General features: G+C 39.1%; 136 protein-coding genes and 4 pseudogenes. 80 read left to right on the top strand and 60 right to left on the bottom strand.

Translation table 11 applies throughout. The annotated features are described in order from the left end of the window. The 9 genes from LNTAR_RS14290 to LNTAR_RS14250 all read right to left on the bottom strand — a co-directional run. Positions 1–608, bottom strand: a 608-nt coding sequence (locus tag LNTAR_RS14290; protein ID WP_007279429.1) for a sulfatase-like hydrolase/transferase, incomplete at its 3' end; no start/stop codon positions are given. Between the two features lie 31 nt (positions 609–639). Beyond that, positions 640–2,532: a sulfatase-like hydrolase/transferase gene (locus LNTAR_RS14285; RefSeq protein ID WP_007279428.1), complete on the bottom strand. Its 1,893-nt coding sequence runs from the start codon at positions 2,530–2,532 to the stop codon at positions 640–642. A 27-nt stretch (positions 2,533–2,559) separates the two neighbouring features. Beyond that, positions 2,560–4,062: a sulfatase gene (locus LNTAR_RS14280; protein WP_007279427.1), complete on the bottom strand. Its 1,503-nt coding sequence runs from the start codon at positions 4,060–4,062 to the stop codon at positions 2,560–2,562. Beyond that, on the bottom strand, positions 4,059–6,176 hold the full coding sequence (locus LNTAR_RS14275) for a sulfatase family protein (protein WP_007279426.1): 2,118 nt from the start codon (positions 6,174–6,176) through the stop codon (positions 4,059–4,061). Before LNTAR_RS14275 ends, LNTAR_RS14280 begins: the two co-directional genes overlap by 4 nt. Beyond that, complete coding sequence (gene rhaM, locus LNTAR_RS14270; RefSeq protein ID WP_007279425.1) at positions 6,176–6,490, bottom strand: L-rhamnose mutarotase; 315 nt, start codon at positions 6,488–6,490, stop codon at positions 6,176–6,178. Before rhaM ends, LNTAR_RS14275 begins: the two co-directional genes overlap by 1 nt. A gap of 404 nt (positions 6,491–6,894) precedes the next feature. Further along, a complete protein-coding gene (locus LNTAR_RS14265; protein ID WP_007279424.1) occupies positions 6,895–8,007 on the bottom strand; it encodes a GntR family transcriptional regulator in 1,113 nt (370 codons plus the stop codon). A gap of 78 nt (positions 8,008–8,085) precedes the next feature. Further along, positions 8,086–9,597 (bottom strand): hypothetical protein, encoded by a 1,512-nt coding sequence (locus LNTAR_RS14260; protein ID WP_007279423.1) that lies wholly within the window; start codon positions 9,595–9,597, stop codon positions 8,086–8,088. Continuing rightward, positions 9,587–11,005, bottom strand: a complete 1,419-nt coding sequence (locus tag LNTAR_RS14255; RefSeq protein WP_007279422.1) for an MFS transporter — start codon at positions 11,003–11,005, stop codon at positions 9,587–9,589. Before LNTAR_RS14255 ends, LNTAR_RS14260 begins: the two co-directional genes overlap by 11 nt. Before the next feature lie 102 nt (positions 11,006–11,107). After that, positions 11,108–12,433, bottom strand: coding sequence for a glycoside hydrolase family 99-like domain-containing protein (locus LNTAR_RS14250; RefSeq protein ID WP_007279421.1), 1,326 nt, complete (start codon positions 12,431–12,433; stop codon positions 11,108–11,110). A 127-nt stretch (positions 12,434–12,560) separates the two neighbouring features. Between LNTAR_RS14250 and LNTAR_RS14245 the strand changes: the two genes are divergently transcribed. Next, complete coding sequence (locus tag LNTAR_RS14245; RefSeq protein ID WP_007279420.1) at positions 12,561–13,637, top strand: glycoside hydrolase family 71/99 protein; 1,077 nt, start codon at positions 12,561–12,563, stop codon at positions 13,635–13,637. A gap of 324 nt (positions 13,638–13,961) precedes the next feature. Here the strand turns inward: LNTAR_RS14245 and LNTAR_RS25835 are convergent. The 4 genes and pseudogenes from LNTAR_RS25835 to LNTAR_RS14225 form a co-directional block, all read right to left on the bottom strand. Beyond that, positions 13,962–15,176 (bottom strand): annotated as a pseudogene (locus LNTAR_RS25835) (sulfatase-like hydrolase/transferase). Between the two features lie 126 nt (positions 15,177–15,302). Next, entirely contained in the window at positions 15,303–17,813 is a 2,511-nt protein-coding gene (locus LNTAR_RS14235) for a glycoside hydrolase family 38 N-terminal domain-containing protein (protein ID WP_007279417.1), read from the bottom strand. 493 nt (positions 17,814–18,306) lie between these two features. Then, positions 18,307–19,650 (bottom strand): ATP-binding protein, encoded by a 1,344-nt coding sequence (locus LNTAR_RS14230; protein ID WP_040914968.1) that lies wholly within the window; start codon positions 19,648–19,650, stop codon positions 18,307–18,309. 433 nt (positions 19,651–20,083) lie between these two features. Beyond that, positions 20,084–21,499, bottom strand: coding sequence for a rhamnulokinase (locus tag LNTAR_RS14225; protein ID WP_162026403.1), 1,416 nt, complete (start codon positions 21,497–21,499; stop codon positions 20,084–20,086). 217 nt (positions 21,500–21,716) lie between these two features. On the opposite strand from LNTAR_RS14225, the gene LNTAR_RS14220 reads away from it, so the two are divergent. The 3 genes from LNTAR_RS14220 (at position 21,717) to LNTAR_RS14210 (ending at position 26,075) form a co-directional block, all read left to right on the top strand. Continuing rightward, complete coding sequence (locus LNTAR_RS14220; protein ID WP_007279414.1) at positions 21,717–23,015, top strand: sugar isomerase; 1,299 nt, start codon at positions 21,717–21,719, stop codon at positions 23,013–23,015. Positions 23,016–23,041: 26 nt separating this feature from the next. After that, positions 23,042–25,225, top strand: a complete 2,184-nt coding sequence (locus LNTAR_RS14215; protein WP_007279413.1) for a bifunctional rhamnulose-1-phosphate aldolase/short-chain dehydrogenase — start codon at positions 23,042–23,044, stop codon at positions 25,223–25,225. Positions 25,226–25,307: 82 nt separating this feature from the next. After that, the gene (locus LNTAR_RS14210; protein ID WP_007279412.1) at positions 25,308–26,075 is read left to right on the top strand and encodes a DeoR/GlpR family DNA-binding transcription regulator; all 768 of its coding nucleotides are present in this window, start codon (positions 25,308–25,310) and stop codon (positions 26,073–26,075) included. Positions 26,076–26,161: 86 nt separating this feature from the next. Here the strand turns inward: LNTAR_RS14210 and LNTAR_RS14205 are convergent, their stop codons facing one another. The 9 genes from LNTAR_RS14205 to LNTAR_RS14165 all read right to left on the bottom strand — a co-directional run bounded on the left by LNTAR_RS14205 (position 26,162) and on the right by LNTAR_RS14165 (position 39,081). Further along, the gene (locus LNTAR_RS14205) at positions 26,162–27,592 is read right to left on the bottom strand and encodes a sulfatase family protein (protein WP_007279411.1); all 1,431 of its coding nucleotides are present in this window, start codon (positions 27,590–27,592) and stop codon (positions 26,162–26,164) included. An 82-nt stretch (positions 27,593–27,674) separates the two neighbouring features. After that, complete coding sequence (locus LNTAR_RS14200) at positions 27,675–29,054, bottom strand: sulfatase family protein (RefSeq protein WP_007279410.1); 1,380 nt, start codon at positions 29,052–29,054, stop codon at positions 27,675–27,677. 37 nt (positions 29,055–29,091) lie between these two features. Next, positions 29,092–30,504 carry a sulfatase gene (locus tag LNTAR_RS14195; RefSeq protein WP_007279409.1) on the bottom strand — a complete coding sequence of 471 codons (1,413 nt, stop codon included), beginning with the start codon at positions 30,502–30,504 and terminating at the stop codon, positions 29,092–29,094. Positions 30,505–30,724: 220 nt separating this feature from the next. After that, on the bottom strand, positions 30,725–32,125 hold the full coding sequence (locus LNTAR_RS14190) for a sulfatase (protein WP_007279408.1): 1,401 nt from the start codon (positions 32,123–32,125) through the stop codon (positions 30,725–30,727). Positions 32,126–32,129: 4 nt separating this feature from the next. Beyond that, complete coding sequence (locus tag LNTAR_RS14185; protein ID WP_007279407.1) at positions 32,130–33,404, bottom strand: FG-GAP repeat domain-containing protein; 1,275 nt, start codon at positions 33,402–33,404, stop codon at positions 32,130–32,132. 311 nt (positions 33,405–33,715) lie between these two features. Then, entirely contained in the window at positions 33,716–35,518 is a 1,803-nt protein-coding gene (locus LNTAR_RS14180; protein WP_007279406.1) for a sulfatase, read from the bottom strand. Further along, on the bottom strand, positions 35,518–36,420 hold the full coding sequence (locus LNTAR_RS14175) for a DUF4405 domain-containing protein (protein ID WP_007279405.1): 903 nt from the start codon (positions 36,418–36,420) through the stop codon (positions 35,518–35,520). The genes LNTAR_RS14180 and LNTAR_RS14175 overlap by 1 nt, the downstream gene beginning before the upstream one ends. 22 nt (positions 36,421–36,442) lie before the next feature. After that, positions 36,443–38,305: an FAD-dependent oxidoreductase gene (locus LNTAR_RS14170; RefSeq protein WP_007279404.1), complete on the bottom strand. Its 1,863-nt coding sequence runs from the start codon at positions 38,303–38,305 to the stop codon at positions 36,443–36,445. Between the two features lie 182 nt (positions 38,306–38,487). Beyond that, positions 38,488–39,081 carry an RNA polymerase sigma factor gene (locus LNTAR_RS14165; RefSeq protein ID WP_007279403.1) on the bottom strand — a complete coding sequence of 198 codons (594 nt, stop codon included), beginning with the start codon at positions 39,079–39,081 and terminating at the stop codon, positions 38,488–38,490. A 204-nt stretch (positions 39,082–39,285) separates the two neighbouring features. Between LNTAR_RS14165 and LNTAR_RS14160 the strand changes: the two genes are divergently transcribed. From LNTAR_RS14160 to LNTAR_RS14145, 4 genes and pseudogenes are all read left to right on the top strand, one after another. Next, positions 39,286–41,271 (top strand): serine/threonine-protein kinase, encoded by a 1,986-nt coding sequence (locus tag LNTAR_RS14160; RefSeq protein ID WP_007279402.1) that lies wholly within the window; start codon positions 39,286–39,288, stop codon positions 41,269–41,271. Between the two features lie 187 nt (positions 41,272–41,458). Continuing rightward, on the top strand, positions 41,459–41,884 hold the full coding sequence (locus tag LNTAR_RS14155) for a zeta toxin family protein (RefSeq protein WP_007279401.1): 426 nt from the start codon (positions 41,459–41,461) through the stop codon (positions 41,882–41,884). After that, positions 41,874–42,071 carry a hypothetical protein gene (locus LNTAR_RS14150; protein WP_007279400.1) on the top strand — a complete coding sequence of 66 codons (198 nt, stop codon included), beginning with the start codon at positions 41,874–41,876 and terminating at the stop codon, positions 42,069–42,071. Before LNTAR_RS14155 ends, LNTAR_RS14150 begins: the two co-directional genes overlap by 11 nt. Positions 42,072–42,634: 563 nt before the next feature. Beyond that, a pseudogene (locus LNTAR_RS14145) lies at positions 42,635–43,264 on the top strand (IS30 family transposase); the annotation flags it as partial. A gap of 98 nt (positions 43,265–43,362) precedes the next feature. Here the strand turns inward: LNTAR_RS14145 and LNTAR_RS26690 are convergent. Beyond that, positions 43,363–44,736: pseudogene (locus LNTAR_RS26690) on the bottom strand (IS5 family transposase); the annotation flags it as partial. A 66-nt stretch (positions 44,737–44,802) separates the two neighbouring features. On the opposite strand from LNTAR_RS26690, the gene LNTAR_RS14135 reads away from it, so the two are divergent. Both LNTAR_RS14135 and LNTAR_RS14130 read left to right on the top strand, forming a co-directional pair. Continuing rightward, a complete protein-coding gene (locus tag LNTAR_RS14135) occupies positions 44,803–45,216 on the top strand; it encodes an IS30 family transposase (RefSeq protein ID WP_007279396.1) in 414 nt (137 codons plus the stop codon). Positions 45,217–45,251: 35 nt separating this feature from the next. After that, on the top strand, positions 45,252–46,865 hold the full coding sequence (locus tag LNTAR_RS14130) for an arylsulfatase (protein ID WP_007279395.1): 1,614 nt from the start codon (positions 45,252–45,254) through the stop codon (positions 46,863–46,865). A 98-nt stretch (positions 46,866–46,963) separates the two neighbouring features. On the opposite strand, the gene LNTAR_RS14125 is transcribed toward LNTAR_RS14130, so the two are convergent. Then, complete coding sequence (locus tag LNTAR_RS14125; protein WP_420798220.1) at positions 46,964–48,067, bottom strand: acetyltransferase domain-containing protein; 1,104 nt, start codon at positions 48,065–48,067, stop codon at positions 46,964–46,966. 481 nt (positions 48,068–48,548) lie between these two features. Then, positions 48,549–48,932 (bottom strand): hypothetical protein, encoded by a 384-nt coding sequence (locus LNTAR_RS14120; RefSeq protein WP_007279393.1) that lies wholly within the window; start codon positions 48,930–48,932, stop codon positions 48,549–48,551. A gap of 705 nt (positions 48,933–49,637) precedes the next feature. Between LNTAR_RS14120 and LNTAR_RS14115 the strand changes: the two genes are divergently transcribed. From LNTAR_RS14115 to LNTAR_RS25815, 6 genes are all read left to right on the top strand, one after another. Beyond that, complete coding sequence (locus LNTAR_RS14115; protein ID WP_007279392.1) at positions 49,638–50,627, top strand: PGAP-CTERM sorting domain-containing protein; 990 nt, start codon at positions 49,638–49,640, stop codon at positions 50,625–50,627. 459 nt (positions 50,628–51,086) lie between these two features. After that, positions 51,087–54,386, top strand: a complete 3,300-nt coding sequence (gene recC / locus LNTAR_RS14110) for an exodeoxyribonuclease V subunit gamma (RefSeq protein ID WP_007279391.1) — start codon at positions 51,087–51,089, stop codon at positions 54,384–54,386. Next, on the top strand, positions 54,383–57,979 hold the full coding sequence (gene recB, locus LNTAR_RS14105) for an exodeoxyribonuclease V subunit beta (protein WP_007279390.1): 3,597 nt from the start codon (positions 54,383–54,385) through the stop codon (positions 57,977–57,979). Before recC ends, recB begins: the two co-directional genes overlap by 4 nt. Further along, positions 57,972–59,777, top strand: coding sequence for an exodeoxyribonuclease V subunit alpha (gene recD, locus LNTAR_RS14100; protein ID WP_007279389.1), 1,806 nt, complete (start codon positions 57,972–57,974; stop codon positions 59,775–59,777). Before recB ends, recD begins: the two co-directional genes overlap by 8 nt. A gap of 162 nt (positions 59,778–59,939) precedes the next feature. Further along, positions 59,940–61,169: a GTP-binding protein gene (locus LNTAR_RS14095; RefSeq protein WP_007279388.1), complete on the top strand. Its 1,230-nt coding sequence runs from the start codon at positions 59,940–59,942 to the stop codon at positions 61,167–61,169. Between the two features lie 44 nt (positions 61,170–61,213). Further along, the gene (locus LNTAR_RS25815) at positions 61,214–61,792 is read left to right on the top strand and encodes a DUF1826 domain-containing protein (RefSeq protein ID WP_007279387.1); all 579 of its coding nucleotides are present in this window, start codon (positions 61,214–61,216) and stop codon (positions 61,790–61,792) included. Between the two features lie 101 nt (positions 61,793–61,893). On the opposite strand, the gene LNTAR_RS14085 is transcribed toward LNTAR_RS25815, so the two are convergent. From LNTAR_RS14085 to LNTAR_RS25810, 4 genes are all read right to left on the bottom strand, one after another. Further along, complete coding sequence (locus tag LNTAR_RS14085; protein ID WP_007279386.1) at positions 61,894–63,669, bottom strand: ATP-binding protein; 1,776 nt, start codon at positions 63,667–63,669, stop codon at positions 61,894–61,896. 26 nt (positions 63,670–63,695) lie between these two features. Further along, positions 63,696–64,253: a heme NO-binding domain-containing protein gene (locus LNTAR_RS14080; RefSeq protein WP_007279385.1), complete on the bottom strand. Its 558-nt coding sequence runs from the start codon at positions 64,251–64,253 to the stop codon at positions 63,696–63,698. A 480-nt stretch (positions 64,254–64,733) separates the two neighbouring features. Continuing rightward, positions 64,734–65,744 (bottom strand): hypothetical protein, encoded by a 1,011-nt coding sequence (locus tag LNTAR_RS14075; protein WP_007279384.1) that lies wholly within the window; start codon positions 65,742–65,744, stop codon positions 64,734–64,736. Between the two features lie 768 nt (positions 65,745–66,512). Then, complete coding sequence (locus LNTAR_RS25810; RefSeq protein ID WP_007279383.1) at positions 66,513–67,757, bottom strand: glycoside hydrolase family 88/105 protein; 1,245 nt, start codon at positions 67,755–67,757, stop codon at positions 66,513–66,515. Positions 67,758–68,193: 436 nt separating this feature from the next. Between LNTAR_RS25810 and LNTAR_RS14065 the strand changes: the two genes are divergently transcribed. From LNTAR_RS14065 to LNTAR_RS14055, 3 genes are all read left to right on the top strand, one after another. Then, the gene (locus LNTAR_RS14065; RefSeq protein ID WP_007279126.1) at positions 68,194–69,360 is read left to right on the top strand and encodes an IS256 family transposase; all 1,167 of its coding nucleotides are present in this window, start codon (positions 68,194–68,196) and stop codon (positions 69,358–69,360) included. Positions 69,361–69,459: 99 nt separating this feature from the next. Beyond that, positions 69,460–70,548, top strand: coding sequence for a phosphotransferase enzyme family protein (locus tag LNTAR_RS14060; RefSeq protein WP_007279382.1), 1,089 nt, complete (start codon positions 69,460–69,462; stop codon positions 70,546–70,548). Between the two features lie 264 nt (positions 70,549–70,812). Continuing rightward, positions 70,813–71,709 (top strand): metallophosphoesterase, encoded by an 897-nt coding sequence (locus LNTAR_RS14055; RefSeq protein WP_007279381.1) that lies wholly within the window; start codon positions 70,813–70,815, stop codon positions 71,707–71,709. Here LNTAR_RS14055 and LNTAR_RS14050 read toward each other — a convergent pair whose 3' ends face one another. Then, a complete protein-coding gene (locus LNTAR_RS14050) occupies positions 71,710–72,288 on the bottom strand; it encodes a sugar O-acetyltransferase (RefSeq protein ID WP_007279380.1) in 579 nt (192 codons plus the stop codon). It abuts the gene before it with no gap. A gap of 469 nt (positions 72,289–72,757) precedes the next feature. Next, on the bottom strand, positions 72,758–73,765 hold the full coding sequence (locus LNTAR_RS14045) for a zinc-binding alcohol dehydrogenase family protein (RefSeq protein ID WP_007279379.1): 1,008 nt from the start codon (positions 73,763–73,765) through the stop codon (positions 72,758–72,760). Between the two features lie 245 nt (positions 73,766–74,010). Here LNTAR_RS14045 and LNTAR_RS14040 point away from each other — a divergent pair, with 245 nt between their 5' ends. Next, entirely contained in the window at positions 74,011–74,460 is a 450-nt protein-coding gene (locus LNTAR_RS14040) for a hypothetical protein (RefSeq protein ID WP_007279378.1), read from the top strand. A gap of 7 nt (positions 74,461–74,467) precedes the next feature. Here the strand turns inward: LNTAR_RS14040 and LNTAR_RS14035 are convergent, their stop codons facing one another. From LNTAR_RS14035 to LNTAR_RS14020, 4 genes are all read right to left on the bottom strand, one after another. Further along, positions 74,468–75,544, bottom strand: a complete 1,077-nt coding sequence (locus tag LNTAR_RS14035; RefSeq protein ID WP_007279377.1) for a beta/alpha barrel domain-containing protein — start codon at positions 75,542–75,544, stop codon at positions 74,468–74,470. Continuing rightward, positions 75,541–76,812 carry a M18 family aminopeptidase gene (locus tag LNTAR_RS14030; RefSeq protein ID WP_007279376.1) on the bottom strand — a complete coding sequence of 424 codons (1,272 nt, stop codon included), beginning with the start codon at positions 76,810–76,812 and terminating at the stop codon, positions 75,541–75,543. The genes LNTAR_RS14035 and LNTAR_RS14030 overlap by 4 nt, the downstream gene beginning before the upstream one ends. 111 nt (positions 76,813–76,923) lie before the next feature. Further along, positions 76,924–78,324 (bottom strand): hypothetical protein, encoded by a 1,401-nt coding sequence (locus LNTAR_RS14025; RefSeq protein WP_007279375.1) that lies wholly within the window; start codon positions 78,322–78,324, stop codon positions 76,924–76,926. Positions 78,325–78,327: 3 nt separating this feature from the next. Then, positions 78,328–79,551: a metallophosphoesterase family protein gene (locus LNTAR_RS14020; RefSeq protein WP_007279374.1), complete on the bottom strand. Its 1,224-nt coding sequence runs from the start codon at positions 79,549–79,551 to the stop codon at positions 78,328–78,330. A 165-nt stretch (positions 79,552–79,716) separates the two neighbouring features. On the opposite strand from LNTAR_RS14020, the gene LNTAR_RS14015 reads away from it, so the two are divergent. The 6 genes from LNTAR_RS14015 (at position 79,717) to LNTAR_RS13990 (ending at position 84,965) form a co-directional block, all read left to right on the top strand. Next, complete coding sequence (locus tag LNTAR_RS14015; protein ID WP_007279373.1) at positions 79,717–80,244, top strand: RNA polymerase sigma factor; 528 nt, start codon at positions 79,717–79,719, stop codon at positions 80,242–80,244. Then, positions 80,241–81,851, top strand: coding sequence for a hypothetical protein (locus LNTAR_RS14010; protein WP_007279372.1), 1,611 nt, complete (start codon positions 80,241–80,243; stop codon positions 81,849–81,851). The genes LNTAR_RS14015 and LNTAR_RS14010 overlap by 4 nt, the downstream gene beginning before the upstream one ends. Before the next feature lie 373 nt (positions 81,852–82,224). Continuing rightward, the gene (locus LNTAR_RS14005) at positions 82,225–82,647 is read left to right on the top strand and encodes a hypothetical protein (RefSeq protein WP_007279371.1); all 423 of its coding nucleotides are present in this window, start codon (positions 82,225–82,227) and stop codon (positions 82,645–82,647) included. A gap of 94 nt (positions 82,648–82,741) precedes the next feature. Further along, complete coding sequence (locus LNTAR_RS14000) at positions 82,742–83,236, top strand: lactoylglutathione lyase family protein (RefSeq protein ID WP_007279370.1); 495 nt, start codon at positions 82,742–82,744, stop codon at positions 83,234–83,236. An 18-nt stretch (positions 83,237–83,254) separates the two neighbouring features. After that, on the top strand, positions 83,255–83,584 hold the full coding sequence (locus LNTAR_RS13995) for a DMT family transporter (protein WP_007279369.1): 330 nt from the start codon (positions 83,255–83,257) through the stop codon (positions 83,582–83,584). Between the two features lie 214 nt (positions 83,585–83,798). Then, the gene (locus LNTAR_RS13990; RefSeq protein ID WP_007279367.1) at positions 83,799–84,965 is read left to right on the top strand and encodes an IS256 family transposase; all 1,167 of its coding nucleotides are present in this window, start codon (positions 83,799–83,801) and stop codon (positions 84,963–84,965) included. A gap of 40 nt (positions 84,966–85,005) precedes the next feature. Here the strand turns inward: LNTAR_RS13990 and LNTAR_RS13985 are convergent, their stop codons facing one another. The 5 genes and pseudogenes from LNTAR_RS13985 to LNTAR_RS13970 form a co-directional block, all read right to left on the bottom strand. Beyond that, positions 85,006–85,938, bottom strand: coding sequence for a serine/threonine-protein kinase (locus tag LNTAR_RS13985; RefSeq protein WP_007279366.1), 933 nt, complete (start codon positions 85,936–85,938; stop codon positions 85,006–85,008). Between the two features lie 3 nt (positions 85,939–85,941). After that, positions 85,942–86,067 carry a hypothetical protein gene (locus LNTAR_RS28240; RefSeq protein ID WP_274377951.1) on the bottom strand — a complete coding sequence of 42 codons (126 nt, stop codon included), beginning with the start codon at positions 86,065–86,067 and terminating at the stop codon, positions 85,942–85,944. A 16-nt stretch (positions 86,068–86,083) separates the two neighbouring features. Then, the gene (locus LNTAR_RS13980) at positions 86,084–86,542 is read right to left on the bottom strand and encodes an RNA polymerase sigma factor (protein ID WP_007279364.1); all 459 of its coding nucleotides are present in this window, start codon (positions 86,540–86,542) and stop codon (positions 86,084–86,086) included. Positions 86,543–86,659: 117 nt separating this feature from the next. Continuing rightward, positions 86,660–86,935 (bottom strand): annotated as a pseudogene (locus tag LNTAR_RS13975) (hypothetical protein); the annotation flags it as partial. A gap of 13 nt (positions 86,936–86,948) precedes the next feature. Beyond that, complete coding sequence (locus tag LNTAR_RS13970) at positions 86,949–87,221, bottom strand: hypothetical protein (protein ID WP_007279362.1); 273 nt, start codon at positions 87,219–87,221, stop codon at positions 86,949–86,951. 187 nt (positions 87,222–87,408) lie between these two features. Between LNTAR_RS13970 and vapB the strand changes: the two genes are divergently transcribed. From vapB to LNTAR_RS13935, 7 genes are all read left to right on the top strand, one after another. Then, positions 87,409–87,636, top strand: a complete 228-nt coding sequence (vapB, locus tag LNTAR_RS13965) for a type II toxin-antitoxin system antitoxin VapB (RefSeq protein WP_007279361.1) — start codon at positions 87,409–87,411, stop codon at positions 87,634–87,636. After that, positions 87,636–88,037, top strand: coding sequence for a type II toxin-antitoxin system tRNA(fMet)-specific endonuclease VapC (gene vapC, locus LNTAR_RS13960; protein ID WP_007279360.1), 402 nt, complete (start codon positions 87,636–87,638; stop codon positions 88,035–88,037). Before vapB ends, vapC begins: the two co-directional genes overlap by 1 nt. A 521-nt stretch (positions 88,038–88,558) precedes the next feature. Continuing rightward, positions 88,559–89,173, top strand: coding sequence for an RNA polymerase sigma factor (locus LNTAR_RS13955; RefSeq protein ID WP_007279358.1), 615 nt, complete (start codon positions 88,559–88,561; stop codon positions 89,171–89,173). Next, positions 89,163–91,229 carry a serine/threonine-protein kinase gene (locus LNTAR_RS13950; RefSeq protein WP_007279357.1) on the top strand — a complete coding sequence of 689 codons (2,067 nt, stop codon included), beginning with the start codon at positions 89,163–89,165 and terminating at the stop codon, positions 91,227–91,229. The genes LNTAR_RS13955 and LNTAR_RS13950 overlap by 11 nt, the downstream gene beginning before the upstream one ends. 113 nt (positions 91,230–91,342) lie before the next feature. Continuing rightward, complete coding sequence (locus tag LNTAR_RS13945; RefSeq protein WP_007279356.1) at positions 91,343–92,020, top strand: type II secretion system protein; 678 nt, start codon at positions 91,343–91,345, stop codon at positions 92,018–92,020. A 2-nt stretch (positions 92,021–92,022) separates the two neighbouring features. Further along, on the top strand, positions 92,023–94,482 hold the full coding sequence (locus tag LNTAR_RS13940) for a DUF1588 domain-containing protein (protein ID WP_007279355.1): 2,460 nt from the start codon (positions 92,023–92,025) through the stop codon (positions 94,480–94,482). A 6-nt stretch (positions 94,483–94,488) separates the two neighbouring features. Beyond that, a complete protein-coding gene (locus tag LNTAR_RS13935) occupies positions 94,489–95,751 on the top strand; it encodes a DUF1552 domain-containing protein (protein ID WP_007279354.1) in 1,263 nt (420 codons plus the stop codon). Between the two features lie 187 nt (positions 95,752–95,938). Here LNTAR_RS13935 and LNTAR_RS13930 read toward each other — a convergent pair whose 3' ends face one another. The 4 genes from LNTAR_RS13930 to LNTAR_RS25805 all read right to left on the bottom strand — a co-directional run bounded on the left by LNTAR_RS13930 (position 95,939) and on the right by LNTAR_RS25805 (position 100,429). After that, on the bottom strand, positions 95,939–97,147 hold the full coding sequence (locus LNTAR_RS13930) for a prenyltransferase/squalene oxidase repeat-containing protein (RefSeq protein ID WP_007279353.1): 1,209 nt from the start codon (positions 97,145–97,147) through the stop codon (positions 95,939–95,941). 50 nt (positions 97,148–97,197) lie between these two features. After that, positions 97,198–97,497, bottom strand: a complete 300-nt coding sequence (locus tag LNTAR_RS13925; RefSeq protein WP_157473588.1) for a hypothetical protein — start codon at positions 97,495–97,497, stop codon at positions 97,198–97,200. Positions 97,498–98,189: 692 nt separating this feature from the next. Continuing rightward, on the bottom strand, positions 98,190–99,488 hold the full coding sequence (locus LNTAR_RS26685) for a glycoside hydrolase family 16 protein (RefSeq protein WP_007279351.1): 1,299 nt from the start codon (positions 99,486–99,488) through the stop codon (positions 98,190–98,192). 56 nt (positions 99,489–99,544) lie between these two features. Beyond that, entirely contained in the window at positions 99,545–100,429 is an 885-nt protein-coding gene (locus LNTAR_RS25805; protein WP_007279350.1) for a DUF1559 family PulG-like putative transporter, read from the bottom strand. Positions 100,430–100,663: 234 nt separating this feature from the next. On the opposite strand from LNTAR_RS25805, the gene LNTAR_RS13910 reads away from it, so the two are divergent. Next, positions 100,664–102,040, top strand: coding sequence for a sulfatase-like hydrolase/transferase (locus LNTAR_RS13910; protein WP_007279349.1), 1,377 nt, complete (start codon positions 100,664–100,666; stop codon positions 102,038–102,040). Between the two features lie 3 nt (positions 102,041–102,043). Here LNTAR_RS13910 and LNTAR_RS13905 read toward each other — a convergent pair whose 3' ends face one another. The 3 genes from LNTAR_RS13905 to LNTAR_RS13895 all read right to left on the bottom strand — a co-directional run bounded on the left by LNTAR_RS13905 (position 102,044) and on the right by LNTAR_RS13895 (position 105,260). After that, entirely contained in the window at positions 102,044–104,089 is a 2,046-nt protein-coding gene (locus LNTAR_RS13905) for a protein kinase domain-containing protein (RefSeq protein ID WP_007279348.1), read from the bottom strand. A gap of 2 nt (positions 104,090–104,091) precedes the next feature. Beyond that, positions 104,092–104,697, bottom strand: coding sequence for an RNA polymerase sigma factor (locus LNTAR_RS13900; RefSeq protein ID WP_007279347.1), 606 nt, complete (start codon positions 104,695–104,697; stop codon positions 104,092–104,094). A gap of 143 nt (positions 104,698–104,840) precedes the next feature. Continuing rightward, a complete protein-coding gene (locus LNTAR_RS13895) occupies positions 104,841–105,260 on the bottom strand; it encodes a hypothetical protein (RefSeq protein ID WP_007279346.1) in 420 nt (139 codons plus the stop codon). Between the two features lie 180 nt (positions 105,261–105,440). Between LNTAR_RS13895 and LNTAR_RS13890 the strand changes: the two genes are divergently transcribed. Together LNTAR_RS13890 and LNTAR_RS13885 are read left to right on the top strand one after the other, a co-directional pair. Next, entirely contained in the window at positions 105,441–106,169 is a 729-nt protein-coding gene (locus LNTAR_RS13890) for a type II secretion system protein (protein WP_007279345.1), read from the top strand. 300 nt (positions 106,170–106,469) lie between these two features. Next, positions 106,470–107,147, top strand: a complete 678-nt coding sequence (locus LNTAR_RS13885; RefSeq protein ID WP_007279344.1) for an SOS response-associated peptidase — start codon at positions 106,470–106,472, stop codon at positions 107,145–107,147. Positions 107,148–107,624: 477 nt separating this feature from the next. On the opposite strand, the gene LNTAR_RS13880 is transcribed toward LNTAR_RS13885, so the two are convergent. After that, positions 107,625–108,902 (bottom strand): integron integrase, encoded by a 1,278-nt coding sequence (locus LNTAR_RS13880; protein WP_337998506.1) that lies wholly within the window; start codon positions 108,900–108,902, stop codon positions 107,625–107,627. 479 nt (positions 108,903–109,381) lie between these two features. On the opposite strand from LNTAR_RS13880, the gene LNTAR_RS13875 reads away from it, so the two are divergent. From LNTAR_RS13875 to LNTAR_RS13770, 20 genes are all read left to right on the top strand, one after another. After that, positions 109,382–110,551 (top strand): IS91 family transposase, encoded by a 1,170-nt coding sequence (locus LNTAR_RS13875; RefSeq protein ID WP_052607318.1) that lies wholly within the window; start codon positions 109,382–109,384, stop codon positions 110,549–110,551. Then, positions 110,544–110,762, top strand: a complete 219-nt coding sequence (locus tag LNTAR_RS13870) for a hypothetical protein (RefSeq protein WP_007278963.1) — start codon at positions 110,544–110,546, stop codon at positions 110,760–110,762. Before LNTAR_RS13875 ends, LNTAR_RS13870 begins: the two co-directional genes overlap by 8 nt. A 1,166-nt stretch (positions 110,763–111,928) precedes the next feature. Next, positions 111,929–112,435 (top strand): DUF2262 domain-containing protein, encoded by a 507-nt coding sequence (locus LNTAR_RS13860; protein ID WP_007279342.1) that lies wholly within the window; start codon positions 111,929–111,931, stop codon positions 112,433–112,435. Between the two features lie 402 nt (positions 112,436–112,837). Further along, entirely contained in the window at positions 112,838–113,335 is a 498-nt protein-coding gene (locus LNTAR_RS13855; RefSeq protein WP_007279341.1) for a hypothetical protein, read from the top strand. Between the two features lie 319 nt (positions 113,336–113,654). Beyond that, entirely contained in the window at positions 113,655–114,302 is a 648-nt protein-coding gene (locus LNTAR_RS13850; protein WP_007278980.1) for a hypothetical protein, read from the top strand. 330 nt (positions 114,303–114,632) lie between these two features. Then, a complete protein-coding gene (locus LNTAR_RS13845; protein ID WP_007279340.1) occupies positions 114,633–114,998 on the top strand; it encodes a hypothetical protein in 366 nt (121 codons plus the stop codon). A 1,045-nt stretch (positions 114,999–116,043) separates the two neighbouring features. Then, positions 116,044–116,520, top strand: a complete 477-nt coding sequence (locus LNTAR_RS13840; protein ID WP_007279339.1) for a hypothetical protein — start codon at positions 116,044–116,046, stop codon at positions 116,518–116,520. A 321-nt stretch (positions 116,521–116,841) separates the two neighbouring features. Continuing rightward, positions 116,842–117,267: a hypothetical protein gene (locus tag LNTAR_RS13835; protein WP_007279338.1), complete on the top strand. Its 426-nt coding sequence runs from the start codon at positions 116,842–116,844 to the stop codon at positions 117,265–117,267. Between the two features lie 139 nt (positions 117,268–117,406). Next, positions 117,407–117,829, top strand: coding sequence for a hypothetical protein (locus tag LNTAR_RS13830; RefSeq protein WP_007279337.1), 423 nt, complete (start codon positions 117,407–117,409; stop codon positions 117,827–117,829). Between the two features lie 410 nt (positions 117,830–118,239). Beyond that, on the top strand, positions 118,240–118,641 hold the full coding sequence (locus tag LNTAR_RS13825) for a hypothetical protein (protein WP_007279336.1): 402 nt from the start codon (positions 118,240–118,242) through the stop codon (positions 118,639–118,641). Between the two features lie 158 nt (positions 118,642–118,799). Then, positions 118,800–119,123 (top strand): hypothetical protein, encoded by a 324-nt coding sequence (locus LNTAR_RS13820; RefSeq protein WP_007279335.1) that lies wholly within the window; start codon positions 118,800–118,802, stop codon positions 119,121–119,123. A gap of 706 nt (positions 119,124–119,829) precedes the next feature. Further along, entirely contained in the window at positions 119,830–120,186 is a 357-nt protein-coding gene (locus tag LNTAR_RS13810; RefSeq protein WP_007279333.1) for a hypothetical protein, read from the top strand. A gap of 619 nt (positions 120,187–120,805) precedes the next feature. Beyond that, positions 120,806–121,288, top strand: coding sequence for a hypothetical protein (locus tag LNTAR_RS13805; protein ID WP_007279332.1), 483 nt, complete (start codon positions 120,806–120,808; stop codon positions 121,286–121,288). A gap of 336 nt (positions 121,289–121,624) precedes the next feature. Further along, entirely contained in the window at positions 121,625–122,494 is an 870-nt protein-coding gene (locus LNTAR_RS13800) for a hypothetical protein (RefSeq protein WP_007279331.1), read from the top strand. A 70-nt stretch (positions 122,495–122,564) separates the two neighbouring features. Continuing rightward, entirely contained in the window at positions 122,565–122,960 is a 396-nt protein-coding gene (locus LNTAR_RS13795; RefSeq protein WP_007279330.1) for a hypothetical protein, read from the top strand. Between the two features lie 67 nt (positions 122,961–123,027). Then, positions 123,028–123,549, top strand: coding sequence for a hypothetical protein (locus LNTAR_RS13790; protein WP_040914961.1), 522 nt, complete (start codon positions 123,028–123,030; stop codon positions 123,547–123,549). An 87-nt stretch (positions 123,550–123,636) separates the two neighbouring features. After that, entirely contained in the window at positions 123,637–124,161 is a 525-nt protein-coding gene (locus tag LNTAR_RS13785) for a DUF2262 domain-containing protein (protein ID WP_007279328.1), read from the top strand. A gap of 99 nt (positions 124,162–124,260) precedes the next feature. Then, positions 124,261–124,791, top strand: coding sequence for a GNAT family N-acetyltransferase (locus tag LNTAR_RS13780; RefSeq protein ID WP_007279327.1), 531 nt, complete (start codon positions 124,261–124,263; stop codon positions 124,789–124,791). A gap of 93 nt (positions 124,792–124,884) precedes the next feature. Further along, positions 124,885–125,397, top strand: coding sequence for a hypothetical protein (locus tag LNTAR_RS13775; RefSeq protein ID WP_007279326.1), 513 nt, complete (start codon positions 124,885–124,887; stop codon positions 125,395–125,397). A 338-nt stretch (positions 125,398–125,735) separates the two neighbouring features. Beyond that, positions 125,736–126,071 (top strand): hypothetical protein, encoded by a 336-nt coding sequence (locus LNTAR_RS13770; protein ID WP_040914960.1) that lies wholly within the window; start codon positions 125,736–125,738, stop codon positions 126,069–126,071. Between the two features lie 330 nt (positions 126,072–126,401). Here the strand turns inward: LNTAR_RS13770 and LNTAR_RS13765 are convergent, their stop codons facing one another. Next, a complete protein-coding gene (locus tag LNTAR_RS13765) occupies positions 126,402–127,490 on the bottom strand; it encodes an IS91 family transposase (protein WP_007279325.1) in 1,089 nt (362 codons plus the stop codon). Further along, positions 127,487–128,374, bottom strand: a complete 888-nt coding sequence (locus tag LNTAR_RS13760) for a tyrosine-type recombinase/integrase (RefSeq protein WP_040914789.1) — start codon at positions 128,372–128,374, stop codon at positions 127,487–127,489. The genes LNTAR_RS13765 and LNTAR_RS13760 overlap by 4 nt, the downstream gene beginning before the upstream one ends. 242 nt (positions 128,375–128,616) lie before the next feature. Between LNTAR_RS13760 and LNTAR_RS13755 the strand changes: the two genes are divergently transcribed. The 6 genes from LNTAR_RS13755 to LNTAR_RS13715 all read left to right on the top strand — a co-directional run bounded on the left by LNTAR_RS13755 (position 128,617) and on the right by LNTAR_RS13715 (position 134,327). Continuing rightward, the gene (locus LNTAR_RS13755) at positions 128,617–129,102 is read left to right on the top strand and encodes a GNAT family N-acetyltransferase (protein ID WP_007279324.1); all 486 of its coding nucleotides are present in this window, start codon (positions 128,617–128,619) and stop codon (positions 129,100–129,102) included. 81 nt (positions 129,103–129,183) lie between these two features. Then, the gene (locus LNTAR_RS13750; protein ID WP_007279323.1) at positions 129,184–130,476 is read left to right on the top strand and encodes a hypothetical protein; all 1,293 of its coding nucleotides are present in this window, start codon (positions 129,184–129,186) and stop codon (positions 130,474–130,476) included. A 92-nt stretch (positions 130,477–130,568) separates the two neighbouring features. Then, a complete protein-coding gene (locus tag LNTAR_RS13745) occupies positions 130,569–131,036 on the top strand; it encodes a hypothetical protein (protein ID WP_007279322.1) in 468 nt (155 codons plus the stop codon). 416 nt (positions 131,037–131,452) lie between these two features. Further along, positions 131,453–131,980: a YcxB family protein gene (locus LNTAR_RS13740; protein WP_007279321.1), complete on the top strand. Its 528-nt coding sequence runs from the start codon at positions 131,453–131,455 to the stop codon at positions 131,978–131,980. 786 nt (positions 131,981–132,766) lie between these two features. After that, positions 132,767–133,219, top strand: a complete 453-nt coding sequence (locus tag LNTAR_RS13725; protein ID WP_007279319.1) for a hypothetical protein — start codon at positions 132,767–132,769, stop codon at positions 133,217–133,219. A gap of 733 nt (positions 133,220–133,952) precedes the next feature. Beyond that, on the top strand, positions 133,953–134,327 hold the full coding sequence (locus tag LNTAR_RS13715; RefSeq protein WP_007279317.1) for a hypothetical protein: 375 nt from the start codon (positions 133,953–133,955) through the stop codon (positions 134,325–134,327). Between the two features lie 474 nt (positions 134,328–134,801). Here the strand turns inward: LNTAR_RS13715 and LNTAR_RS13710 are convergent, their stop codons facing one another. Both LNTAR_RS13710 and LNTAR_RS13705 read right to left on the bottom strand, forming a co-directional pair. Continuing rightward, positions 134,802–135,710 (bottom strand): IS3 family transposase, encoded by a 909-nt coding sequence (locus tag LNTAR_RS13710; RefSeq protein ID WP_157473597.1) that lies wholly within the window; start codon positions 135,708–135,710, stop codon positions 134,802–134,804. Positions 135,711–135,757: 47 nt separating this feature from the next. Next, a complete protein-coding gene (locus LNTAR_RS13705; RefSeq protein ID WP_007279315.1) occupies positions 135,758–136,066 on the bottom strand; it encodes a transposase in 309 nt (102 codons plus the stop codon). A 195-nt stretch (positions 136,067–136,261) separates the two neighbouring features. Here LNTAR_RS13705 and LNTAR_RS27565 point away from each other — a divergent pair, with 195 nt between their 5' ends. The 14 genes from LNTAR_RS27565 to LNTAR_RS13635 all read left to right on the top strand — a co-directional run bounded on the left by LNTAR_RS27565 (position 136,262) and on the right by LNTAR_RS13635 (position 153,113). After that, positions 136,262–136,618 carry a hypothetical protein gene (locus LNTAR_RS27565; protein WP_007279314.1) on the top strand — a complete coding sequence of 119 codons (357 nt, stop codon included), beginning with the start codon at positions 136,262–136,264 and terminating at the stop codon, positions 136,616–136,618. Between the two features lie 329 nt (positions 136,619–136,947). After that, complete coding sequence (locus LNTAR_RS13695) at positions 136,948–137,370, top strand: hypothetical protein (protein ID WP_007279313.1); 423 nt, start codon at positions 136,948–136,950, stop codon at positions 137,368–137,370. A 414-nt stretch (positions 137,371–137,784) separates the two neighbouring features. Continuing rightward, a complete protein-coding gene (locus LNTAR_RS13690) occupies positions 137,785–138,192 on the top strand; it encodes a hypothetical protein (protein ID WP_007279312.1) in 408 nt (135 codons plus the stop codon). Positions 138,193–138,273: 81 nt separating this feature from the next. Continuing rightward, a complete protein-coding gene (locus tag LNTAR_RS13685) occupies positions 138,274–138,804 on the top strand; it encodes a hypothetical protein (RefSeq protein ID WP_007279311.1) in 531 nt (176 codons plus the stop codon). 96 nt (positions 138,805–138,900) lie between these two features. Beyond that, on the top strand, positions 138,901–139,821 hold the full coding sequence (locus LNTAR_RS13680) for an SMI1/KNR4 family protein (RefSeq protein WP_007279310.1): 921 nt from the start codon (positions 138,901–138,903) through the stop codon (positions 139,819–139,821). Positions 139,822–140,452: 631 nt separating this feature from the next. Continuing rightward, positions 140,453–141,019, top strand: coding sequence for an ATPase (locus LNTAR_RS13675; protein WP_007279308.1), 567 nt, complete (start codon positions 140,453–140,455; stop codon positions 141,017–141,019). A gap of 2 nt (positions 141,020–141,021) precedes the next feature. Continuing rightward, entirely contained in the window at positions 141,022–141,219 is a 198-nt protein-coding gene (locus tag LNTAR_RS13670; RefSeq protein WP_007279307.1) for a hypothetical protein, read from the top strand. Positions 141,220–141,538: 319 nt separating this feature from the next. Then, positions 141,539–142,378: a carbon-nitrogen hydrolase family protein gene (locus LNTAR_RS13665; RefSeq protein ID WP_157473586.1), complete on the top strand. Its 840-nt coding sequence runs from the start codon at positions 141,539–141,541 to the stop codon at positions 142,376–142,378. A gap of 211 nt (positions 142,379–142,589) precedes the next feature. Further along, on the top strand, positions 142,590–144,509 hold the full coding sequence (gene dnaK / locus LNTAR_RS13660; RefSeq protein ID WP_007279305.1) for a molecular chaperone DnaK: 1,920 nt from the start codon (positions 142,590–142,592) through the stop codon (positions 144,507–144,509). 81 nt (positions 144,510–144,590) lie between these two features. Further along, the gene (groES, locus tag LNTAR_RS13655; protein ID WP_007279304.1) at positions 144,591–144,878 is read left to right on the top strand and encodes a co-chaperone GroES; all 288 of its coding nucleotides are present in this window, start codon (positions 144,591–144,593) and stop codon (positions 144,876–144,878) included. Positions 144,879–144,896: 18 nt separating this feature from the next. Further along, positions 144,897–146,549, top strand: a complete 1,653-nt coding sequence (groL, locus tag LNTAR_RS13650; RefSeq protein WP_007279303.1) for a chaperonin GroEL — start codon at positions 144,897–144,899, stop codon at positions 146,547–146,549. Between the two features lie 199 nt (positions 146,550–146,748). Further along, positions 146,749–148,497: an alpha-L-fucosidase gene (locus tag LNTAR_RS13645; protein WP_007279302.1), complete on the top strand. Its 1,749-nt coding sequence runs from the start codon at positions 146,749–146,751 to the stop codon at positions 148,495–148,497. 10 nt (positions 148,498–148,507) lie between these two features. Beyond that, the gene (locus LNTAR_RS13640) at positions 148,508–150,943 is read left to right on the top strand and encodes a right-handed parallel beta-helix repeat-containing protein (RefSeq protein ID WP_007279301.1); all 2,436 of its coding nucleotides are present in this window, start codon (positions 148,508–148,510) and stop codon (positions 150,941–150,943) included. A gap of 13 nt (positions 150,944–150,956) precedes the next feature. Further along, the gene (locus tag LNTAR_RS13635; RefSeq protein WP_007279300.1) at positions 150,957–153,113 is read left to right on the top strand and encodes a right-handed parallel beta-helix repeat-containing protein; all 2,157 of its coding nucleotides are present in this window, start codon (positions 150,957–150,959) and stop codon (positions 153,111–153,113) included. A gap of 574 nt (positions 153,114–153,687) precedes the next feature. On the opposite strand, the gene LNTAR_RS13630 is transcribed toward LNTAR_RS13635, so the two are convergent. Next, the gene (locus LNTAR_RS13630; protein WP_007279299.1) at positions 153,688–154,470 is read right to left on the bottom strand and encodes an SGNH/GDSL hydrolase family protein; all 783 of its coding nucleotides are present in this window, start codon (positions 154,468–154,470) and stop codon (positions 153,688–153,690) included. Between the two features lie 26 nt (positions 154,471–154,496). Then, positions 154,497–155,330, bottom strand: a complete 834-nt coding sequence (locus LNTAR_RS25800) for a DUF1559 family PulG-like putative transporter (RefSeq protein WP_007279298.1) — start codon at positions 155,328–155,330, stop codon at positions 154,497–154,499. A 243-nt stretch (positions 155,331–155,573) separates the two neighbouring features. On the opposite strand from LNTAR_RS25800, the gene LNTAR_RS13620 reads away from it, so the two are divergent. Continuing rightward, on the top strand, positions 155,574–157,631 hold the full coding sequence (locus LNTAR_RS13620; RefSeq protein WP_007279297.1) for a serine/threonine-protein kinase: 2,058 nt from the start codon (positions 155,574–155,576) through the stop codon (positions 157,629–157,631). Here the strand turns inward: LNTAR_RS13620 and LNTAR_RS13615 are convergent. Then, the gene (locus LNTAR_RS13615) at positions 157,628–158,245 is read right to left on the bottom strand and encodes an RNA polymerase sigma factor (protein ID WP_420798219.1); all 618 of its coding nucleotides are present in this window, start codon (positions 158,243–158,245) and stop codon (positions 157,628–157,630) included. The two genes, LNTAR_RS13620 and LNTAR_RS13615, sit on opposite strands and share 4 nt — an antisense overlap. A gap of 356 nt (positions 158,246–158,601) precedes the next feature. Between LNTAR_RS13615 and LNTAR_RS13610 the strand changes: the two genes are divergently transcribed. Genes LNTAR_RS13610 through LNTAR_RS13600 form a run of 3 tightly spaced genes read left to right on the top strand, consistent with a single transcriptional unit; the run spans position 158,602 to position 160,683 of the window. Then, positions 158,602–159,072 (top strand): hypothetical protein, encoded by a 471-nt coding sequence (locus tag LNTAR_RS13610; protein WP_007279295.1) that lies wholly within the window; start codon positions 158,602–158,604, stop codon positions 159,070–159,072. Between the two features lie 57 nt (positions 159,073–159,129). Then, positions 159,130–159,690 (top strand): hypothetical protein, encoded by a 561-nt coding sequence (locus LNTAR_RS13605; protein ID WP_007279294.1) that lies wholly within the window; start codon positions 159,130–159,132, stop codon positions 159,688–159,690. Between the two features lie 9 nt (positions 159,691–159,699). After that, positions 159,700–160,683, top strand: a complete 984-nt coding sequence (locus LNTAR_RS13600; protein WP_007279293.1) for a 2-hydroxyacid dehydrogenase — start codon at positions 159,700–159,702, stop codon at positions 160,681–160,683. Positions 160,684–161,008: 325 nt separating this feature from the next. On the opposite strand, the gene mgrA is transcribed toward LNTAR_RS13600, so the two are convergent. The 5 genes from mgrA to LNTAR_RS28230 all read right to left on the bottom strand — a co-directional run bounded on the left by mgrA (position 161,009) and on the right by LNTAR_RS28230 (position 165,674). After that, positions 161,009–161,998, bottom strand: a complete 990-nt coding sequence (gene mgrA, locus LNTAR_RS13595; protein ID WP_007279292.1) for an L-glyceraldehyde 3-phosphate reductase — start codon at positions 161,996–161,998, stop codon at positions 161,009–161,011. Positions 161,999–162,134: 136 nt separating this feature from the next. Then, positions 162,135–162,479, bottom strand: coding sequence for a P-II family nitrogen regulator (locus LNTAR_RS13590; RefSeq protein ID WP_007279291.1), 345 nt, complete (start codon positions 162,477–162,479; stop codon positions 162,135–162,137). Positions 162,480–162,497: 18 nt separating this feature from the next. Then, entirely contained in the window at positions 162,498–163,994 is a 1,497-nt protein-coding gene (locus LNTAR_RS13585; RefSeq protein WP_007279290.1) for an ammonium transporter, read from the bottom strand. Positions 163,995–164,404: 410 nt separating this feature from the next. After that, the gene (locus LNTAR_RS28235; protein WP_274377948.1) at positions 164,405–165,094 is read right to left on the bottom strand and encodes a transposase; all 690 of its coding nucleotides are present in this window, start codon (positions 165,092–165,094) and stop codon (positions 164,405–164,407) included. Continuing rightward, positions 165,027–165,674 carry a transposase family protein gene (locus LNTAR_RS28230; RefSeq protein ID WP_274377947.1) on the bottom strand — a complete coding sequence of 216 codons (648 nt, stop codon included), beginning with the start codon at positions 165,672–165,674 and terminating at the stop codon, positions 165,027–165,029. The genes LNTAR_RS28235 and LNTAR_RS28230 overlap by 68 nt, the downstream gene beginning before the upstream one ends. Positions 165,675–165,945 lie beyond the last annotated feature (271 nt).

Here is a 165,945-nt window from a genome sequence, read left to right as displayed (position 1 = left end):
CTCTTGTCGACTTTTAAATCCTTAAATTCATCCAAATAATTTTGAGCGGAGATAACTGGAGAATGAGTGGTGAAGCCCCAAATATTCACATAAAAAGGCTTGTCTTTGTGCTGCTTGATAAAGTCGATAGCCGCATCAAAAATAGGTGTATCACGACCCTTGGGAGAATCTCGCACCGGAATTCCACCAGAGTCATTAACATCAATGCCATAAACGCCGTTGCTGCGATCCATGCCAATATGCCACTTACCGAAGTGGCCTGTGGCATAGCCGCTTTTTTTCAAAAGCTCGGTCACAGTGATTTTATCACCGAAGTCAAAATCATCAGTACGCTTTTCAAAACGTGCGTTGCTGATCCCAGTCATAATACCTGTGCGACTAGGATTACAGGTTGCACCTGCTGCATAAGCCTGAGTAAAGCGCCTTCCCTGACTCGCCAGTTTATCGATATTCGGTGATTTTACATAAGGGTGACCATAACTCGCTAGGTCGCCATAGCCAAAATCATCAGCAAAGATAAAAACAAAATTTGGTCTTTGTTCAGCTTTTGCGAAAAGAGCAAAAACAAATACAAAAAGGATGAACTGAAATGGATAATTATTCTTCATATATAAAGCTCATAAATTATTAAAACGGAAATTATTTAAGCTTTAGGTAATCAACTTCGACTTTCACCTGACCTGTTTTAACAACAGGTAAAAGCAGGCCAATGCGTCCTTGATCTGTGTAGGAATTCCAAGCACTTGATTGACTAAGATCTACCTCATAATCATGCCACTGACCATCAGCTTTAAAGTCAAAAGGCACATCCTTTCCCTTCCACTCACTATGACGAACAACGATCTTCGCAAGGCCCAAGTCGGTACCGGCTTGCGTAATCACCTTCATCCGCAATAGAGCTTTTGAGTACTTTTGGGTATCGATAGCACTATTCTTGTATAAGATGGGTGCTACACCTGTCATTCCTCCCATTAGAGTAAGGCTTAAGCCCGAAGCACCATATTTCACATCAAGGATCTTGTCTTTATTTTGTGCTTTGTGAAGACGTGAGTTGCCCTTGCCTTTTTTGAAATCAAAAATGACCATCTCCTTTGATTGACTAGGTGCACCAGAACCCAATTGATCGGCATGCTCTGGCCAAAAAGAAGGCTCTTGCTCTACGACCTGAGCTTTCCATTCATCAAAGGATTTCACCATCTCTGCATGTTTCTCTGGCATGGATTTTTTTAAATTATTTTTTTCGCCAAGATCATCACTAAGCTTATAGAGCTCCTCTTTGTATTCCGCCGACCATTTTTTGTTGCCGAGGTATTGATAAGAACGAATCAACTTCCAATCACCAGAACGGTAGGCTTCCTGACGAAGGTAATTACCCTGCCATCCCCAATCGCGGCGACGCCAGCCAAACTCACGATTTTCCTCCTTATTAGCAAAGAGGTTCACACCATCTAGTTCGCGATCTTTGGGAACATATTTCATGGCATCAGCGGCAGCTAGAACCGTAACGGATGCATCCATCATGATAGCCGCTCTTTGATCGACTGTTCCAGCTTTAATTTTACTGGGCCACTGCATGAGAAAAGGAACGCGTATTCCTCCCTCTTCCAAGTGCTGCTTAGTCTTTTTTAAAGGCCAGCAATTCGCAGAAACCATGCCGCCATTATCTGAGGTAAAGATGATCAAAGTATTGTCATATTTGCCCTGCTCTTTTAGACTTTTAAAAATTCTAGCGATATGTGAATCTAGGTATTCCACCATTTTGACATAAACTTCTCTTCCCTCTACCGTTTTGGGTTTAGCTCCAGCATCAAAAGCAAGCGATGGGTCAGACGCAGGATCCTGTAATGGCGTATGGGGAATTGACCATGGTAGGTAAATAAAGAAGGGTTGATCTTTCGTTTCTTGGATAAAATCAATTGCTTTATCAGTCCAAATATCGGTCAAATATTGCCCTTCAAGATTTGTTACCCGCTCTCCGCCAGTTTCAAAGAGCATGGGGCGACCTTCGCAATCTTTATTGGCATTTTTATGTTGAAAGTAGCCCGTATTATGATCGATAATTAACCAATCATCAAAGCCGTGAGCCCCTGGCCAAGAAACATCTTTGCTTTCGCCAATATTCCATTTGCCATAAGCAGCCGTTGCGTAACCAGCTTCCTTAAGCCACATAGCAATCGTTGGATCATTTTTTGCCACCACCCCATCTGGTGAACCACGATACGCTTCTGCCCATTCACCTAGGCGACTCGGGTAACGCGCAGTCAATAAAGCACGACGGGCAGGCGAACAAATAGGAGCTGCCGAGTGAAAATCTGTGTAACGAACACCATTCTTTGCCATGCTATCGAGAGTAGGAGTTCTAATGGGAGTATTATTAGGGGCCTCGCCTTCTGCATTGGGGTTATAAGAACTTAGATCTCCGTAGCCTAAATCATCCGCTAGCATAAAAATAATATTGGGGGGCTTAGCTTCAGCAAAGAGTGAAAATGCGCTGAGAAAAATCACTACAAGAGATATTTTTTTCGAAATCATAAGTCTGTACCTTAATTAAGTTAATAACTACTTTTGCGGCGCTTTTGCCTGCGGATCGTAATTGGGATTAAGTTTGGGAAGTACCGCCTCGGTTTCGACAAAATGCTGCTTTAGCATCGCACTTAGTTTTGCCACTCGTTCGGGATTTTGTGCTGCTATATTATGATTTTCACCTATGTCATTTTTAATATCAAAAAGTTCGTAGCGATGCTTGTTATTTTTACCATCAAAAAAGTAAGATACTAACTTGTAGTCGCCATGACGAATCCAAGCAGAGGGAATGGAGCCGTTCCTCTCGACCAAGTAATTGGGCCAGTAACCATAGAGCGTATCGCGCACTTCTTCACCTGTTATCAGGGCTGGGACTTGCGATACCCCATCAATTGCTACTCCACTGGGCATTTTCGCTCCTGCCATTTCTACAAATGTCGGAAAGACATCCACACCCGAAAAGTAGCTATCACTTTTTGTTCCTGCTTTAATTTTACCCGGCCAAACAACAATAAACGGAACTGCGGTACCACCATCGTGAATCGTTCCTTTACCACTTTTTAAGGGGTAATTACTGGTGGCGGGGATATCGACAATTTCTTCCACTGTACCATTGCCCCAATACGCTTCATGGGTATAGGCAGATTCAATAGTTCCACCATTATCACTGCTGAGAACAATGATGGTTCGATCGGCAATACCAGCTTCATCAATCGCTTTGAGTAAAAGCCCTACATTATCATCAAAGGTTTCGATCATACCTGCAAAAATCGGATTGCGTTGTTGGGCATCAGTTGGAAGTTTAGTTGCTTTTTTACGGTATTTATCTAACAAATCAAGCTTGGCGAACATGGGTGAATGAACTGAAAAAGCCCAATAATTTAAGAGGAAAGGACGATCTTTATTTTCTTTGATGAACTCGATCGCTTCTTGGCCCATGCGATCTTCTAAGTGTTCCCCCTTTTTAAGCGTGAAGCTATCGCTGTATTTTTTGGGACCAAAATAACTTCCTTTGGGACCATGAGATTTGGTATGGGGCACATCCACATCAAAGCCGTGTTCAAGGGGCGTATAAGGTTCGTGACCTAGATGCCATTTACCATAGTGTCCCGTTACATAACCCTGAGCTTTTAAAACTTTTGCATAGGTGGGGAAGACCGTATCTAAACGAGTTGTACTTTTGGGACTGATAACTTTTTGATGAGGCCAGCCCTTATCAGGTGTATGAGCTTTTAAAGATACTAAATTAATATGACAAGCAGGCTGAGTCATCCCTAAGCGCTCGGCATATAAGCCCGTCATTAAACTGGCTCGGGCGGGAGAACAAACGGGTGAAGTCGAGTGAAAGTTACTCAATTTCACTCCCCGCTTGGCCAAGCTATCTATGTGTGGAGTCTCGTGAAAAGTACTCCCGTAACAAGAGGGATCAGCCCACCCCAGGTCATCGGCTAAAATAAAAACGATATTTGGGGGCATTTCTTTAGCATTAAGGGTACTTAGGCTAAAAAGAAGAATGAATGATCTAAGTATTAATTTCATTTTTGAATACGTTCCTTACCATTTTGATAGTTAAGAGCCAGTTTTTGGGCCTTGGCCACAATTGAACTCAAGTCTTTTTGACGATAAATCTTAAAATATTGCATGTCGCCATGAAATTTAAGAGGAGAAATTTCTTTAGGATCAATTTTACCAGATGGATCAGCTCCTAAAGTCAAACCACCAATCCCCTTATGGACACCGTGAATCGGCCACATCATTTGTTCTTTGGCAATGCGTTTTCCATTGACCCAAAAGGAAATTTTGTTGTGGTATTGCTCCACATGAGCCACAAGGTGAACCCATTGATTCATAAATGACTTTTGGGCATCGATAAATTGCATGCGAAACTTGTATTCCTTCATCATCAAACCGGGACAACCATCCTCAATGAATAACATTAGACCACGATAATCATTGCCTTGTGCGCAAATCACCCCATCTGAACTGGGGCGCACTAGAGTCTCGATCACATAACTGCCCTTATCAGGCGTTACTTCTTTATGCCAGGAAAAACTGACTGATGTATCATCGCCAAAACGCAAAGCCTTAGCATTTAAGCCATCGACAATTTGGCCATTATTGATTTTGACTTTGTTAGCAATAACTGACTGATCTTTTGAATTTAAGCCCTGCTTAAACTCAAGGTCACAAATTAGGCCTTCCTGCACTCCCCATTGGGGTTCTGGCCGAGGCCTAGGAACGATTTTCTTGTACTTGGTCTCTTTCTTTAATTCTTCTATCTTTTGTTCCATAGCTTTAACAATCTCCGCATGTTCGGGAGATGTGGCTAAATTCCTCATTTCATGGGGATCATTTTCTAAATCATAGAGTTCGTTCACATCATCTATATCAGGGTAAGTCGTGTAGACATAACGATCCGTACGAACCGCAACAATGCGCGGCAATGTGGGAATAAGATCGCGCCAGTAAGTAAAGAGGTAAGCATCTCGCCAAGGCGTTTTTTTACTCTTATCAAAAAGGGGCATACAGGATTCACCCTGCATAATTTCAGGTGCTTTCACTCCGGCAATATCGAGAATTGTTGGCGCCACATCAATATTGAGAACCATTTGATCAAGGGTAGAATCTGCCGGTATTTTTGCGGGATAACGCATAATTAGCGGGATGCGCATGGACTCATTATAATGGACTCGTTTATCACCTCGTTGGTGCTCACCGAGAAGGTAACCATTATCACCAGCAAAAATAATGACTGTATTATCTAATATCTTCTTGTTCTCAAGAAGTGCATAAATTTTTCCAATCCCCTCATCAACTGCAGCAATAGCACGGAGATAATCTTTAGTGTGGGGGTGTGAGCCATTTTCTTTGGTGTAAGGACGTGGGGTCTTAACTGCAGGAGTTTCGTGAGTATTATTATACCTCAAACGATACAGCTTTTCCGGTGGTAGATTGACCCGCTGCCACTTGGGTTTATCCTTTAAATTATCAAAGAAACTCTCTTTCTTGGGGACTGTTTCACCTTTGTACAAAGACGAGTGACGTTTTGCCGGTGTAAAGGGTTGATGCACGGCCTTGTGAGATAAATAGACACAAAAGGGCTTATCAGAATTCTTGTCTATAAAGTCCAAAGCATAGTCTGTTAACTCATCAGTAATATAACCAGGGTTATGGACAAGTTTACCATCTATATTTAGATCATTGCCATTATATTTGCCCTGACCTGAAAACGAAACCCAACGATCAAAACCCAAGCGAGGTTTATTACTGTGATCCAAATGCCACTTACCAAAAAATCCTGTTTCATAGCCTGCTCGCTGAAGTAAAAGTGGGAAAGACGGAGTCTTATTTTGATTAAATTCGCGTCCTTCCACATTGGTGCACACACCATTGACTTGTGGATAAGTACCAGTCAAAAATCCCGCTCGTGCAGGTGCACACATGGAAAGAGTTACAAAGCTATTTTTAAAATGCACACCCTCATTGCGAATACGATCAATATTTGGCGTTTTCAAAAAGGGATAATGGCCCATAAAGCCCATAGCATCGTATTTTTGATCATCGGTTAAAATAAAAATAATGTTGGGACCTTTGTCTGCCGCCAGCATAGTGTTTGCGAAAAGCGCTAAAATTATAAATAAATACTTCATCATTAGTCCATGTAAAAAACTTCTTGAAGAGTGACTTCCACAGGGGAATGATCAGCCTTAGTTTCCATAATATCTTGCATATAAGCCCACCATTTTTTTACAATTTCTTGGTCGGGTATAGAGTCTGCACTATGATTCTCTTTCAGTTTTAAAGACGCAAACAAAATATGGGTCTCTTGATCTAAATAGATCACATAATCATACACCCCTAATTCTGTGAGTTTTTGTTTTAATTCAGGCCAAATTTCGTTATGGCGCTTTTTATACTCCGCTTCAACCCCCGGAGTTAACTTCATTTTTAAGCCGACTCTCGTCATAAATTTCACCTTACTCAAATTATACTTAATTAAATGATATAATGATATTTCATTTAATCAAGTCTTTTTGTATCTTTTAAAGTAATTAAGCAACTTAAAAAACTCGGCTAGCTCGCGAATTAGACGACCTTGTCTATAGCAAAAAAACGACTCAAAAATGAGTCGTTTTTCATCTAAAGCTAGATGGATATTACTAAATGATGTTTTTTGACAAGCATATAATTCAACCACTATAAGCAACTATGCTAAATATATTTTTAGCGTCAAGACATTATACATTACTGAAGAGTCAGTAGTCAGGGCTGTTGAATTAAGCATAAACATTCAAACTGAAGTTTGAACTACAAGCTATTCCTGTAGGTAGTTCACAACTTATCGTGTACAGTTTAATTTAAAGATATTGATTAGCTGGTCCAAAACTTGGGGCGAATTTTTATATGTCCCGGCTCATAATTGGCGGGGTGATCTTCCATGAGTAATTCACTGGCGACCTGGCCCATTTCTCTACCGGGAATTTGGATCCAGGCACTGGCCGCAAAGGGTGGTTCAGCAACCTCAAAAAGCGAAGCAATGGAGTCTTTGACTTCAAACTTGAGATCATCTATCTCGGACATGACTTTATGAACACGTACAGCTGAAGGGCCGTTATCCACTACAAAACCGGTAATTTCCGGGTGCTTTTTCATGAGCATTCGAACATCAGCTTCCACTCTGTCCTGCCAGTCCTTACTTTCAATAATATGAACATCCACAAAGCATTCATGATCGACCTTTAAACCGGCTTTTTCCATAGCTATTTTATAACCATCGTAGCGGGCCTCATTTGTCGGCAGGTGAGTTGCCCCTACAAAGGCAATCTTTTCATGCCCCTGCTGAATCAACTTATTAGTGAGCATTTCAGTAGCTTTTTCATTATCCAAAGAAATCAGGCGGCTTTCAAATCCGGGTGGGCAAATATCGGCAAAGAGCACAAAAGTGCCTTCTTCAATATAGCGATTGATCCAGTCACTCACCTTGCGGCAATGAGATTCAGAAATAATGACTAAGGGAGATGTGAAATAAACCAAGGACTCTAAACGCTGACGAGCTAAAGAACGAAGAAGAGTGAGTTCGCGATCAGGCTTACTATGGGTAAAATTAATACTCACTAATTTACCTTCATTCATCATGCTATTTTCTAATTCAATGAGCAAGTCAGTGTGGAAATCTGAAAAAATCTCAGGGGTAAATAAACCGATGAGGCCACTTTGAATCTTGGGACTGCTCATCGCTTTAGGGTTTTCTAAGAAGGTCCCCAAACGACGACGACAACTGACCACTCCTTGAGCTTCCAGCTGCTTCATAGAGCGCTGAACTGTAAGAATAGAAACTCCCAGTTCTTCGACGAGCTCACGATTAGTTGGGAGCTTATCGCCTTTTTTCAAAGTCCCATCTTTGATCTTTTGCGAGATGTGACGCAAAACCTGATGCGATAAATTGAGTTTACCGCTATTGGCGACATTATTCTCACTGGCCATAATAAGAACCCTCTTACTTTAAATAGATTTTTGATTTAATCATATATTATATCTTGCTAGAAAAAATTTCCACAAGTTTTAATCAATAGCGACTATATCAAACTGCATAACTTCGGTTTTCACTTTTAATGGACCATGATTTTCGAAAATTAAGAAGGCCCATTCCACTCCGTGCTCTTCGGGGGCAGCCGTTTCATTACCTTCAAAACCTAACCAGTTCTTCACCCAGTAGCCACGTTGGCCTGGGAAGTATTTCCCTTTAAGAGACTGACGATAAAATTTAGTAATATCAATCTCCCCTTCAAAAATGGTACGCTCTAAGGATGGTGCATCCATCTCAATATAATTATCCTTAGACTTCCAAGCTGAACCTTCACCAAATTGCACGTCCTCATCATTGAGTACATTTATAGGAGCACGCCACCAAGCGCTATTTCCCGAGCACGCCCCATCTCGAACTTGTTTATTAAATTTCATATTTGCAGTGGAATACACCCCTAGGTGTCCATGTTTACTCCCGTCATTCTTTGGATGGACCCAAACATTTTCCTGATTGTAAGAAGCCAACATGAACTCCGCTAAGCGGTAACGATCGCCACGTTCGCGCATATTAAACCCAACCACAAGTTGAAAATTAACGGGGTCTAAGCGGGTTCTCATATAGCGAGAAGCTAATTCTTCCTGTAAATATTCTAATTTGCGTCCGTTAGGAGCAGTCTCTCCATTAACAGCATACTTAAAAACATTCTCGCGCATTTGTTTAATCAAACCTGCCTGACCTTCTTGCAGGTAGTCATAGATCGTCCATTCCTTCAACTCATCACGACCATCTTCAACCGTTAAAGCTACTTTGTACTTAAGGACTAAGCGACGATTAGTCTTTTTTTCCTGTCGATTTTCCTGCATGATTGTTTTTGACAACTCCCATCCCTGCGGATCGGAATGTAAACGCATTGCCCAAGAGGCTTGCTCGCGGTGATGAACTTCATTAATCGGACAAATCCAGCGCAGAGGATTCACGCGATTATCACCGATAAAAGTGATTTTATCTTTTTCCGCAATGGTCACATAACCATTGGTTTTTTGCAAAAGCTCCTTGGTCACAGCACTTGGTGATTTGACTACAGGATCGACTAAATCACCTTTGTAGGGATTTGTTTTACGCGCATTCGGAACGAGAAAGTCATCCTTGCCACGTTTGTCTTTCATCCATTCAATAAACTTCGACTGATAAATCTCATAAGGTGTACTAAAGCAAGTCACGACTACATTATCATTTGCTGGCTTAGGATGTTTGGGGTGATGATAAAAAAGTGGAAAGCGGTAGTCTTTTACCCAATCGCTAAACTCACGACGCAGCTCTTTGCTATCTCCGCAAAAAGCATCCATCACAGCACTAAAAGGCTGTAATTTACCCATGCCTTGCTTTTCTTTAGATAAGTAATCGTTATCTTTGAACCATTGCACCTCGACTGAAACTTTTGGTTCTTCACTTTTAGCGGGCGACCATTTTAAAACCGATCTTTCAGAACTAGCCTGCAAACTTGTAATAGTTAAAACCAGGCCAATAAAATATTTTTTAAGCTTCATTTACAGTTCCTTCATTCACTTGGTCGTTCACTTCTTGACTGTCTTTTTTGCGCTGATCAAGAATTCTACGCGTTTCTTCTGCTTTTTGTCTCGTTATAGGGAACATAAACATAAGTCCAAGTGCCGTCAATAAACCTATAGCCTGAAGTGAAACAAAAATCACTTTCATTCTATAGCCCACTTCTGGAGAAGTTGTCTCGGCACTAGCATCGAAGCCAGATAACTGTAAAACATAACCCGAGAATACTGCCGTCAAGGCTAAGGCTAACTTACAGACAAAGCCCGATGCCGAACTGTAAATCCCCTCCTGCCTTAAGCCACTACGAAGCTCGTCGTCATCAATCACATCGCCAATCAAGGAACTAATCAGCAACCAACAACTCTGTACACCCATGCCCAGAATTACGCCCGAAACTAATTGTAGGTAAGGCATAGCTGGGGTTAGTGTAAACCAAGAAACCCCCGTTCCAAAGAGTGCCGTAACTAGGGCGATAATCATCGCCCTCTTCTTGCCTGTTTTTTCAGATACTTTCTTAATCACTAACATGCCTATAAATGCCGCGGCAATCATTGCTGTCCCTGCCACACCGGAAAGGGTTGCAGCTGTATCTTTATCGCCATTAAAAATATAATAAATATTGATATAGAGGGTGAGTGCACCGCAAGAAAAGAGTGTCGTCACAATAATAAGATATGAACTCATGAGAGTGAGAAAGGCCTTGTTCTTAATCAAATAGCCAAGAGATTTAATTAAGTTAGTCTTCTTTTGCTCTACGACCACATTTTCTTCACGAGAAAAAATTGCCGGAATAATCCCCACTAAGAGAACAATAGCGGCAATGACATAACTCACTACTTTGATCCCTTCTGCTTCTGTTTCACCACTCATAAGGACGAGTTTATAAAGCCATTGGGTGGTCACTCCTGCGGCAGTCGCAAAATAGAAGCGCCAGGCAAATATTCGAGTCCGCTCATCGTAATCCGAGCTTAATTCATAGCCCAAGGCTGTATAGGGAACATTAAAGATTGTATAAAATATTGAATGTAAACACATGGCAATGACAAAATAAGTAAGAATAGTATTTTCCGAGCCCGCTGGTGCCATCCAGATAAAGGGAAATAACAAGGCACAAAGTAGCGCTCCAGCAAAAATATACTGACGACGACGACCAAAACGACTACGAGTATTATCAGATATAGTCCCCATTAAGGGATCGGTTATCGCGTCAATAACTCTTGGCACTGCCAGAGCCCAACCTAACAAGACCGCATCAACTCCCAAGCCAATATTGTAAATCGGCATAACTAAAGTGGTCACCCCAAAACTCAAAAAGGTATCCGCCAAACCAGCAGAACCATAGAGTGCTAATTTACTGGTTTTTAAACGTTTGATTTCATGTGTCGACATTTTGTCTCCATCTTAAATTTATATTATATAAGTTATAATTGCCTTTCTTTTATGATATATCAATATGTCATTTAATTATTCTTATGCTTTATTCTAAACAATTTATTTTGCACTCGTTTCGGGAAAATTTTTCTCAATTTGCTTGAGGTACTCATAACCATACTTCACATCGGGTTCTAAATAAGCATCTTCGTAGAATTCATTCCATATTCCCACAGTAATAAATTTACGACCGTTATTTTTTTCTACACTCTCGCGTGCCAATTTTAAAGATTCACCATAAAGCTTTGGTGTACCACCGTGATAGTAAAGCATATGACCTTGGGGGCCCCAATGTCTAAAGTCTTCCCGGGTCGTCACCGTTGGTACAAAACCGTCTCCCCAGACTTTGTACATCTTGTTCCAATGGTCAATCATTGAGGGCATGAGCTGAGTTTTATAATCCGCTTCCCAAACTTCACCGCGCCTTGTTCTTATTTGTTCTTTACCCTTTACTTTAATTTTTTGTTTATAAACTATGGGGTAACGCTTCTCCAAATCTGGTCGAGCATGAGTTACATAATTAAAAGAACCATCAAAACCAATATCTCTAAAGCCCTTTGAGTACTGAGGTAAAATATCTCCTAAGCTCAAAAAGATTTCATGACCATAAGTAAGCGCAATGGCTCTTTGCTTTTTTATCCATTTCTTTAAGTTCTCCATCTTCACGTCTGAGTCGCCTTCTCCTCCATGTTCCTCTCTTAAGAGAGCTGGTGCATGAATGATAATCAAGGGCTTACCATCCACCTTATAATAATTGGGCTGATTGAGAAAGTTCTCACAGGCATACTCCATAGTACCTTCCGGAATCCATGCATGACCATGATTTGTCCACATACACACAAAGTCAATTTTTTTAGCATAGGGATTCGTTTTTACCGGCGCACCACCTGTTTGATCTTTACGTAGAAAGCCTACTTCAATTGAATCGTTAATGTGACGATGACGAGGTGAGTTATCAAATTTTACTTTAGATTCAGAGGGGTACCAATCAAACATGACTAAGTTAATTCCCGCATCGCGCATCCATTTAATTTGCCAATCCATAACTCGCGGATCAGACAAACGGTAATAACTTATGCCATTATAGCGAACTTCCGGATCTTGTGAATCATAGAGTAGAGGCAAACGCAAAGGTTTACCATTGGCTAACTCAGGCCAGTGCTTACCACCTGGGTTCCACGCTGGAAAATTCCATGCCGCTACAGTCCAATCTGACTTTGCCTTGTCTGCAATCTTACCTGCCTGCTTTTTTGATACATCGATTCTTCTAAGGGGTACATTGATTATTGATCCATCTTTATCGAGCCAGGGTTGATCCGAAGAAAACTCAATTTCCTTAGCCATGAGAGATAGATTTAAGATAAGAAACAATAAAAAATAACGCACCACTGACTCCTTTTTATTTTGATTGATTTTGTATTTTTAAAATAAAACATTTCATTTTTCGTTGACTTAATGATATATTGATATAATTATATGGCAATTGATATTTTAATTTATTTAAGGAAATAACATGAAAACTATTCTCGCTGGAGTTAATTATTTTGCCGGTTGGTGGGAGCCCCTCCCCAACAAATGGCACCGTCACGCCGATTCATTTGCCATCGAACAAGGAGAAGACTGGCGCCCTGAGTTTCCTGAACGAGTCCCCCTCTTAGGTGAATTCAATAATCAAGAGACTTTGAACAAAGAGCTTGTAGTTGCCGGTGATTACGGCGTCGATTTCTTTCCTATCCTGTGGTATTACAACGAAAAAGATGCCGAACGCGAACCCCATAGCAGTCTACTCAACAACATTTTTGATGATTACCTTAATTCACCAAATGCAGACCGAGTTAACTTTTTTATCGAATTCTGTAATCACCCCCCTTTTGATGTCACCGAGGATTGGCAATGGCAAGAATGCCTTGATGCTTGGGAAAAAATTATTACTCACCCCTCTTACTTAAAGGTAGGTGGTAAAGCCCTCTTTAAAGTTCACGGTGCCGATTACTTTATTCAACAAAACAACAATGATATAGCACGTTGCAAAAAGCAGCTAGACTCAATCAGAGAACTCTTTCGCAGTAAAGGCATGGAAGTCATTATTGGGGCTGGAGTAATGACTGAACAACATATTGATGCAGACAACCCTATAGCTCATGTTTTTGATTTTACTTGTACCTATATGGACTTTCCAAACCTTGAGCCCAAAGATACGGATTATCCCTATGATCTGCTCGGAGAACACTGTCGTTTGGCTCGCCAAATACACAGCAAAGATGCGATTCCCTACATGCCTTATATGCCCGCTGGTTGGTCCCCCCGCCCGTGGCCAGATACCCGTGCCTGTTTTGATTTTCCCACGCGAGAAGAATGGCGTAAAGAACTTGAACTCATGCGCAACGATCTTCTAACTCTTCCAAATCTCGGCTTGCCCCTTGCTGATGGCAGCATTCAAGCCGCTTTTAATTCCTATGCTTGGAATGAATTTGGTGAGGGTGGTATAATTGCCCCTACTCACATAACTGAATACATGAAGTTAGAAGAATGGAGCGCTATTTTTAAGGCTGAACAAGTTCATAACGAACATGATTTAATCTTCAATTAATTCTGCTTCGCGCAATTTATTTTCATAATTATCCATACAGTGCGGCAAAGTCTCAGTCGCCGGGTCAAGGGCCGGCAGGTCCTTACGGGGAGTTCGAGGGGCGGAACTCCCTCTTGTGCGCAGCACCATGCCCTCTACTCTGGTCAATCGTAAATATTATCGCCAAGCTTTCGCAAAGACAGGATGAATTGCTTTATGGCAGAGTCCTAATACTTCACTTAGCCTGGGATGTAAATCCCAGGAATTAATATCCATCCAAAAAAAACAAAAGGCCCTCCCGTCGTTGACGGGAGGGCCTTTTGTATGTTTATAACCAAGCTATGCTTATTTTAAACTTCCAGGCTTAATATTATCTTTATCCCATTGCTGCCACATTTTGAGCATTTCATCATAGCGTTCGGGCTGAGATTTAGATAAATCATTTTTTTGCGCTTTATCTTTTGATAAGTTATAGAGAGCCGGCTTAGCCTTTGCCCAACCATTGCGCACTAGCATCCAATCTCCCTTGCGAATCGCCCAACCATTTTGTTCTGGCTTTTTTGACCAGGCATTATAGCGCCAATAGAGGCTCTCGTGAGGGTCACTTGTCTTTTGCCCATTCAAATAAGGAATGAGGTCGACACCATCGAGTTGCCATTGGTCTTTAATTGTTGCACCAGCTGCCACAAGAGCCGTAGGCTTGATATCCAAACTGATAATCGGTTTACCATAAACTTTGCCACGGGGAATTGTCCCCTTCCACTGCATGATAAAAGGCACGTGAATTCCTCCCTCTAGCATCTGAGACTTAGACCCACTATAAGGCGTACAAAGTGAAGCATTACCGGGGTACCCACCATTATCACTAATAAAGAAAATCAAGGTGTCTTTTTCAAGCTTATTATCTTTCAAAACTTTGAGCATGCGTCCTACATTATCATCCATACAGGCAATCATCGCTAAACTCGTACGACGCAAAGGGTCTTTGATGTGCTCGAAGCGTTTGAGATCCGATTCTTTAGCTTCCATGGGCACGTGAGGTGTGATATAGGAAACAAAGAGGAAGAAAGGCTTTTTCTTGTTGCGCTCAATAAATTCAATAGCCTCGCGCCCAAAAGCGTCGGTCGAATATTCTTTCATCTCAATCTTTTCTGGCCCGCGGTGCATTTGAACATTGTACTTTGAAGCACGATCTGCCCAATAAATATTACCGTCCTGATTCCAATATGTTTCATCAAAGCCGCGATTATAAGGGTAGGAGTGTTTTTTACTTGTTAAGCCCTATTTACCAATGTAGCCAGTAACATAGCCCTGCTCCTTCATACGTGTCCCCATAAGTGGAACAGAACGTGGTATGCCGGGATTATAGGCCCATTCATTAGATTCGAAGCCAAAGCGGTTCTGATAACGACCACTCAAGATGCCTGCTCTTGAAGGGCCACATTGTGGTGCTCTTACATAGGCCTCGGTAAAGCGTACACCATTTTGTGGCAGAGTATCGATATGCGGAGTACGCACATCATCGACTGAACCTTGGCAACTCAAATCTGCATAGCCCATATCATCGGCTAAAATCACAATGACGTTGGGTTTACGCTCTTTTTTATCTGCTTGAGACCAAGCTAAAAACGGGGTCAAGGCGAGTGATGCCCATGTAAGTAATTTACGATTCATGCTTATTTCTCCTTAAAGTTCCACTTCCACAAGACTGACTTCCTTAAACTCATTTGTTTGTGGATTCAGACTCAAAGTTTTAATTTCGTAGGGACCAAATTTCAGCTCTTCACTAATATTGTACCCCGGCAGGTCAACAATACAATTTTCAGCATTGCCGGACGATTCAAAGAGACGAATAATTATATCGTCGCTCTCTTCTGCTTTTTTAATCGCCGTGACTAAAATTGTGCCTTCACTCAATTTAATAAAGCCTTCAGTATCTAAATCACCTTTTCCTGAAGGGAAGAAGGCCAATGCCATGGGCTTTTCGTTATGGGCTATAGACTCTCTTTCGATTTCTTTAAAGCGCCCTTCTGCTGAAGAGGCGTTGAGCCAGGTTCTATAAATATGGTGCCCCTGATCAATTCTTGGCGAATACCGATCCTGCTTCATGATTTTACGACCAAAGAGGTTCATGCCCGCATAAGCCGGGGAACGCAACATGGAAACACGTAGCTCACCATCTTTAAAATCGGAGCCATAAGTACTGTCTGTAATGACCGAAAGAGCTGAATCTTCTTGTTCAGACTTAACGATCATCCAACGCTGGGCTACCGACTCACGGCCATCTTCGAATAAGCGATCATAGCCATAGGCAACCTGACCATAGAATTCAGGTTTTTGATCAACTGTAGCTAATGACATCTTGAGGAAGCGCTGTTTTTCATTCCAATGAACACGAGTCTCCATTTCAAGCTCAGAACCTTGATGCGCTAAATGGTACCTTTGACAAATATAAGAATCACCGTAACCGAATAAAGCTTCGACGGTAACTCTAGCATTACCATTTTCAACAATCCTGACGGGTTGAAGTTCCTCTACATGAACACCTGCAAATTTAGCCGCACGTTTAGGCGATAGTAAAGTGAATTCACCAATTACATTTCTAAATTCATAAATATCGGTTCCCCAGGCATCTTCATCATCGTGAAGAACAAGAAATTTTGCACCTCCTTTCTTGAGCATTTCTTTTCCTGCTACAATGTAGCTATCAATCAAACCACTTGTAGGATTTATCTCAACTCGCATTTCACCATTGTCAAAAACATAATTCTCTGTTGCCGAAATTTTTGGCGGTTTGGGCTGTTTAGGAATCACTTTTTCACGACAATCAACACGAGTCATTTGAGTCGGTGCTAACTCAACGATAAAAGAAACCTTTTTGCGCCAGTCCAGCGGTAAATTGGCTTGTTCATCCTCTACCTGACAAGGCAGAAGCTGATCATTCTGATAAACAAAAATATCGGTAAAGGAATCTTCACGATTTTGATTTTCTAACTGAAATTCACATTCCACGACTGTCTTGATTGGAAAGGGATGGGGATTGTAAATCAATATGGGGGTTTCACCCTCTTTAGCTCTTGGCTGCCCCTTTGCAAGTGCAAAGAATGCCCTAGCTTTAACCCGAGACAAAATCTCTAAACCGTGGTCCATGACCCGCAAACCAGCTTCCTCTACTGCCTCAATGGATGAACCAGGCAAAATGTCGTGAAATTCCGCTTTAGCTAAATCATACATGGCCTCACGCAATTCATCTTCAGGATATTTCATCAAGCCTTTTGACCAAGCAAAGACCGACATCTTCTCAGTCATGAATAAATAATTTTCTAATTGACGGTGCTTTTGCTTAATGCGGATTTGAGTTGTATAACAACCCACTAAGGTTGAATTTAAATCATTTTGACGAACGGGTAAAGAATCCTTGCGTTTTGCGAGCTGTTCAAAATAATTCTCAGGTGTGGAATGTACGACCTCATGGGTAGCGCTCAGCTTTTCCTTCAAATCTTTGAGCATAGCTAAATCCTTACGAGAAGCTCCACCACCGTGATTACCCACGCCCCAAAGAACCATCATATCGTCTTGATCGGCACAAAGTTCTTTAACTTCTTCTACTTTTTTACTCGCTTTTCCTAAGAAAGATAAATACAGATCATGGCTTCTGTGCGCCATTACTTGTGAGCCATCGTACCCTTCCCAGATAAAGTCCATCGCTTCCAGTTTCATTTCACGCTCTTCGGGACGACAGAAAATATAGGAATCGTAACCACTTTTAGCTAAGATCTGTACCAAGCCCCGCGTATGGCCAAAGGGATCAAAATTGATTGCGGTCGTGGGCACTTTGCCAAATTTATTTTTAAAGTACTGACGTCCCAGCATGATCTGACGAACAAAAGATTCACCACTAGTCATATTGCAGTCGGGCTGTAAATACCAGCCTCCCATAATGTGCCACTTACCCTCTTTGACGAGACGCTGAATCTTTACAAAAAGTTCCGGCTCATATTCCTCGACCCAACGGTAAAGAATCACTTCGTTGTGATTAAAAATAAAAGCCTCGCCTTCATACTCGTCACAAAATTCTGCCGCTTGACGAAAGGTGCCCAGCATCGCAGCCGCTCCCTCTTCCCATTCCCACAACCATTCAGGATCTAAATGGGCATTACAGACCAAATGTATTCTTTTCTTTTCTTGCTCAGACATAATTAAAAACCTTATTCATAATTGATAAATGCGTTATAAGATAAATCATTATATCAATTATACCAATAAGAATTCCCTAATACCTTCAAAAAGAAAACGGGATTCAGCCCAAATGAATACAGAAAATGGCTCATTAACAACTCACCAATCTTTCTGAATTAAGGACTTAGACTAAGTCTAATGAAAGTAAAAAAATTGCAGTCAAGTAAAAGCGCTTAGCTTTCTTGTTATTTTATGCGAAGATTTGAGCTTCTTCGCTAATAAACTTGCCCTCTTTTGTGTAATAGAACTTTTCAATCTATATTGCTACCGCATTAATAGCTGTAAGACTAAGAATACAAATTCTTTACGAGGATGTAAGATTATTACAAACACAAATCCTTGAAGTTCACTCAATGCACTTCATGGTTAAATTTCTTTCTTTTTCATGGGGCCATGAATAAAAAAGGGGCTATGTATTCATCTCAGTGCCATTCAGCTCAGTCCTTAGCGATTATCCATCGTAAAGATCAAGGTAATCAGTTATTTTTGCAGTCAAAAAATAAGGTAGATTAATTAAGGTAAATTCCTTACCATTGGGAGTTACACAGCTTTCCACCTTTAATCCTGACGCAGATAATCTCACAGCACACTTGCAAGCAGTCTCATCAATGAAAAGATGAAGCGACTTTAACGAACCAACAGCCCCGGACTTAACTTCTATGGGGATAAGCTCTGTGCGATGCTGAATGAGAAAATCAACTTCAGCATTAGAACGAGCACTTTCTCGAACCCAGAAACAGAGCTTCTGAAGTTGATTAGTTTGTCCCGCTATTAGCTCCTGTGCCACAATATGTTCAGCCATCAATCCTTTATAGAAGCCGTGCAGATCTTCTTTAAGCAGGTAGTGCTGTTGTAATCCAACGAAATAGTTCACCAGACCTGTGTCAAGGAACTGCAATTTAGGATGTTTTTTAAAGTCTGGTATAATTGGAAGTTCAAGTGAAACACTTGGATAAAGCCGCTTTACAAGCATTGCACTTTCTAGAGCTTTGACTGCTTCACCCACTTCTCTTGCTTTATAGTTAGAGTTCCCAAACCCTCCCAATTTGATTCGTTTAGAAGCTTCAAAAGGGGCTGTTTGAATTACATGCTTAAGGACTTTATTAAGTGTACTATTTTTTGCATACTTGCCGGCATCATCAATATATGAAAGCAGGAGGTTTTGATATGTCGAATTAAGAGAAGTAATAGAACGCTTAGTGATATAGTGTGCTATTACCTCGGGCATACCACCAAGTAATGTGTATGTGTGGAATAAATCAAATAGCTTTGCTACAGAAAATCGTGGAACCGGAGTTGTCGAATAAGCATTTAATGCGGCCTTCTCTCCTGTTGCTTCAAGAAACTCCTCAAATGTTAAGGGGTGCATAAATTGAAACTCAACTCTGCCTACCGGGAAGCTGATATGGCTGGCGGAAATATATGTTTCTAGTAATGATCCAGCTGCAACCACATGCAGCTGGGGCAAGTGCTCAAAAAAATAGCGTAGAATCGCAATAGCAGCTGGCGAGTTCTGAATTTCGTCGATAAAAAGCAGCATGCTACCACCATTGACCTCAATATTCTTTGTCAATAAAATAGCCTCAAATAATTCATCTACAGGCAACTTATGATCAAATAAATCAAGCTCTTCTTTGTTTTCCAAGTTGAGATATATGTATTGATCGAATGACTCTGAAAAAATATTTACAGCTGAGGTTTTACCAACTTGCCGTGCCCCACGAAGAATCAGTGGTTTTCGGTCAGCTCTCTTACGCCATTGTTCCAATTCCCTGCAGACCGTTCTGTTAAACATAGATATTCCCATTTTAGTGTTCTATTTAACATATATCAAAAAGGATACTAAACCAAGCTTATCTGTAACAAAGTATAGGGTATTTTTAGATATTTTTGTTCCATTATCCAGGGTGTTTATCTCTAAAAATGCACTAAAACACATGCTGTTTAATTTTATGGTGCTAAAAAAAGCTTATCCCAATAAATACGAAAGACAAAAGCTTTCATCACAGAGCCACTGAGTTTATATAAAAGGATATTCACCAGAATTAGTAGATAAAACTTAATTTTACAGAGCTTCAACGGCAGACCACTCGGTCTTTATTGATGATAAGCTATCATCAATTAAAGTAATGAGGGAATGAATTTGAGAAAAGGAACTTGTCTCATTAGCTTTAGCACAGGCAATTTGCGGAAGGCGCAACTTTTGATTCCCCTTGGGTGCCGGAACTTTATAACTTGGCTATTGCTTCTCGAGAAATTAAACCTAATGCGTAAGCTTGAATGGCAGCATTGCCAAGTGAGGTCGCTTCAAAGGCCCCCATACGAACGGGGCAATCACAGAGTTCTTGGGTCATTTCTACGAGAAGTTGATTGCGTCCGCCGCCACCGAGAATGGTAAGTTGCTGAGCTTTCTGCCCAGAAACTTGTTCCAATTCCTTGAGGGTTTTTCCATAGGCATGAGCGAGCCCTCGCATGACAGCGCGACTTATACTGCCCTCGTCATCGGTCAGCTCTACACCTCGATCAGCAAACCATTTAATCACGCGATCGGCGTAAGGGTTTTCTTTGCTGTGCTGCTCAAAAAAGATCTCATCATCCACATCTAGTACTAAATTTACATCTTTTGCGGACCGCGCAAATTCCACTAACTCGGGATAAGTCCAGGCGGCACCGCCCTCTTCATTCCATGTTCTACGGCAATTCTGTAAAACCCAAAGCCCCATAATATTTTTTAGGGGACGGCTTCGACCATCCCAAGCGAGTTCATTGCTGAGTAAAGCATCTTTGGCTGCTTGGCTCATCAAAGCTTTGCCACTAATCATCCCCATCAAACTCCATGTCCCTGATGAAATAAAAAATTGCCCTTCACCTGGGGGCGTCAGCACAACGGCAGAGCCCGTATCATGAGCCGCACAAGTCAAAACTTTTACTGAGGGCGACAAGCCCGTTAATTGACTGGTTTCTGAACTCACACAAGCTAAGTCTGTCCCACTCTTAGTTAAGGGCTTATCAAAAATAGCCAAACCACCAAGACCAAGCTTAGTAATTAGATCAAGATCCCATGCTGAGCCATCGGGCTTAGCGATGCCCGTTGAACTGGCATTGGTCCATTCATTAGACTTAACTCCGCTGAGCTTCCACGCCAAATAATCCGGTATAGTCAGCATCCAATCAGCTTTATTTAATTTTTCAGGATCAGATTTTTGCAAGGCTAACAACTGAAAAATGGTATTGAAGGGAAGATTGCGTATCCCCGTGCGCTCCCAGATCACATTAGCACCAAACTTGGCCTCCACTTCTTCAACGATTCCTTCAGTACGGGAATCACGGTAACAAACAGCTTCTTCAATGACATTGTCATCCGCATCCAATAAGGCATAGTCCACCGCCCAAGTGTCGCAAGCTATACTCACAATGCGATCACCGTATTGTTTGGCCGCAGTACTGAGCCCTTCAATGATCCCAGCCCACAAGGCATCCATATCCCAACGTAAATGTCCATCTTTAAAACGTGGTTTATTGAGAAAGCGTCCCATTTCCACAAGTTTAACTTGTTCATTGAGTTCAGCCGCTATCACGCGCCCACTCTCAGCTCCTAAATCAACCGCTATTACAACTGAATTCATCATGAGTCCTAGTTTCATAAATAAAAAATTTGCTGAGTTAAACATCGATCTTTATAATAATGACTCAGTCTACAACAAAATTAATTGAAACAAAAATTATTCAACATAAAAAAACAATATTTTAGATAAAAATACATAAAAACAAAGAAATTATTTGATAAAATGTTTGAAACAGGCAAAAAAGACTCTAGAATAATATCAATAACATAAATCACTCTAAATATCAGGAGCACACATGAACTTAGATCGCAACCAAATAACTGACTGCAATAAGCAGCTCATGAACTTTCATCAACAAGAACTCGATATTGTTAGCGCTAAGCTTGATCAACAAGGCATTAATTCCGAAGAGGTCATCGCTGACATCATTAAACTACAAGTTGCCACTCCCTCTTGGGCCCTAGGTACTGGTGCTACTCGTTTCGGTCGCTTCCCTGGTGGCGGCGAGCCCGCTACGCTCGAAGAAAAGATTTCTGATGTGGGGATTCTCAAACAGCTATCTGGCCAAACATCTTCTATCTCACTTCACATTCCTTGGGATATTCCTGACAATGCCGAAGAAGTAAAAGAGTTGGCAGCGAGCTATGGTCTGACATTTGATAGCATGAACTCAAATACATTTATGAATGACCCGCGCGGCGCTAACACACCCAATGGCCTCTCTTATAAATATGGTTCCATGTGCAATACTCAAGAAGCTGTTCGCGAACAAGCTATCCAACACAATATCGACGTGATTGAATACGGTAAGCGCCTTGGTTCTGATTCTCTTACTGTATGGTTAGCCGATGGTTCTAACTACCCTGGCCAAGCCAACTTCCGCAAACAATTCGAAAATGTTCAAGATTCTTTACAACAAATTTATAAACAAATGCCTGAAGACTGGTTCATGTTTACCGAACACAAGCCCTTCGAACCAAACTTTTATTCTACAGTTAATAATGACTGGGGCTCTAACCTGCTTCTCGCTAAGGGAACGGGTGAGCGCTGTTTGTGTTTAGTGGACTTAGGTCACCACCTACCCAACACTAATATCGAGCAAGTTGTATCACGCGTCATTATGGAAAAACGCCTTGCTGGCTTCCATTTCAATGATTCAAAATACAGTGATGATGATTTAACTGTTGGTTCACTCAAACCTTATCAACTCTTCCTCATCTTCAACGAACTCGTGGAATACATGAAGGGCGATGAAAAACAAGATAATGAGCTCGCTTGGATGATCGATGCGTCGCACAATACAAAGGACCCCATGGAAGATCTCCTCCAGTCTTTCGACGCCATCGCCCTCGCCTATGCTCAAGCCCTCATCATTCCTAGAACTCAGCTCAATGAGCTCCAATTCAATAATGACGTCGCAGGTGGCCAAGAGCTTATTCAAAACGCCTACCGCACTGATGTACGCCCTCTCATTCGCGAGGCTCGCATGAGACAAGGTGGAGCTTTTGATCCCCTCGCTGCTTACCGCGCTTTAGAAGTTCGCAAACAACTCATTGATGCACGCGGCACTCGCGTTGCGGTCACTGGTCTATAATTTTTAGTAATTAAGGAAATAGAAAAATGTCAAAAACATACAAACATGTAAACTACCTTTGGGATGATGCTAAGGCTGATTCATTAGACGAAGTCGAAAAGCTTATCTACCGTTCAAATATCCTCGGTGATGATCAAAGAATCACTAACACGGGTGGTGGCAACACTTCGGCCAAAATCATCGAAAAAGATCCTGTGACGGGCGAAGACGTAGAAGTTCTTTGGGTCAAGGGCTCTGGCGGTGATTTGAGAACGAGCAAGAAAGCAAACTTCGCTTCGCTCTACCAAGATAAGCTCATCAACTTACAGCCACTCTACACTAACAACCCTGAATCAGGTGTTAAAACAGCTATTGAAGACTACATGGTTGGCATGTACCCGCACTGTACCTTCAACAATAATCCTCGCGCCTCATCTATCGATACGCCCCTACACTCCTTTATCCCCTTTAAGCATGTGGATCACATGCACCCCAACTCTGTGATTGCGCTTGCGGCTTGTAAAAATAGTGAGGCCCTAACTAAAGAAATCTTTGGCGATGATATTATCTGGACGCCTTGGCAACGCCCAGGTTTTGACCTCGGTCTTCAATTGCAAGAAATCTGTAAAAAGCACCCCAATGCCAAAGGCGTACTACTCGCTGGCCACGGTATCATCAACTGGGCTGACGATAACAAAGAGTGTTATGACCTCTCTTTAGACCTCATCGAAAAAGCTGCTGAATACATTGAAGCACGCGACAAAGGCGAAATGACTTTTGGTGGCGCTAAATACACTTCTTTAGACGAAGAAACACGTGACGATGTACTTGCTCAAATTCTTCCTTCACTTCGCGGTCTCGTTTCGACTGAGAAGAAAATGATTGGTACAATCCACTCGGATGATACGATCCTGCGCTTTGTGAATTCACAAGATGCTGACCGTCTTTCTAAGCTCGGAACCTCTTGTCCAGATCACTTCCTTCGTACTAAGATCCAACCCCTTTATGTGGATTGGGATCCTGCCTCTGGCGACGTAGCCGAGCTCAAGCGTTTACTCGCTGAAGGCGTAGAGGCATACAAGGCTGACTACCAAACATACTACGAAACTTGTAAAAGAGATAATTCTCCCGCTATTCGCCCTTCCAATCCCTCTATCTGCCTCATCCCGGGCATTGGCATGGTCGCTTGGGGTAAAAACAAGTCAGAGAGCCGCGTAACTGCAGAGTTCTACAACTGTGCCCTCGAAGTTATGCGTGGTGCTGAGGCCATGGATGAATATATCGCCCTCCCTCAACAAGAAGCCTTCGACATCGAATATTGGTTACTCGAAGAAGCTAAACTGCAACGCATGCCTGCTGAAAAAGAATTCGCCCGCAATGTCGTCGTCGTTGTTGGCGCCGGTTCAGGCATTGGCAAATCCACTGCTCATCGCGTTGCCAAAGAAGGCGCTCACGTGGTTTGTGTTGACCTCAATGCCGAAGCTGCACAATCAACTGCCGATGAACTCATAGAAATTTATGGTCATGGTATCGGTGTATCTGGAACGGGCATTTCTAAATGTGGTCCCGCTATTGCGCTCAGCGCAAATATCACTGATCGTGAAAGTATTCAAGCCATGTACAAGCAAATCACCCTCGCTTACGGTGGTATTGATAACGTTATTGTGACTGCTGGTATTTTTGTTCCATCGGATACAACTGGCTATATCCCTGATGAAAAATGGGGTTTAACTTTCGATATCAACGTCAAAGGCCTCTTTATGGTCGCAGACGAAGGCAACAAAGTCTGGAAGCAACAAGGACTCAAGGGCTCACTCGTTCTCACGACTAGCGTAAATGCGGCCGTCGCAAAACGTGGTTCTCTAGCTTACGACACGTCAAAAGCCGCTGCCAATCACTTAATTCGCGAACTTGCCGTCGACATGGCTCCCCTCGTACGTGTCAATGGCTTAGCTCCTGCCACAGTTGTCAAGGGCTCGTCCATGTTCCCACGTGATCGAGTTATAGGTTCACTTGCCAAATATAGCATTGAATATAGCGAAGAATGGCCGACGGAAAAACTCCGTAATTCCCTCGCAGAATTCTATGCCCAAAGAACGCTCACCAAAGAACCCATCACACCAGAAGATCAAGCCGAATGCGCTTATGTACTCGCTAGTAGCATGCTAAGTAAAAGTACTGGCCAAGTCATCTCTGTTGATGGTGGCCTACACGAGGCCTTCCTCAGATAAACGCAATTCATTTCACCCTCTTGTAAAAAAGGGGGTGATTTTTTTAAGACTCTTACTATTTTAGCAAAAAAAGGATCCTTTAATGTCAGTAACCGCAGACTTACGCCATAAAAATATTATTGATTTCCTCAAACTCAATGGAGAATCAAAAGTCATTGATTTGTCCCATGAGTTCCAAGTTACCGAAGAAACCATTCGACGGGATTTAGGTAGATTAGAAAATGAGGGTAAACTGATCCGCAAACATGGTGGCGCCATACTGCAAGAACAATCACTATTGATTGAGCAAAGCTTTGAACAAAGACAGATTCAAAATATTAAAGAAAAAACTGCCATTGCTGAACATGCTTTGAGCCTTATTTCAGAAGGTGAAACCATTTTCATGGATGGCAGCACCACCACCTGGCAGATGTCTAAAATCATGCCCGATATTAAAATTACAGTTATCACTGATTCCCTACGAGTCTTTGTCAATTTATCCAATCACAGCAATATCAGCCTGATCTCAATTGGCGGTAAACTTTGGCATAGTACACAAACCCTAGTGGGACCCACTGCCATCAGTACCATACAGAATTACTTTGTCGATAAATACTTTTTTTCTTGCCAAGGGATAGATAAAGATTGGGGCATTAGCGATAACAACAACGATGTAGCCTCGGTCAAAAGTGCGATGATCGCAAATTCCAACCAAAAAATCCTCCTAGTCGATCATAGCAAAATACAAAAAAAATCCCTCGTGCGTTTTGCTGCCTTAGATCAAATTAACCACCTCATTACTGATCAAAAATGTCCGCAGGAAAACATTGACTCCCTAAAAGAACATATCGCTTCCATCACTATCGTTTAACACCCCCCTTTACATTCACTATTTTTAGCTAGACGGGAGTTCTCTCACCTTTGATCCTGAGCCTATAGCAAGCTACCCACATGACCTTATTTTAAAAAATCGTACTCCGGGTTCACACATTTGCCTTTAGAGTTCTTATAAACCTTTTCTAATTCTTCTTTACTTGGTGGTTGTTGGCCCTTATCATCGGTCGTTTGCTCCCAATGCACAAGCTGCGCTCGATGTTTTTTGAGTACGGACGCATACTCCGGGTTCAGCGCTAAGTTGTGTAATTGATGGGGGTCGTTAATAACATCGTACAATTCCTCAACTTTTCTTTTGGAGGCATCATGGTATGAGGCCTGAAGATCTGACAACTTTCCCTCTGTATACAATTTTCTAAGGTTCACAAAGGTCGCATAGCCATCTCGATAGGCGGCTTGATAAAGCGGTCGATCAGTCATGTGATTTTTTATATAGAGGAACTTTTCACTACGCACTGAGCGTACGCGATCAATGGCATTGCCCATGCGGTCTTTTGCGGAAATCACAAACTCACGGGGCTGATAATTTTTCGCAAAGAGCTTTTTCCCTTCCATGAACTCCGGCACTTCCAAACCCGCTAAATCAATTGAGCTGGTGGTAATATCGATACCACTCACTAAGTCATTTCTCACCTTGCCCAGCTCGTGGAGTTTCCGGATTCCCTGCGGCCAATGAACGATCAAGGGAACCTTAATCCCCTCATCATAGAGGTGCTGCTTAGCCCGGGGCATGGGGCATCCGTGATCGGTAAAAAAGAAAACGATTGTATTGTCCCAAAGTTCATAGTCTTTCAAGGCTTTGATGATGGCTCCCACTTGGCTATCACAAAAAGCGATTTGTTCATAATGACGGGCAATGGCATTGCGCATCACAGCGGTATCCGGATACTGAGGCGGAACTTTTATAGCGCTTTGTTTTACACGGCTATAAGCGGAGGGTTTTCTGCCGACTTCCCCCTGATACTTTCCACCCGAAAGTTGGATCTGCCCGAAAAACTGCTTTCCCTTCAACTGTTCCAAGCAAGTTAGATCATGGCCTTTTAGATGACTTGAAACAACTTTTTTTGAGGGGCGTTTAAATTCCGGAGAAAATAAATCATGGTATTGATAAGAAAAATTATAATCCGTCTTCTGCTCATTGAAGGTCAGGTAACCCGCCTCGCGAAAGACTTGCGCTATGGTGCTAATTCCCTCGGGCAGAGGCTTCTTAATCATTGTGCGGTGCTGGTGCAATCCATGACTTGTCTGCATCGTTCCGGTAATGAGTGCCGAACGACTGGTGGAACACACCGGTGAAGGCATGTAAGCCCGTTCAAACTTTACTCCATTGATAGCCAGACTATCGATATTTGGCGTCGCAGCTGTCTCGTCTCCATAACAGCCCAGCCATCCACTCATATCATCGACAACAATCCATAGAACATTTGGCGCGTCTTTAGCAAAAGTTGAATGACTTAAAATAAAAAGCGTGAGTATTGCTACTATTTTGTTCATGAAATAAAGCCTCTATAAATATTTCTTTTTATAAAATTGTCTTAGATAAAGCTAATGACACCAAGGCTTATAGCTTTTTGCATTATTTGATAGCATGGGGGAATTTTCGATCACCGATTTGTTCCATCCACTTGGACATAGATCTTTTTAATTCATTTAGTATGGGGAGCTGTTCCGGCTTTCCTGTTTGATTGCTCAGCTCATAGGGATCTTTGCTTTGGTTGTAGAGGAATTGTTCATCTGTTCCAGTCAGAATATACTTCCATTTTTTATTTCGAGCCATACGATGTCCTTCGCCTACTTTGGCGCCAACGCCAACACATTCACTAAAAACCACCTGCCGAACATTTGCTTTTTCATCTTTAAAAATGGGGAGGAGTGATTTTCCCATGAGATGATTTGGTAATGGAACTCCGGCTAGGTCCAAAAGACTGGGATAAAGGTCTAAGCTGGACACAAGTGCATCCGATCTTTTTCCTTTGCTTGTAAGCTGACTCCAGTTGATGAACATCGGCACGCGTACAGATTCTTCATGCATAGTTATTTTATTGCCTAAGCCGTGATTCCCCAAATGGTAACCGTTGTCAGATAAGAAAACAATAACTGTATTATCCTTGATCCCCAATTGCTCCATATTCTCAATCATTTGCCCAACTTGTGAATCTAAATGACTGATGACAGCGTAGTATGCTTTGATAAAAGAGCGCATGGTAGCTTCGTTTCGAGGAGGACCACCCGGCAGCTTTTTCCATACTTTTGTATAGTTGCTATCACGATGAAAATTTTCTCCCGGCTTACCCTGATTGAAGACACTGGATGGAAGTGGCTCCTCCAGGTAATTGGCGTCGAGTTTTAACTCATTTTCATTATACAGATCAAGCCATTTTTGTTGAGGGTAAAGTGGCAGGTGAGGTTGTCGAGGTGCCAACCAAAGAAAAAAAGGCTTGGAGCTTTTAGCTGCTTTTTGTAAAAAAGAATTGGCCCTTTTGAAAGTTTCCACATCATCATGACCCTTAGTTTCTTCACCTTCGTCAAAACCATAAGATTTAGGCGGGCCAATATGTGACTTCCCCCAAAATGCGCAATGGTATCCCGCTTTTTTCATCTGACGAGGTAAAGACTGCTCCGCCCTCTCAGCACCAGCATAATACTTTTTAAAAGCTTTATGATTTAAAGCAACAACGCCATTCTGCTGCGGGTAAACACCGGACATCATGGCTGCGCGACTGGCGGTGCAGATGGGAGAAGCTACATAGACATTATTGAGAATAAGACCTTCTCTTGCCAACTTATCTAGGTGGGGAGTCTTTACAGCCGGGTTATTGTAAGCAATCGCACGATAGACTTGGTCATCGGTAAAAATAACCAGGATATTCGGCTTCGTGTTTTTCAGGGAATCCCCAGCGAAAACACTAAGATTCAAAGTTGTCAAAAAGTATAATAGCAACACAAGTTGGCGCATATGATTTAACCCTTTTTTTAAGCTTTATTAAAAACTTTTATTTATTGGCTTCAGATGCTGCAAAAGCTTTGTGACCGGTTGATTTTTTACCTAGGATGGGAGCGCGTTCCTGGGGAACTTGCTTGCGGTGCTTGGCAATAATTGAGGCGTACTCGGGGTTTTTGATTTGATTATGCCACTCGTGGGTATCTTTGCTGCGGTCGTAAAATTCTTCTGAGCCATCGTTATAGTGGATATAGCGGTAGCGTTCAGAGACGATGGCATAGTTTCCTGGACCGAAGCTCGTACGAGCGTAATGCGGCCAGTCACTTTGCGGATTACGCAAAAGTGGTACAAGAGAATTACCCTCAAGTTTGGGGTCGGATTTTAGTCCAGTGAGTTCCAGTAAAGTTGGGTAGATATCGAGAAGCTGCGTTGGCTTGTGAGTTACACCTGGCTTAATTCCGGGGCCTGAGATCATCATGGGTACACGTGCACCATCTTCCCAGAGGCTACGCTTGGCATAGCGTTCTTTCTCACCCAAGTGAAAGCCATGATCACTGTATAGCACAACGTAAGTATTATCCTTGTGAGGGCTGGCATCTAGGGCATCGAGAATTTTGCCTACCTGAGCATCCACAAAAGAAACACAGGCGAGGTAGGATTGCACGAGCTTTTTCTCTTCTTTATTTTCTATCACCCATTCATAAGTGGGGGCCACGTGTTTTTCCCGCGTTAAGTCGACACCATATTGAGGGATACCTTCGATATCATTTTTTCTCATTTTTGGCATTTGGACTGACTCGAGGGGGTACATATCAAACCATTTTTGCGGAGCAAACTGCGGGACGTGAGGACGGTAAAAACCGATGCCCATAAAGAAGGGTTGATCGTAATCACGAGCAAGCCTTTCCTTGCCCCAAGCAGCAATCTTTACATCCGGCATTTGCTCGTCACGCTCTGGGTAAACACCCCAATCCCAGAGTGGATGACCGGGAAATGAAGTAATTTTCTTTTTGGGGATGGGACCAAAACCCCCAAAACTCCCGCCATACTCTTTAAAATATTTTTTATTTTCTTGGTTGTGAAACAATTTACCGGCGGCACTCACATGGTAGCCCTCGGCTTCGAAACGCTTGGGCATAACGAGGTGACCTTTTGCCTTAGGTGAAGTCCCAACACTTGGGTTTAAAAAGTAAATGCCCGTTGTGCTTGGGTATAAAGAAGTCATCATACTCCCGCGAGAAGGGTTGCACACCGGTGACTGACATTGTGTATTGGTGAAAAGAACACCGCGATTAGCCAAGCGATCCATATTGGGGGTTTTTGCCTGCGGGTGACCACCGAGAACACCTATCCAGTCATTGAGATCATCCACCGCAATAAGCAAGACATTGGGCTTTTCCTGAGCAAAAAGCGCTGTTGATCCCATGAACAGAGATAAAATAATCAGACGAGTTATTTTTTTCATTGGTTTTACCTTATTTTTTAAGAAAGGCAGCAAAGCTTTCCTTTATTATTAATAAATTTTAGATTCGTTTAAAGATTTACATGATTGCCCACAGGTATGCGATCCATACGAGAAGGACGCTGTCCCTCTCGAGCTCTCCCTGTAAGGATTTGCCAATCCTTAACCAGGCGACTAGGAACTTTATGGATAATTATGTAGATTTAAGTAGGCTCAATTGGAGTTATTTAGATTTCCTTTTCGATAACTTATTACGTTCACTCACCTTTTTTACTTCTGCAGTTGCCTTCTTGGGCAGCCACTGGGCAAGTTCATCGCGGATTGATTTATAATTCGGATCATTGATCAAATTCTTATATTCATCCGGGTCATTTTTATGATCATAGAGTTCTTCTGCACCGTCTTCATAAGAAATGAAACGCCAGTCACGAGTTCTAACTGCATGATTTCCGTAATAAGAGGATATGATTGCAGGTTGTTTACGTTCACTTAGCGGATTTTTAAGTTGTGGCATTAATGAAATCCCATCCAATTTCTTAGGCGCTTTGACTCCGCATAAGTCGACTAATGTTGGGTAGATATCGATTAAACTTGCCGGTTCTAGACAAGCTTCTCCAGATTCTATACCCGGCCCGTAAACTAATAAAGGTACTTTAGTGGATTCTTCCCACAAGGTGCGTTTAGCCCAATGCTCTTTTTCGCCCAAATGAAAACCGTGATCACTCCATAAAATGACAATTGTATTATCGGCGTATTTACTGTTTTTTAGTGCGTCGATGACACGTCCTACACACGCATCTACAAAACTAATGGAGGCTAAATAAGCATGGGTGAGTTTTCTGTGCGAATCAGTCGCCAAGACTTCTTTGTGAGTGGGAGCTACAGCATAGTCGTTGATCGATAGGAAATTTTTCGGCACATCATCCAAATCGGATTTTGGTGAAGGAGCCAGTACAATTGACTCTTCATCGTAGAGATTAAACCATTTAGGCGGAACCAGCAAGGGAACATGAGGTCGGAAAAATCCAACTGACATAAAAAAGGGTTTATCAAAATCTTCCTGCAGAGCTTGAGCTGCATTGTGAGCCAATTTCATATCATGGGCTTGTGCATCAGTCCCTGGGTGCTGTCCCCAATCCCAAGCCCTACTCCAGCCTTCGGGAAGGTTTAATGGCTGCTTTGGTTTTGGACCGGAATGGCCTTTAATCAAACTGCGATCATTATCATTTGCGACAGAGCCTTTGAAGCCATGATGCAAAACTTTGCCCCCTGCCAGCGTGTAGTAACCTTGATTTTTAAAATGGCGCTGAATCGTTAATACGTCTTTGAGAGCCGGAATTGATTGGTAACTAGGGCCGATTTCATAACTGCCATGAGTCGTGGCTGCAAGGCCTGACATGACGCTCACACGCGAAGAAGAACAGACCGGCACCGCACAGTGAGCATTGGCAAAAATGCGCCCGCTATTGGCAAGCTTATCCATGTGGGGAGTTTTCACCTGCGGGTGGCCACCTAAAAAACCCGTCCAATCATTTAAATCATCTATAGAGATCATCAAGACATTGGGCTTTTCCTGAGCAAATATGCTCGAGATAAAAGCTATGTAGCAAAGAAATTTCTTCATATATCTATTTCTTTTGCAGGAACAAGTAGGTTCCTTTTTTGTTACTCACTAGGATATCATTGAGGCCATCTTTATTGACATCCCCCGCACTAAACTGAGTTCCGACACCTGAATTGTTATCGATTTTTATGGGCTTGTAATAAGCCTGGCCGTTTTCGTGAACAAGTTGAAAAATATAAAGTACGGCCGGCGCCATAGGTTCGGCATCGCCTTTTGGCCCGTGAGCCCAGTAACGCTTACCAGTGACAATATCCTTTAGTCCATCATTATTCATATCTACATGTTCAATAGCATGTAACTGAGTAAACTTCACTCCGAACTTATTATCCTTTGCTTGAGTTCCCATAATGACTTGCTTGGAAAAGCTTTTGTTATCAATATTCTTAAACCAGTAGAGACCATAGCCATGAGCATTGCCGGAGGTAATGACATCGTTACGCCCATCACCATCCACATCATAAGTAAACATTTGAGCGCCACAATGGCGTTCACCATTAGAAAATTGTTGCTTGTGATAAACCCACTCCTGCCCTGGCTTGGCATCCTTGGGTTGCTCTAACCAACCGTGACCCGCCAGCATATCCATTAGGCCATCATTATTTACATCACCCATGCCGATTCCGTGGGTGTACTTATGCCATTTGCCTTTAGTTGAGATTTTGTGAAAAAACCATTTATCCAAAGGGTTTTTGGGGTTCATTTTTGCATAGCCAAAGTAACCATCGTAATTGCAAATAAGCTCTTCTGTCCCGTCGCCATCGACATCTAAGAGTTGGGGAGATTCATTATCCACTACATCCCACAAGGCAACTTCCTGCCATTGACCCTGACCCTTACCTGGGTTGAGGTAGGCATACAAGGGGGAGCCTGGTAAACCCACAAGAAGTATATCATTGTGACCATCCTTATTGATGTCTCTCACCCAATTGCCAAAGGAATTGGAGTACTTAATGGGCGTGTAGGCATTATTCTTAACTGGCGTATGTTTTTTACTGCCATCAAGCTCGCGAATTTGATGTTTGACTTTGTATTCGGGGCCCTCCCACCAAAAACTGCCAGCCACGAGGTCGTTCACACCGTCGCCATTGAGATCGCCATAAGCGGCGCCTTCCGAATAAAAGGATTTACTTATCGTGATTTTCTCATAATCTGCGCTAATAACTTGTCCATTTTTAGCAATGAGGCTTAGGTTTTCTGTGCCACTGTGATCGGGAGTATGATCTGCGACTAGGGCAATATTGAGGCTCATTAAAGCCGTAGTGAGTAATAATTTTTTCATTGTTTTTCTCTCTTTCATGTTAAACTTTGTAAACTTATTGTCTTGAGTCGCGTATTTGGTGACATATTTTTTAAAAATAGCTTTGTAAATAAGTAATATTCATAAAATGAGCTTATTTAAGGATATACATTATATCTTGGATTTATATAAACTATATCACTAAGTTTATAACAAATTCGGCACAGATATTTCTTTGTGTTACGCAGCTAAAACACGTTTATTGTAAACGTAAACGGAATTTCGTGAGAGACCAAGTTCCAACGCAAGCTGCGCACCTTTTTCACCAGCAGCCAATTTTTAATTATTGTAAATCAGTCATCTTTGAGTAGGCGCAGGCGATCGAATTTCATTTGCTGCTTGGGAACTTGCGAAACAAAACGAATGATTTTAAGACCGGGCGCATCAAATTTCGCCACACCTAAGTTTAACTTAGTAAGCTTTTTCTGCGCTGGAAATTGAGCGATCTTTTTCATTGGGTAGCCATTATCCGATTGCGCGGCATCATTTTTCACATCATCGACTTGGACTAAAAAATTGCCCTTAGCTGACATCTCGGCTTCCAAGCGGTAAGCTCCCGGACTTTGGACTTCTAAAATCAAATCGATATAGCTGCCCTTTCCTGCATTGAGATCGGCGTAGAGCATTTTACTAGATTCGTCTTTACTTCTCAAGTAATGACAATTGCCACGCAATTTATAATCTGCCGAGGTCTGGGCGGGAATCAGTTCAGCCTCGATCCAACCGTCCTCAGGTATAAGTGGATAAGTAAAGGAAAGATGTTTTTCCATCTTTTCAATAAGCGATGCATACTCAGGATTTTTGGCCAAGTTACGAAATTCATGGGGATCACTAGCTAGTTTATATAACTCTGTTTCACCTGTTGCTAAACGAGTCATGCGGTAATCATTGGAAAGAATCGATTCAAAAAATACGCCATCCATTTGGCTCGTCATTTGCACTGGTTTATCCCAGTCCATTTGTGGATTTTTGAGCAATGGAAGCAAACTATTGCCATCTAGTTTTTGTGGCGGCTTTGGTAATCCCAGTAAATCAACGAGCGTTGGGTAGAGGTCCAAAAGCGAAACGGCTTTATTACACATCACCCCTTTCTCTAAACCCGGTCCGGCAATCATAAAATTACTGCGTGAGGAATCGTACCAGGGTTTAATTTTTGACCAGGCACTTTTCTCTCCCAGCATGTAACCGTGATCACTCCACAGCACCACATAGCCCGTTTCGGCATGGGAACTGGAGTACCAGGCATCTAAAAGGCGGCCGACTTGCTCATCAGCAAAAGTCACACTTGCCAAGTAAGCCCTTACAAACTGCTTATCGTAGCCCTTTTTTACTAGATTTTCATGATAGCCCTTACCGAACTTAGCCTCTAAACCAGCGACTAACTTAAAACGCTCTGGCAAGTCATCGAGGTCATCGCTGCGCGCTTCAGGTAGCTGCAGGTTTTCCAGCGGATACATATCAAAATACTCCTGTGGCACAATCCACGGAACGTGGGGCCGATAAATCCCCACCGAAAGTAATAAAGAGGATTTAAGTGACTGAATCTTTTCTATGCCAAGACTAGCCGCTTTGTAGTCAGACATTTCTGTGACTGGTACATCGGCAATATCCCAAACAGCAGATGAATTGAGTCTAATCCCCACGCCCTTAACTTTACTTACCTTTTGGGGTGCCGGTATGTAAGTATCGAACTCAGGTTTATCTCCTTTATGAAAATTCTTGGCAATGCCAATGCTTTGCCAGCCATTTTGTGAAAAGAGCTTAGGAATTGTGACCGCTTCTTCCCCCGCGTAAAAACGCCAGGGCCGACGACCATTATCATTGGAAATATTACCGGAGCGCCAAGGGGCTATACCAGTAAAGAAGGCTGGACGAGAGGGTACGCAGGAAGGCGAGGCACAGATCGCATTACTGAAGGTAATACCGCGCTCTGCTAAGCGTTTAATATGGGGCGTAATCGCTTGTGGATGTCCCTGCAAGACTTCGTTCCAATCATTCCAGTCATCCACATTAATCAGCAGCACGCTGGGCTTTTTGTCCAATGCCAATAAAGGTAAACTTATTAAACAAAATAAAAGGAATAAAAAATTTCTCATTAATCTCTCTCTATAGTGAGTAAGGCACTATCAATGAGCTTGAGTGCCGTCGTTACTGAGCCATCGGGATAATAGGCTTGCCAAGCCTCTTCCTGTTGATCGTACTTTGAGTAGCCCATGAGCTCAAAAACCTGAAAAGCCGTGGGGTACTTATTATCTATTTCAATTCTGTATATCATGCTGGGCTGATCCTGGTAAGACTCATTGCCGTCGCCGAGCTGATTCACTTCGATCATCAAATAAAAGGGCTCTTCATTTCTTTCGGGTAAAATATAATCGCGCGGATCAAAGGAGCTGTTGGGAGTCGCCCCACTCACTGACAGGACCTCACCATCGTTTTCTTCGGCTTCTTTTTTGGCTTTATTGTATTCCTTAACTTTCCAGGACCAGTAAGGCAATTCTTCAGTATTTTGCGAACTGTGCAAAGTTTTAATGTGGTAAAAGGATTGATTCTGTAACCAAATCGCCATTTGCGATGGTTTTTCTGCTTGATAGTTTTTGCCCGCTCTCACTTCTATTTTAAGCTTATATTCGGGCGTTGGTGTGTAATGATAAATCATCCCCTTATCATTCATTTCAAAACGATCTTGAGCGGCGCCTAAATTATTGCTTAAGCCTAGAATAGATTGTATGGGTTTGGGTTGCCAAATAAACAGGCCTGTCAGCAGCGCTGTGATGCTAAAAGTCAGCACTAGGTTTTTTCCCTGAAAGCTTTTTTTCAGACCCTTAAAATTATGCTTCACATGCAGGTATATGAGCAGAATAAAGAAAAAGCCCATCAATGAATGCAGGCCAGTAGTTTTGATCGAAAAGGGCCTAAAATAAGCCATCAAGCCCGAAATAACCATCACGAGAAAAGTGCTGGCTACCAAGAGGTTGACGAGCTGTTTTTTATTTTTCAAAGTTTATCCCCAAGTTTATGGCTTATATTTTTATCTTAGCTGTCTTGGTTGCCTTAAATTCCAAGCCATCGACAATAACAAAGCCACTTGTATTTGCATTGGAAATAACAATTTTCGCATCGTCTTGGATATCAAATTGACCAAGTACAAATCCGCCATCATCACTCTTTTGTTGATTAACTTTCAGTTCTGTGACTTGCCCGCCAATACTTATCGACACGGGCACATTATTAGCACGAGTCTCGTGAGCACTATAGAAGAGTTTGATATCATATCTTCCCGGCTTTTCGACTTTGATGTCAAAAGTTAAAGAATTTTCACCCTTTGCTTGATTGTTATCGTGAAGGTAGTTAGAACCAATGGCAGGTTTAGAATTACTGCTTTTTTTCCAAGAACCTACTGCATGAGCAGTCACCGCATCCACTAAAAGTCTATCCCCACTTAAGACCTGCTTGTTGCCTTCTTGTGAGTCGGAATTGGTTTCTTGTGATTCGGCTTTGGCACTTTTTAGACCACCAATGACAATTGCATCATTCTTAATGAGTTCGACGCGAATTTCAGCCAAATCTACATCACCCGGAGTCTTACCCTGTCTAGCTGCAAGTACGGCGGTCACGGCGGTGGCCTGCCCCATGGCCATACAAGTGGCTTGAACTCGTGCTGCGGAATTCGCTAAACGATCACTGGAAACAGAACGTCCCGCGACCATAAAGTTTTTGGAGCCTTTTGGAATGAGGCAACTTCTCGGAATGGTGGGGAATGTTCCTGGCTTTAATTTTTGGGGTTTTACACCGTTTTTATCGTGTAAGTCAATGGGATAAAAGGAGTAGCAGAGTGAGTCTTTAAAAGTTCGCCCGCTGGTGTAATCATTTACCGTTAGCACTCGCTCACCTTTGATGCGATAGGTTTCGCGACTGGCCGTTTCGGTCATCATGCGATCAATTGTGGCATTTTCTCCACCTGGGATCGTCTTTAAAAATTTGAGCATGCGCAAGACTGATTTTCTGCCTGCAAGATTCGTTTGGGTTTGCGTTGCCGCAGTAGATGAATCCGCTCCAAAAATGTGATTGACATTACCTGAAGTACTTCTAATAGGTTGAAAAGCATTACCACTCCAGGTATCACCTTTCTGTAGACGACCTTCTTTGACTGCCTGTTTGTACATCTCTTGAATTTTCTTTTTATTTTTATTCACCACATTCATATCAAAACCCTTATAGATGACAGAGTGTGTTCCAGGTTGACGCTCCTCACCACGCATACGCTCCATACCGAGCATGCCCGCCACGGTTGCACCACCGGAACAATCAATGATTTGCTTACAACGCAATTGATAACGCACCCCCTGCCCGACCACATCAACCAGCCAACCATTGCTCGTTTGAGTCACTTTTTCGGGGAACTGATAATAAGCTAAAGAGACACCCGCATCGAGGCAAGCTTCTTCAGCCAAGAGGGAATAAAGCTGCCCATTTATGTTAACGTGATAGTAAACGTGACCCTTATTGGCTACAGAGAAATCCTGTAGGGGCTTACAGTCTACTTCGCGGGATTTTTTCACCAGCTCCCAACCAATACCAGAAATCAGCTGTTTACCCCAGGCGTGAAAGAGCCCTGGGAAGCAAACGCCACCAGTCGTAGTCGTACCTCCAAGCTGAGAACCGCGCTCAAGAAGAACCGTCTTTGCCCCCATGCGTCCAGCCTGAATGGCGGCTACGTGACCCGCTGATCCACCGCCAACAACCAATACATCTACATCCAACATATCCGGATTTTCAGTACTTTGAGTGGGAAGATTTTGTGCATCTGCTTTAAAGACTAAGCCCGATGAAGCTAAGATTGCGGTACCTGCGATTTTTGATTTTAAAAACTGGCGACGATCCATAATATTTTCCTTTAGCTGTTAAACAGAAGACTAAACTCATTCTTTAAAGCGAGAGTTTGAATCCACTGCGTATTCAATTCTTGGATCTATATTATGCTCAGCCGAGCGAATCTTACAGTAAAGACAAAAAAAGTGAGATTTAATTAAATCTTTTTATCATGTTTAAAAGCAAGATATGAACGCTACCTTAATTCTTCATCTAGGTAGGCGATCTCTTTTTGCAGAGCCGCCATCACGCGTTTTTTGTAAACGTAAACGGAATTTCGCGAGAGACCAAGTTCCAACGCAACCTGCTCGCCTTTTTCACCAGAGGCCAATTTTTGAAAAGCTTGTAAAACTTTGACTTCAAATTTATCGGAAATATTAGTCCAGGCAGCTTCACTTACATGCTTCTCCCACTCCTGCTGACAGAGTTTTTCTATTTCAGGCGGCAGCCCCTTTTCCAGTTCTTCTGCTTCTAGATGACTTTTAAATACACTCGCCTTTTTGCTTTTATGATAATAATTATTGGCTGTTCGATGAGTAATAACGCTGAGCCAGGAACGGAAACGGCCTTTTTGAGGTTGATAATCAAAGTCAGGCAATTTTTTCCAAGCAATGAGTATCACTTCCTGAATGACATCTTCCCTATCCTCAAATTTTATTTGCTCAAGGTTCTGTATAACACGATAAACATAGGGACGATAAAAAGCAATAAATTCTTCCCAGGCAGCATCATTGTACTGATCTCGAATTTTTAATAACAAAGTCTGTCGTGTATTTCTTGCTTGATTCATAGAGTGTTAAACTGCATTTATGTTTTACCAAAAACTTCTGAATCAGAATTTGGATTCATTCAATAATATCTTATTTAATTTAATAGCTGAACAATAACTTGTCACTTCGCAATACCTAGAACTTAGTGTATATCATAATGTGTTTTTCAGCTCACGGCTTATATTCATTCCAAGCATATATAAATAAAAGAGTACCGTAGATAGATGGAATCAGACAAGGATAATTTCACAGACTTCCTGCAAAGTCAATACAAGCTTGTACAGGATAAAATTGAGACCAATGATCGCCCTTCTGAACAGAAAAGGTACCTAGACAAGACTCTTATTGGTGAAGGGGCCCAAAAAAAGATATATCAAGTCTACGACACAAGCTGCAGTCGTGAAATTGCTCTGGCTGTCTTGAAAAACAATTCACAGCAAGCAAAAGCTCAATTTTTGCGAGAAGCGCGAATTACGGCTTTACTCCAGCACCCAAATATCATGCCTATTTATGAAACTGGCCAAGATGAATTAGATCAGCCGTACTTCACCATGAAATTAGGTCGTGGCGATACTCTTCAGGACATCCTTGTTGCCAAGAAAAAAATGCCGCAACAAGAACTTTTATCTCTCTTTCTCAAGGTCTGTGATGCACTCATTTATGCTCATTCCAAAGGTGTTTTACATCGGGACCTAAAACCTGAAAATATTTATGTCGGTCAGTTTGGCGAGGTACTCTTGTGTGACTGGGGCTTGGCGAATATCGTTTTAGAGGATTGCGAGGAAAAAATCCTTGATGACCAGAACTTACAAGACCTAAATCTAAGAGTCTCCCTCAAGGGAGTAATCAAAGGGACACCGGGCTTTATTGCTCCTGAAATTTTAAAAGATGCCAAGTACTCCTTCCAAAGTGATATTTATGCCTTAGGTGCCATTTTCTATTCTTTGTTAACGGAGAAAGACCCTCAAGATCAAGAGTTCCCAAGATCAGCAAAAGTATTACTAGATGTAGAGAAAAAACCTTTGCCAGCTAGTTTAAAAGCTATTGGTCTTAAGGCTTTGGCAGAGAATAAGTCTGAGCGTTATCAAAGAGTGGAAGACATGCTCATCGATATAAAATCATATCTCAATGGCTTTGCACCAAAGGCCGAAGAAGCAGGCACATTTACTCAAATTAAACTATTGTACAAACGCAATAAACGCGTCATGAATACAGCCACTTTTTCCCTAATCATTCTATCGGGTTTACTCATCGGCTTTATTCACTCTCTTAGACAAAAGGAAACGCACGCATTAAATCTACTAAATCAATTAGAGGAATCTGATTTAAAGCGTAAAAATGCTGAAGCAGAATTACTCCCCCACTATATCGAAAAAGCAAAATCTGCCTTTCTGGAAGGCCAGCCTGAAACAGCTCTTACTCTGACACAAGTCTGTTTCAATTTTGATAAAGAAAACAAAAAGGTTCGTGATTTATACGGCAAAGCACTCATGTCCATGCAAAAATTTACTGCTGCAGTAGATGTATTAAAAGGCATTAACCCAGAAGTTTATATTATCGCTAAAAACTGTGCTCAAATAAAAGAGCACGAAAACAAAAAACCTAAGCAAACCATTGCACTGCTTAAAGCGGTCGGTGTTGAGCCAGAAAATGACAAGGGTTACATCTATCGCAATATATTATATCAAGAATTTGCCAAAAGTGCACCTGAAAGTAAGCTGGAATTACTACGCAGCGTGCTGATGATGCGCAATAATTTATCATCAATGAATTCCGTCCTGGAATATAAAGATGACGCCTACACCATAGATCTTAGCAACAACCCTGACTTAGAGATTCTAAATGTCTTAGCGAAGTTTGGCCCTGCCGTTGTTAAAAAGTTTGACCTCAGCCATACGAATATAAAGTCCATATATCCCATCAAGAACTTCAACATCATTAAGTTAAATCTACGCTACACTAATAAATTACCGTTAGGTATTTTTAATCATTATTATGAGCACTTAGATGCTGAAGGCTCACAAAACGACTTTTCACCCTACTTAAAAAACAAACCGGTTCAGTATTTAAATATTCACCAAACGCCCTTTTCGAATTACAAGGTCCTAACAACTTTGAAAAAATTGCAAACTTTGATTGTGAGCAAAGGAAAAATGCCTCAAAGCGTAAGACAAAAATTACCGCCAAACTGCACAGTCATCGAGAAATAACTCTTACCTAAACCCGCGCGCTAGCTTTGTTAACAAGGTCCTCAAAACAGATTTTCGTCTTTTTTAGGAGACTCATTATAGATCGGATATATTTTGCAAAAATGTTGACAGAAGATTTATCTTTACCTTTTGTAAATGCAGATGAAATCGCCAAGGAATTAGATCCTAGTATACGACTGGTGGAAAAATGGAAGCTGGTAGAGTTTTCTTTCAGCAAGTAAGACACGTTATTAAAGAAGAGCAAAGTTTTGTTTTGGAGTCAACTCTTTCGGGCAAATACCTTGAGAAGTTAATCCCGAAAGTGCAGGCACAAGGTTTCGATGTTGAGTTAATCTATATCTTTCTCGAAAATCCAGATGTCTGTATTGAGAGAATCAAAGAACGAGTTTTAAACGGCGGTCATCATGTTCCAGATGATGATGTTGTTCGTCGCTATTACCGAAGTAAAAATAATTTCTGGAACGTGTATAAAGAAATGATTAACCAGTGGTTCTTAGTCTATAATTCAGACTTACGTTTCAAAGAATTTTGCATTGGTGTAAAAGATCAATATGATATTAATGATGCTGATATTTTTAATCAGTTCATAGAAGGAGTCGAAAATGGAAAATAAACAATTAGAAAGCTCATCAGTCTATAAGGATGCCTTTTATATACAAAAAATCGGTAATAAGGCTGTGAACTCTGTTCTTGAGAGAAATAAGAAAAAAAATATTGATTCCGTATTCTCGAGAGATGGTAAAATTTTTTATAAACTTCCCTCAGGTGAAATTACAGAAAAAAGTCCTTTTAAAAACTAAAGGTAGACTTGCCAAATCATTGCCGTATTTGACCTGAACTACCACTTCACTACCATTTTGGGTACTACGTTTTTTATGTTGAGTGTTAGCCAAATTAGACCTTTTTTGAGTTCAAACTGACATGAATGAGACTGGTTTCGTGCTCAGATCGTCTCCTTGAAACTCACACCCCGCCTCCATTAAAAGCCGTGAATTATTTTATGATTTGCGGTTTTTTGCTTTGGTACTTATCACATTAGTTATCACAAAATCGCAGTGATACTTTTCTCTAAGAATAAAAATTGCCTAAGGTATTTATTTGACAAGCCTTATACTAGTGCCATTGATATAACAAATCACTGGAGTTGATACTTTTCTTGTGAGTCACAATTTATATAGAAAGTGCGAACTCAGCTTAGACCTTACAAACACAAAAATCGAGATTACTTATATAAAAAACAAGCTGAATTCGGGTAGTAAGTGCAACACCTCTGTTAGTTGCTAGTACAGAAGCTATTGAGTGAAACAAGACTCAAATGTACTCTGTATTAGTGACCAAACCAAAAACAGAGGAGACAAGAAATATGTCCTATAAACATCTGAGTCTTGAAGAAAGACATTACCTTGAGTTGGAACAAAAGGCAGGTACATCCATCAATAAAATAGCAAAAAAGCTATGTCGTCACGTGAGTACTCTCTCACGGGAACTTAAACGTAACACAGGTAAACGTGGTTATCGTAACAGGCAGGCTAATGAATTAGCTCAAAAGCGACTAAAAGAAAAGCCAAAATCCATCAAATTAACAGTTGAGGTTAAAATTTATATCGATGAACATCTTACGAAGGATTGGAGTCCAGAACAAATCGTTGGGCGATTAAAAGATGATATGTCAATATCACTTCATCATGAAACAGTTTACCAATATATTCTCAAAGACAAAAAATCGGGTGGTGAACTATATAAGTTGCTTCGACATCAAGGTAAGCCTTACCGTAAACGTTATGGTAATCAACACAGTAGAAATGGCATTCCCAACAGGATTGATATAGATCAGCGACCTGAAGCTGCAAACAAAAGAGAACGAGTTGGTGACTGGGAGCTTGATACAATCATCGGAAAAGCTCATAAAGGGGCAATAGTAACAATGGATGATCGTAAGTCAAAAGTACGGTTAGCACTGCCTGTTTCTCAGAAAAAGGCTTCCTTAGTTAGGGGCTACTGAATAATAAGTGTTTTGAATAAGATAACTTGAGGACTTCCTTGAACCTGCCTAATGATTCGGCGGAATGTATTAATAATGAAAAAGTAAACAACGGCTATAAAGGCCATTGCCTTCTCCAAATTCATCACCATGAATATAAGAGCGATAAGGCTCTTCGAAGAGCCTTTGATTTTTGTAAATATTCTATCTAATTTGTATCGTCTTTTCGCAACTCCAAAGCATCCTTCAACCGTATTTCTCACTGCCTCATCTTGTCGTTGAATTTCTTTTTGTTCTTTACGAAGTTTCAGATCTTTTGGAGGTCTTCCTAAACAGGGTCCGCTTATTCGTATTCCGTGTTTTTTACAGTAGGCTCGATTGACTTTGTTACGGTATATCTTATCAGCGTGCGCTGATTCGGGGTAGTAACCAAAACGATCTTTATATTGTTCAATTTGAGAGATAAGTTCCGAACCTTCGTTGTATGCGTCGAAATTTATTGTATCGAGAAAACTCCAGCCGTCGACAACACTAATAGATATCTTTGCACCAAACTCGGTATGAGCACCTGCTTTGCCTCGCACAATAGGGCGTACGTGCGGTTGATGAATGCTTACAATTCGATCATTCACACTCTTTACATTATTATCATACATATATTGCTGTTGCTGGTAAAGTGTATCGATCACTAATAAATCACGGTATAAATTTGACTTCAACAAGGATAGGTCTGCGTACTTTTTGAGCTCATTTATACTGGAAAGGTTCTTCTTACTGAATTCAACTACTTCTCGAGAGCTTGACGTCTTTTCTTTTCGAAACACGCTTTTGTAGTACGATACTCAAGAAGCTTTCCTTCCGGCCTCACGGTAAGTTCGAGGTTTTACTTTCTCATCCACATTAGATCGATTGCGCCAAAGTATATCAATAATGTCTTCTGTTTTCTCACGAGCTTTGTTTAATAAACCTAAGTCAGTTGGGTAATGAATGTCGGCGGGAACACAACTGGCATCAACAATTATCGAGCCTTTATTGCTCGGTGGCTGATCATCATCAGAGTCATCGTCAGAAACATCTGACTTTTCTCTAGTAGCGGAATGTAAGAGTTCGTCAATATCCTTGATACCTTGGGCGTTGAATCGTTTTCTGAAGTGAGTCATCATACTTGAATCAAATGGAGCTTTTTGTTCATATCGCTCAAGACCTATGAAGTATTGCATATAGGGATTTTCGGCAATCGTCTCAACCGTTTCTTCATCGGTTAAACTTAGCTTCACCTGAATGATAAGCGAACCAAATGCTGCACGAGCAGATATTGCCTTAGGGCCTTTCTGACTAGTGAAGTTTAAAGCGTAGATCTCTTCTACATCTGACCAAGGAATTAGAGTGGATAATTTCACCCAACGGTTATCTACATTGAGTGTCGTATCCAGGAAATAAGGGAGGTTGGCCATTTTCGGCTCTAAACTCGTGTTTTTGTACATCTTCTGCAAACCTAATGACTATTTTGAGGTGTTTTGATTACAGATAATATAGCACTTTTTTGTGTTATGTATCTTATAATCAATAAGATATATATTATTCAGTGGGCGCTAGTTAGTGAAGCCATCATTAATTTGTTGACACCCATTAAAGAACAAGTTCACACTCTCACCTTTGATAACGGGAAGGAGTTTGCTAAACATGAGAGTATTTCTGAAAAGTTGGAATGTAAAAGCTATTTTGCAAAACCATATCATTCATGGGAGCGAGGACAGAACGAAAATGCAAATGGCTTACTACGTCAATACTTTCCCAAGTACATGACTCTTGATAAAGTTAATGTTTCAGAAGTTGAAATTGCTGTCGACAAGCTTAATAATAGGCCTAGAAAATGCTTAAAATTTAAAACACCTTATGAAGTATTTCAGAAATTAACTGGAATTGATTTAACAAAAACAAAGGGTGTTGCACTTATGAGTTGAATTCAAGCAACAATAAATAATAAAAGTAAATCATTATGAAAAAAATATCATCTCTAAAGTATTTATTTGTCGTCGCGGCCATGTCGGGCTCTGCAGTGTTCGGGCAAGAGCAAATGGTCAAGCCAAACATCCTATTCATTTTCTCAGACGACCTGTCATACCGCGATTTGAGCAGCTACGGACAAGAGCAGTTTCGGACTCCCAACCTCGACAAGCTGGCGATGAACGGCATCCGCTTCACTCAGGCATATAGTGGTTCGTCGGAATGCGCCCCATCCCGGGGAAGCCTGATGACCGGAATGCACATGGGACATTGCCGTATTCGCGCAAATAGTTCAGTCCGGGGACAGGATCACCTATTGAATGAGGATATCACCGTAGCCGAGCTGCTCAAAGGGGCCGGGTACACCACAGGTTTTATCGGCAAGTGGGGCATTGGTTTGCCCGGCACCGAGGGAGCTCCTGACAAGCAGGGATTCGACTTTTCGTACGGATACTACGATCAGGCACGGGCTCATGGCTTCTTCCCTCACTACCTGATGAGAAACGGGAAGCCCGAGCCGATTCCTGAGAATTACGGATTCAACATGAAGCGTGTTAGCACCTACAATGGGCGTCCGGTAGATCGACTCGACGATGTAAAGAACGTATATGACGAGAACGGGAACCTCGTCCCCGATGGTGTCCCGGTCGCCGCTGCGGCAAAATATTCCGAAGACCTGTTCCAAAATGAGGCTCTTTCCTTTATTAAAAAGAACCGGGACAAACCTTTCTTCCTCTATTACGCAACCCAACTTCCCCACGGCCCGTGCATCACACCCGATCTTGGAGCCTACAAAGACAAGCCTTGGGACCTGAAACACAAGGAATGGGCAGCCATGCTCGGCCACCTCGACCGCGGCGTTGGAAGGATGCTTGACCTTATGGAGCAGCTTGAGATCCTGGATAACACTATAATCTTCTTCGCCGGTGACAATGGATACAGCCAGTGGGGATACTTCGGTAGACCTCGAAATGAGGATGATTCTCTGTTCAAAAACAAAGGTCCATGGCCGAAAGGGAAGTTCACCTCCACCCATGAAGGCGGCGTGCGAGTTCCTTTCTTCGTCTATTGGAAGGACAAGATTAAGGCAGGAGAAAATGACCACATCTGCGCCCTGTATGACGTATTGGCAACGCTAGCCGACCTAGCAAGTATCACTCCCCCGAAAACCGATGGGATCAGCTTCGCCCCGATACTGCTCGGCAAACCGGATGAACAAGAGACACATCAATATCTCTATTGGGAGAATGGAACCATGTCACGGCATGCTCAAAGTATTCGCTTGAATCAGTGGTGGGCATACCGGGATCACCCTTCCAAACCGATAAAGCTGTATGATGTTACTGAGGACCTTGCGTGCAAGAATGATCTAGCAAAAAGCAATCCGGAGCTGATCGACAGAATCAGGCAGATCTATACCGAAGCCCATATCGACAGCGAGTGGTATGTGAACCCGGGAGAGAGCAAGGAGCAGATATCTGCGAAACGGGACAAAGCCATATCCATGAAAAGCATGCAACGTTCAACCGGGGCAAACACCGCCTACAGAGGACGAACCGAACTGTCTCCTGCAGGCGACGTCCTAAAGGCCGCGCCTAAGGAGTAACCTTAGACTTGCCATTTTTGACCTAGGCTACAAGTTTACTACCATTTGCGGTCTTTCCTATCCGCAAATGCCGAGCTGGAGCTCGGCGGTCCCAGGGTTTAAAGATACTTTAAATAAACAGATTTTTTGACATTCTTAGCCTTATAAGAACGGTACCAAATGCATAGGGGGTAGAGAATAGCCAAGAAGACTGCGCTGATGATATAAGTGGTATATAAGTCGGAGACTTGATATAGGTCAAATAAATTGGCCACACCCACTAAGACTAAACGGTGCACTAGATAGAAAAACATCGCCGTCTGACCTAAGACCAACAAGATGCCATTTTGTCGCGTGCCTATCAGTCGTTCCACACAGATCATAAGGGCCATGAGCACCATCATCAGACCCAGTTCCAGCAAGGTGTAAGTCGCCGAAGGTGGGTATTTACTGACATGTAACCAATGCTGCCAGCTATGATCTTCTCTGAGTAAAAACATATTGCCGTAGCCATTGTAGTAACGAAGGGCGGCAAACGCCATTAGTGAAACAAAGCCTAAGGAAAGCAAGAGTTTCACCGGTCCGACGGAGTTCCTGCCCTCTTTATAATCCAATAAATAACGCCCAAAAACCCAGCCCAAAATCATCATTGCCAACCAAGGCAACAAGGGGTATTTAATGACTAAATTAGTCGAAGTGTAGCTCGAGAAGAAAAAGGCATTAAAAATTGATTGCGTACTCTCCCCCGGAGGAAAATAAATTCCATTGAGCAATTCACCAAAAGTAAACCAAGATAAGGCAAGGATAATCAAAAGCTTACTCGAAAGATGTCTAAAAAAGGCCATGCACATCATTGCCAAGCCAATGGCATAGAGTACCTGAAATAAAAATTTTCCGGCAAATAAGGAAATCAAAGTGGGGTCTAAAATGGCGATAAAGGCCCCGCGGATTAAAATATCTTTGTTAATTTGAGATGAGTCAATTCCTTTTGCGACCTTACGCTCAATACTTAAGGCCATGGCAGTGCCTGCCAAGAAAACAAATACCGGCGTACATAAATGGGCCGTCCAGCGCGTAAAAAACTCCCAAGCTGGCAGAGCTGAGCCGGGTATATAAGAAATGGCAGAGTCTGTCGCCAAGTGATCTTTATTGTAAACCATTGATACATGATCCACTAACATGAGGATCATCACAAAACCACGCATCCAATCAATTGATGAGATTCATTTAGACGTAGACATATTTCATTACCTTTTCACCATTAGTTTGTCGACCAAATTATCTTTGAGACAACCCTAGCCCCAAAATCCTGAAAATAAAACTGGGTTTATCGCGCTTCGCGCTTAAAGATCGCTGCGCTTAAAGGTCGTCTCGGAGAGCCTGAAAGATCGTTCGCAAGCTCACTGAAAGACCGGCCCAAGGGCCTACAGGAGGCGCTCGTTCCGAGCTTAGATTGCGAAGCGGAGCAGAGCTCCTTAGGGGGCGCTCGTTCCGAGCTTAGATTGCGGCAACAAGTTGCCTTAGATTGCACTCGCTACGCTCGTTTAGGAATCAGGAGACAGGTTTTAACTGATTACTGCCCTCTTCTAATTCTCTTGTCTCCTTAAGCGCTGCGGTCTTTAAGCGCAGCGGTCTAATCACCAAATAAAAAAGCACTTGCGTTTCCGCAAGTGCTTTTTAGTCTATAAACTGATCAAAATAAACTTAGGCCTGAGCAAGCTCTTTATCTTTCCTAGCTTGAATGAAGGAAATAATTCCTAAGACCAATAAAATTGCATTGAGTATAAAAAAGCTTCCTTGAATTTGAACCGCAAGTAATCTTTCTATTTCTTGACCTCCCATCCAACTAATCATTTTTCCAAAGCCTTTGAAAGTTCCGCCTAAGCTCACTAGCACTAACAACATGATGCCATGCAGCATATGCTTGTTAAGCTTGGGTTTCTTAAGGGCAATTAAAGAAAGTATAAAAAATACAATCCCAAAGAAAGAAGGGATCAACGCGGTCACGCTTGCCTTGCCAGAGGCAAAGTATCCACCAATCCCGATGATTATGTAGATTATAGAGAAAACTAAGCTTGTCTTAGCCATGATTTAAATCCTGTTTAAAATTAAATTTTTACACTGCTCATACTTATTCACTCACTCCAACTAAGAAGTCAGTTAGAATATTGATCCTTAAAATGTTCAATATAACCTGATAATCAAATTTATGAGAAAGAATTTGGAAAGGACCGCGCTTCGAGCTTAGGGAACGCTCGTTCCGAGCTTGGGTAACGAAGCAGAGCTTCTGAGCTGACGCGCTAAAGCGCTGAGTTCACGAACTGAGTCCTGAGATGCCGAGCTGGAGCTCAGCGGTCCTAGGGCGGCGCTGCGCTTAGGTTGCGGCAACAAGTTGGCTTGGGTTGCACTCGCTACGCTCGTTTAGGTAGACCATCAGTTTAGAGGGCCGCAATAGGGTGCCTTGGTAGATTAAGCGGAGCGTATGAGTTGCAGAACGAGGTTCTTGAGTTGACGATTCCACTGTTAGGCACATTCACGATTGGGCACTTATATCTGAACATTATCCACAGTTAGACAAACAAGACCAGACCAAGAGAAGTTTAAGCACTGATTCCTAAGAAGAATAAATATAGACACACAAATATTAAAATTTCTGTGTGAAATTTGTTAAATACAAAATCTAAATGACTAATATATAATTTTATAAAAAACTTATAAACAACACCTTGAATATAATCATATTATAAATGCATGGATATTGCTTAACTTCTAAGAAAGAAAAAGGAGTTAACCATGAATGTTATTAAAATTCGATTAAATGATTATTTGAAAAGCCAATTTCATCTTAAATCACTCATAAAATCAAAGCAAATTTATTCAAGAGTACATTTTTACTCTTTCCTTACCTTATTCTTATTCTTATTCTTATTCTTATTATTGAGTACTCATGCACAAGCTCAAACTACAGACCAAAATAATCCCTTAAGTTACGAGATTACGGGCTTAGTAGATGACAGTGCCTTGGCAGGCCAAGGAGGCACTATTTTTAATACATCTACTGACATTCCCGGCTCAGGTGATTCTTCAAATACATTAAATATTGCGAATGGCTCTTACGTGGATTTTGAGCTTTCACTTGAAAACACCTCTGATGCATATGCACACTTAAGAGTCAGTGTTGATAATATAGAAAGTAACGGATCATATGGCAACGGAAATATAATGCTTGCTCAAACATCAAACAGCCAAGGTCTCACCGACACAGGTACGCTATCATTCTTAATGACTGGGAATGGATACAATTCAGCCACACTTACCTTAGATTGGTATACAGCTAATGGACTTTTTGATACACGACTAGAAGAAGAAAGGTTTATAACATCCTATGATATAGATTTCGATCAATACAATGATTTTTTTACTAATGATTTAACAGGTATAGGTTTATCAAATTCTACAGATTTATCCTTAGAATATGACGAGGACTTAGTTAGCGTTTATTCTGATGGAAGTTCTGCAACCATGTCTGACTCAGAACATGCGGTAGCTGTATTAACAAATGAAATTGACTCACAAGAAATACAAGTGGGTAAAAATGGTAAGGGCAATATATTATTTATGTTTGAATTTAGAAACCCTTCACAAAACCTTGATGAAAATTTTTATCCGGGTGACGTAGAAGTCCTTGCACCTGGAGCTCCTACTCCACCAATTTATGCTCTTATGCTATTCGCAGCTATTATGGCTTTTAAAAATAAGCTTATGGCTAAAGCAGAAGCCTGAGAGTTTTCATTATTTAGCTTGTTAAGAGCCTAATTATTACTTATATTTAGTTACAATTCAGTAGCAAATCTCCTATAAGTTTAGCTCGGAATGAGCACTCAATTCATAATTTAAACCAAGAGAAATACCTCCTATTTTTCTAACTGTGTATTTAGCTAAGTATAAGTCAAAGAGACGAAGCGGTACTGCTGAGTTGTTAGAACGAAGTAACTGAGTTTACGGCTGGTGGCCTGAGTTGACGATTCCACAGTTAGACACATCCAAGATTAGACCATTTGAAACTGATAACTGCAGGGCGAAGCCCGATCTGCAGTAAGCTTGCGAACGGTCTTGCAGCTAACTGGCGAAATTATGTTCTGAGAAAGATGAAAAAGTCTTGAATTAAGCTTTGCTAAGTCGGGGGTGTTGTGATAGAATTTTTGAAGTCAATTAGTCGAGTCATTCGAGGAGGAAGCCAAGATGCGAATTTCTGCAAGTAATCAGCTGGAAGTTTTAGTTAGCCAATTAGCTGATTCACTGCAAAATGAGAAGTGTCGCCCCGAAGAACTCTTGGGGCGCCCCAATGACTTGGTGATAATTCAAAGTCGCGGTATGGCGAAATGGATTGATATGCAAATTGCCGATCACAATGGTATTGCGACGCGTATTGAGTATCCCTTTATCCGAACTTTCATTTCCTCGATCTTGGTAAAATGCTCCTATTCCCCAAAAGAAGATATCTGGGATCGCGAATCACTGGCGTGGCGAATTTTTAAACTTTTGCCCGAGATTGAAAGCAAGTTCACCATCATCCATGATTACGTGAAAACAAATCAATTGCGTCGCTTTCAGCTCGCCGAACAACTCGCCTCCCTCATCGATGAATACATGGTGTATCGCCACGACTGGCTTCAGAGTTGGATCCAAGGCAAAGCTTTCACTCAGTTCAATCAAGGCTTGGAGAAAGAACTGAAACACGAAGCTTGGCAAATCGCCCTTTGGCAGAAGCTCTGCGAGAGCGCACAAAACTCTTTCCAGGCCGCCCTACAAAACTTTTTACTTGCGGATGATATTCAGCCTGAAGTCCTGGAACTTCCGCCCCGCATTGCGATTTTTGGCATTACAAATATGCCCCCCGTCTTTGTTAACTTTTTTGAGAAACTCTCGCAATTAACGCAAGTGACGCTTTATCACTTCAACCCCTGTCAGGAGTATTGGGGAGACATTCGCATGGAGAGGTTTTCTGCTTTCCCCTTGCAAGGCAAAGATGATTTAGGCTTGCGTGGCCCGATCTTTTCTCGAACTTTCGAAAACGAAATTCCCGACTTACCCCATTCTCTTTTGAAATCACTAGGACTCTTAGGACGCGACTTCCTCAACCTGCTGATTGAAAACACGTCCTTTGATACTCTGGAGCATTATGCGCCATCAGAATCGTCACAATTACTTCACCGCATCCAAAATGGCATCTTGGAGATGCAGGAAGACTTCGAAGACGATTTAGTGACTGATGACTCCGTCAAAATAAGCTCATGTCATTCTCCTCGGAGGGAGCTTGAAGCGCTGCATGATTACTTAGTGGGTTCACTGGCTGACAATCCCGATTTGCGTCCCCAGGATATCATTGTCATGGCACCCAACATCCATGACTACGCACCGCATATACGCAATATATTTTCAAACCCCGATAATATGCCCTTGGACTTTTCGATTACTGACCAAGAATTGCGGGGACGTCCTCTGGTGAATTCTTACCTTAAGATATTTGAGTTGGCCAAATCTCGCTTGAGTTCTAATGACTTATTAGAGATCTTTGAAAATCCCGATTTCCTCTCACGCTATAAACTCAAAGTCGATGACGTGCATACAATTCGTGATTGGATTGAGCAAGCGCGCATTCGCTGGGGTAAAGATGCCCAGCAAAGAGCCGATTGGGAGCTGCCAGAATTTGAACAAAACTCTTGGAAGTTTGGCTTCGATCGCTTACTTGCGGGTTATGCCTTTGATGATCCCGAACTCTATGACTCGATTCTCTCCTGCCCCATTGGTGGTGACGGAGCGATCTTGGGTAAAATCAAAACCGCGGCTGATCAACTTTTTTCAATTTACGAAATCATCACTCAAGAAGAAAAGAGCCTACAAAATTGGTGTGAGTACTTTTCCTTTGTGCTCAAATCCAACTTTGAAGAGAACGCCGACAATCAAAATGAATACAATATCATTCTGACTCAGCTCCAAAAAATGAGTGAAAGAGCCGATTTATTACAGATGAATGAAGTGATTGCAGCCGAGATTGCCATCAAATCACTCAATAGTGCCCTAGAAGAACAGAGTAGTTCCCATGGCTTTATTTCACGCGGCATCACTTTCTGTTCTCTACTGCCCATGCGTAGTATTCCCGTGAAAGTGATCTGTATGCTCGGACTCAACGAAGGGCAATTGCCGCGAACAAATCACCGCAGTGGCTTTGATTTAATGAATAAAAATTGGCGTCAGGGTGACCGTACTATGAGCCTCGATGATCGCTACCTCTTTTTGGAGAGTTTAGTCTCCGCCAGAGAGAAACTATATTTATCTTATGTGGGTCAGAGTGAACGTGATAATGAAGAAATCCCCCCTTCGGTGATTCTCGCAGAATTCATGGAATACATCAAAAAAATTGCTCCCGATTTCCAAATCACTCAGCATGCCTTAAACGCTTTCAACCCACGTTATTTCCAAGACGAAGATAATGATTTGGCTTCTCTTTCTCAGCTACATTTTCGTGCGGCGCAATCCCTGCTCAAATCTCGTGAGCCTGAACGTGAAGTCCCCGCCCTCTTCTGCGAACAAGAACTCGATTTACCCGAAGAAATCAAATCGCAAGATGGTTTTATTGACCTCGACTTAGAGGATTTAGCCAAGTTTTTTGCCAATAGCGCAAAAACTTTTCTCCGTTGCCAACTGGGCACGAGCCTCTGGAAAGATCAGGTGAGTGAATTGCCCGAGACCGAAGCCTTTGCGCAAGTAAATGCCTTGGAGCAATTTAAAATCAAGAGCACCTTGATTGAGGCCTTGATCCACAAAGATCCAGACTTGGATGAGGAGTCATTTAAAATACAAATGCAGGAACTTGTATTGGCGGATGGTTCACTGCCTTATGGCCTCAAAGGTATTGAGTGCTTTGAGCAAATTTATGGAGATTCTGAAAAAGTTGCCGAACAAATTCTTCTTCACAAAGGTGAACACAAAGAAGAGCAGCTGAATTTCACTCTTACTTTTGAACTTAGCGAGAAAATTCGCCTCAATTGCTCACTCTCGGGAATCTATCAGCAAAACTTGCTCACTTATCACCCAGGCAAAGATAAATTTAAGCACCTGATCAAACATTGTATTAAGTACCTCGCACTTGCGAGTGTGGAACCCAGGAAAAAACTGCATTACATCAATCAAGACAAAGCTTATCAGATTCATGAAATAAAAGATGCGCGGCAATCATTGGAACAAATTCTCGAACTTTATTTATCTGGACTTAAAAAACCCTTGGCCTTTTTACCCAATTGCTTCCAGAAGTACTACGAGCAACGAAAGCTTAAAAAGCCAAAAGAACATGAAGTCGCTATGGGGCTCGCAGAACAAAAATGGGCTTATGATTCCTATAACAATGCTTTTGCCGATAGCGTCGATAATTCATTCCAAGTTTGCTTTGGCAAGGATTTTCCTTACGAAGATGCCTTGCTTTGCTTTGAAACCGTGTTTGATTTAGTCAATGAACTCGGACTCGTGGAGGCGAAACTATGATGCAGCCCCTCGATCTCACTCAGCCCATCAAAGATTCTGGCATCACCCTCATTGAGGCCAGCGCCGGTACGGGCAAGACCTATTCCATTGCCAATATCTTCTTGCATTTCATCCTCAAGGGCCGTGATGTATCAGAAATCCTCGTGGTCACTTTCACTGAGGATGCCACCAAAGAACTGCGCGATCGCGTTCGCAAAAACCTCAGTAAAGCGCTCCTGCAAATTCGCGGGGACGTCACTGAAGAAGACCCCACCCTAAAAGCGATTATCGAGATTTACCCCCATCAAGACGAAAATAGGCGACGCTTAGAACTCGCCTTGGTAAATTTTGACCAAGCAGTTATTTCTACCATTCACGGCTTCTGTCAGCGCATGCTTAAGGAAAATGCTTTTGAGAGTCATTCCACTTTCGATATGGAACTAGTTACAGACGATAGCAAACTCATCGATGAACTCGTGGAAGATTTTATCCGTATTGAATCCTATGATCATCAAAGTGCTTTTAATTATGATGCCGAACAACTCAAGAGCCTGATTAAGCTCTACAAAGGGCAAGCCATTGAAGAAGCTGAAGAATTTGACCTCGAAGCCCGCAAGCAAAAGTTTATCGAACTCTATAAAGCACATGGTCATGACCAGATAGAAGTTTTACAGAATAACAAGGGAATGTCTCGAACTCAAAAAAATCCTTATCTCTTAAGTAAATTCCCTGACTACATCGAACACCTCAAGCTTTATTGTAAGGGAGATGAACGACCGACTGCACTCAAGGCCATTGTAGCCCTGAGTCAAAGTTCTATTAACTCTAATATGAAATCGAAGAAAGTTCCTCCCACACACGAACTCTTTGAAGCCGCAGATCAATTAGCTGAATGTTACTCAGATAAATTCATTAAGCAGCGCTTTCTAAAAAGCTTCCGCGAAAAGTACGAAGCCAAAAAAGAAAAGCTCAATGTCATGACTTTTGACGACCTCATCATCAAACTTCATGAAGCCCTCGTTCGCGACCAAGCCAATGGTCCTCTGCACAGTCTGATTCGCGATAATTTTAAAGTGGCCTTGGTGGATGAATTCCAGGATACTGACCCGATTCAGTATCAAATTTTCAAATCTCTCTTTGGCGACAAAAGCCATGCCACTGAACACGCCTTCTATATGATTGGCGACCCCAAGCAGAGCATCTATCGTTTCCGAGGCGCTGATATCTTTGCCTACCTGCAAGCGAAAAATGATGCTGATGAACAATTCACCCTGCAGGATAACTACCGTTCCGAAGCAGCCATGGTCGATGCCGTGAATCATTTTTTCTCACAGCGTGGAGCTGATGAAGCCTTTGCTTTTGCCCCTGCCCACGAGAGTGAAGGCATCACTTTTGAGCCAGTGGGAGCCAAAGCCGATAAAAATACTCTGAAGATTACAGGGCAGCCGGAATCCTTGCAACTGCGTTGGTATCGAGCTGATGAAGACAAGGATCTATCAAAAACAGACCTACAAAACCTGATGCCGAGCTTAGTCACGGAAGAAATCATTTCTCTGCTCAATAAATCCCAGCAAGGCTCCGCCTATTTTGAAAGCGAAGAAAAGCAAGCACTGAAGCCTGGCGATATCTGTATCTTGGTCAACAAGAATAATCAAGCCACCGCCATGAAGCAAAGCCTCAACGAGAATGGCATTCCTGCAGTGGTTGCGAAATCTGGCAATGTTTTTAAATCTGCAGAAGCTAATGCCTTGGAACGCTTCCTCAATGCTGTCATTGACCCCAAAGATTCAAGTCTCATCCCCCTACTCCTCAGCGAGCTCTTCACTCTCACTGCCGAAGAAATTAAAGAACTGGGTGATCAGGAACGCTTTGAATTGCTCACCGAATTTGTGGACTATCACCGTGAATGGGAAAAACGCGGCTTTTTGCGCACTCTGCAAAAATTTATTGATCGTCATCAACTCTATACCCGCACGCTAGAACAAGATCAGGGTGAACGCTCTCTGAGCAATCTCTATCAATTGCGCGAAATTTTGCATGAAGAAGAACAGAGTAAGGGCCTCGGCCCCTCGGGTTTATTACGCTTTCTCCAAGAGAAAACTCAAGCCGACAAAGTCGATGATCAATACCTGCAAAGACTCGAAACCGATGATAATGCGGTAAAGATCATGACCATCCACAAATCTAAGGGTTTGGAATTCCCTGTGGTATTCTGTCCCTATATGTGGTCGGAATCATTTGAAGAGAGTTCATATGGAAGCTTTGGAGAAAGTAATAAGAAGAATGATTTCGAGTATCACGATGACTCGCGTTTAGCTAGCCTAAGTATTGATCCCGACGAAGAATTTCGTCAAGAAAAACGTTACCTCTGGCGCCGCGAGATCCTCAGTGAAAAATTACGCCTACTCTATGTAGCTCTGACTCGTTCAGCACATCGCTGCTACCTTTACTGGGGTGATGTTAATGTCAGTAATACGCCCTTTGAATACCTCGCTAATCCAGAAGTTACTGGAGCAGACATTGCCGATGGTACGAGTACAAAACTTGATTCTTCACAAAGACGATCTATTTGGCAAGATCAAGTTGCCAATACAAGCCACACTAAGTTTTGCGAACTTGGCAATATCGATCAAATGAGCCCCTGCTTTTACCGTCCCAAAAATGATCTGGAACTAAGAAAGCCCAAAGAACTTAAATTTGAATTCCCCATCTGGGTCGATGGCAGTTATTCTGGACTCATCCGAAGCCATGATAAAGTTCAGTTCACACCCGACCAAGCCCCCTTAGACGACGAAGGTGAGAAGATCCCCAATGCTGAACCCGAAGAGGAAATTATTCCCGAAGGCTTTTTTGCCTTTCCCCGTGGAGCCGTACCGGGAACCTGCATTCACGAAATCTTTGAGCACATTGATTTCCAAGATGAGCGTGGCTGGGAAGAAATCATTGCCGATCGCCTCAAACATTATCAACTACATGAAACTGAGCTTGCGAATCAAGAAGAATTCTTTGCCAAGCGCATTGCTGATTGCAAAGATATGCTGCGCAAAGTTTTGTCGACCACTTTAGTTCATAATGATTTTGCCTTGGATTCTATCCCTCGCCATCAACGTCTGGATGAATTAGAGTTTCATTATCCCGTTAAAGATATTCAGCTCAAAAAGCTACAAAAACTCTTCTTAGCTCATTATTCCGATGGCTTTCCCCATGATTATTCATTGGATTTAGAGAAGCTTAACTACAGGATGGAAGAAGGTTATTTTAATGGCTCCATTGACCTCAGTTTCCAAAAGGATGGCAAGTTCTATATCGTTGACTGGAAGAGTAATTACCTCGGCCCACGCTACGAAGATTATCATGGCGAAGCCCTGCAACGTGCCGTTCGCGAGCACTTCTATTTTTTACAGTACCACATTTATACCTTGGCTTTTCACCTTTACCTCGAGAAATATTTAGCAGGCTACGATTATGATCAACATTTTGGGGCCTGTATCTACCTCTTTGTGAGAGGAGTGGAGCCCGGCGCTCAAAGCGGTATGCATTACGATCGAGTTCCCAAAGCCTTGGTCGAGGATATGAAAAAACTCATACTCGAAGGAGAATTTAAAGATGTATAATCAGCTTCCCATTTTCTCTGAAATCGATCGACAATTTGCCCAATTCATCAGTCAACGTGCAGGCGAACTCAGCGCTCATGAGCTGGAAACACTCGAGGACATCTGTCTCGTACTCAGTTATTATGCCAATCAACAACACAGTGTTCTGCCCCTGCGTGATATTCTCATTGAGTACCGCAATGAAGATGGGCATATCGTTTCTCACAACATTGATTTTGAGCTTGATGAACAAGCCTTAAAGATTTACAGACAAGTAATGGGTCAAGGCGATGAAACTAAGCCGCTCATTGTCGACTTAGAGAATCAGCTAATTTACCTCAATAAGTATTATCGTGCCGAGGCAACGGTGGCTCGTTTCATTTCAAAACTCGCAGATCAAACTCAAGAACTCGATGGTCAGCTTACACAAAAACTCAATGAAGTTTTCCCCAATCAGATTGCTGGTAAAATCAATTGGCAAAAAGTCGCCGCATTCATGGCCCTGCGATCACGTTTTTGCGTCATCTCTGGTGGCCCTGGCACGGGGAAAACCACTACCGTGGGTAAGATCCTCGCCTTACTTCTTGAGCAAAATCCCGCAACGCGCATCGACCTCTTGGCCCCCACCGGGAAAGCTGCCGATCGACTTGGGGAATCCATTCGCAACTTCATCTCGAGTCAGAGTGATGAAAAAGCTTTCTCTGCTGCGACCCTCGCAAAAATCCCAGTTCAGGCCCAAACCATTCACCGTTACTTGGGTTTCGCTCCTGGTGGTGGCTTTAAGCACCATGATAAATTTAAAACGCCATCGGATATCTTGCTCATTGACGAGAGCTCTATGGTTCCGCTGACGCTCTTTCGCTCGGTAATTCAAGCGTTGCAATCTCACTGCCGCGTCATTCTTCTTGGGGATAAAGATCAGCTGGCAGCCGTTGAGACGGGCAATGTTCTCGGCGATCTCACTGCAGGCGGACAAATCAACTCTTTCTCACCCACTTTTGCCAAGGAACTCAAAGAGCTAAGCTCAGAACTGATTCTGAATGAGGATCAAAGCATGGGAAGTTTACAGGATATCATGGTCAAACTCGAGCATAGTTTCCGTTTCGATAGTTCATCGGGAATTGGACAACTCGCTCGCGATGTTAATGAGCAGCCCGTGCCCCATCCCTTAGAAGATACGCAGTACTTTAAAGCTTATGATGATATCGCTCACCAGGCTCTCCCTGCCAAGGCTGAGGAGCTTTTTTCTGGCGCTATTCGTCAATGCTTCACGGAATACAAAAAATCCCTCCGCTCGCCAGAGGAGGCTTTGAAAGCACTCAATAAGTTCCGCATTCTTTGCGCCAGTCGCAATGGCAGTTTTGGTGCGAGCAAACTCAATCAGCACATCAGCCAAATCATCTTTTCTCAGAGTGATGAATCGCTCTACAAGGGTCGCGCCATCATGATCACCCGCAATGATTATAATATTAAACTCTATAATGGTGATATCGGCATCATTCTTCCCGATGATTCGGGTTTGCCGAAAGCTTGGTTCCCGGGGCCAGATAATTCCCTGCGTTCCTTCCCGCCTTCCATGCTACCGGATTATCAGAGTGCCTTTGCTATGACTATCCACAAATCTCAGGGCTCGGAATACCAAAACGTGCACCTCATCCTTCCCGATCAAGCTGACCGATTACTCAGTAAAGAATTGATCTACACGGGAATTACTCGAGCCAAGTCTGCCATTGTGATCTATGCCTCGCGCAAAACCTTGCTCAGTACATGCAAGCGCCAAACCGACCGCCTCTCAGGACTCCTTCTCCGAATGAAGTAATTCAAAAGTTTTCACTTTTTATGTATCAAAGCAAACTAAAAAGCACTTATTGATAATTAATTATCAATAATTTTATGCAAGTGATTTGCAAAATACTGATGATTGGACCACTGTTATTGATAACTCATTATCAATAATTTATTTTCTTAAAGGTTCAGCATCATGAAAAAATTACCCGTAACAGTTTTATCCGGTTTTTTAGGTTCGGGAAAAACTACTTTACTCAATCATATCCTCAACAATAAAGAAGGGCTGAAAGTGGCTCTCATTGTCAATGATATGTCTGAAATCAATATTGACTCCAAACTCATTCGCAAAAATGGTGATGCCCTTTCCCAAAAAGACGAGAAGTTGGTGGAGCTTTCTAATGGCTGTATTTGCTGCACTCTGCGTGAAGATTTACTGGAAGAAATTCAGCGTTTAGCTAAAGAGGATCGCTTTGATTATCTGATCATTGAATCCACAGGTATTTCTGAGCCGATGCCAGTGGCCGAAACTTTTGACTTTGTCGATGAAGATGGCTTTACCCTCAAAGACCTCGCTCAACTCGACACCATGGTGACTGTGGTGGATACTTTTAATTTTTCTAAAGACTTTAAATCGACCGAAATTCTTACTGACCGAGAAGAGTTTTTATCTGAAGAAGATGAGCGCCCAATCTCTGCCCTCTTGGTGGATCAAATTGAGTTTGCAGATGTCATTATCATGAACAAAATTGACGAATGTTTTTCATCCTGTGTCTATAAAACTGAACAAATCATTCGCTCTTTAAATGCCAGCGCCAAAATCATCAAAACAAATCATAGCAAAGTTGATCTCAAAGAAATTATTAATACAGGTTTATTTGATTTCGAAAAAGCTTCTCAGTCTCCACTATGGCTTAAAACCCTCATTGGTGAGGAAAGCAGTGAATCCGATGAGTTTAATATCTCTTCATTTTGCTATAAAAGTAACCGCCCTTTCCACCCACAAAAGTTTTTTGATCTCGTAAATGACAACCTCAACGGTATCATCCGTTCAAAAGGCTCCTTTTGGTTAGCCAGTGTCAATGATTATGCCCTTAGTTTTCAGCAAGCGGGTGAGTTACTGAGTTACGCGGTGGAAGGTAAATGGTTAGCCGCAGCGATTAAAGAAGATCCTTCACTTGAAAGTGAATATGCGGACTATATGGAAGAAACTTTCGATGGTATCTACGGGGACCGCAAACAGGAATTAGTTTTTATCGGCATCGATTTAAAGAAAGAAGAAATCATCGCAAAACTCGATCAAAGCCTATTAAGTGATGAAGAATTTGCTCAAGGCCCCGAGTACTGGTCCACTTTCGAGAGCCCTTTTGAAATTGACTTACAAATGGCTGAGGAAGAGAGTCCTGAGTTAGCTGAAACTCATTGAGGCAATGGAAGAATGAAACTAAAATTTATTCAAGGGAGTTAATTATGCAGAGTACACAGGAAACTTGGAAAAAGGGTTACGAAGTGATGCCTAGTAATATTCAACTTCCAGCTATTAGCTTTAGACAGGCTCCAGATTCAGAACTTAAGACATCTTCAAGCAAACTTGACGCCCTCTTTCCAGACGATCCTCAAAAAGCGGAAAGAAGTTATAGAAAGACCATCCGTTCCATTAGTGAAGTCAAAGAATTTGCCGAACAATCACTTTTGGCCTTGGGCTTCTCGGACCTTTCGGTTGCTGAACAATTACAAGATTTGGCGGCACAACTGATCAAGCGCTTTAAGCTTAACTACCTGCACTGTCGTATGGATCTCGTTTATACCGATAGCTGTAGAAAATTTCACATCGACAACCTATATACTCGTTCAATCACTACTTTAATTGGACCTGGCACAGAATATAAGCTCATGTCAAAATCCAATGAAGTCCTACAAGTCAAAACTGGTGAGACCATCTTGCTCAAAGGCCTTAAGCACCGTGGACGCAGTTCCAAGATTGTCCACAAATCACCTAAGATCTCTCATCTCAATACTTATCGTCTTGTCTTCGTCATGGATTATTAATAATCTAATTTAAAGATAAGATTTTTGTTAGAAAAATCTGTGCCCAAAGCTGTAGTAAATAGACTGATAGACTCTGATGTTTAAAAGTAGTAGCTCAGTTCTTATTCATCGGGACAGTAGCTATACTCAAGGTAATGCTTTAATACATCAAGTAAAAAGTCAACCTTAATAGGTTTTGTGATATAGTATTCTATGCCGATCGTCTTAACCTTCGACTGTTGATCTGTAAAGGCATCTGCAGACATTACAATGATGGGTATATTCTTAGTCAAAGCATTTTTTTTGATATTTATAATAGCTTCAACACCTCCCATCACAGGCATTTGTAAATCCATCATAATCAAGTCCGGTGGTGTGCCACTTTCTGCCATTCGTAATGCAGAATCAACGCCCTCTAAGCCATTGTTTGCGATATCAATTGATAAATTAAAGCCACCTAAAATTGTACTAATCAACTTTTGATTTATTAAATTGTCTTCTACCAGCAATATTCTAGTATCTGATGAAAATTGAACTTTTCCATGCTTAGTCTTTTCAATCTTTGCTAAGTCTTCGCCCTCCTTAAGAGGTAAGTTAATTGAAAACATACTCCCCTGATTTATACCACTTTCTAAAGATATAATGCCTCCCATTAATTCTATGAATTTCTTAGAAATAGAAAGTCCCAAACCAGTGCCTTGATAACTTCTTGTATTTGAATCATCCACTTGTTCAAAAACTTTAAAAATTGTTTCTTGATATTCTTTAGGAATCCCAATACCCTCATCTCTAACAAGTATTATCAATTTTTGATCATCGGTTTTTACCGTCATTTCTACTAATTTATTAACAGGTGTAAATTTAAAGGCATTATCTAATAAATTAATAATCACTTGTTGGAGTTTGACTGGGTCAATTTTGACGTATTTAGCGATCAATTCTGTATTTTTGTATATAAAATTGATCTTTTTTTCTTCTGCTAAATGCTTATAAGTATAGACAATATTTTTAAAAAACTTTTCTAAATCAACATCTTCGACTTTCAGTTTGAATTTACGTTCCTCAATTTTTGAAATATCTAAAATATTATTAATGACCTTAAGAAGGTATTGTAAACTGTTGTCAATATAATTTAAATAAAGTGGGTAGTAATCCGGTAATTCTAGTGACTTACTATTTTCTAGGAGAATTTCATTAAATCCCATAATTGCACCTAAGGGAGTCCTAATCTCGTGACTCATATTAGCTAAAAATTGCGACTTTGCTTTACTTGCATCTTCAGCTCTTAACTTCATCGCAATCAACTCTTTTTCTGCATCCTTTCGAACCGAAATTTCATCTCTCAATTCTTCTTCTCTAATCCTCAAATTATGAGTGCGCTCTTTAACTTTGGCTTCTAAAAGTAAATTACTTTGTTTTAATTTCGTGTCTGCCTCTTTTAATCGTTGATTTAAATGGTTGGCATCTGTTAATAGTGAGTCTTTTGTATTAAGTAAGAAAATAAAATCAGCCAAGAAATTATGCATTGGAAGATTATGTAAGTTTAAACCTAGTTCAACTAGGGAATCCATTTTGGAAATGATTGGGTTACATAGAAAAATAAAGAGTTCATCACTCTCTTGATAGATAATTTGTCCCTTTAAGGATAAGAGGTTATTATCTATTGATTCTAAAACAAAAGTTCTATCTAATTGTTCAAAAAGCTCATCTAAATTAAACTGTATTTTGGGAGTTTTTATTTCAAAAAGATCACCAATATACTTATCCCCTGTTTCAGGTAGAAATTGATTTATTATTGAGCCAGCTTGAAAAATAAGCATATTCTCATCCCAAGCAATATGAAATGGAAATACCTTATCAAAGGTATTGGGATTTAAATTTATTTTATTATTGCTCAAAATTTATTGCCCTTTAGAATTCATTTTCACGTACGATCACCTAATATGACAACGAAAAAAATAGAATGATCGTTGTTTTCATCTTTTGAATTTTGTAACGTAATAGAAATTTTTTTGTTGAAAAAAGTCGCTAAGCCCATTATCAAACCCTCTACAAATGAATCGAGTCCAGGTCTATCAGAATAATAATGTAGATACAAAGTGTCTTGTGTTACATTGGTACATTTAAAGGATGGAGGTTTAATCCCTGGGATAACATTTGTCACGTTAAAGTGTAAATTATCAAGATTTTTCATGAAGTCAAAAAGATTATCTCCAAAGACTTTAAACACATAATTAAACTCAGTTTCTAAAATAAAATCTACCCACTTTGTTCCTGCAAGATAGAGAATCTTTTCTTGATCAATCTCAAGCTTTTCAGACGCTACTGATACAATTCCGTATGTTATTTGATCGGGGTATTGCTTCATTCCCATGAAGTATAATTTTTCAATATCTAATATTTTAGCGATTTTCGACCACTCATCTTCTCCAAAGTTTTGCTGAAAAAAATCTTTAAAGAACCTATTTATAATACCATACATGCTAAAATACCTCCAAGGTTTATGAGTAGTGAAGGAATATAAAACATAAATATCTCATTCAAAACTAAAAACGATCAATATGAACGTTTTCCTGTATAATTAATTAATTTTGAACAATTTTATCTTAAATAAATGTTTATGATACAGCAACTTTCTTAAGTCAATAATTTTATGAATCTTCACCTTAACACTTATCGTCTTGTCTTCGTCATGGATTATTCATGATCTAGGAAAATGAATCCTAGATCTCAGAGTAAGTTCCTGTGGCAGCACTTTATCCGCCTCTCAAGGTGGGCACACCTTGCAGGGATGGGGACGGAGTCCCAACACTTCTAATTAAAACAGGGGGGGGGGTATCGCCTCACTCCAGCGGGGAGGTATTGCCATACGGGCGGATGGTAACTACTAGGAAGATATAAGGAAATTCAAGTATCAGCAGTATATCCGCTAATCTGAAGTAGCGTCTTATTGAATACATAATCAATCACTATGCTCAGTTTTTCTTTCTTTGATTTTTTCTTTAAAAATGGATTTATAGCTCCCCCAAAATCCATTTAATCCAGTTATATGTACAGTCTTTGCTAGAAAGCCTATTTCAAATTCAGGAAAATCATCACACACCCAATCTATAGCATTTACATGATGAGTGGTGTTACATGATGGTTGATTCATTAGAGTCGTTTGAATAAACGACTTATAATCGTGGTTATATGTTAAATATGTCTGTATTGTGAAATTGAGGGGGTCGCTCAAGTCCGCAGAAATATTTTCTAACTTATAGACACAATTAGCTAATTCTGTTGCACTGAATTCCCCAGACGATAATAAAATTGCTTTTACACCAAACTCACCATAAAAGTTTTCACTTGATCCGATAATAATCTTATCGGATTTCAAATTAAAAATAGATTTCTCTTCAGATTCAATTTTATAATCTCTATTATTAATAGTGTAGCTAAATACCGTTTTTTGAGGATAAAATTCGATTTTAAGAGGAATAACAGTATATGAAGTTTCGTCTATAGTAACTTTAATAGGTTCTTGATCTTTAGCATGGCATAATAATTCTCCATTTTTATAATCAATAAAGAAGCTATTTCCAACTGTCAAAATTCGTAGACGGTCTTTGTCTGTATCTCCAGTTATTAATTTTAGATCTAAATCATAAAACTTAATTACTTTAAAGGAGATTATAATATTCAATTGGTGTGTGGTATTTGAAGTTTTACTCCCCTCTTCCATTTGCATTTTAGTAATGATATTTGTAATAATGATGTGATAGAATAAACCAACAACAACAAAACAAATCCCTACATACTGATCATAGTCTGTAATTGACAAATCAATGGTCTTTTTAAAAATAGCTGATACTATTTGCTCAATAAAAGGGGGACTTGCCGCTAAAGTCAACCCTCCATAAACTGTGGCAAATGCTAAGCGATTATGTGCTTTTGGCAAAAGTTCTTTTAATTGCTTTAAAAAATTATTCATAATTGAACTAGAAATTTATTTGATCATTTTCGAATCTTTGATGTTTTAATTAGCTTACTGTCCATACTTATTCTTTCCATCATATGGCATATCTTACTTTAGACTAAAAAAGATGTATACAATTCATCAAATAATGACACCTATAAAATTATTAATTTACGATGATCTCAATAATGATCTTATAGTTGGCTCTAATGATTAAAAATCATGCTTTTAACAAAAATCAACTATTTCGGTAAGCTCCGCAAATTTGCATATCTGGGCCCGATATATACAAGACTTAAATCTAGCACACCATTTGATTTTCATGTACCACATTTTGACTCTCTTCTTTCGTGCTTTTTGTGATCTTTCGTGGTTAATATTTAAACCACAGAACACACTAAATAACACAGAAAAAACTCTGCGTCACAGCGACTCTGCGTGAGAATGTTTTTATCTTTTTACAGACAGGAAAAAGCCGAGCTGGAGCTCGGCGGTCCCATTAAAAAAAATTAGCGGGCTTCGCGACTTGGCGAGAGAAATTTCGAATTCAAATCTCACACTCCATTTGAGATTGCGAACACCGCAAATTTGACCTCACTTTTTGTGCTTTTTTGAGATCTTTCGTGGTTAATATTTAAACCACAGAATACACTAAATAACACAGAAAAACTCTGCGTCACAGCACCTCTGCGTGAGAATATCAGTACAGGAAGACAAATAATGCCGAGCTGGAGCTCGGCGCTCCCATGCCTCTCAGAGTGCTGAATCGCTCTTCATAAAGAGCTACTTCCCTAGTAATTTATAAACTTCACTAGCCGCGAGGAGGAAGGCGCCTACGCCGTAAACTTCCGTATCGCCTGCTTGAATTTTCTTTGGATCTTTACCAATTGCCTGAACCCAGCCCACTTTGCCTTCTTGATTTACACTGCGCATAAGTGCGTTGATGGATCGCTTGACCACAGGGCTATAGACTTTTTCATTCAAGTGACCATTATTGATTCCCCAAGCTAAGGCATAGCAGAAAAGCCCCGTACCTGAGCTCTCGCCAGCAGGGAATGACATGGGGTCTAATAAACTCGGACGCCAAAAACCATCTTCCGCTTGTAATGAGCTCACTTTTGAGGCCATTTCTTTAAAGAGCTGGAGGTATTTGGCACGGTCGGGATAATCCTCTGGCAGCACTTCGAGCACACGAACGAGTCCGCCCATAACATAGGCATTCGCATAACTAGAAAAAACTTTTTCTCCATTGGCTTCTTTCTTGTCAAAGTAAGTCGCATCACGATAAAAAAGCATCTGCTGTTTATCGTAGAGGAGATTATGGGTCTTCCACCACTTGCGATTCATAAAATCCAAATATCTAATGTCACCCTTAACTGCATAGACCTTTGCAAAGGCGGGAGGACTCATAAACAGTGAGTCACACCAAGACCATTCTCCGCTCCAACACACCGCTAAATGATCTGTCATATCTACATCGAGATTCGCATTATATAGCTGACCAAAAACCTGCGTCGTTTGTTTGAGATATATGTCGCTATTCTCAATTTTTGCCATATCCGCATAAACTTGAACGATAGTGTGGTTAGCTGCGAAAGTGGTGTTTTTTCTACCTGCGGTCTCCATGGCATCGACAATCTTTTTATCACCCGTATTTTGAAATTTCGCGTATTCGGCTCTATACCAATCGAGATTATGATCTTTTCCTGGAGTCCGATCTCCAATGGTCCAATTAAGTCCCTGACCGACTGATTTTAGCTGCTGTAAAAGCTCAGGGTTTTTCGAGATTTTATAGAGTTCCATACTTCCCACAAACCACGTCGCGTTGGTCCAATTCCAATCACCGCGGCTTCCACCAACCACCGACTGACGATTTTTCCACATCCAGTCATGTGACTTTTCCATGGTAGCCAATAATTCTGCTTGCATTTCAGGACGAGTTTTCTCGTTAACTTCCTTGTTTTGAGCACAAGAAAAGCAGAGTGAGACAAGGCTCATAAGGCCTAGGTATGATAGACTTTTAAACATAAACAAGCTCGACAATTAATATGGACTAGACATGATTGCAGCCCAGCACACTGATTAGAAATATAATTCATCTAGAATATAACAATAAATAACTTACAAAATAGGAGTAAACTTACTCAGAAGAGGAAAAATAAGGGGAAATTTTTCATCAAAAAACAATCTAGTAGCTGTTTTTCATTGATAAGTTTTTTTATCATTATCTATAATATAATGACAGTTTTTTTAAGAATCTAATTAAGGAAGACGCCCTCATTGGTAGTGTCCCAAATTTTCTGTAAATTCTGCTATTGCTCTACTTTAAGAGTTATGAATAGCTTCCGAGACTTCGCGAGAATGGGAACTTTCTCGTCGGAGCGAAATTGAGGAAGTTGTTTGTAACTCGGGGTAAAGAAGATGCAGAGTGGTGTTGTACCAAAACAACCCACAAGGAATTATTATGCACCACTCTACACAAGAAAACAGTAGCGTCTTATTAGAAATGATCCAACAAGTTACAGAAAACGGCGAAAGCGGAATGCTTGAAGCGATGAGAGTTTTATTAAATGAAGCGATGAAAGTGGAGAGAAGTAATTCTCTTGAAGCTGATCCATATGAACGTAATGAAAGTCGCTTGGGTTATGCTAATGGCTATAAAAATAAAACTGTAAACACTCGACTTGGAGCAATGAAGCTTAATATCCCTCAAGTCAGAGGTGAAATTGATTTTTATCCAAGTTCTTTGGAGAAAGGCTTGCGAAGTGAACGAGCTTTAATGACAGCTATGGCAGAGAGTTATATTCAGGGGACATCGACTAGAAAGGTGACTAAACTTTTAGAGAAAATATGTGGTCTATCTGTAAGTAAATCACAGGTATCCCGTGTGGTAACTGAGCTAGATGAGAGTTTAGAAAAGTGGCGCAACCGTCCTTTAGGTAAATATTCTTATCTTTTGGTGGATGCGAGATACGAGAAGGTTAGAGTAGATAAGACTGTTCGAGATTGTGCTTTACTTATTGCCTATGGAATAGATGAATCAGGAAAACGTTCAGTCCTCGGAACAAGTGTTTCTTTAAGTGAAGCGGAAGTTCATTGGAGGAACTTTTTTCTGTCATTGAATGCTCGAGGACTCCATGGCCTCAAGATGATTACCAGTGATAGTCATTCGGGCCTAAAAGCAGCGTTAAAGACTGTATTTGGTTCTATCCCATGGCAGAGATGTCAATTTCACTTACAGCAAAATGCTGGTGCTTATGTCCCTAAGAAAGCTATGCGCTCAGAAGTAGCTCAAGATATTAGAGATATCTTTAATGCACCTTCAAAGCTTGAGGCTGAAAGGCTTTTAAAGCTTACTTGCTTAAAGTATGAAGAAAAGGCTTCACATTTATCTGAATGGATGGAATCTGCACTTCCTGAAGGCTTTTCTGTATTCGATCTCGAGCGTTCTTGTTGGACAAAACTGAGAACGACCAATATGGTTGAAAGACAGAATCGAGAAATTCTCAGGCGAACTAGAACCGTATCTATATTCCCAAATGAAGCTTCACTTCTTAGATTAGCATCCGCTATTCTTATGGAATTAGATGAAACCTGGATAGCTACAAAAAGAGTTTATCTATCTGTTTAACTAAAATTGGTCAACACCAATTTACAGAAACAACGGGACTCTATCCCCTCATTGATAATGATATATCCACTAGCACTCAAGATTTGAGGGAATAAAATTATGAGTAAATATGATTTAGAAAGCATTATGCTTCAGTTTCAGACCTCATCCCAATTTGTAAAAAGTGAAACCTACGGTGGTGGGCACATCAACGATACCTTTAAAATTGAGATGAAAACAGATGATAAAAGCCCTATTCGCTTCATCCTTCAACGCATCAATCACCTCGTCTTTAAACGCCCCGATAAAATGATGGACAATATCAGTCGAGTCACGGAACATTTGCGACAAAAAAATAGTTCTTTTAAAAAAAGCATATACCTCATTAAGACTCTTGATGATGAATATTATCACCGCGACCCCAACGGCAATTACTGGCGCCTTTACAACTTTATTGAAGGGGGAGAAACTTACGACATAATAGAGTCCCCTGATCAAGCTTATGAAGGTGCTAAAGCTTTTGGCAACCTTCAGCGAGAACTTGCAGATCTTCCTGGTGGTATGCTTTTTGAAACGATTCCAGATTTCCACAATACACCACAACGCTACAAAAACTTTGAACAAGCAGTGATCGAAGGGCTTCCTGAGCGAATTCAAAATGCCCAAGATGAAATCAGCCAAGCCAAACGCCTACGTAAATACGCACCGGCTATTACCGACCTGCTCGCTAGTGGAGCCATTCCCCATCGCGTCACTCACAATGATACCAAACTCAATAATGTCATGCTCGAAAACGAAACTCATGTGGGCGTCTGCGTCATTGACCTCGATACACTAATGACGGGCTCGGCTCTTTATGACTTTGGTGACTTCATCAGAACCGCAGGGCGAATTGGAGCTGAAGATGAAAAAGACCTTGATCAAGTGAGTTTTTGCATGAAGATGTACAAAGCTTCTCTCCGTGGGTATTTAGAGAGTGCCGGTGATACTCTCAATGATGTGGAGAAAGATAATTTGGCTATTAGTGCCATCGTGATTAGCTATGAAATAGGCTTACGCTTCCTAACAGATTACCTCATGGGCGATACTTACTTCAAAACTCAGCATGAGACTCATAATCTTGAGCGCGCTCGAGTTCAGTTCAAGATGGCTCGCGAAATAAAAAAACGCTTAGCGGAACTCAATGCGCTCGTGAAAAGCATTAATTAGACAAGGTAAAGGTTCATCACTCTTTTTGTAAACCTTAACATAATGAGGTCTTTTTTAATCGAAGCTTAACGCCACAATCAAAACTAAACATAAGTCACCTCTGCTTAACTTTAGGCGGGTTGATATTTAATGGCGGATTAACTAAAGCCTTCTATCACAAGGCTTAGTAGCAAGTCACTGTAAGGCATGAATTATTTGCTCTTATGCAGAGAATAAATTAACTCTGCGATCAAACTTGTTAGCTACTTATGTCTAGGAATACGCATGCAAAACCAAGAGATTAATTTTGCCGTCATTGCCGATGTGCAATACTCTGATGAAGATAATTTAGAACTCTGCCATTTCCGTCAATCTCCTGAGAAACTCTATGATGCCGTAAGCGACATCAATCAAAGTGATGCCCAGTTTACCGTTCAACTTGGCGACTTTATTAACCAGTATGAGAAGTCCTACGAAATCGTTCTTCCCATTTGGGATGAACTGCTAAAGCCTTCTCGTCATGTACTTGGCAATCACGACCTCATGGTGAGCGATCAATTCAAACAAAAAGTCGCCCCACTCTTAGGTCTTCAGAAAACTTGGTATAGCGAATCCCTTAATGACTGGCGTTTTATTTACTTAGACGGTAATGACATCAGCTTCAGCGCCAGCTGCGAAGGTACCGCTGAGTATGAAGAAGTCGAAAAGTATTATCAAGCTCACGGTGCTCCTAGCCCGAGATGGAATGGCGCACTTGGTGAAGAGCAATTGCAATGGTTAGAAAATGAGTTGCAAATCGCTACAAGATCCGAGCAAAAGGCAATGATTTTTTGTCACTTTGCCGTCTACCCCTTTTCAGAATTCTGTCTATGGAATGCCCCTTATATTGTCTCTATTATTGACAAGTACACTTGTGTTAAAGCCTGGTTCAATGGTCATGAGCACGATGGAAACTACCAACAGCGCAATCATTGCCATTACCTAAGTTTTAAAGGCATGGTTGATACAGATGAAAGCTCTTTTGCTTTTGTGAGTTTAAAGGAAGAAAGTATTGAAATAACAGGCATGGGCCGAGAGATCAGCCGCAGCTTAGCCATCGCTGAACCCATACCCGATGAACTTCTTACAAGTCCTCATAAGAAGGCAAAGACTGCCAGAAAACCACCAAAATTCTTAGTTTAATTATTGAGGTGAAACTTTATCCTCTGGGCAAATAGGACGTAAAACCTTACAAGGATTGCCTACGGCCACAACACCTGCTGGAATATCTTTTGTCACCACACTTCCGGCACCAATCACACTGCCTTCGCCAATTGTTACTCCTGGGCAGATAATCGACCCACTCCCAAGCCACACATCATTGTGAATATTAATTTCGGCTGAGGTTTCAAAGTAGGTCCTGCGTTGCTCCGGATCGATAGGGTGTTGCGGCGCTGTAATTTGCACCTTGGGACCGATGAGGACGTAATCTCCTATGTGGATTTTGGCCGTATCTAAAATAACGCAGTCAAAGTTGAGGAAGACTTTTTTACCAAAGCTAATATTCGAGCCATAATCACAACGAAAGGGCAACTCAATCCAGGGTGGCTCTTCATTACTTTTAAAGAGTTCTTTAAGGATCGCTTTACGCTTGTCCATTTCGGTCTCAGTGGATTCATTGAGCAGACGACAAAGGCGACGGGCATTTTGTCGTTCGTCAAATAATTGCGTATCCGCTGGATCAAAAAGTTTGCCCGCTAACATTTTTTCTTTTTCAGTCATGATTTAATCTCTTGTGTTTCAATTTATAAATTCTTTATCCATGTATATAGCAAGACTTCTCCGCTGACTCCGTGGATTTGACGAATTAACAAAAGACTAAGCAATTCTTAACCCACATAAAACAAGCACTAACAAAATCTCATTAAAAAGTTTGCCCGCTCTATGCTTTTTTGTACTATTTCGTCATAGATAATTAATGACTTATATAAAATCAAAGTTTTTTGAACATTTTTTTAATTTAAGTGTTAAAAAACATGTTTGATCTGTGTTTAAATAGATAAACACTAAGAACATGGAGATAATAATGAGCACATTTCAAAAAAGATTTTTACTTCTTAAAAAAATCTATTCAAAGAGTTCACCACTCGTTTTAAAATAAAAAATGCAGTGAAACTCAAGTCGACCAGCTCTTGATTCTAAAGAATCAAAGCTGAACTCACTTGTATATTTTAGTTCTAAGGGCCGAAGTTCAAAAGCCTTCTAGAACTATTTTCCCTTTTGACTTTCCCGATTCAAGTAATTTGTGCGCTCTTCGCAAATTTTCTGCGTTGATTGTGCCGAAATGTTCCCCTAGCGTAGTTTTCAGCTTGCCTTGATCAATCATTTCAGCAACTTGTGTGAGAATCTTGTGCTGCTCGAGCATGTCGTCGGTTTGGAACATGGATCGTGTGTACATAAATTCCCAATGCAAGGAAATTGATTTGGCTTTCAATTCTTTAATATCGAGCTCAGCTGGGTCATCAATCAAACCAAACTTACCTTGAGGCTTAATGACTTTGACGATTTCTGGAAAGTGTAAGTCGGTGCGATTTAGGCTGACCACATAATCAACTTCAGTTAAGTCATGCGATTCAAACTCATCACTGAGCTTATTACAATGATTAATAATTTTTTCCACTCCCAAATCTTCTAACCACGATACCGTGTCGGGTCGTGAAGCCGTGGCAATTAATTGTAGCTTGGTGACTTGCTTGATTAGTTGCACCATAATTGAGCCAACACCACCCGCGGCTCCAATGACTAAAATACTTTTATTTGCATTATCTTTTTCCACTTGCAGTCGATCAAAGAGCATTTCCCATGCGGTGAGTGTTGTGAGTGGTAGCGCTGCCGCTGTCTCAAATCCCTGTGAATTCGGCATCTTGCCCACGATTCTTTCATCGACTAACTGAAACTCCGCATTGCTTCCCTGACGTGTTAGATCTCCTGCATACCAGACCCGATCTCCAGGTTTGAACAATTTTACTTTATCCCCCACTGCCTTGACTATACCACTGGCATCCCAGCCAATGACGGCGTAATGCCCCTCTTCTGGATTGCGGTTCTGACGAATTTTATAATCCACTGGATTTACCGAAATCGCTTTAACTTCTACCAAAAGGTCATATCCACTTGCTTGTGGCACTTCTAAAGTAATATCTTCGAGTGCATCCGCGCGATCAATCGCTCCTGCTGATTTATAGCCAACTGCTTTCATTTTGTTCTCCTCAATGTTCAGATTATTATTTCATCTGCCCTAAAGTATTGTTTAAAGTGCCATTCTTTTAATACATGAAAGATAATTATGCGTTTTAACTACAAAAAAATAAAAATAAAATAAACTGCTTTTAAGTCAAAAGCTTCACTCGACATCTCGTATAACATGCTTTAAACTGACGCCACTCGTATAATGAACTCAACGGTTCTAAATGGAACTTTAAAAGCATAAAATCCTCTCTGACTATGAAAACTTACTTCCAAATTTTACTCGGCGCACTGCCCATTGCCTTGCTTGTCTTTATTTTTATCAGTACCAAAGATATAAAAGAGGAACAAGGGCGATTGAAGCTAGGAAAAAGTATTAGTCACGCGCATTATAACCTCGTTTCTAAAGCCACAAATCCGACTCAATTTGACCGCGAAACACTAAAAAGAGTCAAAACCAATCTCAATCGTACTTACGAAGAACTAGGTCTCAAATTTCTCATTAATACTCAAGTCGACTCATCTCAAGCTGATGCCATTTTAATTGTCAGTCAGAGCAAGTTTAAACTGATCCCAAATGAAAAAGAGCAAGTCCATATTGCGACCCTCGCAAACGGTAAGCTGAGCTACCTTAGTCGCGAGCAATACAACAAACTCGATTTAACTCAGTTCGACTACATCGATCAATTCAAAGCCTCGGATCAGTAAAGTCTTATTAGGCCTTGGTCAAGTGCTTGTAAATTTGATCCGCCGGCAATTCAAAGAGACGCTCCATAAAGAGCGAGTACCATTCACGAAGCTCGGCATATTTGCGACTTTCGCAAACATCTTGATTGTTGCCAATGCCACCCACGTGAATGAGTTTTAAGTCGAGCTTTTGCTGCTCGATAATCGCTTTGGCTTCTTTCACTGCATCTAGAGCTGTTTGGCGAATAATTGTGCCCGAAAGTCCACCACTAAATTCCTTGGTGTAGAAATCAAATACTTTGTGATCGCCCTTATCGAGCTTAGGGCGGTAAAAATCATAATCGCGTTGCGTATTGAGCAGTACCACACCCGCCACTTTCATTTCTGCGAACTTCGCAAGAACTTCTTCTGCGTGGTCGAGGCTACCCAATTTAATAAAAATGGGCACTTGATCCGTGGCCACATCCATCACCGCTGAAATGCGCTCATACATCGCACTAGAATCATGGCCTTTCACATTGGGGCAAGATTCATTGATTTCGATAAAATCCGCCACGGGCAAAGATTTTTTAACGCAATCCAAGACACCCTGTAATTTGACTTCACCCTCTTGTGCAGGGTGCCCCATAATGCTGACGCCAATGGGAAAATCTTGTGGCTGAACACGATCTTGGAAAGCTTTGATATTGTCTACCGCCACATCGACACCTAAACTCGGCAAGCCAAGTGAATTCAAGGCTGAATGACTATTAGGCAAAGGCGCCCAGGGATTGCGTTCTTTGCCAAAAGCATTGAAGAGGTTACCTGTATGAGGTTTATCGAGAACCGTACCCACCACGGCAAAACCCGCGCCTAAATTATAATTAAAGTCTAAAAGTGAGCCATCCTTATCTAAACCCGCGGCATTGCCTAAGTCATTGCGGAATTTAAGTCCACAGAGTTCCGTGGGATTAAAGTCACCCTTAACTGGATCGAGCTGAAGTGCCGCTAAGTCCTTAATAAACTTGTTGCGACCACTGGAGTAGACTTTCATAAAAAGACTTGGGGGCAATAGCTTTGCGAGACTCGGCCTCAGTTTGTGCTCTATTTTTGCGAGACCAATCATTTGCAGAAAAACTCCTCAAAAACACAGATCATTTTCGCGTGATCTTTTGATCCAGCCATTTCACGAATTGAGTGCATCGACAGCATTGGGTTGCCCACGTCTACTGTTTTGATTCCAAGTTTACTGGCGACACTTGGGCCAATAGTGGAGCCACAAGGGCAATCATTGCGAGAAACAAATTCCTGGACCATGATACCACTTTCCTGGCAAAGTAAATTGAAGTAAGCTGCGGTTTCAGAATTGGTTGCGTAACGCTGATTGGCATTGTGCTTAATCACGGGACCATGATTGATGAGTGGGTGGTGATCCTTGTCATGTCTTTCTGCATAATTAGGATGTACTGCATGGGCCATGTCCGCCGACAATAAATAAGAACGACTCAAAGCGGCAAGGTAGGCTTCGCGCTCACCTTTGAGGCTTAGGCTAATGCGTTCGAGAATGGCCGGTAAAAAGCTGGAACAAGCTCCACGATCAGAAACGGAACCCACTTCTTCGTGATCAAATAACGCAGCCATGCTCACTGCCGAATGTGGTTTTGATTTAATCAAAGCTTCAAGGGACGCGTGGCACATGGCTAGGTTATCGAGTCGTGGCGCATAAATAAATTCGTCATTTAAGCCACCGAATGCCGATTTTTGCGAATCGTGCAAAAATAAATCAAAAGCAGCTACTTCAGTTGACGTCGCTTTGATTTTGTGTTCATCTAAAATGATCTGCAGTAGGTCTTGCTCTTTATCGAGACCAAAGATAGGCATCAAGTGCTGTTGCGCGTTGAGCTTGAGTGCTTCGCGATTATCATCCAAATGAATCGCCAGCTGAGGAATTCTGAATTGGTAAGAATCTAAAGAGACTAACTTAGTCACCATCTCACCATTAATGATCAGAGTTAAACGACCAGACAAATGCAAGTCTCGATCCAACCAGGAGTTCTTTAAGAGTCCACCATAAGTTTCGGCTCCCCACTGATGGTAATTACCCACTGAAGTCGCCGCATTGGGCTTCATCTTAAAACAGGGACTATCCGTATGAGCTCCCACAATATGGAATTTAACTTCCTTGTGGATTTCAGGCAAGCGAAAAGCGATAATACTCCCACCCGAACGCTCCACATAATAAGCTCCGCCTGCTTCTAGCTTCCACTCATCAGATTCATCTAACTCAGTAAAGTCGGCTGCTTTGAGTTGTTCTTTCGTATTCGCGACTGCATGAAAGGGGCTTGGACTCGCATCAATATACGCCAGTAAGCTTTCTGCTTGGGGATCTCTCATTTTTGACCTCAGTAAAATTATTATTTACCCAAGTTAAACTGCACTAGTTATTTTACAAAATTAGCAGAGCTTATGCCTCGCTTTTTCTTTTCGCTCAATCAATGATTGATTTTATAGCGCACCTAGTTTTTGAGAGAGGCTCCCCGCAATGGCTCCGTCACTCCTCCAAGGAACTTCAGCGCGAAAATCTACGCGTCCAAACTCACCGTAAATGACTTGCACATTTTTGGCAAAACCCAAAATCTTTGCTTCATCAAACTTTTCATTCGCGTAAGCTGAGCCCTGAAAATCAAGGATGATTTTTCTTTTGAGTTGCGTCAATAATTCTTGTTTGGACTCACTCAAAAACTTTAAGGAAGCCGCATCTAAATCGACTTTCGACGCTGATTTCAAACGTACCGGAAAATCTTGTTCCGAGAAAGTTTCATCACAATAAGACTCACCCGAGGAGTTCACCGAAATCATCCCCATAGCCGGCGGTTCATTAAGAACATATTCATCATTCAATTCAATACTCTGCGGTGCATAGAAAAGCTTGACCCCCAAAGAGAAAGTCAAAATCAAGACTGCGGTCTTCGCAATAAAACTTGGCAGGATTTTAAAACTTTGTTTAAGACAGGGAATGAAATCAAAACTTTCTTTTTCTTCTTGCTGATTCCGCAAATAAAGAAATAAAAACAGCGGTAAAACGCCGTGAATGAGTCTCACACTTGTCTCCAAGGACCACAAATGCCAATGAGACCAATCATTCGGAACGATAACCTGACTCACAATGCGTGAGCCCGCGGTTACAAATCCCCAAAAGGCCATATGAATTAAACTCACTTGCTCAAAGGCTTTGATAAAGACGATGATGCCCAACATGATATCGATAATGCCAATGCCTTGCACGATGGCTGCAGCCAATTCAAAATCAATAAAAAATGTCCCGCTCAGCATGCGCACAAACTTCACCGATTGATAAGGCCAACCAGCTGCGTATAAACCGTGACCAATAAAGCACGCCGAGATCAACAAGCGTGTCGCTGAAATTTTATAATGAGATAAGTAAAACTCACCTGTCGCTTCGCCAGCCGTTTTTTTATGTAAAAACGCCAAAAAGAGTAAGGGGCTGAAGCCCTGTAAAACATATTCGAGCATAATGGGGATTTCTTGATCGAGCGCCAAGTACTTTAAGAGAATATGTAAGGCAGTGAAATAAGCGAGTACATGAAATACTCTTTTCTGCCACAAGCTCACTGCCCCAGCTTTCATGTAAAAACAAAGACCTGCTGCAAAGATAAAATAAAGTCCTACCGTTTTCTCTAGAATACGCGCCAGATAATCTGAAACATTGGCGTAGTCTTGCCAAGTCATGCCCCAGAAATTCACAAAGGGACTGACAATGCTTTCACTCCAAAGCAAAGCTCTGAGTGGACTATCAAAAGTTAGGTAAAGCATACCTCGGCTAAAGAGGTAAGACGCCATCCCTAACTTTAAGAGTAGGATTAATTTATTTTCATCTTTGCTCATAGCTTACTTCCTTGCTTTGATGACCTGCTCTGCGCCTCCCTTAGCTTGCCAAATATTTAGGTTTTTTGGCAATGCAAATACCTCGTCGCCTTCTTTTAATGCCGCAACTTTCGGCTGACCTTCAAATTTAATGGTACGGATCGTGATCTCTTTTTCACTCACATCCAACATGTCAAAGCTATTAAAACTCCCTAAATCAATCGTCCATGATTTTGCATCATCGGGTTTTCTAACCGGTGCACCCCAGCAACCTTCTCCGATTTTTACATAACCTTTTGGATCAGCTACAAAACCTTCATCATTGCCTTCTTCTTGGCTAGGTTTCACCGCAACAGTTCTCTTCACAACGTGACTATCGTTTTCACAAAGGATATCGAATTTATTCACATAAAATATATTGGCCCAAGCATCATAAAGGTGTTTGGCTTCTTTTTTCTTTTTCGTGTGAGGACGCATGGGTTTATGGTAAGAGGCCAAGCGATACGTCGCTTTGGGCTTTTGTAGTTCCTTCAATAAATATTCTCTCTGACCACCTTTGGCATCAATTTCTGAATTTAACACAAAGAGTGAAAAGAGATCTCCGCCCAAACGGCAGTGATAATACGTCAAACGGTTTTTGGTTCCGTAGATCCCTTGGATATAACCCTGCCTTTCGTGATTACCATGAGTTGGTACAATGGGAAAAATACGACCATCTTCACCATAGGTGAGTTCCCAGTCATCGAGCCAAGCTTGCCATTCTTCATCTTTCCCACGACTGGTCATATCACCACCAAAGGAAACAAAGAGTGGTCTTAACTTGGCGACTAAACGATTGCCCTCTTGCCTCGCTTTGTGATTATTCCTTGAATCACCACCCTGAATAAAACGAAATGCTTTAGGTTTATTCGGTGCAGTTCTAAAGTAGTAACGTTCTGTTTGACCTTCACTATCTTTGATTAGAAAGTAATAATTCGTATCACTCTTGAGCTTATTTAAATTGAGGTAATGCGTCTTCATGCCGGCATACTCTTCTACCTTTTGAGCTTTTAGGGAATTCTTATAAGCAGCCGCATCAACCTTATGATCAAAAAAATCGTAGTGTAAGGTCGCATTTTCACCAGATTTTTGATGCCAAACAATGATCGCTTCAGAATCGGGATTCTCTTCCCATACTACGCGAATTTTATCCACCGCCGCAAAGCTGAAGCTCTGAAGAAAAAATAGAATGATTAGTGCTTGTTTCATAAATAATCCTTTGTGTAATTTATTAATGTTTACAAGCTAATCGGTTCAAAATAGCTATCATGTCACCTCTTTTTCATCTTTTTTAGATTTTTTTTTATTTTTTAGCGACAGGATTGTTTTTATCCACCGAAAAACTAGTAAGCTAATAAAAAATGATAAGGTCCCATGAGCCAAGAAAATCACGATGACATCCTACGACAAGCCTTCTCCTACAGGCAAATACTCGTTTCCTATGCTTATACCCTGAGCTGTGATTGGAACTTTGCCCAAGACGCCTTTCAGGAAACTCTTATTGCCTTACACCATAAAGTTGATGACTTGGATCTGGAAACCTTACTCCCCTGGATGAAACGCGTTGTTCGCAATAAAACTGTGGATATCATTCGCAAGCAAAGCCGTCAAACTAAGGTTCAAGAAAAAATGGCTGAACTCATCGATAGTAATTTTGATGGGCAAAGTCATTCGCAAACAAAACTCGAAGTACAAGCACAACACAAAGCGCTCTATAGCTGCATGCAAAACTTACGCGATGATGCTCGTCAACTCATCCTCGCTTTTTATCAAGATCGAAAATCTTGTGTTGACTTAGCTCAGGAACTCTCCCGCAGCGAGAATGCCCTACGACTTCTCCTCTCGCGCACTCGGCAAACCCTCCGCATTTGTATCAAAAATAAGCTTGAGGTCAAATCGTGAACCAGGAAGAACTTTTTGATGCTTATTTAAGGCAAGAGTTAAACGAAGAGGAATTAACTCAACTTCTTCAGCGCCTTGAACAAGAAGAGGATTTCAAAAAAGATTTTTTCCGTTATGTGGAAGAGACTTCCGCCATGCTCCAATGTGCGCAGGACATGCAATCTGAACACCTTCTTCCAAAAGAAAATGAATTGAAAATCGCCATAAAAGACCCAAACCAAAAGACAAAACAAGCTCCAAAGTCAAATTTTATCTTTGATTTCAGAATCATAACTGCGATTGCCGCAATCTTAGTCTGTGGCTTTATCATTCTCAACAAAGAAGAGTTTAACCCAGAAAAACTCACATATCGAATCACCGAAGCCCAGGCCAAGAACTTCACTCTCAGTCCCATAAGTCCTCAAGAAAGAATTGTTCTAGAAGAGAATGAATCTCTACGCTTGATTAATGAATCAGGCAGTCGTATTCAACTGGTGGGACCGATGCACGCACAATTCATCCACGATAAATATGTCATCCTCAAATCAGGGCGTATCACACTTAGCTTGAGCGAAGAAGATAAAGGCTTTCTCCTCTCAAATTCTATTAAAGATATTCGCGATATTGGCACCGCCTTTGGCGCTCATTTAAGGAACAAAGATTTGGATCTGCATGTCTTTGATGGTCTCGTTGAGTTCGGCACAAACAACAAAATCCTCGTCAAAGAAAAAGAATCCTATACCTACTCATCCAAATCTGGTTTCAGCTCGATCCCTCATCTCAGTGAACAAGTCTTTGCGAGCAATGCACAAATTAATCCCCTTCTCGAATTTAAAGTTTTAGCAGGAGAAAATTATTTCCTCAAACTCAATGAGAATACTTCAACACTGCAGGGAACCATCAACATTCTCAACTACAACCCTAAAAATCCAAAACTAATGCTGCAGATCTTTGCCGATGATGAATTTATTCAGGGCGTTCAGTTCACCAAGAAACAAAAAGAGATCCAAATTAAATTAAATGATTTAGATAAGGCACGCATGCTTAGGTTTCATATTGATGGAAGCAATCACGATATTCCCACCCTATTCGCTCAAATCTCCTTTTCTCAGAATGATGCCCTCGAGCCACTTCAAGCTAGCCAAGTCTTAATCTCCGATAAAGCGCATTGGCATTTTTATAAAGATGAAATCGCACCCCAAGAAGATTGGAAGACCTCTAGTCAAGCACCTGCCAATTGGCAAAAATCTCAAGCGAGCTTCGGCTACTCTGACAAAGCATCCACTGAGCTGAAAGTGGATGATCATCCCCTTCATGTCCGTCATGAGTTTGAACTACAAAGGCCTCCCAACAAAATGGCAAAATTAATCCTCTCGGCACGCGTCGATGATGGTGCCATTTTCTACCTCAATGGTGTTGAACTTCAACGTACCCACCTTCCCGATGGCCCCTTAGATCAAAGTAGTCGCGCTAATTTCCGCACCAAATCTGAATACAAATTCACCACCTTCATCCTACCGGTTGATAACCTCAAGCAAGGGCATAATATTCTTTCCGCCTCGGTCTATCAATTCGAGAAAAAGAGTTCCGATATGTTCTTTAACGCTCGCCTCTTGCTCTTGGAATGATAAGGATCAAATAAATATATCGCTCCATCAATGAAGACTCTTTCTTGTATCTAATATCGCAGAGCGATGACACTTTTAATAGTCCCACATGTGATGTGGGTTTTCCTAGGAGAATCAAAAATTGTGTGCCTTAAGGTACACGACTTAAACCGCCTCCTTAGTTCCATACCTTAAGGCATGGGGCATGTTGATTCATTATTTGACTTAGGATTTCATCCTAAGCTATTTAAAGTTTAATGGCTTCACCATTAAAATATATATCCTAACAGCTTATCAGATTGAGTTAGGTCTTAAGATGAATAATTTCCTTGAGTGCTGTAATAAAAACTTCATTGCTTCGTCTTAGCTTTAAGAACTAAATTAAGGAGCTTATATGAAGACCTCTATCATCACCATTTTAATCTGTGTTTTTTCTTACACCCTTTTAGCGGAAGAAAAACGTGCAAAAACAGCTGTCATCAAATGTAAAAATCCTCATGCCGAATCAGCTTATTTATTAGGCAAAAGACATGCACAGCAACATCTCAAGCAAGGTCTTTACCGCATCGAAATTTATGGCGAGTTAACGAATCAGCCGTCGCATTATTCACAAATCTTAAAAGAAGATAAAATCGAACTCATCCCAACTGCGGGCTGTATAGTGGATCTGCATATCATTGATCATGCCAAAGGCTATAACGAAGTCATGGAAACAGCCATCAAGAAAAAATTGGGAGATGACTATTTTACCAAAGCTGAAAGCAAATCACGAGAATTAGCCAAACTCGAACTAAGGAAGCCTAGCAAGGATAATTAAAATCCTAAGAAATTTTATTTTATTCTTCCTAGAATTCTTTTGATCTTCTTTAGTAGTGGAAGACAATTCATTAAGCCAAATAAGGAAGAATAAAATGAGCACATATCCAAGAACATTTTCACACATTGGCATCTCGGTTCCGGACGTAGAAAAAGCCGTCGAATTCTATAGCTCGGTCATGGGCTGGTATCAGATCATGAAACCCACAGTGATTACAGAAGAATCCGATACTCCCATAGGTCAAATGTGTATCGATGTTTTCGGTACAGGTTGGGGTTCCTTCAAGATTGCTCACATGTCAACTGGTGACAAAATTGGCGTCGAAATTTTTGAGTTTAAAAACAATGAAAAGCCTGCTGATTTTGAATACTGGAAAACCAGTACTTTTCACTTCTGTGTGCAAGACCCCGAGATCGAAGCTCTAGCGGCTAAAATCGTTGAGCATGGCGGTAAGCAACGCATGCCCATCCGCGAGTATTACCCCGGAGAAAAACCCTTCAAAATGGTTTACATGGAAGATCCCTTCGGACTGATCTTCGAAATCTATTCTCACAGCTACGAGCTCACCTATTCTCAGGGAGCCTACTAATTCTCAATTGAGCTAAAAATGAACTACCTCTACCTAGCGATTGCCATCCTTGCGGAAGTTATTGCCACCAGTGCCTTAAAATCCGCGGAGGGCTTCAGTAAAATTGGGCCAAGCCTCTTGGTCATCCTAGGCTATGGGGTAGCTTTTTATTGCCTCTCTTTAGTTTTAAGAACAATTCCCGTGGGTGTTGCCTACGCGATTTGGTCGGGTGTGGGCATTGTCCTAGTCTCAATCGTTGCCTATTTCCTGCACAATCAAAAATTAGATTTGCCCGCCGTCATTGGTATTACCCTCATCATCACAGGCGTGATCATCATCAATGTTTTCTCCAACTCTTCCGCTCACTAGAGAAGTTTTTCCCATAGACAGAGACAAATCCAGGTAGTGTCCCAAATTTTCTGTAAATTCTGCTATTGCTCTACTTTAAGAGTTATGAATAGCTTCCGAGACTTCGCGAGAATGGGAACTTTCTCGTCGGAGCGAAATTGAGGAAGTTGTTTGTAACTCGGGGTAAAGAAGATGCAGAGTGGTGTTGTACCAAAACAACCCACAAGGAATTATTATGCACCACTCTACACAAGAAAACAGTAGCGTCTTATTAGAAATGATCCAACAAGTTACAGAAAACGGCGAAAGCGGAATGCTTGAAGCGATGAGAGTTTTATTAAATGAAGCGATGAAAGTGGAGAGAAGTAATTCTCTTGAAGCTGATCCATATGAACGTAATGAAAGTCGCTTGGGTTATGCTAATGGCTATAAAAATAAAACTGTAAACACTCGACTTGGAGCAATGAAGCTTAATATCCCTCAAGTCAGAGGTGAAATTGATTTTTATCCAAGTTCTTTGGAGAAAGGCTTGCGAAGTGAACGAGCTTTAATGACAGCTATGGCAGAGAGTTATATTCAGGGGACATCGACTAGAAAGGTGACTAAACTTTTAGAGAAAATATGTGGTCTATCTGTAAGTAAATCACAGGTATCCCGTGTGGTAACTGAGCTAGATGAGAGTTTAGAAAAGTGGCGCAACCGTCCTTTAGGTAAATATTCTTATCTTTTGGTGGATGCGAGATACGAGAAGGTTAGAGTAGATAAGACTGTTCGAGATTGTGCTTTACTTATTGCCTATGGAATAGATGAATCAGGAAAACGTTCAGTCCTCGGAACAAGTGTTTCTTTAAGTGAAGCGGAAGTTCATTGGAGGAACTTTTTTCTGTCATTGAATGCTCGAGGACTCCATGGCCTCAAGATGATTACCAGTGATAGTCATTCGGGCCTAAAAGCAGCGTTAAAGACTGTATTTGGTTCTATCCCATGGCAGAGATGTCAATTTCACTTACAGCAAAATGCTGGTGCTTATGTCCCTAAGAAAGCTATGCGCTCAGAAGTAGCTCAAGATATTAGAGATATCTTTAATGCACCTTCAAAGCTTGAGGCTGAAAGGCTTTTAAAGCTTACTTGCTTAAAGTATGAAGAAAAGGCTTCACATTTATCTGAATGGATGGAATCTGCACTTCCTGAAGGCTTTTCTGTATTCGATCTCGAGCGTTCTTGTTGGACAAAACTGAGAACGACCAATATGAATGAAAGACAGAATCGAGAAATTCTCAGGCGAACTAGAACCGTATCTATATTCCCAAATGAAGCTTCACTTCTTAGATTAGCATCCGCTATTCTTATGGAATTAGATGAAACCTGGATAGCTACAAAAAGAGTTTATCTATCTGTTTAACTAAAATTGGTCAACACCAATTTACAGAAACAACGGGACTCTATCCCAAGGACATTGCCTTTAAGGCTACGGCACTCAAGCTTATCGGCACCTGCCAATTCAAATCTAAACCTTTTGGTGGACAAACCTCTCCCCGTAGTGTTTCCTGTAAAATTTCATCTAATTTCTCGCTCTCAAAAGCATCACGGCCAGTAATAATTTTATACAGGATCGAACCAAGAGCGTAAATATCGGTTTGAAAACTTTTCTCATGTTTTAAGTTTATCTGCTCAGGGGCCATAAAACCTGGCGTCCCCACTACTTTGCCTGTTAGAGTCACATTGTTTAATAAATCAGGGTTAAAGAGCATCTGATCGTACTCAATATCTTTATCTCCAATAATTTTTCCTAAACCCCAGTCACAGACTAACACTTCACCAAATTGACCCAGTTGAATATTCTCAGGCTTTAAATCCAAATGCAGAACATTTTTCGAATGTGCATATGAAATTGCATCACAAACTTTGATAAAGCTCTCTAGTAAATTCTGAAATTCGACCTGGCCAGGGATATGACAATCGGGGGAGTTTCTCATATATTCTGTAAGGTTATCTCCCACCTTTAATTCCATCGTAAAATAAGGCGCATCATCATCACTTACCCCAATATCGTAAACACTAATAATATTGGGATGTTCTAACAAAGCTGTTAGGCGCGCTTCCCGCATAAAGGGGTCATGAACTTCTTCTGGTGTCTGAGGACGTAGCTTTGCATAAGCCACATGGCGATTCAATTTAGAATCAAACACCTTATAGATTGACTTCATGCCCCCTTGAGCAAGCTTTTCAAACTGCGTGTATTGCGTATTAATATTCGATAACTCATCATACAAAGGGCGAGTGAAGGCGCTGCTTGAGTCATTTGAATCCTCAAGAACCTCATCATAAATATCATTAAATTTATAGGTAAGTTCTAAGGTCTCATCGTTTTCCATCAATTAAAACTCCAAGTTATTGATCAACTTTTTGACTTCACTTGCAAATTTTGAACGCACCCGAGAAGACAAGACATAAACTGATTCTTTTGTCAGCCCCAATTTTCCTGCAATTTCTGCTGAACTCATACCTTCTTGACTAAGACTAAACACCTCTAGAATTTCCGGTGAAAAGTTTTTGAATGTTTTCATAGGCTATCGAACAAAGATAAGCACGCCATTCATTTTCAAAAATTTCCTCGAGTTCCGATTCTGAGCAAGTGGTAAATTTATTCTCCAATTCGACTGCTTCAACACCCACTAAATCGGGGCGCACTGACTTTTTGCGAAAAAAACTGATCACGGTGTTTTTAGTAATTAAGCTGAGCCAAGTTCTGAACTTACTTTTTGATTTATCATAAGACTTAAGCCCTTTCCAGAGCTTGAGAAGTACGTCCTGAACCAAGTCATCCATGTCGTCCTTACTCTTCACATTCATCTTCTTCAGAATGTGGTAAATAAAAGCTTTGTAGAATTTAATAAATTCTTCCCAAGCATCCTGATCATTCCCTGATTGGGCACGAATGAGAAGAGTCTGTCGCGTTAGGTAGTTATCTTCGCTCATAAAAAAACAATCACTAGTTAACTTTGTAGAGTATAAAACTTTACTCTATGAATAACCAGTGATTTAAACAGTGTATAATCAAAAACCTTATTAAATAAGAGTTTAGTTAAGACTCATTTACCTTTTTTCACTTTCAATATAAATCCTTTTCAACTTTTCCAGGTTTCCTAAAGCAGACTTACTATCTAATTCATTTTGCTTCGAACAAAATTCAAGAAAATCCATTAGACACTTTAATTGCTTCTCATCAAATAAATCAATTATTGGTTTTTCTTCAAACTGCTGAGCATCGGGTTCCAATGCATAAATCGTCGTATCAATAGTTGTTTCAGTATCGTAATCAGACAGGTCCGCATGATCATATTTCTGCAAAGTAAATACCATGAAAGCAGGGAGATAAAATAACTTATAGCCCCGCTAACTTCTTTTCCGCAACTTTAGCAGGCTGCCAAAACCAACCTTTATTATCCCAGCATTGAGCGTACTTCACATCATTGAATAAAGTCGCATAGACTTTTTTAGCTCCGGCTTTATCACCCACTTTCTCCAAAGTCGTTGCTTTGATAAAGAGACTAACACCCACATCATTCAAGATAGCGTATTTGTTGACTTCTTTACGGGAGCCTTTCGGTAAAGATGAAAGTTGAGACTGAATTTGTTTCGCTCTTTTGAGGTACATTTCTACACATTTATTACTATAGGCAATTGCAGTGGCATGATCACCTTTTTTGACAAAAGCTTCCCATTAGATGCACCTGATACTCTCGTACCTTGAGTACAGGTGATCTAGGACCTTAGTGAATAATAATTGAAAAAATACCCAGAGAGATATATCTTGGTATATACCAAATTAAACGGAGATTAAAATGCAAACAGCAAAACTATTTCAAAATGGTAGAAGCCAAGCAGTAAGATTACCTAAAGATTGTCGCTTTAATGGTGAGGATGTTTTTATCAAAAGATTTGAAAACATGGTAGTTTTACTTCCAAAAGATAACCCATGGGTATCATTAACAGATAGTCTTGATCAATTTTCTGAGGATTTTCTTAATGATCGTAATCAACCTCAAGAACAATTGAGAGAAGCTCTTTAATGAAATACATGTTAGATACAAACATTTGTATTTATATAATCAAACAAAAGCCTATTGAAGTCATTCAAAAACTACGATCATTAGATGTATCGGATGTATGTATTTCATCCATTAGTTTAAGCGAATTAGAAAATGGTGTTTCAAAAAGTGCACACCCACTTAAAAACAAAATTGCATTAACTCAATTTCTAGGTCCAATCGACATATACGACTTTGACGATAAAGCTGCTGAAATATATGGAAGTGTAAGAACTCATTTAGAAAAGAATGGAACACCTATTGGTCCTCTAGACACACTAATTGGTGCTCATGCTCTATCTTTAGATTATACATTGGTGACAAACAATGTAAAAGAGTTCAACCGAATAGAGGAATTAAAAATAGAAAACTGGACTCACTAAGCATTAGATGCACCTGATACTCTCGTCCTTCGAGCACAGGTGATCTAGGACGTTATAAATTCATCCCAGGCGTATTGGTCATCATCATTTTGAGCACGGATTAAAAGAGTCTGCCTTGTGAGGTACTTATCTTGGACCATATAACATAACTCCTTATAATTCTTCTTTATTTGGCCATTATAAACCTTTTTAAATATTAAACCAATAAGCATTTTTTATTTAAAATAAAAAAATCTATACCCCCTAATCCATTAAAATAACGAGCATTCTTTATCCTTCCAAAGCAAGTCCACATCACGAACTTGCTTCAATAAAAATGCTTTCAACCTTATTAAGCTTTCAAAAAAGCTGCGTATAAATTAGGCAAATAGCAGTAAACAAACATCATGCCCACAAATGCTTAAAGATCAAAAAAAAGATTCATTATTCTGAATCCGGGAGTGTGCTTTAGAAACATCACTTCCTTGCAAATTAAGGGAATTTCAATTAGACTAAGATAAATTAATATCGGGGAAAATGGCATGACTAAGAAATCTTACCTAACACGGCAAACTTTAATTCAACGAGCTAGAGACCCACAAGATGAAGCCGCCTGGGAAGAGTTTATTAGTCTATACAAAAACTTTATTTATCACCTCTTACATAAAATGAATATCAACGCAAATGATTTTGATGATATGGTACAGCTTGTGCTCATGAAGTTGTGGGAGGGCTTAAAAAGCTACGATAGTTCGCGCGGAAAATTCCGTAGTTGGCTAGGCCGTTTAACAAAAAATGCGGTAATCAATTATCTCGATAAGCAAACGCGCCAAAATCTCCAAAAGGAAGAAATACGCAATACTCAAGAGCTGGAACTTCAGATCAAGAATTATCAAATTGGAGAATTGGAACAATTAATCGAAGATGAGTGGCAAGCCTACGTGACTTCGATCGCCTTTGATAATATCAAAGAATTATTTTCAGGTATGGCCATCGAGGCTTTTCTTTTGAGCCAGCAAGGAGTAACTGCCGTCGAAATTGCCGAACGTTTAGATTTAAAAAAAGAGTCGGTTTATGTATTAGTCTCGAGAGTGAAGAGTAAGTTCATCGATGAAATGCGTCGTTTAGTACGGGAACTCGAGAGTGATGGACAGTGAGCCACAAGTAAAAGTAATCTATGCTCTAAAAGATCTTTACGATGAAATAGAGCTAGGATTCGAAGGTGAAAAGATGAGCGTACGTCCCGTTTGTGACTCACTTAAAAAAATCGTTTCTCAGTACAGCAATGAAGAAAAAATTGCAGAAGGCGGGATGAAGAGGATTTTCAAAGTCTTTGATACACAGCTTCAGCGCAACGTAGCCATGGCCCGCTTACACACTAATGCACCTGAAACAACCCACGATTCTTTCATCCGAGAAGCACGCTTAACCGGCTTACTTCAGCATCCAAATATTATTAGTGTTCACTCCATAGGGATTGCCCAAGACAATACGCCTTTTTTTACGATGGAGTTAAAAAAGGGAGATAACCTGGCGAAAACCATTCAGCAAATCCACACTCATACAGGAGTCTTTTCCAAGAAGAATTTAGATTTTCTCCTCGAAATTTTCCTGAAAGTTTGCGACGCCATTGAATACGCTCATTCAAAAGATGTTTTACATCTAGACTTAAAACCTGAGAATATACAAGTCGGCAAGTACGGTGAAGTAAAGGTCTGCGACTGGGGCTTAGGCAAAGTTATAGACAACGATGATTGCAGTGAGTTTGATCAACTCTTATTCAATCCTGACTTACTTAATAATATAACTCTTTCGGGCGAAGTTAAAGGCACCCCGGGATATATGGCCCCCGAACAAGTTTCAAAAAACCTGGAGAAAACTAAACAGACTGACATTTACTCACTAGGAGCTATTTTTTATACTATCCTAACTGGTAAATGTGCCTATGAAGGTGATACGAATGATATTTTAAACGCGACCATGAGTGGTGATTTCGAGCCACCATCCGCTCGTTCACAGGGGCTTATATCTGTCCCAAAAAGCTTAAACGCAGTTGTATTAGAGGCCATGCAAACGAATCCGGAGAAGCGTTATCGATCAGTTTCTGAATTCAAAAATGAATTAACTAAATATATGGACGGTCGTGCTACAATAGCGGAGAATGCTAGCTTTCTAAAACAATTGAAATTATTTTATAAACGCAACTGTATCACGTGTTTTCTAGTCTTGCTTTTTATGCTTTGCTTGGTGAGCATCGGTATATATTTTAATTATCAACTAAAATCCAAAAATACAATCTTGATAGAAGAGCGCAATAGAGCTGATCATAGTATGAACTTAGCGCTTCATCGTCAACTCGAAGCTCAATCGGCACTCAATAGAATGATAAATGAGAAGAATTTAGTTAGATCGATGATTCAAGGTCAAGCCAATGATATTAAACAGATTTACTTCCTTAGTGACACATTGGTTTTTAGTGAACCACTCAAAGCCTTGCAGAAAGCTGAAGGTTTACTGAATAAAATTCAAAAAGGTGATCCTGCATATGCATGGGCAAGCATGCAATTAGCTTATATTTTCAGCCTGAGACAAGATTTCTCTCAGGCCTGCCAGTTTTTTGAAATAAGCTCAAATGATCCTCCTCTTTTAAAACTGAGTCAAAAGTATGCACGCCTTCAGAAGAAATCAGCTCTCTTGACACCTAAACAACTTATGGACTATTGGGATGAGTTATTAGTCAGTAAGTACCGCATTAGCGATGCCTTAAAAATGCTCAAGTATGACTCAGAACTTCGATCGAAACCTACAGAGCACTTTAAATTGGTAGAGTATATGCTCAAAGTCATCAATCCACATTGGGATAAACAAGAGTTTATTTACGATCATAGCAAGGGGAGTTTGAAGATTTCCGGCCAAGGATTCTCTAGGTTAGCCTTCAAAAAGAATGAATTTTTCTTGACTGGGAAAAAACCAAAAGAAAGGATTTTTATTTTTCGGCCTGGCGAAATCAAACAACTTGATATCAGCGATAGTTCATTTACTGATTTAAACTTTTTACTTGGAAGTGAGATTCAAGAATTAAATATATGTCGCACAAAAATCACCGATCTAACACCCATTAGAAAAATGGCTCAACTTAGAAAAATCATTTTAGATCGCGATGACATGAACCTCAAGGATATCCCCTCTCAAATACAAGTCGAATATAAATAGCGACTTTTTCATCACTTACTTGTTAAGGGTTCTGACTGAATTCTGTAAGTAAGGGTAAACTAGCATCAAATATAAGATGAGAGTTTACATTAAATATTCACTTGGAGATACTCATGAGAGAAAAAAAAGGCTTTACTTTGATAGAAGTGCTGGTGGTTATGGCCGTCATCAGTATTCTTTTTAGTTTATTAGTACCCAACTTACGACGGGCAAGAAAAAAAGCGACTCAGGCTGCTTGCCTCTCACAAATGAGACAAATCGGTTATGCATGGGGCATGTACTGGGGGGACAACAACGGCAATTCTATACCCGATAATAATGGTTGGGAAGCTGCTGCGTATTATAATAATAGTCAGCTAAAAACAACTGTATGGACAGATCATAATGTCCATCTAGATCTATATATTAACAATAAATCCTTATTTCGTTGCCCTGAAACTCAACGCGCTTCTAATCATACAAATGACTCCGATTATTTTGAGCACGATTATAGTAAACCTACGATAAATGTTACTATCCAGGCAATGGATCATGCTAGTGAAACTGTATTGGGCGCTGAAACTGCTTTTAACGGTGTTCCTTATTGGAAGAGGAGCAGACTTGAAGCACGTCATTTAGCTGCCAGTAATTTATTATGGGCAGACCTTCATGTGTCTTCGCGCTCGCATCATAGTATGAGTTTTAGTCCGGCCTGGTTCACAAGGTATGCCCGCTGGAACAAATGGCAAAATGAGTGGACTGAAACGACCATAGGCGAATGGGAAAGCGGTGGAGATATAGGCCTACCTTAATAATGAAATATATAATTATAATTCTCACACTAATTACTTCTATTCAAGTTCTTGCAGAAAAGTCGCTATTATCGAAAGATCACCTTAAGCCCTTTCTTGAAACTTATTGTATTTCCTGTCATGGAGCAACAAAACAAAAAGGTGATGTACGTCTAGATCAAATACATTTTAACATTGAAACGAATGAAACGGCACAAGAGTGGCAAGATATCCTAGATGTTCTCAATGTAGCTGAGATGCCTCCTAAAAAGAAGAAACAGCCTAGCAAAGAAGAACTCGCCGAAGTTTTAAGAAACTTAACCGAGGGATTACGAGGAGCGCGTAGAAAGCTTGCTGATCAGGGCCGTAAGATCACTATGCGACGTCTTAATCGCCGCGAATACGCCAATGCTATCGAGCAATTACTTGGCTTAAACGTAGATAGAAATGACCTTCCTCCAGATGATCCTTCCGCTCCCTATGACACCATGGGAGCCAATCAGTATTTTTCTGCTTATCACTTTGAGAAATATTTTACCCTGGGTAAAAAGCTAATCGCTCAAAATATGATAAAACGTCGCAAATTTGAGAATCGAATTTTTGAAGGTGAATCCCATAGGAAAAAGATTTTGCACAACTTTAGCAAAGATCTAGAAAAATGGACTCTCATTCAAAAAGGCAAGTGGAAAGAAGCTGGATTTACTGATGAAGCGGGCTCTGCCAATTTTGTCAGAGATTTTTTGAAACGTAAAAAAAAGCACGACTACTTTTGGACTTTACCCCAGAGTGAATCACGCCATTACTTTCCCCTTGATGGAAAACCATTTACAAAACTTTTTAGGGCGTCCATCGGCAAGCGATATGACCCCAAGGGAACTTACAAAGTCACGATGAATGCCGGACTTCATAATACCCCTCCCGAGGCACGACGTTATCTAGATATCCGCGATGATCGCACTCCGCTGCGCTCCTTCAAAGTCAATGGTGATCTACAAAATCCAACAAAATATAGTTTCATTTATAAACCACTTGCAGACAAGTATCTCTATTTTATACTGAGTGAGAAGGGGAATTCCACTAAAAACCCATCACAGTATTTAAAGCGTCTTGATCCGCATGGTGAGTCTGCGAGTATTTGGCTTGATAAGCTTGAATTTGAAGGGCCCTTTTATGATGGTTTGACACTTCTTGAGAAGTTAATTTATGAGGAGGGCTACCCAGAAATACGTAAGACGCATGACTTAACTGATGAACGTATGCGCCATATTTTCACGGAGTTTGCATTCCAAGCCTTTCGTAGGAAGACTCCTAACCCCGAGTTCATAGAACATGTTTTGAAACATTATAAACAGCAATTAGAAAATAAATTACATTGGTGGAAAGCTATAGAGGAGCCACTCGCTATGATATTGACTTCTCCAAACTTCCTCTATTTCAGTGAATATGAGGGACTTGGAGGAGAAAAATTATCCGCCCATGAATTAGTCATTCGCTTAGCCAATTTAATTTGGAGTTCACCCCCTGATGAAGAACTATATCAACTTGCGGAGAGCTCAAATATTCTCAATAAAGATATTCTTAATCAACAAGTTGAAAGAATGCTCAATGACCCGAGGGCAGCTTCCTTATCTGAAGGTTTTTTTGCTCAGTGGCTCCATTTAAAACGCCTCGATGATCTGAGTGTGAATACCACTTTATATAATGAATATGACCGAGGCTTAAAGCTATCCGCTCGTCAGGAACCCATTGAGATTTTTAAGTATATGCTACAGTATAACGAGCCTCTTTATCAGCTTATTAATGCTGATTATGTGATCATCGATCAACTCTTAGCCCATCATTACAAGATGGCTCCAAAAAAAGAGCATGGTTTCCATAAAGTTATGCTAAAAAGCAACTCGACGCGAGGTGGAATATTGACTACTGCAGCTTTTTTAACCATGACTTCTACGGGAGATAGAACCTCACCAATAATAAGAGGCTCCATGATTATGGATCAGTTTTTAAATAATCCACCCCCTCCCCCACCGCCTAATGTACCAGAATTAAAGGAAGCATCGGATGATCCCATTCCAATAAGAAAGATGATCGAAATGCATCAGGTTAAAGCTCAGTGTTCATCTTGTCATTCTAAGATTGATCCCATTGGCTTTGGCCTGGAAAGCTTTGATGCAATCGGTCGCTGGAGAAGTGTAGAAAAGCTTTCTGAGTCCTCACATACTGAGCTCAGTTCCAGAGGGCATTTACCTAATGGAACTCAATTTCACGATACTGATTCATTTAAGTTGAGTCTCATGCAGTATAAATCTAGACTCGCAGAATCCATTGCTGAGGGACTTTATTCCTATGGCCTCGGACGGAGCATCAGTTTTTCTGATAGAGAAGAGATCGAGGATTTAGTAGAAAAATGGGACAAAGATAAATACCGCTTGCGAAGCCTAATCCATCTTTTTACACAATCTAAAACCTTTCAAACTAAGTAAAGTATTATGATTATAAATCAAATATCAAGAAGATCATTCTTAAAAGCGACTGGAGCCTGCTTAGCGCTACCCTTGTTAGAAACTTTCGCCAATGAAAAGACTCCTGATCCAGCCAAGAAAATGATTTTTTGTAGCGTCGGTTTTGGTTTCACCAAAGAAAGTTTTTTTCCAAGTAAAGAAGGCTCATGGCACACTCTCCCCGAGGGAATGAAACCACTCACTAGGCATAAAAATGACCTTAGCTACATTACAAATTTGACCAACGCAGGCGCAACATCAGCCCATCAGGGAAGTACTAATCTACTCACTTGTGCCAATGTGCACCGTACACCTGGCAAGCTTTTTCACAATTCAATTTCCTGTGATGTACTTGCGGGAATGCAACTCGGCAAAAAAATGCGTTACAGCCATTTAGCCTTATCAGGTGGCGACAGAGATGGACATGGACCAGGCCGATCACTTTCATGGAATATAGAAGGCAAGCCCATCACAGGTATAATGGGTCCTTTAGAACTATATGCAAAGCTTTTTGGTCAGGATCGAGAGAGTTCTGAAGAGCGAGTGCTAAGATTAAAAAATAAGCAAAGTATCTTGGATGGAATTTACAAAGACTTTAAAGGTCTCAATAAAAAATTAGCCCATAATGATCGTGAAAAACTCGATGAATACTTTCACTCAATTCGAGATATTGAACATAGCCTCTCACGTGAGGCTCTATGGGCCGACACCCCTAAACCTAGAATAAACTTTAAACTACCTGTGATCAAAGATGGTTATACTGAAATCAAAGTCACTTACGAGCTTATGGCGCTAGCTTTACAAACGCATCAAAGCCCGGTGATATCTTATTGCCAACCAACCAAATCACTGCTAAAAGGCTTAGGCATATACTATGACCCTCATTCTATTAGTCATTATACCGTATCTAAAGAACGAACTGCTGCAAGCCAACTACGCGATCGCAAAAACACTGAGTTATTAGCACTCTTGATTGATAACTTGAAAGCAAAAAAGGAATTCGATGGTAGTTCATTATATGATAACTGTACTATTGCTTGGGGTAGCAATATCCGTACCGCACATATGTTGAAAAATCTTCCCATGATTCTATCGGGTGGGGGCATGAATAATGTTGTACATGGTCGTCATTTAGTACTCCCCGAAAAAGATACGCCGCTCGCTAATCTTTGGTTAACTCTTATGCAAAAAAACAATATTCAGATTAATAAATTCGCCGATTCTACGGGTCCTATTAAAGAGTTATTCTAATATCATTCTTCAAGGATTGTTAAGACTACTGGAATTAATACGTCTCATAGAACAAAAAGACTGCTTCTCCCTTCAATTAAAACAAGATATTGTGAATTGCTTTATTTGAGACAACCTCTTGCTAGAGTTTATTACATTTGTGATTTATACTTCTTCGCATGTTTCATACACACCCTAATGCCCCAGCTTAAAAGATATCAATAAGCTCCTCATTCGCATCATTCATATGACTTGATAGGGATTCGCCTTTCTGCTGAGTTCCTGCCGTCATCGGTAAATAGCGATAATACACGGTCAACATTAAGGAGCAGAGAGTCGTCGCATAAACTCTAATATTCAATTCACTTTTAAGTGGCCCTGTATGCGAAGATTGATCACTAGCAGGCCAATCCCAATAACCTTCAGAGCTTTGGTTATTTTTTAATTCATTCTGAAACTTATTATTCCAGGACTCCCAGTGCTTCCCCCCCTTGTGAAACATACTTTGCGTTGCATAATACCAGCCATACAATGAACCTTCTGGCGCTTGACCCCAGCTTAAAGCCTCTAAATCTACACTTGCGATTTTGTCAATTTCATCCTGAAGTTCTGTGGCACTCCCTGCCCCATAAAGCTGTAGACATAAGACTCCTACGGCTCGCATTGTGTGCTTAGTTCCCGTTTTCTTTTTATTGTAATCATAGGGGAAGCCATCTCCGCTTAAACTTCCTCCAGCCATCTTTTTAAGATAATGAAGAGATAAATCAACTGCGTTACTAAGTTCTGAAGCTCCACATCCAGAGGCTTTAGCTGCTTTCATTGCCTGATAATTCCAGCCACCAACTGATAAATCCTCCTTAACACTAGCGGGGCCATAATTGTACGTAAAGCCACCAGCATCTTGCTGACCATCCACGATCACTTTGACACAGTTTTCAACTAATTCCTTTAAGGCGTAATTCCCCGTCATAGCATAGGCCTCTGCTAATGCATAGGTCTTTATCGCATGTGAGTAGGAGTCACTGGTTATTGGATCTTTTATCAACCATGCAATTGCTTTAGAAACTGTTTTACCATATTTTTTTGATTTCGGAGTTTCACCATGAGCTAAATAGGTTAACAAGGCCAAAGAGGTCATCGCCGTATAAGATCTTGAATTACTATCCGCACTACACCATGACCCATTTGGGTTTTGTACATCGGCTAACCACTCCAAAGCCTTAGTTAATGATTCTTGAGCTGCCATTTTTCCTCCATAAGATTTAAGTGCTGCTGCACGCCCAGAGGCTGAGCGTCCACCAAACATCTTACTAGATAGTAAACTTGATGTAGAAGGCTTAATATCAGTTGTTAAATCAAATTCAGAATCAATTGATGAAGGAGGTGCATCACTTATCTCTTCAGTTTCAACTAACAAATCTTCGGTATCTAGAGCATCTTCAGAAATAAAGCTTGGATCTAGAGAAACTACATCCTGAGGCTCAGGTGGAGGTATTTCTGGTGGCGGAGGAGGAGGTGGGGTACATCAACAGGGGGAGCTTCCTCCATTTTAGTAATTTCGACATGTGCATTTTTCGACACTGCCTCGCCCTGAAAAAAAAGAACCGCCAGGACTATCAAGAGGGTATGGACAAAAGTTGAAATAAGTGGACCAATCAAACTTTCTTTTAATTTCTGACGGCTATACTCTGCCATAATCAATCGAATTTCTTGCTCACTCAATACGCCAAACTCAAAGTCTTCGTATTCATTACATTGCTGCATCATCAAGTTCCTTTATTTACTTATTACAAAGTATCGAAACCGACATGTTGTCACCGACCTTAACAGCAAATGCACTTTTTCAGTGTCATCAAAAATCTCTGCTTATTCATAGTAAGAATTTCAAAAGTAATTTCTCCTACATTCGGGTATAGCCTTTATAGAAATTCACGACACTTTCAAGATACAAAGTATCGACAGTGAGTAGCCTGTGGCGTCTGCCACACGACAAATAGTTTAGATGTAAATAGGGCTCGCGGATGTGAGCCCTGCATATTTCGGACCCAAGCTTGGGCCCTGGATTAATGATGAATCCATTTTCATACACCTAAGGGTGTACGCTACATTCTAGCGGACTCACAAGTTAGCCCTGACAATTTAGATATTCTCAGCCATACACCTGACGGTCCATACTATTATTTGTCGGGTTTTCAGTCCTTAACTAGACATATTTTACCTTCAAGCAATAAGGTGTAGTCAAAGTATGACTACACCTTACTTGTAAGACTCGAGAGCACAGAGCTCCCTCATGTGTAAAGTACTAAAATAAATCATGATTATCCATAACAGGGGGCAAAGCCCCCTAGTCGCCTGGTCAAGGATTGGCAAATCCTTGCAGGGAGAGCTCGAGAGGGACAGCGTCCTTCTCGTATGGGTCGCATCATACCCCCTTATTGTGGGTAAAGTTCTAAAATAAATTAAAGCTCTTGTATTTTTTTCTCTGCGACTTTAGCAGGCTGCCAAAACCAACCTTTATTATCCCAGCATTGAGCGTACTTCACATCATTGAATAAAGTCGCATAGACTTTTTTAGCTCCGGCTTTATCTCCCACTTCCTCCAAAGTCGTTGCTTTGATAAAGAGACTAACACCCACATCATTCAAGATAGCGTATTTGTTGACTTCTTTACGGGAGCCTTTCGGTAAAGATGAAAGTTGAGACTGAATTTGTTTCGCTCTTTTGAGGTACATGTCTACACACTTATTACTGTAGGCAATTGCAGTAGCATGATCACCTTTTTTCTGAGCATCCCATGCTTTGCCAACAAGAATATAAGATTGAGCTGACTTAACTTTAGGGATTTCTTTTAAAGCTGCTAAAGCTTTTTTCTTTTTTAAGTCTTTTTCTTTTTGCGCTTTTGCTAAACCTGCAGCATTCTTCTGGTAAACACGAACATAATCAATTTCGTAACGTGAAGGGAAAGTAGTCTTACTCACATCACCACCTCTATTTCCGCCTAAGGCAAGGTTAAGCAATAAGTACTGAGGCTGGCGAAAAGGATTTTTAGGCCCCCATTTAGTAGTAGCATTATTGGTGTTATTAACGTCAATTTCATTGAGTAAACGTCCATCCATATAAAGTTTTATACTGTGCTGATCCCAATCCATTCTCCAGTAATGAAATTCATTATCCCAATCTGCTCCACCAAATTCTGACATAGGTCGTTTACTTTCATCCCATTTTGCCGCCCAGCGGTTTTTTGTACCCCAGCAGGCATTGGCTAAAATACTGCCATGATAATACTCCAAGAGGTCAATCTCACCATTGCTTGGCCATTCGCCCTCTGTACCCAAAAACCAAATGGCAGGCCAGAGTCCTTCTTCTGTTTTTATCTTAGCACGTACTTCGAAACGACCATAGAGCCAGCTTTTGCGGTCTTGAGTCGTTACACATGCCGATGTGTAGTCTATATTTTTGCGACTCTCGCGCCAGCTATTACTTCCAGCCTTAAAAGTTGGGTTGGGACGCGTTTCTTTGCGCCCTTCAATAACCAGTTTGCCATCTTCGCAAAAGGCATTATCAGCCTGATACCACTGCAATTCCTCATTGCGCTTAAAGCCTTCTTCATGTGTCCAATCTTTTGGATTGAGTGCACCATCTTGATTGAATTCGTCATTCCAGACGAGGTCATAACCTTCGTATTGAGTGATAGTTTGAGCACTTATTGAACTTGCGGATACGAGCGCAAGCATGCCTGAAACAAGAAGTTTCTTCATGTTTTTCTCCATTAATATAATATTTGATTGATTTTCTTTAAGTAAATGAATAAAATTTAGTCGTTGGGATCGTAGGACCAGATACCCCTAGGGTTTTGTTGGTTTCCACTACCAATTGTTGAATAAGGATTCATGGTTTGTACATGGCCATCAACAAATAAATAATTAAGCTTCCCTAAATGTAATTCTAAGGCACCTAAGTTTTCTTTATCGTCATAAGTAGCCCCTCCGGTTTGATCATCTACACCATACCAGGGAATATTGATTTGAGCCTGCAAAGCACCATTATCTCTCCAGAGGTGCCTTAGTTCTGCACGTCCATGTGTACTGCCTTGATGACAATTATTATTTCGGTTGTTAGGAGCATCCGTTATTGCAAAGCAATCCGCCGGACCATCAATATCAGTTATTTTTGCCTGGCCTTCTACGGCGTTTTGAACATCACCACTGGCTTCATAACGATAGACTATAGCTTTATCCCAGTTATTATTGGTCGTGCCAAGCACCCTTTGATTGGCTGCGTAACTCTGAGCAGCCGAACCGGCACTTCTTGTACCCCAACGATCAGAAGGACAAATGAATGCAGGGATAGCTCGCTCGTCATCTTTTTGATTTAAGTAATGCAACTTATCATCCCAAGAATTTAAATTACCTCCGAGGTAAGGATTAAGTAAATCATCCCAACCAATTCCTAGACCACCATAATCACTGCCATCGGGTTTAACTACCCAGCTAGAATAAATGAGGTAACCATCATTATCTCCAGTGTAATTATACATGGCTATACCGATCTGCTTCTGATTGCTTACACATACGGCGATTCTTGCCGTTTCACGTGCTTTCTTCAAAGCAGGTAAAAGCAGAGAGGCTAAAATTGCGATCACCGCAACTACCACTAGAATCTCGACGAGAGTAACTTTTTTAATTTCAATTTTTTCCATAAGCCAACCTGATTTAATTTTAATCTATTTCAGACGCCATATCAAGCGTTGTGTATTTAATTATGGAATCAGAACCAAAAGACTGGAGCTTAACAAATCTTTAAAAAAAAATTAAATTTCTTTCTGAGCAAAGTAAAAATTCACTTTTTTTTGCTAAAGTGTTTCACTATTGCTAAGCAAGTCTGTTTTATGATTAATGACTTATAAATTAAACTCATATGACTGGATGAAATCATGAATAAAACTTTTATTTTCTTATACCTTATTCTTATGAATAGTATTATTGCCGGCCCCAACCTCATCATTATCTTAACTGATGACCAAGGTTATCAAGATGTTGGCTTTAATGGCTGTAAAGATATTCCCACACCTCACTTAGATTCGATTGCCCAAAATGGTGTTAACTGTATTGATGCCCACGTTTCATATCCTGTCTGCGGGCCCAGCCGTGCTGGTTTACTAACTGGGCGTTACCAAGACCGCTTTGGTTTCACGACCAACCCCACAGTCAATCCAGAAAACCCAATCGCTGGACTTCCTCTAGAAGAAAAAAACATTGCAGAGGTACTCAAAGAAGTGGGCTATTCTAGCTCTATCATTGGTAAATGGCATATGGGAACTCACCCAATCCATCACCCTTTAAACCGAGGCTTTGATCATTTTTTTGGCTTCTTAAGTGGAGGCCATGATTACTTTCCTGCCAAATATAATCTCAAAGACCTTAGCGAGGTCAAACGCATTTGGGATTGGTACCGTACTCACCTCATCAGAGATCGTGAACGCATACAGGTTTCTGAGGGTTACTTAACAGACATACTCACTGATGCCGCAGTCGATTTTATCGATAAAAAAGCAAGTGAGAAAAAACCTTTTATGCTCTATTTATCTTATAATGCACCCCATACCCCTCTTCAAGCTTCTGAAAAATACTTGAAACGTTTCACCCACATAAAAGATTCTAAGCGTCGTACCTATGCCGCTATGGTGAGTGCCGTGGACGATGGCGTCGGTCGCGTCATGGCAAGACTCAAAAAACACAAGATTGAGGAAGATACTTTGGTCTTTTTCCTCTCAGATAATGGTGGGCCCTTAAAAGGCCCCATGCCTTTTACGGATAATGGCCCTTTTTCAAAAGGTAAAGGCTCACTTCACGAAGGTGGCACACGTGTTCCCTTTGCGGTTCAATGGAAAGGTACCATCCCTTCTGGACAAATTTATAAAAAGCCAATGAGTTCACTCGACATACTGGCCACCATCACTGCCTTAAACAAACTAAAACCACACCCAAAACGTCCTCTTGATGGAGTCAACATTATCCCATATTTAACGGGGCAAAAAAGCTCTAATCCACACGATAAACTCTTTTGGAGAAAGCTTACGACCCAAGGTTTCAGTTTACGTCAGGGAAATTATAAAATCCTTCTGGATAATGGCCGCCGCGGTGACAGCTATCAACTCTACGACCTCTCCAAAGATCCAGGTGAACAGCAAGATCTTAAAAACAAAAAACCCGAGCTCGCTAAAGGTATGTTTGAGGAATGGAAAAAGTGGGAGAAAGAACTTAAAAACTGCATCTTTCCAACTCTTGAAGAAGTTTGGTGGGATAAATAAATTTCACTGCTCAAACACTTCAATATAATCAGGAATAAGTGCAAGCTGTTCCTGATTAAAAGCCCCCTTAGAAATACGTAAAATTTCTAACTTATCAAAGTTTTCCAAAGCGCTCAAATCTTGCACTTCACTTTGACAGATATTCAATTCTTTCAATTTCAAACCTTCTAGCAACTCTAAGTGTTTAAAAGAACTTTCACTTAAGTCTAATGTTTGAAATCTTAAGCCACCAGTCACAAATATGCGTCGATCAGGCGAAGGCCCGGTTTGATGGAGTTGTTTACTTTCTACTGCTAATCGAACAAGACCTTGACCTGAAAGCTTTAGAGATTTCTCCTTCTCATCATAGATCATACTTGGCTGATTCCATGCGAGATTAATCTTTTGTAAAAGAAACTTTGCCAAACTAGCTCGTTCCTCAGCATCTTCCCTTTGAGTCGAGTCATAAAGGACTATTTTCAAGACATCCGCCAAGCGATATTCATTTTCTAATAAGTCATCCAGCAAATTCTGTAAAACTGAAACTTCGAGAAGTTGTCCCGGCTGACTAGTTTGAGTGTAACGCAAAGCTAGTGCGTGGAGTTCTGGGTCATTATCACTTATTTCAAACAAGGCTTTGGCTTCACGAAATTGCTGCTTTAAAAAATGTACATAGCCTAACTGCATAGTTGCCCAGGCATACTCGCTGTCTAGGGGTTCAATTTTCTCCAAGAGCCCCTGCGCCTGATTTAAATACAATTTTGGATTATGGAAAACCATTCGATCTGTAAAGTTGTAAACCTTCACCACATCAATGCTACGCTTATCTACCAAGGCCTTAACCAAACTGCGTTCATTCTCAGTTCTCTTGAGTGCGGCTTGAGCTAGATCCTTTTCTTTTTCGGCGGCTAGCCGACTCTGCTCGGCACGCTCACTTTCCTTTTTGAGCTCAGTATTTTTCTGCTGCAGTTGAAAAGTAAAAACGATTGCGCCAGTAATTAAGATAACAACGAACAAGGAAGTCAATGTACATAAAGTCTTGTTCCTTTTCCAAAATAACTTCAGTTCTTTTAAAGGCCCCGCTTTTTCCGCATGAGTGGAGCGTCCTGCCAAATAATTGTGCACTTCATTTTTTAGTTCTTCAACCGAGTTATAACGTCCATCAATTTCCGATGACATCGCCTTATTAACGACTGCATTTAGACTTTCTGGAACCAACCATAAATCACTGCGTAGAGAAGGCTCGAGAAAATCTCCCACAAGAGTTCTGGCTAGCATATCTTGGACGCCTCCTGCAAAGGCAGGCTTCCCACACAAAATATAATAAAGCACACAGCCCAATGAAAAAATGTCAGTTTGTTGTGTTTTGTCCTCTCCTCTTATTTGTTCAGGTGCCATATAACCAGGCGTACCCTTTATCTCACCGCTCAAAGTCATGTTATTGAGTAAATCTGGATTAAATAAGAGCTGATCAAATTCCGCGCCATCCTCCTCACCAATAATCTTTCCTAATCCCCAATCGCAGACTTTCACTTCACCAAACTGACCCATTTGGATATTATCGGGTTTGATATCGAGGTGTAAAACATTTTTTGAATGCGCATATGAAATAGCATCACAAACACGTACAAAAGACTCTAATAAATGATTAAGTGAAGTACCTGATGAATCACTAACAATCTCATTTAAGTTTTTACCCACTTTGAGTTCCATGGTAAAAAAAGGCATATCTTCGCCGTCGATACCAATATTATAGACAGAAATAATCCCCGGGTGTTCAAGCAAAGCCGTTAAACGAGCTTCCCGTATAAATGAATCGTGCGCTGCGCGAGGCATATTATTTTGAAGTCGAGCCAGCGCCACATGACGCTTAAGTTTATTATCAAAAACTTTATAAATGCGCTTCATGCCACCTTCGGCAATGTGCTCTTCCCCATCGTATTGTTTTGTCACTTCTTTGAGTTCGTCACAAACTGGACGCTCACTTTGCAATTCGTCTTCGCCATCTTCCATAAGGTCGTAAAGACCTTCAAGGCCGTAAACTAAATCAAGCTTTTCGTCATCAGGCAAAGTTAAATTTCCATTTCGTGAATCAAACGTTTCATCTCGGCAACAAATTTTGATTTCACTCTCGAAATTAGAACATAGGCTGATTCTTTTTTGATGCCAAGTTCTTCCCCAATCTTATCTCCAGGCACTTCTTTTTGACTCATCAAAAAAGCCTCTACTGCCACACCTGAAAAAAGCTTTTTAATATTTTCTAGGGCCATCGTGCTTACATAAGCTCGCCATTCATTTTCAATCATGCGTTCCAGTTCGCCATCACCATAGGAATTAAGTTTTAACTGCATATCTTGAAGCTCGCCCATTTGTTCTTGGCGTTTATTCTGACGCTGTTGCTTATCGAGGTAGTTCAAGACTGTATTACGTGTCACTTGACTCAACCAAGAACGGAATTTACAGTCCTGCTTTTCGTAATTTTTTAGACTCTCCCATAAACGCAACAAGACGACCTGAACTAGGTCGTCAAAATCATTAAAATTAATACTCATTTTATGGAGAATGTGGTATATAAAACGTTTATAAAAATCTACAAAATCATTCCAAGCTTGGTGATCATCAGGATTTTTTGCTCGCATCAATAAGGTTTGACTCGTAACATAGCGATCTTCTGACATAATTTTAACTCCACAGTGTTTTACATACTTTCAGTATAAAACCTTCTCACCCTCAACTCCAGACTTATCCTCCAACAAGTGCCATTTTCTTTACAAGAAAATCAAAAAATGCACAGCTCATTATAGAGCTGTGCAAAAATTACTTAGAGTTCGCCGAGCTTTTTCTTCGCAGCTTTATGAACACTCCAAGTGCCATTTTTATCACTGACAATTGCAGCAGGGTACTTTTCAATAATTTGTTTATAGAGTACCTTAGCCTTTTCCTTTTCACCTTGCTGAGTACATGACTGAGCTTGAATAAGCATGCAGGTCGCCACAAAGTTAACCGCTTGTGACTGCTCATTTTCAAAATTGCCCGCCAAAATCGCCGCTTGGTGCTTATCAGCTTTTTTCGCATACAATTCAATACACTTATTTGTATAGGCTAAAACTTCCGCATGATCCTTTTTTACAAAAGCTTTCCACGCCTCAGTGGTAAGAGCCCAGTCCGCTTTATTGCTGAAATCAGCGGCATGAAGTTGAGTAAGAAAAAGTGTTAGAGTCAAGAGAAAATATTTGTTCATGATCAATCCTTTGGTTTGAGTTTGATTAATGAAACAAAGTCATCCCAATCAAGCTTAACAAAATTTCAAAAATTATTTTTATAGGTCAATACATACTTAAAAAAAAATAAGTCCAGGACTTGCTATTAAAACATACTAGTACTATAATAGATACATTGATAGTTAAACTAGGTCGAAATAATGATTACTCCAAAAAGAAGAAACTTGAGTCTTATCGAAGTACTTGTGGTTATTGCCATTATTGGAATTCTTGCTTCCCTCCTCCTTCCCACGCTTGCAAGAGCTCGTGAATCTGCACGAGATGCTACTTGTAAAAACAACTTAAAACAATGGGGCGTACTATCGCATATTTTTGCAGATGATAATAATGGTGGTATCCCCCCATCATATGACAATACTTGGACTTCATGGGATGCTATGTTTAAAAGAGATTACTCAGACACGGCTTCAGCTGGAATGAATCATTGTCCAACTTTTAGCGAATTTAATGGCCTCGAACGCAGTTACAGCTCGAATAAACCTATTATGAAACACCAAGTTGATACTGGCTCAGTAGATGGTGATGGCAATCGTTCATACGGCGACTTACTTCGGTACAATGAACTCAGATTCCCATCTGATGCTTTCATGCTGATAGATGCTAAAAACTGGAACAATTATGGTACTTCATATCCCTTTCTTGATTCTCCTGGTTGGGCCTGGGTAGGTATGTGGGGTAATCTTGATCCCGATACGGCTGCAGTTGGCCCCGAAGATTATCATCCTCCTTTCATAGATATAGATCAATTCACTGGCCCTCGTTTTCGACATTTAGGTGATAAAAAAGCCAATGTATTAATTACTGATGGTCATGTAGAGGGTTTCGAAGTTCATCGTATACAAGGAAAAAATACTGCAAATTATAATTAAGTGCCCTCAAATCTCTAATTATTTAATGAATAACTTCTCACATAATTCATCCCTAAGGTCACAATGAAATCTTCGAGCAAATATATTACTCAACTCGTCATACACCCATAGCAGTGACACCCCACGAAACTTACAATTTTTTCCAAAAACTGACGAGTTTAATCATGATTCAATTGAAGATATTATCGACTTGTCCTCAGGATAAAGCTAGCAGCCTGCCGGACTTTAGTTAAGTAATAATTCCTATTTGCTTTTATTCATCAATAAAAGTAAGCTTAGGCAAAAACCTAGGAACACATCATGTGTGGTCGTTTTGCCGTAGCTGCTTCTGCTGCTCAGCTGGAAGAAGAACTCCAAGCCATGTGGGAGAGACCAAATCCTGCAGGGCCAGTTTATAATGCCTGTCCAGGTAGCTGGCTTCCAGTTATGACTAGTGATGATTATAATTGGCAACTGAACGCAAAACGTTGGGGACTCATCCCTCCTTGGGAATCTCAAGAGATCCCCGGCTACATCAATGCTCGTGTGGAAACCCTACACGAAAAAGCCGCTTTTAAATCCTACCTAAAACGTCAGCCCTGCCTCATTCCTGCGAGTGGCTATTACGAATGGTTAACTCAGGATAAAAACAAGGTTCCCTTTTATTTATATCAGCCCGATCAATTATTACTTATGGCCGGAATTTGGAACACCATACTCCTTGCCAATGGCTCAGAGATCGAAACCTTTGCCATCATTACCCGCCCTGCCGATCGACGTATTGAATTCATTCATCATCGCATGCCACTAATCTATTCATTGGATAATGCCGACTCTTGGCTGCGAGGCTCCATTGAACGAGAGGATTATATTGGCCGATCAGTTCACAAACTCGATTATCACCAAGTCACCCCCGAAGTTGGCAAGCCCGACAATAACTTCCCGTCCCTCATGGAACCCAGTCAAAACCCCATGGGCTTTCAAGTCGACTTGTTTTAAAGCTTTAAAATAGCGATCAAAAGCAATCTTTTGAGCCAGTAGTTCACGTGGACCTAAATGTTTATTATAATCTCCCTTCTATTCTCCTATCGTCACAAGCGTACCGCTGAGCCCCTGCTCGGCATCAACTCTAGAAAAAACTTCCTCACCCTTTTCCGCCCGCGGTGGCAGCCGCAACCCGCTGTCAAGCGAAAGATATCCCTAATCGAAATAACACAGCAGCAAACGAATACCATCCTGCAGTCCTTGCACTAAACACTTTGAAACTTGTATCTTTTCTTAGTCCTCAGCACTCCATTGCTTTTGCGAAGTTCGCAAAGTCACATTCTATTAGGTAATTGATATTTACTTGGAGGTAGGAGTCACTCACACATTACAGTATCCCCCTTTTACACAAAAGTGCTTTGGCCACTTTTGATGCGGAGCCTGCCTGTCTTTTAATTTTTAATTTTTAATTCCTGATTCCTAATTCCTCAACTACAAATCATCCAAAGGGCTGCGTGTCCCCGATTGGTTCAAACTCAGCACATGGGTATAAATCTGCGTCGTACTTATATCTTCATGCCCCAACAATTCCTGGATCGTCCGCAAGTCAGTTCCCCGCTCCAACAAATGCGTCGCAAAACTATGCCTCAAAGTATGCACCGTACACCGTTTCTTAATTCCAACTTCTTTACATTTTTCTTTTAATACACGACTCAATCCCGTTCCAGATAAATGATGTCTTCTAATAGTTTTTACTTTACACATGGGGTCGATACTCAATGCTGGTGACGGGAACAACCAAAACCAGTTCCAGTCCTTACTCGCTGATGGATATTTTCTCACTAGGGCATTCGGTAAGTAAACCCCTTCAACCCCTTCAGTTCGATCTTTATCATAAAGTTTTTTTATTTCACATATATGAGCGTTAACTTCACCCTCTAACTTTGGGCTTAACAAAGTTTGTCGATCTTTATCCCCCTTACCTGCTCGTATGTTCAGTGCTCCCCTTTTGAAGTCCAAATCTTTTATCCTTAAACGCAGACATTCATTTTTTCTTAATCCGCCTCCATAAATCAATTTCATCATTAATTTTTCCTGCCCGAGAGTCACATCAATCAAAGACCTCACTTCTTCAACATCTAATACGACGGGTAAGCGCTCACTCTTTTTTGAGCGTAAACTTCCACTAATATCCCCTAAGTCCTTTTGGAAAACACATTTAAATAATGACACCAAAGCACATAAGGCCTGATTCTGAGTCGATGCCGCAACATTATGTCTCAGCGCTAAATAAGATAGGAAATCTCGTACTTTTTCTGTTTCTTGACATTTATTATCACTATGTGCCAAGTAACGTTCCGCCCAAGAAACATATGATCTTATCGTTCTTAAAGATTTTTGCTGGAGTCGCAAAGCTCCCTCAAACTTTTTTAAATACTCTACTTTTTCTACATCAAAAGCTACTGAAAGCTTCTCTACACGAATTTCTTCATCACTTTGCCAAACATTTAATTCAGATTTTCCTTCCGAGCGCCAATACCAATAAAACTTCACCGCTTCTTCCGCTTGTTGAATTTGCCACTCTTCAGCACGCCCAAACAAACTCCGTAAATAAGCATCTAGGCTCACCTTATCATAAGGTTCACTACCATTTCTTCTACAGAACATACCATACTGAACGACTCGCTTGAGATAATACTCCACGTTCTTTTCATAGACACCTTTTTGATTAAGTAAAAACACCTTGAAAACTTGCATATTAGACATCATTCATTCCTCTTGCTTTCCGTTAAAGAACTAAATAACTAAAACTCAATAAGCACAAGTATTTACTAGCTTTAATTTGATCCTAATTATTAAATAATACCCGAATAACGGTATTATTCATGACATGCATAACCCCTGATTTACGACATTATATGACATTACAAAAAAGTAATAAAACTTGAAATATTGACTCTAAATAATAAAACTACCGAGTTATTCACCTGTCACATAACCCCTGATTTACGACATTATTAACAGCAATAACAAATACTCACAACAAATAAAAAAGTAGGTTTTAAGTTTATAATAGTTAAACCACCCCTACATTTAACAACAATGAAACTTCACAAAAACACGAGCCTTCAGAAAAAAACGACAGGCTCATAAAACCATGTTGTACTAAAAAACAATTAAAAAAACATACTAAGAATTGTAAGCTAAGCTCACATGTATTATTTACCTAAATAAGGTAGGTAAAAGGTATGAAACAAAGGACAGAGCATAGTGTAGGAGAGGTTTTTCGACGATTTGGTCAAGCTTACGAAGCCACACACGGATTGCAAAAAGAGCAACGAAAAACATTACAAGATATAGCTATGTGCCGAACTGCCTACCTTGGAGGACATAAGGAAATATGCTGTAAATGCGGAAATGAACGGCCAGTCTATAATTCATGCGGAAACACCAACTGTCCAATGTGTCAGGGTATACGCCGAAGAAGATGGTTAAAAGACCGATTAGATGAATTATTACCCGTATCTTATTTCCATAGTATTTTCACCCTGCCTCATGATCTGAACCCGATAGCAAGATTTAACCAAAGAGAGATTTATAACTTACTCTTCAGAACTGCCGCAGACACACTGCTTTATCTGAGTCAAAAATATCATGATGCGACTCCCGCAATTATCGCCACACTTCATACTTGGGGTCAAGATTTATGTCTCCACCCTCATGTACATATTCTGGTCACAAGTGGGGGAATGAAAAAAGATGGGACATGGAAAGCTGGAAGAAACGACTACTTATTTGACGTTTTTGAAGCCTCAGAAGAATTCAAAAAAAGGTTTCTCCGAAAACTCAAAAATCTCAACAAACATAAGAAGTTAGTGAATGCGCAAGGCTTCCCTGAAATATATAAAATCATCGAAGAGAAACCCTGGGTCGTGAATATTCAAAAACCCTTTTCAGGTGCTGAAGTTGTTGTCGAATACTTGAGTCGTTATGTTTATCGAAGTGCCATCGCTAATGGTAGAATTACAGCAGTTGAAAATTCATTCATAAGTTTTGATATCAAAGATTATAAAGATTTGGACGAGAAAGGAATTCCTCGACATAAAGATATCAGAATGAAACCTCAGGAATTCATCAGAAGATTTATGCAGCATGTACTACCCAAAGGATTTCGAAGATCAAGGTTTTATGGCCTTTTTGCAGGAGCTCAACGAACCACAAGTAAGGAATACTGTAAGATACTCTTTGCTGAACTACTCAAAGAATTCACCGGTAGCGAACGATTCAAAGAAGATGCTTGGCAACCCAAAGTCTGTGATTGCTGTGGCTACAGTGATTTTAAACGCGGCCAGGATATCCAGAATGAGAGACCTCCTCCAATACTCTTTCACTATCAGGGGAGAAGGTTACATGCATAAGAAACGAATCAGAGAGTCAACAATCCCTGACAAGAAGTACTTGATGCCGAAGTCGATAAAAAGAGCTCTTTATAAGGTAATGAAGCCTCTAATAGATGAAAATTTAGAGCCACATAGTTTCGAAGCCCGCCTAGACAGTAAAAAGCACCTGATCACAGCATCAACTACACCCATATTAACTTGTTCAACAAAACAAAAACAGTTAGTTTAGCACCATAGGGAAAGGAAATATGGGATCATCAATAATTGAAATAAAGTACAACAAATCGTTGGAACTGAGGTTCTCGCTTAGGCTCGAACACAGCTCAACTCGAACGTTAGTCTAGAATAAAAAGAAAAAATATTTCGTGGTAAAACGCACCAAAAATACAAACCTCCAAAGTCTCAATAATTACCCAATCAATTCAAGAAACTACGAAATATAAATCAACCTCATCAAAGTGAATAAACGAATCTATGAACCACAGTTTTAATCTGAGTAAATGCGGAATTAGCATTTCACCAGAATTAAACGCAATTCATTCCTCAATAATTATTCCGAGTATATGCAAACTCAGCAATTAATTGAATCAAAAATTAGAAAAAAACAAAAGACTAACCATTAGATCCACCTGATACTTTCCTCTGGCACTCAAAATGCGGAGCATTTTTCATGCCATCAGAGTACAGGTGATCTAGGTCGTTAGATTGTAATAAAATTAAAAATATATTTTGTCTAAATACGTCATCTACAACGCAAGTATCACTAAGCTCAGAGTCATGTTTTTAAACACAATCTATAACACACAGTCTTAATCTGTGTAAATGCGAAGTCAGCAATTTACCAGAAATAAACGCAAACAGTGCATCAAATATGATTCCGAGTAAATGCGGAATCAGCAATTAATCGAATCAGAATTTGAATCAAAATAAATCTAATTATCAGCAATTAAAAAAAAACACAAAATCTAACAAATCACTGGAGTAGATACTTTCGTTTGGAGTCAAAATTCAAATAGAAAGTACTACTCAGTTCAGACGTTATATGGATACAAATGAATAAATATTTAAAAGTAATTTCACTCCTTGGAACACTTTGGATAATTGGGTACAATTTTTTATCTTGTATTGCAATAACTAGAAGGTTTGATCATATCCATTCAGAAACAACTACTTTAGAAGTAATGCATAGTATAGCGAAAAAAAGTTCATATGGAATCTTTGAAATAGCCCTATCCAATTCGGTCTATGCATTAATCATTTTATTCATAATCTTAGTAACAAAATCAAATAAGAAATCGAAAGACATATAACAAGAAACTGGAGTTGATACTTTCGTTGTGAGTCACAATTTAGATAGAAAGTACAAACTCAGTTTAGACGTTATGAGAAAATAAAATGAAACAGACGATAGAAACTAAACACGGTACATTTAAGTACTCAAAAAGCTACAAATGGTTTGAAACCAAAAGACCAAATGAAGATATAAGTGTATCTGAGACATTTATTAAAGAATATTCATTTGAACAATCTACAGAAATCATTGATTATATTCTTCAAAATAAAGATGTCATTTATGCAAAAGTCGCTGATGAAATGCTCGATATTTATAATGATGATTGGAGAAGTGTTGATGTATTTATTAATGGAATACCCGAGTATGAATGGACAGGTGATCAGACAAGTCTTGATGCAGAAATAACTACAAAAGACTCACCTATTTTATCAAAAAGTGAATTCATTGAAAGGTTAAGTATTTTTGATATTGCTTTTGATCATGATGAAGATGATGACTTTTCAGAACCAGTAAATATCTATATCAAAGCAAAAGGTGATTTATTTACAGATCACAGTTTGATAGCGCATATGGATATAAATAAAACAATAAAATATGTAGGACTATAATTCAACTCATAACCAACGGATCGAACTGATGGTTTCGCTACGCGAAACTCATCACTCCGATCCGTACTAAGATCACAGCTCATCCTCAGCGTTAGATCAGAATAAATTTTAAATATATTTTATCTTATTACGTCATCTACTTAGCGACTCACTTTATTCTTGGAATCACAGAATTAAGCTGAGTAAATGCGAAGTCAGCAATTCACCAAAAGTGAACGCAAATTGTGCATCAAATACGATTCCAAGTATATGCGGAATCAGCAAATGAAAAAAAATAAAAGTCTAATTATCAACAATAAAAGAGAAAAGATCTAACAAATCACTGGAGTAGATACTTTCGTTTGGAGTCAAATTTTAAATAGAAAGTACTACTCAGTTCAGACGTTAGGTGATCAATAATAAATGAATGAAATTAAAATATTAAGAAAGAAGAAATTAAGAATAGGATATTTATTTTTTTCTATAATTGCTCTACTTTTTTTATTCATACCTTTGAAAATTCTGTCTGAAGAAAACATTGAAGAGTTTCATCTAGGTTTGTTAACTTTTTTGTTTATATGGTCACTCATTCCCTTAGGTATTTCTTATTTTAGCTTATCATATGCAGTTCTACCTTTCAGGATAATTGAAAAAGAAAATAATCTTTATAAACAATCATATTTTCATCATTTGATAAAACCTCAACTAATTGGTAAACCCAATCTAGTTTATATCATAAATCTCAATCATTATCGTAAAAACCATATCAATATTTATCCCACATTAATAATTTCTAACACAGAAAATAAGAGATATATAATTGGATCTAAAGAAAGTTTTTTAAACCTTGAAGAAACAATGGAATCGATAACTAAAAGGTTTAATTCTAAAACTAAAATAATAAAAACAATTATTGGGTAGAAACACACCTAACAAATCACTGGAGTAGATACTTTCGTTTGGAGTCAAAATTTAAATAGAAAGTACTACTCAGTTCAGACGTTAGTATAGAATAAATTTTAATGGTAGAAACGATTATCCAATAAATCGCGGATGCATGAATTTAGAATTATCTGAACCAAGAATTTGTTAGAACAAATTGAATCTGAAGTTTTAAATAAAAAACAAGAAATAGAAAAAAAATACTAACCAGAAACTGGAGTTGATACTTTCGTTGTGAATCAAATTTTAGATAGAAAGTACGAACTCAGTTTAGACGTTATGTGACAACAAATAAACAATGTATACACTCATAAAACACGAAAATAGAACTAGAGGTTGGATTCCAATTATAGTTGCAACCATATTTTTGGGCCCATTAACACACGATGGAGAACTGATAGAAAAAAACAGTGAAATTCAAAAAATTTCAGACTATTTTATAATAGAAAATTTCATACTTCTATTTTGTCTGTTTGGTATATTAAATGGAATTAAAATTTTTATAAAACCTTATCATTTTATGTCGTGTAATTATAAGGGAATAAATATTGGTAAGAATAAACAATTTTTCACTTGGGAACAAATAGCTGACATATCCAAAGGCCAAATACAAACAGGAGGTAAGATTAACGACCCTAAATACAGTCCTGCAATAGTTATAAAGTTAACTAATGACCTTTTTGAACATGGCATGTTCATGCATGAACATGCAAAATATATAAGTGAAAATACATTTACGTTTAAAGATGATAATCCAGAAGAAACAATAGATAACATCCTTAAATTTTGGACCAATGATCATAAATCTAGTATACAAAATGAAATGGATCCTGAAATTAAACAATTAGTAGAATCAGGAGACACTTTAAATGCTCTTAAATTATGCAAAGAAAAATTGAACTTATCTCTCAAAGAATCACACGACTATATTAAGAAAAGCACATAACAAGAAACTGGAGTTGATACTTTCGTTGTGAATCAAATTTTAGATAGAAAGTACGAACTCAGTTTAGACGTTAGTATATAATAAATTTAGATGATAGAAACGAGAATCCCAGAATCGCGGATGCACGAATTTAGAATTATCTGAACCTATGATTTTAGAGCTAAATTGAATCCGAAATAATGATCTGATAATGATCAGAATTTTGAAATAAAAAACAAGAAAAAGACAAAATACTAACAAGAAACTGGAGTTGATACTTTCGTTATGAGTCAAATTTTAGATAGAAAGTACGAACTCAGTTTAGACGTTATGAGATAAAAAAAGGAACTTATGAAAAACACATTTTTAGCTCTTTCAATAATTTGTAACTTACTACTTTTATTTGTTATGAATAAAAATAGCAAAGATTCTAGAGCGAAAGAAAACAACCACAAGATTGAGCTTTTTAAGCAAAAATTTGATATATACAAAACTTACGAAATTTCCATTCTTAAATCAATAGATACTGGTGAACAACTTTTAAAAAGTTTTGAAAAATTAAATATCCAAAATGACGAGATAGTCAATCAAGTTAATTTATTAATCGAATTCCAAAAAAGGCAAAAAGAGCTTTTAAATAAAGACGAAGTGAAATTTAAAATTTCTAGTGATCCAGATAAATTCATAAAAGAACTTGAATCACAGTTAAAAAACTGAATCAGAAACCAAACTCATAACAAACGGATCGAACTGATACCTTAGCTTGGCACTCAAAATGCGAAGCATTTTTCACGCCAATCTGGTACAGCTCATCCTCGACGTTAGATCAGAATAAAATTTAAAATATATTTTGTCTTAATACGCCATCTACTTAGCAAATCACAGAATTAAGCTGAGTAAATGCGATCTCAGCAATTCACCAAAAGTGAACGCAAACTATGCATCAATCACAATTCCTAGTAGATGCGAAGTCAGCAAATAAAAAGAAAAATAAGTCTAATTATCAACAATAAAAGAGAAAAGATCTAACAAATCACTGGAGTAGATACTTTCGTTTGGAGTCAAATTTTAAATAGAAAGTACTACTCAGTTCAGACGTTAGTATATAATAAATTTAATGATAGAAACGATAGTCAATAAATCGCAGATGCACATATTTAGAACTCATATCTAAACCAAGATAATTCTTGATCAAAAACATGATAGAAATGACAGTCAATAAATCGCAGATGCACGAAATAAGATTGATCAGAATTGAGATAATTTTAGAGCAAAAACAAGAATAGAAATAATTATCTCAAATGATAGAATTTTATAAATTAATATGAACTCAAATATAGACAAAATACTAACAAAGAGTCGCACCTGATATTCTCGTACCTCGAATACAGGTAAACTCAGACGTTCTACGGTCAACAATAATATTGAATCAACTAGTGGATGGTTATCAGATTTATTCTGATAATAGATTTTTTATCTGACTCAAAGAACTCGAACAAGCTTAATAACGTTTTTTAGTTATTCAGTTGTGAGCGAATTCAGATCTCGATAGAGATCGATTTTTTTTATGAAATTCAATTTTATAAAAAAAAGGAAATTTTTTTCGCCAAATAGCACTTTTATAGAAAACAGAAATAAAACAATTAAAAAGAAACGTAGAACCAATAAATGGAACTGATACTAAAGCTTGGCACTCAAAATGCGAAGCATTTTTCACACCAATCTAGTACAGCTCATTCAGGTCGTTAGAGTATCATAAAAAATGAAAAAACACTTTAATAAATTAAAACCATCTGACTTCGAGAAATTCCCAGTGTGGGAGTTCTTGAAAAATGGTTGTGATCTTACACCACTAAAAAAATCACCATATAATAATCGAGAAAACAGAGTATTTGGCACCAATGTCACATTGTCCTGTGGTATAACAATCAAGACAATGATTCTAAACTTTGATGTTTGTAACACAGCCTATAACAAACATATGATTTCAATCTACTTTGAAGTCAATAATAAATGGATTGAATTACATAGATACTTTGATGCAGAATACGAAGAAAATGATGCTTTAGAATTAAGTAAAAAAATGAATATGGATATAGATGATATTTTCCCAATCAAATATGATTTAAGTACTCTAGTTGAAGGTAATCATGATTTTAATGGCACAATACAAAAGAAAATTGAACACCAACTTTCACTAGACGAATTAATGGAATACACAATAAAAAACCAACTCTAACCATGAGCTGCAGAGGAATTTCTTCGCTTCGCTCAGAAATCCCTGATCTCGGTCGTTAGTATATAATAAATTTAGATGATAGAAACGATTATCCCAGAATCGCGGATGCACGAATTTAGAATTATCTGAACCTATAATTTTAGAGCTAAATTGAATCAGAAATAATGATCCGATAATGATCAGAATTTTTAAATAAAAAACAAGAAAAAGAAAAAATACTAACAAGAAACTGGAGTTGATACTTTCGTTGTGAGTCACAATTTAGATAGAAAGTACGAACTCAGTTTAGACGTTAGCTATATATAAAACAGGAAAAACGAAATGAAATTTTCACTCTCACTATTTGTACTATTTTTAGCATCATGTCTTTCTCAAACACCAAAAGACACTTATCTAGGGCATTGGAAAATGAATGTTGAACACGCAGTACAGCAAGATGAACAACAACTTAAAACACCTGAAATAGTTAATGAGGAAATAAAAAAAGATATTATCAAAAACACAAAACTAATTTCAGAAAGTACTATTATATCGTTTGATAATGAGACTATTACAATTGAAGTCATGGGTAAATCTAATCAGTTTAAATATACAATTGTAGAATCTTCAGACAACAAAACTGTCATTGAATATAACGATAAAAAACCTACTAAAATCATTCTAAAAATAGTAAATAATCAATTAGTCATTAAAGAAGAAAATCGTCCAAGAATCAGCAAATTTGACAGAATGAAAGAAAAAAGCTAACCAACGGATCGAGCTGATACCTATGTATGTCATGAAACATGTTAAGGTATCATCTCTTAAAACGTGAAACATGTTTCACGCCAAACGGGTACAAGCTCATCCTCAACGTTCTGTAATAAAATAAAAAGGAGAATACCTAATGAGTAAAACAGTAGAATTAAATTCTGTAGAAGAAGTATTAACACATGAATATGACGATTATTCAATGTGTAATGATTTGAGTTATGAATATAAATTGAACTTCACAAATAGTGGGGTAATTCAAGGATTAGCACATGACCTTCATCATCTTAAATCTCACATAGGACCAAACGGAATAAGTACATATTTAGATCATATGGAAGAGTTATTTATGGTTGAGCAAGCTTTAAGAACTCTACAGACAATTAACTCTCCAAACTACGAAGTTCTAAAGGGATCTTTAACCAAAGTAGAAATAGATGAAGATGGTTGGATAGAAACTGAAAATTACAACGACTCTGAAGATTGGGAAAAATGGTCAGATGATGATCATAAACTTTTATTAAAGTGGATCGAATCTAATAAAGAGCGATTCAAATAAGAAGCATACAGAACAAAAAGCTGGAAGGAAGATTTTCGCTAAGGCTCAAATCTCCCTCAGCTTAGACGTTCTGTGGTAATAATAAATAAATGAAATTCATTCCTCTATTAATCATAATCATCCCTAGCTTATTATTCATAATTAAGCCAGTAATAGTTATTAATATATACTCCAAGTGGTACTCACTGTTTGGAATGAAAGTAGACAGAAATAATTGGTTATGGAAAGAAAAAACAATTCAAATAACGGGTTTTTTCATGATAACTAGTTCCATTATAATTACACTATTATCAAAAAATTGAACAGAAATAAAACACAGAACCATTAGATCCACCTGATACTCTCGTACCTCGAGCACAGGTGATCTAGGACGTTATGCAGTAATAATTAAACAAAAAGGAATTAAAACAATGTCTTTTATATTTTTCATCATCGCATGGACTGCAGGTATATTTATAGGTTCATTCTTTCTTATCCAACCAATGATTGTTCTTTTTTTTGGTATCCCCTTTACACTTAAGTTGAAGGCGGCAAACGTTTTTAAAACGACTTCTCCTTTAGGGGTATACTTCTTTTCTCTAATTGTCCTCACCGGTATATTTACAGGTTTTAGCTTTGGAGTACTCACATGGTTTCCAAATCAAATTATTCCATACTGTATTGGAGTAGGGATTGTATTTCTAAAAGGCTTAAGCCAATTGGGAGCAAATCAAAATAACATTAACGACTACATTAAAAACAATGCAAGTATTATGGATATAGATAAATTTGAAAAAGCAACGGGTATCAACATCCAAAACGATGATCATTAGTTGAATCAATTGAGCTCAATAAAAGTCAACTACCAATCTCTCCATTAATTAAACTTATATAAATAAAATTAAAAATAAATCCATTATCAATTATAATAATTACTTACTCAGTCATACTTAATGATGGGCAAGTAAAAATTATTAAACAAGGAGTTAATATGCAGTGGACTAATTATGAACAACAAACTTTAAATTTGATAAATGAAGCAAAAAATAATAATGATGAATCATTATATTATTGTGTAGAAGAAAGAGTTAATTTGCATACCAAAGCAAACAAAGGCGTAATGGGAACATTCGGAACACTAACATTAATCTTAGGAATTGTGAGCTATTTTGTTTTAAGTAAATTTGGATTCGGATGGTCAATCATTCCAGGTATTTTTACATTATTTTTTTTAACATCAGCAATCACCACGTCTAATAAAGATTCTATGATGCAACAAAGCTTTAATGAACTAAAGAAGAAATTGAATCAATAAAAGCATAACAAGAAACTGGAGTTGATACTTTCGTTGTGAGTCACAATTTAGATAGAAAGTACGAACTCAGTTTAGACGTTCTGTAGGAATAAATAATAATGAAAGAAACGACGATCCAATGAATCGCGGATGCACATATTTAATCTTATCTGAACCTGAAAATTCTAGAGCAAAAGTCGAATCCTCAATTTAGAATTATGCGAAGTCAGCAATAGTCTTATAGAAATAAAAAAATGAAAAGAAACAAATACAGAACCAAAAGCTGGAAGGAAGATTTTCGCTTAGGCTCAAATCTCCCTCAGCTTAGACGTTAGGTTGTAATAAAAATGAATAAAATCATCATTGTACTAAACTCCTTCATACTTGGCTGCATACCAATGATTTTTTTATCTGAAAATCAAATTATCAGTATTAAACAATCAGTATTTCATAAGTCACAATTATTGGCTTGTATCATATCTTTTTTTGTAGGTACTTACTTCATCATAAAAAACAAAAAACAGAAATCTAAATTCTATTATTTTGTTCTCACATCAAATGTTCTCATTGGATTATGGCTTCTTTTTATCACATCTGTAATTCTTATTTGGACATCAATCAATTAAATCACAATCACCTAACAAACGGATCGATCTGATACTTTCGTTATGAGTCAAATTTTAGATAGAAAGCACAGATCATCCTCGACGTTATAAGTGAATAAAAAATGACTCCATTTGAAAGAACAAAATTAAATGAATTGATCACAATATGTGAGTCAGTTTTCTCATTGGTTGAAGACATGAGAGAATATAAAATACGAAGAAATAAGCCATTAAGAACTGATCTAACAAAACAGATAATTTTATTAGCAAATTCGGTATCTAATTTAAAAAAAGTAAATAAAGATCTCATTATTCAAATACTGGAAAAAGAAGAATTAGAAAGACTCATTAAATTTGGTGAAGTACTTGCTCTAAATCATGAAAAAATAGATTTTGGAATTGTATGGAGATCAACTCAAGATGAAATACCAAGTTTATATCGAAAAACAAAAAATCTTATAACCATTAGATCCACCTGATACTCTCGTACCTCGAGCACAGGTGATCTAGGTCGTTATGTAGGAAAATAAAAAACGAAAAATGAACACAGAATTTGGCTAGTAATTATCACAACAAACGTAAACAAGTTTCCAAACCAAATGTTCAACTAAGAAGTTTTATCAAATAATCTGGGAGGTCATACTGCTAACCCAGGAAAACTAGACTGTATCTTATCAAGGTATTATCAAACGAAGTAGATTTTATCCACAATTAAATAGATTTTATATCCGCAAATATTGAATCAACACTTATAAAAAAATAAAGAGACTAATACATAACAAATCACTGGAGTAGATACTTTCGTTTCGAGTCAAATTTTAAATAGAAAGTACTACTCAGTTCAGACGTTAGTATATAATAAATTTAGATGATAGAAACGATTATCTCATAAATCGCAGATGCACGAAGTTAGAATTATCTGAACCTATGATTTTAGAGCAAAATTAAATCTGAATTAATTATCTCAAATAATAGAATTTTATAAATAAAAAAACAATAATTAGAAAAAATACTAACAAGAAACTGGAGTTGATACTTTCGTTGTGAGTCACAATTTAGATAGAAAGTACGAACTCAGTTTAGACGTTAGATTAATAAATGAATATGAAAATCATACAAATATTTATAGTACTTACATTACTTATTTCATGTAATGAAAATAAAGCTACAGACCCCAATATACCTACCAGTATTGGGGCCAACTCTCTTGAAGAATTAATTGAAATTTCTAAACAAATTCAGTCAAATGGAGATCATAAACAATTATTGTCTTATTGCTATGTAGATAAATCAAAAATCGACTTAGATGAATTAACTCCTAAATTAATAAAGTTCTTAAATCACTTTAAAAATAAGGAAGTTGTTTCATATAAATTATGGACATATGATGAATTTATAAATGATGAAAAAGAAAAAGAATTTATAAAAATTTTTGGAGAACCAAAACACTTTAATAAACCAAGTTATTTTCATCAAATAAACTTTAAATTAGAGACTGAAAATCAAACAAATTTGAGTATTAAATTTGCTATATTTAAAGAAAACAATAAATGGTATTTCACCTTAGAAGATCCAAAATAGAAAACTAAATCTAACAAACGGATCGATCTGATACTTTCGTTGTGAGTCACAATTTAGATAGAAAGTACAAATCATCCTGGACGTTAGTATATAATAAAATTAGATGATAGAAACGATTATCCCAGAATCGCGGATGCACGAATTTAGAATTATCTGAACCTATAATTTTAGAGCTAAATTGAATCAGAAATAATGATCTGATAATGATCAGAATTTTTAAATAAAAAACAAGAAAAAGAAAAAATACTAACAAGAAACTGGAGTTGATACTTTCGTTGTGAGTCACAATTTAGATAGAAAGTACGAACTCAGTTTAGACGTTAGACAATAAATAAAATGAAAACTATTCGAAGAATCAGAGCCTCAAAACAACATTCAGAGCACAGAACACTTGGACGACCTAATAATCAGGATGTACCTGAAGAAATCTTTGAGAAGCTGGCTGCTAAATATAAGAAATATATAAAATACCAAAAAGCTCTATATTTAGAAGGTGATCCAGATGATCAAGATTTAGTCGATTTTTTAAATGACGCTAGAGAATATGGATTAGATGTACCCAAAGATAGTTCCGAAAGACCTATTCAAATTTCCGTAAATGATCTATTAGAGTTTGATGAAAAAGATTCAGACAACTCTGAATTTGTTCAATTAAAATTGAATAAACCATGCACACTTGATATTAGTCCTGATCTAGAATCACCGGTAGGTTTTAACGTTAATATAAAAGGTCCTATTAAGAGAAGTAAGCAAGAGTGTATTTCAGTTTGTAATCTTTGGCATCTAATCACAGTCAGGGGATCTATCAAGGAAGCAATCGAGAAAGAAAATTTTAATGGGTTAAAACTCATACCATTAAGTACCACACTGGACAACGGTCTGTGGCCCAAGGAAATTGAACAATTATTTCTCATATGGAGTGATTGTCTATTACCACCAGTTAATCACAGAACAAAAATATTTACAAATCCATATAATAAAAAGAAAAACACTCATCCAACAATCATTGACGGGTATAAAATTAACCCACAACTTAATTACAAAAACTTAGATAATTTTATCGGAACACAAGATGTAGCAAGAAGTTGTGAAACTTTTGGAGAAACTATTTATTATAGTAAACTGGTTTACTCTCAAAAAATCAGACAGTTCTTAAAGAAACTCAAAATAAAAACCTCATCTACTCCAGTGATAATCCAAAAATAAACCCATGTCTAACCAAGGATCGGAGTTGAGATTCTCGTTCCTCGAATCCAACTCAATCCAGACGTTAGTCATGAATAAAATCAAAAAATATATTGCACCAGTTATAATTTCATTATTTGGACTCGTTCTTGTATTTGGTTTGAAAAATCCACTTATCAAAACGAACTCATATTTCTCGAAAGAACCAAATATTACCGTTTATAGACAATTATTTAAAAGTGATAATTATTTTATAAAACATAATGAAAAATGGTTCTCATTCAGTATTGATGAAGAAATGGTATTTTTACCAAATAGACCAGACCAATTGTTAGGTTTTTACTTCTTTAATCACGATATGAGTATTGGTGTACCCATAACATTTGATATAAAAGTTGAAAATGGATACATAAATTGGGAAAATATGTATTTTGAATTCTCACATTCTAAATTACCTAAATACACAATCTATAAAGAAAAAGACTAACAAAGGGTCGCAGTGAATACTCTCGTTCCTCGAGCATCACTAAACCCAGACGTTATGTGGAAATAAAATGAAATATATATCACTCATATTAATCACAATTTTAATATCATGTTCATCAAATAATTATGAGAATGCACTACAGAACAAAAGAAATTTACGAGAAATAAGAACTAATACTGCATTAGATTTAATGGGTCATGAATATTTAATTCAAACTCTTAGAGAGTATGATAAAAGACTAATTTCACTATACCCTCAAGTCAGTGGAGCAGATGGGCATTTAACATATGAAAAAGGTGCTAAAGAAGATTTAGAATATGGTAGAGTAAATTATATTATTTTCCATGGTAGTGGTATATTTCCTGACATGGATGCATTCAGGGATCTCATGTTTCAAAAGCATAAAATTCGTATTTTTAATTCTCATATAGCAACATCTCATTCCCAAGAATTGTCACATAAAATAGCTGAAACATATAACTCTCAAGTTATTGCATATTTAAATAAAAAACATGGCTCAAATATTGTAGAAATTGAATTTGATAAATGGTGGGATGAATTATGGAAAAAACGAAGAGACAACACATAACAAGAAACTGGAGTTGATACTTTCGTTGTGAGTCACAATTTAGATAGAAAGTACAAACTCAGTTTAGACGTTATGAGATAATAAAATATGAAAGAAAGTCTTGAAAATACATATGGAATTTTTGTCTTCAATGAAGAGGACGAAAAGTACTTTTTAAAAAACGATAAATGTGATTATTCAATTTATGAAGACTTTATAAATGAATACTCATTTGATGAAATTGAAGACATAATAAAATATGTAGAAAGTAACTTGGATGTTATTTTTAAAAGTGCATCAGATAAACTTTTAAATACATATAATGAAGGTTGGAGATTTGACGAAGTTTATTGGAATGGATTAACCATTTCAGAATTCTATGCAAAGTACCCTGGAGACACAGGAAACGAAATAGAGATAATAGAAACTCGAGAAAGGTTACCTGAATTAAACGAAAAAGAATTTATTAAAAGGTTATATTACAAAAGTATAGTTTTTGATTACAACGAAGATGATCCATATGAGCACCCAGTACAGGTATATATAAACACGGTCAATGATCTATTTACTGAACACTCAATAACTGTTTCTTTGAATGTAAATAAAGAAATAATGAATGTTGGGTTAGCATAATAGAAAACTCATAACCAACGGATCGATCTGATACTTTCGTTATGAGTCAAATTTTAGATAGAAAGTACAGATCATCCTCGACGTTCTGCAAAATAAAAAATGAAAATAATAAAAAAAATAGAATACAATATTACACCTATCTTGCATGGCGAGATAACAAGATTAAAAAATGATTGTTTTCCCGAACACTCAAAACCAAGGTCATACTTCAAACAACTACCTCATTTTAGATTTTTAGCATACGAAGATGATAAATTAGTTGGTCATATGGGGGTCGACCACAGAGTTATATCTGTGGGAGAATCAATTTTTACAATTTTTGGAGTAATCGATTTATGTGTTTCTAGTCAATATGAGAGAAGAGGCATAGCATCTAAAATGTTATGTAAAGTCTCTAGTTTAGCTACCAAAAAGGGAATCGATTTCCTATTTTTAGTTGCAGATAATCATAAATTATACGAGAAAAACGGCTTTTTAATGATTTCAACTTTCTTGAGTTGGTTACGAATTAGCGATCATAAAAATTATGGAGTTGCGGTCGAACGTATTGAAAATGAGCTTATGATAAAACAAATCGGAAGCAAAGCATGGCCAGATGAACCTGTTGATTTACTCGGCTATCTATTCTAAGTCAAAGCAGAACAAAAAGATCAACCTAATAGCTTCCACTCGCTTCGCTCGCTACAGCTATAGGTTATCTAAGACGTTCGGTAAGAATAAAAAATGAATAAATTTATAATGACACTAAAAAAGCCATGGATAAGAAAATTCATTTATGTTGTAATATCAATCTACTTCATTGCTAGTTTTGTTATATATAATTTCCATGACACAAGATCCAACCATGGTATGGGTAGTAGTAAAGGTGTCTGTAAATCATATATTTTATTACTTCGTATAGAGTCACAAAAACAACATGAATTATCGTCCATTAATCAACTAAAGCCTAAAACTCACCAAGAAATCCTTGAAATACTAGATGATTATCACCATGGTTATGGGCAATTTAATTATTACATCAAAGAAGATATTATTAACTTAGATAAAACAAAAAAAGAAATTTTTATAGTTTGTGAAAAGGCTTTTTCAAAACAAGAAGGAAGTCGGATATATAACGGACCAAAGTACCATGTAGTTGCCTACAATGACGGGTATACAGGATTAATAACTCCAGAAGAATATAAAAAAATTGACTTATCTAAATTCAGGAAAATTATAACTCAACAAAAAGAATAAACCGAACCATGGGTTGCAGAGGAATTTCTTCGCTTCGCTCAGAAATCCCTAAACCCGGTCGTTCTGTAGTAATAAAAAATCGCAGATGCATGATCTCTGAAAAATAAAAAATTAGATACGATTTTAAATTTGCATGATCTGCAAAAACAAATAAATCGCAGATGCACGAACCATCATTGAATCAATTTATAAAATTGCTAAATCAGCAAATAGTATTAATTAGAACAAACTGTATAAATGATAAACTTTAAATCAAATAATAAAAATACAGAACCAACGGTTGCACTTAAAATCTTCGTACCTCAGATTTAAGTGAACCTGAACGTTAGAGTAATAAAATGAAAACAACAATAATAACACTCATAATATTTATCATCTTAACGGCATGCAAAAGTAACCATGAGCAATCTTTCTTTGATACGTATTCATCAGAACAAATACAAAGTGCTGTAAACAATTTCTATCTAGAAAACCCAGATAATCTTTTATATAAAATCCCATCTATTGAAATCTATAATCACTCAACCAACATATGTGTTGTCACAAAAAGAGATAAACAATATGAATATGGATATTATTTTGCACCTTATGTTTCCTCCTTCATACAAATAGAAAATGAAGAGTGGAAGTTTACATATTTTAAAAATCGAACTGAATATAGAAGAAAACTCTAACGAATAAGATTAGATTTCGCTGATATTAAATGGAACCCAAAGTAGCCGGAATCTTAATCAATGGTTGGACGAGCCCCATGCTCGGACCCCCCCCTATGTATTTAGCTTTTTAGCCTGAGGGAGATGAAGGGGTCAATTTTGCCCCAAAAAAGGCAATGGATACGCCTGTTTGACTAGATGGACTCACTACTTTTGTGAAGGTCGAGTCTTTTCCTAGGATTAATCGCAATCGAAAGATTTTTTGAAGGGCATTTATACTGAAATTCCTCAAATTTGGGCATAGGGGATCTATGACCCAAAGTTTTGTACTGAAAAAATTAATGAATAAACTTAGGAGATTGAAACTATAGGCGGCGAGCGTGCCCCTACTGACACTAAAGATTCTTGCTTGAGACGTCCTTCACTAATGACTCGGCCAATGGGCAGCATAATGCCCTGACAAAGACTGCAGCGTAGCGCAGGTAATTTTGGCGGAGGATCATTGGGAATTTTGACTTCCAGTAAGTTCTGCATAAGAAAGAGTTTTTTCTTGGCTGCAGGAGCGAGAAAACCGTATTCCCGCACGCGATGGAAGCCCCTTGGCAAGACGTGCTGAGCGAGGCGCTGTAAAAACTCCACGGGTCCAAAATCTTTGGAGTCCATCCGCTTGGTCTGCGAATCCTTATACCGCAGTCGAACTTTATCCTCTTTTTCGGACAAGGATTGCTCTGAAACTACACCTCGCATGAGGTAGCGACTAAGGTATTCGAGGGCATGAAGCCCTTGGCCTACACTTCGGCAATCCACATTCCACTTTTTTGCATAAAGCGAGGATTGGAAGCCAATTTTGTGCTCAGTTAAGGCTGCGAGAAATTTACCACGATACAATGCGCCTAAAGCTTTATTGTTGACGAGATAATTTTTCTTGATCACTCGTAAGAGCTTTTCCTGACTATTGAGTACGAGCCCGGGAACGATGTAGTGAATATGAGGATGATAGCACAAGTCTCGCCCATGGGTATGCAGAACGCCAATCATGCCACATTCACCACCAAGACGATCTTTACACATTTCTTTGAGAGCTTGACTTGAGGCCATGAACAAGGCATCAAACATCTCTTTTCGTCGCCATCTTGGAATGGCACGCAAAGAGCTCGACAGAGTAAAGGTCACCATGAAGTAAGGACATGGCAAGAGACGCTGTTTTTGTCGATGAAGCCACTGGCTCGCCCGATGGTTTTGGCAACGGCTGCAGAAGCGGTTTCCGCAAGATCGGCAGTGATAATGAACATGTCCACAACTCGTGCAGGCATAGTAAGATCCACCTGCACTCTGCTGACGGCAATTCATCATAGCCTTAAAAGCGCGTCTCTGATCCTGATCAAGTGTCGAACTCAGCTCGTCCCAATATCTTTCGCTGAGCTCGACTAAATCCATCATCGCAGAGCTCCTAGGCGCTGCATCAATTTGTTGATCATGCCATCGGAGTCCTGTATCACGGGTTTTGATAAATGAGAGTAAATCGCCGTGGTTGCCGGAGAACTATGACCGAGGATTTCTTGAATTACTCGCAAGTTCACTCCCGCTTCCACCAAATGTGTTGCATAGGAATGACGCAGGGAATGCACCGACACCTGTTTGGCGAGGCCACTATCAGCCAAAGCCGCTTTAAAGGCCGACTGCACCCCGCCCTTATCCATGTGCAAAGTCGTTTTGGAATTGCTACGACTTTTCCCGGCATAACGCGGAAATAGCAGTAGCGGATTGCGGTGCATCACCCAGTAATCCCTTAGCATCTGGTAAGTCACTTGGGGCAAGGGAACGAGACGGTCTTTGTAGCCCTTGGAATTGCGCACATGTAAACGCATGCGATCCTTGCAAATGTCGCCTGTTTGAATTCTCACACCCTCGCTGATGCGTAGACCCATGGAATAAATTGCTGTGAGACAAGTTCGATAGCGAGCTTTTTCCAAATGAGACAAAATCAGTAAAGTTTCATCTTGGCTGAGGATATCGGGTAAGGATTTTACTCGGGGGATACGAACAATTTCGAGCCATTTCCACTCGCGCTTGAGCACGTATTGATAAAAAAAACTTAGGGCACAGCGATCCATCTTCACCGTGCTCCAGGAATAAGTATCCACCAATTCAGAAAAGTAGAGCTTGAGCTCCTCTTCTTTAAGTTGATCAAGAGGCGAAGCAATCAAATCATTGACGCGACGCAAAGCTCGCAAGTAGTTGTCCACTGTACTCTTTGCCTTAGCTTGGAGCTTAAGCTCCAATTGCATCGCTCTATAATATTTTTGGAATGAATCATTCATCATTTTTCTCCGTTTAATTAAGCCAGAACACAAAACTGTGTCCTTGATAAGCTACAGAGAAAAACTACCGTAAAAGAAGACCAAACTACAAATTAAAAGGCACCGAGGAAAGTTTTGACAAGAGGAGAAAATGACTTACACAAGCACAGCCTGCCGCAGGGCGGCTTCGTTCAACCAGGCGCTGGAGAGGAATTTCTTCGCTTCGCTCAGAAATCCCTCAACTCAGACGTTAGGTCAAAGAAAAAATGATTTACATTAATTTATCAAAGAAAAATACTAAAAAGATCATATCTAACCTCATGCAATTATACCTTCATGATATGTCTGAATTCACAAACGAGGCTCCTAATGAAAGTGGTTTATATGTAAGTAAGTATCTTGATTTATATTGGACTGATTCAGATCGCTTCCCATATATTATTCTAGAAAACCAAAAACCTATAGGGTTTGCACTTGTTAGAGAACTGGATCTAAACTCATTTTCCATAGCAGAATTTTTCATCATCAAACACGCAAGAAGTAAAGGTTACGGTATAACTGCTGCAAAAGAAATTTTCAATAAACATGATGGTTTGTGGCATGTAGCACAAATTGAAGAAAATATTCCTGCACAAAGATTCTGGAGGAAAGTTATTTCATCATATACTAATGGTGATTATGAAGAAAAGTGGTCAGGCTCTTCTCCTAAAGGCCCTTTACAAACATTTAAAACAAAAGACCTAACAAACTGATCAACCCAATAGCATCCATTCGCTGCGCTCTCTACTGCTATAGGTTATCCTGGACGTTAGGTTAAAAAATAAGAGCACATAATGAATGACAGACAACTTACTGTAATAACAACAAACGAAAATAGTGAAATTATTCCAATTATGGAAAGAGCTCTTTTATCTGTTCGAGAAGAGTTAAGAGATGACCCATATATTCTTGAAGCTGTAAAAGTACTTCAAGTTGGAGGCTACAGAAGTTCAATTGGCTCATTTTGGAATGCTGTAGTAGATGACTTGCGAAATAAAATATTATTTAGAAGTATAAGCCTTTTTAATAAATCAATTGATCTTACTAGAGAAATTAAAACATACGAAGATTTTCAAAACTATGTTAATGACGACCACCTTATTGAAGGCGCATATAAAATTGGAGTTATTGGGTGGGAGGCAAGTAAAGTATTAAAACACGCGAAAGAAACACGACATATATTTTCTGGCCACCCTAAAAGTAGCGATCCCTCCATTATAAAAGTGTTAGCAATGATGGATGATTGCATCAAATATGTGCTAAACGCAGAGTATCCAGCACAAATAATAGATGTAAAGCAATATGTCGCAAACCTAGCTGAACAATCATTTGATAGAAATGTTGTTTCTATAGAAAGTGCTCTCGGTGACTTGCCAGAAATATATAAAAATGAATTGGCTAATCGTTTATATACATCTTACCTACATCCCCAGTCAACTAGTATTCTCAGATCAAACATTGAGTTTGTCGCACCTATTTTATGGCGAGTGCTACCAAAAACAATAAAAGTTCAAATAGCTCGAAGAGTTGATCAGGAGATCCAAAAAGGAAACTCAGAAATAACTCAAACAGCTTTTAGTTTCATAGAATTAGTACAAAATCAGGGTTACTTATCTGTTGTATCTAGAAGATACCAAACGGAACCTTTAGTACACGCATTGACTAAAGCATTCGATGATTTCCCAAGGGAAAATGAAGCAGTAAAAGCATTAGTTCCATACGCTAGCTTAATACCAGAAGAATTAATGGCTGAGTATGTTTTATCTTTAACAAAAACATATGTAGGACGAATGGGATCAAGTGCAAGATATAGCAGAACAGATTTTTACGCAGATGGTGCAGCATTGTATATACCCGAGATGTTCAAATCATTTGACGATCATGCTGCTAACCACTTTATAGATGGAATTAAAAACAGTGAATTACTGATTCGACGTATTAAAGAACCGGCAAAACTAAGAAGGTTAAGAGTGCTTGCAAACATAGTTTTTGAAAAGATTTCAGAATCATTTCACAATAAACAATTTATTGAATCGTTGTGTGATGAAACAAGAGATGAAGAATTTTTCCAACTTATCCGCAACTAAACCTAACAAACGGATCGATCTGATACTTTCGTTGTGAGTCAAAATTTAGATAGAAAGTACAGATCATCCTCGACGTTAGTCGGTAATAAGAAATGATTAGATTAGAAATAAAACCACATATTGGAATAGGACCTATTCTCTTAGGATCTACAAAAGAAGAAGCACGTACTGCATTATCACAAATTGGATTTGAATTAGAACACTCCATAGACGTAATGGATTATTTCTGTAATTCTGGTATTCAAATAGAATATTCAAAAACAGGAATTGTAGAATTTATAGGTACATCATGTGAACCTAATCACTTCACAGTCATTTATAATGATGTAAACGTTTTTAACACAAAAGCAACTGAATTATTCGAATTAATCAACCAAAACGAATCAGAATTAAAACCTTATAATGATTATGAATTTATGTTCCCTGATCAAATAATTACTTTATGGGATGCTCAAGAACAATATGATAGATACGAAAATGAATCAAGAGTTATTTGGGCACAAGTAGGACTTGGAAATGAATCATATAAAAAAGAAGTTGAAGAAATAATAAACGACTAACCAACGAATCGAGCTGATACCTATGTATGTCATGCAACATGTTACGGTATCATCTCTTGACGTGAAACATGTTTCACGCCAAACAGGTACCAGCTCATTCTGGATGTTAGATCAGAATAAATTTTAAATATATTTTATCTTATTACGTCATCTACTTAGCGACTCACTTTATTCTTGGAATCACAGAATTAAGCTGAGTAAATGCGAAGTCAGCAATTCACCAAAAGTGAACGCAAATTGTGCATCAAATACGATTCCAAGTATATGCGGAATCAGCAAATGAAAAAAAATAAAAGTCTAATTATCAACAATAAAAGAGAAAAGATCTAACAAATCACTGGAGTAGATACTTTCGTTTGGAGTCAAATTTTAAATAGAAAGTACTACTCAGTTCAGACGTTAGCTTAGAATAAAATATGAATAGCATAAAATACACATACAAAGAAAATATGGTAAACCACTACCTTGAAGTAGCTATACCTATTGTTCATAAAATCTTCTATTCAAAAAAACAACACTTGATAATTAGCTTGGTCCAAAGCCAATTTGTAACACTATTCCTATTAGGAATAAATGTAACAGCGAACCCAAATGATCCTTTTATGATTCCATATATAATGTTGGGTATATTAAGTTTCATCTTCTTTTACAAAACTTATGAATCAAGTCAAATTAAAGCAATAAAAAAACTTACTCGAAAACAATTAATAAAGAGACTTGGCGATACTATTGAAATCCAAATTGACGAAGAATATATAATGATCAATAAAAATGGACAGTCAACAAGGTTCACAAGTAGTGCGAGCTCAAATATAGTAGAAGATAGCCATTACTTGATACTATTATTAAATGGAGAAATTTCTGGATCAATACCAAAGGAAGTTCTTACACAAGAACAAATTACAGAAATAAAATATATCTTAACTAAACAATCAAAAAGCTAACAAGAAACTGGAGTTGACACTTTCGTTGTGAGTCAAAATTTAGATAGAAAGTACGAACTCAGTTTAGACGTTCTGTAGGAATAAAATAAATAATTTTCATGAGATATATCCTTACATTTGCATTCGTATTCATGCTGTTTTATCCAACAATGCGAGACACGCATAAGTACTTGAAATCCGAAAAAGAAAAACAGACAACTAAATGGAGAATCAAACTTGTTTCTAGTTGGTTATTCTCAATTGTAATGATCCTCATATTTAAAATGGTTACTACACCTGTATAAATAGAAAATGGAATTAAAAATACAGAACCAAGGGTCGCAGTGAATACTCTCGTTCCTCGAGTATCACTAAACCCAGACGTTAGACTAGCATAAAAAATGAAAATATATAAACATCTATTGTGGACATTCATCTGTTTATCTATAATCAGTAATTCTCTAGTATTCTTATTAACTAGAGGCTCTAAGGAAAACTCTGTTAATAGAATGAATGAGTTGTTTGAAGAGAAAAATAAGACATTTAAACAAGAAGAAATAAAACAAAATCGTGAAGACATAATTAACACACATATTAAAATATCGAAAGATAATTTTGTTTCTTCATCTATCATTGAATCAATTATATTCTTTCAATTATTCATCACAATTATATTGAGTCTAACATATATAATTTTAAAGAAACGAGATAAGAAAAAAGTCTAACAAACGGATCGATCTGATACTTTCGTTGTGAATCACAATTTAGATAGAAAGTACAAATCATCCTAGACGTTAGCTAACAATAATGAAAAGAAAAATTTTACTCTTTACAATAATTTTGAACCTCCTTCTTATTTTCTATCGAGTTATTGATTTGAAGATTGCTGAAAATAAAGGTGAGGAAACATGGGGATTAGTTGTCAGTAAAAATTGGAGTAGATATTTTTACCAGGTTACTTATTTACCAATCAAACATAAAGATGAAATTGTTGAATGGAAATTCAAAAAACTTCCTTACATTCATGAGTATTTGTCTCCAAAAGAATATGATAAAATAGAAATTGAAAAAAGATATAAAATCACAAAAACAAACTCCACTCCACCAGATTATATCATCGGAGAATTGAATCTTTACAGGCTGATTCATAGAAACTTAATTTACTTACATTCTCTAGTAATCTTAACACTCATTTATGCTTTCTCATTAAAAACATATAAAGAACCTAAAAATATAGAAATTGAAGAGGGAAATAGCTAACAAGAAACTGGAGTTGATACTTTCGTTGTGAGTCACAATTTAAATAGAAAGTACGAACTCAGTTTAGACGTTAGATCAGAATAAATTTTAAATATATTTTATCTTATTACGTCATCTACTTAGCGACTCACTTTATTCTTGGAATCACAGAATTAAGCTGAGTAAATGCGAAGTCAGCAATTCACCAAAAGTGAACGCAAATTGTGCATCAAATACGATTCCAAGTATATGCGGAATCAGCAAATGAAAAAAAATAAAAGTCTAATTATCAACAATAAAAGAGAAAAGATCTAACAAATCACTGGAGTAGATACTTTCGTTTGGAGTCAAATTTTAAATAGAAAGTACTACTCAGTTCAGGCGTTAGTTTAACATAAAATGATCAAACACTTCAATAAAATTTTATTTATCTTAATCGCATTATATGTGTGGGCAACATTTGGTATAATGAGATTAAATATGCAACAAATGGGATTATTGAGAGTTATTAAAGATGATAATGAAAAATTGAATCAATTATCAAGAACCCTCATACTAAAGATCAATCAAATTTATTTATTCCATATTGTCATATCAATAATCATATTTTTTGTAGTCACATATGTTATCAATAAAGTTAAAAATGAAAATAAAAAATAAAAAAACTAACCAGAAACTGGAGTTGATACTTTCGTTATGAGTCAAATTTTAGATAGAAAGTACAACTCAGTTTAGACGTTAGACATACATAAATATGACAATTGAACAAGCAACTGAAAACTTAAGAACCTATCTAGCAATGGACGGTAATGGAGACTTAAAAAGTAATCTCCACAACAACAGTGATTTAATGCTAGAATCCTTAAATATAATTCAAATTCATACACAAAGTTCAGACCAAATTGATATAGAGCTAGCAGCCCTACTCTATGAATTAGGAATTCAGTGTTCTAGAATGATGAAAGATAATTCAATTGACAAAAACGAAATTCCAATTGAACAAGTATTTACACATGTAGATATAATTTTTCATATGGGAAGAATGAAGAAATTAAGAAACAAAAATAGTCTAACCAAGGATCGGAGTGAATACTCTCGTACCTCGAGTATCACTCAATCCAGACGTTAGATCAGAATAAAATTCATAAGAATTGATAGAAATTCGCATCTTAAAAAGCGACTCACTTTATTCTTGGAATCACAGAATTAAGCTGCATAAATGCGAAGTCAACAATTCACCAGAAGTAAACGCAAACTATGCATCGAATACGATTCCAAGTATATGCGGAATCAGCAAATAAAAAGAAATAAAAGTCTAATTATCAACAGTAAAAAAGAAAAGATCTAACAAATCACTGGAGTAGATACTTTCGTTTGGAGTCAAATTTTAAATAGAAAGTACTACTCAGTTCAGACGTTATACAATAATTATATGATCAAATATTCAGAAAATATAGATGAACGAACAGACCAATCTTGGAAAAAGGTCGATGGTGGTCCAGTAGTTCACAGAAAAACAGAGATTAACACAATTGTGTGCTGCTTCAGCGGGAATTAGACAGTTGCCCACTTTCTCTTAGTTGAGATTACTCACATTAGTGGCTTATGAAGCTTCTGCAAAGAATTCTAATCTACGAATTTTTGCATCAGCAAGTTTTCTGCGTCTTTCTTGTATAATGCTCACATCCTTCCCATTGAGCTTATCCTTTGGAGCGATGAAACCAATAGCGCTATGCAGGCGTGTGTTATTGTAATAGTCAACATACTGATCGACAACTCTCCTGGCATCTTCTACACTCAGAGGCGTTAAAGGTCTTATAGATCCATTCTTCAAAGTAAAATGAAAACGTTCTATTTTTCCATTACTCTGGGGATAATATGGTGAGGTTCGAACATGAGTAAGACCATGACAGGCAATGAATTTTTTAAATTCCTGTCCTGTATACTGAGAACCATTGTCAGTAATAATCCTAGGCCTTGCTTCTGGGAACTTTTCTAAAGCTCGTTTTACAACTATTTCAGCATCTTGCTCATTCATCGATTCTCTGATTTCCCAGTGAAGTAAACAACGACTATAACCATCTAAAACACCAATGAAGAAGTAGAATCTCTTATTGATCTTCACATACGAAATATCTGTATGCCAGTGTTCATGAGCTTGTAATGGTTGCTCAAATCCATTTCCTTTAGTGGATTTCTTTGTAGCTTTAGTACGCATGAGTTCTGCATCTGATAAAATACGATAAACAGAGGAAGAGCTCATATACGCAACATTTTCATCAATCATCATATATGTCACTGCTCGGTAGCCTTCTTGACGATGAGACTGATAATATTCAATGACAGCACGTCTTTCATCTTCAGTAATCCAAAAATCTTTGGGCTGTTTACCATTATGCTGATTGGCCTTACCTTTTCGTTTTTTCCATTGATAGAATTTGCTCGGGTGAAGAGCTAAACTTTTGAGCATGCTGCGCAGGTCGATTTGCGTCCGTTCATGCCACTTATACAGATATTTAACGACCTGATCTCGAACTTCTTTACTAACCCAAGTTCCATTTAGATCAGGCCACGTTTCTTTTTTAAGTTTAGATTCTCCGCCACGAGTTCAGCTATAACATCATTTTTCTGTGAAGTTGTCGCCTTGAGTTGACTGTTCTCTTTTTCTGCCTTCTTTAAATTACTATCACCATCCTTGGTGAATGCTCGAGAACCATTTTCAAAGAACTCTTTTTGCCAACGATAAAATAGAGTCGTTGTAATATTCAGTTCATCACAAATATCAGATACTGGGGTTTGCTCAAGTAGGTGTTTACGAATGGCAATAACTTTCTGTTCTGCACTAAAATAACGGCGTTTCTTAGACATAATTTTTTCCTTTTCGGAGGGTTACGATTTTAAAGTAACTCAACTAAGAAAAAAAGGGATGTGTCCTATTTCAACTGAAGCGCAACAATTGAATATGTTCCATCTCTTCATGGTTTATATAAATTTTGTTTTCCTACTTCAATAATTTTAGGTGTTATCTCTTTTGTTTTATTTAAATCCACACTGCCAATCGAAGTGGTTATTAGTACTACATTAACTTCAATAATTTTACTGGTATTAGCATTTATTTCCTTTTGTGGATTTGAGACTTATGGTCATCTATCCATAGACACGAGAAAAGGAGAATTAACAATAAAAAGATTAAAGAATTATTGGAAAGTCAAATTAGTGAACTCGGAACTAGAAATTGTTCCTGGAGGATTTTATGAAAATGAGGAAACAGTGTTAAACACCAAAGTTTATCAGCTACAAATATTAACTAACAATAAAAGACAAGTTATATATGCAGGAGCTAATAAAGAAAAACTTGAAGCCATATTCTCAGATATAAGAAATATTAAAGAAAAATGTATAACAAGAAACTGGAGTTGATACTTTCGTTGTGAATCAAATTTTAGATAGAAAGTACGAACTCAGTTTAGACGTTAGTATATAATAAATTTAGATGATAGAAACGAGAATCCCAGAATCGCGGATGCACGAATTTAGAATTATCTGAACCTATGATTTTAGAGCTAAATTGAATCCGAAATAATGATCTGATAATGATCAGAATTTTGAAATAAAAAACAAGAAAAAGACAAAATACTAACAAGAAACTGGAGTTGATACTTTCGTTATGAGTCAAATTTTAGATAGAAAGTACGAACTCAGTTTAGACGTTCTGCTACAAAAAAATTATAACCTTACATATCTAAATTATGGACGAATATATAAACACAAATTTTGGAAAACTTAAAAAATTCAGACGAAGCTATGTGGGGAATATCGACATACATGGGATTCAAACTCATTTAAATGTAGAGCCTGAATTTTTTAAATCTAAATTAAGTCTTGACGATATAATACCTAACATTGAATCTAATTATTATCATTTAAGAGAACTCGCATTTTCAGAAGTAATCGATGAAATAAATGAAGAATGGGCACCTAATCTATTTAGTTTTTTTACGAAGAAAAAATCAAAGTATTCAATAGATAGATTACGCAATGAATCGAAACTAGATAGCATCTTTATTTGTGAAGATTATTTAACAATTAGCCTGAAATTTACTGAATTTATTATTATCAGTACAAAACTAGATGTAACAGGTAATTATATGTATTCTCAGATACGAACTTAATTAAAATAATTAAACGAAATAAGCAGAACCAAGGATCGGAGTTGAGATTCTCGTACCTCGAATCCAACTCAATCCAGACGTTAGATCAGAATAAATTTAAAATATATTTTATCTTATTACGTCATCTACTTAGCAACTCACTTTATTCTTGGAATCACAAAATTAAGCTGAGTAAATGCGAACTCAGCAATTCACCAGAAGTAAACGCAAACTGTGCATCGAATACGATTCCAAGTATATGCGGAATCAGCAAATAAAAAGAAATAAAAATCTAATTATCAACAGTAAAAAAGAAAAGATCTAACAAATCACTGGAGTAGATACTTTCGTTTGGAGTCAAATTTTAAATAGAAAGTACTACTCAGTTCAGACGTTCTGTCAAAAAATAATGATTCAAACCAAGAGTAATAAATCATGAAAACTATTTTTATATTAATAATTTCCCTAATAACTATCCCTCAAATTCATGCAGAATCTGAAGTTCATCAAAACATAGATATAACACAGAAAGAGGCAGCTAAAAAACTTATTGGAATATGGACAGTTACTAATGTTAATAACAATTCGAAATGGAATGATCATCAGAAAAAAATGATGACTCAAATTACTTTTACATTCACAGATTCAGAATTTGTTATAAAAATGAAAGGGAAAGAAGAAGAGAGAAAAAAGTATGTGATTAAACACATAAAAAAAGACATACTAACATTGATTGTAAACTATAGAAACAAAGAAAAAGAAGAGAATATTAAATTTACAAAAGATAGTATTTCTTTTATATACAGTGATGTAGAAATCCCAATGACAAAAATAGAAAAATAAACAGACAGAACCAAGGATCGGAGTTGAGATTCTCGTACCTCGAATCCAACTCAATCCAGACGTTCGATAGGAAATAAAAATATGAAATTCACATTAATAATTATCACCCTAATACTCTCATTTACTCTGCACTCACAAAGTAAAAAGAGTAAAGAACAATTAATGGCAGAGGCTCGTGATTATGCCGAACAAGAAAGTCAAAAGGTGATAGCTCAAGTTCAAGCTTTAATGAAAGAACGTGAAGCTGCAAAAACAGATGAAGAAAAAGCAGCTTTTAATCTTAAGCTAGAAAAACTAATGAAAGAAAATCAGCAAAAACAAACTGATTTATACAAAAAAAGAAAAATTGCATTCTTTAAAATGCTATATCACGGAATCAAAAGAACTGCAGATGATAATAAAACTCTTCCTGCTACACTGGATCATGAGAAAATTTATTCAAGAATTGACCTAAATACAGTTAATTATATTGGTGGATTATCTATTGATTCTAACGATTCTAACGATTCTAACAACATAATTCTTGTTTATGAAAAGAAAGCTGACGAACATGGAAATAGACATATTCTCTTTCTTGACGGACATGTAGAAATATCAAAAGAAATTAAATAGAAAAAAATCGAACAAGAAACTGGAGTTGATACTTTCGTTGTGAGTCACAATTTTAGATAGAAAGTACGAACTCAGTTTAGACGTTAGGGTAAAAATATGAATATATATAGAAAAAATCACGCATTTAAAGAATACGAAAACCCAATAGTTACACAGAAAGATATAAGTGTTTTTGAAAAGAAATATAACATAAAACTACCTAAGAAATATAAAGAAATCCTTTTGATTCAAAATGGTGGAACAGTAGAAATTCCAATTTTTAAATTAAAATCAAAAAAACATCATATCGATTCTATATATGGGATCAATGAATCTAAATCTGAATATGTACTTACAAATGTAAATTTATATCATGACGAAAAATACAGTTTATATTTTACAAGATCTAAATTTAAAAAGGAAAATTTAGATCCAAACAAAATACTAATTTTTTACACCGATTATGATAACTTTTATGCATTAGATTATAATAATAATCAAGAACCTGAAGTCATCTGGTTCAAAGTTGGAGCATCATCTTTCAACCAGAAAAAAGTTATCGCAAATAATTTTGAAGATTTCTTAAATCTTCAATTTCATGGATCTAAATTAAGTTTTTCAAAAAATAAAAAAACGGGCGAAACACTAATTTTCAAAGATGAAATATCATCTATTGATGACTATAATAATACATTTACAATTAATTCTCAAGTATATGATCACAATGATTATTATAGGGTTATCACCGAAGAAAACCGTTCATGGAAAAATTGGATTAATGAAGAAATAATACAAAAAAATGATCTCATCACATCAAGTTGTTTTATCTCATTATGTGAAAATAGTAAAACCAAAATATATAAACTAACTTTAGAGTCTAAAAAAATACAAATAAAGATAAAAAGTTCTTTAGTGTTAAGTAATGGTATGTTCATTAATGAACCCTCTAGTGAAATTGCATATCTAGAGATTTTTTCCCAATTAAAGGAAAATTTACAACTAGTACAAAAAAGTATTAAAGAAATTCAAAAACCCTAACCACGGGTTGTAGATGATGTTTCGCTTCGTCCAAACGCAAGTAAGCCCAGTCGTTAGATAAGAACAAAGAATATATAAACGATTTACTAATTACTTTCTTATTTCATATCGACGCATATGAAGAAATGATTTCTAAAAAAGAAAAAACTTCCATCTAGACAGATCCAGAAAAGCCACACCTGAATTTTGATATAACACAAAATTGGCAAGCTAGAAAAAACGCTTAAAAAGGTTGCAAAACTACTCTTAAAGGGCTCTTCTTTATGCTTAGATGATTGTCTGGGGGACATGGTGTCGCAGATTAAAATCCTGTCGTTAATGCTATGACAATCAAGGACTTAAATAAATGAAAGTACTTTTTTTTGCTGAAAAAAGGTTGCAAAACTCAAAATTAAGCTTGGTCTCAAATAAAAACAATTATCAATTGAATAATTTTATTCGCCGTAAGATTTACCCACTAAAACTGGATACGCTTTAGTTACATAGCTTGAAATTAATTAGGTGGAGTAGAGTGTCGCTTCCTTAGCTATAAAACCATACTGACTATGCCTTAGACTAAAAAATAAGCAGATCTATATTTTCTTTAAAATTAGTGTAATGTAAATCAAAAAATCAAAGATAGAATTTAATAATGAGTAAATTATATATTGTTTCGGGTGCTAACGGTTCTGGAAAAACTACTTTTTCAAAAAAGCTTACACAAGAGTTAAATATCTATTTTTTAAATGCAGACGAAATAGCAAAAGAAATAGACCCCCACAACACTACTGGTGGGGAAGTAGCGGCAGGTAAAATATTTTTTAAAAGACTACGAAAACTGCTTAAAGATAATAAATCTTTTGTTTTAGAATCTACACTATCTGGGAAATATCTAAAAAAAATCATCTCTCAGGCAAAAGAGAATGGTTATTCAATTGAATTAATTTACATTTTTTTAGAAAACCCGACAGTTTGTATCGAACGAATTAAGGAACGAGTTCTTAATGGAGGACATCACGTCCCTGATGAAGCTGTAGTAAGAAGATTTTATCGAAGTAAAAACAACTTTTGGAACATATATAAAAATGTTTGTGACAGGTGGTTCCTAATTTATAATTCTGAATTAACATTTAAAGAGTTTTGTATAGGATCTAAAGATAATTACACAATCAACGACAACTCAATTTTTAATGATTTTATGAAAGACGTGGAGTTATAATTATGAATAAAATAAATGACCTAGAGCTATACCAAGAAGCCTTCTTATTTCAAAAAATTGGTAATGAAGCTGTAAAAGAAGCTATACGAAATAATGAAAAGAAAAATATTGCCTCTGTATTCTCTAAAGATGGGGAAATTTACTACAAATTACCTTCTGGAGAAATTACTCAAAACAGTCCATTCATTTCCAAAGAATAACTCTAGATTCTGTACTTTTAGTATCAAACCGTAAATTGGTAAATAAGACCAAAAAAAGGTTTCAAAACTACATCTTAAAGGGCTCTTCTTTATGCTTAGATGATTGTCTGGGGGACATGGTGTCGCAGGTTCAAATCCTGTCGTTCCGACTCAAGCGGGCTTTATGCCCGCTTTTTTTGTGCCCTGATTTCATGTCGTTTGGGCTGTTTATGCGAGATTCCTACAGAACCTAATCTGGTAGCAACTTTAGGTCCCTATGGTTAAAACCAAAGGCTGAGTTATGTTAGGTGCCCTTGGCACAGACGATAGAAGAAGCAAAATGAGTAGAATGATGAATGAAGTTAATACAGATGATTTACGAGTTTGCCTCGTACAAATGTCTTCGAGCCCTGATTTCGAAGAAAATTTAGCGCATGCAAAATCAATCATTGAGCAAGCTTCGCAGAACAGAGATGAACTGATCATTTTCCCCGAATGCGCCCTGCTCTGGGCGAAAACTGACATCACCCATCAAAACGCCAAGACTCGTGAGCAATGGACTGATTTACTCTCTCCACTTTCCAAAACCTACAAGATTGCTATCGTCTGGGGTGGTCTTGCCGAGCGTCAGGAAAACAAAGTCTTCAATAGCTCATTCATATTTGATGCAGATGGTCATTTGTTAGATGTATATAGAAAGACTCACCTCTTCCAAATTTTCACTCCGGGCAAGAAAGCCATTGATGAGACCGAGACCTACGAACACGGTGATACGGGGCCATGCGTTGTCAAAATTAATGATTGGTCAATCGGCATTAGTATTTGTTATGATCTGCGTTTCCCGGAGTTTTTACGAAACTATGCTGGCTGTGACCTGATGATTAATTCCGCTGCCTTTACCAAAGCCACTGGAAAAGCTCATTGGGAAGTTCTCATGCGAGCCCGCGCCGTAGAGAATCAAAGCTATGTGATTGGTTCAGCGCAATGTGGTCGTAACGAGCTCAGCGGTATCTCTGCCTATGGGCACTCCATTGTAATTGATCCTTGGGGAGAGGTCTTGGGCGATCTTGGCGAAAGCATTGCCAGTCAAAGTTTTGTTCTCAACAAACAAATCATTCAACAAACCAGAGAAACGGTCCCCGCTCTTTATACGAGTTTCCCTCATTTAAGAGATCAATGAATCAGGTCAGCTGTGGCAAAATGCCTAGGCACAGCCTTGGCACAGTGCGCCAAGCTGGCACGCTCATTTCATTCGCTCTCACAATCAATAATTTCAGTTTTTTATAAACACATAAAAAACAAAGACTTAAGAACTGATAAATAAACTTGGCATAGCTTCTCCTTTATTGGGCACAACTTCCAATAAATTTAAAACTAACGGAGAAACAAAAATGGCTAAGATCCTCGGTATCGACCTCGGTACAACGAACTCATGTATGGCCGTCATGGAAAATGGCGAAGCCACAGTAATCCCTAACGCAGAAGGTCACAGAACTACACCTTCAGTAGTTGCTTTTGCAAAGAACGACGAAGAACTCGTTGGTCAAACAGCAAAACGTCAGGCAGTAACTAACCCCACGAACACAATCTTCTCTGCGAAGCGTTTCATGGGTCGTAAGTTTGCTGAAGTTAAGCACGAAATTGACCTCGTTCCTTACGAAGTTGTCGAAGCAAAGAATGGCGATGCGCACATTAAAGTTGGTGACAAAGTTTACTCACCACCCGAAATTTCTGCAAAAATCATTGCTAAGCTCAAGCGCGACGCAGAAGCTTACCTCGGTGAAACTCTCACTGAAGCCGTAATCACTGTACCTGCTTACTTTAACGATGCTCAGCGTCAGGCAACTAAAGATGCTGGCCGTATTGCTGGTGTTGACGTAAAGCGTATCATCAACGAGCCTACTGCAGCGGCACTTTCTTACGGTCTTGAAAAAGATAACGAACAAAGAATTTGTGTCTATGACCTCGGTGGCGGTACTTTCGACGTGACTGTACTCGAACTCGGTGATGGTGTTTTCGAAGTAGAAGCAACTAATGGTGATACTCACCTCGGTGGCGATGACTTTGACGAATCAATCATCAACCTCCTCGTAGAAGAATTCAAAAAAGAAAACGGCATTGACCTTCGTCAAGATGCTTTCGCTCTTCAACGTCTAAAAGAAGAAGGCGAGAAAGCAAAATGCGAACTCTCAACTGCTCAGTCTACTGATATCAACCTTCCGTTCATCACTGCTGATGCAACTGGCCCAAAACACTTACAGTTCACACTTTCACGTGCGAAACTTGAAGAAGTTACTGATAGCCTCGTAACTCGTTCAATCCTTCCTGTAGATGCTTGTTTAAAAGATGCCGGCGCGAGCGTTGGTGACATCGACGAAATCATCATGGTTGGTGGTCAAACTCGTATGCCTAAAGTTATCGAAGCTGTAAAAGCACGCTTTGGCAAAGACCTTCACCGCGGTGTTAACCCTGACGAATGTGTAGCTCTTGGTGCTGCAATTCAAGGTGGTGTACTCACTGGTGACGTGAACGACGTTCTTCTTCTCGACGTAACGCCTCTTTCACTCGGTATCGAAACTATGGGTGGTGTTTTCACTGCACTTATCGAGCGTAACACAACGATCCCAACTAAGAAGTCTGAGACTTTCTCAACGGCTGCTGATAACCAAACTGCTGTAGACATCGTTGTTTACCAGGGTGAGCGTCCCATGGCTCAACAAAACAAGAAAATTGGTGACTTCCGTCTCGACGAAATTAAATCGGCTCCTCGTGGCACGCCACAGATCGAAGTAACTTTCGACATCGATGCCAATGGTATCCTCAAAGTTTCTGCTAAAGATAAAGAGACTGGCAAAGAACAGCACATCACTATTCAGCCTGACTCAGGTCTAAGCGAAGACGAAATCGAACGCATGGTTAACGATGCCAAAGATAACGAAGCTGCCGACAAAGAGCTACGTGAAAACATCGAAACTAAAAACAAAGCAGAAGGCCTCGTCTTCCAAGTTGAGAAGCAACTCGGTGAAATCGGCGACAAAGTTCCTGCTGACGTAAAAGAGTCTTTCGATGCGGACATCGCAAAAATCAAAGAAGCTTGCGAAGCGAACAACTATGCTGAGATCAAAGAGCTCACAGAGAAGTTCGAAGCTCGCCTTCAAGAACTCGGTCAGTACATGGGTGCTCCAGGTGCTGATGGCGCTGGCGCTGGCGCAGCCGGTGCGGCAGGAGCTGCTGGTGCAGGTGCTGCGGGCGCTGCTGATTCTGAAAAGAAGAAAGAAGACGACGACATCATCGACGCCGACTTCGTTTAAGCTAAAAAATCTGCTGACTCCCCTCTTGGGAGTCAGCTTTCCTTATATCCTAACAAAAACCTAATACGGAGAAAACCAACTATGAGCATTCAGCCTCTAGGTGATCGCGTTCTCGTTCAAGAGATCGAAGTAAAAGAAGTAAGCGTTGGCGGAATTATCCTCCCCGACTCAGCTAAAGAAAAGCCACAAGAAGCCAAAGTTATTGCCCTCGGAACTGGTGGTATTGACGCTAATGGTAAAGAAATCACTTTCCACGTTGCCGAAGGCGACACAGTGATTGTCTCTAAATATGGTGGTACTGAAGTGAAAGCTGACGGTCAGGAATACAAAATCCTCAACCAAAACGATATCCTCGCAATCGTAAAATAATTTTAGGAATATTTACAAATGGCTAAACAATTAATTTTCGACGAGAACGCTCGTCGCAAGCTCCTCTCGGGTGTAGAGAAGCTCTCTAAAGCTGTAAAAGTTACTCTCGGTCCAAAAGGCCGTAACGTTGTTCTCGACAAGAGCTTTGGCACTCCTCATATCACAAAAGATGGTGTTTCTGTAGCTAAAGAAATCGAACTCGAATGCCCTTACGAAAACATGGGTGCTCAAATGGTTCGCGAAGTTGCTTCAAAAACTGCTGATCTCGCTGGTGACGGTACAACTACTGCAACAGTTCTTGCAGAAGCTATCTACCGTGAAGGTCTTAAGAATGTAACTGCGGGTGCTAACCCCATGAGTCTTAAGCGTGGTATCGACAAAGCTGTTGCTGCTATGGTTGCGGAGCTCGCAAACATCAGTACTCCTGTTGAAACTAACGAGCAAGTTAAGCAGATCGCTACGATCTCTGCTAACGGCGACGAAGAAATCGGTAGCATCATTGCTGACGCTATGGACAAAGTTGGTAAAGACGGCACAATCGCTGTTGAAGAGTCAAAAACTATCGAAACAACTCTCGACGTTGTTGATGGTATGCAGTTCGACAAAGGTTACCTCTCGCCTTACTTCTCAACTGACCTCGAGTCACGTGAAGCTCTCCTCGAAGATCCTTACATCCTCATTTTCGAAAAGAAAATTGCTAACCTCCAAGACATGCTCCCGCTTCTCCAAGAAGTGAGCAAAACTGGTAAGCCTTTCCTCATCATCGCTGAAGACGTTGAAGGCGAAGCTCTTTCTACTCTCGTCATCAACAAGCTCCGTGGCACACTCAATGTTTGTGCTGTTAAAGCTCCTGGTTTCGGTGATCGTCGTAAAGCTATGCTCGAAGACATCGCTATCCTCACTGGTGGTAAATGCATCACTGAAGACCTCGGCATGAAGCTCGAAAACGTCACTCTCGAAGACCTCGGTTCTGCTAAGCGCGTTATCGTTGACAAAGACAACACAGTTGTTGTTGATGGTAAAGGTGCTCAAGCTGAGATCATGGGTCGTGTGAAGCTTCTTAAAGCTCAAATCGAAGAGTCTACTTCTGAGTACGACAAAGAAAAACTCCAAGAGCGTCTTGCGAAGCTCGCTGGTGGTGTAGCCGTCATTAACGTTGGCGCTGCAACTGAAACTGAAATGAAAGAGAAAAAAGACCGCGTTGACGATGCGCTTCACGCAACTCGTGCAGCTGTTGACGAAGGTATTGTTGCTGGTGGCGGCGTTGCGTACATCCGTGCTCAAGCTGTTGCAGCTGGCATCGAACTCTCTGGCGACGAAGCTGTTGGTGCATCTATCATTGCTCGCGCATGTGAAGCTCCACTTCGTCAGCTCGTTAACAATGCAGCTGGTGAAGCTTCAATTGTCATCGCAAAAGTTCGCGAAGGCGAAGGCAACTACGGTTTCAACGTTGCAACTGACGAATACGTTGACATGCTCGAAGCTGGTGTTATCGACCCTAAGAAAGTAACGCGTTCTGCTTTACAGCACGCTGGTTCTATCTCTGGTCTTCTCCTTACTACTGAATGTCTCATTACTGACATCAAAGAAGAAGCTCCTGCTGGTGGCGGTGGTGATCACCACGGCGGCGGAATGCCAGGTGGCATGGGCGGAATGCCCGGCATGATGTAATCAGTTTTAACTGATTCATAAAAAAGGCGTCCCAATCGGGGCGCCTTTTTTTATGTGAAGTTTGAGCTCGTGATCTTATTTTTTAACGTTCTAAGAAAAAAATCGACAAATTACATCATTTATTTTCCAGCTTAGTAACATTCCCGAAAGAGCTTCGCTTATCTGCTTAGATTAATAATAAGTAAAGTAAGAGAATAATATGAAGCACTTCCTTTTAGCCATTAGCTGTTTAATGACATTTAATATCCAAGCCTTGGATCAAGCGACGAATCAAAAAGATCTCGATCAAAGAATGGAATGGTTTAACGACGCCAAGTTTGGCATGTTCATTCACTGGGGAGCCTACTCTGTATTGAAAGGCTCTTGGCAGGGTAAGGAAATGGAGTTTTACGCGGAATGGATTCAGGCGAAAGCGGATATCCCAAAAGAGCAATATGTAAAAGTGGCCGAACGTTTCAATCCCGAACAATTTGATGCCGATGCTTGGGCCAAAGCCGCTTATGAAGCTGGCATGAAATACATGGTTATCACCACCAAGCACCACGAAGGTTTTTGCCTTTGGGATAGCCAATACACAAAGTACGATATTAAAGATACAGCTGGAATTGACCGTGACCTATTAGGTGAACTCAGTGCAGCTTGTAAAAAATATGGACTCAAGTTTGGAACTTATTATTCAACGATTGATTGGCATCACGATTCACAAAAACCTGTAGAAGGCGCCAAGGGGCATTGGAATAAATGGGCGAAAATCGAGATGGTTTCCCCACAGAAAAAGAAAGAATATGTTCAGTACATGAAAAATCAGCTACAAGAACTCGTGGATCGCTACGATACACAAATCTTTTGGTTTGATGGCGACTGGAATGACTTTTGGACCATGGAAGATGGCGAAGATCTTTATCGTTTCTTACGCAAAATTCAGCCCAATGCCATTATCAATAATCGCGTCGCCAAAAGAAAAGAATTTAAATATGATTTTGGCACACCTGAGAACCAAACGCCGGGAGAAAAACTCGATTATTACTGGGAAGCCTGCTGGACGATCAATCACTCATGGGGCTACAAAGCACACGACAAGAAATGGAAAAGTAGCCAAGTGCTCATTCAAAAATTGCTCGATATCAATTCAAAAGGCGGCAATTTATTACTCAATGTGGGTCCCACACCAGAGGGAACCTTTCCGGACGGATGCATTGATCGTTTAGCGCAAATGGGGCAATGGACAAAAATGCACGGAGAAGTTCTTTATGGTACTGAGTACGCTCCCGTCAAAAGACCTTCTTGGGGCCGCGTACTGAAAAAAGGTAACTCACTCTTTCTACATGTTTTTGACTGGCCTCAGAACCAGCAGCTCAAAGTTGAAGGCCTCGCAGGATCATTGCAAAAAGCTTATGTATTTAAGCAAGCAAATGAAGCCCTTCAATTCGAGATTGATGATCAAAACTTCACGATTAAAATCCCTAAGGAAGCCTATGATGAAAATTCATCCGTTGTCGTACTCGAATTTTCTCCAGAGACGCTCTCTTTTGCGAAGACGGCAAATGCAGAAAAGCAATCCACTAATGACATAAGCTTAGCTTTGACTGCGGCAACTATCCAAGGAAAAAGCATTGTCTATGAGAAGAACACGCAAACCTTGCGTTCATTTAACTCCAATAAAGATAGCGCTAACTGGAAACAAGAAATTGTGATCCCAGGAAAATATGAAGTCTTGCTCGACACCGCACTCAATGGCAAAGAAAATTCATTTGAGGTCAAATTGAACAACAAAGTCCTCAAAGGTAAAGCGAAAAACACTGGTAAATGGGCCAAGTTTGAGGAGCTATCTCTCGGAGAAGTCGAACTTGATCAAATAGGAAATTATAGCATTTCTCTTAGAAAAACTTCAAAAAACCATCAATCACTCTTTAAATTAAAATCCATTCGTCTTCGTCCCATTCAATAGGATCACCCATATGATTAAATATCTCTGCCTTCTAAGCGCGTTTTTATGTTCATGTCAGAAAACACCTTCTCCAATTCATGAAGATGTGAGTACCCCCGCCAAATCAATTTACGTCCCAACGCAAAAGTTAGATCAACAAGCCATCTATGTCCAAAGCAATGCCAAGGCCAGTGGAGATGGCTCACTCGAAAAGCCCTACGCTTCGATCATGACTGCGATCCAACAGGCTCCAGACGCTTACACCATCTATTTACGCGAAGGTCGCTACAAAGAAGTTATCGAACTCAAAAATTTTGAAAAGAAACTTAAGATAGCCGCCTACCCTGGTGAAAAAGTTGTCATCGATGGCACCCAAGAACTTGAACTCAAGTGGGAACTTTATCAAAACAAGATCTATCGCAGTAAAGTGAATTTAGCCATATGGCAACTCTTTGCAGATAATAAGTATTCTTACTTAGCGCGCTGGCCTAACGCAACTTTTGAAGATGGAAAAATCTGGCGTATGACTCAGGGCATGCGCAGTCTCGATGGAGGTTATAAATCGAGTCAGCCTACGGGAAAAAGCCGCTTAGGACTCGCCTATGATGATGCCTTTAAAGCTCATAGTAAAGATGGCTTTAATGAGGGAGATAGTCGCTATTCTGGTCTTGCCAAAACTCAGAGCCTCGCTGATTCAGCTTTAGATTTTACCGGAGCCATTGCCGTTCTAAATATTGGTCACTGGATGACATGGGCGCGCCCCATCACAGAACACAAAGCCGGTTCAGATCATTTTTCCTATGCAAAAGATGGTATTAAATTAAGAGAACTCCATCAGCATACAGCCTATTATATTTATGGCCTCGCTGCCCTTGATCAAAATAATGAATGGTGGTATGACAAAGAAAGCCAATACCTCTATTACAGGGCTGAGGACCAACAATCTTTAAATAAGTTAAAATTTTCTAGTCGTAAAAATGACTTCATGCTAGAGCTCACTAAGGTAAAAAATCTTAGCTTTGAAAATCTTGATTTTTTTGCTGCTGGTTACAATGTACGTTTTTCTGAAAACATTCGTTTTAATGACTGCCGTTTTGATTATTTAAGCGATAATAAATATGTCCTAGGGCAATTCGATTGGTTCAATGCCTTTAATGGCAACAGCAATAATCAGATGTCGGCCTTTTTTGACGGTAAGGATAACCAATTGACCAATTGCATCTTTTCACGCTCAAATGCTCCCATCATTTTTAAAGGTGATAACACTCTTGTCCAGAATTGCCTTTTCGAAGATATTGAATGGGATGTGAACACGAATGGTGGTACAGGTTCTGTTATGATTGGCAAAGGTAGCACCATCCGCAACTGCACCCTCTCTAGGACCGGCAACTCGGAAGGCATACGCGCCATAGAAGACTCTTGTACAATTAAGTATAATCGAATTTTTGATGCAGGAAACCTCCAACACGATGGCTCGGGAATTAATGTGGGGACTAAAGTTCAAAAAGGCGCTACGGTAAGTCATAACTGGGTACATGACTGTAATCGTCAAGGCGTGCGCTTTGATTACCATGGCATGGACGTTCATCAGAGTGATGGATCCGTTTATGGAGATGGCCTTTATGCTTTCAATGTCATTTGGAATACTCAACCCAGTCAAATTAAAGGTGACCGCCACCTCATTTTTAATAATACTGTCATTAGCTGTAATTATTTCCCCGACCCAGAAAATGAGCCTTTCAACTTCAGTATCCAGGGCTTTAAAGCTATGCACGGCATCATGGGCAACGATAAATCAATTATTCGCAATAACCTAGCGAACATTAGTCATCGCAGTTGGGATTTGCGCATCACCGAGAAACGTAAGGCCAACTACCAAAATGGCGCACGCTTTTTCAAAGACCTCAATTACAATGTGCTACCAGGTAAGCACGACCATAATATGAGAGAAGCTGGCGCAGCCTATAAGTATTTGCGTGATCCGCAAAACCTAGATTTCCGACCAAAAATCAATAGTCCGCTAATTGCTTCTGGTAGAACCATACTCGCTTCCGAGAACCCCAATCAATACACTTCACTAAAGAATTTCCAGGAATTAAAACAGGGCATAGATATAGGTGCTTATCAAAGTGCCGCTAGTGATCATTACTGGATCCCAGGTTATAAAGCATGGCAGCCTAGCCAAGCAATCCCACTCGATGAAGGTGTAGTCAATCAGAGCAAAGTCGATCTCATTTTCCTCGAGTCCTACAAAGCCTCTGATCATAAAGTTTATTTTGGCACAGACCCCAAGAAACTTCAATTGCTTAAAGAATTGAAGAAGAGCAATATTTGCCCGAGCCCACAGCTCGAAGCAGGAAAAAAATACTTTTGGCGAGTCGATGCTATTTATCCCGATGGAGTCAGTTCAGGTGAAACCTGGAGTTTCACCGTAAAAGCCCCCACTTCCCAACTTGTCCATAATTAAAAAAGATCCCAACATGAAAAAATTTTTACTTCTCGTCATTTGCTTGAGTTCCTTAGCAAATGCCAAGCAAATACACGTCTACAAAGATCAGAACAACCTCAGTTCTGCCCATAAAGAGTGGCAAGAACTTCGACAAAACAATTATCAAGACACTATTGAGATTATCATCCACGAAGGCACTCATCACCTAAATCAAAGTTTGATTTTTGATGAGCGTGGCTCTGATGCCAAAACGCTTATTCGTTCTGCAACAGGTGAATCAGCAACTATTAGCGGAGCTCGCAAAATTGAAGGCTGGACTCGAACTGAACTAATGAATGGCAAAATCTGGTCCGCGCCAGTTCCTTGGGCTGAAGGAGAGCATTATTTCCATGCGCTTTTCAAGGGAAATCAAATGTTAAAACGAGCGAGCTCAGAAATCATTGAACTCAGTAATGAGGCTCCCAGTAAATTCTATTGTAACGATATGCAGAGTCGTTTCGAGTTCAATACGCACCCCGAAATAGCTAAGCTAGAGAATATTAAAGATATCGAGCTCTTTGGTCAACCAACTCGTAAATGGTTGGTAAACTATTTACCCCTTGAGCGTGTGGGTGCCAAAAAAACGAAACTCAAGATCCCTGCGACCTATATCATGAGTGGTGAATGGCAGATAGAAAACTCCCTGCAACATCTCGATGAGGCTGGCGAATGGTGTTTGAACAACGGCACTCTCTACTACTGGCCAAAAGATGATCAAGTCAAAGATATTTTTGCACCCTACCTCAATGAACTCATTCGCATTGAAGGAAAAACTGATTCGAGTTTAGAAGGAAAAGGGGAACGACCTGCAAAGAATTTTATTTTTGAAAACCTCAGCTTTAGTCACGCCGATCGTCAACGCTGGACTAAAAATGATATTGGTCTTCAGCACGACTGGAACATGTGGGATAAAGCTAATGGACTCATTCGTTTTCGGGGTGCCCAAGATTGCGAAGTCCACAATTGCAATTTCATCAATTCTGCGAGTGATGGAGTTCGACTCGATCTTTATTGCCAAAATATTACAATCGCCAATAATCGTTTTAGTAAACTCGGTGGTACCGCCATACTTTTAGCGGGGTATGGCCCAGGAAAGAAAGACGTCAATCACCACAATACCATTATCAATAATAGCTTAAGCGAAATTGGCTCACTCTACTGGCATTCGCCAGGCATCTTTGTTTGGCAGAGTGGTCATAACTTGATTGCCAAGAATCATATTTACGATCAAGGTTATAGCGGCATTATTGTCGCTGGCGTTAGACGTCGTTTTTTCTCTCAAAAATTCCCCAAAGATCAACGAGCTGATAAAAACCCCTTTAAGTTTTGGCAGTTCCCAAAGGGCACAAGGGAACACTTGCCTTCTATTCGCTGGGATGAGATCAAATATATCAAAGATCCTTTAGATTGGAAAGCCTACGAGCCCTACATGCATGCTCGACATAATATTATTGAGTTCAATGAAGTTCACGATTGCATGAAGCGCTTGCACGATGGCAATGGCATTTACTTATCTGCTCATGGTAATGATAATTTAGTTCGCTATAATTTAGTTTATAATCACCCCAAGGGTTCGATGATTCGGACGGATGATGACTCACATTATTCTTTATTGAGCTTCAATATTTTATTGGGCACAACAGGAAAAGATGGCCTGTGTATGAAGGGGCAGAACACTTTCGAGAATAACTTTTTCTTCAATACGCGTTTTACCACAGGCATGGCCGGAAATAGAGCGGAGTACTCATCGAGCTTTCGCAAGAATGTTTTCTACTCGACGGGAAACATCAATGATTTTCATTACAAAACTTTTATGATGGGCCCGATGCTCAATGATAATATTTATTATTCTAATCATAACAAACAGGCCGATAATTTCTTAGATAAAGTGCATCTCAAAGGCCAGGATAGCCGTAGCCTCATGGCAGATCCGCAATTTATAGATCTTCCAGCGGGAGAACTTTCTTTTGCAGAGAACTCTCCTGCTTCAGAAATCGGCATTCGTCCTATCACTAAATCACAGTTCCTCAACATTGGCACGACTGATGATCCTTGGCTCAAGCGCCAGGGTTCAAGCTTACCCGTTAAATGGAATGATATGCAAGGCGACTATTACTACTACGTCAATAAAATAAAACGCGTTCACTAACACCTGAATCCATGAGTTAAGCTCCCGTTCACTTTCACTAATGAACTGGAGTTTTTTTTTGACTCCTAGCGCTTTTCCAAAATCTTTGAATCGCCCTTTGAACAAGCATTACTTAGCTCAATTATCGACGAAGGCGATAAATTTTACTAGCCCTCTGTGAGCCTATCTAAGGCTACTTATTAGAAATATAATATTCGATCCTTGAAGGGAGCCAAGCACAAAATGGAAAGGACTGTACGCCCTCTTCGAGGACGAGCTTCTTATTTATAGAGTTCCCTAGGTTCATTTCATTCACCTAGGGCTAATAGTATTCTCCCCCTCCGGGGAAGAGTCCTTGCTATATAAAGCTCAATTGTCGACGAAGGCGATAAACTTTGAATAGTCCTTTGTGAGCCTATGAACCTAAGGCTATTAACATTCTCCCTCTCTGGGGAAGAGTCCTTACAAAATAAAGTATTAAGCTGAATCCATGAACTACTGAGTTCACGGAGTCAGGATAAAATTCACCAAAAACTACCAGAAGATCTTTTAAGCTTATGGCACTTATCTTTCCTGTAAATAGGCGCTTACTAAATCATTTTCTCATTGCTTGATTCATTTTAGAAAAAGAATCAAACTTAAGGTCTTTGATATTAAGTTTATCTGCAATGTGGTCACTCACTTCTTTGGCGATGATGTAAGAACCCTTGAGGGAAAAATGGACATTTACGGGCATCTGTAATTCTTTTAAACGGGGCTGTGTAAATTTATATAAATCGTTAATTTCTATTTTGTTGGTCATCATGACTTTTTCAGCTGCGTCATTGTAGCGTTGGGCATCAACGGGAAGTCGACATGGCACCACTCCCTTTGGATAATCTGTTGTTGTGGCAAAAATAAGTTTAGCTTTAGTCGCTTTTAATGAGGTCACTAATTTTTGAAGATTCATTTCATAATCCTCTACACTACGCACCGGTGCTGCGGAAGGATCTCTTGCCTCTTTGTAATGAGTTCCTGGTTGGATTCTTTTTAAATCATGAAGTCCCCAGTTAAAATGAATCAAGTCCCATTTTTTAACATCTTGAGTTTTTAACCATGCCTCAAGATTGCGGAGGCCGCTTGCGGTATCACCGCAGTTCAAGGGTTTATCATTCGCAACCGGGCGATAAACATTGGCTTTCCCTTTTAACATCTCGCGGACGTAAAGTGTATAGCCAATTGAAATAGAATCACCTAAGATAAGAACATTAGGTAAACTCGGATCTGGTACAAGCTGCCATTTATAGGCTTTTGCCTTCTCTTCAAAAGAACCTGGTTCGACAGAAAAAGCTGTAAAGCTCAAAGTAAAAACAATCAGAATACGGTAAAATAAGTTCATAAAAAATCCTCAAATAGCTTCTTTAGCTATTTTCTGCTGTCCCATTGAGTATTACGAGTATTTGACTGTGACCAAGGATCAAAACCAGAACCTTCATAAGTCGAAGTATAAGTTCTGTATTCCACATGACCATCCGCATAAAGAAAATTCATTTTCCATAAACCATGAGCCCAGAAATCTGTATTGCTTTGCTGATTCAAAATCGTCCAAGCAGTTGCCACTGCATAGCTATAATGGCCTAAAGTATTTTCTTGTATCTGATTTTCCATTAAGGCAATACTATCATCAGGATCCGTGATTTGACTGACTTGTAAAGACTCCATCTCTGTACTGTCGCCTGACCAAGGATCACTTGTGATACCACGATAAACTAAGCCCGCACCTGTATCTGCATCATCAGAAGAAAGTTTACCTCTCGTTAAGGAGTAGGAACGCACGGCCATTTCATTGCCACCGTTATTTGTTGTTTCTCCTCTTTTATCTGCTGAGCAACGATAAACTTTTCCCGCCGACTGTTGAGCATGACCTGCTGCATAACCAAAGGCGTCCATATCTGGCTCACTTAATTGACGTCCATCGTAAGAACTTAATTGATCGTCCCAAGACCAGCCTCTAACACTCGATGAACCATCGTTAGTCATTGCTGGGTAATGACTAGCGTTATCATCGGCATACATCAGTAGTGAATGAGAAATTTGCATCTGATTATTGATACAAGTGGCTCTTCTAGCAGATTCACGTGCTTTAGATAAAACGGGCAATAATAATGAGGCTAAAACACCTATTATAGCGACTACTACCAGGAGTTCTATTAAGGTAAACGATTGTCTGCTTGCTTTGTTTAATACTGCGTTATTCATTATTCCAAGTCCTTGAGTTATTAACACGTCAAGCGAGATTAAAAAAGGCATGTTACAGAAATCTGCTAATATTTTAAATTATTATAAAACAATTTCATGAAGAATGAAACTTTTCTCTTTTTATCTCGCTTATAATCTCCGTAAACATGTAAGAAACTCATTGAGCTCAGTAGCTATTAGAACTAAAAACTGAGCTTCGTGTACTATAGTGAACAAGCTCATAGCAAAAGCCTGCGGATATTTATGAATAAAAACGACATCACGAAAAGCAACTTCTCTAAGATTTTTGATGAAGCAAGCTATCTTCAGAGTGAAGAGGGTGAGACTCCGATCAGTGATTCCATTAAAAATGAAACTGATCGCTATACCCAGCTTGAGAAACACGCCACGGGTGGTCATAAAATCATCTATAAATGTCATGATGAATACACCGATCGACTTGTGGCTTTAGCTCTTCCTAGGGATTCCTGTGATCACAAGAAAGAAGAACTTTTTCTTCGTGAAGGAAGAATCAACTCACTCTTACAACACCCGAATATCATTCCTATTTACGACATGGGCTACAGAGAGAATCAGCCGTTTTTCAGTATGAAATTCATCCAGGGAAAGACTCTCGCAAGTCTTATTCAGGAGCAAGAAAAGTCAAGTCAGCCAAGGCATAGCCGAAATGAACTCATCGATATTTTTCTCAAAGTCTGTGACGCTATTTCTTACTGTCACTCTAGGGGCATTGCTCATTTAGATTTAAAGCCTGAAAATATCTGTATCGATGAATATGGAGAAGTTTATGTCTGTGACTGGGGACTCGCTATTATTCTGGATGACTCAGTCCACCTCGATGAATCCTTTCCCGAAGTCGAAAAATACTCCCTCAATTCTATCCATGAAGATAAACTAACCTTAGATGGATACTTAAAGGGCACGCCTGGATATATGGCTCCAGAGCAAAGCCATCTCATGAAAGAAAAAAAGGGCTTGCATAGCGACATCTTTTCTCTCGGTGCCATTTTGTACACCCTCTTAACATATAAAAAACCATTTACAGCAGACAATATTGAATTAACTCTTCAAAAGACCAAAGAGGGAGATTTTGTTTCTCCTTCCCGCTTAGCCGATAATCTACCTGCTCAACTTGAACTCATCTGCCTCAAGTCACTTCAAGTCCCCCTTAATCAGAGATATAAATCTGTTGAAGAATTAAAAAATGATATCCTCGCTTTCCGCAATGGTTATGCGATCTCCGCAGAGAAGAACTCAAACCTCAAAATTTTTTCTTTATTAGTGAAGCGCAACAAAGCCCTATTCGCCACAATAAGTCTTGCTTTTCTCTTCATTTCTCTTTCCACTTTTTTCTTCACCACACACTTAAAAGATTCTCGTAATAAAGCTTTTGCTCTCGCCGAAAAATTCCGTTTAAAAACCGAAGAAAGTGATCAACGCGGAGTCCTACTCTCGCAAAAACTTTATACGGATGCCATTGAACACTTTGAGCAAGATAATTTCGAAAAAGCCATCGAACTTGTCGATTACTCTCTGCAACTCAAAACTGATAATGACGCTGCACTAGAACTGCGGGGGCAACTTTTTTTCATCCAGGGGAATTTCCCTGAATCCATGAGACTTTTAGAAGAATTAAACGAAAGAAATTCCTACAGTCAATTTATTTTAGATTATACAAAGAGTAATCAATCTCCAAAAACTATGAAGAGTTTCCATCTTCTCATTTTGAAAATCAATGAAAACTTTGGTATTTTCAACTCACTGACATCCGATTTAGTTCATTATAAGATTTACTCTGATTTAACGTATCAAGAACGGCTCGAATTAGCGAGCCTCTTACTTCCCACTTTCAACAAGCTCGAAAAAATTGATCTCAAATACGACCCTCAACTCAAGTTGCTCGACCTCTCCAATAACCCTCAACTTGTTTTCCCCTATATGTTACAGAAATTCCCCGCGGAAAAAGCCGATTTCTCTAACACTTCCATCGTCAATTTTATTACTTTCCGTTCAATGCCATTAATAAGTTTAAATGTCAATTCTACTCAAATTACCAGTCTAGAAACCTTTCCCCATAACTCAATTCGTGAGCTCTCTATTGCTCACACAAAAATACGTGACCTTACTCCAATAAGGTCTAGTACCTTGCAAAGTCTGGATATTCGTGGACTCAAAATTTTAAACCACCGTGAGTTATTACAGATGTCTTATTTGAAAACACTTATTACCTCGCCTAATCAATTAGACCCAGAAGTCAAACAAGTACTTTCTCGACGTTTAAAGCTTATCGAAAAAGATTAATGACAATCCAACTCTTTATTGAGACGGGTAATTTCTTTAATTAAGGCATTACGAGCGCGCTGCTTATAGACGCGAACGGAACTCGAGGCAATCCCGATGCGTTGCTCGATTTCTTCATCAGGAATATCTTGCATAGAAAGCTCAAACACCGATCTCACTTTATCGGATAAATCGTCTTTGATACCCTCATAAGCTTTCTCTGCAATAAAAACTTTCCACTCTTTTTCAGCAATCTTTTCGATCTCTGGTTCACTGACTCGGCTCATGCTTTCTAAAGCCTCTTCATACTGAACTTCTTTCTTGGCATTATTGCCCGCTTTTGACTTCAAATAATCTTTTACGATATTACAGGTGACGAGACTCAACCAAGTGCGAAAACGGCATTTATTTGGGCGATATTCAAATTTAGGAAGATCTTTCCAGAGCTTTAAGAGTACGTTTTGTAAAAGGTCCTCATTGAGTTCAGTTTTTAAATTAAAATTACGGATAATCACGTAGATGTAATTTTTATACGTTTCCACAAAGTCTTCCCAGCAACATTCATCTTCATGATTATTCTGAAGACGCTGAATGAGTGTTAATCTGGTTGAGTAATCTTTCGACAAGGAGAACATTCCTTCTTTTTTACAAAATCCTTAGATACTATAAGAAAAAGCCATCCAGAATTCAATTCCTGTGTGTGTACTTTGCTAAGCTAAAAGAAGTTTTAACAAAGATTACCCTAAGCTTTCGCCAAAACTCAATGAAAACTCCCCTATTAAAAGCTCAATGACTTAGTCCCCAAACTTAAGGTAGAAAGTAAAGCGACAAATCCCGAAAAATGTTACAAAAGCTCATTTCAACTCCTTCGTCACTAGGCTATACTTTCTGTTTTTAGTAAGTTCTCATTCGATAAATTGAGCAAGAAGATAGAGCCATTGAAAATCAAAAAAAAATCACTACTCTATTTTATCAACTTGGAGGAATAAGAATGAAAGACTTTTTCAAAATCTTAGCCATTACCATGACCGTATTTTTTATTATGGCCGGGGCATGTGCTTACAGCGTTTATAAATCACACAAAAACTTTCCCGAATATGCAAAAAAAGAGTTCCTTTATGAAAAGTATAAGGATTACTTAAACAGCATTGATCAAGAACTCGCTTCCAGTACTTCGCTACTAGACTTTGCGGCTAAAATTGAAAAATTAGAGCACCCCGAAGAAGTCATTTACCTCTGCCTCGAAAAAGAAAGCGATTTTGATAATCACAGTAATGATAATGATGAAATCGAAATCATTAAAAAGTTCGAATCAGGTTCCAAAAGCACTTACACAAGCAACGGCACTGGCTATGGCAGAATTAACGGTCAAAACATCGTCATTATCAAGCACGATGTGAGTTCACAAAAAGGGCTTGAAACTTGCGTCATTTATTTTAAACACGAAAGCGAAAGCAAGTAAGCATAATTTTTTACTTAAAGCTCGAGTAAACATATTAATTGAATGTAAGTTCTTAGTATGAAAGTTAAGATTCCAGTCAAAGCTCACTGCTCTCAATGTTTCAAAGAAAACTCCCAAGAGTTTACCTATGAGCAAATGGGGCCGAATATTGCTGGGCTCATCATTATCACACTCGCCTTATTCATGTATGGTTATTTTGGTTTATTTAGCATTCTCATTCTGTGCTTTGGCACCCTACTTTTTCGTCGGCGCCACCTGATTTTAATTTGCCATAGCTGCAAAAAAGCTCAAAGCCTTGATATTCACGATAAAAAGCTTCTCAATCAGTTTATTCATCAAAACCAACACCGTTTCCTAAGTCTCGATTTAGATAAAGAAATACAAAAAATGAGCCTCCATTGCCTCGAGTTCGATACAATCATTGCCGAGCAATGGAGCTGCACTTATTGTGATGAAGAAAACCCAGGACATTTCCACGTTTGTTGGAATTGCAGCAATCAACGCCTTCCTCCTGGAATTGAAATGAGAGAAGACCTTTATGGTCCGAGCCCAACAAACATGCTCTCTAACCCTCTCAGCTCCAATGAAATCAGATTTGATAAAAATCATTTAGAATAAGGACCCATGATGAAAATTGCTCTTTTTAGTTCAAAGCCCTATGACGAAAAATATTTCAATCGCGAAAACAAGTTCAATCATCAGATTACCTATTTTTCTGCTCACTTGAACACGCAAACTTTGAGTCTCGCCAAGGGCTATGAAGCCATATGCGTCTTCGTCAATGATAAAATCACGCGAGAAATGATTGCGAACCTCGCAAAAAATGGCACGAAGTATATCGCCCTACGCTGTGCAGGTTTTAATAATATTGATATCAAAGCCTGTGAAGAATTTCAGATTAAAGTTTGCCGCGTCCCTGCTTATTCCCCGTATGCTGTTGCGGAACACACCGTCGCACTCATGCTCACCTTGAATAGAAGAATTTACCGCGCTTACAATCGCGTCAAAGAAGGTAACTTTGCCCTCGACGGCCTGCTCGGCTTTGATGTCCACGGAAAAACTGTGGGGATCATTGGCACGGGAAAAATCGGCGAATGTTACGCAAAGATCATGCATGGCTTCGGCACACGCCTGCTCTTTTTTGATCCTTTTGAAAACCCTAAATGCCAAGAATTGGGTAAATACACGGATCTCGACACTCTATTTAAAGAATCGGACATCATTAGTCTGCATTGTCCTCTTAGGCCCGAAACTCATCATTTGATTAACGATGAGAGCATTGCCAAAATGAAAAATAAAGTCATGATTCTCAACACCAGCCGTGGTGCCCTGATTGATACCAAGGCTTTAATTAAGGGACTTAAAGGTGCGACCATCGGCTCCGTTGGCCTCGACGTCTACGAAGAAGAAGCTGAACTCTTTTTTGAAGACTGCTCCGACACCATTATTCAAGATGACGACTTTATGCGTTTAACCACATTCCCCAACGTCATCATCACGGGCCACCAAGCTTTCTTTACTTCTACTGCACTCAGCAATATTGCAGAAACAACTCTTCAAAACCTCGATGACCTGGAATACGATAGACTCTGCTTGAACCTGGTTGAGTAATAAGCAAGTCATTAGATGTACTTAGAGTTCTGAAAGAACGGCATAGAGCTCTATACCATACCTTTGGCACTCGACTATTGGTATTGCATGTCTAAACCCAAGACTCACGTCATTGGGCTAGATTCTAGCGTACCTTCGGCACTCTATATATAATAACTATTAATTCGGCAAATAATTAGATGTACTTAGAGTTCTGAAGGAACGGCATAAAGCTCTATACCATACCTTCGGCACTCGACTATTGGTATTGCATGTCTAAACCCAAGATTCACGTCATTGGCCAAGACACTAGCGTACCTTCGGCACTCAAGATATACTAAAGTAACTAGGCTAAGATCTGGTCGATTTTTTGAAGCTCTTGTTCAGTGAATTTGAGGTTTGCTAAACTCGCAGCAGCATCTTCAATATGCGATACTTTGCTCGCGCCTAAAATCACAGAAGTCATGGCTGGTTGACGAAGTACCCAAGCTATCGCCATCTGCGATAACTTTTGGCCTCTGGCTTCTGCCATTTCGTTAAGCGCTTTAATTTTCTTGAGCGTGACTTCATCGATTCGAGAAGCATCTAGAGCTCCCGTGCTCTTGGCAGCGCGTGAATCTTCAGGAATTCCATTAAGGTATTTAGCTGTTAAAAGCCCTTGTGCCAAGGAAGAAAAGCTAATACAGCCCATACCTTCTTCTTCCACCGCATCTAATAAGCCGTCTTCCACCCAACGATCCATCATGCTATAACAAGGTTGGTGAATGAGACAAGGTGTGCCTAAATCTTTTAAAATCGCAGCCGCCTTTTTTGTGTTTTCTGCATCATAAGAAGAGATGCCTACGTAAAGTGCCTTACCTGCACGTACGATAGAATCCAAAGCGCCCATTGTCTCTTCTAAAGGAGTGTCTGGATCAAAGCGGTGAGAGTAAAAAATATCGACGTAATCTAATCCCATACGCTTGAGACTTTGATCACAACTCGCGATAAGATATTTGCGTGAACCCCATTCACCATAAGGACCCGGCCACATATCATAACCCGCTTTAGATGAAATAATCATTTCATCACGGTAAGCACCCAAGCCTTCACCCAAAATTTTGCCGAAATTACTTTCTGCGCTTCCCGCAGGTGGACCATAATTGTTGGCTAAATCAAAATGAGTAATTCCCAAATCAAATGCACGATAAGTCATTGCTTTGGCATTTTCATAAGTATCTACACCGCCCCAATTGTGCCACAAGCCTAATGAAACTGCTGGTAATTTAAGCCCACTTTTTCCACAACGATTATAAATCATTTGCGCGTATCGTTTTTCATCTGCTAAATACATCATTACTCCTCATTCATTTCATAAATTTCAAAAGACTCATGATGACATCCAAAGCTATTTAGTTCAAACTTTATGACGCTCAACAAAAAAATCCCCCAAGCCTAAGCTTGAGGGATTTAAAGATATACTAAGTTAAAACTTAGCCGCCAATTGCGTCAGTACCTTTTTCACCGGTACGAATACGAATGCATTCTTCAATTGGGTAGACAAAGATCTTACCATCGCCAATCTTACCTGTGCGAGCACCTTCGATAATGGCTTCGACTGTTTTGTCGACATAATCATCGTTGATTGCTACTTCGACACGAACTTTTTTGCGTAAATTTACTTCTACATCAACACCACGGTAATTTTCGTGGAAACCGCCCTGTTGGCCACAGCCAAGAGCATTTGTGATTGACATGCGAGTAATTTCTTTTGAATAAAGAGCCTGCTTAACAGCGTTAAGTCTTTGTGGCTGAATATATGCTACGATTAATTTCATTGTAATAGACTCCTGAAATTACTGGTTGGTGAAGATTTGGAAACCACTATAAGCTTCCATACCGTGTTCGCCGAGGTCAAGACCTTCGAGTTCTTCTTCTTCAGATACGCGGAGACCAATAGTCACTTTGATAATTGTGAAGAGAATAAAAGCACAAACGAATGCGAATGCTACGATGCAAAGAATTGATTTGATTTGTACCATTGTGTCTGCGTCATCACTGAAGATACCTGTCGCAATAACACCCCATGCGCCACAAACCAAGTGAACTGGGATAGCACCAACGGGATCGTCAATTTTGAGTTTATCGAGTAAAAGCACTGCGAGAACTACAAGGACACCTGCGATAGCACCGATAATAACAGCTGACATAGGACCTACGTTTGCTGCACCTGCAGTAATACCTACAAGACCAGCTAAAGCACCATTGAGAACCATAGAGAGGTCAGGCTTGCCAGAAAGAATCCAAGAAAGAATCATTGCGCCAACAACACCTGCTGTAGAAGCGAGAAGAGTCATAACCATGATACCAGAAGCGGCCATTGGATTTGCGTCTAATTGTGAGCCGCCATTGAAACCGAACCATCCGAACCAGAGGAGGAAAGCACCGATAGCAGCTACAGGCATGTTATGGCCCATGATAGCGAAAGTTTTACCATTAACATATTTACCGATACGTGGACCGAGTACGATTGCACCTGCAAGAGCACCAGCACCACCAGTAGCGTGAACTAAACCAGAACCAGCAAGGTCAACAAAACCCCAGTCAGAGAGGAAACCGCCGCCCCAGCCCCAAGAGCCGATAATTGGGTAGATAATACCTGCGAAAACTGTGCAGAAAATAAGGAAAGAGTTAATTTTGATACGTTCGCAAACAGCACCAGATACAATTGAAGCCGTTGCCGCAGCAAACATGGCTTGGAAAAGGAAGTCAGTCCAATAAGTATAACCACCAGCATAAGTCATGGCAGATCCACCTTCAGCAGCTTCTAAACCAAAACCGGCAAAACCAAAGAAAGAACCAATACTGAACTCACCTGGATACATGATATTAAAGCCCATCAAACCATAAACAAGAGTTGCGATTGCTACAATAGTAAAATTCTTAAAGATAATATTAACAGAGTTTTTCGCACGTGAAAAACCAACTTCTAAACAACAGAAGCCTAAGTGCATGATAAAGACGAGTACTGCAGCCATCATCATGAATACGTTGGATGTCCAAAACTTGTCATCAGATTCAAAACTTAAGCTACCTTCGCCTTCAGCTGAGATCGTGTAAGTGATCACACCTGAGTAGGTTTCACTGATGCCATCATCGACTACAGTTTTACTACCTTCAATAGCTGCAGACACTTCTGCTTTTTCAGTCTGATTATCGAAATCAACTTGAACTTTTTCTTGAAAGCTTTTGAGAGTCACACCCTCAGCAGCTGGTGCCAACTCTGTGCCGGCTGAAACACTAAAAATGCCTGTAGCCAATAAGCATACAAAGGCAAACATCAGTTTTTTCATTTTTTACTCCTAGTTAGTTAATGATCTTCATTGATCTTGTTTAGGTACGCTAATAATACTAAAAAGTATTCAAGTTTCAAGCTAGATACAAAAATGTAATTTTATTCTTTTTTTTACCATTTTTCGTATTTTTACTGTATAAAATATTTATAAATAATGACTTATAAAAAAGTACATCCTGTTAATTTTTTGGCAATAAACAATCAAAAAAATGAAACATTTAGTTTTTGATTACAAATATGTAATATTTTAATATATTTAATTACATAAAGGTAATTTTTGAATACTTTCTGAGCTTTACATTTTTAGTATCTACAAAAAAATGTAATATTATGAAGTCTTATTTATTAACACGACTCCCCCTGCTAAGGATTCATAAACATTATAGCATGAATAAATTTGGTTCTTTCTCACTTTGAGGGGATGAGGTTTGGTATCCCAGTTAAATTTCCTTTAGTGAAATAGAGCATCATTTTTAGATATTCTTTAGATCTAAACCCTCTGGCCCGTCTTTTAACTGCTGAGAAAACGGAATTAATTCCTTCCAATACAGCATTACTTGTTCCGTGCCTCCATCGAGCAATAATTCCATCAAAATGTTTTGTAAGAGATTCGGCAAATTTCTTTAGAGGGTTTAAAAAGTATTTCCACATTTCTTTTTCAGCTTCATTATGAACCCAAGATATCCATGCTTTTAACCCTAACAAAGCTTTGATTTCGGACTTCGTTTTAAAAATATCTTGGAGACTTAAGCGCATTTGGTATGCCATGGCTGTTGCAGTGTTCAGCTCTTTTAATTTTTCTATAGTTTGCTGATCTTTTTCCTTGAGTTTGTCTCTGTTCTTTTGAAATAAACGAGGCTTTTTTAGGAGGTTTCGAATATCACCTTTTGTACGGCGCTCTCTGGAACAAACTTTGCCAATTGCTTTGTTTAAGTTTTGTGCAATATGGAAGTAGTCAAATACTTTACGAGCATTGCGCATATTTGAATCAACGCCACTTTTATAAGAGGGACTCATATCCATGCTAACTTCAGTAATTGCATGAGGGTGACCGTCTTTCAGTAAAGTTCCTCGGTGATTGTTCAAAAACTTGTGCATCTTTGCCGTCTGCAGCGAATAGAACACTATGGTTTTCCATATCCACAAAAACACTTACATAACGATGACCTTTTGCGATACTCAACTCATCTACTCCAATTCTCGTGAGTTCACTCCAGTCAAGTTTGGCCCGTTCTTTATCAATATATACTCTTAGAATCCTCCATAATTTTTGATCATCAACTTTCATTAATTTACCTACTTTTGACACGGGCATATGACGCATGAGGGTCAAGGCTAATGCCTCAAAGTCTTTACTGGAATGTTTATTGACACCTTCCCAAGGAGCTCGAATTGTCCACGTTTTTTTACAGGATTTACAAAGGGCACGAGGCAATCGGCATTTTAATACAGTTTTATAAGTCCACATTTGTAGATGATCCCATAGCCTTTCATTTGCATGATCTTTTATAATTAAATCGGTTCTCTTACAACAAGGGCATTCCATACCTTCTAAAAGTTTAGCTGTATCTTTAATTGTCACTTCAATACATGATTGCTCTGCCAAAACTTCTAGTTTACTAACTTCCCATTTATCCCCGAGATTTAACATTTCTGCAAAAAGTTGTTCGGTCATCATTAGCTCCTATTTTGATAAGCTTAACAATACTCCTTGGAGCATCTATCCACAAAAAATGAGAAAGAACCATAAATTTATACTTAAATCATTAACGCTTAGATAGTTTCGAGTAAAGACCTAAGGCAAATAAAGAAAATAACATGCGCCCTGCCTATCGCTACGAAACTGAGAAGGCTATTTAATGTGACACCGCTCTGCGATGTAAGTTTCATCGTTAACTGCTCAATAGAATTTATTCATAATAACAAAAAAGCCCTCAGCTCTTAAGCTG

The sequence above is a fragment of the Lentisphaera araneosa HTCC2155 genome (assembly GCF_000170755.1).
Taxonomy (GTDB): Bacteria; Verrucomicrobiota; Lentisphaeria; order Lentisphaerales; family Lentisphaeraceae; genus Lentisphaera; species Lentisphaera araneosa.
The sequence above is the reverse complement of the archived record's forward strand: the minus strand, read 5'-3'. Positions and strand labels throughout refer to the sequence as shown.

Coding starts and splice junctions, on each gene's coding strand:
- LNTAR_RS13885 (WP_007279344.1), top strand. CDS start 106,470: ATGTGTGGTCGTTTTGCCGTAGCTGCTTCTGCTGCTCAGCTGGAAGAA.
- LNTAR_RS14040 (WP_007279378.1), top strand. CDS start 74,011: ATGAAAACTTACTTCCAAATTTTACTCGGCGCACTGCCCATTGCCTTG.
- LNTAR_RS28230 (WP_274377947.1), bottom strand. CDS start 165,674: ATGATGACCGAACAACTTTTTGCAGAAATGTTAAATCTCGGGGATAAA.
- dnaK (WP_007279305.1), top strand. CDS start 142,590: ATGGCTAAGATCCTCGGTATCGACCTCGGTACAACGAACTCATGTATG.
- LNTAR_RS13900 (WP_007279347.1), bottom strand. CDS start 104,697: ATGTCAGAAGATCGCTATGTTACGAGTCAAACCTTATTGATGCGAGCA.
- LNTAR_RS13640 (WP_007279301.1), top strand. CDS start 148,508: ATGATTAAATATCTCTGCCTTCTAAGCGCGTTTTTATGTTCATGTCAG.
- LNTAR_RS13950 (WP_007279357.1), top strand. CDS start 89,163: ATGGACAGTGAGCCACAAGTAAAAGTAATCTATGCTCTAAAAGATCTT.
- LNTAR_RS13725 (WP_007279319.1), top strand. CDS start 132,767: ATGAAAAGAAAAATTTTACTCTTTACAATAATTTTGAACCTCCTTCTT.
- LNTAR_RS13690 (WP_007279312.1), top strand. CDS start 137,785: ATGAAAACTATTTTTATATTAATAATTTCCCTAATAACTATCCCTCAA.
- LNTAR_RS13780 (WP_007279327.1), top strand. CDS start 124,261: ATGAAAATAATAAAAAAAATAGAATACAATATTACACCTATCTTGCAT.
- LNTAR_RS13600 (WP_007279293.1), top strand. CDS start 159,700: ATGAAAATTGCTCTTTTTAGTTCAAAGCCCTATGACGAAAAATATTTC.
- vapB (WP_007279361.1), top strand. CDS start 87,409: ATGCAAACAGCAAAACTATTTCAAAATGGTAGAAGCCAAGCAGTAAGA.
- LNTAR_RS25810 (WP_007279383.1), bottom strand. CDS start 67,757: ATGTTTAAAAGTCTATCATACCTAGGCCTTATGAGCCTTGTCTCACTC.
- LNTAR_RS14160 (WP_007279402.1), top strand. CDS start 39,286: ATGGAATCAGACAAGGATAATTTCACAGACTTCCTGCAAAGTCAATAC.
- LNTAR_RS14215 (WP_007279413.1), top strand. CDS start 23,042: ATGTCAAAAACATACAAACATGTAAACTACCTTTGGGATGATGCTAAG.
- LNTAR_RS13590 (WP_007279291.1), bottom strand. CDS start 162,479: ATGAAATTAATCGTAGCATATATTCAGCCACAAAGACTTAACGCTGTT.
- rhaM (WP_007279425.1), bottom strand. CDS start 6,490: ATGACGAGAGTCGGCTTAAAAATGAAGTTAACTCCGGGGGTTGAAGCG.
- vapC (WP_007279360.1), top strand. CDS start 87,636: ATGAAATACATGTTAGATACAAACATTTGTATTTATATAATCAAACAA.
- LNTAR_RS14260 (WP_007279423.1), bottom strand. CDS start 9,597: ATGAAGCTTAAAAAATATTTTATTGGCCTGGTTTTAACTATTACAAGT.
- LNTAR_RS14000 (WP_007279370.1), top strand. CDS start 82,742: ATGAGCACATATCCAAGAACATTTTCACACATTGGCATCTCGGTTCCG.
- LNTAR_RS28235 (WP_274377948.1), bottom strand. CDS start 165,094: ATGCACAAGTTTTTGAACAATCACCGAGGAACTTTACTGAAAGACGGT.
- LNTAR_RS13805 (WP_007279332.1), top strand. CDS start 120,806: ATGAATATGAAAATCATACAAATATTTATAGTACTTACATTACTTATT.
- LNTAR_RS13810 (WP_007279333.1), top strand. CDS start 119,830: ATGACTCCATTTGAAAGAACAAAATTAAATGAATTGATCACAATATGT.
- LNTAR_RS13850 (WP_007278980.1), top strand. CDS start 113,655: ATGTATACACTCATAAAACACGAAAATAGAACTAGAGGTTGGATTCCA.
- LNTAR_RS14255 (WP_007279422.1), bottom strand. CDS start 11,005: ATGTCGACACATGAAATCAAACGTTTAAAAACCAGTAAATTAGCACTC.
- LNTAR_RS14285 (WP_007279428.1), bottom strand. CDS start 2,532: ATGATTTCGAAAAAAATATCTCTTGTAGTGATTTTTCTCAGCGCATTT.
- LNTAR_RS13935 (WP_007279354.1), top strand. CDS start 94,489: ATGATTATAAATCAAATATCAAGAAGATCATTCTTAAAAGCGACTGGA.
- LNTAR_RS14220 (WP_007279414.1), top strand. CDS start 21,717: ATGAACTTAGATCGCAACCAAATAACTGACTGCAATAAGCAGCTCATG.
- LNTAR_RS13770 (WP_040914960.1), top strand. CDS start 125,736: ATGAAAACAACAATAATAACACTCATAATATTTATCATCTTAACGGCA.
- LNTAR_RS13825 (WP_007279336.1), top strand. CDS start 118,240: ATGTCTTTTATATTTTTCATCATCGCATGGACTGCAGGTATATTTATA.
- LNTAR_RS14265 (WP_007279424.1), bottom strand. CDS start 8,007: ATGGCCAGTGAGAATAATGTCGCCAATAGCGGTAAACTCAATTTATCG.
- LNTAR_RS14130 (WP_007279395.1), top strand. CDS start 45,252: ATGAAAAAAATATCATCTCTAAAGTATTTATTTGTCGTCGCGGCCATG.
- LNTAR_RS14045 (WP_007279379.1), bottom strand. CDS start 73,765: ATGAAAGCAGTTGGCTATAAATCAGCAGGAGCGATTGATCGCGCGGAT.
- LNTAR_RS13830 (WP_007279337.1), top strand. CDS start 117,407: ATGAGTAAAACAGTAGAATTAAATTCTGTAGAAGAAGTATTAACACAT.
- LNTAR_RS13995 (WP_007279369.1), top strand. CDS start 83,255: ATGAACTACCTCTACCTAGCGATTGCCATCCTTGCGGAAGTTATTGCC.
- LNTAR_RS14030 (WP_007279376.1), bottom strand. CDS start 76,812: ATGAGAGATCCCCAAGCAGAAAGCTTACTGGCGTATATTGATGCGAGT.
- LNTAR_RS13665 (WP_157473586.1), top strand. CDS start 141,539: ATGAGTAGAATGATGAATGAAGTTAATACAGATGATTTACGAGTTTGC.
- LNTAR_RS14060 (WP_007279382.1), top strand. CDS start 69,460: ATGAGTAAATATGATTTAGAAAGCATTATGCTTCAGTTTCAGACCTCA.
- LNTAR_RS13840 (WP_007279339.1), top strand. CDS start 116,044: ATGAAAAAACACTTTAATAAATTAAAACCATCTGACTTCGAGAAATTC.
- LNTAR_RS13955 (WP_007279358.1), top strand. CDS start 88,559: ATGACTAAGAAATCTTACCTAACACGGCAAACTTTAATTCAACGAGCT.
- groL (WP_007279303.1), top strand. CDS start 144,897: ATGGCTAAACAATTAATTTTCGACGAGAACGCTCGTCGCAAGCTCCTC.
- LNTAR_RS14015 (WP_007279373.1), top strand. CDS start 79,717: ATGAGCCAAGAAAATCACGATGACATCCTACGACAAGCCTTCTCCTAC.
- LNTAR_RS14200 (WP_007279410.1), bottom strand. CDS start 29,054: ATGCGCCAACTTGTGTTGCTATTATACTTTTTGACAACTTTGAATCTT.
- LNTAR_RS14135 (WP_007279396.1), top strand. CDS start 44,803: ATGTATCTTATAATCAATAAGATATATATTATTCAGTGGGCGCTAGTT.
- LNTAR_RS14075 (WP_007279384.1), bottom strand. CDS start 65,744: ATGAATAATTTTTTAAAGCAATTAAAAGAACTTTTGCCAAAAGCACAT.
- recD (WP_007279389.1), top strand. CDS start 57,972: ATGTATAATCAGCTTCCCATTTTCTCTGAAATCGATCGACAATTTGCC.
- groES (WP_007279304.1), top strand. CDS start 144,591: ATGAGCATTCAGCCTCTAGGTGATCGCGTTCTCGTTCAAGAGATCGAA.
- LNTAR_RS13705 (WP_007279315.1), bottom strand. CDS start 136,066: ATGTCTAAGAAACGCCGTTATTTTAGTGCAGAACAGAAAGTTATTGCC.
- LNTAR_RS13990 (WP_007279367.1), top strand. CDS start 83,799: ATGCACCACTCTACACAAGAAAACAGTAGCGTCTTATTAGAAATGATC.
- LNTAR_RS13785 (WP_007279328.1), top strand. CDS start 123,637: ATGAAAGAAAGTCTTGAAAATACATATGGAATTTTTGTCTTCAATGAA.
- LNTAR_RS13695 (WP_007279313.1), top strand. CDS start 136,948: ATGGACGAATATATAAACACAAATTTTGGAAAACTTAAAAAATTCAGA.
- LNTAR_RS13820 (WP_007279335.1), top strand. CDS start 118,800: ATGCAGTGGACTAATTATGAACAACAAACTTTAAATTTGATAAATGAA.
- LNTAR_RS25815 (WP_007279387.1), top strand. CDS start 61,214: ATGCAGAGTACACAGGAAACTTGGAAAAAGGGTTACGAAGTGATGCCT.
- LNTAR_RS13670 (WP_007279307.1), top strand. CDS start 141,022: ATGAATAAAATAAATGACCTAGAGCTATACCAAGAAGCCTTCTTATTT.
- LNTAR_RS13760 (WP_040914789.1), bottom strand. CDS start 128,374: ATGATGAATGATTCATTCCAAAAATATTATAGAGCGATGCAATTGGAG.
- LNTAR_RS14170 (WP_007279404.1), bottom strand. CDS start 38,305: ATGGATCGTCGCCAGTTTTTAAAATCAAAAATCGCAGGTACCGCAATC.
- LNTAR_RS13875 (WP_052607318.1), top strand. CDS start 109,382: ATGAAACAAAGGACAGAGCATAGTGTAGGAGAGGTTTTTCGACGATTT.
- LNTAR_RS13645 (WP_007279302.1), top strand. CDS start 146,749: ATGAAGCACTTCCTTTTAGCCATTAGCTGTTTAATGACATTTAATATC.
- LNTAR_RS13745 (WP_007279322.1), top strand. CDS start 130,569: ATGATTAGATTAGAAATAAAACCACATATTGGAATAGGACCTATTCTC.
- LNTAR_RS13985 (WP_007279366.1), bottom strand. CDS start 85,938: ATGGAAAACGATGAGACCTTAGAACTTACCTATAAATTTAATGATATT.
- LNTAR_RS13585 (WP_007279290.1), bottom strand. CDS start 163,994: ATGAAAAAACTGATGTTTGCCTTTGTATGCTTATTGGCTACAGGCATT.
- LNTAR_RS14185 (WP_007279407.1), bottom strand. CDS start 33,404: ATGAAAAAATTATTACTCACTACGGCTTTAATGAGCCTCAATATTGCC.
- mgrA (WP_007279292.1), bottom strand. CDS start 161,998: ATGATGTATTTAGCAGATGAAAAACGATACGCGCAAATGATTTATAAT.
- LNTAR_RS14190 (WP_007279408.1), bottom strand. CDS start 32,125: ATGAAGAAATTTCTTTGCTACATAGCTTTTATCTCGAGCATATTTGCT.
- LNTAR_RS13775 (WP_007279326.1), top strand. CDS start 124,885: ATGAATAAATTTATAATGACACTAAAAAAGCCATGGATAAGAAAATTC.
- LNTAR_RS14155 (WP_007279401.1), top strand. CDS start 41,459: ATGGAAGCTGGTAGAGTTTTCTTTCAGCAAGTAAGACACGTTATTAAA.
- LNTAR_RS14180 (WP_007279406.1), bottom strand. CDS start 35,518: ATGAGAAATTTTTTATTCCTTTTATTTTGTTTAATAAGTTTACCTTTA.
- LNTAR_RS14050 (WP_007279380.1), bottom strand. CDS start 72,288: ATGACTGAAAAAGAAAAAATGTTAGCGGGCAAACTTTTTGATCCAGCG.
- LNTAR_RS13845 (WP_007279340.1), top strand. CDS start 114,633: ATGAAAAACACATTTTTAGCTCTTTCAATAATTTGTAACTTACTACTT.
- LNTAR_RS13750 (WP_007279323.1), top strand. CDS start 129,184: ATGAATGACAGACAACTTACTGTAATAACAACAAACGAAAATAGTGAA.
- LNTAR_RS13605 (WP_007279294.1), top strand. CDS start 159,130: ATGAAAGTTAAGATTCCAGTCAAAGCTCACTGCTCTCAATGTTTCAAA.
- LNTAR_RS13615 (WP_420798219.1), bottom strand. CDS start 158,245: ATGTTCTCCTTGTCGAAAGATTACTCAACCAGATTAACACTCATTCAG.
- LNTAR_RS13880 (WP_337998506.1), bottom strand. CDS start 108,902: ATGATGTCTAATATGCAAGTTTTCAAGGTGTTTTTACTTAATCAAAAA.
- LNTAR_RS14025 (WP_007279375.1), bottom strand. CDS start 78,324: ATGAGCAAAGATGAAAATAAATTAATCCTACTCTTAAAGTTAGGGATG.
- LNTAR_RS14150 (WP_007279400.1), top strand. CDS start 41,874: ATGGAAAATAAACAATTAGAAAGCTCATCAGTCTATAAGGATGCCTTT.
- recC (WP_007279391.1), top strand. CDS start 51,087: ATGCGAATTTCTGCAAGTAATCAGCTGGAAGTTTTAGTTAGCCAATTA.
- LNTAR_RS26685 (WP_007279351.1), bottom strand. CDS start 99,488: ATGAAGAAACTTCTTGTTTCAGGCATGCTTGCGCTCGTATCCGCAAGT.
- LNTAR_RS13635 (WP_007279300.1), top strand. CDS start 150,957: ATGAAAAAATTTTTACTTCTCGTCATTTGCTTGAGTTCCTTAGCAAAT.
- LNTAR_RS13675 (WP_007279308.1), top strand. CDS start 140,453: ATGAGTAAATTATATATTGTTTCGGGTGCTAACGGTTCTGGAAAAACT.
- LNTAR_RS13860 (WP_007279342.1), top strand. CDS start 111,929: ATGAAACAGACGATAGAAACTAAACACGGTACATTTAAGTACTCAAAA.
- LNTAR_RS13610 (WP_007279295.1), top strand. CDS start 158,602: ATGAAAGACTTTTTCAAAATCTTAGCCATTACCATGACCGTATTTTTT.
- LNTAR_RS14230 (WP_040914968.1), bottom strand. CDS start 19,650: ATGTTTAACAGAACGGTCTGCAGGGAATTGGAACAATGGCGTAAGAGA.
- LNTAR_RS13740 (WP_007279321.1), top strand. CDS start 131,453: ATGAATAGCATAAAATACACATACAAAGAAAATATGGTAAACCACTAC.
- LNTAR_RS13895 (WP_007279346.1), bottom strand. CDS start 105,260: ATGAACAAATATTTTCTCTTGACTCTAACACTTTTTCTTACTCAACTT.
- LNTAR_RS14165 (WP_007279403.1), bottom strand. CDS start 39,081: ATGAATCAAGCAAGAAATACACGACAGACTTTGTTATTAAAAATTCGA.
- LNTAR_RS13980 (WP_007279364.1), bottom strand. CDS start 86,542: ATGAGCGAAGATAACTACCTAACGCGACAGACTCTTCTCATTCGTGCC.
- LNTAR_RS14210 (WP_007279412.1), top strand. CDS start 25,308: ATGTCAGTAACCGCAGACTTACGCCATAAAAATATTATTGATTTCCTC.
- LNTAR_RS13970 (WP_007279362.1), bottom strand. CDS start 87,221: ATGTACCTCAAAAGAGCGAAACAAATTCAGTCTCAACTTTCATCTTTA.
- LNTAR_RS14020 (WP_007279374.1), bottom strand. CDS start 79,551: ATGAAACAAGCACTAATCATTCTATTTTTTCTTCAGAGCTTCAGCTTT.
- LNTAR_RS14245 (WP_007279420.1), top strand. CDS start 12,561: ATGAAAACTATTCTCGCTGGAGTTAATTATTTTGCCGGTTGGTGGGAG.
- LNTAR_RS13890 (WP_007279345.1), top strand. CDS start 105,441: ATGATTACTCCAAAAAGAAGAAACTTGAGTCTTATCGAAGTACTTGTG.
- LNTAR_RS13870 (WP_007278963.1), top strand. CDS start 110,544: ATGCATAAGAAACGAATCAGAGAGTCAACAATCCCTGACAAGAAGTAC.
- LNTAR_RS14115 (WP_007279392.1), top strand. CDS start 49,638: ATGAATGTTATTAAAATTCGATTAAATGATTATTTGAAAAGCCAATTT.
- LNTAR_RS13940 (WP_007279355.1), top strand. CDS start 92,023: ATGAAATATATAATTATAATTCTCACACTAATTACTTCTATTCAAGTT.
- LNTAR_RS14080 (WP_007279385.1), bottom strand. CDS start 64,253: ATGTATGGTATTATAAATAGGTTCTTTAAAGATTTTTTTCAGCAAAAC.
- LNTAR_RS13715 (WP_007279317.1), top strand. CDS start 133,953: ATGACAATTGAACAAGCAACTGAAAACTTAAGAACCTATCTAGCAATG.
- LNTAR_RS25805 (WP_007279350.1), bottom strand. CDS start 100,429: ATGGAAAAAATTGAAATTAAAAAAGTTACTCTCGTCGAGATTCTAGTG.
- LNTAR_RS13835 (WP_007279338.1), top strand. CDS start 116,842: ATGAAATTTTCACTCTCACTATTTGTACTATTTTTAGCATCATGTCTT.
- LNTAR_RS13620 (WP_007279297.1), top strand. CDS start 155,574: ATGAATAAAAACGACATCACGAAAAGCAACTTCTCTAAGATTTTTGAT.
- LNTAR_RS13630 (WP_007279299.1), bottom strand. CDS start 154,470: ATGAACTTATTTTACCGTATTCTGATTGTTTTTACTTTGAGCTTTACA.
- LNTAR_RS14280 (WP_007279427.1), bottom strand. CDS start 4,062: ATGAAATTAATACTTAGATCATTCATTCTTCTTTTTAGCCTAAGTACC.
- recB (WP_007279390.1), top strand. CDS start 54,383: ATGATGCAGCCCCTCGATCTCACTCAGCCCATCAAAGATTCTGGCATC.
- LNTAR_RS14035 (WP_007279377.1), bottom strand. CDS start 75,544: ATGATTGGTCTCGCAAAAATAGAGCACAAACTGAGGCCGAGTCTCGCA.
- LNTAR_RS13685 (WP_007279311.1), top strand. CDS start 138,274: ATGAAATTCACATTAATAATTATCACCCTAATACTCTCATTTACTCTG.
- LNTAR_RS13755 (WP_007279324.1), top strand. CDS start 128,617: ATGATTTACATTAATTTATCAAAGAAAAATACTAAAAAGATCATATCT.
- LNTAR_RS13945 (WP_007279356.1), top strand. CDS start 91,343: ATGAGAGAAAAAAAAGGCTTTACTTTGATAGAAGTGCTGGTGGTTATG.
- LNTAR_RS13680 (WP_007279310.1), top strand. CDS start 138,901: ATGAATATATATAGAAAAAATCACGCATTTAAAGAATACGAAAACCCA.
- LNTAR_RS13800 (WP_007279331.1), top strand. CDS start 121,625: ATGAAAACTATTCGAAGAATCAGAGCCTCAAAACAACATTCAGAGCAC.
- LNTAR_RS14205 (WP_007279411.1), bottom strand. CDS start 27,592: ATGAACAAAATAGTAGCAATACTCACGCTTTTTATTTTAAGTCATTCA.
- LNTAR_RS14065 (WP_007279126.1), top strand. CDS start 68,194: ATGCACCACTCTACACAAGAAAACAGTAGCGTCTTATTAGAAATGATC.
- LNTAR_RS13765 (WP_007279325.1), bottom strand. CDS start 127,490: ATGATGGATTTAGTCGAGCTCAGCGAAAGATATTGGGACGAGCTGAGT.
- LNTAR_RS13925 (WP_157473588.1), bottom strand. CDS start 97,497: ATGATGCAGCAATGTAATGAATACGAAGACTTTGAGTTTGGCGTATTG.
- LNTAR_RS14120 (WP_007279393.1), bottom strand. CDS start 48,932: ATGGCTAAGACAAGCTTAGTTTTCTCTATAATCTACATAATCATCGGG.
- LNTAR_RS14195 (WP_007279409.1), bottom strand. CDS start 30,504: ATGAAAAAAATAACTCGTCTGATTATTTTATCTCTGTTCATGGGATCA.
- LNTAR_RS25800 (WP_007279298.1), bottom strand. CDS start 155,330: ATGAATAACGCAGTATTAAACAAAGCAAGCAGACAATCGTTTACCTTA.
- LNTAR_RS13795 (WP_007279330.1), top strand. CDS start 122,565: ATGAATAAAATCAAAAAATATATTGCACCAGTTATAATTTCATTATTT.
- LNTAR_RS14235 (WP_007279417.1), bottom strand. CDS start 17,813: ATGTCTGAGCAAGAAAAGAAAAGAATACATTTGGTCTGTAATGCCCAT.
- LNTAR_RS13855 (WP_007279341.1), top strand. CDS start 112,838: ATGAATGAAATTAAAATATTAAGAAAGAAGAAATTAAGAATAGGATAT.
- LNTAR_RS14275 (WP_007279426.1), bottom strand. CDS start 6,176: ATGATGAAGTATTTATTTATAATTTTAGCGCTTTTCGCAAACACTATG.
- LNTAR_RS14225 (WP_162026403.1), bottom strand. CDS start 21,499: ATGAAACTAGGACTCATGATGAATTCAGTTGTAATAGCGGTTGATTTA.
- LNTAR_RS14055 (WP_007279381.1), top strand. CDS start 70,813: ATGCAAAACCAAGAGATTAATTTTGCCGTCATTGCCGATGTGCAATAC.
- LNTAR_RS14095 (WP_007279388.1), top strand. CDS start 59,940: ATGAAAAAATTACCCGTAACAGTTTTATCCGGTTTTTTAGGTTCGGGA.
- LNTAR_RS13790 (WP_040914961.1), top strand. CDS start 123,028: ATGAAATATATATCACTCATATTAATCACAATTTTAATATCATGTTCA.
- LNTAR_RS13910 (WP_007279349.1), top strand. CDS start 100,664: ATGAATAAAACTTTTATTTTCTTATACCTTATTCTTATGAATAGTATT.
- LNTAR_RS14005 (WP_007279371.1), top strand. CDS start 82,225: ATGAAGACCTCTATCATCACCATTTTAATCTGTGTTTTTTCTTACACC.
- LNTAR_RS28240 (WP_274377951.1), bottom strand. CDS start 86,067: ATGAGTTCAGCAGAAATTGCAGGAAAATTGGGGCTGACAAAAGAATCA.